This window comes from Lactobacillus sp. 3B(2020), from assembly GCF_013487845.1.
In the GTDB taxonomy this organism is placed as follows: Bacteria; Bacillota; Bacilli; order Lactobacillales; family Lactobacillaceae; genus Limosilactobacillus; species Limosilactobacillus alvi.
This window is the reverse complement of sequence record NZ_CP047410.1, coordinates 1958271-2150064: the sequence shown is the minus strand read 5'-3', so window position 1 is coordinate 2150064 and position 191794 is coordinate 1958271. Positions and strand designations below refer to the sequence as shown.

At 43.1% G+C, this 191794-nt stretch carries 175 protein-coding genes, 1 tRNA gene, 3 pseudogenes and 2 other annotated features (1 of these 181 running past the window's edge); of the genes and pseudogenes, 115 read left to right on the top strand and 64 right to left on the bottom strand.

The window, feature by feature from the left end:
- Window positions 1–504 precede the first annotated feature (504 nt).
- The 9 genes from rpmH (at window position 505) to lepB (ending at window position 10601) form a co-directional block, all read left to right on the top strand.
- Window positions 505–639 (top strand): 50S ribosomal protein L34, encoded by a 135-nt coding sequence (rpmH, locus tag GTO83_RS10615; RefSeq protein WP_006917488.1) that lies wholly within the window; start codon window positions 505–507, stop codon window positions 637–639.
- Between the two features lie 123 nt (window positions 640–762).
- The gene (rnpA, locus tag GTO83_RS10610; RefSeq protein WP_180871089.1) at window positions 763–1107 is read left to right on the top strand and encodes a ribonuclease P protein component; all 345 of its coding nucleotides are present in this window, start codon (window positions 763–765) and stop codon (window positions 1105–1107) included.
- Between the two features lie 24 nt (window positions 1108–1131).
- Window positions 1132–1965 (top strand): YidC/Oxa1 family membrane protein insertase, encoded by an 834-nt coding sequence (locus GTO83_RS10605; RefSeq protein WP_180871087.1) that lies wholly within the window; start codon window positions 1132–1134, stop codon window positions 1963–1965.
- Window position 1966: 1 nt separating this feature from the next.
- Window positions 1967–2734, top strand: a complete 768-nt coding sequence (gene jag / locus GTO83_RS10600; protein WP_180871085.1) for an RNA-binding cell elongation regulator Jag/EloR — start codon at window positions 1967–1969, stop codon at window positions 2732–2734.
- Between the two features lie 168 nt (window positions 2735–2902).
- Window positions 2903–4291 carry a tRNA uridine-5-carboxymethylaminomethyl(34) synthesis GTPase MnmE gene (gene mnmE, locus GTO83_RS10595; RefSeq protein WP_180871083.1) on the top strand — a complete coding sequence of 463 codons (1389 nt, stop codon included), beginning with the start codon at window positions 2903–2905 and terminating at the stop codon, window positions 4289–4291.
- A gap of 7 nt (window positions 4292–4298) precedes the next feature.
- Complete coding sequence (gene mnmG, locus GTO83_RS10590; RefSeq protein ID WP_180871081.1) at window positions 4299–6221, top strand: tRNA uridine-5-carboxymethylaminomethyl(34) synthesis enzyme MnmG; 1923 nt, start codon at window positions 4299–4301, stop codon at window positions 6219–6221.
- Between the two features lie 137 nt (window positions 6222–6358).
- The gene (gene asnB / locus GTO83_RS10585) at window positions 6359–8272 is read left to right on the top strand and encodes an asparagine synthase (glutamine-hydrolyzing) (protein WP_180871080.1); all 1914 of its coding nucleotides are present in this window, start codon (window positions 6359–6361) and stop codon (window positions 8270–8272) included.
- A 110-nt stretch (window positions 8273–8382) separates the two neighbouring features.
- A complete protein-coding gene (locus GTO83_RS10580; RefSeq protein ID WP_180871078.1) occupies window positions 8383–9927 on the top strand; it encodes a UDP-N-acetylmuramoyl-L-alanyl-D-glutamate--2,6-diaminopimelate ligase in 1545 nt (514 codons plus the stop codon).
- Between the two features lie 65 nt (window positions 9928–9992).
- Entirely contained in the window at window positions 9993–10601 is a 609-nt protein-coding gene (gene lepB / locus GTO83_RS10575; protein ID WP_180871076.1) for a signal peptidase I, read from the top strand.
- A gap of 197 nt (window positions 10602–10798) precedes the next feature.
- Here lepB and GTO83_RS10570 read toward each other — a convergent pair whose 3' ends face one another.
- The 7 genes from GTO83_RS10570 to GTO83_RS10540 form a co-directional block, all read right to left on the bottom strand.
- On the bottom strand, window positions 10799–12355 hold the full coding sequence (locus tag GTO83_RS10570; RefSeq protein ID WP_180871075.1) for an IS66 family transposase: 1557 nt from the start codon (window positions 12353–12355) through the stop codon (window positions 10799–10801).
- 68 nt (window positions 12356–12423) lie between these two features.
- Window positions 12424–12780 (bottom strand): IS66 family insertion sequence element accessory protein TnpB, encoded by a 357-nt coding sequence (tnpB, locus tag GTO83_RS10565; RefSeq protein ID WP_098035604.1) that lies wholly within the window; start codon window positions 12778–12780, stop codon window positions 12424–12426.
- Window positions 12770–12958: a hypothetical protein gene (locus GTO83_RS10560; protein WP_056994980.1), complete on the bottom strand. Its 189-nt coding sequence runs from the start codon at window positions 12956–12958 to the stop codon at window positions 12770–12772. The genes tnpB and GTO83_RS10560 overlap by 11 nt, the downstream gene beginning before the upstream one ends.
- Window positions 12959–13079: 121 nt before the next feature.
- A complete protein-coding gene (thrS, locus tag GTO83_RS10555; RefSeq protein WP_180871073.1) occupies window positions 13080–14888 on the bottom strand; it encodes a threonine--tRNA ligase in 1809 nt (602 codons plus the stop codon).
- Between the two features lie 547 nt (window positions 14889–15435).
- The gene (locus GTO83_RS10550; RefSeq protein WP_180871071.1) at window positions 15436–15645 is read right to left on the bottom strand and encodes a hypothetical protein; all 210 of its coding nucleotides are present in this window, start codon (window positions 15643–15645) and stop codon (window positions 15436–15438) included.
- A gap of 57 nt (window positions 15646–15702) precedes the next feature.
- On the bottom strand, window positions 15703–16452 hold the full coding sequence (locus GTO83_RS10545; protein ID WP_180871069.1) for a hypothetical protein: 750 nt from the start codon (window positions 16450–16452) through the stop codon (window positions 15703–15705).
- Window positions 16453–17023: 571 nt separating this feature from the next.
- On the bottom strand, window positions 17024–18607 hold the full coding sequence (locus tag GTO83_RS10540) for an Nramp family divalent metal transporter (RefSeq protein WP_180871067.1): 1584 nt from the start codon (window positions 18605–18607) through the stop codon (window positions 17024–17026).
- 383 nt (window positions 18608–18990) lie between these two features.
- Between GTO83_RS10540 and GTO83_RS10535 the strand changes: the two genes are divergently transcribed.
- From GTO83_RS10535 to GTO83_RS10510, 6 genes are all read left to right on the top strand, one after another.
- A complete protein-coding gene (locus GTO83_RS10535) occupies window positions 18991–20001 on the top strand; it encodes a zinc-dependent alcohol dehydrogenase family protein (protein ID WP_180871065.1) in 1011 nt (336 codons plus the stop codon).
- Window positions 20002–20149: 148 nt separating this feature from the next.
- Entirely contained in the window at window positions 20150–20668 is a 519-nt protein-coding gene (locus tag GTO83_RS10530) for a TetR/AcrR family transcriptional regulator (RefSeq protein ID WP_180871063.1), read from the top strand.
- A 1-nt stretch (window position 20669) separates the two neighbouring features.
- A complete protein-coding gene (locus GTO83_RS10525; RefSeq protein ID WP_180871061.1) occupies window positions 20670–21719 on the top strand; it encodes an ABC transporter permease in 1050 nt (349 codons plus the stop codon).
- 10 nt (window positions 21720–21729) lie between these two features.
- On the top strand, window positions 21730–22404 hold the full coding sequence (locus tag GTO83_RS10520; RefSeq protein ID WP_180871059.1) for an ABC transporter ATP-binding protein: 675 nt from the start codon (window positions 21730–21732) through the stop codon (window positions 22402–22404).
- Between the two features lie 175 nt (window positions 22405–22579).
- Complete coding sequence (locus GTO83_RS10515; protein WP_180871057.1) at window positions 22580–24553, top strand: ATP-binding cassette domain-containing protein; 1974 nt, start codon at window positions 22580–22582, stop codon at window positions 24551–24553.
- A 107-nt stretch (window positions 24554–24660) separates the two neighbouring features.
- Window positions 24661–25122 (top strand): arginine repressor, encoded by a 462-nt coding sequence (locus tag GTO83_RS10510; RefSeq protein WP_180871055.1) that lies wholly within the window; start codon window positions 24661–24663, stop codon window positions 25120–25122.
- Window positions 25123–25249: 127 nt separating this feature from the next.
- Here the strand turns inward: GTO83_RS10510 and GTO83_RS10505 are convergent, their stop codons facing one another.
- Together GTO83_RS10505 and GTO83_RS10500 are read right to left on the bottom strand one after the other, a co-directional pair.
- Window positions 25250–25555: a helix-turn-helix transcriptional regulator gene (locus GTO83_RS10505; protein WP_180871053.1), complete on the bottom strand. Its 306-nt coding sequence runs from the start codon at window positions 25553–25555 to the stop codon at window positions 25250–25252.
- Between the two features lie 79 nt (window positions 25556–25634).
- A complete protein-coding gene (locus tag GTO83_RS10500; protein WP_180871051.1) occupies window positions 25635–27608 on the bottom strand; it encodes a LysM peptidoglycan-binding domain-containing protein in 1974 nt (657 codons plus the stop codon).
- 469 nt (window positions 27609–28077) lie between these two features.
- Between GTO83_RS10500 and GTO83_RS10495 the strand changes: the two genes are divergently transcribed.
- Entirely contained in the window at window positions 28078–29016 is a 939-nt protein-coding gene (locus tag GTO83_RS10495; protein WP_180871050.1) for a LacI family DNA-binding transcriptional regulator, read from the top strand.
- Window positions 29017–29160: 144 nt separating this feature from the next.
- Here the strand turns inward: GTO83_RS10495 and GTO83_RS10490 are convergent, their stop codons facing one another.
- On the bottom strand, window positions 29161–29349 hold the full coding sequence (locus GTO83_RS10490; RefSeq protein WP_180871048.1) for an LBP_cg2779 family protein: 189 nt from the start codon (window positions 29347–29349) through the stop codon (window positions 29161–29163).
- A gap of 142 nt (window positions 29350–29491) precedes the next feature.
- On the opposite strand from GTO83_RS10490, the gene GTO83_RS10485 reads away from it, so the two are divergent.
- On the top strand, window positions 29492–30112 hold the full coding sequence (locus tag GTO83_RS10485) for an LVIS_2131 family protein (RefSeq protein ID WP_180871047.1): 621 nt from the start codon (window positions 29492–29494) through the stop codon (window positions 30110–30112).
- A 101-nt stretch (window positions 30113–30213) separates the two neighbouring features.
- Window positions 30214–30771 (top strand): elongation factor P, encoded by a 558-nt coding sequence (efp, locus tag GTO83_RS10480; RefSeq protein ID WP_180871045.1) that lies wholly within the window; start codon window positions 30214–30216, stop codon window positions 30769–30771.
- 359 nt (window positions 30772–31130) lie between these two features.
- Here the strand turns inward: efp and GTO83_RS10475 are convergent, their stop codons facing one another.
- A complete protein-coding gene (locus GTO83_RS10475) occupies window positions 31131–31766 on the bottom strand; it encodes an NAD(P)H-hydrate epimerase (protein ID WP_180872181.1) in 636 nt (211 codons plus the stop codon).
- An 83-nt stretch (window positions 31767–31849) separates the two neighbouring features.
- Between GTO83_RS10475 and GTO83_RS10470 the strand changes: the two genes are divergently transcribed.
- The 4 genes from GTO83_RS10470 to GTO83_RS10455 all read left to right on the top strand — a co-directional run bounded on the left by GTO83_RS10470 (window position 31850) and on the right by GTO83_RS10455 (window position 34499).
- Entirely contained in the window at window positions 31850–32170 is a 321-nt protein-coding gene (locus tag GTO83_RS10470) for a hypothetical protein (protein WP_180871043.1), read from the top strand.
- 1 nt (window position 32171) lies between these two features.
- The gene (locus tag GTO83_RS10465) at window positions 32172–32855 is read left to right on the top strand and encodes an NAD(P)H-dependent oxidoreductase (protein ID WP_180871041.1); all 684 of its coding nucleotides are present in this window, start codon (window positions 32172–32174) and stop codon (window positions 32853–32855) included.
- 3 nt (window positions 32856–32858) lie between these two features.
- Window positions 32859–33029: a hypothetical protein gene (locus GTO83_RS10460; RefSeq protein WP_180871039.1), complete on the top strand. Its 171-nt coding sequence runs from the start codon at window positions 32859–32861 to the stop codon at window positions 33027–33029.
- 159 nt (window positions 33030–33188) lie between these two features.
- Complete coding sequence (locus GTO83_RS10455) at window positions 33189–34499, top strand: NCS2 family permease (RefSeq protein ID WP_180871037.1); 1311 nt, start codon at window positions 33189–33191, stop codon at window positions 34497–34499.
- A gap of 195 nt (window positions 34500–34694) precedes the next feature.
- Here GTO83_RS10455 and GTO83_RS10450 read toward each other — a convergent pair whose 3' ends face one another.
- Genes GTO83_RS10450 through GTO83_RS10435 form a run of 4 tightly spaced genes read right to left on the bottom strand, consistent with a single transcriptional unit; the run spans window position 34695 to window position 37442 of the window.
- Window positions 34695–35564, bottom strand: a complete 870-nt coding sequence (locus GTO83_RS10450; RefSeq protein ID WP_180871035.1) for a glycosyltransferase — start codon at window positions 35562–35564, stop codon at window positions 34695–34697.
- A gap of 3 nt (window positions 35565–35567) precedes the next feature.
- Window positions 35568–36476, bottom strand: coding sequence for a 1-acyl-sn-glycerol-3-phosphate acyltransferase (locus tag GTO83_RS10445; RefSeq protein WP_180871033.1), 909 nt, complete (start codon window positions 36474–36476; stop codon window positions 35568–35570).
- An 11-nt stretch (window positions 36477–36487) separates the two neighbouring features.
- Window positions 36488–37228, bottom strand: coding sequence for a glycosyltransferase family 8 protein (locus GTO83_RS10440; RefSeq protein WP_180871032.1), 741 nt, complete (start codon window positions 37226–37228; stop codon window positions 36488–36490).
- Window positions 37221–37442 carry a glycosyltransferase gene (locus GTO83_RS10435; protein ID WP_180871030.1) on the bottom strand — a complete coding sequence of 74 codons (222 nt, stop codon included), beginning with the start codon at window positions 37440–37442 and terminating at the stop codon, window positions 37221–37223. The genes GTO83_RS10440 and GTO83_RS10435 overlap by 8 nt, the downstream gene beginning before the upstream one ends.
- A gap of 167 nt (window positions 37443–37609) precedes the next feature.
- Here GTO83_RS10435 and GTO83_RS10430 point away from each other — a divergent pair, with 167 nt between their 5' ends.
- The 3 genes from GTO83_RS10430 to GTO83_RS10420 all read left to right on the top strand — a co-directional run bounded on the left by GTO83_RS10430 (window position 37610) and on the right by GTO83_RS10420 (window position 40623).
- The gene (locus GTO83_RS10430; protein WP_180871029.1) at window positions 37610–38146 is read left to right on the top strand and encodes a TetR/AcrR family transcriptional regulator; all 537 of its coding nucleotides are present in this window, start codon (window positions 37610–37612) and stop codon (window positions 38144–38146) included.
- Between the two features lie 69 nt (window positions 38147–38215).
- Entirely contained in the window at window positions 38216–40111 is a 1896-nt protein-coding gene (locus GTO83_RS10425; protein WP_180871027.1) for a M13 family metallopeptidase, read from the top strand.
- Between the two features lie 5 nt (window positions 40112–40116).
- Window positions 40117–40623 (top strand): O-acetyl-ADP-ribose deacetylase, encoded by a 507-nt coding sequence (locus GTO83_RS10420; RefSeq protein WP_180871025.1) that lies wholly within the window; start codon window positions 40117–40119, stop codon window positions 40621–40623.
- Between the two features lie 287 nt (window positions 40624–40910).
- Here the strand turns inward: GTO83_RS10420 and pnuC are convergent, their stop codons facing one another.
- Both pnuC and greA read right to left on the bottom strand, forming a co-directional pair.
- Entirely contained in the window at window positions 40911–41660 is a 750-nt protein-coding gene (gene pnuC, locus GTO83_RS10415; RefSeq protein WP_180871023.1) for a nicotinamide riboside transporter PnuC, read from the bottom strand.
- 226 nt (window positions 41661–41886) lie between these two features.
- Window positions 41887–42363, bottom strand: coding sequence for a transcription elongation factor GreA (gene greA, locus GTO83_RS10410; protein WP_180871022.1), 477 nt, complete (start codon window positions 42361–42363; stop codon window positions 41887–41889).
- Between the two features lie 74 nt (window positions 42364–42437).
- On the opposite strand from greA, the gene GTO83_RS10405 reads away from it, so the two are divergent.
- The 4 genes from GTO83_RS10405 to GTO83_RS10390 all read left to right on the top strand — a co-directional run bounded on the left by GTO83_RS10405 (window position 42438) and on the right by GTO83_RS10390 (window position 45164).
- Window positions 42438–42761 (top strand): hypothetical protein, encoded by a 324-nt coding sequence (locus GTO83_RS10405; RefSeq protein ID WP_180871020.1) that lies wholly within the window; start codon window positions 42438–42440, stop codon window positions 42759–42761.
- A 92-nt stretch (window positions 42762–42853) separates the two neighbouring features.
- Window positions 42854–43651: a transporter substrate-binding domain-containing protein gene (locus tag GTO83_RS10400; RefSeq protein ID WP_180871018.1), complete on the top strand. Its 798-nt coding sequence runs from the start codon at window positions 42854–42856 to the stop codon at window positions 43649–43651.
- A gap of 79 nt (window positions 43652–43730) precedes the next feature.
- Window positions 43731–44426, top strand: a complete 696-nt coding sequence (locus GTO83_RS10395) for an amino acid ABC transporter permease (protein ID WP_180871016.1) — start codon at window positions 43731–43733, stop codon at window positions 44424–44426.
- Window positions 44427–44429: 3 nt separating this feature from the next.
- The gene (locus GTO83_RS10390) at window positions 44430–45164 is read left to right on the top strand and encodes an amino acid ABC transporter ATP-binding protein (protein WP_180871014.1); all 735 of its coding nucleotides are present in this window, start codon (window positions 44430–44432) and stop codon (window positions 45162–45164) included.
- Between the two features lie 303 nt (window positions 45165–45467).
- Here the strand turns inward: GTO83_RS10390 and GTO83_RS10385 are convergent, their stop codons facing one another.
- From GTO83_RS10385 to GTO83_RS10370, 4 genes are read right to left on the bottom strand one after another with little or no spacing between them, the layout of a single operon-like run.
- On the bottom strand, window positions 45468–45692 hold the full coding sequence (locus tag GTO83_RS10385; protein WP_180871012.1) for a hypothetical protein: 225 nt from the start codon (window positions 45690–45692) through the stop codon (window positions 45468–45470).
- Between the two features lie 16 nt (window positions 45693–45708).
- Window positions 45709–46221, bottom strand: a complete 513-nt coding sequence (locus GTO83_RS10380) for a YbhB/YbcL family Raf kinase inhibitor-like protein (protein WP_180871011.1) — start codon at window positions 46219–46221, stop codon at window positions 45709–45711.
- 38 nt (window positions 46222–46259) lie between these two features.
- Entirely contained in the window at window positions 46260–47045 is a 786-nt protein-coding gene (locus tag GTO83_RS10375; RefSeq protein WP_180871009.1) for a tyrosine-protein phosphatase, read from the bottom strand.
- Entirely contained in the window at window positions 47045–48001 is a 957-nt protein-coding gene (locus tag GTO83_RS10370) for a hypothetical protein (protein WP_180871007.1), read from the bottom strand. Before GTO83_RS10370 ends, GTO83_RS10375 begins: the two co-directional genes overlap by 1 nt.
- A gap of 169 nt (window positions 48002–48170) precedes the next feature.
- Here GTO83_RS10370 and GTO83_RS10365 point away from each other — a divergent pair, with 169 nt between their 5' ends.
- The 3 genes from GTO83_RS10365 (at window position 48171) to GTO83_RS10355 (ending at window position 51942) form a co-directional block, all read left to right on the top strand.
- Window positions 48171–49337 (top strand): galactokinase, encoded by a 1167-nt coding sequence (locus GTO83_RS10365; RefSeq protein WP_180871005.1) that lies wholly within the window; start codon window positions 48171–48173, stop codon window positions 49335–49337.
- A 113-nt stretch (window positions 49338–49450) separates the two neighbouring features.
- Complete coding sequence (locus GTO83_RS10360) at window positions 49451–50902, top strand: UDP-glucose--hexose-1-phosphate uridylyltransferase (protein ID WP_180871003.1); 1452 nt, start codon at window positions 49451–49453, stop codon at window positions 50900–50902.
- 53 nt (window positions 50903–50955) lie between these two features.
- Window positions 50956–51942, top strand: a complete 987-nt coding sequence (locus tag GTO83_RS10355) for a LacI family DNA-binding transcriptional regulator (RefSeq protein ID WP_180871001.1) — start codon at window positions 50956–50958, stop codon at window positions 51940–51942.
- A 426-nt stretch (window positions 51943–52368) separates the two neighbouring features.
- Here the strand turns inward: GTO83_RS10355 and GTO83_RS10350 are convergent, their stop codons facing one another.
- The 3 genes from GTO83_RS10350 to GTO83_RS10340 form a co-directional block, all read right to left on the bottom strand.
- Window positions 52369–54591: an alpha-galactosidase gene (locus tag GTO83_RS10350; RefSeq protein WP_180870999.1), complete on the bottom strand. Its 2223-nt coding sequence runs from the start codon at window positions 54589–54591 to the stop codon at window positions 52369–52371.
- A 95-nt stretch (window positions 54592–54686) separates the two neighbouring features.
- The gene (locus tag GTO83_RS10345; protein WP_180870997.1) at window positions 54687–56621 is read right to left on the bottom strand and encodes a glycoside-pentoside-hexuronide (GPH):cation symporter; all 1935 of its coding nucleotides are present in this window, start codon (window positions 56619–56621) and stop codon (window positions 54687–54689) included.
- 231 nt (window positions 56622–56852) lie between these two features.
- Entirely contained in the window at window positions 56853–57542 is a 690-nt protein-coding gene (locus tag GTO83_RS10340; RefSeq protein WP_180870995.1) for a hypothetical protein, read from the bottom strand.
- A gap of 287 nt (window positions 57543–57829) precedes the next feature.
- On the opposite strand from GTO83_RS10340, the gene GTO83_RS10335 reads away from it, so the two are divergent.
- From GTO83_RS10335 to GTO83_RS10320, 4 genes are all read left to right on the top strand, one after another.
- Complete coding sequence (locus tag GTO83_RS10335) at window positions 57830–59143, top strand: dicarboxylate/amino acid:cation symporter (protein ID WP_180870993.1); 1314 nt, start codon at window positions 57830–57832, stop codon at window positions 59141–59143.
- Complete coding sequence (gene pepF, locus GTO83_RS10330; protein WP_180870991.1) at window positions 59115–60938, top strand: oligoendopeptidase F; 1824 nt, start codon at window positions 59115–59117, stop codon at window positions 60936–60938. The genes GTO83_RS10335 and pepF overlap by 29 nt, the downstream gene beginning before the upstream one ends.
- 141 nt (window positions 60939–61079) lie before the next feature.
- The gene (locus tag GTO83_RS10325; RefSeq protein ID WP_180870989.1) at window positions 61080–61541 is read left to right on the top strand and encodes a GNAT family N-acetyltransferase; all 462 of its coding nucleotides are present in this window, start codon (window positions 61080–61082) and stop codon (window positions 61539–61541) included.
- On the top strand, window positions 61525–62844 hold the full coding sequence (locus tag GTO83_RS10320) for an MATE family efflux transporter (RefSeq protein ID WP_180870988.1): 1320 nt from the start codon (window positions 61525–61527) through the stop codon (window positions 62842–62844). The genes GTO83_RS10325 and GTO83_RS10320 overlap by 17 nt, the downstream gene beginning before the upstream one ends.
- 63 nt (window positions 62845–62907) lie before the next feature.
- Here GTO83_RS10320 and GTO83_RS10315 read toward each other — a convergent pair whose 3' ends face one another.
- A complete protein-coding gene (locus GTO83_RS10315; protein ID WP_180870986.1) occupies window positions 62908–63375 on the bottom strand; it encodes an Lrp/AsnC family transcriptional regulator in 468 nt (155 codons plus the stop codon).
- 183 nt (window positions 63376–63558) lie between these two features.
- Between GTO83_RS10315 and GTO83_RS10310 the strand changes: the two genes are divergently transcribed.
- On the top strand, window positions 63559–64026 hold the full coding sequence (locus tag GTO83_RS10310) for a universal stress protein (protein ID WP_180870984.1): 468 nt from the start codon (window positions 63559–63561) through the stop codon (window positions 64024–64026).
- Between the two features lie 66 nt (window positions 64027–64092).
- Here GTO83_RS10310 and GTO83_RS10305 read toward each other — a convergent pair whose 3' ends face one another.
- Window positions 64093–65235, bottom strand: coding sequence for a glycerate kinase (locus GTO83_RS10305; protein ID WP_180870982.1), 1143 nt, complete (start codon window positions 65233–65235; stop codon window positions 64093–64095).
- A 307-nt stretch (window positions 65236–65542) separates the two neighbouring features.
- Here GTO83_RS10305 and GTO83_RS10300 point away from each other — a divergent pair, with 307 nt between their 5' ends.
- Window positions 65543–66457 carry a PLP-dependent cysteine synthase family protein gene (locus tag GTO83_RS10300; protein WP_180870980.1) on the top strand — a complete coding sequence of 305 codons (915 nt, stop codon included), beginning with the start codon at window positions 65543–65545 and terminating at the stop codon, window positions 66455–66457.
- 309 nt (window positions 66458–66766) lie between these two features.
- Here GTO83_RS10300 and gndA read toward each other — a convergent pair whose 3' ends face one another.
- From gndA to GTO83_RS10285, 3 genes are all read right to left on the bottom strand, one after another.
- The gene (gndA, locus tag GTO83_RS10295; RefSeq protein ID WP_180870978.1) at window positions 66767–68203 is read right to left on the bottom strand and encodes an NADP-dependent phosphogluconate dehydrogenase; all 1437 of its coding nucleotides are present in this window, start codon (window positions 68201–68203) and stop codon (window positions 66767–66769) included.
- Between the two features lie 294 nt (window positions 68204–68497).
- Window positions 68498–69979 carry a glucose-6-phosphate dehydrogenase gene (gene zwf, locus GTO83_RS10290; protein ID WP_180870976.1) on the bottom strand — a complete coding sequence of 494 codons (1482 nt, stop codon included), beginning with the start codon at window positions 69977–69979 and terminating at the stop codon, window positions 68498–68500.
- Between the two features lie 191 nt (window positions 69980–70170).
- Window positions 70171–71355, bottom strand: coding sequence for an MFS transporter (locus GTO83_RS10285; RefSeq protein ID WP_180870974.1), 1185 nt, complete (start codon window positions 71353–71355; stop codon window positions 70171–70173).
- Window positions 71356–71515: 160 nt separating this feature from the next.
- Here GTO83_RS10285 and GTO83_RS10280 point away from each other — a divergent pair, with 160 nt between their 5' ends.
- Entirely contained in the window at window positions 71516–71935 is a 420-nt protein-coding gene (locus GTO83_RS10280) for a VOC family protein (protein WP_180870972.1), read from the top strand.
- A gap of 63 nt (window positions 71936–71998) precedes the next feature.
- Here the strand turns inward: GTO83_RS10280 and nrdI are convergent, their stop codons facing one another.
- Window positions 71999–72472 carry a class Ib ribonucleoside-diphosphate reductase assembly flavoprotein NrdI gene (gene nrdI / locus GTO83_RS10275; RefSeq protein WP_180870970.1) on the bottom strand — a complete coding sequence of 158 codons (474 nt, stop codon included), beginning with the start codon at window positions 72470–72472 and terminating at the stop codon, window positions 71999–72001.
- A 98-nt stretch (window positions 72473–72570) separates the two neighbouring features.
- Between nrdI and GTO83_RS10270 the strand changes: the two genes are divergently transcribed.
- Entirely contained in the window at window positions 72571–73089 is a 519-nt protein-coding gene (locus tag GTO83_RS10270; protein ID WP_180870969.1) for a saccharopine dehydrogenase related protein, read from the top strand.
- Window positions 73090–73178: 89 nt separating this feature from the next.
- Window positions 73179–73661, top strand: a complete 483-nt coding sequence (locus GTO83_RS10265) for a DUF1836 domain-containing protein (RefSeq protein ID WP_255463124.1) — start codon at window positions 73179–73181, stop codon at window positions 73659–73661.
- A gap of 381 nt (window positions 73662–74042) precedes the next feature.
- Here GTO83_RS10265 and codA read toward each other — a convergent pair whose 3' ends face one another.
- From codA to GTO83_RS10245, 4 genes are all read right to left on the bottom strand, one after another.
- Window positions 74043–75281, bottom strand: a complete 1239-nt coding sequence (codA, locus tag GTO83_RS10260) for a cytosine deaminase (protein ID WP_180870967.1) — start codon at window positions 75279–75281, stop codon at window positions 74043–74045.
- 3 nt (window positions 75282–75284) lie between these two features.
- Complete coding sequence (locus GTO83_RS10255; RefSeq protein WP_180870965.1) at window positions 75285–76646, bottom strand: cytosine permease; 1362 nt, start codon at window positions 76644–76646, stop codon at window positions 75285–75287.
- A 196-nt stretch (window positions 76647–76842) separates the two neighbouring features.
- Complete coding sequence (locus tag GTO83_RS10250; protein ID WP_180870964.1) at window positions 76843–77160, bottom strand: hypothetical protein; 318 nt, start codon at window positions 77158–77160, stop codon at window positions 76843–76845.
- The gene (locus tag GTO83_RS10245) at window positions 77153–78451 is read right to left on the bottom strand and encodes a Y-family DNA polymerase (protein WP_180870962.1); all 1299 of its coding nucleotides are present in this window, start codon (window positions 78449–78451) and stop codon (window positions 77153–77155) included. Before GTO83_RS10245 ends, GTO83_RS10250 begins: the two co-directional genes overlap by 8 nt.
- Window positions 78452–78754: 303 nt before the next feature.
- On the opposite strand from GTO83_RS10245, the gene rlmD reads away from it, so the two are divergent.
- The gene (gene rlmD, locus GTO83_RS10240) at window positions 78755–80140 is read left to right on the top strand and encodes a 23S rRNA (uracil(1939)-C(5))-methyltransferase RlmD (protein WP_239457921.1); all 1386 of its coding nucleotides are present in this window, start codon (window positions 78755–78757) and stop codon (window positions 80138–80140) included.
- Between the two features lie 61 nt (window positions 80141–80201).
- Here rlmD and dltD read toward each other — a convergent pair whose 3' ends face one another.
- Genes dltD through GTO83_RS10215 form a run of 5 tightly spaced genes read right to left on the bottom strand, consistent with a single transcriptional unit; the run spans window position 80202 to window position 84678 of the window.
- On the bottom strand, window positions 80202–81494 hold the full coding sequence (gene dltD, locus GTO83_RS10235; protein ID WP_180870958.1) for a D-alanyl-lipoteichoic acid biosynthesis protein DltD: 1293 nt from the start codon (window positions 81492–81494) through the stop codon (window positions 80202–80204).
- Window positions 81487–81726: a D-alanine--poly(phosphoribitol) ligase subunit DltC gene (gene dltC / locus GTO83_RS10230; RefSeq protein ID WP_180870956.1), complete on the bottom strand. Its 240-nt coding sequence runs from the start codon at window positions 81724–81726 to the stop codon at window positions 81487–81489. Before dltC ends, dltD begins: the two co-directional genes overlap by 8 nt.
- 31 nt (window positions 81727–81757) lie before the next feature.
- Entirely contained in the window at window positions 81758–82987 is a 1230-nt protein-coding gene (gene dltB, locus GTO83_RS10225; RefSeq protein WP_180870954.1) for a D-alanyl-lipoteichoic acid biosynthesis protein DltB, read from the bottom strand.
- On the bottom strand, window positions 82987–84519 hold the full coding sequence (gene dltA, locus GTO83_RS10220) for a D-alanine--poly(phosphoribitol) ligase subunit DltA (protein ID WP_180870953.1): 1533 nt from the start codon (window positions 84517–84519) through the stop codon (window positions 82987–82989). The genes dltB and dltA overlap by 1 nt, the downstream gene beginning before the upstream one ends.
- A 21-nt stretch (window positions 84520–84540) precedes the next feature.
- The gene (locus GTO83_RS10215; protein ID WP_180870951.1) at window positions 84541–84678 is read right to left on the bottom strand and encodes a teichoic acid D-Ala incorporation-associated protein DltX; all 138 of its coding nucleotides are present in this window, start codon (window positions 84676–84678) and stop codon (window positions 84541–84543) included.
- Between the two features lie 295 nt (window positions 84679–84973).
- Here GTO83_RS10215 and GTO83_RS10210 point away from each other — a divergent pair, with 295 nt between their 5' ends.
- The 10 genes and pseudogenes from GTO83_RS10210 (at window position 84974) to GTO83_RS10165 (ending at window position 96158) form a co-directional block, all read left to right on the top strand.
- A complete protein-coding gene (locus GTO83_RS10210; protein ID WP_180870949.1) occupies window positions 84974–86095 on the top strand; it encodes an exonuclease SbcCD subunit D in 1122 nt (373 codons plus the stop codon).
- Window positions 86095–89199 (top strand): AAA family ATPase, encoded by a 3105-nt coding sequence (locus tag GTO83_RS10205; protein WP_180870947.1) that lies wholly within the window; start codon window positions 86095–86097, stop codon window positions 89197–89199. Before GTO83_RS10210 ends, GTO83_RS10205 begins: the two co-directional genes overlap by 1 nt.
- Before the next feature lie 294 nt (window positions 89200–89493).
- The gene (serS, locus tag GTO83_RS10200; RefSeq protein WP_180870945.1) at window positions 89494–90792 is read left to right on the top strand and encodes a serine--tRNA ligase; all 1299 of its coding nucleotides are present in this window, start codon (window positions 89494–89496) and stop codon (window positions 90790–90792) included.
- Window positions 90793–91005: 213 nt separating this feature from the next.
- Window positions 91006–92178, top strand: coding sequence for an MFS transporter (locus tag GTO83_RS10195; RefSeq protein ID WP_180870943.1), 1173 nt, complete (start codon window positions 91006–91008; stop codon window positions 92176–92178).
- Window positions 92179–92235: 57 nt separating this feature from the next.
- Window positions 92236–92308 (top strand) — tRNA-Glu (locus GTO83_RS10190).
- Window positions 92309–92431: 123 nt separating this feature from the next.
- On the top strand, window positions 92432–93070 hold the full coding sequence (locus GTO83_RS10185) for an ATP-binding cassette domain-containing protein (protein ID WP_180870942.1): 639 nt from the start codon (window positions 92432–92434) through the stop codon (window positions 93068–93070).
- Complete coding sequence (fetB, locus tag GTO83_RS10180) at window positions 93063–93833, top strand: iron export ABC transporter permease subunit FetB (RefSeq protein ID WP_180870940.1); 771 nt, start codon at window positions 93063–93065, stop codon at window positions 93831–93833. Before GTO83_RS10185 ends, fetB begins: the two co-directional genes overlap by 8 nt.
- A gap of 160 nt (window positions 93834–93993) precedes the next feature.
- A complete protein-coding gene (gene gltX, locus GTO83_RS10175) occupies window positions 93994–95502 on the top strand; it encodes a glutamate--tRNA ligase (protein ID WP_180870938.1) in 1509 nt (502 codons plus the stop codon).
- 157 nt (window positions 95503–95659) lie between these two features.
- Window positions 95660–95816, top strand: a pseudogene (locus GTO83_RS10170) (DapH/DapD/GlmU-related protein); the annotation flags it as partial.
- A gap of 87 nt (window positions 95817–95903) precedes the next feature.
- A complete protein-coding gene (locus tag GTO83_RS10165; protein ID WP_180870936.1) occupies window positions 95904–96158 on the top strand; it encodes a type II toxin-antitoxin system RelB/DinJ family antitoxin in 255 nt (84 codons plus the stop codon).
- 83 nt (window positions 96159–96241) lie between these two features.
- Here the strand turns inward: GTO83_RS10165 and GTO83_RS10160 are convergent, their stop codons facing one another.
- The 3 genes from GTO83_RS10160 to ybaK all read right to left on the bottom strand — a co-directional run bounded on the left by GTO83_RS10160 (window position 96242) and on the right by ybaK (window position 98983).
- Complete coding sequence (locus tag GTO83_RS10160; protein ID WP_180870934.1) at window positions 96242–97681, bottom strand: C69 family dipeptidase; 1440 nt, start codon at window positions 97679–97681, stop codon at window positions 96242–96244.
- 69 nt (window positions 97682–97750) lie between these two features.
- A complete protein-coding gene (locus GTO83_RS10155; RefSeq protein ID WP_180870932.1) occupies window positions 97751–98482 on the bottom strand; it encodes a hypothetical protein in 732 nt (243 codons plus the stop codon).
- Complete coding sequence (gene ybaK, locus GTO83_RS10150) at window positions 98483–98983, bottom strand: Cys-tRNA(Pro) deacylase (RefSeq protein ID WP_370524292.1); 501 nt, start codon at window positions 98981–98983, stop codon at window positions 98483–98485.
- 159 nt (window positions 98984–99142) lie between these two features.
- On the opposite strand from ybaK, the gene GTO83_RS10145 reads away from it, so the two are divergent.
- The 3 genes from GTO83_RS10145 (at window position 99143) to GTO83_RS10135 (ending at window position 101715) form a co-directional block, all read left to right on the top strand.
- Window positions 99143–99871 (top strand): GntR family transcriptional regulator, encoded by a 729-nt coding sequence (locus tag GTO83_RS10145; protein WP_180870930.1) that lies wholly within the window; start codon window positions 99143–99145, stop codon window positions 99869–99871.
- Between the two features lie 2 nt (window positions 99872–99873).
- Window positions 99874–100680 (top strand): Cof-type HAD-IIB family hydrolase, encoded by an 807-nt coding sequence (locus tag GTO83_RS10140; protein ID WP_180870928.1) that lies wholly within the window; start codon window positions 99874–99876, stop codon window positions 100678–100680.
- Between the two features lie 132 nt (window positions 100681–100812).
- Complete coding sequence (locus GTO83_RS10135; protein WP_180870926.1) at window positions 100813–101715, top strand: DMT family transporter; 903 nt, start codon at window positions 100813–100815, stop codon at window positions 101713–101715.
- Between the two features lie 117 nt (window positions 101716–101832).
- Here GTO83_RS10135 and GTO83_RS10130 read toward each other — a convergent pair whose 3' ends face one another.
- On the bottom strand, window positions 101833–103191 hold the full coding sequence (locus GTO83_RS10130; RefSeq protein WP_180870924.1) for an MFS transporter: 1359 nt from the start codon (window positions 103189–103191) through the stop codon (window positions 101833–101835).
- Between the two features lie 398 nt (window positions 103192–103589).
- On the opposite strand from GTO83_RS10130, the gene ptsP reads away from it, so the two are divergent.
- Complete coding sequence (ptsP, locus tag GTO83_RS10125) at window positions 103590–105314, top strand: phosphoenolpyruvate--protein phosphotransferase (RefSeq protein ID WP_180870923.1); 1725 nt, start codon at window positions 103590–103592, stop codon at window positions 105312–105314.
- 346 nt (window positions 105315–105660) lie between these two features.
- On the opposite strand, the gene GTO83_RS10120 is transcribed toward ptsP, so the two are convergent.
- Window positions 105661–106209, bottom strand: coding sequence for a TetR/AcrR family transcriptional regulator (locus GTO83_RS10120; RefSeq protein ID WP_180870921.1), 549 nt, complete (start codon window positions 106207–106209; stop codon window positions 105661–105663).
- Window positions 106210–106688: 479 nt separating this feature from the next.
- Here GTO83_RS10120 and GTO83_RS10115 point away from each other — a divergent pair, with 479 nt between their 5' ends.
- The 6 genes from GTO83_RS10115 to GTO83_RS10090 all read left to right on the top strand — a co-directional run bounded on the left by GTO83_RS10115 (window position 106689) and on the right by GTO83_RS10090 (window position 112883).
- Window positions 106689–107690 (top strand): nitronate monooxygenase family protein, encoded by a 1002-nt coding sequence (locus GTO83_RS10115; RefSeq protein ID WP_180870919.1) that lies wholly within the window; start codon window positions 106689–106691, stop codon window positions 107688–107690.
- 112 nt (window positions 107691–107802) lie between these two features.
- On the top strand, window positions 107803–108525 hold the full coding sequence (locus tag GTO83_RS10110) for an ABC transporter ATP-binding protein (RefSeq protein ID WP_180870917.1): 723 nt from the start codon (window positions 107803–107805) through the stop codon (window positions 108523–108525).
- A complete protein-coding gene (locus GTO83_RS10105) occupies window positions 108522–109631 on the top strand; it encodes an ABC transporter permease (protein WP_180870915.1) in 1110 nt (369 codons plus the stop codon). The genes GTO83_RS10110 and GTO83_RS10105 overlap by 4 nt, the downstream gene beginning before the upstream one ends.
- Window positions 109632–109640: 9 nt before the next feature.
- Window positions 109641–110264 (top strand): TetR/AcrR family transcriptional regulator, encoded by a 624-nt coding sequence (locus GTO83_RS10100; RefSeq protein ID WP_180870913.1) that lies wholly within the window; start codon window positions 109641–109643, stop codon window positions 110262–110264.
- Window positions 110265–110404: 140 nt separating this feature from the next.
- Window positions 110405–110953: a TetR/AcrR family transcriptional regulator gene (locus GTO83_RS10095; protein WP_180870911.1), complete on the top strand. Its 549-nt coding sequence runs from the start codon at window positions 110405–110407 to the stop codon at window positions 110951–110953.
- 172 nt (window positions 110954–111125) lie between these two features.
- Complete coding sequence (locus GTO83_RS10090; protein ID WP_255463123.1) at window positions 111126–112883, top strand: IS1182 family transposase; 1758 nt, start codon at window positions 111126–111128, stop codon at window positions 112881–112883.
- A gap of 311 nt (window positions 112884–113194) precedes the next feature.
- Here GTO83_RS10090 and GTO83_RS10085 read toward each other — a convergent pair whose 3' ends face one another.
- The 6 genes from GTO83_RS10085 to GTO83_RS10060 form a co-directional block, all read right to left on the bottom strand.
- On the bottom strand, window positions 113195–114013 hold the full coding sequence (locus tag GTO83_RS10085; RefSeq protein ID WP_180870909.1) for a sugar phosphate isomerase/epimerase: 819 nt from the start codon (window positions 114011–114013) through the stop codon (window positions 113195–113197).
- Window positions 114014–114109: 96 nt separating this feature from the next.
- Window positions 114110–114868 carry an ABC transporter ATP-binding protein gene (locus tag GTO83_RS10080; protein WP_180870908.1) on the bottom strand — a complete coding sequence of 253 codons (759 nt, stop codon included), beginning with the start codon at window positions 114866–114868 and terminating at the stop codon, window positions 114110–114112.
- Window positions 114861–115787, bottom strand: a complete 927-nt coding sequence (locus GTO83_RS10075) for an iron ABC transporter permease (RefSeq protein WP_180870906.1) — start codon at window positions 115785–115787, stop codon at window positions 114861–114863. The genes GTO83_RS10080 and GTO83_RS10075 overlap by 8 nt, the downstream gene beginning before the upstream one ends.
- Before the next feature lie 2 nt (window positions 115788–115789).
- Window positions 115790–116671, bottom strand: coding sequence for a heme ABC transporter substrate-binding protein IsdE (gene isdE, locus GTO83_RS10070; protein WP_180870904.1), 882 nt, complete (start codon window positions 116669–116671; stop codon window positions 115790–115792).
- A gap of 79 nt (window positions 116672–116750) precedes the next feature.
- Entirely contained in the window at window positions 116751–117533 is a 783-nt protein-coding gene (locus GTO83_RS10065) for an NEAT domain-containing protein (RefSeq protein WP_180870902.1), read from the bottom strand.
- A complete protein-coding gene (locus GTO83_RS10060; protein ID WP_180870900.1) occupies window positions 117526–119265 on the bottom strand; it encodes an NEAT domain-containing protein in 1740 nt (579 codons plus the stop codon). The genes GTO83_RS10065 and GTO83_RS10060 overlap by 8 nt, the downstream gene beginning before the upstream one ends.
- A 379-nt stretch (window positions 119266–119644) precedes the next feature.
- On the opposite strand from GTO83_RS10060, the gene GTO83_RS10055 reads away from it, so the two are divergent.
- The 6 genes from GTO83_RS10055 (at window position 119645) to arsC (ending at window position 123604) form a co-directional block, all read left to right on the top strand.
- Window positions 119645–120001 (top strand): hypothetical protein, encoded by a 357-nt coding sequence (locus GTO83_RS10055; protein ID WP_180870899.1) that lies wholly within the window; start codon window positions 119645–119647, stop codon window positions 119999–120001.
- The gene (locus tag GTO83_RS10050) at window positions 119998–120561 is read left to right on the top strand and encodes an LPXTG cell wall anchor domain-containing protein (RefSeq protein ID WP_180870897.1); all 564 of its coding nucleotides are present in this window, start codon (window positions 119998–120000) and stop codon (window positions 120559–120561) included. The genes GTO83_RS10055 and GTO83_RS10050 overlap by 4 nt, the downstream gene beginning before the upstream one ends.
- Window positions 120562–120793: 232 nt before the next feature.
- Window positions 120794–121333 (top strand): DUF1440 domain-containing protein, encoded by a 540-nt coding sequence (locus GTO83_RS10045; protein WP_180870895.1) that lies wholly within the window; start codon window positions 120794–120796, stop codon window positions 121331–121333.
- Window positions 121334–121461: 128 nt separating this feature from the next.
- On the top strand, window positions 121462–122220 hold the full coding sequence (locus GTO83_RS10040) for an NADPH-dependent oxidoreductase (protein WP_180870894.1): 759 nt from the start codon (window positions 121462–121464) through the stop codon (window positions 122218–122220).
- Window positions 122221–122239: 19 nt separating this feature from the next.
- Window positions 122240–123103 (top strand): aldo/keto reductase, encoded by an 864-nt coding sequence (locus GTO83_RS10035; protein WP_180870892.1) that lies wholly within the window; start codon window positions 122240–122242, stop codon window positions 123101–123103.
- Window positions 123104–123184: 81 nt separating this feature from the next.
- Complete coding sequence (gene arsC / locus GTO83_RS10030; protein ID WP_180870890.1) at window positions 123185–123604, top strand: arsenate reductase (thioredoxin); 420 nt, start codon at window positions 123185–123187, stop codon at window positions 123602–123604.
- A 352-nt stretch (window positions 123605–123956) separates the two neighbouring features.
- Here the strand turns inward: arsC and brnQ are convergent, their stop codons facing one another.
- Window positions 123957–125348: a branched-chain amino acid transport system II carrier protein gene (brnQ, locus tag GTO83_RS10025; RefSeq protein WP_180870888.1), complete on the bottom strand. Its 1392-nt coding sequence runs from the start codon at window positions 125346–125348 to the stop codon at window positions 123957–123959.
- A 61-nt stretch (window positions 125349–125409) separates the two neighbouring features.
- Window positions 125410–125644: a binding site (T-box leader), on the bottom strand.
- Window positions 125645–126103: 459 nt separating this feature from the next.
- On the opposite strand from brnQ, the gene GTO83_RS10020 reads away from it, so the two are divergent.
- The 5 genes from GTO83_RS10020 (at window position 126104) to GTO83_RS10000 (ending at window position 130633) form a co-directional block, all read left to right on the top strand.
- A complete protein-coding gene (locus GTO83_RS10020) occupies window positions 126104–127225 on the top strand; it encodes a vitamin B12 independent methionine synthase (RefSeq protein ID WP_180870886.1) in 1122 nt (373 codons plus the stop codon).
- Window positions 127226–127516: 291 nt separating this feature from the next.
- A complete protein-coding gene (locus GTO83_RS10015; RefSeq protein ID WP_180870885.1) occupies window positions 127517–128176 on the top strand; it encodes an amino acid ABC transporter permease in 660 nt (219 codons plus the stop codon).
- Window positions 128157–128840: an amino acid ABC transporter permease gene (locus GTO83_RS10010; protein WP_180870883.1), complete on the top strand. Its 684-nt coding sequence runs from the start codon at window positions 128157–128159 to the stop codon at window positions 128838–128840. Before GTO83_RS10015 ends, GTO83_RS10010 begins: the two co-directional genes overlap by 20 nt.
- Complete coding sequence (locus GTO83_RS10005; RefSeq protein WP_180870881.1) at window positions 128840–129580, top strand: amino acid ABC transporter ATP-binding protein; 741 nt, start codon at window positions 128840–128842, stop codon at window positions 129578–129580. The genes GTO83_RS10010 and GTO83_RS10005 overlap by 1 nt, the downstream gene beginning before the upstream one ends.
- A gap of 204 nt (window positions 129581–129784) precedes the next feature.
- Window positions 129785–130633, top strand: coding sequence for a transporter substrate-binding domain-containing protein (locus GTO83_RS10000; protein ID WP_180870879.1), 849 nt, complete (start codon window positions 129785–129787; stop codon window positions 130631–130633).
- A gap of 197 nt (window positions 130634–130830) precedes the next feature.
- On the opposite strand, the gene trpS is transcribed toward GTO83_RS10000, so the two are convergent.
- A complete protein-coding gene (gene trpS / locus GTO83_RS09995) occupies window positions 130831–131847 on the bottom strand; it encodes a tryptophan--tRNA ligase (protein ID WP_180870878.1) in 1017 nt (338 codons plus the stop codon).
- A 253-nt stretch (window positions 131848–132100) separates the two neighbouring features.
- Window positions 132101–133351 (bottom strand): tyrosine--tRNA ligase, encoded by a 1251-nt coding sequence (gene tyrS, locus GTO83_RS09990; RefSeq protein ID WP_180870876.1) that lies wholly within the window; start codon window positions 133349–133351, stop codon window positions 132101–132103.
- A 608-nt stretch (window positions 133352–133959) separates the two neighbouring features.
- On the opposite strand from tyrS, the gene GTO83_RS09985 reads away from it, so the two are divergent.
- From GTO83_RS09985 to GTO83_RS11020, 5 genes and pseudogenes are all read left to right on the top strand, one after another.
- Window positions 133960–135417, top strand: a complete 1458-nt coding sequence (locus GTO83_RS09985; protein WP_180870875.1) for an ABC transporter substrate-binding protein/permease — start codon at window positions 133960–133962, stop codon at window positions 135415–135417.
- A gap of 3 nt (window positions 135418–135420) precedes the next feature.
- The gene (locus tag GTO83_RS09980) at window positions 135421–136164 is read left to right on the top strand and encodes an amino acid ABC transporter ATP-binding protein (protein WP_180870873.1); all 744 of its coding nucleotides are present in this window, start codon (window positions 135421–135423) and stop codon (window positions 136162–136164) included.
- 384 nt (window positions 136165–136548) lie between these two features.
- Window positions 136549–137706: a PLP-dependent aspartate aminotransferase family protein gene (locus tag GTO83_RS09975; protein ID WP_180870871.1), complete on the top strand. Its 1158-nt coding sequence runs from the start codon at window positions 136549–136551 to the stop codon at window positions 137704–137706.
- A 2-nt stretch (window positions 137707–137708) separates the two neighbouring features.
- Window positions 137709–138836, top strand: coding sequence for a PLP-dependent aspartate aminotransferase family protein (locus GTO83_RS09970; RefSeq protein ID WP_180870869.1), 1128 nt, complete (start codon window positions 137709–137711; stop codon window positions 138834–138836).
- 15 nt (window positions 138837–138851) lie between these two features.
- Window positions 138852–138983, top strand: a pseudogene (locus GTO83_RS11020) (IS110 family transposase); the annotation flags it as partial.
- Between the two features lie 201 nt (window positions 138984–139184).
- Here the strand turns inward: GTO83_RS11020 and GTO83_RS09965 are convergent.
- Entirely contained in the window at window positions 139185–140318 is a 1134-nt protein-coding gene (locus GTO83_RS09965) for a homoserine dehydrogenase (RefSeq protein WP_180870868.1), read from the bottom strand.
- 12 nt (window positions 140319–140330) lie between these two features.
- The gene (locus GTO83_RS09960; protein WP_180870866.1) at window positions 140331–141149 is read right to left on the bottom strand and encodes a homoserine O-succinyltransferase; all 819 of its coding nucleotides are present in this window, start codon (window positions 141147–141149) and stop codon (window positions 140331–140333) included.
- Between the two features lie 55 nt (window positions 141150–141204).
- Window positions 141205–141425 (bottom strand) — a binding site (T-box leader).
- 376 nt (window positions 141426–141801) lie between these two features.
- On the opposite strand from GTO83_RS09960, the gene GTO83_RS09955 reads away from it, so the two are divergent.
- The 10 genes from GTO83_RS09955 to GTO83_RS09910 all read left to right on the top strand — a co-directional run bounded on the left by GTO83_RS09955 (window position 141802) and on the right by GTO83_RS09910 (window position 152631).
- Window positions 141802–143151: an amino acid permease gene (locus tag GTO83_RS09955; RefSeq protein ID WP_180870864.1), complete on the top strand. Its 1350-nt coding sequence runs from the start codon at window positions 141802–141804 to the stop codon at window positions 143149–143151.
- Window positions 143152–143963: 812 nt separating this feature from the next.
- A complete protein-coding gene (locus tag GTO83_RS09950) occupies window positions 143964–145181 on the top strand; it encodes a NupC/NupG family nucleoside CNT transporter (protein WP_180870862.1) in 1218 nt (405 codons plus the stop codon).
- 246 nt (window positions 145182–145427) lie between these two features.
- Window positions 145428–146342, top strand: a complete 915-nt coding sequence (gene rihC, locus GTO83_RS09945; RefSeq protein ID WP_180870860.1) for a ribonucleoside hydrolase RihC — start codon at window positions 145428–145430, stop codon at window positions 146340–146342.
- 226 nt (window positions 146343–146568) lie between these two features.
- Window positions 146569–147300 (top strand): 16S rRNA (guanine(527)-N(7))-methyltransferase RsmG, encoded by a 732-nt coding sequence (gene rsmG / locus GTO83_RS09940; RefSeq protein WP_180870859.1) that lies wholly within the window; start codon window positions 146569–146571, stop codon window positions 147298–147300.
- Between the two features lie 10 nt (window positions 147301–147310).
- Window positions 147311–148261, top strand: a complete 951-nt coding sequence (locus GTO83_RS09935) for a ParB/RepB/Spo0J family partition protein (protein ID WP_180870857.1) — start codon at window positions 147311–147313, stop codon at window positions 148259–148261.
- A gap of 15 nt (window positions 148262–148276) precedes the next feature.
- Window positions 148277–149152, top strand: a complete 876-nt coding sequence (locus GTO83_RS09930; protein ID WP_180870855.1) for a ParB/RepB/Spo0J family partition protein — start codon at window positions 148277–148279, stop codon at window positions 149150–149152.
- A 16-nt stretch (window positions 149153–149168) separates the two neighbouring features.
- Window positions 149169–149378, top strand: coding sequence for a DUF951 domain-containing protein (locus tag GTO83_RS09925; protein WP_180870853.1), 210 nt, complete (start codon window positions 149169–149171; stop codon window positions 149376–149378).
- Between the two features lie 21 nt (window positions 149379–149399).
- The gene (gene ychF, locus GTO83_RS09920; RefSeq protein ID WP_180870852.1) at window positions 149400–150497 is read left to right on the top strand and encodes a redox-regulated ATPase YchF; all 1098 of its coding nucleotides are present in this window, start codon (window positions 149400–149402) and stop codon (window positions 150495–150497) included.
- Window positions 150498–150534: 37 nt separating this feature from the next.
- The gene (locus tag GTO83_RS09915) at window positions 150535–151305 is read left to right on the top strand and encodes a DUF1129 domain-containing protein (RefSeq protein WP_180870850.1); all 771 of its coding nucleotides are present in this window, start codon (window positions 150535–150537) and stop codon (window positions 151303–151305) included.
- A 180-nt stretch (window positions 151306–151485) separates the two neighbouring features.
- A complete protein-coding gene (locus GTO83_RS09910) occupies window positions 151486–152631 on the top strand; it encodes an IMP dehydrogenase (protein WP_180870848.1) in 1146 nt (381 codons plus the stop codon).
- Window positions 152632–152884: 253 nt separating this feature from the next.
- Here GTO83_RS09910 and GTO83_RS09905 read toward each other — a convergent pair.
- Together GTO83_RS09905 and GTO83_RS09900 are read right to left on the bottom strand one after the other, a co-directional pair.
- Window positions 152885–153185 (bottom strand): annotated as a pseudogene (locus GTO83_RS09905) (DNA-3-methyladenine glycosylase); the annotation flags it as partial.
- Window position 153186: 1 nt separating this feature from the next.
- Entirely contained in the window at window positions 153187–154101 is a 915-nt protein-coding gene (locus GTO83_RS09900) for a magnesium transporter CorA family protein (protein WP_180870846.1), read from the bottom strand.
- Between the two features lie 110 nt (window positions 154102–154211).
- Here GTO83_RS09900 and GTO83_RS09895 point away from each other — a divergent pair, with 110 nt between their 5' ends.
- From GTO83_RS09895 to GTO83_RS09845, 11 genes are all read left to right on the top strand, one after another.
- The gene (locus tag GTO83_RS09895) at window positions 154212–155120 is read left to right on the top strand and encodes an RluA family pseudouridine synthase (protein ID WP_180870844.1); all 909 of its coding nucleotides are present in this window, start codon (window positions 154212–154214) and stop codon (window positions 155118–155120) included.
- Between the two features lie 15 nt (window positions 155121–155135).
- Window positions 155136–155897, top strand: a complete 762-nt coding sequence (locus GTO83_RS09890) for a TerC family protein (RefSeq protein ID WP_180870843.1) — start codon at window positions 155136–155138, stop codon at window positions 155895–155897.
- On the top strand, window positions 155898–156221 hold the full coding sequence (gene trxA / locus GTO83_RS09885; RefSeq protein ID WP_180870841.1) for a thioredoxin: 324 nt from the start codon (window positions 155898–155900) through the stop codon (window positions 156219–156221). It begins immediately after the preceding gene.
- A gap of 107 nt (window positions 156222–156328) precedes the next feature.
- Window positions 156329–157249: a ribokinase gene (gene rbsK / locus GTO83_RS09880; RefSeq protein WP_180870839.1), complete on the top strand. Its 921-nt coding sequence runs from the start codon at window positions 156329–156331 to the stop codon at window positions 157247–157249.
- Between the two features lie 539 nt (window positions 157250–157788).
- On the top strand, window positions 157789–158616 hold the full coding sequence (locus GTO83_RS09875; RefSeq protein WP_180870837.1) for a Firmicu-CTERM sorting domain-containing protein: 828 nt from the start codon (window positions 157789–157791) through the stop codon (window positions 158614–158616).
- Between the two features lie 252 nt (window positions 158617–158868).
- The gene (locus tag GTO83_RS09870; RefSeq protein WP_180870836.1) at window positions 158869–160407 is read left to right on the top strand and encodes a TIGR03766 family XrtG-associated glycosyltransferase; all 1539 of its coding nucleotides are present in this window, start codon (window positions 158869–158871) and stop codon (window positions 160405–160407) included.
- Window positions 160404–160994: an exosortase family protein XrtG gene (xrtG, locus tag GTO83_RS09865; protein WP_180870834.1), complete on the top strand. Its 591-nt coding sequence runs from the start codon at window positions 160404–160406 to the stop codon at window positions 160992–160994. The genes GTO83_RS09870 and xrtG overlap by 4 nt, the downstream gene beginning before the upstream one ends.
- A gap of 2 nt (window positions 160995–160996) precedes the next feature.
- A complete protein-coding gene (locus GTO83_RS09860; RefSeq protein WP_180870832.1) occupies window positions 160997–162331 on the top strand; it encodes a TIGR03111 family XrtG-associated glycosyltransferase in 1335 nt (444 codons plus the stop codon).
- Window positions 162332–162350: 19 nt separating this feature from the next.
- The gene (locus tag GTO83_RS09855) at window positions 162351–162725 is read left to right on the top strand and encodes a 6-carboxytetrahydropterin synthase (protein ID WP_180870830.1); all 375 of its coding nucleotides are present in this window, start codon (window positions 162351–162353) and stop codon (window positions 162723–162725) included.
- 17 nt (window positions 162726–162742) lie between these two features.
- Window positions 162743–163456, top strand: a complete 714-nt coding sequence (locus GTO83_RS09850) for an EAL domain-containing protein (RefSeq protein WP_180870829.1) — start codon at window positions 162743–162745, stop codon at window positions 163454–163456.
- Between the two features lie 493 nt (window positions 163457–163949).
- Entirely contained in the window at window positions 163950–165548 is a 1599-nt protein-coding gene (locus tag GTO83_RS09845) for an APC family permease (RefSeq protein ID WP_180870827.1), read from the top strand.
- A 219-nt stretch (window positions 165549–165767) separates the two neighbouring features.
- Here the strand turns inward: GTO83_RS09845 and GTO83_RS09840 are convergent, their stop codons facing one another.
- A complete protein-coding gene (locus GTO83_RS09840) occupies window positions 165768–166280 on the bottom strand; it encodes a flavodoxin family protein (RefSeq protein ID WP_180870825.1) in 513 nt (170 codons plus the stop codon).
- A gap of 146 nt (window positions 166281–166426) precedes the next feature.
- On the opposite strand from GTO83_RS09840, the gene GTO83_RS09835 reads away from it, so the two are divergent.
- Both GTO83_RS09835 and GTO83_RS09830 read left to right on the top strand, forming a co-directional pair.
- The gene (locus tag GTO83_RS09835) at window positions 166427–167977 is read left to right on the top strand and encodes an ABC-F family ATP-binding cassette domain-containing protein (protein ID WP_180870824.1); all 1551 of its coding nucleotides are present in this window, start codon (window positions 166427–166429) and stop codon (window positions 167975–167977) included.
- 12 nt (window positions 167978–167989) lie between these two features.
- Window positions 167990–169063 (top strand): DHHA1 domain-containing protein, encoded by a 1074-nt coding sequence (locus GTO83_RS09830; protein ID WP_180872179.1) that lies wholly within the window; start codon window positions 167990–167992, stop codon window positions 169061–169063.
- 278 nt (window positions 169064–169341) lie between these two features.
- Here the strand turns inward: GTO83_RS09830 and GTO83_RS09825 are convergent, their stop codons facing one another.
- Both GTO83_RS09825 and nagA read right to left on the bottom strand, forming a co-directional pair.
- Entirely contained in the window at window positions 169342–169911 is a 570-nt protein-coding gene (locus tag GTO83_RS09825; protein ID WP_180870822.1) for a L,D-transpeptidase, read from the bottom strand.
- Between the two features lie 67 nt (window positions 169912–169978).
- Complete coding sequence (gene nagA, locus GTO83_RS09820) at window positions 169979–171127, bottom strand: N-acetylglucosamine-6-phosphate deacetylase (RefSeq protein ID WP_180870820.1); 1149 nt, start codon at window positions 171125–171127, stop codon at window positions 169979–169981.
- Between the two features lie 134 nt (window positions 171128–171261).
- On the opposite strand from nagA, the gene GTO83_RS09815 reads away from it, so the two are divergent.
- On the top strand, window positions 171262–171966 hold the full coding sequence (locus tag GTO83_RS09815; protein ID WP_180870818.1) for a glucosamine-6-phosphate deaminase: 705 nt from the start codon (window positions 171262–171264) through the stop codon (window positions 171964–171966).
- Between the two features lie 83 nt (window positions 171967–172049).
- Entirely contained in the window at window positions 172050–172703 is a 654-nt protein-coding gene (locus GTO83_RS09810) for a histidine phosphatase family protein (RefSeq protein WP_180870816.1), read from the top strand.
- Here the strand turns inward: GTO83_RS09810 and GTO83_RS09805 are convergent.
- Window positions 172691–174418, bottom strand: coding sequence for an IS1182 family transposase (locus tag GTO83_RS09805; RefSeq protein ID WP_180870814.1), 1728 nt, complete (start codon window positions 174416–174418; stop codon window positions 172691–172693). The two genes, GTO83_RS09810 and GTO83_RS09805, sit on opposite strands and share 13 nt — an antisense overlap.
- 422 nt (window positions 174419–174840) lie before the next feature.
- A complete protein-coding gene (locus GTO83_RS09800; RefSeq protein ID WP_180870812.1) occupies window positions 174841–175287 on the bottom strand; it encodes an NUDIX hydrolase in 447 nt (148 codons plus the stop codon).
- A 103-nt stretch (window positions 175288–175390) separates the two neighbouring features.
- Here GTO83_RS09800 and GTO83_RS09795 point away from each other — a divergent pair, with 103 nt between their 5' ends.
- The gene (locus GTO83_RS09795; RefSeq protein WP_180872178.1) at window positions 175391–176428 is read left to right on the top strand and encodes an AI-2E family transporter; all 1038 of its coding nucleotides are present in this window, start codon (window positions 175391–175393) and stop codon (window positions 176426–176428) included.
- A 177-nt stretch (window positions 176429–176605) separates the two neighbouring features.
- The gene (locus GTO83_RS09790) at window positions 176606–178267 is read left to right on the top strand and encodes a formate--tetrahydrofolate ligase (protein ID WP_180870810.1); all 1662 of its coding nucleotides are present in this window, start codon (window positions 176606–176608) and stop codon (window positions 178265–178267) included.
- Between the two features lie 74 nt (window positions 178268–178341).
- Here the strand turns inward: GTO83_RS09790 and GTO83_RS09785 are convergent, their stop codons facing one another.
- Window positions 178342–179535: a cyclopropane-fatty-acyl-phospholipid synthase family protein gene (locus GTO83_RS09785; RefSeq protein ID WP_180870808.1), complete on the bottom strand. Its 1194-nt coding sequence runs from the start codon at window positions 179533–179535 to the stop codon at window positions 178342–178344.
- 271 nt (window positions 179536–179806) lie between these two features.
- Here GTO83_RS09785 and purE point away from each other — a divergent pair, with 271 nt between their 5' ends.
- The 5 genes from purE (at window position 179807) to GTO83_RS09760 (ending at window position 185030) form a co-directional block, all read left to right on the top strand.
- Complete coding sequence (gene purE / locus GTO83_RS09780) at window positions 179807–180292, top strand: 5-(carboxyamino)imidazole ribonucleotide mutase (protein ID WP_180870807.1); 486 nt, start codon at window positions 179807–179809, stop codon at window positions 180290–180292.
- Window positions 180285–181415 (top strand): 5-(carboxyamino)imidazole ribonucleotide synthase, encoded by a 1131-nt coding sequence (purK, locus tag GTO83_RS09775; protein ID WP_180870805.1) that lies wholly within the window; start codon window positions 180285–180287, stop codon window positions 181413–181415. Before purE ends, purK begins: the two co-directional genes overlap by 8 nt.
- Before the next feature lie 24 nt (window positions 181416–181439).
- A complete protein-coding gene (gene purB, locus GTO83_RS09770; protein ID WP_180870804.1) occupies window positions 181440–182738 on the top strand; it encodes an adenylosuccinate lyase in 1299 nt (432 codons plus the stop codon).
- Window positions 182739–183281: 543 nt separating this feature from the next.
- Window positions 183282–184073: a 2-keto-4-pentenoate hydratase gene (locus GTO83_RS09765; protein WP_180870802.1), complete on the top strand. Its 792-nt coding sequence runs from the start codon at window positions 183282–183284 to the stop codon at window positions 184071–184073.
- Window positions 184074–184082: 9 nt separating this feature from the next.
- On the top strand, window positions 184083–185030 hold the full coding sequence (locus tag GTO83_RS09760; protein ID WP_180870801.1) for a 2-dehydropantoate 2-reductase: 948 nt from the start codon (window positions 184083–184085) through the stop codon (window positions 185028–185030).
- Between the two features lie 381 nt (window positions 185031–185411).
- Here the strand turns inward: GTO83_RS09760 and GTO83_RS09755 are convergent, their stop codons facing one another.
- Complete coding sequence (locus tag GTO83_RS09755) at window positions 185412–186248, bottom strand: Cof-type HAD-IIB family hydrolase (protein ID WP_180870799.1); 837 nt, start codon at window positions 186246–186248, stop codon at window positions 185412–185414.
- A gap of 178 nt (window positions 186249–186426) precedes the next feature.
- On the opposite strand from GTO83_RS09755, the gene GTO83_RS09750 reads away from it, so the two are divergent.
- The 5 genes from GTO83_RS09750 to purQ form a co-directional block, all read left to right on the top strand.
- Window positions 186427–188220: a heavy metal translocating P-type ATPase gene (locus GTO83_RS09750; protein WP_180870797.1), complete on the top strand. Its 1794-nt coding sequence runs from the start codon at window positions 186427–186429 to the stop codon at window positions 188218–188220.
- Window positions 188221–188531: 311 nt separating this feature from the next.
- Window positions 188532–189875, top strand: coding sequence for an MFS transporter (locus GTO83_RS09745; RefSeq protein WP_180870795.1), 1344 nt, complete (start codon window positions 188532–188534; stop codon window positions 189873–189875).
- 307 nt (window positions 189876–190182) lie between these two features.
- Window positions 190183–190902: a phosphoribosylaminoimidazolesuccinocarboxamide synthase gene (gene purC, locus GTO83_RS09740; RefSeq protein WP_180870793.1), complete on the top strand. Its 720-nt coding sequence runs from the start codon at window positions 190183–190185 to the stop codon at window positions 190900–190902.
- Complete coding sequence (gene purS, locus GTO83_RS09735; RefSeq protein WP_180870792.1) at window positions 190902–191150, top strand: phosphoribosylformylglycinamidine synthase subunit PurS; 249 nt, start codon at window positions 190902–190904, stop codon at window positions 191148–191150. Before purC ends, purS begins: the two co-directional genes overlap by 1 nt.
- Window positions 191147–191794, top strand: the 5' portion of a protein-coding gene (gene purQ, locus GTO83_RS09730) for a phosphoribosylformylglycinamidine synthase subunit PurQ (RefSeq protein WP_180870790.1). It continues 27 nt past the right edge of the window; only the first 648 of its 675 coding nucleotides appear in the window; its start codon is at window positions 191147–191149; its stop codon lies beyond the right edge, outside the window. Before purS ends, purQ begins: the two co-directional genes overlap by 4 nt.

Genomic DNA, 191794 nt, shown 5'->3' with positions numbered 1-191794 from the left:
AATTATTCCTCCTCACTGTGGATAATCATAAAACCAAACGATATTTTAGCATTTGTTTTAAAAGTTTTCCACAGGCGGTTAAAAAATATATCCCCAAAAAGCACAACGCTGTGTGGAATTTTTCCACAAGCCAGTGAATTTGAGGAAAAGTGAAGCTTGAATTTGAGTTATCCACAAGAAAATGGGGATATACACAACTCTTAATACTTACTGTTAAAGAAATTCAGGGAGTTTTACACATCCTTGTGGATAACTTAAAACACAAGGGTGTGTAAACTAAAAATCCTTTGGAAAAGACGGTGGAAAACTAAAAAACATTTGAAAATAAAAAACAACGCTGTGGATTATTTGGATAAAACTGTGGAAAACTAAAAAATTTTTTCCGCAGGATGAAGGTTTCTTCTACGGAAAAAGTGTGATATACTTCTACAGTATGTTTAAAGAGTTTGTCTTTTTGGACTTAAAGTAAAGAAATAAAAATGATTTACGAGGAGGTGCAAATCAATGAAGCGTACATTCCAACCAAAGAAGCGTCACCGCGCTCGTGTTCACGGCTTCCGCGCTCGGATGAGCACTAGCAACGGTCGCAAGGTATTAGCTCGCCGCCGTCAAAAGGGCCGCAAGGTATTATCTGCATAGTTTGAGGCCACTATTAAATTAGTGGCTTTTTTAAAAATTTTAGGGGGCAGGGCGTCTGCTAAGGCTATGACTGATAGCCGTCATGCGTCCAGCCTCTTTTTTAATACAAACGGGAGCAAAAAAATGCGAAAATCATATCGGGTTAAAAAGGAAAGCGAATTTCAACGGGTATTTGAAACACATCAATCTGTAGCGAACCGGAAATTCATTATCTACCAAATGGCCAAGCCCGGGCAGCCTCATTTCCGAGTTGGAATTTCAGTGGGAAAGAAAGTTGGAAATGCGGTTAATCGTAACTGGATTAAACGGCGAATTCGGCAGACTTTATTAGAAGTTAAGCCCCAATTAAAATCGGAAGTTGACTTTTTAGTTATTGCGCGACCAGCTGCTCACGGATTAGAAATGGCGGAAGTAAAAAAGAATTTAGTTCATGCTTTGAAAATGGCTAACCTATTAGTTGAGGAATAATAAAGATAAAGCGAGGATTGAAGTTTGAAAAAGCATACGAAAAAAGCCCTAAGTTTGTCGGGAATTGGGCTCTTAACGCTTATTTTAGCTGCCTGCTCAAATAAGCCGGTTACTAGTCATAGTACGGGAATTTGGGATCACTACATTGTGTATAATGGTTCGCAATTTATTTTGTGGCTTGCTAAGCACTTTGGTGGCTACGGAATGGGGATCATTATTTTTACGATCTTAGTCCGGGTTTTGATTTTGCCATTGATGCATTACCAAACAAAGTCGATGTTACGGATGCAAGAATTGCAACCCCAATTAAAGGCCTTGCAAAAAAAGTATCCTGGCCGGGATCGGGACTCGCTGCAGAAGATGCAAGTTGAACAACAAAAACTATACAAAGAAGCGGGGGTTAATCCATTTGCTTCAATGTTGCCGTTATTGGTTCAACTGCCAATTATGTGGGCTTTATACCAAGCTATCTGGCGGTCACCAGAATTAAAGACAGGGTCTTTCCTTTGGTTACAACTAGGACATACTGATCCTTACTTTGTTTTACCGATCTTAGCGGCCTTATTTACTTTTATTTCATCCTGGTTGTCGATGGCTTCTTTACCTGAAAAGAACAGTATGTCGACTACGATGACATATGTAATGCCGATTATGATCTTTGTAATGGCTTTAAACTTCTCAGCTGCTATTACCCTTTACTGGGTAGTTACCAATGCCTTCCAAGTTGTTCAAACGCTGTTGCTGCAAAATCCATTCAAGATCAAACGAGAACGGGAAGAAAAGCAACGAAAGGAACGGCGGCAAAAGAATAAGTTGGCCCATGCGAAGAAGAATGCTTACCGGGGTAAGAAGCGGTAAGATGGCAAGATTTGAAGGTAAAACGGTTGAGCAAGCAAAGGCCGCCGCTGCTATTCAGCTGGGATGTACCGTTGATAAGCTAACTTTTAAATTAATTCAAGCCCCTAAAAAGGGATGGTTGGGCTTATTTCGAAAGCCAGCAATTATTGAAGCAACCAAGCCAACAACCTTATCGGTGATCAAAAGTGATCATAAACCAGTTCAAACTCCCCTAAAGCCTAGTTCAAGGGATGAAGTGGAAACAGTTCAATCACTAACTGATAAGGAACGAGAACAGTTAGAAAACAAACGGCATTATGAAGCTAATTTGGCCAAAATGAAGACGGAAAGTTTAGCTTTGGTTGATTACCTAATTGATGTTTTTAAGCAACTGGGGGTCGAAGTTCAGCCCCAAATTACGCAACAAACCGTTCACGATTTAAAAATTGATCTAACGACGGCAGAACCTGGAAAAGTCGTTGGGTATCACGGGCGGCGGCTTAACGCCATGGAGATCGTGGCGACCACGTTCTTAATTTATCGTGGTGTTAAGGATCCGCAAGTATGGTTAAATGTTGGTGATTATCGGGAACGGCGGAAACGAGCGTTAACTAAGCTAGGTCAGCAAAGCGTTACCCGGGTAATCGCTAGTCACCAGGCTGTTTTTCTTGATCCAATGCCAGCTCGCGAACGGAAATTTCTTCACCAAATGCTTGAAAAAGAACCGTTAGTTAAGACATATTCTCACGGTCGCGAACCGCATCGGAGTATTGTGATTGCTCCTAAATAGCCCTAAAACGTAAGGCTTGACTTTTCCAAGGGACATTACTAAAATAACGGTGTTAAAAATAAATCGGATCAATTCGTTAGAGTAGTGAAAGTGCTTTGACCATGGTAACTGAGTAGTTCAGTTGGCTGGGGATGAGCGCTTTTTTTATTAGCAGAAAGGAAGATAATAGTGGCAAATTCAGAGTTTGATACGATTGCGGCTATTTCGACGCCGGCCGGCGAAGGTGGAATTTCGATAATCCGGATTAGTGGAAGTGATGCCCTACAGGTTGCTAATCAACTGGTTAAAGATCGGGACCTTACGAAGGTTGCTAGCCATACCATTAATTACGGTCATATTATCGATCCTGAGACGCAGGAAGAAGTTGACGAAGTGATGGTTTCGGTAATGTTAGCGCCGAAAACCTACACTAAAGAAGACGTTGTTGAAATTAATTGCCACGGGGGGTTACTAGCAACTAATCGGACCCTCCAATTAGTTTTGAGTCACGGAGCGCGGTTAGCGGAACCCGGGGAATTTACTAAGCGGGCCTTTTTGAACGGGCGGTTAGACCTTTCCCAAGCCGAAGCGGTAATGGACTTGATACGGGCAAAAACTGATCAATCAATGCAGGTTGCTTTGAACCAATTAGATGGTGACCTTTCCCGTTTAATTAAAAAGCTACGACAGGATATCTTAGATGTGCTAGCGCAAGTTGAAGTGAACATTGATTATCCAGAATATGATGCGGTCGAAGAGATGACTAGCCAAATGTTAAAAGAAAAGGCAACTGAAGTGCGACAACACTTAGTCGCTTTATTGCAATCGGCTAAACAAGGAAAGGTTTTACGGGACGGCTTAGCGACGGCGATTATTGGGCGGCCAAATGTTGGTAAGTCTAGTTTATTAAACACCTTGCTACATGAAGATAAGGCAATCGTTACTAGTGTAGCGGGAACAACCCGGGATGTGATCGAAGAATATGTCAACGTTAATGGGGTCCCCTTACGTTTGATTGATACTGCCGGAATTCGTAAAACCGATGATCAAGTTGAAAAAATTGGGGTTGAACGAAGTCGGCAGGCCTTAAACGCGGCGGATTTAGTTCTCTTGTTAATCGATGCTTCGCGGGAACTAACGGGAGAAGACCAACAATTGTTAGCGGCAACCGAAAAGAAGTCCCGAATTGTGATTTTAAATAAGACCGATTTACCGACTAAAGTTGATGCTAATCAATTAAAGGCAATGTTGGGTGATACACCATTAATTAAGACATCAATTACTGATCATACTGGGGTAGACCAACTGGGCGAAACAATTGCTCACCTCTTCTTTAATCAAGGAATTGAAAGTCATCAAGGGGATGTAATGGTAACAAACGCCCGGCATATTGGTTTATTACACCAAGCAAAGGAAGCCTTAGACGACGTTTTGAAGGGGTTAGCTGATGGGATGCCAGTTGATCTGGTCCAAATTGATATGACCCGGTGTTGGGATCTTTTAGGCGAAATTACCGGGGACAGTTACCAAGATGAGTTGTTAGATCAACTCTTCAGTCAATTCTGCTTAGGAAAGTAGGGAAATTATGCAAGTTTCAGAAGCAAAGCAATATGAAGCTGGAAGTTACGATGTCATTGTAGTTGGAGCTGGCCATGCTGGTAGCGAAGCAGCTTTAGCAGCGGCCCGGATGGGAAATAAGACCTTATTAGTAACCATTAGTTTGGAAATGGTCGCCTTTATGCCATGTAATCCTTCTTTGGGGGGACCAGCCAAGGGGATCGTAGTCCGTGAAATTGATGCCCTTGGGGGTGAAATGGGCCATAACATTGATAAGACCTATGTTCAAATGCGGATGTTAAACACCGGGAAGGGTCCGGCAGTCCGGGCATTGCGGGCGCAGGCTGATAAGCATGCTTACCACCGACAAATGAAGTTAACCATTGAAAAAGAACCTAACTTGACGCTTCGCCAAGCAACGGTTGATGATCTGATTGTTGAAGATGGTATATGCAAAGGGGTGATTACCAATACTGGGGCTCGGTACCATGCCAAAGCAGTTGTTTTAACGGTTGGGACGGCTGCTCGAGGCAAGATTATTATTGGGGAACTCCAATATGAATCAGGTCCAAACAATTCTAAGTCAGCAGTAAAACTTTCTGAAGCCTTAGAACGGCTTGGCTTTGAACTTGAACGGTTTAAGACCGGGACGCCACCACGGGTTAACGGAAATACAATTGACTATGCGGCAACCGAGGAACAACCGGGGGATGAAACGCCACACCACTTTAGTTTTGATACTCCGGATAGTGCCTACCTCCCAGTTAAGGATCAACTTTCTTGTTGGTTAACTTATACCAACCCAACGGTGCACCAAATTATTCGAGATAATCTTGATCGGGCCCCAATGTTCTCTGGGGTGATTGAAGGGGTTGGGCCACGTTATTGCCCATCAATTGAAGATAAGGTTGTTCGGTTTGCGGATAAGGACCGCCACCAACTCTTCTTAGAACCAGAAGGGCGTGATACTGACGAATACTACGTTGACGGTCTTTCAACTTCCTTCCCAGAAGAAATCCAACAAAAAATTTTGCACCAAATTAAGGGGCTAGAAAAGGTTGAAATGATGCGACCAGGGTACGCAATTGAATATGACGTGGTAGCCCCACATCAACTGCATCCAACTCTTGAAACCAAGTTGGTAAAGAATCTTTATACGGCCGGACAAACCAATGGTACTTCTGGCTATGAAGAAGCTGCGGGTCAAGGTTTAATTGCCGGGATTAACGCTGGTCGGCGGGCCCTTGGTAAGGAACCGTTTGTTTTAAAGCGTTCCGATGCCTACATTGGGGTTATGATTGATGACTTAGTTACGAAGGGAACGAAAGAACCATACCGACTTTTAACTAGTCGGGCCGAATACCGGTTGATTTTACGGCACGATAATGCCGATTTCCGTTTGATGGAAAAAGGGCATGAACTTGGTTTAGTTTCCGATGAGCGTCTGGCAAAGATGGAAGCGAAGAAGGCTACAGTAAGATCAGAAATTGATCGATTGGGTAACATCCGGATTAAGCCGGGTTCCGCCGCCAATGACTTTATCCAAGCTCATGGTGACCATGCCTTAAAGGATTCCTTAACGGCAGCGGCCTTCTTAAAGCGGCCGTATGTAACATATGATCGTTTAATGGACTTTATTGATGCACCAGCCAAACCACTTGATCGGCAAGCAAAGGAACAGGTTGAAATTCAACTGAAGTACGAAGGTTACATCAAGAAAGAAGAAGTTAAGGTTAACCGTTTAAAGCGGATGGAAGCGAAGAAGATTCCGGCTAACATCGACTACAGCCAAGTTGACGGTTTAGCAACCGAGGGCCGGCAAAAGTTGGAAAAGATTCGACCAGAGACCTTAGCCCAAGCTTCCCGGATTTCCGGGGTTAACCCGGCCGACTTGGCAATTTTGAGTGTCTACGTCCAGCAAGGTCACAAAAAGACGGAAACTAAAAAGTAGATACCAACTAAGAACCAGGTTAAAATATGCAAAGATCAAGTAAAGAATTGAAAAATTGATTGAAGCATATCTAAAAAACAGTTATGATTGGCTTTTAAGGGTTAACGTAAATTTGAGTGAATGGGAGTTGAAATTTAATGTGTGGAATCGTTACGTTTGTGGACAATGAAGCGCCACAAGTGAAGGATAGTTTAATCCAAACGATGATGAACCGAATTATTCACCGGGGGCCAGATGACTCCGGCCACTTTGTTGACGAAGGGGTTGCGATGGGATTCCGCCGGCTAAGTTTTGTGGATGTTAAGAGTGGGAATCAACCAATTTTTAACGAGAACGACTCAATGGCAATCACCTTTAATGGTGAAATCTATAATTTTAAGCCCCTTCGGGAAGAATTAATTAACTTGGGCCACCATTTCTCCACCCACGCTGATACAGAAGTTATTCTTCACGGGTATGAAGAATGGGGTGAAGATGTTACGAAGCGGTTGCGGGGGATGTTTGCTTTCTTGATTTGGGATCGGGAAAAGCAAGAACTCTTTGGGGCCCGGGATCACTTTGGCATCAAGCCACTTTACTACGGTAAAATGAATGGGACCTTCTTTGTGGGGTCAGAAATTAAGTCATTCCTTGACCACCCAAATTTTGAAAAACAATTAAATAAAAAGGCCTTAAAGCCATACATGACTTTCCAATACCCAGCAACAGACGAAACTTTCTTTAAGGGCATTTACAAGTTGCCGGAAGGCCACTTTTTCCACTACCGGGATGGAAAGTTCACCATGAAGCAATACTGGGATGCGGAATTCGATGCGGATGATGAAAGTTTTGATGAAGCCGTTGATAAGATTGAGGCGGCAGTCTCCGAATCCGTTAAGGCCCACTCTTTCGCTGACGATGGGATTAAGGTTGGTTCTTTCTTATCAGCCGGAGTTGATTCAAGTTACGTTACGGCGATGATGCGCCCAGACGAAACCTTCTCAATTGGGTTTGACCAAGGATATGATGAAACCAAACAAGCCCGGGAATTAGCGGCGAAATTAAACCTAAAGAACACCGATGCTAAGTTGACAAATGATGAAGCTTTCCATAAGTTCCCATTGATTCAATACTACTTAGATGAACCAGATTCTAATCCATCGGTAGTGCCATTGTACTTCTTGACGAAGCTCGCAAAGGATAATGGTTACAAGGCAATGTTGTCTGGGGAAGGGGCCGATGAACTATTTGCTGGTTATACAGCCTATGGTTACAATACTAACTCCAAGGCAATTAAGTGGATAACCGATCAATTAAAAAAGCTTCCAAAGGCTAAGCGGCAAAAGATTGCCGACTGGTTAAAACACCATAAGAACTTCCATGGTCGTTTACACATGTACAATAACCTAGCAGCCGCACGGGATTCCTTTATTGGGCAAGCCCGGGTCTTTACTCCTGAAGAAGCAGCGGATGTTTTGCAACCAGAATTTAATGATGCGCCAAGTGTTCAAGCAATTGTTGATAAGATTTACGACAAGATCGATAATCAAAACGTCCCCGAACTTTCCAAGAAACAATACTTGGATATTCACCAATGGATGCCAGGGGACATCTTATTGAAGGCTGACAAGATGAGTATGGCTAACTCCCTTGAACTTCGAGTGCCATTGTTAGATAAGGAAATGATGAAGGTTGCTGGCCACACCCCAGCCAAGTATTTGATGACTGATCAAGGAACGAAGTGGGCTTTCCGGATGGCAGCGAACCGCCACTTACCAGAAGAATGGGCAACGCGGGAAAAACTTGGTTTTCCAGTACCTGTTCGTGAATGGTTACGGCAAAAGGACTTCTACGAAGAAATTGTTGAAATTTTGAAGCAAGACTTCGTTAGTGAATTCTTTGATCAAGAAAAGATTTTGAAGATGGCCCAAGATAACTTTGAAGGTAAGACCGATGATCGACGGAAGATTTGGACGATCTACACCTTCCTAGTTTGGTACAAGCTTTACTTTATTGATAACTTTAACCCCCACGAAGAAGTTAACTTAGTTAAGGTTGGTGCTAAAGCCTAATTTAAATAAAGCCCTGCTAAGGTCGAAAGTCGAGTTAGCAGGGCTTATTTTATTGATTAAATGTTGTAAAATTAAAATTAGTGAATTTAACAAGCGGAGGAATTGATCCAATGAGTTTAACCCTAACGGAGGCCGTAGCTTTATTGAAAGAGCACGATCTCTTAGTTACAGTCGTTAATCAAAATGCAACCGAGTTTCAAGCGGTTGAGTATGATTCGCGGAAGGTAAAGACAGCTAACACCCTCTTTTTCTGTAAGGGGGTTGGTTTTCAACCTCGATATCTAGCTCTTGCCGTCGAAAAAGGGGCGGTTGCTTATGTCGCTATGCAAGCTTACGATCAGCCAGTAACTGGGATTATTGTCAAAGATGATCAAAAGGCAATGGCATTATTATCAGCGGCTTTTTACGATTATCCACAAAATGAACTTTTTGTGATTGGAATTACAGGTACCAAGGGGAAAACAACTACCGCTTACTTTACGACGAATGCTTTAGAAACGAGTACGGCAAAGAAGACCGCTTTAATTTCGACTTTAAATACGGTTTTAGGCCCCAAACCTAATCAAACCTTTAAGTCGAAGTTAACCACTCCCGAGTCGATGGATCTATTTGCGGATATGCGGGAAGCCGTTGATAACGGGATGAACCATTTAGTAATGGAAGTTTCCTCCCAGTCGTACTTAAAGAACCGGGTCTACGGATTAAAATTTGATGTTGGGATCTTCCTTAACATCAGCCCTGACCACATTGGCCGTAATGAACATCCAACCTTTGCAAACTATTTGTATTGCAAGGAACAATTGTTGGTAAACGCCAAGGTCTGCATCATTAACCGGGAAATTGAAGTTTTTGATCAATTACTCCAAGCAGCGAAGGCAACCACGGATCCAGATAAGATTTTTGTCTTTAGTCAAACCGAACAACCAGGAGTGGACTTTGTTTATCATTCGTTAGAAAGTAACCTGGCAGAATCAAAATTTGAATTACAAGCTAAGAGTCAAAAGGCCCAAGAATTGGCTTTAACTGGTGAATACGTAGCAAGTGTTCCCGGTGACTACAATGAAGGTAATGCCACGGCAGCGATTATTTCAGCTGGTTTAGCCGGGGCCACGGCACCAATGATTCAAGCGGCCTTAAAGCAGACTCACATTCCAGGTCGGATGGAAGTTTTACCAACTAAGGGCCACGGCACAGTTTACATTGACTACGCCCATGATTACGCCAGTGTAAAGCGGTTGGTGGCCTTTTTACGGGCCCAAACTCAAGCAAAAGAAGATCGAGTAATTGTCGTTCTTGGGGCAACTGGAGATAAAGGAATTTCTCGGCGACAAGGCTTTGGTAAGGCGCTTTCCGAAGAACGGGCTGATTACGTAATTTTGACCACTGATGATCCTGGATTCGAAGATCCGAAAGCAATTGCCGAAGAAATTGACCGCCATATTGATCATGATCAAGTTGGTCACGTTGAATATATTGCTGATCGGGCATCAGCGATTGAAAAGGCCATTACGATGAGCAAAAACGATATGGTAGTAATTGCTGGGAAAGGGGCTGATGCCTACCAAAAGGTTAAGGGTCAAGACCTACCTTACCCGAGTGACTTGGTAGTTGCTAAGCAAGTAATCGAAAAACTAGGAGCACAACCAAAAAAATAATGGTTAAATTAGGCTGATCAGGCTTATCATAAAAGATAAGTTAAAATGGACGAGGAGAAAACTTTATGAAAGCATTTAAACAGGTTATGAGCTGGGTTATCCCAGTGGTAATTGGATTATTAATTGCCTTTTTAATCCGGGCCTTTGTATTACAGCCAGTCCGGGTTGATGGACCGTCAATGCTCCCCAATTTACAAAACAATGAACGAGTCATCACTTGGAAACAAGCAAAGATCCACCGGGGAAGTGTGGTTGTCTTTGATGCTAATGGTGTTGACCCACAAGTTTCCCAGAAGACTTACTACGTTAAGCGGGTAATTGGCTTACCTGGGGATACGGTTGAAGCGAAGAATGGGAAACTCTATGTTAATGGCAAGTTAGTTCGGCAAAGCTATATTAATAAGTATCAGCGGAAAGAAGGAACTGGGAATTGGACGTTAAAGTCAATTTCCGTTCAGAATAGTTGGCTAAAGAATAGTGGCACAACCAAGGTGCCAGCTGGAGAATACTTTGTTCTTGGGGATCACCGGAGCGTTTCTAACGATAGTCGGTACTATGGTTTTGTTCCAAAGAGTAAGCTTCTTGGAGTTGTGCATGTTGGTTTCTGGTCAGGAAATCAGACTAAAAAGAGCAATGTTAATGATGAATGGAAGCATTATTTCCAAGCTAATTAGATAAGATCTGGAAAGGATAAGGAAGGCAGTATTGCCTTGACCGCATAGTTTCTGTGTAATATTCGGAGATGAAAGAGGGAGCCAGGAAGAAACTTTTGTTTCTTCCTGGCTCCCTCTTTTTAGGTAAGCGGTGAACAACTGCACGTATTGACAAAATAAAGAACGGACTAAGCAATTTCTTAGCCCGTTCTTTATTGCTATTTATGGCATGCTACTTGAACCTGTTTTGCCCAAGGCAAATAAGCCGTAAGATCCTCATCAATACGGTTAGGGAGATACTTGAATAGATATCTAAAATACTCCACCACATCTAGGTTATTCTCTTTAGCTGTTTCAACTAAGGAATAATAGACCGCACAAGCTTTAGCTCCAGCTACTGACTGAGCGAGTAAACTATTCTTGCGGATTATTGTTGAAAAACGAATTGATTGTTCAATGTCGTTATTACTTAATGGCACTTGACCATCTTCAAAAATCCGATATACTCGCTGCTCCAATTTTAAGGTACTTTCAATGTGGGTCTGCAACTTATTATTTGTCTTGTGAACTACCTGTTTGAGGAATTCAAAGAATTCATCAACCGCAGGTTTTAAGCGTAATATCCGTTGCTTTAACTTCTCCTCCTTGGTTTCGTACTCCAGCTGCTGTTCAATTTCAAAGATCTTACCAATCCTCTTTACTATTTGAATTGCTAATGACTTTTTCAGTATTTTCCTACTGTCCTTGATGATGTTAATAAACCACCGCCGAATGTGGACGAGACAAGCTCCAAATTTTATCTGCTCGTGTTTATCTTCGTTATAAGCGACATAGTCGTCACATTCGATAATTCCACGGTAATCATCACCGACTAACTCCTCAACCGTCTTTCCTTTCCGGCCGTGACGATAGTTAAACTGGATAATTGGATATTTACTGAACTCTTTGGTAGTTCTAATCACCCAGAGGTAGCCCCTCTGACTTGGTTCATCAAGTACTTTTATCGGTGTCTCATCCATATGAACCACCGGTTCTTTACGAATTTCCTTTGTCATTAGGTTAACCAGTGGTTCAAGGTACGTCTCTGATACTGAAATAACACTTCTGACAAGTGATGATTTATTTACTGGCAATCCCAGCCGTTCCCAAATCTTCTTTTGGCGATGAATTGGTACTGCCAGATTAAACTTATAATTAGCTACTTCAGCCAGAATACTACCAGATACTAAGCTATGGGGGAGTAATAATTGTGGTGTTTTACTACTTTTAATTACCGTTTCGCCAGTCTTCTTCTCGCATTCTTGACACTTATAAGTTTCCTGACAATGGTTAATACAACGAAGTTGTGGTGGAATAAGTTCGACTTCACGACTATTTACTCGCTTACCAATCTTGTTCATTTCGTGCTGACAAGTTGGACATTGGGTATCTTCGAGTGGGGTGAGCTCCTCAACTTGTGGTAAAGAGTCCAAAAAAGCAGCCCGTCCCTGAGAATTCTTTCGTTCCTGGTGACGCACTACCTTTTTCTTTTCAATAACTTCAATTTCAGTTACTTCAGTCTCCGTCAAGTCGATATCACTATCAACTAAGGCAGCTAACTGTTCATCATCAAATAGAGACCCTTGTCCTTTTACAACGGTCTCGAATTTTTCAGTTTTTTTTCCAAAAATCATCCGTTGCAGTTGACGGACCATTTCTTCAAGTTCTTCGTTTCGTTCCAAAGCCTTCTTTAACCGAGCTTTCAATTCCTGATTTTCTTTTTCTGCTGGAGTCATCGTGCGTCACCTCCTTAATATGATCTTCCAGCATTATATCAAAAATTTGGTGTAAGAAAAGCCCTGATTTAATAGAAAATTCCCGTCTTAGCGGGGCTCACGCTCCGTGGTGGAATCGGGTTTATCCCGACTAGTAATTCCTTAATTTGTCTCCTTGTCAGTAACTTAGCTTCTTGACCATGACGCGGCCAACGAAGGTGGCCATTTTCATACCTTTTATAGAGTAAAATGAAGCCTTCACCATCCCAGTACAATCCCTTAAAGCGATCACTCCGTGTTCCACAGAACAAAAATAGTGAATTATCGTAAATATCCAGCCCATAATTTTCTGCAACGATCATTGCTAAACCATCGATACCTTTCCGAAGGTCAGTTTTACCACAAACGAGGTAAACATGATCAGGGGCAGTCCAATTAACTAACATGGTCCAGCACCGTAGTAATGATTTTTGCCGCTAATTCGGAGTCGACTCCTTGAAAAAGAGTCAAGCGGATATGTTTAACGTTTAATTCTATCGATCGATGAGATCGTTTCAGCGGTTTAGTAGCCGGTGTGGCCTTACTTTTGAAAATTGTTTCTACAATGTCTTGTTTTTCTTCCATACAAAGATAACCCCCTAACTGAGATTTGATGTCTTCAGTATAGGGGGTTAGCCATATGATTAATAGACGTGTCGTTATTCACCGCTTACCTTTTTAGTATACGGTAACTACGGTTGGGAATTTAGTTTTCACGGGAGTAGTTAGCAATGTCTTGCAAGATTTCATCAAGGAAGGCTTGCTTGCTCATGCTAATTTGGTCTTGTTCACCGTACTTCCGAACAGAGACTGATTCATTAGCCATCTCATCATCCCCAACAACTAAAGTGTAAGGAACTTTTTGGGTTTGAGCTTCCCGAATCTTGTAACCCATCTTTTCGTTCCGGTGGTCAACCTTAACCCGAATATTAGCAGCCTTCATTTGAGCAGCTAATTTGTCGGCGTATTCACCGTGCTTGTCATCAGAAACCGGAATGATCGTTACTTGTTGTGGTGCTAGCCAAGTAGGGAAGGCTCCCTTGTAGATTTCCGTCAAGTAAGCGATGAACCGTTCCATCGTCCCGACAACTCCCCGGTGGATCATAACTGGCCGGTGTTGCTTACCGTCTTCCCCAACGTAGTGAAGGTCAAACCGTTCTGGCAACATGAAGTCTAATTGGATGGTGGACATCGTCTCTTCGTTACCAAGGGCCGTCTTAGTTTGAATATCAAGCTTTGGACCGTAGAAGGCAGCTTCCCCTTCAGCTTCGTAGTAATCAAGGCCAAGGTCGTCCATAGCACCCTTTAACATCTTTTGGGCTTGTTCCCACATTTCGTCATTAGCGTAGTACTTTTCCGTGTTCTTAGGGTCCCGGTAAGAAAGCCGGAAAGTGTAATCCGTAATGTCGAAGTCACGGTAAACACTCATGATCAACTTCAAGATCTTGGCAAATTCATCTTGAATTTGGTTCAAAGCAACGAAGGTGTGACCGTCGTTCAAGGTCATTTCACGAACCCGTTGCAAACCAGAAAGGGCCCCGGACTTTTCGTAACGGTGCATCATTCCAAGTTCAGCAATTCGAAGTGGGAGATCCCGGTAGGAACGAATGTGGTGCTTGTAAACTTGGATATGGGATGGGCAGTTCATTGGCCGTAATTCAAGCATTTCGCCGTCACCCATGTCCATTGGTGGGAACATGTCGTCGCGGTAGTGTTGCCAGTGACCAGATGTCTTGTAAGCATCTAAGTTCATCAAAACTGGGGTGTAAACGTGTTCGTAGTCGTCAGCGACTTCCCGGTCAATAATGTAACGTTCGATTGTCCGCCGAATGGTGGAACCCTTAGGCATCCAATATGGTAAACCAGCACCAACTTTAGGATCAACGAAGAAGAGGTCAAGTTGGTTCCCAATAACCCGGTGGTCACGTTCTTTAGCTTCTTGACGAGCTTTGAGATCAGCGTCAAGGTCATCGTTGTTGAAGAAGACCGTCCCGTAAATTCGTTGAAGCATTGGATTAGAGGACATCCCCTTCCAATAAGCTCCGGCAACGGATAAGAGCTTGTAGTGCTTAACTACGTTTGCGTAAACCAAGATCGGGGCATTAGCGATGATTGCAACATCACCCAGCTTGTACATGGCTACCTTGCCGTCTTGGGCGTGTTCCTTTAGGAGTTCGTTAGTAAATTGGTCGTCACCGGCAGTGGCTAAGGCATCATCCAAAGCAACTTCAGCAAATTCAACCTTTAAGCCATCCTTAGCAATTTGCTTCATAGCGGCTTCCAGACCAGCTAATTCGTCAGCGGAAACTTGTTGATCATCCTTGTCCGAGTCAACGTAGAATTGGTCGTCTTCGGCAACAGAAGCGCCAAGGCGAATCCAATCAAATTCTTTAATTAAAGCGGCTTTCAACATCAAAGCAGCCATTTGACGTAAGGCGGTAAGAGCTTTGTCATTGCCGTCCCGTTCAATTTTTTCAACTTGACCATCTGGGGTCATTACTGCAACTTGTGCCATGTATCAATCTCTCCTTTGATAAAAATAAAAAACGTCCCTCAGATCGATAAAACGATCTAAGGGACGTTGGTTAACAAAACTCAGCGTGGTTCCACCCAAATTTAAGGTTCACAAAAAACCTTCTCAATGGTGGATAACGGTCACGACCCGGAGCACCTTATTTCGGTGTCAAAGACGAAGGTGGTACTAGCAATGGTCCTAACGGTTCTTCCAGCCTAGGAACCGCTCCCTGAATAGGAATCCAAAACTAACATGTCCTTCAATTAATGCTGATTATAGCATTTTAAGCCTTAGTGTCAAGCGTTGATAATAAAAAGAGAGTAGGAAAAATTCTTGACGGTGACGTATTAAAAAGGACGGTCCTTATAGATAAGGTAACCAGAGAAAATTTACTGTCGTTCGTGAGCTTACGCAGATCATACCGCTTGTAAGAAAATCATACCTGATCGTAGTTGCTGAGTAACATTCGGAGATGAAAAAGAGGCCGGAAAGAAACTCATGTTTCTTCCCGGCCTCTCCCTACTTTCAATTAGTATTTCCTGGGAAATTAAACTGCTAATTCTTTCCCGTATTCATTATTGATAGTTTCAACAACATCCTTTGCATGCATATTGTCTTCAACGATTGTTTCACCGTCTCGAAGAGTATACTTACCATTTTCGTCAAGGTTATTGAAATCAACAGCTTTTCCATTTGCGTCCACAAAATCAAACTTTGAATTTTCAAAATTCTTTAAAGCATCTGCGTTAATTTCCATAAGTAATACGCTTCCTTTCAACCTTTATGATAACACTTATCGGTTAGAAAGTTAAATTTATTTGGTTGGACCAGCGCTAGTACTATTGGCGCCACTACTAGTTTGCGTACTATTGGCGTTTGATGGAGTGCTGTTGTTATTAGAATTATCATTGGTAGTTGTTGAGCTTGCTTGACTAGATTGTTTTTGTTGAGTGTCAGTGTTGTTAGTATTGCCATTATTGGTATTAGTGTTGGTCGTTGAATTGGTATTTGTTGATCGTTGAGTGGAATTATTACGAAGCTCGTAAGTTGATTGGATATCATCGGTTCCCGTTGACGAAGTTGTCGAACTACTTGAATGATGCTTGTGCTTCTTTTTACTACTTGAGCTGCTAGAAGAGCTCTTTTTATGTGAGGAGCTCGTTGAAACGGTTGAGTCACTGCTTGTGCTTACTGGATTTTGTTGCTTAATCAGGAAGGTGATAAAGAAAATTACTAGGGCAGCAACGGCGATACCTAAGACTGCTTTGTAAATTCGATGGTGACCTTTACCACCAGTAAATTTTAAGTGGTGCCTTTTATGTTTAGTGGTGGTAACAATCGTTGGTTGGCGATGATTGTTTTTGCGATTAGCCCGTTGCTCGTTTTCTTCCATCCGTAAAGCTGCCCGAGTACCTGGGACAGGCTGTTTTGAAGATGGAGTATCGCGATCATTAAAATGGAGAATTAACGGTTTCTTCTTTTTTTGTTGGCGGGCCCGTTTATGTTCCGGGCTATCGTAGAGGTCGACCCGGCTCAGACGTTTTTTTTCATTATCATTATTCAAGGTATTCACCTCTTTTTCATCAATTTAGTTGTTTCAATTATAGCATTATGCTTCCATAGTTGAAAAATTACGAGTATTTTTTTCAATTAAAGTTGACTAACTTCAAATTCTAATAAAGAAGGATGAAGATTTTTTGAAAAACCCCCTAGTTTTTCTTAAAAAGCTAGGAGATTTCAAAATTAAAGGAAAAATTACCAGCGATTTCTAAGACCGTTTTGTCATAATTTACTGAGTAATATCCAATTAAATTGAGGGATAAAATCTAATTGCCCGGAAGTTAGTCTACTTTGCGGTTGGTAATATGATCCGCCAAAAACATCATGCGCCTTGCCATATCGTTGATTATTACTACCGGTTAAAAGAAAAACGACCTTATCCAAAACTGAATAAGGTCGCAATGGTAGCTTGGATGGATAAGACCCTAAAATGCCTCTTAGCCATTGTCAAGCACCATGATCGATACCGTTATCGGTATCAGGGCTTAAGGTCCTTAGTTGAGGGTTAACCCTCTTCTTTAAAATAAAAGTTGGGGAATTTAAAGCTATTCCAGCCTATCTTTGATAGTAAAGTATTAATCGGTAGCGGCTTTAGTACTATCTTCCCAAGGATGAGCTTGATGTTCTTTAGCAAAGCGTTTGTTCCCATGGTAAAGTTCAACCACGGTCCAAGTTAAGAGGGCAATAATGATAATGATTGCTAGGTAAGCGAGGAGATCAGCGGTACCTTTTTTCCAAACGCCAAAGCCCTCGAACGTACTTGGGAGGTTCATTAGATTCAAGAAGGTTAAACCAATTACAGAGATCCACCCAAGCCACCTAGTCCAAGTAGCATTTTTAAATTCACCCATTTCTACTTCACTATTGGTCATCATTAAGAGTGGTAACATAGAGAATGGAAGAGCGAATGCCAAGAAAACTTGGGAATTTTCCATAAGCATATTAATAGCATAATGTTGCTGAAGTTCGGTTTCACCGGCCGTCATTCCTACACAAAGGAGAACAGGAATCACGGAGAGTAACCGAGTTACTAATCGCCGGGCCCAGAGGGGCATCCGCATGTGGACGAAACCTTCCATGATTACTTGCCCGGTTAGAGTACCAGTAATAGTAGAATTTTGTCCAGAAGCTAGCAGTGCTACCGCAAAGAGTGTCGAAAGCACCCCAGTCTTAGCAACAGCGATCAAGATACCATTGCTTAACATTGAAGTATTATTTAAGGCTTCATATAAACCAAAGAAAGAAGTGTCTTTGACCGCACCGTTCTTAAAGACCGCAACCCCCATAATTAACAGCAAGGCGTTAACGATGAAGGCAAGGGAAAGTTGAATATTAGAATCCCAAGTTGTAAATCGCACGGTTTGACGAATATCTTCAATTTTAGTGTGGTCTAGTTTCCGTGTCTGTGATATGGCGGAGTGAAGGTAGAGATTATGCGGCATAACGGTCGCTCCAATAATTCCTAACGAACCACTTAATGGTGAAATCCCGCCAACTACTGGACTGCTAGCTACTGCATGCGGGGTTGGTACTAAACCAGCCAAAGCGGCACCCCAGTCAGGCTTGGAAAGGATAACTTGATAAGCAAAGACAAATAGAATTACTAAAATTAGGCAAGCAACTAAAGCCTCAATTTTTCTGAATCCAATCTTGGTAAGTAGTAAGAGTACCAAGACATCGAGGACGGTAATGAAGACCGCAGTAATTAATGAGATATGGAACAATAAGTTCAAGGCGATTGCGGCCCCAATAACTTCGGCAATATCAGTAGCCATAATTGCTAGCTCAGTCATAATCCATAGGATAATTCCTAACGCCTTCCCGGTCCGCGCCCGAATGGCCTGAGCTAAGTCCATTTGGCTAACGATCCCAAGTTTGGCTGCCATGTTTTGTAGTAACATCGCGATCAAACTTGAAATCAGGATGGTCGTCATTAATGTATATTGGAAACTCTGCCCCCCAGTAATCGAAGTCGACCAATTACCAGGATCCATATAACCAACGGCAACTAAAGCCCCTGGTCCAGAGTATGCAAAGAGGGTTCGCCAGAAGCTTTTACCATGTGGTACTTCAACCGTTCCGTTAATTTCTTCCAAGGATTTCCCGTTGGCATGTTCAATTAACTTATGCTTCCGGCCTTGATTTTTTGTGTTATCCACGCCAAATCCACCTTTCTATTCTGAAATTATTCCTAAGTATAAGATTAACTTTCAAGGAACACCTTTGTTAGGTTAGCATAAAAAATAATATCTTGCAATAGAAAATGCCGTTTTTAAGCGTTTTGAAGCGAATAACTAATTTCTAAATAAAAGTAGGTTAGGATAGTTAAGGTTAACTATGATGATAAAATCACAAATTTAGAATAAAGGAAAGTAAAAAATCTTAGACTAGTATAAAGACTTACTATCGCTTATTTCAAAGGTCTTTACAAGTAATGAATTGACAAGAAAAAAATATGACAAGCGGTTGACATAAGAATTAAAATGAGTATACTTATAACCATCAAATGATATTTTTCACAAGGCGAGAGAGGAAGATAAAAATGAAAGCACTTGTTTTACAAGGAATTAAGGATTTAGCAGTTCAAGAATATGATGTTCCTGAAGTTAAGCCAGATGAAGTCTTAGTTCATACTGCCTTTGCTGGGATTTGTGGGACGGATAAGGCTTTGTACGCTGGGTTACCAGGGTCTGCTTCTGCTGTGCCACCGATTGTTTTGGGACACGAAAATTCAGGGGTAGTTGCAAAAGTTGGTTCTGCAGTTACGAATGTTAAGGTTGGTGACCGAGTAACGGTTGACCCAAACATCTATTGTGGTCAATGCAAGTACTGCCGGACGCAACGGCCTGAATTATGTGAACACCTTGATGCCGTAGGTGTTACCCGTGATGGTGGATTTGAAGAATACTTCACAGCCCCAGCTAAGGTTGTTTACCCAATTCCAGATAACGTTTCTTTGAAGGCCGCAGCGGTAATTGAACCAATTTCTTGTGCAATGCACGGGGTTGATCTCTTAGAAACTCACCCATACCAAAGTGCTTTAGTACTTGGTGATGGGTTTGAAGGTCAACTTTTTGCCCAAATTTTAAAGGCACGGGGAGTTCACGAAGTTACTTTGGCTGGTCGGTCTGACGAAAAGCTTGCTAACAACCGTGAACACTTTGGAGTAAAGACGATTAACACCACTAAGGAAGAAATTCCGGCCGACAGTTTTGACATTGTGGTTGAAGCTGTTGGTTTACCGGCAACTCAAGAACAAGCTTTAGCAGCCGCTGCTCGGGGCGCTCAAGTTTTGATGTTTGGAGTCGGTAACCCAGACGATAAGTTCTCAGTTAACACTTACGATGTTTTCCAAAAGCAATTAACAATTCAAGGGGCTTTCATTAACCCTTACACCTTCGAAGATTCAATTGCTTTATTGGCATCTGGCAAGGTTGACCCACTACCACTTTTCTCCCACGAACTTGATTTAGACGGGGTTGAAAAATTTGTTTCTGGTAAGTTAGGAAAGGTCTCCAAGGCCATTGTTAAGGTCGGGGGCGAAGAAGCCTAAACGTTTAAAAAATTAAATCAATCTCTAAATCTTAAAAAAGATGAGTTGCGAAATATCGCACTCATCTTTTTTTGGCTACAGTTGACACCGTGTCACTTCAAGTGTTAAAGTTAGGGAAAATGACACAGTGTCACCAAGGAGGATGGAAATGCCTAGTCAAACATTTGAGAACTTAAAAGTAGAAAAAAAGGACCGGATTCAAGCTGCGTTACTCCATGAATTTAGTACTTATGGCTTACCAGACGCTCAAGTTGCTCGGATTGTCAAGGAAGCACAGATTGCCCGGGGCGCTTTTTATAAATATTTTGGCGATTTAGAGGATGCTTATTGGTGGTTATGGCGGCAAGCACTTAATCAAATCCATTCAAAAGATGAATTAACGGGGCGGTTAGCTAAAACTCCGGCGGAATATACAGAACAAGTGCGCCGGTTTATTACACAAGGGGAAGCTAAGGGGCTGAAGGATTTAATAACTTTGCACTATACCGTAAATGAGGCTTATTTGCATAGTCAGCCGGTTATGCCACCACGGTTTAAGGCCGAGACATGGGCGGTGATGACGCTAACCCACCAAGCAGTGCGGGAATGTTTACTTGATGAGGAGGATGAAGAAGCGATTCTCCAACGTTTAGAAACGGTATTGAAAAAGTTATTAGGAGGAAAATAATTTGTTTTTAGCGCTTAATGAAATGAAGCATGAAAAGGTTCACTATGGCCTGATTGTTACGATGGTAACCTTAATTGCTTACCTAATCTTTATGTTACTTGGGCTAATGTTAGGTCTGGCAAAAGAAAACACAGCTGCAGTTGATAGTTGGCAAACTCAAACCGTAATTTTAAATAAGGGAGCCAATATCAATCTTAATCAATCAGTAATTCCAGCAAATGAACTCCCAAAATTAAAAGCTGGAGATTCATTGGTTGGGCAAAGTCCATTAGTAATTACCAAGAAAAATGGGGCGGATAAGCAAAGTGCCCAACTAATTGGGTTGAAGGCAAATCAAGCAATTGCTAAAAAGGTTACTTTGAGTGAAGGTCGTTGGTGGAAAAAAGCAAACGAAGTTGTTTTGGCAGATTCTTTAAAGAACAAGGGATACCATTTAAACCAAAAAATTAAGTTTAGTGGTCAAGCCAAGACTTACCGGGTTGTAGGGTTTGCTAAACAAAGTACCTTAAATGTGACCCCAATTGTCTACAGTCAATTAAGCGTTTGGCAACAACTTAAAGGCGGGAGGCAATTCGGAGCTAGCGCAATTTTTAGTACCCGGCAATTCAAGTATGAGCATGACAACCTAAAAAGTTATACCAAAGCTAAGTATGTCCAAAAATTACCAGGTTATAGCGCTCAAAATCAAACCTTTGCAGCGATGATTGGTTTCTTAATGGTAATTTCAATGGCGATTATTGGTGTCTTCTTATATATTTTAACGATGCAAAAACTCCCAAACTATGCAGTTTTACGGGCCCAAGGAATTTCAACGGGTACGTTAGTCCGAGCGACAGTTAGTCAAGCAATCCTATTAATGGCTGTTGGGGGCGTGTTAAGCCTGATCTTAACGGCTTTGACAAGTTTAACTTTGCCAGAAGCGATGCCATTTCTGATTAATTGGCCACTTGCGATTGGTTTGACTTTAGTAATGGTCATCCTTGGAACATTAAGTTCAGTGATTCCAGTGAAATTAATCCAACGTGTTCAGCCACTAGATGCATTAAATTAGGAGGGATTAAATGCCAGTAATTGAATTAAAACAAATCAGTAAGTTCTACGGTGAAGGTGTTGGCCGGGTTCAAGCGTTGAAAAAGGTTGATTTCCAAGCATCAACGGGTGAATTAAATCTCATAATTGGTCCTTCTGGTTCAGGGAAGAGTACCTTTTTGACAATCACCGGTGGTTTACAATCCCCTAGTGAAGGACAAGTCCTGATTAATGGAAAAGAGACAACCAAATTATCAAATAAAGAGCGCGACCGAATGCGGCTTGAAGAGATTGGCTTTGTCTTACAGTCCTACAACCTATTACCTTACTTAACCGTTCAACAGCAGTTTGAACTGGTTGATCGAGTAAAAAAACAGGGAAATCTTTTACAAGCGGAACTCCAACATTTACTAGAAGAACTGGGGATTAGCCAACTTGTTCATAAGTTTCCGGATCAGCTTTCAGGTGGTCAAAATCAACGGGTAGCAATTGCTCGGGCCTTGTATGCTAATCCACCAATTATCTTAGCTGATGAACCAACTGCGGCCTTAGACAGCGAACGAGTAAAAACTGTTGGTCAGTTATTTAAAGACTTAGCAACCAAGCGACAAAAGGCAGTAGTAGTGGTGACTCACGATCAACGGTTAATGCCATTCGCCGATCGGATTACTAAAATCGAAGATGGTCAATTGACCCAAGTTAAATAATAGGGTTTGATCATAGTTAGTAATCTTTGGAGATACAACGAGGTTGAGGATGGGGGAATCCCCAGCTTCAAGCTCGTTTTCTGGTTAATTATGTAAAATTCGCTAACTGGTCCTTAAGTCGGAAATCAACTATAATTTAGAGAGCTAACTATCATTAAAAAGCGGAGGCGACGAGATGGCATTATTAGAGTTAGCCGACATTCATAAGTCTTACTACCTAGGAAAAGAGGAATTTCCGGTTTTAAAAGGAATTGATTTACAGCTTGAACGAGGTGAATTTGTATCCATTCTCGGCGAATCCGGGGGTGGAAAAACGACCCTCATGAATATTATTGGGGGACTTGATCGCGAATTTGAAGGAATGGTTAAAGTTGAAGGCCAAATCTTAGATCACCAAAAAGAAAAACAATTAGACGAATACCGGCGGGCAATGGTCGGTTATATTTACCAATCGTATAATCTAATTCCCCATTTGACGGTGTTAGACAACGTGATGGTTTCACTAGAAATGACCACTTTAAGACCGGTCGAAAAAAAGCAACGAGCAATTCAATTACTAACCGAAGTGGGGCTTAGTGACCATATTAAAAAACACCCTCGTCAGCTATCTGGGGGCCAAAAACAACGGGTGGCGATTGCCCGGGCACTAGCTGCCGACCCGCAAATTATTATCGCTGACGAACCAACGGGAGCCCTTGATGCGCAAAATACCCAAGAAGTCTTGGAAATCTTGGACCGAATTGCCCAAGATGGAAAGTTGGTAATTGCCGTTACCCACTCCAACGAGGTTGCTAACCACGGGACGCGGATCGTTCGGTTAGCTGATGGAAAAATTGAAGCTGATGAACAGCTACGGTCATCTTACCCGGTCCAAGAAGGGAAAAGGCTAACGCCCCAGCCTTTACCGGCAATTTCAAGTTATCGGACGGCTTTTAAACACCTGATGTATAATTTCTGGCAAAATTCATTAATTATGCTTGGGGTTGGAATTGGGCTTTTTGCGGTGATCCTTTTTAGCGGAATTGGGAATGGGGTCAATGGTTATCTCCAAAATCAAATCAACAAGGTTGCTAATCCCGAAGTGATATCGGTGCTTAAGAATCAAACAGGGAAAAAGATGACTAATGAGCAGTTGCAATCATCAATTCAAAATATCGCAGCTAACCTTCAAGGCTCAACGATTAAGGAAAGTGATATTCATCGGATTGAGCAATTGAAGGGAGTTAAAAGAGTTGAAGAAGGTTACATTATTCCGGCTTACCAGTTAACTAATCAAGCTAAAGAACAAAGTGGTACGATGATGCAAACCTGGTCCTTAGCTGAGAAAAAGGACTTGTTAAAGGCTGGACACATGCCAAAAAATGGAGAGTTAGTCCTCAAAAAACAAGATGCAATTGAACTTTTTGGTAACCATTCAATGAAATCGTTTATCGGTAAGACTGTAAAGATGGAATTTCAGTGGGTTAATGCTCAGAAACAACCAATGATAATCAACCTTAACTTAAAGGTTGCTGGGATTACTGACGGAACGAGTAGTGCGACGGTGATTAATGCGCCAACTGTTCGCCAAGCTTTAAAACGGGCTAATGCAATTTCAGAACCAAATTTACTGGCAGTTAAAGTTAAGTCACTTGATCAAGTAAGTCATGTTGCTAACCAAATTAATAACTTACGGACGAATGGCAAACGAGTTGTTGGGGCAATTACCATTGGTTCAGTTCTTAAGCGGGTTAATACCTATGTTAAATTAGCTGCCAACATCTTAGCTGCAATTGCTGGAATTTCGCTATTGGTTTCTGCTTTGATGATTATTGTGACAATGTACATGTCAGTATCTGAGCGGACAAAGGAAATCGGAATTTTGCGGGCTTTAGGTGAACGGAAGAAGGATATTCGTCGCCTCTTTACTGCTGAATCATTATTAATTGGGCTTTTTGGGGCAGTTTTTGCCCTGGTTATTTCGTTGCTAGTAGCTTGGGGACTAAATGTCTCTTTAGCACATTTGATAAAATATCAAATCGTCCAAATTACCGTTGGAAACGTAATTTTTGCCTTTTTAGCAGCGATCATTATCTCTTTTTTGGCCGTAGTTTTGCCAGCCCGTCGAGCAGCGAATTTAAATCCGATTGAAGCCCTTGCGGAAGACTAGTTATTTTTGCTAAAACGGGTTAGGATAAGATGAAAAAAGTAAGCAGGAACGATTTGTAAAATTAATAAATATGCTAAGATAGAAACGGTAAAAAAGGGGTGCTAAATATGGGAAATAGAGATCGACGAAAATTAATTAAACAATTAATCACGGATTTTAAAATTAGTACGCAAGAGGAATTATTACAACGGTTAAAAGATGCAGGGGAAGAAGCGACCCAAGCAACGATTTCACGGGATTTGCATGCACTCAATGTTGCAAAAGTGAACGATGAAAATGGACATTCCTATTATATTCGCGTCGAAAATGCGGGGCCGAAGATTAATCAGCGGATGTATGAGATGATAAAAAATACGGTTGAATCGATTACTACGGTTCAATTTATTAATGTCATTAAGACAACCCCAAACTCAAATTACGCCACGATTTTAGCTGGACTATTTGACGACAGCCAGATGCCTGAAGTTACAGGGACTCTAGCGGGGAATGATACTTTCATTACAATTAGCCAGACTCCAGAAGAGGCAAAAAAGATTAATCAATTAGTGCAGAAGTATATGGAACATTAGCAAAACGAAAGAAATGGGCTGGTGCGACCGTCAGGGAAGCAACGGCCATTTAGTTACTGAGTAACCTTCGGAGATGCAAAGGAGGCCAGGAAAAAACGTGCGTTTCTTCCTGGCCTCTCTTTCTTTATTATCGTCCTAAATTAGAATTTTCAACGGCATCCGCAATTAGGGACATGATTTGGGGACTAGTTAATTGATAAACCATGTTTTTGCCATGTCGGCTTGCTGATACCAGATTTTTTTGTTTTAGTAATTTTAATTGATGAGAAACGGCGGATTGTTCCCATTCTAATGAAGCGCTGATTTCTGAAACAGTCATGCGACTTTGCATTAGTAAATATAGTAATTGTAATCGTTTGGGGTGACCGAGAACTTTAAATAGGGAACTAACTCGTTGGAGCTCTTCTTGGCGAAGTGATTGATAATTCACCATGGGATTACCCCCTTTAAAGAAATTTGTTAAAAAATGAAGTGGCTACACGAGGGAAGCTACTTCATTTTTTTGTTTTACCTTAGAGTGAGAGTTTTTGACCAACGTAAATTGTATAAGGCTGGCTAATATTATTTTGAGAAGCTAATTGTTGCCAATTAATTCCGAACCTAGTAGCAATGGCATAAAGGGTGTCACCGCTATTAACGGTATAAGAACTAGCAGTAGTAGTGTTATTGGTTTGGGTAGTAACATTTGAAGTTGTTGTACCACTAAGCTTTAAGGTTTGACCAACATAGATCATGTTAGGGTTTGAAATACCATTTGCACTTGCTAAGGCTTCATAAGTAGTACCGTGGGAACTAGCAATTCCGGAGAGGGTATCACCGTTTTTGACAGTGTAAGTACCCTGAGCAGAACTTGTCGTCGTCTTAGTAGTACTAGTTTGAGTAGCTGAAGAACTATTAGCAAGCTTTAAGGTTTGTCCAACGTAGATTAAGTTAGGGTTAGTTAAATTGTTTAAAGTTGCTAATTTTTCGTAAGTTGTGTGGTGGCTTGTAGCAATGCTTAATAAGGTATCGCCGGACTTAACCGTGTAAGTAGTCGCACTTTGACTACTTGAAGTTGAATTCGTGTTGGTCGTAGTCGTGGTAGCGCTTGACTTAACTTTAAGGACTTGACCAACATAAATTAAGTTTGGATTAGCAAGTTGGTTTAGTTTCGTTAAGGCTGAGGCAGTCGTACTGAATTGGTTAGCGATTCCGGAGAGGGTATCGCCAGACTTAACCGTATAAGTAGTCGCACTAGTTGAACTAGTAGTTGTTTGACTAGTTTGGCTAGTGGAAGTATTCGTAGAAGCACTGGCTTGGCGGACCAATAACCGTTGACCAACATAAATTAAGTTTGGATTAGCAAGATGATTCAGTTGGGTTAAAGTTTGAACCGTGGTACGGTGGTTGCTTGCAATCCCAGAAAGAGTATCGCCAGATTTTACGGTGTAGTAGTTAGTTCCCCCGGTTGAGGTTGAAGTTCCAGTTCCTTGGTCACTAGTATTGTAAGAAGTTCCATTACTGGTACTGTCGTTCTTAGTATTAACGGCAGTAGTACCAGAAAGCGCAATTGTGTCTAAGCGATCAAGGCCATAAGTTTGGATTAACTTAATTAAAGAACTTGCATAATTAGGATCAGTGGCATAACCATCAGCGCGAAGCTTGTTGGCAACACTTATATAGCTAGTGTCTCCTAACAAGTTACTGTAACGACTATTTTCGTTTAAGAAAGCCCCGTGGTCTTTGACTGATTCATCATTGTTAGCGTAGGAGCGGAAATTATCGTATACATAAACACTTCTTCCATTGTAGACTTCGCGTGTTTGCAAACGAATTGAATTACCGTTGTAACTTCCCTTGATCCCAAATAAGTTGTGAGCAGCGGTTGAAAGATAAGAGTTCCCCCAGCCACTTTCAAGGATGGCTTGGGCAACTGTAATTGAAGGTAATACCTTGTATGTCTGCCAACCATTAATTGCTCCTTGAGCGACACTTTCAATAAAGGCTTGACTTTTTGCGTTAGTTGAAAAAGTGATTGAATTCAGATCAACACTAGCTGAGGTAGGAGCCGTTGATGAAGAAGCGGCGGCTGATGAAGTGGCTACTTTTGATTCAGCCACGTTAGTGTTAGTAGCAACTTTAGAATCAGCAACGGCAGCTAAATTTAGGGTTGTTGTTTCGTTAGTTGCAGCACTACTTTCACTTACTTGCGAGCTGGCACTAGTTGCTGATGAAGTAGCTGAAACGGCGCTTGAAGTAGCCGCACTGCTAGCCGAAGTACTTTGACTGGCACTCGAAGCTGAACTCGTAGTGTTACTATTGTCACTTCCGTTAGCACTAGTTGTTTGGACTGCACTATCTGGATTAGCAGTTTGGTCATCAGCATGGGCAACAGCTCCCGTTGCTGTTAATAAGGTTAAAGCGCAAACGCTGGCGAATACCCATTTACGACCGCTCTTATACATTTTATAGTGCAGATTAGTAGTTTCATATTGAGTGTTCTTCATATTATAGGGTCCCCTCTGAATAAGTTCTTGCTTAATAATGATCATTTAAAAAATTAATATGTCTTTTAAAAGTTTAAGAAAATCATAAGGATATAACACTTTCAAACTAGCATGATTTTTTAAGAAAATCAACGAATTTTAATAGTCTTTTTTACGAAAATGACAAGATGCTATTAATTGTAAATTAAAAGAAAGGAAATATTTAATAACAATAAAAATTTTGGCTAAATTTAACCAATCTAAGTAGTTATCCGAGTTTTTAGCAAATTTTTTGGTGGTTTAGGTGAGATCCAAAAAAATCAAATTTCATTCTAGTCCCTAAAGGCTTGGTTATCTTACCTGGTTTTTAATGATTGCTCTAGCAATGAAGTTTTGAGATTGGTATACTGATGGTTAGTTGGAAATGACAACGCAAACATCGGGTTGTTAACAGGTTTCCTTAATAATTTTTGTAAGTGGAGTAGTGAAGATGGTAGCGAAGTTAAAAGATGTAGCTGAGCTAGCTGGGGTATCAGTTACAACAGTTTCCCGAGTGATTAATAATTATGGTTCCTTAAGTAAGAAGACAATCTATAAGGTTCATCAAGCAATGCGGGAATTAAATTACCAGCCAAATGCATTAGCCCGAGCGATGCAGGGGAAGCCATCGAACTTTATTGGTTTGATTTTTCCAAACTTAACAAATCCCTTTTATGCAGAATTAGTTAACGATCTTGAGTCACGATTATTCGCAAAGGGGTATAAAACGATTATTGCTTCCGCTGCCGAAAATGAGCAGATTGAACATGAATACTTGGGCATGCTGATGGCTAACCAAGTTGATGGGATTATTTCTGGTTCTCATAACCTGGGAATTGAAGAATATAAGCAAGTTGATGCTCCAATTGTTTCCTTTGACCGTTATTTAGCTGATGGAATTCCAATTGTTACTTCAGACAGCTATACCGGTGGGCGGTTGGCGGCTGACTATCTAGTTAATTGGGGATGTCAGAATCTAGCAGTCTTAATTGATGAAGATACCTCGTCTTCGCCAACGATTAATCGGGTACAAGGGGTGGTTGATTATATGAATGAACACGATTTTGAATACACCCCGCTAGACGTAAACGAAATTCAAATTGAAGATGTTTTTCCAGGAGATTTTGACGGGGTTTTAGCACCGGATGATGAATTTGCCTTACAAATTAAGAGTCTTGCCGAGCAAGCTGGTAAAGTTTTTGGTAAAGACTTCATTGTGACCGGATACAATGGCTCGCGCCTCGTCCAAAAGATTGCTCCGGAATTGCCAACGGTGGTGCGGCCGGTTGATGATTTAGCCGAAGAGTTAATCGATACTTTATTAAAAAGGATTACGGATCCATCTAAACCCTTGCCATCAAAGGAATTGCCAGTGATTTTTAAAAAGTAGTTAGACATAAAAATAAAGGGAGGGTGAGGAGAAACTTGAGTTTCTCCTCATCCTCCCTTTCATCTCCGAATGCTCCTTAGAAATTATGGTCAAGGTAATAACTAAGTGGGTATGGTCATCGAGAAGTTTTTTTCTAGCTTTTAATTATTTTTGTGAAGCCATAAACTTCCGTAACAAACCAGCTTCTTCCTCAGTTGCTTCACTGGCCTGTGACTTAATATCATGAACTCGTTCAACTGAAATTTGGCTTCCAAATGCCACTTGGTTGTCAATCATATCGTGGTCCTTTTCAAAGTTAATGATTTCCATTGAAAGGTTATTTGATTCATCCATTATAAATCCTCCAGTACGGTGTAAATTAGTAACTCGTTATATTTTACCCCATTGCAGAAGGCATTTTCAAAAAAATTAACCAAATGTGGTACAATTTAATGATGATAACAAGAAAAAGACTACTAAAAGGATGGTTAAAAGAATGACATGGAATTGGTTGGGCTGGCTCCTTTGGTTGGGAGCATTAGTCTACTTGTGTTGGGTAATCCACTATATTCGGGTTCACCAACTAATGTTAATTGCAAAAACTGGTAACCGCGTTAATAAAACCCTAATGGCTAAATATATTGGTTTCTTAATTATTGCCTTAATTTGGGTTGGTGGAATGTATTACATGACTTTTAATCGTAAGGTTGACTACACGGATCAAACAGTAGTAAAAATCAAAACTAATTACGCGCCATTGCAATTAATAGCAACGGAAAATGATTACTATTACGTGTTAGGAAACCGGAGTGAAGGTAGTCGGCATCATCTTGCGTCATATACCTATGCAACCGCAACTCATCGAAATACGGTTAGTTTGCACTATGCGACAGTAGTGACCGGGGATAATTTAATTCCAAATGATGCCCGTCAATATCCATGGAATCAAAAGCAATTAACAAATGAAGATAATAATTCTAGTCATGCCTTTGTTGCTGAAATGGATGTAACCTATCGGAATACGCTGATTAACGGAATTGGCCTGCGCGCTAATCGGCCAGCTGGTCAGTATACTTTAATTCGAATTCCGGCAACAAACTTCTTAAAGGAACAATAATAACTAGCCATGCGAAAATTGCATGATATAATTGTAAAGAATGCCACGGTTGTGTGATGACAACCACGGAAGAAATTACATTTAATGAAGGAGATAAAACAATGATTCAAACGATTGACTTGAAAAAAGGTATGGTTTTTGAACGTGATGGTAAGTTGCTTCGAGTTTTGCAAATTAACCACCACAAGCCGGGTAAGGGGAATACTTTGATGCAAATGGACATCCAAGATCTACGTTCTGGTTCAATTGTCCACACAACGATGCGGCCATCCGAAAAGGTTGAACAAGTTAATGTTGATAAGCGGAATGCCCAATATCTTTACGACGAAGGTAACACTTCTGTCTTCATGGACCTCGAAACTTACGAACAATACGAAATTGACCAAACTCAAATTACTAACGAAAAGAAGTACTTGGTCGAAAACATGGAAGTTTTGATGGAATTTGTTGGGAGTGAATTAGTTGGGGTCGAATTACCAGCTACGGTTACCCTTGAAGTTGTGGACACCCAACCTGAAATTAAAGGGGCAACCATCGATGGTGGTGGTAAGCCAGCTACCCTGAACACGGGTTTGGTTGTTAACGTCCCAGCCTTCATTAAGAATGGGGATAAGATCATTGTCAACACTGCTGATGGTGCTTACAAGTCTCGGGCATAGATTAGAGGAAAGCTTTTAGATACAAAAAACGCAAACTTTGGGGCTGGGAGAAACCCATGTTTCTTCCCAGCCCCTTTTTCATCTCCGAAGGTTACTCAGTAACTAAGGTCAAAGCAGTAGATGAATGGTAGTTGCTTCCCTGGCGGTCGCACCAACCGATTCAGCCTTGCATGGGCTCACAAACGCCAAACCAGTTGGCTGGTTCGCTCCAAATCACGGCCTTAGCGGATAAGTGCGAACGAAAGGCCGATTCTAATGAATCAACCTTCGTTCTTCTTATCCCAACCAGGCCGTCAAGGAGCTTTTTTCCCAACCTCTTAGGTTTGCGTTTTTTAAATCTTAATTATTTGCTTTTGAGGCTAGATATCATAGATCCCAACTTTATCAGCAATCACAATGCGACCAGCAAACTCTTCGCCGTCGGGGGTTGTAAGGCCAATTTTGGGGTATGCTAGGGTAACGGTTGAAGCGGCTTTAACAGCCACACCCATTGCTTCTCCAGTATCAGTATTTAAACCGGAAGGAATGTCAACTGCAACGACTGGAGCAGGTGCTTGGTTAATAGCTTCGATAACTTCCCGGTAATGGCCGGTAACTTCCCGATCAATCCCAATTCCAAAGATCGCATCAACAATTAATGTTGCGTCTTTAAGCGTGGCTAAATCAGTGGTTGCTGGAATTTGGTAGTAGGCACAGGTATGTTGTTGAACCCGATTTTCTTCGGATGCTTGTGCCGGTGGCATTACAAAGAGTAGTTTAACTGGGGTCCCGGCTAAGTGCAAAAGACGAGCAACGGCCAAGCCGTCACCACCATTATTTCCGTTACCAACAACAATTACGACTTGATGGCGTTTTTCCTTTGGTAAAGCTAAAATATGATCAGTGATTGCTAGTGCTGCCCGTTCCATTAGTACGAGGGCCGGAATCCCAACTTCATTAATGGTATGGTGATCAAGGGCACGCATTTCTTTTGCGGTTACAACTTTTGTCATCAGTTTCATCCCTTTCTAGATGTTGGTACTACTATCTTACCACGAAATAAAGCGGTTGCAGTTATTGGAATCGAGGTTGATTTAAATTGAGTAAGAAAAATCAGTATGATGTTTTAAAACTTTATGGTTTACCAGTTGAAATGGATAATTCTGGAAAGTATCAAATTAAATTTGACAACGAAGGATCCGCTAAGATCCACACTTGGCGAATCGGAAAACATACAAAGGGGAAATTTACCCATCCCGGGCAATTAATGCTCACCGAGAATAATTTAACGGTATTAATTCTTAAAGCAGAAGCAATGGCTTTTAAAGATCGTCATAGCGAAACCCCAATGCAAAGGTTCTTAACTGTTGAGGTCGCTTCTGATACTTTAAAACAAGGACAAGCTTTAATGGAGAAATAATTTGAAAACATTAGTAGTAATTGGCCATCCAGAATTGGCAGATTCAGAAACTCAACCCTTTTTAAAACAAGTTGGTAAAGACTGGGCGACTTTTCATGAACTTGAAGCACCATTTGATATTGCTACTGAACAGCAACTAATTTGGCAAGCCGAGCGGTTAATATTACAATTTCCGCTTTATTGGTACAGCGTGCCAGCATTGATGAAACAATGGCTGGATGAAGTGTTTGACGAAGAACTACTTGGTCCCCACCACGATCGATTAGTTAAAAAAGAACTTGGGGTCGTAGTTAGTTTAGGGAGACCAATTCGGGAATTTCAAAGTGGTCAAAGACAGGCTTTTACGATTGATGAATATCTCCGACCTCTACAAGGACTTGCTTTAGCAACGAAAATGAAGTGGTTATCGCCACTCGTAGTTAGTCAATTTGCTTACCAGAGCGATACAGCCCGCCAAAAATTAGCGGTAGCCTATCAGCAATATCTTAGCCTGCCACAACCAGTCCGGTTCAAAGACCGCGTGGCTTGGTTAACCAGACAACTGGCAACCATGCAAACTAATACTAAGGATACTGTAGCTCAGCAAGAGTTACAGCAACTAGCGGCGTTGCTTTCAATGAAGCAAGAACAATTAGACGATTTAAATGATAACTTACGATTAGTTCGAGAAACAGAAGGATATTGAATTATGGATGAGTGGACAGATCAAACCCTTAAGGATTTAGCAAAGCGCCTCCCTGGTTACCTTGATCAAGTGACATTGAGTGAATTAAGGCGGGTGTTGAAGGAGCAAGCCGAAAGAATTGATCGAGCAGAAGGCGAGCTTGATGGCCGAGCGTGGAGTAAACGGAATTGGTAAAGACGAACAATTATCGTTTAAAGAAAAGAAAAACACACCTTTGGTTGATGATTAGCGAAAAAAATTTAAATAAAGTTCCAGCTTTTCTTTACAAAGCTAAACGAATATTATAAGATAGTTTTTGTGATTTTGTTCGTAAAATAGAAAGGGAGAAAGATTGTGGCTTGGCTTAATCGCTATTTTGAATTGGATAAACTTAGTACAACCGTACGGAGAGAAATTTTAGCAGGAATTACAACCTTTATTTCCATGTCGTATATTCTCTTTGTAAATCCAAACGTTCTTGGAGCGGCTAAGATGGATACTGGAGCCGTTTTTACGGCGACAGCATTAGCAAGTGCTTTAGGATGTTTCTTGATGGGCTTTTTGGCTCGTTATCCGATCGCAACGGCTCCGGCACTTGGAATCAACGCTTTCTTCTCTTACTCAGTTGTAATTGGGATGGGAGTTAACTGGCAAACGGCGTTGTCAGGGGTATTCGTTGCCTCGTTAATTTTCCTTTTGATCACTATTTTTAAGCTTCGGGAAATGATTATCAATGCCATCCCGAGCGATTTAAAGTATGCTATTTCTAGTGGGATTGGTTTATTTATTGCTTTTCTTGGGCTTCACCAAGGGGGCCTAGTCGTTGCTAACAAGTCAACAGTAGTTGGCTTGGGATCCTTTACAACGCCAACAACGTGGTTAACCATTTTTGGCTTGATCATCACGGCAATTTTAATGATCCGGAAAGTTCCGGGAGCGATCTTTATCGGGATGTTTTTAACTTCGATTTTGGGGTTAGTAACGGGCTTGATTAAAATGCCAGCACACTTAGTTTCTGGTGCACCGAGTTTAGCCCCAACGTTTGGGGTTGCTGTTAAGCATGTTGGAGAAATCAGTACTCCACAAATGTGGGTTGTGGTCTTGACTTTCTTATTGGTAACCTTCTTTGATACTGCTGGGACCTTAGTTGGACTTGCCCAACAGGCAGGTTTCATGAAGAATAACCAAATGCCGCGGGTTGGGAAAGCTTTAATGTCAGACTCAACCGCGATGTTAGCAGGGTCATTACTAGGGACTTCACCAGTGGGGGCCTATGTTGAATCATCTGCCGGGATTGCAGTTGGTGGTCGTTCAGGATTAACCGCTGTTGTGACAGGAATTTGCTTCTTATTTGGAATGTTGTTCTCACCATTGTTAACGGTGGTCACGGACCAAGTAACAGCGCCGGCTTTGATCATTGTTGGAGTTTTGATGGCTCAATCATTGAAATATGTTGATTGGGGACATTTGGAGGTTGCTATTCCTTCATTCTTGATTGTTTTGGGAATGCCATTAACTTATAGTATTTCAGATGGGATGGCCTTAGGATTAATTACTTACCCAATTTGCATGATTGCAGCCAAGCGGGGTCGAGAAGTTCACCCGATTATGTATGGACTCTTCTTTATTTTTATTATCTTTATGTGGGTATTAACGGTCGGTTAGGGCTAAGAAATGGATTAGCCACGGTTTCGAGGAATATAAACAAACAAGTAGAGGCTGAGAAGAAACACGCGTTTCTTCTCAGCCTCTTTGTTATCTCCGAATGTTACTCAGTAACTACGGTCAAACCAGTTAGCTGGTTCGCTCCGAAGCACGGCCTTAGCGGATAAGGGCGAACGAAAGGACGATGCTAATAAATCAACCTTCGTCCTGTTTATTCCAACCAGACCGTTGAGGAGCTTTTCTTCCGCTCCCTTTTTGGCTTTTGAGGAGTTCTTGGGCGGTTTGAATGAGTTCATCATACTCGTAGATGTGTAAGATTTGATGAAGCTGTCGAAGTTGCCATGGCTTAACAGTGACGGGATGAATGAACGGAAAAAGTCGGAACGTAGTTGTGAAGTGTTGAAAGACGGTATTGGAGTGAAGCCGACGTTGTTCATTATACCGATGATTAAGATATTTTTTACGAGCAAACCGATTTAAGCTAGTCTGGTCCGGTAAAAACATAGTAGTATTTTGGCATTGCTGACGACAACGCGAAAATAGCCGATCTTTTTTTGCTTGTGGAGTATTAAAAAGGAGGACACCAGAGTTAAGATAATCAAATCCGTGCCAAGTTAAGTGATGATGAAAAAACCATTTTCCGTAATAATCTAAAACACCGGCTAGATCGTAGCCATGGAGATTCTGATAATATAATTCTGTAAAATCACGGCGACAAATAATATCGGTATCTAAATAAAGGAACCGTTCAGGGAGATTAGGCAGTAGGTCTAAGTATAAACGAAGCATACAATTAACAGTAAAAATCGAGTTTTGATTTGCAATGGGATAGGCTTGTCGTACTTGTTTAGTAAGGTCGACTAGTTTAAGATGACTACCAAAATTAGAAAGGTAATCGTTAATGGGATATAATTGGCGGTTGGTTAGTGGGCGGTAACGAGGATCAGCTTGAGCGGTAACGACAATAATGTTTAAGGGTTCTGAACTATGTTGGAGTAAGGATATGATAGCAATAGTAAGACCTTGAAGCATTTGATCATCACCGCAAAAAACAATATTACGCATGGCTTAATTAACTCCGATTGATTCATCCTGATATGACAGTGGTGCCAAAGGCTGTCCTCGCCATCCGGCAATGTCATTAGCTTCCCAAGTATAGGTTAACGGTTCATGATAAGCGGCTTCATAAGCTTGCTTTTTTTGTTGGTAATCACGATCTCTCATACGAAGGGAATTTTCTTTTGGAGATAGTTGGGGGTCGGGATAAATCGGGGGAAGAATGTGTACTCGGTATTTGGTTTGATAAAACTCAACGTTCTTAATTTGGGAAGTAGTTTTGATTTCGACAAAACAAGAAATAATTGGAACATTATTGGTAGCAGCGTAGTAGTATGCTCCGCGTTGAAGGGGGCGGGGCTTGCGATAGTTAAACCACATTTCTTGTTCTGGATATATTAAGATCCAGTGTCCTTCTTGAAGGACATTTTTGAGATATTGAGGGAAAGTACGCCCCATATAATCAATTGATGGGTAGCTAGAAATAATTGGCAGAATATCGTAATTCCAAAAGAGATAGCGAATTAGCCCTCGGTCGGCAAGGTTAGTATCCTGACTAACAATAAATAGTCTTTGGTGTCCTACTTGCCGGATGGCTTGGCGAACAGCGGTATTTTCTAGAGGATTAAAATGATTACTGGTAATAATAGCACCGCTATGAATGGCTCTTAAATTGTTTAGTCCGACGTATTCCGTCTGACGATTTAGCCAAGCAGAGGCCTGGTTAGCAAACCATCTGGCTAGTAAATTACGATAGTGGCCTTGCCATGAATGTTTGTTTTGCCAAAAAGCATTAACTAAAGTTTTGGATTCTTGGGGTGATAAGTAAGGGTCATTTTCGACCTTAGCATGAAAGTTACCAGTTAGAGTGGCCTGGTAGATTCGTTCGAGTACCGCTTGTTTTGAATTTCCATTCATCATAGAGGAGCCTCCTAAGAAATTAGGTTAAGCGACTTAACACTAGGCAGAGTATTTGCAAGTCTATCAGCATGGGCAAGTAGTTGGTGCAAAGCGATCTCTTCATGTTGGTGGTTATCCGAGGAAAAGGACCGTTGTTCTTGGAGAAGTTCATTCATCAATGTGGTTTGGGATGCGGCGTTCCAAAAGTATTGATCATAAGCAATATTCTGATAATGCCATGGCTTGTCAAAAAAGCAGTAGTGAATAATTGCTGGGTCATGAACAAGCGTGTCTTCAGGTCGGATCGGTGGCAGAGCATTCCAAGTAGCTGGTAGAGTCAGAATTCGTTGATAGCAGAGAATGTTGAGATAGTCTTGGTCCGGAGCGCAAAAAGGTAAGTGGTACGTATTGAGAAGGTTAGTGAATTGTTGAGTAAAATGTTCATCGCGCAATTGCGCCAGGTTCATTAGTAGCACGCCAGAATTAAAGTAGTGTTTTAATTTAAGGCCAAGGTAGTTGTGGACGTACCGAATTGTTTCAGGATATTTTTGAGCAACATGGTCTTGATGGGCAGCAAATAAATAATTTTCTAAGGGATAATCTAGCAGTTCACGAGGATCTCTCTGAATTATGGTATCGACATCGAGGTAAATTGCTCGGCGGTATTCAGGAAACATTTCCGGAATGAAAAGGCGATAGTAGATGGTAAGGGTTTCATAATCACCGCGTAAAGGAAGGTGTTCACGCTCAATGAATTGCAACCGTTTACGCATTGGAATCTAGATAGATCGTTAAGTTAGGGCGAGTCAATTGACGAAGTAATTGCTGATTATTGGGACTAAGCTTTTGGTATAAAATATGAACATGATAGTGGTCATTTGGATTAGCGTGATTAATTAACGAAGTGAGTGATACAATCAAATAGTGGGCATAATTATCATCGGTAGCGTAGAAAATTGGAACAATTGGTAAGCTAATGTTATTCATGGTAATATCTCCTTCAAAACGATTATTTATAATTTAATTATATAAAATTAAATTATTAAAAAGGACGACAAAAATGGTAATGCCGATCGATAAATGACAAGCAAGGACAAGCTGTCGTTCACATTGACGATAACTTATAAATTGGAGGAAAATTGGAGGGAAGAGGTATGGCTGATTTACGGACGCAGAGGACAAAAAAGGCAATTGTTGATGCTTTTGTGATGCTAGTTAATCAACATGGCTTTCTGACGGAAACTGTGACTGAAATCGCTAAAAGAGCAATGATTAATCGCCAGACTTTTTATAATTACTACGAGGATAAGTATGATTTAGCACGCCGATTAGCTGATGAAACACTAACAAAATTTGAAGCCATTTCTCGGGAACGACTCAAGTATTTGCGACAACAAAAATCGGTTATCTTACTTTTCCAAAGTGCTGTTGTTAAGGAAATGTTGGTTGATCGTGAACAAGTTTTGGCGCTCCTGAAAATTCGATCTGCACAAGCTAATTTTCGTGAACGATTACAATTACTAATGTCACAAGCTTTATTGGACATTGATGGAGAATTTTCATCACTAGAAATTAATGTTCTTAGCAATGTTTTTATTGAAATCTTTACCTATTGCTTTGAACATAATCGATTACCAACGGAAACTGAAGTCAAACATCTTCGAGCGGCCCTTAATAAGGTTCTGAGATAGATGATTTTATTTCACATGAAAACTTGACTATAATGAGATTACAATTTTATTTAGAATGGGGCGGAAATAATGAGTATAGATTTAACGGCTGTTAGTCAAGACTTATATGAAGCAGTAAACGGTGATTGGGTAGCACAAGCTAAGATTCCAGCTGATAAGCCCGCAACCGGTGGCTTCAATGATTTGGTTGATGAGATTGAAGAAACCTTAATGGCCGATTTAGACCAAATGGAAAAGAAAATGCCAACTGATGCTAAGCTAGCAGAAGCAGTTAAATTTTATACCTTAACGAAGGATTTTGCGCGGCGAGAAAAAGAAGGAACGGCTCCTTTGAAAGCGCGGTTAGGAGAACTTGAAAACCTACAAAACTATCAAAATGTACAGGAACACCTTGTTAACTGGGTACTTGAAGGTGACGCTTCACCGGTTAGCTTTGATGTTGATGCCAATATGAAAAATGCAACGGTAAATGCACTTTTTGCGGGTGCACCGGGATTGATTTTGCCAGATAAAACCTACTATGCTAAAGATAATCCTCAGGGACCACAATTATTAGCTCTTTGGAAACAAATGGTTTTGAAATTATTGGTGAAGCTCGGTTACCAAGAAGCAAAGGCTACAGAACTGATTGAAAAAGCAGTTGCTTTTGATGCTTTAATTGTCCCTCATGTTAAGAGTAGTGAAGAGACAGCAGACTACAGTAAGATGTACAATCCGCAAAGCTTTGCTGACTTTGTCGCCCATACTGATCAACTGGAATTAGGACAAGTGATTACAAGCTTAGTAGGTACAAAGCCAAGCCAAATTATTGTTACCGAACCAGCTTATTATGAAGCTTTAAACGATATTTTGACCGGCCATTTTGCCGAATTTAAGGCTTGGCTTGTGGTTAACCGGGTAACGGGGGAAGCTGGTTTCTTAAGTGATGACTTCCGGATTCTTGCCGGTGAATACGGTCGGGCACTTTCTGGAAATAAAGAAGCACCAAACCAACAAAAGTATGCTTATCGTCTTACGAATGGGATCTTTAGTCAAGTAGTCGGTGGTTATTATGCTCATAAATACTTTGGCGCTGAGGCTAAGGCTGACGTTGAACACATGGTTCACCAAATGATTACCGTTTATGAGGAACGTTTACAGAAAAATGATTGGCTGAGCCCAGCTACCCGGCAAAAAGCAATTACGAAGCTTGAACATTTGGGGGTTCAAGTCGGTTACCCAGATAAGATTCCGGCAATTTATGATCAACTAAAAGTCAACCCAGCTAAACCTTTATTGGAAAATTTAGTTGGTATGAGTAAAGTTGTTGCTAAGGATCAATTTGCCCATTTTGGTAAGCCGGTTGATCGGATGAAGTGGGAAATGAGCCCAGCCACGGTCAATGCTTATTTCCATCCATTTAAGAATATTATTGTTTTCCCGGCCGCTGTTCTTCAAGCACCTTTCTATAGTTTGAAACAAAGTAGTAGTCAAAATTATGGGGGGATTGGAGCCGTAATTGCTCACGAAATTTCCCATGCTTTTGATAACAATGGTTCCTTGTTTGACGAGTACGGGAATTTGAATAACTGGTGGACCAAAGAAGATGCGGCCCATTTTAAACAATTAGCGCAAGCGATGATTGATGAGTTTGATGGTTTACCGTTTGCTGGTCAAAAAGTAAATGGGAAGTTGACGGTTTCCGAAAATATTGCTGACGCTGGCGGCTTGAGTTGTGCCCTAAGTGCCGCTAAAAAAGAAGCAGGTTTTGATGCCCAGGCTTTCTTTATTAACTGGGCTCGGATTTGGCGGACGAAGGCTCGGAAAGAATATCAACAATTGTTGCTCTCGATTGATGTTCATGCACCCCAGAAGTTACGGGCAAATGTGCAAGTTAAGAATCTAGCTGATTTTTATGAAGCCTTCGATATCCAACCAAGTGACCCGATGTACTTGGCACCAGAAAAACGAGTTAATATTTGGTGATCATCATGGCTAAGTTTACGGTTAAACTTGGCGATATTACCAAGGAAAAAGTTGATGCAATTGTTAATGCGGCGAATACAACCTTACTGGGAGGCGGTGGCGTCGATGGCGCTATTCACCGGGCAGCTGGCCCAGCATTAAACGTTGCTTGTGCTCGTTTTCATGGTTGCCCGACTGGAGAAGCACGGATTACGCCGGGCTTTGAACTACCAGCTCACTACATTATTCATACACCTGGGCCAATTTGGCAGGGTGGTAACCATAATGAAGCAATTTTACTAGCTAATTCATATCGGAACAGTTTGAAATTAGCAATCAAAAATGGTTGCCAAACGGTCGCTTTTCCTTCAATTAGTACGGGTGTCTATGCTTATCCCCTAGAAGAAGCGGCTAAGGTTGCAGTGAAAACGATCAAAGCGGTATTAGAGCGGTACCCACAACTCGAAGTAACAATGGTTTGTTTCGATTTACAAACCTATCAAGCATACTTAGGTGCTATGAAGAGAAAGTAAAGAGAATGGAAAAAGCTCCTTGAAGCCTGGTTGGGATAAGCAGAACGAAGGTTGATCCATTAGAATCGTCCTTTCGTTCGCCCTTATCCGTTAAGGCCGTGTTTTAGAGCGAACCAGCCAACTGGTTTGGCGTTTGTGAGCCCATGCAAGGGTGCGACCGCTAGGGAAGCAACGGCCATTCAGCTACTGCTTTGACCGTGGTTGCTAAGTAACCTTCGGAGATGACAAAAAGGCCGGGAAGAAACTTCAGTTTCTCCCCGGCCTTTTTTGTTTCACATGAAACATCACTATTCTAAGCCAATTGATTTGGCATAAGCACTTTCTTGAGCGGTTACGCGTTGTCGTTCTTTTTCGTTGTACCACGGTGAAATGGTAAAGGCTAAAACATCATTAATTAGGTAAATAGAGCTATTAATTGCCATTGCTAGGGTTGCGGATCCCTGTCGAAATGAAACAAACCAGAGTACTAATTGGGCAAGCCCTGAAGCTAACCACCAGAAGTATTGGTTGTTAAACCGAAGGAAACAAATTACGCCGGCAGTTAAACTAATTGAGAAACTAATGGCGTCAATCCACGGCCGGGGATCATCAGTAAAACGGCCAATCAGGCTTCCTGATACTAGGTAAACCGCAATAGTTGCCAGAATTGCAATTGTCCAACTTTTGACAGTAAAGTGGCGGATCTTGGCCGCCATATTGACATTCCAGTTAGCAGAAAGAAGGACTGGAATATCCAGAGTAATGACATAGGCAAGTTGTTCAAGAATGCTAAGGTAGTTTTTAGCATTTAAACCTGCGATGATAAAACAGATTGCAGATAAAATTCCAAGCCAACCATTAACGGACTTAGCAGCGTTGATGGCTAATACGCATAGAACACCAAGGGTAGTTCCAATAAAAGTAATTACAGTCACCCAAGTGATGGGCGCGTTAACTAAGGTCATTAATTGGCATCCAAGACTAAAGTAAAATAGATAGTAGTTCTGCTTGGGCCAACCTTTTAATTGGTGGGTTAGGAAGTTAATATAATTTGTCATTCGTCATCATCCTCTTCGTCTCTTTTCTAGATCTTGTGTTTTAAACGAGTTAAATACAAGATATTGTGTCTGAAAGACAACGAAAACTAGTATAGCAGTTTAAGCTTAGAAAACAAGCGGATTTATGTTAATTAATCGAATGATATGTTGTTGAAGTTACTTCCTTAGTTTTAATGAAATCCTTTTCTTTTAAATTTGAAAAAGTTTTATGATTAATTTAGTCTTCTTAGTTAGCTAATCGAATGCTAAGAATCTTAACTTGATAATTACCATCAGGGGCAGGAACGGTAACGATTGCGCCTGCTTGTTGATGACTAATTGCATTACCAAGTGGTGAATCAAAAGCGAGCTTGTTAGCTTGGAGATTTGCTTCTTGGCGGCCAACTAATTGGTATTCGGTTTGACTATGATCATCTAAAAACTCAATTGTTACGAAGCTACCGAGATCAATTTTTTCGTCTTTTCGAGGATTGATAATCTGCGCATATTTGAGTTGTTTATCAAGATAGCGAAGGCGACTTTCCAAGTGACGTAAGTCCCGTTTAGCACTACTATATTCTGTATTTTCCGAAAGATCGCCTAAAGCGCGAGCGGCTTTTAGGCGAGCAATTAGCGTTGGGCGTTTTTGCTTTAGGGTTTCAATTTGGGCTTCAATTTCGTGATATCCGTCTGGGGTCATTTTCTGAAAATAAATTTCTGTCATTTTTTCACCTCAATTTGTTTTCACCATAATTATGGTAAGATGGAAGGCGAAAAACAAGTGGAAGGGAGAAAATCATGAGTGTTGAAGTACCAGAAAACATGGAAGAAGTCGCAATGAAGATTGCCCAACACCAAGTTCGTGGTGAACAATTGAGTGTTCAAAAAGTAATTGAAGATGCGGTAAAGGAAATTCTTCAGGCCTTTATGGATGAAGCTTTAGAAGGCCACTATGATGATGTTAAGCTTGAAGGCCAAACATTAGTCGTCTATGACTTTATGGGTGAAAAGGAAGGCCAAGTTACGCCAGAAAAAGACTGGGTAACGGATTTCCAAACGGATGCTGATGCGGTGATTGATCGCTTAGAGGAGGCGGTTGGAAAAATCGTGCGGGGACGATAAAATTTAGCTCCTTTGCTTGACCTTTCTTAAGGCTTTCGTTAGAATTAACTTATTATTTGTAAGTTTTTTAAAAATAAAGGAGGATTTTCCCGATGAAAAAATGGATGAAACGCTTGGAAATTGCAGTTGCCGGGGTATTGATGGTAGTGGGCTTGGCAGCGTGTGGTAAACAAGCTAATTCCAGTCAACCACAATTGGTTAAGAAGGGAACCATCACTGTTGGGATGGAAGGAACTTATGCTCCTTACTCCTACCGGGAAAACGGGAAATTAACTGGTTTTGAAGTCGAATTGGCACAAAAGCTTGGTAAGAAGATGGGGTACAAGGTAAAGATTGTCCCAACCAAGTGGGATTCATTAATTGCCGGAGTTGGTTCCAAAAAATTGGATATGGCAATTAACGACATTGCGATGACTCCTGACCGGAAAAAAGCTTATCTTTTCTCTGACCCTTACATTTACTCAAAGTCCGCTTTGATTATGAAGAAGGATAATACAACCATTAAGTCAATCAATGATATTAAAGGTAAGAAGATTGCTGCCGCCACTGGAACGGCAAATGCTGATAACGTTAAGAAGTTTAAGGGCCAAACTGTTGCTTCAAGTGACTTTTCGACTGCAATGAGTCTAATTCGGCAGGGACGAGTTGAAGCGGCTTTGAATTCTAAAGAAGCCTTTCTTTACTACCAAAAGTCAACTGGTGCAAGTGATTTGAAGTATGCTGAAGTACCAACTAACAAGATTCCGGAACAATCGATTGGGATTTTGATGGGTAAGAATAATAAAGGACTTCAAAAGAAGGTTAATAAGGCCTTGGCTGAATTACGGAAAGATGGAACGTTAAAGCAATTATCTGAAAAGTACTTTAATGGTAATATCACTAATAAGTAACTCAGATAAGGACTAGAATTGGGTCGTGGCAAAGGGGAACTTTTGTTACGGCCCTTTTGCAAATTAGAAAGGAATGCTTATGTGGGAAATTATTCGAAGTACCACCCCAGAAATTGTGTGGGCGGGAATTAAATATACTATTCCAATTGCGGTGATATCATTTGCAATTGGGTTAGTGATTGCAGCGATTACAGCTTTGATCCGAATCTCGAAGCCACGTGGAAATGGTTTAGTAAAGGGGATTTGGTACCTTGGTAAATTGATTTTCTCTTTTTATGTTTGGCTTTTCCGGTCAACACCATTACTAGTTCAATTGTTTATTGTTTTCTTTGGATTACCAAATATTGGTATTCAGTTTAATGCTTGGACGGCTGGAATTATTACCTTCTCCTTAAATACCGGAGCGTATGCTTCAGAAACGATTCGGGGAGCGATTAGTTCGCTACCAAGTTCACAGTGGGAAGCAGCCTATTCATTGGGAATGACGTATTCTCAGGTGCTTTTCTTAATCATCTTCCCCCAAGCGTTACGGGTGGCGCTACCACCACTTTCAAACTCATTTATTGGCCTAGTTAAGGATACTTCTTTGGCAAGCTCAATTACGATTTTAGAAATGTTCATGGTTAGTCAACAAATCGCTTCGCATAACTATCAACCATTACTAATGTATTCGATTGTAGCAGCGGTTTATGCCGTTTTCTGTACAATTTTAACAATCCTACAGCATCTGTTAGAAAAAAGGGCCAACCGGTATGAGGTTGCCGAGGGGGAATAAGGAATGATTAAGTTAACGAACGTTGATAAACAATACAAAGAACATCATGCATTGGATAATATTACTGTTGAATTTCCAGAAAAGGAAACGACGGTGATTTTAGGTCCATCGGGCGCTGGAAAATCAACGTTGTTACGGGCAATTAATCTTTTGGAACGCCCACAAAAGGGAATGATGACCATTGGTGATTTAACCGTTGATTTTAGTAATAATCTAAGCAATCATGAAATTTTAGCTTTACGTCGGAAAACAGCAATGGTTTTTCAGAGTTGGAACCTTTTCCCTCACTTAACGATCTTACGTAACATCACAGAAGGTCCAATTCATGTTCTGAAACAAAATAAGACGGTAGCTGAAAAGCACGCAATGGAGTTACTGGAACAAGTTGGGTTAGCTGATACGGCAAACCGGTATCCAAGTCAACTTTCCGGGGGGCAACAACAACGAATTTCGATTTGTCGGGCGCTGGCCATGAATCCTTACTACATTTTGTTTGATGAACCCACAAGCGCCTTAGACCCTGAACTTGAAGCCCAAGTCCTCCGGGTACTACAGGACCTAGCAAAAAGCCAACACTCAATGATTGTGGTAACTCATAACATGGAATTTGCCCGGCGGGTTGCCGATAAGATCGTTTTTGTTGAGGAAGGCCGGATCGAATTTGCTGGTACGAGTGATGAATTCTTTAACCGCCCAACCGAGCGGATTGCTAATTTCTTGGATGCCATGAAGTTCTGATTTTATAAAAGAGGAGTGAATGGGAAAAAGCTCTTTGACCGTAGTTGCTGAGTAACATTCGGAGATGAAAGTGACCTTCTGTGGTAAATCATAGTTATAGTCTAGTATGAATTCGGTTTGCCTTATGGTATAATTTCGATACATGGAAATCGCTCCTTTTTGTTTGTTTCGTGGTAATTACATCATATCAGGAGCGATTTCCTGTATACATAAAACCGGATGATGAATTATTCAAGAAATTCATCATCCGGTTTTTACTTTGGACTAGGAGTTTTTTCCCAACCTCCTCATCCTCTTTATAATTTAAAGTTTTCGCCGGACATCATAAGGCTTTGAAGCTTTGTGGTCGGCTGGAAGAGCATCCTTAGCATAAAAGATGGCGTACTCTTCGTCGTCTGGTCCCTTAGCAATTACGAGGTCATCAATGTGCTTTTCTTTTTTGTAAATTTGTCCTTTCCGTACCGCTTCATCATAATCATGAATGTTGGCGATTGAATCGCCGGGGTTAAAGAAAATACGATTATCCATCAAATCAGTCCTTTCATTAAGCTTGGCAAGGAAGTTCAAGTTTTGTCTTTACTAGGACATGCCCCTGGATGGCCCGGCGGAATTCGTTGAGCCAGTAACCATCTTGCAGTGGCAGCTTTGTATCAAGGGCATAGACAGTTAGGGTATAATTATGGGTTTTATCTGGTGGTTGGGGGCCATTGTACCCAACTTGGATATCAGCTTCCCGTGGCGCAAATTTGCTGACACTACTGTTTTTGCCCTGGATAAATTGCTTTCGTAATTCAGGATCAAAGCTGGCATTTTCTGGAATGATTTCCCATTTAACTGGAAGGTTAGCGGCTAACCAATGAATCCAAGTAAAGCCACAAACCGGAATTGAATCAAAATCCACAAAAGTTAAGGCTAATGACTTAGTACCAGTTGGCACATCCTTAATCTGGATGGGGAAGGAGCGGTTAGGCACTCCATGATAAATATCTGTAGCTGGTGCGTGCTTTGTGAAGCGGTCAGGCAGATGTTGATTTTTTAGCGCAACTGAAATTTCCATTTTGCCACCTCTTTCTGTTTACTTACTACCATTATAACCTATTGGGTAAACTTAACACGAAAATCCTGCAGGTCGGTTCTACTGAGTCCGAGAGTGGTCGTCAAGAATTCTTCTAAGCCTCCAAATTGATTATCAATCGTGTTAAAAGCCTCATTGAGATAATCGAGGTTAACCCCAGCGACCGCCCGAAAGTTCTGCAAGAAAAAGTCATTGCGGCCGGAAGCTTTAATTTGCTGAACCATTTTATCGATGATAGTTTTAGTAGTTTGGTTGGAAAGTAAATAGTCAGCCTGAATGGTTGCTTTTGGAACTCCAAGTGTGGCTAATAGAAGCGCAGCGGAAACGCCCGTCCGATCCTTCCCAGCGGTACAATGAAAAATTAAACTTTCATCATCGTTAAGGCTGAGAGCGATTTCGAACAACTTCTTGAAAGCTGCCTGACCACTAGGAAAAGTGATCATTTCATGATAAACATTTTTCATGTGGTGGTAACCAACGTTAGGTTCAACATCAGCCTTCGGGCCATAGCCAGCTAAACCTTTAGAAGAACGAGTTTTATCAGTGTCGAAAATGGGGTTAAAGTAATATTTGGTTTGGCTTGGGTAATGGTCTGGATCGGTTTTAACTTCTGCGGGGGAACGGAGATCGATGTCGGCGACTAAATTAAAATCCGTTAAAATCATTAAATCTTGCGAATCCAGATCTGCTAGTTTACCACTCCGGAGTAAGCGCCGCCATTTAACTTTTTTTCCACTGGTAGTTTGGTAACCACCTAAGTCCCGAAAGTTATAGCCCTTGGTGATTGGTAAAAGCCGATTCGTCATTAGTTTTCTCCTTCCAGTAAATTTTGAAGTGCATTTGCAAAATGTTTGCCAAGCGTAATTGATCCAGCTTGATCCGGATGAAGGCCATCGGTTGTTGAGGTTAACCAACCAGCCGTTTCGATAACCGGAAAGTTGAAGTCACGGCCCAACTGATGTAACTCCGAAGCAAAGGCTTGGGCAAAGGGAATTAAGATAGCGATTTGACCATTGAAATGTTTTTTTAGTTGGGAGAAGTAGGTTTGAGCAGCTAGCAAAAATTCATGCGAACTAAACTGCCGGTCATTCACCCCTAAATTAACGATGATCCACTGGCTAGTGGGTAAGGGGCAAGTGGCTTGGGTATCGATGTGGGTGAGCCAATGAATGGCTGGGGGAACTTGACCAGTTCCAGAACGAAGAAAGCCAGCTGCGGAGTAGGCAATCCGCCCAATGGGCATTTGTAGTTCTCTACTAGCAATCCCGATGTAATTACTTTCTGGATGATAGTCGATGCTCGCGTGCTTGCCACCAACCCAGCAACCGGCGGTAATTGAATCACCAATGACCGTAACTTGAGGAACAGTAACGATGGGTTGCCATTGTGCTTTGTCAGCAATTTCAATTCCGGTTAAGGCAAAGCCTTGGTGATTTTTCCAGACTTGATCTAAGTCACAATTACCACCGGTCATAATGGTAACAATTGCAGTTTCAGGAAGAGAAATGGTAAAGGGGTGGCCAGCGTAAAAGCTAGACCAATTACCATTATTAATTTTAATAACAAATTTAGCGTTAGGACTATACTGGTTAGCCCGGTTTTGACTTTTTATCGTAATTGACGGGCTTTGGTGAAGTTTAATGGTAAAAAAATTGCCGAGTAATGGGGTATACAAGCTTGGTTGATGTTCAAAAGTCCTTACTTGCCACCGACTTCCTGGATAGGTTGCGGTTATTAATTGCTTTGGACTTAAAGTTTTCATAATTTTACCTCCACTTTTTAATTATACCGTAAGACCAGTTAACATCACGAATTAGAAGAAATTTTCCAAAAAATGTAAGCGGTATCTTGACCAGGGTAAAAAAGGAGAGTAACATTATTTTAGTAAAGTTTTATTAAATTTAACCATGGAATTTTTGGAGGTTAATAAAATGAAGAAGGAAGAACTGCTCAAGAGCTATGAAGAAAATTTTCACACAGCAGGTCAAGATGTCTTTTTCTCACCAGGCCGGATTAATGTGATTGGGGAACATACCGATTACAATGGAGGTCGGGTTTTCCCATGCGCAATTAGCTTGGGGACTTACGCTGCTTATGGTCCCCGGGATGATGATGAAGTTCAATTGGCTTCCTTGAATATGGACGGTAAGATTGTTAGTTTCAAGCTTGACGATGACAAGCCAGAAACTGAAGACGATCGGAAGTGGACCAACTACTTCAAGGGAATGTTAGTATACCTTCGCCAAAGGGGATACCAGATTGACCACGGGTTTAACCTCTTAGTTCATGGGAATCTCCCTTATGGGGCAGGGCTTTCCTCTTCTGCTTCTATTGAAATGTTAATGGGGGAAGTTTTAAAGGAAGAATTTAAGCTTGATATTGAACAATTAGACCTTGTTAAGCTTGGTCAAAAAACGGAAAATGATTTCGTTGGTTTAAATTCCGGAATCATGGACCAATTTGCGGTTGGAATGGGAAAGAAGGATAATGCCATCTTCCTTGACTGCAATACTTTGGAATACAAATACATGCCGCTTGAACTTGGCGACTACGAGATTGTTATTATGAGTACAAATAAAAAGCACTCTTTGGCTGGTTCAGCTTATAATGAGCGGGTTGCCCAATGTCAAGAAGCTGTTAAGCGGCTCCAAACCAAGTTGGATATCCAAACCCTTGGGGAATTGGATTCCGAAACCTTTGATGAATACTCCTACTTAATTAATGATGATGTTTTGCTTCGCCGGGCTCGCCATGCTGTCTTTGAAAATGAACGGACAGTCAAGGCGACTGAAGCCATGAAGGCTGGGGACCTTGAAAAGCTTGGTCGTTTAATCAACGCTTCACACGTCTCTCTTCACTATGATTATGAAGTTTCGGGGATGGAATTGGATACCTTAGCTGAAGCTGCATGGCAACAACCAGGAGTTCTTGGTGCTCGGATGATTGGTGGGGGCTTCGCTGGAAGTGCCATTGCGATTGTTAAGAAGGATCAAGCTGAAAACTTGAAGGAAAAGGTTGGTAAGATCTACGAAGAAAAAGTGGGCTACGCGGCTAGCTTCTACGATGCTGAAATCGTGGATGGGCCACACAAGCTTTAATCTTGGCTACTAACCTAAAACGACGCAAATAACGCCTTCGCGCCACTGGTGGGTAGCGGTGGGCGTTATTTTTATTAGAGCGAGCAAAAAAGATAGTGAGGGGAATTTTAAACATGGGTGTAATTGCTGAATTCGCACAAGAAACAATTGATGCTGGCGCTTTTGAAGCATTAGACAAGGTTTACGTTGAAAATAAGATTCGGGCCTTAGTTGGGGATGAAGATGTTCCAGCCAAGGAAGGTAAGTTAGTTCCACAGCTTATTGAATTAGCGGTTAGTCGGGGTAAGATCGAAGATGGGCAAACGGCACGGGAAATCTTGAACGATCAACTTTACGATTTGATGACACCGCGGCCAAGTGTGATCAACCATGAATTTTGGCAAAAGCATATTGTCTCACCAGAAACGGCCACCGATTGGTTTTACAATCTTTGTACCAATAACGACTATGTTAAGGTTGACGCCATCAAGAAAAATGTGGTCTTTAATGAGAAGGTTAAAGATGGGAACGAGCTGGAAATTACAATTAACCTTTCGAAGCCTGAAAAAGATCCAAAGGCCATTGCGGCAGCGGCTCATGCAACTGCTAAGAAGTATCCACAATGCGCCCTTTGCCTTGAAAACGAGGGGTATTTGGGTCGGTTAGGTCAAGCAGCGCGGAGTAACCATCGGGTGATCCGGTTAAACGTTGGCGGGCAAAAATGGGGGATGCAATACTCACCATACGCCTACTTCAATGAACACTGTATCTTTCTGGACACTAAGCACGAACCGATGAAGATTGATCAACAGACTTTGATCAACTTGGTTGAAATTGAACGGCAATTCCCACACTACTTTGTTGGGAGTAACGCTGATTTGCCAATTGTTGGGGGTTCAATGTTAGCCCACGAACACTACCAAGGTGGCCGGCACACCTTTCCAATGATGAAGGCTAAAATTAAAAAACCGCTTCACTTCTCAGATTTTCCAGCGGTAAAAGCCGGGGTCGTTGATTGGCCGATGAGTGATATTCGTTTAACGAGTGAAGACACAATTCAATTAATTCAATTAGGAACTTACATCATGGATAAGTGGAACCACTATGATGACGAGAGTCTCCAAATTAAGGCCTTTGGAGTTGATGGCGAACGCCACCACACGGTTACACCGATTATGCACCGGGAAGGTACAGCTTATGTCTTGGACCTTGTTTTACGCGATAACAATACTAATGATGATTATCCACTAGGGATTTTCCACCCTCACGCTGAAAAATGGCACATTAAGAAAGAGAATATTGGTTTAATTGAAGTTATGGGGCGGGCAATCTTACCTGCCCGGTTGAAGAGCGAATTAAACGAAGTTAAGAAATTCTGGCTTGGGGAAGCTAATGAAATTACGGATGCTCATCTTCCATGGGCTAAAGAAGTTCAATCTCGGCGGGAAATTACTAAGGATAATGTGGAACAAGTTTTACACGAAGAAGTAGCCCAAGTCTTTGGGGATGTTTTAGCTGATGCTGGAGTCTTCAAGAATGATGAAGCTGGTCAAGCCGGTTGGGAACGTTTCTTGCAAATTCTCTAAACTTGTAAGACAATTGAAAAATATGATTTAGGTGTTCACGGGAGGTGTTATAGATGGCAGTAACATTACGGGATATCGCAAAGCGAGCAGACGTTTCTTTAGCAACGGTTTCGCGCGTTTTGAATGATGATCCGCAGTTAGCAGTGAGCGAAGAAACCCGGAAGCGGATTTTAACCATTGCGGAAGAGTTGTCATATACTAAACGCCGCCGCCGTGATAACGTTACCCGGCATAAAGTCGTGATTGTTCAGTGGTACCCGGAAATGCAAGAGCTAACGGATTTGTATTACCTGAATATCCGGATTAATGTCGAGAAAGAAGCCCAGGAGGCTGGCTTAGTTACGGAAACGGTGTTTGCCAATAATCTAGCCCAGATTCCAAAAGATACTGCGGGGATTATTGCCCTCGGGAAGTTTAGTGTTGCGCAATTAAAACGGATGCGAGCCGTTTCAAAAGAGCTAGTGGTAATTGACAGCGATGTCCTATCACAAGGGTATGGTTGCGTAGTTCCTGATTTTGAAGGGGGAATAACTCAGGCCACCCAAGCCTTATTAGCTCACTACCAGAGCGTTGGCATGATTGCTGGGCATGAAACAACCACAGATGGCAAGCCAGTTGTTGACGAGCGAGAAAGTGCCTTTAAAGCAGCGATGGGCTCACAGTTTAAGCCAGAATCGCTAAGAACGGGTGATTATTCGGAAGCGAGTGGTTATCAAGAAATGCAAGCCTTATTAGCTTTAGGACCGAAACAGCGGCCCCGGGCAGTGATTGTGGCTAATGATGTGATGACGGTTGGGGCCTTGCGAGCAATCCATGAAGCTAACTTAGCAATTCCAAATGAAATTGCGATTGTAACTTTCAACGATACCAGTGTAGCGCGTTATATGTATCCACCACTTTCCGCAATTCGGGTGCCAACTGAACAAATGGCCGCAATGGGGGTTGCTTTACTCCATCAACGTCTAACGGTTTCTGATCTTGCCCCTCAACGGGTTGTGGTCGGAACAAGCCTAGTTCAGCGTCAAAGTGCAGAACTGTAAGTTAGACCGATAATTTAGAAAGAGGTTGGGAAAAAAGCTCCTTGACGGCCTGGTTGGGATAAGAAGAGCGAAGGTTGATTCATTAGAATCGGCCTTTCGTTCGCACTTATCCGCTAAGGCCGTGCTTTTTGACCTTAGTTACTGAGTAACATTCGGAGATAAAAGAGAGGCCGGAAAGAAACTCATGTTTCTTCCCAGCCCCTCTTTTTATTAGTGTAGTGAGAACATTAAAAAGGGTGAGGTTAGGGAAAATTCCCAGTCTCACCCTTTTGTATCGCCGAATATTGTTCAGAAACCACGGTTGAGCAGTAACTAAGTGGACACTACCTTCCTTATGGTCGACCCGATCCTACTTATCTTGCATGGGTTTGCAAACGTCAAACACGTTAGTTCACCCTAAGACCGTTAAGAAAATTTTCTCCCAACCTATTCTTTAATCGCCTTAACCACGAAGAGGTGGGCATAGAAGTCAGCGGGATCCTTTTCTGGTTGGGTCCGATCCATTACCCGTGGTACAAAGTAACCAGCGTTCATTAATTCTGCCCCGGAGTAGGTTTCAGGGTCATCGTTAATGTGGTAATTCATTTCGGGGTTTAAGCCAGTGAAATAGTACCGAATATAAGCTGGGTTAGCACCATTGAGAATTTGGAACCGGGCCCCAATGGCTTCGGTCTGATCGTCATTCACGACTTCCCAGCCGTAAACGTTGTCACTAGTGTCGGGTGTTTCTAACCGGTAGAAGTTCCCAAATTGGAAGAGGGAGCGGTATTGCTTATAAAAGGCTACTTGTTTTTTGATCGTCGCTTGTTCTTCAGCACTTAACTTGGTGATGTCAAGTTCGTAACCAAAGTCACCGAAGTAAGCAACTTTAGCCCGAGTATCAATTGAAGTGATCCGGGCAACTTGGTCGTTTGGAACGGCAGAGACATGGGCTCCCCACATATTTGGCCGGTAGCCATAAGAAGTTCCGTCTTGAACTAGGATCCGCTCAATGGCATCAGTATCGTCACTAGCCCAAGCTTGAGGAGCATAGTACATCATACCGAGGTCGAAACGACCACCACCGGATGCACAAGATTCAAAGAGAACATTTGGATAAGCCGCTGTTAAGCGATCGTAGAGCTTGTAAACGCCGAGGATGTACCGGTGGGCAAATTCAAGTTGTTGATTGGCTGGGAGTGCTGCCCCATACATTTCCGTAATGCTTCGGTTCATGTCCCATTTGATGTAATCCAGTTTAGTAGTTTCGATTACGGCTGAAATCTTTTCAACCAAGTAGTCAACAACTTCTGGCCGGGTCATATCTAAAACAAATTGATGCCGCGCAGGGGTTGATGTCCGCCCTGGGGTAGCGATCATCCATTCAGGATGGTCAGAGTATAGTTGACTGTCAATAGAGATCATTTCGGGTTCAAACCAAAGTCCAAACTTTAAGCCAAGGTCGTGTACCTTTTGAGCAAAGCCGCCAATGCCATTGGTAAATTTCTTTTCATCAGTAAACCAATCACCGAGGCTAGAACGATCGTTATCCCGGTGACCAAACCAACCATCATCAAGGACAAACATTTCAATCCCGAGTTCCTTAGCTCGCTTAACAATTGGCATTAACTTGTCTTCAGTAAAGTCCATGAAGGTTGCTTCCCAGTTGTTAATCAAGATTGGTCGTTCTTGCTTAACAAAGTGCTGGTTAAGCAGGTGGTGGTCATAGAAGTGACCTAATTGTTGACTCAAGGCGTTCAAACCTTCGGTAGTGTAAGTAAGAACAGCTTCTGGAGTTTGGAAGCTCGTGTTGGCCTTCAAGTTCCAGCCAAATTCGGTTGGGTTAATTCCAACCATTATCCGAGCAGTGTCAAATTGATCAACTTCGATTTCGTCCTTAAAATTGCCGGAGTAAATAAAGTTAAATCCGTAAGCGGCCCCTTGATTATTATCAGTGTGAGGCCGAGCCAAGATAAAGAAAGGATTTTCTTGGTGACTTGAGTGAGCTCGAACCGATTCAATGCTTTGACTTCCTGGCCGTAAGTGATTCCGGTAAAGGTGCCGTTCCCGCGCCCATGAACCAGCAAATTGTAAGAAGTCGTAATCAGCATCTGGCAAGTCAAGTTGGGCGCTAGCTGCCCGATTAATAAAGACGTCATCACCATTATTTGTGAAGGTAGCACTCCGAACAATTACGTCTTCATCTTCAAAAACAGTGTAGTGTAAAGCTAATTCGATTTGAAGCAGTTTATCAATCAAAGTGATTGTCAGGGTTTGGCTGTCGTGGTGGTCGTCATCAAAACTAGATGGTTGGTCGACTAGGCGTTGCTTACCGTCAACTAATTGATAACTTTGGTACTTAAATTCACTAATCCGGGAACCATCAGCAGCTGTAATTTGGTAGGCCGGAACCCGGTAGTCACCCTTTCCGAGGCTAGCATATTCTTGTTTAATTAATTCGAGTTGAAAGTCAGTTTGTTGTTCATTAAGGGTGTTGGTACAATCGTGTTCTTCCATCCGAGTTAGGTTATCGTAGCTGGCCTTAACCGGAACGGTAGCACCGTAGTAAACTTGGCCAAGTTCGCCATTTTCTAAAACACGGAAGATATAACTGGTCTTTTTAGTTTGAAGGTGAAAAACTTTTGAACTTTCATTAACATGAATTGACATAACGATATTCCTTTCCTGGTAAAAAACGGACCCGGACAAGGATTAACTTGAGCGGATCCGTTCAGCGCTAACTAGTTTCTAAAGATACTAATTAATTATTTATTATCGATTTCAAGAATCTTTTCACCATGCTTAACGGTACCGGATTCTTTAGTGAACTTAAGCTCGTAGTCTGGTGTATCATCTGACTTCGTGAAGGCAACCATTACAGTATCATCGTGGCCAGCCTTAGTGATTGCTGGCGCCCAGAATTCAAGTAATTTGTCACCGGCCTTAACATGTTGTCCCTTTTCAACGTAGGAAACAAAACCAGTACCGTGCATTTGAATCGTATCAACCCCAACGTGGATCAATACTGGAACGCCATTAGCACTCCGAAGTCCAATTGCGTGACGGGTGGTTGGGAAGTCAGCAACAACTTCACCATCGAATGGGGCGAAGATTTGCCCATCGCTAGGCTTAATTGCAAATCCCTTACCCATTGAACCGTTAGCAAAGGCAGGGGCAGCAACAGCTGACAATGGTTCAATTTCACCGTCAACTGGAGCTTGGAATTGAATTGTTTCCGCCTTAACTTCGGCGATGGCTGCGGCTTCACTTTCACCTTCAAGGTGTTGGTGCCAAGTCTTTTCCAATTCTTCCACGATTTCAGCATGCATCTTTTCGTCCAACTTAACCTTGCGGATAAAGAATGTTGTCCCGATCAAGATCAAAGCAGCTGGAACTAAGAACATCATAGACTTGAAGATAATTACTCCATGAGTGGTAATGTCAGCGTAAGTGTGACCAGAAATCATGCCGGCCGCCGCCGCCGTGGAACCAACGAGCCCACCAGAGATAGCCCCACCGAACTTGTCGAGCAATGGCCGAACCGAAAGGATAACCCCTTCATCACGGTGCCCGATCTTTAATTGTCCGTATTCAACAGAGTCGGTGATGATCATCAAAACAACCAAGAAGATCAATGGTTGTGGCAACATGAAGATAACCCCACCGGTGATAACCATGGCAAGGGATTTACCAGCAAAACCAAAGATTACCAAACCAATTAACATAACTAAGATGGAGTATAAGAAGACCTTCCGGCGACTAAACTTCTTAGCTAAACCTGGGAAAAGGGAAACCGTAACGATCCCGATTAACCCGTTGATTAAAGCATAAATCGTGTAGGTTGCGGCGTGTCCTAAAATGTAGGTAAAGTAGTAAAGTTGGAAGGAATTCATCAAGGTTGCCCCAGTCGTGTAGAACACATACGTTAAGGCAATAGCCATCAATTGGTCATTTTTGATTAAAACTCCAATAACTTTCCGGAAAGTAGTCTTTTCGGTGTTCTTTCGGAGCTCGTTATCCTTTTCATGAGTGAAGACTCCAACACCGATCGCAGTTACCGCAGCGATGGTAGCAACGATAGCAGCAAAGGCAAACCAACCACGGCTGTCTCCTGAGCCGCCATTAGATTGAAGAGAGAAGAAGAGAACGATTGGCATAACGATAACCCCAACCAGTTGGCCCCCTAAAGTTGAACCAACCCGGGCAAACGTCGCCGTCTTTTCCCGTTCAGCTGAATCAAATGAGATGGCTGGAATCATACCCCAGAACGCAATATCGTTAAAGGAGTAGAAGATATCCATGGTAATGTAAAGAATTGCAAAAATGACTAAGTAAAGCCATGGACTCTTGTAAGTTAAACCACCCATGTCCGTGAAAAGAATTGCGATTGCGACAGCGGAAACGATTCCACCACCAACAACCCACGGTTTAAAGTGACCCCACTTAGTATCGGTGTTATCAATAACATTTCCAATAAATGGGTCAATAATTAATTCGACAATCCGTAGGATCATAATAATCATGGAGATGTAGTAGACCATTCGGGTCGCTTCACCGCCAGCGTTGCTACTGAATAAGTGTCCAGTAACAAACATCATGAAGTAAGTCGAGAGCATCCCATAAAACATATCGTGCCCAAAAGCACCAAATGAGTATGCAATCCGGGAACCCATCGTCTTACCTGAGCTACCTTCACTCATTAATTTGTACCTCCTCAAAATAAAGATATGCAAATACCGTTTACATTAAGCATTTTAAGCGCTTACACTAAATTGGTCAATGCTTTTTACTAAAAATTTTACTCGCTTTTTCTTAATGTTGAGAATTGATAATTATGTGATAAAAAATAATTCCCATCACCTATACCAATTTGATAAGGAAATGAGAATAAAAATGATAATATTTATTTTTTAAAAGCTCTAAATGATGTTTTAATTTTTAACATCAATATGATGATGTAAAATCGGTAAAAAATGTTTATCGGCCCAACCAATAATTGCACCTTGGGTGAGAATGTTATATAGGGTTCCCCAACCAAAAGAATATAGTTGGTGAGTAACAGCAAAGACGATTAAAACGATCAAAAGGGGTGGAACATTACTTAACCATTGAGAAGTAACTGGCGACCCATGGAGAAAGCGGAAACGAAGGATATATGGCATATCATCATTTGGATGCATGATTAGGTTTGCCCGTTGGTAGAGGGAAACGGCGCAGGCAACGCCGAAGAGACCGATTACGTCAAAAATAATTCGCCAACCAAGGCCAACGTTAGGAATACCAATTAAAACGAAGATGTGCTCGAAAAAGGCTAACAAATAGGAAAAGGGAGTAATGAATAGCAAATTACGAATTAAGCGAAAATAATCAAAGCGGCCAAGTAAAAGTAAGTTAACAAAGGCAACAATTACTCCTTCAAGGAAGAGAATGTTACCAAGAGAGAAATGAAGCCAACTACTTAAACTTACCGCGGAAGCTGTCCAAATAGCACTCCCTAAGTGGGTTGAAACTGTTAAGGCATTGAAGAAACTGTTGATTAAAATTGAAAGCACTAGAAATGATAAGCGCCCGTTAAAACTATTTGCCCGAGCAACCCGGGAGGATTGGGGTGAGATTGGCATTAAAGAAACTCCCTTCGAAAAATTAAAATCACTTTTACTCTACCACAGATTTAATTTTGGTTGCTAATAGTAGTGGAAAAATTCCCAGCCTCTTAAATTTAGTGACCTTAGTAATTTTTCCACCCACGATCGTATCTTTTTGTCCAAACCAGGCCGTTGAGAATTTTTTTGCCCCTGCTGTAAATGTATTGTTGGGATTTTTTTAGGAAAAGGATTAAAGCTTGGTTAAAAATGTAAAAGCATGTGGTAAAGTAGAATTATTAAACATTTAGCATGGAGGGAAAAGAATGAAGCATTACCGATTAAGTCGCCTCTCTTTAGGGTGGCAAATTATGATTGGCCTTATTGCTGGGATTATTGTTGGAGCGATGTTTTATAAAAATCAAGCAGCTATTACAATTCTCCAAAGCCTAGGGACAATCTTTTTGCGAATGATCCAAATGATCGTTATGCCAATTGTGATTTCTTGTTTAACAGTTGGGATAGCTAATATTGGTGATATTAAGAAGCTTGGGCGGATTGGGGGAAAAACGTTAATCTACTTCGAAGTTTTAACCACGATCGCAATTATCTTAGGGCTAATTGTCGGAAACCTTGCTCATCCAGGAAGCTTCATTGATATTCATAAGCTCCAGGCAACGAGTATTTCTTCTTACATGGCTAGTGCGAAGACGGCTTCTCATACCGGCTTTTGGGATACGCTCCTTGCGATTATTCCAACCAATATTTTTAAGTCAATCGCTGACGGCGATATGATGCCGGTAATCTTCTTCTGCGTCTTCTTTGGCCTCGGTTTAGCTGCTATTGGTGAACAGGCTAAACCGGTCATCAATTTCCTCAATACGGTTGCTGAAGTGATGTTTAAGGTCACTAACTGGGTAATGAAGTATGCGCCAATTGGGGTTTTTGGTTTAATTGGGATGACAATTGCCCAAATGGGATTAAGCGCGTTGTTACCACTTGGTTACTTTATTTTGATTGCTTACCTGACGATGGCCTTCTTCTGTGTGGTAGTGCTTGGAATTGTGGCCAAAATCTTCCATTTGCATTACTGGAAGACGATGAAGGTGATTGCAAGTGAGATTATTTTAGCCTTTTCAACGGCAAGTTCTGAAGTTACGCTTCCACGGCTGATTGATAAGACCCAAAAGATGGGGGTTGAACAAGGGATCACTTCCTTTGTTATCCCAACAGGGTATACCTTTAACCTTGATGGTTCAGCGATTTATCAATCTTTAGCAGCGCTTTTCTTGGCTCAAGCGTACGGCTTACACTTGACCTGGGCGCACCAATTTACTTTACTGGTCGTCTTAATGATTACCTCTAAAGGGATGGCTGGAGTACCAGGGGCCTCCTTTGTGGTCTTATTAGCTAGTGTTTCGACAATTGGGGTCCCAGTAGCTGGTTTGACCTTTATTGCCGGAATTGACCGGTTTGTCGACATGGGTCGGACGGCCGTTAACGTGGTTGGTAATTCAATTGCCACCCTTGTAATTGGGGAATCGGAAAAGGCCCTTGACCGCAATAAATATGAACATTATCTAGATAATTACATGAAAGCACAGGGATTAGATGACAACACAATTACCATTACGAAGTGAAGTTCCAGCAGAATTAACCTGGGACCTGACCCTTTTATATGCCGATGATGAAGCAATGCAAAAAGCCTTAAAGGCAACGGCAAAGAAAGCGCAACACCTGGCTACTTTTAAAGGGCAGATCACCACAGCTAAACAATTAGCAACGGTTTTGACCTTAGCTAAGGAAATCGACGAAGAATTAGAAAAAGAATATGTTTACGCCTTTTTACGGCGGGATAGTGATACAACGGACGCAACTGCTACAGCTTTGTTTGGGCAAGCCGCTCAAGTTGCAACGCAAATTGAAACTCAGTTGGCTTTTATTGATCCGGAAATTTTGGCATTAAGCGATGAACAATTAGCTGACTGGCAAGCGAATGAACCTGCTTTGGCTGAGTTTGAATTCCAATTAACCAGTTTGCAAAAACAAAAAGCCCACGTATTGGCTGGTGAACAAGAACGGCTCTTATCACGGTTGAATCACGCTTTAGATGGTGCCAGTGAGATTTACAACACCTTAAACGATGCGGATTTGGATTTTGGCAAGATTCGTGATGAAAATGGTAACTTAGTTCAATTAACGCATGGGAACCGGAGTCAATATACTGAATCAACGAATCGGAAGGTTCGTAAAGAAGCGGCCTTAGCTTATCAAAAGCCATATCATCAATTACGGCATACCTTTGCGGCCACCCTCAATAGTTTTATTGATAGTGAAAATGCCCTGGCAGAATTACGAAATTATCCTTCGGCCCGGGCGGCAGCACTTGGGCGTAACCAAATTGACGAAACGGTCTATGATAACTTAATTAAAACGGTTAATGCCCATCTTGACTTAGCGCATCGTTGGTATGCTTTAAAGAAGAAGTATCTCAAACTAGATCATTTCTATCAATATGACATTCCCACCCCACTGGCAGGAACGGATATCTTAAAAACTAGCTATGAAGATGGTAAAAAGATGGTCCTCAAGGCGATGCAAGTGCTTGGGGACGAATACGTTACCGGTTTAAAGGAAGAATTTGCGAACCGTTGGGTTGATGTTGCTGAAAACAAGGGGAAGCGGTCCGGCGGTTACCAAATTAGCGTTTATCAAGCTAATCCGTTTATCCTGTTAAACTGGACGGATAAGTTGTACTCAACCTTTGTTCTGGCTCATGAATCGGGCCATGCGATGCACTCGTGGTTTAGCCAACATCATCAACCGTCCGAATATGCCGATGCACCAATTTTTTTGGCCGAGGTAGCTTCGACATTTAATGAAAATATTTTAACGGATTGGTTACTGAAAAATTATGATGATCCAAAGGTCCAACTGTATGTACTTGAACAATCAATTGATGGTTTTATTGGGACGATTTACCGTCAAACTCAATTTGCGGAATTTGAACATCAGGCATACATGACTCAACAGGCAGGACAGACCTTAACTGCTGATTATTTGGACCAGGTAAATGAAAAGCTATTAAAGAAGTACTACGGTCCGGCAGTTGAATTAACAGGAACTTTAACGCAGAGTTGGGCCTACGTACCACACTTCTACATGAATTACTATGTTTATCAATACGCTACTTCTTGGGCGATTTCAACGAGTTTAGCGGCGTCAGTTCTTGCGGAAGAATCCGGAGCTAAGGAACGTTACTTAGCTTTCTTGTCAGCTGGTGGTTCAGCAACGCCAGCCCAAATTCTTAAGCAGGCCGGGATTGATATCACCAATACAGAATACCTTGAACGAGCCTTAAAGGTTTTTGAACATCGGCTTGACCAAGTTGAAGCTTTGCTAGCTAAGGTTGACAATGGCTCTGCAGTTAACTAAAATAAAAAACAATTAAATAGACTGGTTTAATTGCTCCCCGGGGTGATTAAAATTAACTAGCACCAACCATCTTTCTCTAGGGTATCCCAAGTTTGGGTATGAAAGATAGGGGGTGCTTTTTTGGAAAAAGGAGGATTTTCAATGAAAGTAAAGGTTAACCAGTTAGATGGACTAACTAATCGAGAATTCTTAGCGATTGCCAAAGAACGGGTAAGGGTCTTTGTTGTTGAACAGACGTGTTACTATCAGGAAATTGATGATGAAGATGCTACCGCTTATCATTTACGTTTGTTTGATGATCAAGATCATTTGGTCGGTTACACGCGAATGATGGACGAAGGGACATACGCCACTTTTGGTCGGGTCCTCGTTCCTAAAGCTAAACGAGGAAATGGCTATGGTCGGGTCCTTGTCCAAACTACAATTGAAAAAACAAAGCAATTATTTCCCGGGAAATCAATTATAATTGAAGCGCAAAACTATCTTTGCGATTTCTATGCTTCATTTGGTTTTCAAACGATTTCAGAGGTGTTTTTATTGGATGGTATTCCGCACGTTAAAATGCAACTAGACGGAGAAGTAAAGAATGAAAATGGCGATTAGGAAGGAAATCAACCATTATGTTTTACGAAATATTTTGGCGAACGTCGGTCTATCAACCTATGTAATTATTGATACCCTTTTTATTGCGCTTGCTGCTGGCTCGCTGGGCTTAACGGTTTTGAATCTCGCCTTACCGCTTTTTAATATTTTTAACGCTACCGGTTTATTACTGGGAGTTGGTGGAGCAACCTATTTCTCCTTAAATAAGGTTAAGAACCCCCAAAGAGTGCGGACGCTTTACAGTCAATTAATAATTTTTGCTTTGATTCTAGGGGTAATTGAGATTGGTTTAATTACTATCTTTTTAGATCCAGTGTTACATTTACTAGGAGCAAATCGTCAAACCCTAGCTCTGGGACGAACCTATGTGGGCTTCATGTGTTTTAGTGCCCCCTTATATATGTGTAATTACATCACGATTAATTTTGTTCGAAATGATGGTAATCCAAGCTTGACGATGATAGCAACCTTAACGGAAACGGTTTTTGTGATTATTATTGATTGGTTCTTTATTTTTAAACTAGGGTTACATATGGAAGGAGCGGCCTTGGCGGTAATCTTTTCACCACTCTGTAGCTTATTAGTTTTAAGCCAACACCTGCGATTTAAAAAGCGCCAACTTGAATGGCATTGGTGTCTCCCTAAGTGGCAGACATTGAAGACGGCAGCCCGGCTAGGGATTGCCCCCTTCTTGAACGAAATGAGTAGCGGGATTAGTGTCTATGTATTCAATTGGATGTTACTGTATCTAGCAGGTAACTATGCTGTAGCTGCTTATGGAGTCGTTGCTAATATTGCAATCGTTACCTTAGCAGCAGCGAACGGAGTGGCTTTAGGGGTGCAACCAATCGCCAGTCGAGAATTTGGTAAGCATGCAATGAAAAATGCCGTTATCGCCTTTAAGCACGGTCTGAGGTTAACGATTGGCTTAGCTTTAATCTTAATGATTAGCTTGATTATCTTTAAGCGGCCGGTTATCAATCTATTTAATACGGAACATCAACCCCAATTGTTATCGTATGCATTGGTCGGCATGCCAATTTACTTTACCAGTACGGTTTTTACAGCGGTTAATATCTTAATCATCATTTTTTTAACTGCTATTAACCAAGGAAGTACGTCTTTCCACCTTTCTTTGTTACGAGGATATGTGATTTTAATTCCATTAATTGTTATTCTTGCGCTTACCCTCGGGGTAAACGGAGTTTTTGCGGCGATGCCGATTAATGAGATCATCGTAATGGTTTTGGGTGGGGTTATCATGCGGAGTAAACTTCGAGAAATGCAAAGAAATTCTTTGTGAGCGAATTAAATATAAAAAGCGACTAGAGGGTGAAAAGCAGCTCCTCTAGTCGCTTAATTAGTATTAGCTCTCTTCTGGTTCATCAATTTCGGGATTATTAAAAGTAATTCCTCGGTGGTCAACACTTGTTGAGAAGACAATTTGTGTACTGGTTTTACCAAACCGTCGTTGTAAATCGTTAATAAATTCATCAAGGTCAGCAGTGGATTTAAAAGCTACTTCAAGGAGCTCAGAGTAATCACCAGTTACGCAGTTACATTCAATAATGTTCGGGACCTTTTTTACAAAGGGATAAAATTCACTTTTTTGCCGCGGTTCAAGTTGGATTTGAATAAACGCTTTTACGTGGTAATTAAGTTTTTCAAAGTTAACGCTAGCATGATAGCCAGTAATAATACCGCTCTTTTCCAACTTGGCAATTCTAGCGGCAATTGCAGGAGAAGAGATGAAGCAAGCTGCTGATAATTCTTTAAGTGAGGCCCGGGCATTTTCTTCGAGCATATTAATAATCTTGCGGTCGATTTGGTCCATGTAGAGATACTCCTTTTTCGAATCATTAGCCGATGAGTTAAACTACGACGATTGTAGAACAATTTGTAGGTTAAAGTCAACGACAACCGAAGAACGGAAACATTTTCATTGTTTTTCGTTCAGTTAAAGAGTGAGCAATATGGTACAATAACAATAAGAGTTGAGTGAATGGAGTGAAAAAGTATGGATCAAGAATACGAAAATATTCTCGTGCCGGTTGATGGATCAGCACAAGCAGAAATGGCTTTGCGGAAGGCCCTAGCAGTTGCTAGTCGGAATGGGGCGCACGTTGACCTTTTGAACGTCATTGATACCCGGGCAATGTCATATAATTTTGCTGGGATGTCTGACGGAAGCATTGCCTACCAATTGGTAGATAAGGCCCGTGAATACCTGCTCAGTTTACTTGAAAAGGCTAAGCAAGAAGGCTTTGATAACCTTGATATTCACATTCGGCTGGGTAACCCTAAGACGGTGATTTCTTTTGATTTTCCACGGGACCACAATAATGATTTGATTATGATGGGGGCAAGTGGGATGTCTCGGCTCCAACGGGCCATGGTTGGTTCTGTTACCTCATTCGTTAAGCGGAACGCAGCAATTGATGTCCTAGTTGTTCGGACGGATTTACAAGCTAAGCCAGAAGAATAGTTCAAAATAAATTATTAAAAATCGAGGTAGCGGAAATAGATTTTCTTCGCTACCTCGATTTTTTTATTAACGCGCCACTTTAATTAAGCGGGCCACGTTTTCTGCTGTTTGGGCAATATCATTAGGGGCATCTTTTAAGGCTTGATCAAGACTCTTAGCTCCAGCAGGAGTGGCAAAAATTGCATCGATTGCATCAGCCGAATATAAGCTGGCAACCCCTTTACCGACGTTACCGGTCAAGACGATTACGGGAGCATTTGGGGCAACTGCTTTAGTAGCTCTGGCAACCCCAAAAGGCGTTTTACCAAATTTGGTTTGAAAGTCAATACCACCTTCACCAGTAATTACGAAATCAGCTCCGCGAGCTTGCTCTGTTAGATGGGTTGCTTTAACTACAAGTTCAATTCCACGAGCCATCTCGGCTTGAGTAAAGGCAAGTAAACTGGCTCCTAGACCCCCAGCCGCACCGGCCCCGGGCACTTGTTCGATGTCAACACCAGTGAATTGCTTAATTACGGCAGCGTAGTGGTGTAGGTTAGCATCGAGGGTCGTAACCATTACTGAAGTGGCCCCTTTTTGTGGACCAAAGACAGGCGCGGCGCCATTCTCACCAGTTAAGGGGTTGGTAACGTCAGAAGCAATTTGGATGGTGGTGGTTTTAAGCCGAGAGTCAAGTTGGTCAAGGTTAATGGTTGCTAGTTGATCGAGTGCGCCACCACCAAAGCCAATTTCGTGTCCATCCTGATCAAGAAGTTGTGCTCCCAAGGCTTGAGCCATGCCAGCACCCCCATCGATGGTTGCGCTTCCGCCAAGGCCAATAATGATTTTTTGCACTTGGTGATTAAGGGCGTCTAAAATCAGTTCCCCGGTTCCAAAGGTCGTCGTTACTAAGGGATTAGCGGTTTGTTGATTAACAAATTGTAAACCGCTAGCTTGGGCCATTTCGATAACGGCAGTTTGCTGATTCCCAAGGATTCCGTATTGAGCATCGACCAGTTGGTTAAGGGGGTTGTGCACCTTAGTCGTAATTAACTGACCAGCAGTTGCATCGACTAATGATTGGACAGTTCCTTCGCCACCGTCCGCCATTGGAATGAGGATGTACTCGGCTTCAGGAAAAACTCGTTGTAGGCCAGTTTTAATAGCTTGAGCGGCTTCTTTTGCGGTTAAGCCACCTTTGAATGAATCAGGAGCAATTATAAATTTCATGTTGGGGATCCTTTCTGTTTAATGAGTTAAGTTTATTATAACGAATAACAGTAAAGATAAAGTTTCCAATTGACAGCAGGGAGCACTTCCAGTAAACTTACTATTAATAAGTAACGAAGGAGAGCTAAAATGCAAACATTTACGATGCAAATGAACATCATTTGTTGTCAGGGAGCGTCATTAACGACGGTCCCAGTTTTTGCATAGCGGAAGTCGCTCCGGTAGTTAATTAATTTGGGATTAATGTTAATGACGCCATCCTTTTCAGTCGAGGAGGGCGTCTTTTTTTGTAGAAAGGACTATTAAAATGATTTTTCACAGTGTTAATGAATTAATTGGACATACTCCATTGTTAGAATTGAGTTTACCAGTTCCAAACGGGAGTCGAATTTTAGCTAAGTTGGAGTACCTTAATCCAGGTGGGAGTATTAAGGATCGTTTGGGGCAAGTGCTGATCAAACATGGAATAATGAACGGAACGATTATTCCCGGAAAGACAACGATTATTGAGCCAACAGCAGGAAACACGGGGATTGGAATTGCTTTAGCAGCACTACAGTACAATTTACCAGTTAAGTTAGTGGTTCCTGCTAAGTTTAGTGCCGAAAAGCAAGCTTTAATGCGGGCCCTTGGAGCAGAAGTAATCAATACGCCGACGAAGGCAGGAATGCAGGGGGCAACAGCTAAAGCCTTGGAATTAGCAAACAAAATTCCCGGGGCATATGTTCCAAACCAATTTGTGAATCCCTTAAATCCAATTGCTTATCAACGAACCCTGGGGCCGGAAATTTTAGCTGACTTAGGGGCAGAACCATTAACAGCATTTGTGGCTGGTGCAGGAACTGGAGGAACTTTTGCCGGGACAGCAAAAACTTTACAAGCAGTGGTAACACCGTTATACACGGTGGCAGTAGAACCGGAGGGTTCGATTTTAAATGGTGGTTCTGAACATCCGCACCGGACGGAAGGAATTGGTGTGGAAGCTATCCCGCCATTTTTTGCGGATGTTAAAATTGATGAGGTGCAAACCATTAGTGATCAAGCCGCCTTTGGTGCGGTTAAGCAACTAGCTCGTGAACAAGGACTTTTAGTCGGTAGTTCAAGCGGAGCAGCACTAGTAGCTAGTATGAAGGTCGCTGAAAAATTGCCAGCTAATTCGACCATTGTGACTATTTTTCCAGACGGCAGTGATCGGTATTTGAGTGAAGGAATTTATGATTAGTATGTAAGAGGTTGGGAAAAAAGCTCCTTGACGGCCTGGTTGGGATAAGAAGGACGAAGGTTGATTCATTAGAATCGACCTTTCGTTCGCACTTATCCGCTAAGGCCGTGCTTTGGAGCGAACCAGCCAACTGGTTTGGCGTTTGTGAGCCCATGCAAGGCTGAATAGGTTGGTGCGACCGTCAGGGAAGCAACTGCCATTCAGCTACTGCTTTGACCTTAGTTACTGAGTAACATTCGGAGATGACAAAGAGGGTGGGAAGAAACTTGAGTTTCTTCCCACCCTCTTTTGATTTTCAACTCACGTTGATTATTGTTCTTCGTACCAAGTGTAGTGGAAGTTACCTTCCCGGTCAGTCCGTTCGTAAGTGTGAGCACCGAAGTAGTCCCGTTGTGCTTGAAGCAAGTTTGCAGGAAGAACTTCTGCCCGGTAGGAGTCGTAGTAGCTAATTGCCGCAGCAAAGGCAGGAACTGGAATACCAGCCTTAACAGAAAGGGCAACAACTTCCCGAATTGCCTTTTGGTACTTAGCAGTAATGTCCTTGAAGTAGTCATCCAAGAGTAAGTTCTTCAATTCAGGATCCTTTTCAAAGGCGTCCGTAATCTTTTGTAAGAATTGAGCCCGGATGATGCAACCTTCACGCCAGATTTGAGCTAATTGGCCGTATTGAAGGTTCCAGTCGTAACGTTCGGAGTCGATCCGCATTTGTTCGAATCCTTGAGCGTAAGACATAACCTTACCGAAGTAGAGGGCTTCACGAATCTTTTCGATGTATTCCTTCTTTTCGTCGTCAGAAAGGTTAACCTTTTCAACATCTTCAGGGAGAACCTTGCTTGCGGCAACCCGTTCGTCCTTCAACATGGAGATGTAACGAGCGTAAACAGCTTCCGTGATAACTGATTGTGGGGCACCACCATCGAGGGCAGTTTCAGAAGACCACTTACCAGTACCCTTGTTAGCACCACGGTCAAGAATTATGTCAACGATTGGCGTGTTCTTGTCGCCCAAGTCATCCTTCCGAGTAAGGATGTCAGCCGTGATTTCAACAAGGTAGGAATCCAATTCACCCTTGTTCCAGTCAGCGAAGATGTCAGCCATTTCGTCAACCGAAAGGCCAAGGACGTTGCGCATAACATTGTAGGCTTCGTCGATTAATTCTTCGTCCCCGTATTCAATCCCGTTGTGGACCATCTTTACGTAGTGGCCGGCACCGTTAGGGCCAATGTAGGTAACACATGGCTTACCGTCTTCAGCCTTAGCAGCGATTTGAGTAAGGATAGGAGCAACCAAGTCGTAAGCTTCCTTTTGGCCACCTGGCATCAAGGAAGGACCTTGGAGGGCACCAAGTTCACCACCGGAAACCCCCATACCGATGAAGTTAATACCGGACTTGTCCAACTTAGCGTTCCGAGCCATGGTGTCGTGGAAGTTCGTGTTCCCACCATCGATCAAAACGTCACCCTTGTCAAGCAATGGAATTAATTCATCGATAACGGCGTCAGTACCCTTACCAGCCTTAACCATCATGAGAATCCGCCGAGGCTTTTCCAAAGAGTTAACGAAGTCTTCGATCGTGTAACTTGGAACCAACTTCTTGTCGCTGTGGTCGCGCATCATTTCATCAGTCCGGTTGCGGTGACGGTTGTATACTCCAACCGTGAAACCACGACTTTCGATGTTGAGGGCAAGGTTCTTACCCATGACGGCAAGACCGATAACACCAATTTGTGCCTTTTGATCTGACATTGTGTTGTCACACTCCTTAATCTAAATAAACATATTACGGCCCCTATTATAGCAGATCAAAAATAAAACGGAAATATTTTTGATAATCGTTGAGCAAACTTATTTTTGCGGTAAGCGCTAACATTAAGACTGCCAAAGGATTTAGTTTTAGAAAAGACCCTTAAATTTTTTCTCGCAAAGAGCCCAAAAAATAAAAGGCAGGGGAAAAACGTGTGTTTCTCGCCTGCCTTTCTCGTCTCTTTGAATGTTATTTAGAAACTGAGGTCGCTAGATGGGTTTTCTGTCGACCACTTTTTACTTGTTCAACTTGTAAATCCAAGCCCGACCATCGCGAGCGAGAAGTTCGTCAGAAGCAGCTGGTCCCATTGAACCTGGGGCGTAGTTAGGGAATTGAGGTTCTTCAATATCCCAAAGCTTCCGAACAACATCAACGAACTTCCAAGCATAAGCAATTTCAGCCCATGAAGCAAAGTTAGTGTGGTTACCTTCCAAAGCATCGTGGAAAAGGCGTTCGTATGGTTCAGGAGCTTCCTTCTTTTCATCAGCTGATTGTAAGAACTTAAGGTCAACTGGTTCCGTCTTGAAGCCTTGACCGGCACTCTTAGCGTTAACCCGCAATGCAAAACCAGATTCTGGTTCAACATAGATCGTCAAAACATTACTCTTAAGTGATTGTTCTGATACCATCCGTGGGTTAGCAAAGATGTCAATTAATGGCTTCCGGAAGACAACATCAATCCGAGTAAACTTGTCAGCTAACTTCTTCCCAGTCCGAACGTAGAATGGCACACCAGACCAACGGTAGTTATCAAATAAAAGCTTAGCTGCTACAAAAGTTTCGGTTGATGAATCTGCTGGAACGCCATCAGCGTCACGGTAAGCTGGGGTGTTGTCACCGGCGGCGTATTGACCACGAACAAAGTTAGCGGCCGCTTCGGATGGGGTGTAAACCCGTAAGGAACGAAGGGCTTTGATCTTTTCAACCCGAACATCGCTGTCAGTAAAGGAAACAGGTTGTTCCATTGCCAATTGAGCAACCACTTGCATAATATGGTTTTGAACCATATCCCGCAGGGCCCCAGAATTATCGTAATAACCGGCCCGTTCTTCAACCCCAAGCTTTTCACTTAAGGTAACTTGGATGTTGTCGATGTAACGGTTGTTCCAAAGGGATTCAATGATGGTATTTCCAAACCGGAGGGCTTGAATGTTTTGAACCATTTCCTTCCCAAGGTAGTGGTCAATCCGGAAGATTTGGTTTTCGTTAAAGGTTTGTGACAATTCGTCGTTCAAAGCCTTAGCAGAAGCAAAATCACGCCCAAATGGCTTTTCCATGATCAAACGGTTGTAGCCTTCATCAGTCAAGAGGTTTTGCTTCTTGATGTTCATGGCAATCGTTCCAAAGAATTGTGGAGCAACTGACATGTAGAAGAGGCGGTTGCCTTGCGTGCCAAATTGTTTATCTAACTTAGCCAAACGTTCCTTAAGTACTGCGTAGTGTTCAGGCTTAGTAACGTCATGGGCTTGGTAGAAGAAGTGCTTCGTGAAGGCAGCAGCTTCGCCGTTCTTAGTTTCAGGAATATCCTTGATTGAATCCGCAACTAAAGCTTGGAATTCTTCGTCCGTCTTTTCCCGACGAGAAGTACCAAGCAAAGCAAAGTGTTCCGCAAGGTATCCCTTTTGGTAAAGCTTAAAAAGGGATGGGTAGAGCTTACGGTGGGCAAGGTCACCGGCAGCCCCAAATAAAGTAATCAAAGCAATGTTTTCCGTAGCCAATGTGTTCACTCCTCTAGAATTTAAATAAATTCGCTCTAACGGTAACAATTATATACTCTCTTGCCTAGCTCTGCACGAAAAACAGGGGTTAGAAACCCTAAAAACAAAAACTTTGAAGAATGGAAAGGCTGGAGTGAAACAATAATTGGCGGCAATTGTTAAACGTCAATCAAAATTGGTCTAGGTTAAAATTATTTTTCGATAATTTGATCATGTTGCTCGCTAAATAAGCCAAAAACTGTGAAGATGATTGAGATCAAGATCGTAACGATAATTGCTACTTGCCAGTTGCCAGCGGTTGCCTTCAAATTTCCAGTTAACCAAGGACCGATGGCAGCGAGTGAGTAACCAAGTGATTGAACCATCCCGGAAAGGGATCGAGTATCAGCCGGATTATTAGTCTTAAGCCCAAAGAGTGTCATGATCAAGCCAAAGGTCGAAGCTGTTCCTAAACCTAGTAGTAGGGCGATCAGAACATAGTAGGCTAAACTACTAGTTGGTAGAAGAAGACCAAGGTAACCTAAGATTGTGAGTAGCCCAGCAACAAAGACAATTTTCCCGCGTTTTTTAACTTTGGTTGCTAACATTGGAACGATAAAAGCAGTTGGCATTGAGAAAAGTTGGAAGAGCCCTGCTACTAAACTAGCGCTATTACTTGAAATACCATGATCCATAGCGATACTTGGAAGCCAGGCAACAGTGGTATAAAAAACGAATGAAGAAAGGCCAAAGTAGAGGAGTAAGTACCAAGCGCGGAGGTTGGTGTACATATTATGACCCTTTTCGAGCGCCATGGTTTGAGAGACTGGCTGACTTTTCTTTGCGGTGGGAAGCCATAAAATTAAGGTGATTGTGACTAGCAATGTCAAGATGATGATCCCAAATTGCCAACTGGTGGCGTGAGTGATTGGGGTAATCAAATAAGCTCCTAAGGCACTAAACATAGTGAGGGAAACATTGTAAAGGCTAGTCATCGGTCCAATCCGATCAGGCATTTTTTCCGTAATGATTGCAGGTAATAAAACATTAATAAAAGTGGTTGCAATCCCAATTAAGACGGTTCCAAGCATTAAGGCCGAAAGTGAAAAGATCCGTAAAATTGAACCTAAGATCAAAATTGCTAAGGCAAAAGCGATGGTAATTTCGTTGCCAAAACGCTGACTTAATCCTGGAACAAGTGAGGAAAGAAGGCCAAAACAGATTAAGGGGATGGTAGTTAAGATTCCCAACTCGGTTACTGGAATGTGAAAACTATTGGCAATTTCGTTTACAACAGATGGTAATGAAGTAAATGGTGACCGCATACAAGCTCCGAGGAGAAAGATACCAAGGACTAAGAAAAAGCCTTGACGTTTAGTTTGGTTCAAAGTCGTCATTCCTTTCGTACTAAAGTCACTATATTTTAGCACATATAACGTTTTACTAAAACCATAAATCAGAAGAGAAAGGATTGATTTTGGCCCTCGGATTTTGGAGAAATTGACGAAATCGTTACAAAATAATACAATAGTTGAGATCTTAAATCGGAGGAAAATGATGACGGCAAAATTATATCCGTTTTTAACTTTTGAAAATGCAAAGGAAGCAATGGCCTACTATGCGGAAGTTTTCGGGGCCAAAATTATTACTCATAACCCTCTTAGTGAAGCACAAGTAACCAGCTTAGGGTTAGAAGTTACCGATCTTGAAGAGACAACCGCACTAGGAGAATTTACGGTTGCCGGACAAAAAATTATCTGTGCGGATGCGACAATGAACAATCCACAGCCTTCATCTTTAGTGGCAATTTTATTGAATTTTGAGGGCGATGAAGGAGCTGCACGGGAATTTTTTAACCATTTGGCTAGCTCAGAAGAATTGCGGGTAACAATGCCATTTGGGCCACATCAGTATTATGGCCAGTTGGGACAAATTGTGGATCGTTATGGAATTACGTGGTTTGTAGTTACTGAGTAACGTTCGGAAATGCAAGAGGGGCTGAGAAGAAACGCGCGTTTCTTCTCAGCCCCTCTCTTTTACTTACTTTTCACTTTCAAATTCACTTGCCCGTTGTTTAAGAACACCATAAATTCGTTCGACATCTCGATCAGTTCCCCGGAGTTCATAGTCAGCGAGGAAAGGTACATTAAACTTGGCAGAATATTCACGAGCCGTTAGACAATATTGTTCGTTGAAGTTTTTGTTACCAGAGCCAACGATTCCCATACAAAGCTTAGTGTTATCGTTTTGTTCGACATATTCTCCCAAGGAATTAGTCATCATTTCGGTAAAGCCAGAATCGAAACCATTACCGCCATCGAGGTAAGTCGGAACGAAGATAAAGAAAGGTTGGGTTTCCTTAGCTGGTAAAGTTTGATCGGTAATTTCTTTTAGAGTAACTGCCGGATCAGCCTTATTGATAACGTGTTGTTGTTCAGCGTATGAAACCAAGCGCTTTAAAAAAGAGCGAGTGTTTCCTTCAATTGAAATGAAAAGAATGCTAAGATCGTTCATGTTAATTACCTCATTCAGTTAGTCTTCGATAATCTATTGTACGCGCTTTATTGAAAAATTAAAATGAAATAAGCTTTATTTTTACGAGGAAAGTTATCATGGTTGAAATTAAATTAATTGATGAATCGGTTACTGGTCTAGGAGAACAAATTGGCTCATTAGTCGAATGCAAACCAATTAATAATTGGAAAATTAATTTTTCACCTGACTTAGTTTTGGGATGGATTCCTAATTTTGATACTCCAGATTTGGGGGTTGAAAAATTAGTGGAGTGGGTTGACCAAGCATCTGCTAAAATTCAAAAAATTGTGATGTTGGCCCCGGCAGGAACCGCTGATGATGCTACGGTTGACCAGCTAGCAACTTGGTATGGGAAAAAAGGTCAGCAATTAATGCTCGATGGCCTTTATGCGGTTAAGATGGTGGATGAATTAGAATTTCCATATACTGTTATTCGCGTTTTACCGCTAACTAAGCAAAGAATTACGGGAAAAATTTATCAAGAAGGTCAATCGTTACTGGGTCAAGTTACGCCCCAAGATACCTTAGTGAAAGTTTTTGCTGAAGCTTTGACGACGGATAAATACTTAAACCAATCAATTGGAGTAGCTGATTAGAAATTTAACTAGTTTTAAAAACTAGTTAATAGATTGTTGGAACCAGCTAAGGTATAATTAAGAAAATAAAATTGAAGGGGGAAGTTAGCGTGGAACTTGAAAAGTATGAAGCTTGGCGGAAACGATTAGCTTCAAGCCAATTGCGTCGTTGGGAAGAACTGCCGGAATTAAATCTCTATATTGACCAGTTAATTGCAGTAATTAATGATCGTTGCGCTAGCTTGGGCGTAAGTCCCATTACTAAATCAATGATTAACAACTATGTTAAAAAAGGTGTCATTATGGCACCAGTAAAGAAGAAATACTCACGTTATCAAGTTGCTGCGGTAATGGTAATTGCCTTGCTAAAGAATATTTATCCGTTAACAGCAATTAAAGAAGCGCTAGACCAGTTAACGATTAACGATTACCCACAAGCAATGTATAACCGCTTTGTGGAACATTTTAATGCTCTCCTATTAGGTGAGACGGCTCCTCAAGGGCACGTTAACCCTGGCAATGATGAGTTATTACGACTAGCTGCCAAACCGCTTACCAACGGATGTTATCAACTAAGCTACTGGAAGAGATGAAGCGGCAACAACAACCCGTTGAAGTGAAAAAAGTTTAAAAAAGACGCTAGCGGGTGGCCCCGATTGAAGTCGTTGAATAATATTCCAAAAGCGGGTGGGAAGAAACTCAAGTTTCTTCCCACCCGCTTTTTTTATCTCCGAATGTTACTCAGTAACTAAGGTCAAAGCAGTAGCTGAATGGCAGTTGCTTCCCTACGGTCGCACCAACCGATTCAGCCTTGCATGGGCTCACAAACGCCAAACCAGTTGGCTGGTTCGCTCCAAATCACGGCCTTAGCGGATAAGTGCGAACGAAAGGCCGATTCTGATGAATCAACCTTCGTCCTTCTTATCCCAACCAGGCCGTCAAGGAGCTTTTTTTCCAACCTCTTTTTTCATTCTTTAATTTACATTCAGTTTAGTAACAGCGGGGGTCGTCTTAGCAATTACCTTTCCGTGGCGAATATTGTAGAGGACTTCAACATGTTCGTTAAGAGCGTTGTAGAAATCCCTTTGGTTTAAGAGAATGCAATCGCCAGGTTTGCCGACTTCAATCCCGTATTGGTCTTCGATGTGGAGAGTCCGAGCAGCGTTGGTCGTGACGAATTTATAAGAATCTTGGATTTGACCATAGCCCATTAAGTGAGCAATGTAGACGCCCATGGTAACGGCGTCGATCATATTACCATTCCCGAGCGGATTCCACGGATCCTTAACGTCGTCTTCCCCAAAGGAAACATTAATTCCCGCAGCGTTAAGTTCCTTCACCCGGGTAACTCCCCGCCGTTTAGGGTAAGTATCAAACCGGCCACCGAGGTGAACGTTAACTAATGGGTTAGCCACAAAATTGATACCACTCATCTTTAAGAGCCGGAAAAGTTTGTAGGTATAGGCATCATTGTAGCTACCCATGGCCGTAGTATGACTAGCTGTTACTCGCGAACCCATTTGTCGTTCGTAAGCTTCGGTAGCTAGGACTTCTAAGTTCCGAGAAGCGGGATCATCGATTTCATCACAGTGAACGTCGACTAACTTATCGTATTTATCAGCGAGAGCCATCAAGAAGTGTACGGATTGCCAACCATATTCAGTTGTGAATTCAAAGTGGGGAATCCCACCAACAACGTCAACCCCTTCTTTAACAGCTTGTTCCATCAGTTCCTTACCATGAGGGAAGCTCAAAATCCCTTCTTGGGGGAAGGCAACTAATTGGAGGTCAATGCTATCCTTCATTTCTTCCCGGAGCTCTAGTAGAGCTTCAGTTGCGATAAGGTGGGGATCAGTAACATCAACGTGACTCCGGACGTGCTGAATTCCATGGCCAATCATGTTTAACATGGTTGCTTTGGCTCGCTTCTTTACGTCGGCCTTAGTAAGGTCCTTTTTTCGTTCACTCCAAATACGGATACCGTCGAATAAGGTCCCAGTTTCATTCCATTCTGGTTCACCGGCGGTTAAAGTTGAGTCTAAGTGAACGTGAGAATCAATAAATGGTGGTAATAACAGCTTACCTTCCCCATCAATTACGGTTTCGCTAGGCTTGGCAGTGAGATTAGTCCCAATTTGGGAAAACTTCCCATTCTCAATTTGAACGTCGGTAACTTCCTTTGCGTTATTTACATGGACATTTTTAATTAACATGAGCTACTTCCTTTCTAAAAAACGCATCAGGACTGCATAGAGCAGGGCTGAGAATAACATGTCGATGAAGGTCATCCCCACAGTGTTCACAAAAATTGGTAATTGGTGACCTGCTAAGAAGATAGCGACCCCCGCAACAAAAGTGATAATGGCACTGAGGTTAAAACCACCTCGGTACCAGTATTCACCATTAATTTTACCAAATTCCGTCACGTGATAGTTACCATGGTTAATAAAGTAAAAATCAGTACAGATAATGGCGATCGTTGGACCAAGAACCATGGCAACGTAGTCAAGGAAGCTTTCAAAGGTAGTTAAGAAACTCCCGACAAACATTGGAATGAAGGTAACGAGAGTGGCTAAGGCCACAACGGTCCAGAGGGAGTACTTAAGGCGTAGCTTGGGAAAAATATTGGAAAGGGCTGATCCGGCTCCCAGTAAGTTAACCGCATTGGCCGTCATGGAAGTTAAGATAATGACGAGTAGAGCAATTACTCCAAGGCCAAGCTTGCTGGCAATGGTTGAAGGATCGGAGTTGTTGGCATCGTAAACGCCACTGGTAATTGCAATCCCAATCGTTGAGATTAAGCCAATAAAGGCAAACCAAACCACCCCAACCATGGCACCTAACCAGGGGGAGAGAATGGAATTGTGCTTGTCAGCAGTAAAACGGGTAAAGTCAGCTCCGGCGGTTACCCAGGCTAAGTTAAAGGCCGCCACGTAGTCGATGGCGGCGCCAGTTGCCATCTTTTGTTTGAGGGGAACTGACCAATGGGCAATTTGACTTAAAGAGACCGTTTTAAAGACCGCCGCAGATTCCCAAATTACAAAGATTAAAACCACGATAATGCCGATCCGTTCAATCATTTGGATCGAACGAGAACCGCTAGCAACACTGATAATGTGGAGGATACTCATAATGAGGATCCCAATAATAAGGCCCCACTCACCGTTTGGTTGGCCCCAAACTGGCCATTTAAAGAGATCGTGGAAGAGAAGACTGACGGATTGGGCAGCAATGAAAGTGTTAACGGCCGTCCAACCAATAAATTGGGTGATGTTAACCAGGGATGGAATGTAACTTCCCCGTTCCCCGAAAGAGGCCCGGGCGATGGTCATCGTCGAAACCCCGGTTTTATAACCAATGTAACCAACTAAACTTAAGAACAAGTAGGAGAGGGCTGATGAAAGGACCAAAACTTGCATTGCAACCGCAAACCCACAAGCAGCGATAACGCCACCAACAAACCAAGTTCCGTTATTAGCATTTGCGCCGACCCAAGTCGCAAACATATCCCAGCGGGTGGTGTGCCGGGCATTTAGGGGAATCGGCGTAATTTCACTCGAACTTTGTTTTTCAGCCATGATAACCTCCAGATATTAAAAAAGTCCTTCCCCCGATTGGGCAAGGACGGTAATTTTCTACTCTGGTAGTCTTAGTCTAGCTAAAGGTTACCAAGAAAGATTTACTGGTCATTTGCGCCTCACGGGACTGCATTAAATGCCAAACTGAATTTTAAATTGTAATGAGTATAGCGGTTTTAATGGGGGATGTCAATTGTCACCGTTTTACTTCGTGCTGGAGGCGATCCAATTCGAGATGATTAAAGCCGCTGTATTCAAACGTAAAGTGGTATTGCTGGCGAATCACATTTAAGACGGCGATGAGTTCATCAAATTCAAGGTCATTCAAAATGGCAATTGGCCAAGAGCGTTGCCAGTGGTGGGGGCGGCGAGAATTGAAAAACAGGTTATAACAATCATTCGGGGAATAGTAAGCTATTGCTATCCAGTAGCGGGTTTGGCGAGTCTGCTTAAAATGACGGGCAATTTGTTCACAGATCTTCTTACCGATTGGTTGGGGATTAAAACTATTCAAAACTCTGGCCCCCACTGTGACCACCAACTAGTTTTGATCGGGAAATAAAGGTACCCCCTTTTTCCAGGCTACTTGCTTTCATGATCGCCGTTTTGCCAAACTTTTGGCGAATTCTATCCATCGTGTCCTCAACGTCAATTGCCATGTTTGCGGCTCGACTTTGAAAGAGATTTAGTTGTTCGCCAAATCGTTCGCTAAGTCGACTAGCGCTAACGCTAATGTGGCGAACAGGCTGTCCTTGCCAATGTTGCTCAAAAAGTTCCAAAATTGGGAGGATTAGTTTTCGTTCATCAGCAGTTGAAACGTCGAGCTTCTTAGAGTGGGCAAACCCAGTTCGGCCATCTTCGTCGACGACACCTTTGGCATAACCAATCCCGAGGTAAACCCCGTTCGCCTGTTTATGCCGAGCCCGGAGGCGGGAAGCAACTTGGGCCGTGATTTCTTTGATAACCAATTCAATTTCCCCCTTCTTTACATAGTCCCGGGGAAGGACCTGGGAATTACCAATTGACCGGTCCCGTTTAAGGGGCTGATGACTCAATACAGTTCGGTCGATTCCCCAGGCAGTAGCGTATAAGCGGATACCCATTTGGCCCATTTCACTCTTGAGTAAATGAGGATCGGTATGAGCTAGTTGATACATACTGGTAATCCCAATTTTATTTAGGCGGGCGGCCATGCGGTGGTTAATGCCCCAGACATCCGTGATGTTTTCGATCTCCCAAATTTTCTGGGTAGCGGTGTTATTGGTAATGACCCCAATTCGTTCTTCATTATGCTTGGAATAAATATCTAAAGCGATTTTGGCTTGGAGAGGATTATTACCAACTCCAATGGTGGTAACCAGGTGCAAGCGTTCATAGACCGTCGCTTGAATTTTTTTAATTACCTTGTAAAGATTATTATCAGTTAACTTCCAAGAATGGGTGAGGTTGAGCAATGATTCATCAATTGAGTACGGCAGAATATCTTCGGGCGGGATGAACTGCTGATAGATGGCATTGACTTCGAGATTCTTTTTGATATAAAGGTTCATCCGGGGTGGAACGACTAACAGCCGGTCATCCGCGGGTAAATCTCGGGCCCGGTTGACATTATGCAAGTCAAAGAGTTCCTTAGCGGCGGGTGAGGAAGCTAAAATCAAGCCACTCCCCGTGTTATCAGCCTCAGACATGACGACTAAGGGGGTGGTGAGGGGGTCAAGGTTACGAGTAGTGCACTCTACTGTGGCGTAGAAAGACTTATTGTCGATCATTAAATAAACACCATGCGGTTCTTTTGAATAGTCCATGTACTCCACCACCCTAAACAAACGTTCTTGATAGTATTTTATAAGAGAACGAAAGTGAAAACAAGGGGGATGAATAAGCCGTATTACAGAGCGAGAAGTGTTAATGCTAAATTTTTTAAACCGGTTGGGTGCTGATTACTGGTTTGACTTTAGGAAACATCCCCGGTAGATATCGACTAGTCCATAAACTTTTAACAAGCAAGTTTCCAAAATTAGGTTACCGGTTTCTTTTTATTTCCTGGGCAATCATCCCCCAACAATGCTAGAATGGTAACCAGCATTATCGAGCGAAGGAGTTTTTTCATGAAACATCAAGCGACCCCCGTCCACGTTACCATTGGTGAACGGTTCCCCTTAACGATTAAAAAGTTAGGAATCGAAGGCCAAGGAATTGGGTATTTTAAGCATAAGGTTTGTTTTGTCCCCGGTGCCTTGCCGGGCGAAGTAATTGTGGCAGAAGTCACAAAAGTTCAAGAACGTTACCTAACCGCTAAGATCCACCGGCTTAAGCAACCAAGTAAAGAGCGAGTTACACCTAAGGATTCCGTTGCCGGGATTGCCGGGGGCTTTGAACTAGAACATCTTGCCTACCCTGCCCAACTTAAGTTTAAACGCCAAGTCGTCCTTGATAGCTTGGCAAAGTTTAAACCCCGGGGCTACAAATACTACCAGGTTAAACCAACCCTCCCGAGTCCCCAAACATACGGCTACCGTAATAAAGCCCAATTCCAAGTCCGGACCGTTGATGGCCATGTGGTGGCTGGCCTTTACCGGGCTAATAGTCATGAAGTAGTTGACCTCAAGGAATGTGCCATCCAAATACCGCAAACCATGACGGTGATGCGGTCGCTGGTAAAGTTCATCGAAGAATTACAAATTCCAACCTATGAGGAAAGTAACCACAGCGGAATTCTTAAAACGATCGCGATTCGAGAAACGACCACCGGTGAAACCCAAGTTACTTTTATTACTAACACCCCAAAGCTAATCAAAAAGCACCAACTTTTAACCCGAATTAAGGCTGAATTGCCAATGGTAACTTCAGTCATGCAAAATATTAATCCTGGTGATACGCCCTTGGTTTGGGGCGATCAAACCCTTAACTTAGCCGGTAAGGACTATGTTACCGAAAGTTTAATGGGCCTGGATTTCCAACTCTCAGCCCGCTCTTTCCTCCAACTTAATCCAATTCAAACTGAGACCTTATATGAGGAAACAGCCAAGGCCCTTGATCTAACTAAAACGGATACTTTAATTGATGCTTACGCTGGAATCGGGACAATCGGTCTTTCCTTTGCTAGCCAAGTTAAACAAGTTTTAGGAATGGAAACCATCCAAGCCGCCGTTGATGACGCTAATGAAAACGCCAAGTTGAATGGTATTAGTAATGCTCACTATGAATGTGGGGTAGCCGAAGAACTATTACCAAAGTGGCGGCAAGCGGGTCAACACTTCGATGCCTTAGTCGTCGATCCCCCACGGACAGGTTTAGACCAAAAGTTAATTGACACGATCTTGGCTGAGAAGCCGCGAAAATTTGCCTATGTTTCTTGTAACATGGCAACCTTAGCCCGAAATTTAGCTCGCTTAACGCCAACCTACCGGGTTGACTACATCCAACCCGTTGATATGCTACCGCAAACCCCACGGTGCGAAGCGGTGGTTAAATTAGTTCTAAATGAAGACTAAGCAGAATTAGTAAATGGATAGCAAAAAAGCAACCTGGTCAGTGCACCTAGGTTGCTTTTTGCTATTTATTCAGATGTTGTACCTTGAACTGTTGGAGATTATTCTCCGTTGGCTTAAGATTTTGCCAGTCTTTGGAAAGAAAGGCACTATTCATGTGGTAGTGGGGAGATGGTTGGGGATTATCCAAGAATGGTGAAATCCGCCTGTCAAAGTTGACCCAACCAGCCCAACCGATATGAATGGTATCGTTCATGAAGCCCGGTTTATTCCCGGCATGGGAGTAATCGATAATGTGGTTAAAGCCTTGCGATTGCAACTGGAACTTAATCTTATCAGCAGTCTGGTAGTACATGTGCATGTTTAAACCAGTCCGCTTTTCCCACTTAGCATTAACTGGGGTAATCATGAAAACGACGTTAGTATTGGTTTTCTTTAATTGATTTAAAACTACCTGTAAGTCCGCATATTCCGGACTTTGTAAGTAGGAGAAATGTTTCTGAGTACCGTCAATATGCTTAGCGTACCGGACTCGTTGATTGTAGAAGCTGTTAATAATCCCCAGGTTATTGTTACTTGAAGCTTTGGCATGGGCTTTAATAGCATGTTGGTAAAGGGCTTGGTAGTTATACGTCTTTGGCAATAACTTTTCCTTTGGCAAGATTCGCTTACCATAGTTGTCCTTTAAGAAGTAACCGGAGAAAAGGTCATCTTCATGGCTCAAGAGGGCAATCCGGACCTTTAAGTTTGCCTTTTCAAAACTGTTTAGGGCTTCACCCCGTTCAATTTTGTAGGCATAACTAGCGACCGTGCCGCTGTTTCCAAGAAGTTGACCGAGCCGCTTAGCCGTATACCGGTCATAAGGTGACTGCGGATTAGCTTGGTTTAACCAAACCAGGTTGGCATATGTCCCGTTATAGTACCGAAAGGCTGCGGGCATAACTCCTTTCTTAACAAACCATTGAGGTGAGATGACGAAAACAGCTTTGCCATTCTTCATTTGGGATGCCATCATGGTCATATTAAAGAGTTGCGGCAGGGATTGGGTTCCCCGGGAACCAAACATAAATGGCCGATAATGGTGGTAACGAGCCGCCATCGTAGCTGGATAGTACCGGTCCATCCGGTTAAATTCACTCGAACCAAAGAAGGGAACGTAGTGGTCCTTTTTATCACTTAAGGCTTGAACCTTTAGCGAGCGATTTTTAAAGACATTGGGACTTAACGAAACCGCCGCTTTTTGTAAGGTCGCTTGCGAATGCTCACTCTTCCAGGGAAGGGCGAATACCAATAGGGCTAATATCCCGGCGACAATGACTGGGCCAAAGATTGACCACAGTTGGTGTTTCTTAGTCATTTTGGAGTTCCTTCACCCGATCAACAATCTTATCAACGGTGTTCCAAGCATCCCGGTCAAATTCGGAAACTGGCACTTGAATATCAAATTCATCTTGTAAGGAGAGTAAGAATTGAACCGTGGCCATCGAATCAAGCATCCCATCAGCGTAAAGATCTGCTGAGTAGTCAGCGAAGTCAGCGGCGTCACGGCCAGTAGCTTGGGCTAAAAGTTCTTGAATTTGTTCTTGCATGATAAATTCCTCCAAATTTAAAAATTAATGTTTAGTGATGTCCTGGGAAGCCAAACCATAGCTTATCTAAGAAGCCACAGAAGACTAAGAAGGTTAAGACAACAAAGTTAAAAGTAACAAAACCAGCAATGAACTTGGTCAACTTCGTGGATTTAATCTTAAGGTGTTTCCGTTTGTAACGAAGCCACCAGTCGTCAACTACGAGGGCCAATCCATGCATGAAACCATAGAGAATGTAGTACCAGGTTACCCCATGCCAGAATCCCATTGTCAACATGTTAAGCATGTAAGCAACGGAGGAGAGGACATTCCGGTTCTTAAACCACTTTTTCTTAGTTGCCATAAAAACAAACCGCATGAAAATGTAGTCTCGGAACCAGAAAGAAAGGGTCATGTGCCACCGATTCCAGAACTCTTTGATGTTCTTGGAAAGGAAAGGCTTGTTAAAGTTCATCGGCGTTTCAACCCCCATCAAGTAGGAGACTGCCACGGCGAAGAAGGAGTAACCCGCAAAGTTAAAGTATAGGTGACCAGCATACATGTAAGCGACGCCGACCACCCACCAACTAAGGTGGGGAGCGTAGGCGAGTGCTCGTTGTTCCATGAAGGGATACCAAACTTGACCAAAGAAGTAGTCAATCACGAATTCATAAACGAACCCGATGAAGAGATATGGAATCGCCTTTCCAACTAAGCCGAGGTATTTTTCCCGGCTTGGGACTTTTTGGTAGTCCTTTGAGAAGCGCCGGTAGCGGTCAATTGGCCCCGAAGTAATGGTCGGCATGAAGGCCATAAAGCGGATAAACTTCCACCAATTTAGGTCTTTGACGACCCCATCCCGGGTTTCAATAATCGTTCCGGCCGCCCGGAAGGTTAGGTATGAAATCCCTAAGAAACCAAGCAAGGAGTTGTGACCAACCATTGCTGGTGAGAATTTAACGATAATAATTGGTAATAGTGATAAGAAAGTAATTAGGTAAAAGACCCAACTTGCATTTTGTTTTTGCCGGTAATGGAAATAACCAATTACAATTACGGTTTGGTAAACAATATACCCAATTAAGGAGAAAGCCTGTAAATAGCTTTGCCCATCAAACATCAAAAAGATAAAGATGAAGCTAATTAAGGCTTCATACCATTCAAACCGCTTGCCAAAGTACAAGCCAATGCCTAATGGCAGAATGGCGATTAGCAAGTAGATAAAGTAAGTTGGTGTTCCATATGCCGTAAAGTTAGGCATATCTTGAATCCATTGCAACATTACTTGTTAGCCTCCGCAATAATTTGCTTGACGGCAATCTTACCATTAGCGGACTTCGGAAAACTATCAACGTAAATAAACTGCGTTGGCATCATGTAGTCCATGATCTTTTCCTTCAAGCTTTGCCGGATGGCCTTGGTTAAATCAGCGTCCTTTTCAAAGTCGTTTGGTTCAGCAATCACATAAGCGATTAAGTGGGAAGCTTTCCCGTTTTTATCATATTTTGGAACAGCAACGGCTTGCTTAACCAGCGGACTTAGTTCGAGGCTTGAGCGCACTTCGTCCAGTTCAACCCGGAAACCGTGAAGCTTAATTTGGAAGTCCATCCGGCCGATGATATGACGAACCCCAGCTTCATCGATAAAGCCGGCATCCCCCGTCCGGTAAGATTGAACCCCGTTAACCTTAAAGAAGTTTTGAGCGGTCTTTGCCGGATTGTTAAGGTAACCCTTGGCAACACTATCCCCCGTAATGATGATTTCACCGTGTTCGCCAGGAGTAGTGATTTCATGATCTCCGTCCCAAATTGAAGTGGTAACGCCTGGCTTATCATAACCAATTGGGAGCCGCTTCATCGTTTCAGCCATTTCCTTGGTAATTTCACAACTAGTAATGGCAACGGCGGCTTCAGTTGGCCCGTATGTGTTGAAGACTTTGACGTCGGGGAACTTCGTAAAGAGCCGCTTAACGGTTGATGGGGTCAATTCTTCACCACAGAAAACCATGTGGGTGAGTTGGGGCATGTGTTCCGCATTAAATGCGGGACTCAAGAGTAACATATCCGCAAAGGATGGTGTCCCCACGAAAACGTTGAAATCAAGTTCCGGAAGGACCTTAAATAGTTGTCCAAAGTTTTGCACCACGTGGAGTGGTAAAGCTTTGATCGTTGAACCAGAAAGAAAACCATCTAACCAATAGAAGTGTGAAATGTCAAAGGAAAAAGGTGCTTGCCCTAAGTAGTTAGTTTGGGTAGGTAAGTTAAAGCGATTACCAAGCATCCAGTTAGCAAAGGATTGAATATTGTCGTGGGTTACTTCAACCCCTTTTGGTGAACCGGTCGTTCCTGAGGTAAAGAGAATGTAGAAAGTGTCATCTCCCTTAAGTTCATGGGTTAATCGGTAGTCTGCTGGGGTAGTAATAATCTTTGTGAATTCGTCCTTACTTAAAACTTGGCCGTCATAATCGACGTCATTGCTTGGAAAGTCATCAATTGCGACCACTAGGCGAGGGTTAGCCGTATTGATGATTGATTGGAGACGGGGGAGCGCCGTTCCGACTTCAACAGGAATATAAGCATGACCAGCCTTAGCGCCACCAAGGAAGCCAACTGGCATTTCAAATTGGTGGTCCCCATAATAAAGAATGGGGCTCTTGGCTGGTAAATCGGCTTGTTGGTCGAGCCAACTGGCAAATGCATTGGTGTAATTTAAAAGCTCTTGGTAAGTGTGCGTTATGCCTAATTCATTATAGGCAATCCGATCAAGGTTCATTTGAGCTACTTGATCGATGGTTTTAGTAATATTATTAACCATAGTCAATATCTCTTTCTCTGCTTAGAATTCGTTGTAAATAAATGGTGCTTGACCAATTCCAAAGTAACCATACATATAAATCAGTAACATCAAAATAATGAAGTACAGAATGGTTTTAATTACAAACGAAGCTATTGGATGGTCTTTTAGGGCCTTCATTCCATTAAGTGTCCTTTCAAAATAGTAAATCAGAATATCGCCTTTCAGTTTACCGCGATTCAAAAATTACGCGCATAAAATTCTTGAAATTTAACAAATGTTAAACTGTTTTCGAACGGGTTAAATTTTACAATGAAACATCGATGAGGGCAAGAAAAAGCTTATTATTACTATGTTTTTGTAAGTTGAACGATGGTTTTGAAGATTTAAAATTTCATGCTACTATGACTCGTTTGGAGAACATACATATGATAAAATCATAAATAGCAAAAGTTAGTTTTGGAAGGTGAGAAAAATGCGGTTTTTACATACTGCCGATTGGCATATTGGTAAGCGCCTAAACGGATTTGATCTCTTAGCAGATCAAATGGCGATGTTTAAGCAGATTGAAACGGTTGCAAAGAGGGATAAAGTAGATGCCATTGTGATTGCGGGGGACCTTTTCGACCGATCTGTGCCAAGTGAAGCAGCGGTCCAAGAACTCCGGAAGATGCTTAGTCAACTAAACTTAGCCGATCACTTTCCTTTGATAGCAATTAGTGGAAACCATGATTCGGCCCCCCGATTGGGGATGGCAAGTGAATGGTATCTTGCCAACGGTTTTCATTTAGTAACAGAATTTAAAGATGCTTTTCAGCCAGTGACGGTTGGTGATACCCAGTTTTTCTTATTACCTTTTTTTGGTTTACAAACAGCCCGGAATTATTTCCAGGATGAGCATTTAACTGACATTAACCAGATCATGGCCAAAGTGGTCGCTACCATGCAAGGACAATTTGACGCGGATAAACATCATGTTCTGGTAGCTCATTTCTTTGCGGCGGGGAGTCACCGGACGGCCGATTCAGAAACCTTAGCTGAAGTTGGTGGCTTAAGCGCAGTTGACACAAGCATATTAGCCCCGTTTGACTACGTTGCCTTAGGCCATTTGCATAATTACCGGGCTTTACTTGAAGATCGGATTAAGTACAGTGGTTCGCCATTAAAGCTGTCAGCTTCAGAAGCTGAGACGGAGAAAGGGGTTTGGATTGTTGATACTGAACCATTCAACGTACAGTGGCATCCGCTTCACCAATCACCCGAGATGGTTAAAAAGACCGGCTCCTTTGCGGAATTAACAGCACCGCAAGCTGTCGAACAAATCGATCCAGCTGATTACTACCTATTAACTTTAACCGACCAAGGCGATATTCCAGATGTCATGGCAAAATTAAGGGAGTACTATCCTAAGATCTTAAGTCTTAGTTGGACGCGAGAAAGCCATCGCCCGGTTACCCAGAAACTAAAGAAGTTAAATCAACTTGACCCGATGACCTTATTAGGTGACTTTTATCAGCAAACGACTGGTCATAAATTAACGGCCCAGCAACAAACTTGGGCCCAAACCGCTTTAAATAAGGTAGAGGAGGAAGACTAATGCGCCCCTTAACGCTTGAGTTAAAGAATTTTGGCCCGTATGACCACACGGTAGTAGATTTTCAAGAGTTTGCCAATGCTCCCTTATTCTTGGTTACGGGGAACACGGGAAGTGGCAAAACAACTTTATTTGATGCGATGGTTTTTGCCCTTTTTAACGAAACGACAAATAACCAAGAACGAAATGCAGCAGCCTTGCGGGCTGACTTTGCACCGGTTACGGAAGAAACCTGGGTTAAATTTACCTTTGAGCATGCAGGGGTAAATTATACGATCAATCGGCGGCCCAAACAGACAATTCAAAATAAGCGTGGAAAATTAATTGATCGGGGTTCCAAGGCGGACTTGACCTTTGAAAAGGATGGCGAGGTAACTGAGTTAACGCAAATTAAGGAAGTTGATAATTTTATTACTGATTTACTTCAATTGAATAAGGATCAGTTTAAGCAATTGGTCATGTTACCCCAGGGACAATTCCGGCAAGTCTTAGCTTCTTCAAGTAGTGAGAAGGAAAGCTTGTTAGAACAACTTTTTCAAACAAGCTTGTATCGCCAATGGACCGCAAGCCTAAAGCAACAGTTGAGCGAGCAAAATCAAGCAATGCAAGCCCAAGAGCAACAACTGCAAACCCTTAAGCAGAGCGAAAGTGAAGTTGATGATCAATTAGCGACGCCAGTGTGGTTAACGAAGGTCCAGGAACTGCAAACCCAGGCTCAAAGGGAATTAGAAAAAATTTTCCGGGAAATTAAAACTGGCCAAGAAAAGGTAGGTTTCGCTCAAGAGCAACTAACTGTTGCAAAAAACAAAACCCAAGCAGAAACTGAATTAGCCCAGTTAAGGCAAACGGCGGAAACATTAGTCAGGCAAGAACCAGAAATTAAAGCTAAGCAAGCAACAATTAGTCAATTGGTTTGGTACCAAGGGATCCAAGCTGATTTTTTGAAGTGGCAAGAAGCTCAGAAAAATTATGAGCAAGCAAAAGTAGCGCAACCGCAAGCTAAGGTAAGGTTAGATCAAATTCAAGCTGAAGTTGAGCAGGTTTCCCAAATCGCTACCCAATTGGCCCGCCAAACTACTACGATTGATCAACATCGGCAAACTAAATTGGCCTTAGAACAGAAGATTCCCGATTTTGAACAACGGGCAAGGTTAAAACAACAGGTTACAAGTCAAACTAATATGGTAACGGCTACGCAACAACGATTAACCGAACTTAACCAAGTCCAGAAAAGAAAGGAAAAACAGCAAGTTGAATGCCAAAACCAATTACCAGATCGCGATCAACTAACCAAAAAAGAAATCCAACTTAACCAATCCTTATCACAATTAGCAAATTGGCAAGCGGATCAAAAACAGTTAATGGCGACCCAGGTCGAGATCGAAAAAAGAGCGCAAGTTGTTAAACAAGCCGAGATCGCGGTCCAAAAGACTAACCAGAACCTTCAAGAAGCCAAAGCCAATTTGGCTCAGCAAAAAGATGGTTTTGCGCGGAACGTAATTGCTCGACTGGCTCAAGACCTGCTACCCGGGGAAGCATGCCCAGTTTGTGGGAGCTTAGATCATCCGCATGTAGCGGCCATTAAACCAACGGAAAAAGTAGTCACTGAAGAAGCCGTTCAAGAAGCCCAAAATCAAGTTGATCAAGCACTTAAAGTAGTTAGTCAGGCCCAAACGAATGCTGATCATGCCCAAGCCGATTTAGTGGCAACTAAGCAAACGATGATGGATCAATTAACGAAACTAGCAACTAGTTTGCAGGTTAAGAGCAAGCTAGCTGATGTTAAGCAAGCTTTAAAGACCCGGGCTGAAACTTTAACTAAGCAACAAGCAACGATTAAAGCAGAAAAACAAAAGTACCAAGCCCTTCAAACTGAGCTCACAAACATAGGTGACCAGTTAACGAGCCTAAGGGAGCAAATTGATCAACAAACCCATCAATTCCAAACGCTTAAGGAAGGTTTAGCCGGTCGGCAAGCCCAGTTGACAAGCTTGGATCAGCGGTTGGGGAGCCAGACCCTCGAAGAAGTCCAGACTCAGATTAAGGACTTAACAAAGAAGGTTACGGAGTTTGAACAGAAACAAGAAGCCAATCAACACCAGCAACAGGTTGCTAAGGAAGCCTTGGCAGTTGCTAAAACAGAATTGGGCCAACTGCAACAGCAAGCTAAGGATGCCAATCAGCAACGGCAAGAATTGCAGCAGAAATTGATCGCCGCGTTAGCAGAATTTAATCCTGACCTAGATTGGGAATTTTTAACGGGAGCGCAGAAACAAATTGGCCAACTTACTGATTTGCAAGCAGCGGTTAATCAGTATCAACAAGCCATTGCCGCAAATCAAGCCCAACAAAAACAGGTTCAAATTCGGCTCGAAAAAGTTACCACAGCGCTACCGATTGAATCGGCACAAAAAGCATTGGCAGAAGCGCAAAAGCAGTTAAACTTGTTGTTAGCTAACCAAGGCCAACAACAAGAACAGGTTAGTCGCCGCCAAACCCTAATTAAGAAGGTAACCCAAATTGTTGAGAACCAGGCCGATCAACTAGCCCGCCAAACGGAGTTAAATACCTTAGTTAAGGTCGTGACTGGAAATAGTGAAACTAAGTTAAGCCTTGAACGGTATGTTTTAAAGAGCTACTTCAGCCAAGTTTTGCAGGTTGCAAACGAATATCTTATTCGTTTATCCCAACAGCGATATGAATTTAAGCTTGATGATCAAGTTGGGCATGGTAATGGTCAAAAGTGGGCCGGCCTTGAAATTAATGTACATGATAATCATGTTGGCCGGGATCGGAGTGCCCGGACCCTTTCCGGTGGGGAAAGCTTTATTGCTTCACTTTCCTTAGCGCTTGGCCTTAGTGAAGTTATTCAACGGCAAGCTGGAGGAGTAAAAATTGAAGCCCTCTTCATTGATGAAGGGTTCGGTTCACTTGACCAAACTGCCTTACAAACGGCTTTGAATGCTTTACTTGAAATTCAGGGTTCCCGGATGATTGGAGTTATCAGCCACGTTACAGAATTAAAAGAACAGATTGGCGATCAATTAGTGGTAACTAGCCAAAATGGTCGAAGCGAAGTTTCCTATCGTCATGGAAATGAAATTTAGGTTTTCGGTTGAACTTAGGATTAAAACCGGCTAAAATAACTGTCAGATATTAAACACGGAACGTACTTTAAGTAGGCCTTTAGAGAGCTTCTGGGTGGTGAAAAGAAGTAGCTGAATTTCCGGTACGGTAAATGTGGGCGGGTAATGCCGCACGGTCAATGGCCGTTATCCATCTTTTGAGGGTGCTTTTTAAGCAAACTTGGGTGGTACCGCGGAACAGGAGTCATTTCGTCCCAATCATTTGGATGAATGGCTCCTTTTTTGATACCTAAGATATGATTTGGAGGAATTGCAATGTTAGATTTAAAGAAGATCCGGCGGCAACCAGATTGGTATAAGGAAAAGTTAGCAACCCGGGGCGTTAAGGCCGAAGAAATTGATGAAGTTTTGGCCCTTGATGCTAAGCGGCGGGAATTGTTGCAGAAGACCGAAACTTTGAAGGCGCAACGAAATGAAGCTTCCAAGAAGATTGGGGAAGCTAAGCGGAATGGCGAATCAGCGGATGAAGCAATTGCGGCTATGCAAAAAATTGGGGGCGACATTAAAGCGCTTGATGAACAAGTTGCGCAAAATGATGAAGTTTTATTCGATAAGATGTCGCGTCTACCAAACGTTCCTCATGAAGGGGTTCCGGTTAGCCTAACTGAAGAAGGGGCCAAAGAACTTCGGAAAGTCGGCGAAATCCGGCACTTTGACTTTGAACCAAAGCATCACTGGGACATTGGTGAACAACTTGGAATCTTGGACTTCGATCGGGCAGCTAAGGTTTCTGGGGCACGGTTCGTTTACTACATTGGTTTAGGGGCCCAATTGGAACGGGCCGTTTACAACTTCATGTTAGATGAACACATGAAGGAAGGCTACACGGAAGTCTTACCACCATACATTGTTAATGCGCACGCGATGTACGGGACGGGACAATTCCCTAAGTTTAAGGAAGATGTTTACCAAGTTAATGGGGAAGATATGACCTTGATTCCAACTGCTGAAGTACCATTAACAAACTACTTTGGGAACGAAGTCATCCCAACGGAAAAGCTTCCAATCTATGTAACAGCTTTAACGCCAAGTTTCCGGTCTGAAGCTGGCTCTGCTGGTCGGGATACCCGGGGATTGATTCGGATGCACCAATTTAACAAGGTAGAAATGGTTAAGTACACGAAGGCTGATCAATCATGGGATGAACTTGAAAAGATGACGGCTAATGCCGAAAATATCTTGAAGAAGCTCGGCTTGCCATACCACGTAATTACCCTAACGACGAGTGACATGAGTTTCACGGCTTCTGAAACTCATGACCTTGAACTTTGGATGCCAGCCCAAAACAAGTACCGGGAAGTATCTTCTTGCTCAAACTGCTTGGACTTCCAAGCTCGGCGTTTACACATGCAATACCGGGATGAAGATGGTAAGCTCCAATATGTGCATACCTTGAACGGGTCTGGACTTGCTGTTGGCCGGACAGTCGCCGCAATCTTGGAAAACTACCAAAACGAAGACGGTTCTGTTACGGTTCCGGAAGTCTTGGTTCCATACTTCCACGGGATTACTAAGATCACTAAGGAAAACGCGGTGCCATTTAACAACAAGTAAAGTTGGGTAGGACCATTAAAAAGTAAAAAGTCGGTTCACTGCTGGATCGGCTTTTTTTATTTAAATTATGATAAAATAAGTGTAAAAATAAAAGAACGGAGGAGGATTTTGGTGAAAGCGGCAGGATGGTTAAGAACCAGCTGTGGCGGACAGGGACGCTAGGGTTAGCAATTCAGCTGGTACGATTACTAATCATTTATGAAAGGAAAAATAATGCGTCCAAAAACAATGAAATTAAAGTGGCTTTTTGTCGCGAGTTTATTAAATAACACGGGTTCCGCGCTACTCTGGCCGTTGATTACCGTGTATGTCCACGACTATTTACACGAAACTATGACGGTTGCCGGAATCGTGATGTTCTTTATCTCAATGTCAATGATGGCCGGTAATTATGTTGGGGGCTGGTTGTTTGACCACTGGAAACCTTACCGAGCAGCGATGGTTACCGTTTTGGTGGCAACGATTGCTACCATAATATTAATTTTCTTCCACGGTTGGCCGATTTTTGCGATCCTGCTTTGTATTGTCAGTTTTGCAGATGGTTCTAGCTTGACGATCATTAACGCTTACGGAACTGCCGTAACTAGTAAGTCAACCCGCTATATTTTTAACGCTTTGTACATGGCAATGAACGTTGGGGTTGTAATTGGGACCTTGCTAGTTGGGGTCTTATTACCAATAAGTCCAACCTTAACTTTTACGGTGACGGCAGGCGCTTACGTGATCTTTAGTTTGGTGACGGTCGTAACCTTCAATGTTCCCGTTCAAAAAACAAAGAAACAAGTTCAAACTATTAGTAAGCAGAAGAAAAGTAGTCGGCAGGGCATTCATCTAGTTTATGCGCTTTGTTTATGTTTAATGACTGTATACCTTGCTTATTCGCTTTGGGAAACAGTGATGGCGGTGCGGATTACTGATATGGGAATTCCCTTCTTTGCCTACAGCTTATTGTGGACAATTAACGGCGCAATTATCGTAATTTTCCAACCGTTAGTGCCAAACCTAGCGAAGGTAATGTCAATTCGAACTCAGATTGAATTGGGGATTTTGATCTTTGCGGCTTCGTTTTTACTTCTGACCTTTGCCCGCACCTTTACCATGTTTGTGATTACCTTTGTGATCTTAACGATTGGGGAAATGACGGGAATTCCGGCAGTCCCAGCTTATATTGCTCAATTAACCGACCCCAGTGAAACGGGAAAGTACCAAGGAATGCCAAACATCGCTATGTCAATTGGCCGGGCAATTGGGCCGTTCCTCGGTGGCCTTGTAATTGATTGGTTTAATTACGAAGCCTTATTTATTTTTGCTTTTGGAATTATTACGGTAACCCTTGTCTACGTAGCGATTTACGCTCGACAAAAATTTGGAATTGCAAAACATTAAATTAAGTAGTTGCCAACTTGACTATCCCTATGGTAAGATTATTTTTGCTTAAATGATGACCCGTTGGTCAAGTTGGTTAAGACACCAGCCTTTCACGCTGGTAACATGGGTTCGAGTCCCGTACGGGTCATTGTCGCCTCACCGTTGATGCGGTGGGGCTTTTTTCGTATACCATATCACAGTGAGCTAATATATTGCCGGCTTCTTTAGTGATAAAGTAAAATGATTCTAAACTAAAAAGGAGGCGGCCAAATTGATAATTACGGTAAAGGAGCTTGATTATCAAGTCGATGACCATCAAATTTTACAGCAAATTAATCTTGAAGTAGCAAAAGGTGATTACCTGACGATTGCTGGTCCTTCGGGAAGTGGAAAAAGTACTTTTCTGAAGTTACTAGCTGGATTTTTAACCCCAAGTAAGGGTGAAATTAACTTCAAGGGGAAGCCCCAGAAGACTTATCCAATCCCAACTTACCGACAACAAGTTTCTTATTGTATCCAGCAACCTTTGCTGTTTGGGGAAACGGTAGCGGATAACTTTGCGTTTCCGTATGAAATTACCAACCAAGCAGTTGATCATGACCGGATTAACCACCTCCTTAAATCGGTTGATCTGCCAACGGACTATGTTGAGAAGGGGATAACTGAACTTTCTGGTGGGGAACGGCAACGGGTCGCCCTAGTAAGAAATCTTTTATTGGAACCAGCAGTCTTACTTTTAGATGAAGTTACTACTGGGTTAGATAAAGAATCAAAACAAATTGTCCTCAATTTACTAGAGGCGGAGCATCAACGGGGGAAAACTTTAATTAAAGTCACCCACGATAACGAAGAAATTGCTGCCGCAAGCCACTTACTCCACATGAAAGAAGGTCACTTGGTCAATGAGTAATAACCTTACCGTTTCAAACTTATCGTTAGTCATTGCTGCTTTAGGGATGTTGTTAGCGATTGGGATTAGTACGAAAGAAAAACTAGGTCTCCATAAAGATATTATTTATTCAGTTTGCCGGGCGATTATCCAATTGACCATCGTCGGGTATGTCCTAAAAGGAGTTTTCCACGTAGCGAATATCTGGTTAACCCTGGCCTTATCACTAATTATTATTGTGAACGCTTCGTGGAATTCTTACCAACGGAACGGTAAACAAAAGCAGGGCTTTTTATATTCTTTCGTGGCGATTTTTTGTAGCACCACTTTTACGATTGGTTTGTTGGTTCTTTCGGGTTCGATTAAGCCAATCGCCCAACAACTAGTCCCAATTACAGGGATGGTGGCGTCAAATTCAATGGTGGCAATCGGGTTAGCTTTCCGGTCAATGCGGACTCAGTATAAGCAACAGGAACAACAAGTCAACGAAATGTTGGCATTGGGGGCAACGGCCGCTCAAGCTTCAAAGGCTATTATCAGGGAAAGTATCAAAACGGCGATGCAACCAACGATTGATTCCGCTAAGACAGTTGGGTTAGTGGCCTTACCAGGGATGATGTCTGGGTTAATCTTTGCCGGCGTTGATCCGGTTTACGCCATCAAATATCAAATTATGGTGGTCTTTATGTTACTTTCGGCGACGAGTTTGGGTTCGGTAATTGCAATTTACTTATCCTACCGGAGTTACTTTACCGACCGACTACAACTAAAAGTGCCCCGCTAATTGAGAAAAATTATGATGTTCTGTGCTTAGAAGAGTAAACTCTTTTATTTCCCGGGAAATTCTGTGGTAAAATGGAAAACGAATTTCATTGAGAGTGGTCCTTTTTTAGTCCACTCTCTTTGCTTGCATAAAGTAAATATGAAGAGAGGATCTTTTTGTAATGGATAAAAAGGTAAGAGTTCGGTATGCACCTAGTCCAACGGGCTTCTTGCACATTGGGAATGCACAATCAGCACTATTTAACTACCTCTTCGCCCGTCACTTTGGGGGAACGATGGTACTGCGGATCGAAGACACTGACTTGGCCCGGAACGTTGACCATGGGGAAGAATCCCAAATGGAAAACCTTCACTGGTTAGGGATTGACTGGGATGAAGGTCCAAATAAGCCCAATCCAAAGTACGCTCCATACCACCAAACGGAACGGAACGACAAAGGAATTTACCAAAAGTACATCCAAGAACTGTTAGATAAGGGTATTGCTTACAAGGACTTCGCCACGGAAGAAGAATTGCAAGCAATGCGGGAACAACAAAAAGCTAACGGCGAAGCTCCGCACTATGATGGCCGTTGGTATGGTGCGTCTGAAGAAGACATTAAAGCTGCTGAAGCAAAGGGCTTGCAGCCAAGTATCCGGATCCACCTGCCCCAAAACCACGTATACGAATGGGATGACTGGGCATTAGGCCACATCGAATTTAACTCGGACAATTTGGGTGGCGACTTTGTTATCCAAAAGAGTAATGGTTTGCCAACCTACAACTTTGCCGTGGTAGTTGATGACCACTTGATGGAAATCACCGATGTTATTCGGGGGGCGGACCACATTTCTAACACGCCAAAGCAAATGGCAATTTACGAAGCATTGGGCTTTGACCACCCTCACTTCTGCCACATCTCATTAATCTTCAACCCAGCTACGGGGAAGAAGCTTTCTAAGCGGGATGCGAACACCTTGCAATTCATCAGCCAATACCATCGTCACGGTTACTTGAGCGAAGCCATTTTCAACTTCATCGCCTTCTTAGGTTGGTCACCAGTGGGTGAACAAGAAATCTTCTCCAAGGAAGAATTAATCAAGGCTTACGATCCTAAGCGGATGTCAAGTTCACCAGCTTACTTCGACCAGCGGAAGTTAGACTGGATCAACGCGCAATACATCAAGAAGATGGATGTTGATGAATTAGCTGACCGGGCGTTAACTTTGGTTCACGAAAATGACTCCGAAGAAGCTAACCAATTAGCTGACTTGAAGTTGGATGACGCCACTTTGAAGGACTTGTTGGTTAAGGTCATCAAGATCCACCAACGGGACGTTACTAAGTTGATCGAAGTCCTACACTATGCTTGGTTCTACGCAACGGTGCTTGACCAAGACTTGTCATACGACGATTTCAACGACCTTGACGCTGCAGAAACTAAGCAGGTCTTAGCCGGGATTAAGGCTGGGATTGAAGCCTTTGATGGGCAACCAACGGCCGCTGATTACAGTGCTTTAATTAAGCAAGTTGGTAAGGATACTGGCGTTAAGGGCCGGAAGCTGTACTTCCCATTAAACATTACCTTTACTGGGAAGAGTTCCGCTCCTGAAATTAACGAAATTATGGCCGTTTACCCAGCTGGCACAAACTTGACCTTATTAGACAAGGCAATGGCCGCTTTGAACTAGGGTTAGATAAAATAATTAAGAGAGGTCGGGAAGAAACTAGTGTTTCTTCCCGGCCTCTTGTCATCTCCGAAGGTTCTCAGTAACTATGGTCAAAACAGTAGCTGAATGGTAGTTGTAACGGTCACACCAACCGATAACCACCTAATAGCGGTAGCTAGTTATGATTGGAAATGATGTTTGGATTGGCGGTCAATTGATAATATTTCTAGGAGTTGCAATTGGAAATAAGATAGTCGTTGCCGCTGGGAGTGTTTTTACCAAGGATATTCCTGATAACAGCCAATTTTGGGGTCCCGGTCAAGGCGATTCGGTAGCGAAAGAATAAACTGGTAAATTGTTTTTAAAAGTATATCTAAAGTATGTCAAAAGTATGTTATAATTTGAAAAAGGAGGAGATTATTATGAGTAATACACCGACTACTATTCGTTTAGATGATGAATTAAAAGAAGCAGTTACCCCAATTCTTAATACTGTAGGGATGAGTTTAAATACTTATATTAATTTGGCGTTACGACAACTTGTCTTGCAAAAGAAGGTTCCCTTTGAAATCTTAACTGGACCAGTTTCAAAGATAAATGTGACTGGTGAGTTACCAAGAGATGGACAAGATTTACCAAAAGGAATTGGGGATGCTCTGTTGAAAATGGGGCGGTAGACATTAACTATTGAAGACCTAATAAAAAAGGTGGCCAACTTTGATCAAAAGTGGCTACCTTTTTCTGTTATCTAAAACTAATTTTACAAGTTAACATCCATCTTGAAAGTCAATTTGGAAAGGCCAATTCCTTGCGTAATTAACTTAGCAAGGAGTTGCTTGGTATCGTGTTCAACCTTGTCTAACATCTCAGTTTGGGCTTTGTTCAAGACAACAGTGGCTGCCTTAGCGTCCATGCCAGCCGTCTTTTCAGCCGTTTGGGCAACCCAGGTGTGGAAGTATTGCCGTAAGTTCTTGAGGTAATCAAGGTCCGCTTGGGCAAATTCGGCGTGGTGGGCTTCCACCATGACAGCTAGACGGTTGAAGAGCCAGTAGAAGCTTGGATTATCTAAGTCCAGTTCAACTGGAGTGTTTCGCATCCGGGCGTCGGCTTCGTCAGCGTTTCCAAAGAGGGGCAGGTATGGCGTGAAGGTAGGAACTCCCCCGAAAGTCATCCACATGATTGTTTGAGCATGTTCTGGCAAATTCGGGTTAATTTGTAAGACGTGGGAGTTCTGAGTCCGGTTAAGGGAAATTGGCCGGTAAAGATGCTTTTCTTGTTCCGTTCCCTCGTGACCTAGCGGATCATATGGCGTATTTTGGTAGTGACTGCTAAGGTAGTATTCAACGTCTTCCAAGGAGATTAGCCGGTCACTTTTCATTACGAAGGGCAGGTCAAAATCAGTCGGTTCAAACTTCAATTCTGGATTAAAAAGCTTGTGACCGTACCATTGCCGGGGAGTGTTGTAGTGTTGATCAAAAACGTCAGCGGTCCCAAAGATCCGGCGGAAGTTCCATCCTTTTCGATCAGGATTCAAGTGGTGATCGGCTACGAATGCTTGGATTCCATCGGACCACATGAAGTTGGCTGGATCGTCAAAGTTAACTTCTTGAATGGCAATCCGGTTTCCGGTCAAGGCATAACAATCGTCTGGGATCCGTTGGGCAACCCAGTGGTGACCAGTTACGATTTCCATGTACCAAACTTCATTTTTGTCAGCGAAGATGACCCCGTTACCTTCGGCGGAACCGTACTTGGCAACTTGTTGCCCGAGATATTGCACTCCTTCCTTAGCGGAATTGATAAACGGTAAGGTGAGGGCGACAATCACGTCTTCGTTGATCCCAGATTCAGTATTTAAGGGGTCAAAAGCTAAAACCCGTTCGTTAGCGTAAACACTTTCGGTAGCGGACATGGCAACGTTCTTTTCGTTAAAGCCGTTTTCGTCGTAAACCCCTTCCTTGGTTAATTCTACATTTGGAACCCCTTGGTAACGGTAACCATCGGCTGGCCGGTCACCAACAAAGTGGTTTAAGTATGACTTTACCTGGTTTGGGTGGTTATGGTAAGCCGGGTAAACGACATAGCGTTGCGGGGTTACTGGCAAAAAGGTGTCATCGTTGCGGGCGGCCATTACGGAGCCGTCAAGTGAAGCCTTTTTCCCAACTAAAATAGTGGTGCAAGATGAATGACGAGTTTCCATGTTAATTTCCTCTTTCTATATTGATAATTACTTTGATTTTAGGCGTTTTAAAGGGTAGAATCAACGGGTTTATCGGTGAAGTAGGTGGCGTAGGAACAGCAAAGCAACATAAACAAGTCCATTGACAACGAGCGCAAAGAGTAAGGCCCCATCCAACGGAGCCATAAGGGCGGATAGACTGGTTTTTAAGCTTGTAGGATCAGTGATTAGGGTCAAAACACCGCTGGCTACTAAGATCACGATTAATAAAGAAGTAAGTCCGGTTTGGGAATTTTCCAAATCAGCCCGCGAGAGGTCAAAACCGCCAATGGCAATGCTAACCATTACCAAGAACCAAACGATGGTGGCCCAGCCGTGGTTGACCTGGTCAATGGATTGGTTAAATAAGAAAGTATATATCCCAGGAACTAATAGTCGGGTTAAACCGAGCATTACGAGGGGGCAAAGCAAGACGGGGGCAATCCCGATGAAGACATTACCAGCTCGTTGGTAAAGACTGGCTTGGTTCCAAGTATGACTAACGTAGCCAAGACTTTGGTCAGTGGAGTCCTGACGGTTCGGAATTCGGATCAAGGCTACTTCCTTGATGTGATGGCCAAATAGCAGGGCAACCACTAAGTGACTGAGCTCATGAATGATAATTCCGAGGCCGCCAAAGATAATTTGAGCCCAGAAACCAGCCACTTGAACACTGAGAAATTTGTTTTGATGGCTAACCCTAGCGACTAGGGCGCCCAAAATCACCGGGATCCCGATCCCGTAGCCAAAAACTAGGCTTAAAATTTCTAGATAGGTTTGCATTTAGGCTTTTTGTAAATCAGCGAAGGTGGCGTGAACTAGGTTGGCAAGATCGTTAGCGTTAAGCTCAACCGACCGGCCAATTTGCCCGGACGAAACGAAGATCGTCGCTTCCTTTTGGGCATCAGTATCGATATAAATGGGGAAATGGTGCTTTTCGTAAATTCCCACTGGAGTGTTGGCGCCGTGGACATAACCAGTCGTTTTAACCAGTTTTTTTAAAGGCACCATCTCAACTTTCTTATTTCCCGAAACCCGGGCTAAGACTTTTTCATCGAGATGAGTATCAACAGGAACGACCCCAACGAGCGGACCAGTAGTTGGGCCTTCAAGAACTAAGGTCTTATAAATCCGGTGTTCATCAATTCCTTGGTGGTCGATCTTTAATGAACGAACGTCCCCATCTTGAACAGTTGGAAATTCAATTTGTTTGTAGGCAATTTTATTTTTATCAAGAATTTGTTCTACTTGGGTCTTCTTAAGCCGTGATTTTTTCTTACTCATAGAAATTGGGCTCCTTTTTAAGCAGATTTTACTATTCTGGAACGGTCCAATTATCAAAAAGTTCGTATCCAGTTGGTAATTATTTGATATACTAATAATGTTAAACGGAAATCGTGGGAATGTGAACCACAATTAAAGAAAGCTGAGGACAAACTTAGAATGGCAGATTTAGTGTACCGCTCCGTAATGCGCGATATAAAAGCCAAGATTTTACAAAATGCCTATCCGGGGATGCGCCTTCCAGACGAGCGGAGCCTTTCGGAAAGCTATCAAGTTAGCCGGAGTTCGATTAAGCGGGCCCTCGATGTTTTAGTCCAACAAGGGATTATTTTTAAAAAGCGGGGTGCGGGGACTTTTATTAACCCCCTGTACTTAAAGAATCGGGCAATGTTTCGCTATGAAGGGAGTAACCTGGGGATTACCGACAGTTTCCAACTAGACGGTAAAAAGCAAAGTATTAAGTTAATTAATTACCAAGTTATTCCAGCAAGTCCCGAACTTGCACAAGATCTTTTCTTGAGTGACGATGATTTTGTCTATAAAATCGAACGCCTGCGGTTGATTGATGACCAACCTTTTATGGTCGAAACTGGTTTTATTCCGATTAAAATTATTCCAACCCTTTCACCAGCGGTGGCGGAAAAATCAATTTTTAATTACCTCGAAGAAGCTAAATCAAAGACGGTTACCCGCTCCTTTATGACGATTACGGTTGAACCGTCAACACCGGAAGACCAAAAAGAAATGCAACTAACCCCCAATGAACCAGTCGGCGTAATGGAAGGGGTTTTCTTCTTAGACGATGGGACGCCGTTTGAAGTTTCTAATATGCGAGTTCATTATAAGTACATGCGTTACAACACTTTTGTTAGCTTAGGAAAGGATTAACCATGATAAAGGCAATTGCGACGGATATGGATGGGACCTTTTTAAATTCTCAAAGTGATTATGACCATTCGCGCTTCTTAAAGGTTTTTCAGGAACTTCAGGCCCGAGGAATTCAATTTATTGCGGCGAGTGGAAATCCAGTTTACCAACTCCAACGGACTTTTGCGGAAGTTAAGGATGACTTAGTATACGTAGCGGAAAACGGGGTTGAACTGATTGACCATCAAAAAGATGTTTTTGTCGGTCAATTAGATCCCCAAGCAGTTCAAAGTTTAGTGGCGGAGATTCAAGCGATTCCGCACACGAAAACGATTCTTTCTGGCCGGCACCAAGCTTATTGGCTAGGTGAGATCCCCGCTGATTTTCAAGCCATTGTGGAGCGTCACTATCCAGGTTGTCAGCCGATTCAAAGTTTAGCAGAAGTTAACGATCCCATTGCTAAGTTAATGTTTGAGGTTCCAAAAGAGCGAACTGAAGAATTGCGCCAGCAAATTAACCGGGACTATGCCGGGAAGTTAGCGGCGGTTTCCAGCGGTTATGGTAACTTAGATATTATTGTAGCCGGCATGGACAAAGCGGCTGGCTTACGACGGTACTTAGCCGATCATCGGCTAACGCCAGCTGAATTAATGGCCTTTGGGGATGGTCAAAATGACCTGACGATGTTGGAGTTAGCGGGTGAAAGTTATGCGATGGCAAATGGTATTGAGGCCGTCAAGGCAGTTGCCAAGCACCAAGCCTTATCCAACGATGAGAATGGTGTTTTAGTAGCGATTGAAAACTATTTAGCTCAGAATTATAAAGTTTAGCAATTGAAATCGATTGCTCTTTAAATACGACCAAGCTGGAGTTAATTTCTCTAATTCTTTTCTTAGAAATGGTTGAACTACATACGACTCTTGCGTTAAAGTAAGGAAACTAATCAAAGAGGAGAATTTAAAATGAGTAAGCAAGCTAAGGGAATTTTCTTGGCTGCGGTCGGAGCGATGATGTGGGGTGGCTCTGGTGCGGCAGCCCAATATTTATTTCATGATACCCCGTTAACAACCAATTGGTTAGTGGCCGTGCGGATGCTAGGAGCCGGGATCATTTTAACGCTAATTAGCTTGTTTCGGAATCCGCAAGGGGTAAAACGTCTTCTTACTCAGAAATGGTCTTTAATCCAGCTTGTAGCTTTTGCTATTTTTGGGACATTAAATTCGCAATTAACCTACTTTTTAGCTATTCGGTATAGTAATGCTCCCACAGCGACAGTGATTCAATACCTTCAACCAGTAATTATCATTATTTGGCTCGCTTTAGTTAATCAGCATTGGCCTCGGCGAATCGATGATATTTCAGTCGTACTCGCAATTTTGGGGACGTTTCTTTTGGTAACGGGTGGCCGCCTAGGAAGTTTGACTTTGACACCGATTGCCTTGTTCTGGGGCCTTTGGTGTGCAGTCGCGGCCGCTATTTACACGGTGATGCCGGTTAAGTTACTCAAAGAGTTTGACACCTTTGCGGTTTGTGGCCTGGCAATGCTAATTGGGGGCTTAATTATGTCGCCAGAATTATTCATTACCCATGTTCCGCACTTAACTACCGCTGACTGGGGGATGGTTGGTTACGTCGTTATTTTTGGGACAATGGCGGCTTATTCGATGTTCTTAGGGAGTCTGAACTTCATTTCCCCCACAACAACTGGGATTTTAGGCGCCTTTGAACCCTTGGTAGCGACAATTATCGCGGTTAGCTTTTTAGGAACAAAGTTAACAACGGCAATGGTGATTGGCTCGCTCCTCATCCTTGCCACCACCTTTCTGCAGGCTATTCCGGTTAAGAAGAACCCGTTAGCAAAATAAAAGACTTTGCCGAAATTTCGGTGATGATCAGTAAGACCGGTGCGGAGACTTAACGAGCTTATTCAAAAAGACGGGGCTGAAATTTCAGCCCCGTCTTTTTGAATATAAACTAATTACTTAGTTTTTTTCATCATTCACATTGTCTTCCATCTTCATGATTGCCCGTTCCTTAAAGACAAGGTAAACAAGTAAGCAGAAGGCAACGGCAGCAGCGATGTAGATAATCGTTGAGGAAGCGCCCCAACCGAAGCGGTCAACTAACAAACCAATCAAGGCTGTTGCCATGGTTTCCCCAAAGACGTATTGGAAGAAGCCCATGAACCCGGTCGACATCCCAACGGCGTAATTTGGTACCGCTTCGTTAACCATCAACCCAACCAGGGAAAGGGGAGCGTAAATCAAACTCCCCATGATGAAGAGAACGACCGTAATTACCGCTTTGCTGGTACTGGTAAAGTAAGTTACTAGGCAAACAATCAAAGCAATTACACAGACGAAACATACCAGGGAACGCCGCCCTTTAAGTAAGTCAGAAACTAACCCTAAGATAATTACCCCAGGAACGGCAGAAAGTTCGAAGATCCCAACTAACCACTTAGCCCATTCAACACTGAAGCCCTTAGTAGGTAAGTAGGAAGGAATCCAGGACATAACCCCATAACGAACAAGGTAGATGGACATGGAAGTTAAGGTAACGGCCCAAACAACCTTATTCGTTAAAATGTCGTGAAGTAAGATTTGCATAAAGGACTTATCAGAAAGCTCTTGGGCCGTTGATTGACCCTTTTCGTCTAATTCAACGTGACCGGAGTAAACGGCCATGTTGGGAAGCCCTTCACTTTCTGGCCGCTCAGCGTTGATCAATAACATTAAGGTAGCGATGATTGCTGAAACAACAGAGGCTGTGATGAAGACGGCCGTTAAGGAACCAGAGAAGAGAAAGGTTGCCAGTTGGATTGTTGCCACACAGGCAAAGGCCCCAGCGTTGTGGGCAGAGGACCATACGGAGAAGGCAACCCCACGGTGCTTCTTGGAGAACCAAAGACTAATTTCCCGTTGGCAGGCAGGTGCCCCCATTGCTTGAGTAAAGGAAATTAACAGCATTAAGAATAAAATAACATAGAAATTTCGTGTAAAGCCTAAGAAGGCATTGAATAAACAGGAAAGGTAAAGGCCAAAGGCTAAGAAGTTCTTAGTATTGGACTTATCAACCCAACCACCCATAAAGAGCTTGGCAACCCCATAACCAACCCCAAAGCAGGAAAGAATTAACCCAATTTGACCGACAGAAAAGCCATATTCTTTCATGATAGGCTTTTGTTCCGTCGTAAAGATTAACCGAATAATGTAATAAGAAAGGTAGGAAATACAGGTTGCAATTAAGACCCCGGTTTGTTTCCGCTTATAGACACTTTCGATCTTATCTTTAGGAACCAAGGTTTTGGCATCAGGGGATGGCTTTAGAAAATTAAACATAAATTACCACGTCCTTCTAACTAAACTAAGCATTAAAACGATTTGTAGCAAAGCAGAATTGGCTAATCGTTCAATATTTGAATAATTGCAAGAAATTGAAAATGAAATAAAAAACAAACAATCCCGATGACCATGTCCTTTTTTGCTCCGTTTTAATCCTAATATATCGTTGTAAACGCTGTCAACAGCAAACTTAAAGACTTGCGCCTGATCGGTATCACTGGATGGTAAAGGTAATATTTTTAGTCTTTCAGCCCGCCAACATCAGCTTTCAATTACGCTAAACTGCGGTTAACGGAATTTGCGATCGATTTTAGAAAAAACGGTGGTAAAATTTGTGGAAGCGTTTTATAATGGTCAATGTTAAACGTTTACCAAGACGAGGAGGAAATAACTAAATGTCTACTGATGTTAAAGGGATTGCTGCTAGTGATGGGTTTGGGATTGCCCCAGCTTACTTATTAGTTGATCCAGACTTAAGTTACGACAAGAAGCAGGTCGAAGATACTGCAGCGGAATATACGCGGGTTGAAAAGGCCTTCCAAGACTCCATTGATGAATTAAATAAGATCAAGGAAAACGCCAAGGGTCGCCTTGGTGACGAAGAACTTGAAGTCTTTGATGCTCACATTGCCATCCTTTCTGACCCAGAAATGATGAGCCAAATTAAGAATGACATTGAAGATAACCATACTGGGGCTGAAGAAGCAGTTGACAAAGTAATGACGAATTTTGCTGACATGTTGGCAGCCATGGTTGATAACAAGTACATGCAGGAACGGGCCGCTGATGTTAAGGATGTTGCTAAGCGAGCTTTGGCCCACTTACTTGGTAAGCAATTACCAAACATTGCTGGGATTGATCACCCAGTAGTTATTGTGGCTAAGGAAATCACGCCTTCCGATACCTCACAAATGGATGCTAAGTTTGTGAAGGGGATTGTAACGGACCTTGGTGGCCGGACGAGTCATGCTGCGATTATGTCTCGGACCTTACGGATTCCAGCCGTTGTCGGGTCCGAAAATATCACAACGGTTGCTAAGGACGGTCAAATGCTCATTGTTGACGGTCTTGATGGTGACGTTATTGTTGACCCCGATGATGCAACAGTTACGAAATACGAAACTAAGGCTACTAACTTTGAAAAGGAACGTGCTGAATGGGCAAAGCTAGTTGATGCGCCTTCCGTTTCAAAGGATGGTAAGGAATTTGAAATTGCCGCTAACATTGGGACCCCAGATGACGTTGCGGATGCGGTTAAGCAAGGGGCTGACGGCGTTGGTCTTTTCCGGTCAGAATTTCTTTATATGGACTCTGATCATATGCCTTCTGAAGATGAACAATTTGAAGCTTACAAGCAAGCTTTGGTTGGGATGAAGGGTAAGCCATTAGTTGTGCGGACGATGGATATTGGTGGCGACAAGCCATTGGATTACTTACCATTGCCAAAGGAAATGAACCCATTCTTAGGTTACCGGGCAATTCGGCTATGCTTAAATCAACCAGAAATCTTCAAGCCCCAATTGAAGGCTTTAATCCGAGCTTCTGAATTTGGCCCATTGAGCATTATGTTCCCAATGATTGGGACCTTAGCTGAATTACGGGCGGCTAAGGCCCTCTTCAACGAATGCAAGGCGGAATTGCAAAAAGATCACCCCGGCCTTGGTGACGACATTAAGCTTGGGATGATGATCGAAGTGCCATTGGCCGCAATTAACGCTGATAATATGGCTAAGGAAGTCGACTTCTTCAGTATTGGGACCAACGACTTGATCCAATACAACTTTGCGGCTGACCGGGGGAACGACAAGGTTTCTTACCTTTACCAACCACTTAATCCAGCCTTCTTAAGCTTGGTTAAACACGTTATCGACGCGGCTCACCGTCATGGAACCAAAGCTGCCATGTGTGGTGAAATGGCCGGTGACAAGTATGCTTTGCCGTTACTAATGGGAATGGGCTTGGATGAATACTCCATGAGTGCAACGTCCATTCTCCGGACCCGGAGTACGATGAAGAACTTAGACACTACGGAATGTGCAAAGTTAGTTGAAGAAGCTATCAACAACTGCGCCACTGATGTAGAAGTTAAGGACTTGGTTGAGACTAAGTTAGGCCTTTAATTTAAATTAGCGTTCACGATTAGTGGGCTCTCAAATCAATCACACACCAAGAGAGGGTGGGGAGAAACTCAAGTTTTTTCCCACCCTCTTTCCTACGATTAGTCAAGCGAAAAATTATTGAAAATAAGCATATACCAAATAAACCTGATCAAAATAAGGATTTAAAAATCAGGAAAAAGTGGTATATTAAAGAAGAGGGTTAATCCTCAACTAAGGGCCTTAAGCCCTGATACCGATAACGGTATCGATCATGGTGCTTGACAATGGCTAAGAGGTATTTTAGGGTCTTATCCATCCAAGCTACCGTTGCGACCTTATTCAGTTTTGGATAAGGCCGTTTTTCTTTTTATTCAAATATTTTCTTTAATGTGGTGTGGAGTTCTTGAAATTCTGCTTCATTGGGGAGTCGGTTGTGATCAATCACGTAGTCAAGCTCTCCTAAGGCAAGATAGGTGAGGGCTTGCTTAGTTAAAGCCGTCGTTGGTTGGTCAATAATCTTACTAAATAAAGGATCAATTCGCGTAATTAGAATTTGGTCAAAACTTTGAGGACCAGGATTGGTTTTCCTAAGCGTTAGGACTAATTGCCGATTATCAAGAATATATTGACTGATATACTTGTGCAGGCTGGCGATCCGTTGATGGAAGGGAAGATTCACCGCAAAGTCAGTCCGGTGAGTGAAAATAACATGGTCTAGGCCTTCGAAGAAGTTGGTTTGGAGGCTCGCCGCTAAATCATATTTGTCGGTATAATGATGATAAAAGGTTTGACGATTAATCATTGCAGTTGTTGCAATTTTAGTAACCGTGACTTGCTTAAAGCCAATCTGGTTGACTAACTCGATAAAAGCAGTTTGGATTAGGCGTTTGGTTCGCCGAATGCGTAAATCTGTCATGACCGTTCCTCCTTATGTCAATATTATAATTAGTGTTAGTATAAACGACAAATATGATAATAAAAGTCGAGTATCCCTACACTTGACTAAATTTTGCTTATTGTTTTGGTTGACTAGCATGACTACGATAGAGATACTAAGATTAATTGGTTTTGGGATATCGATAATAACTGATTGGCTAAGCAAATATCCGGTTCTTCATCTTGAGTTTAAAGCTAATTTTATTAGAGGACATTCGTCAAATACGACGAGGACTTCTCCCGATAAATACTAACAAACGATAAAAGCTCACGGCTCAAAACCTTCACTATTGAGCAGATTTGTGAAAATACTTTTTCCATCGTGATGATTTGATCACTAAGTAAACGATCATATGAATACTCTTTTTGGACAATTCCAACAATTAATCTTAGCTAGCGAGTGGGATTTAGGGTTGCGCCTTAACCCCACTCTTTTGATGTCAAGGGGATGATAAACAGATGGTAAATGAAGTTACCAAACTACTAGGAATTAAATATCCAATCATTCAGGGAGCGATGAACTGGTTGACCGATGCTAACTTTGTGGCTGCCGTTAGTAAGGCCGGAGCGTTAGGAATTTTGGGACCGAATGCTGGCCAAACTACAGTTACTAATGATCCACAAGTTTTAGCCAGTCGGATGCAAGAACAGGTTCAAGCGGTAAAGGAAATTACCACGGCGCCGTTTGGAATTACGCTTAACCTCCACCAAGATCGGACCGGGATCGCGGCAGTTGATGAATTAACAAATTTAGTTATTGATGAGCAAGTTCCGGTGGTGTTATTGACTTTAACAAATTGCAATGATGATTTTCAAACTGCTCGCCAACTAGTAAAGACCTTTCATCATCATCAAACAAAGGTCCTGGTGCGCACGCAGCATCCAACGGTAGCGGATGCCCAGTTAGCAGAACAAATGGAAGCAGATTTATATATTATTACCAGTTTTGATGAGGGGGGGGGTAATTTACCGGCGATAACCTTTGGTACCTTTGCTGGGGTAGTGGGAATCGCAGATCAAGTTGAAATTCCAATTGCTTGTGCTGGAGGGATTAGTGATGCTCGGGCGGTCCGCGCAGTCTGTGCTTTGGGGGCCCAAGCGGTATATGTAGGGACTTGTTTGATCCCTACCTGGGAAAATCCAGCGGCTAAAAAAGTTAAGCAATTGATTGTAGATTCAAAGATAGAAGATTTAACTTTGTACCGGACGACCCCAGCTTATTACCGATTATTGCCGACTGGTCTCCGAGATAAGCTTATCGAAAATGCCCGGATTCGTAATCTTGAACATGCTTTGCAAATCAATAGTACCCTGATGGATAATCAAAATGGACTACGGCGAGGAATGTTACAAGGGGACTTTGATAATGGTTATGTTACAGTTGGGACTGGGATTTCCCGGATCAATGAAATCATGACGGTAAAAGAAGTGATTCGACAACTAGCAAAGGGGTTTGCTTAAGCGAATGGAATCCCTTTTTATTTTTGCTTGACAGGTAAGTGAACGCTCACTATAATTTGGGTAAAAGGTGAGTGATTACTTACCTACCCGAAAAATAAGGAAGGTGCTTCAAGTGGATAAGATTAAATTAACGCACTTAAAAAAGACGTTTGGTACGCAAACAGTCCTAGCTGACGTTAGCTTGAATGTTAAGCCGGGGGAAATTGTTGGTTTGATTGGGCCTTCAGGTTCAGGAAAGACGACAACGATTAGTACCATGCTTGGGGTTGAAAAAGCAGATCGTGGAGAAGCGTTGGTATTAGACACCCAAATGCCTAATCGTGAAATTCTTGGCCGAATTGGCTATATGGCCCAAAGTGATGCACTTTATGAATCATTGACGGCACGAGAAAATTTAAAATTTTTCGGTGAAATGAAGGGGGTTCAACAAAAAGGATTAGCCAAGACGATCGAACACGTTAGTCAGGTGGTTGACCTTCAGGATGACCTTGACAAGCGAGTAAGCGGCTATTCTGGTGGGATGAAACGACGGCTTTCCTTAGCAATTGCCCTCCTTGGAGATCCTGAACTGTTGATTTTGGATGAACCAACGGTTGGGATTGACCCAGCGCTTCGTCGCCAAATTTGGCAGGAATTACAAGCAATTCGGGATCAGCAACGGAGTGTTTTGGTAACGACTCACGTGATGGATGAAGCCGAATTAACGGATCGGGTTGCCCTTTTGATTGGGGGCCGGATTGTTGAATTTGATCAGCCACAAGTACTTGAACAACGGTACCAAGTTACAAAGATTGAGGATGTCTTCCTAAAGGCGGAAGCGGAGGTAGAAAAATGAGAACGCTAGCAATTGCTAAACGGGTCCTAAAGGAATTAGTTCGGGATAAGCGAACCCTTGCCCTAATGTTTATCGCACCGGTTTTGATTATGTGGTTGATGAACGTAATGTTTTCAGCTAACAGCTCCACCAACGTTAAGTTGGCGACGGTGAATGTAAACACAACAGTAGTCACTAACCTGGATAAGGTTAAGCACGTTTCGGTGACGCAGCTGAGTAATCACCAAGCAAAGCAAAAGTTGGCAGACCACAAAGTCGATGGGATCATTCGCTACACTAATCATAAATATGATGTTACCTATGCCAACACCGATTCCAGTAAGACAGGTTTAACTAAGCAGGCCCTACGCTCGGCGATTACTGGCGAAACCATGACAACGATGACGACGACAATTCAAAAGTTACAGGCCCAACTTCCAGTAGCAGTACAAGCAAAAATGGGTCAGCAACACCAAGTAACCGCACCGCAAATTAAGAATCACTACCGTTATGGCGATGCTGATACTAATTTCTTTGCTAAGATTATCCCAATTCTAATGGGCTTCTTTATTTTCTTCTTCGTGTTCTTGATTTCTGGGATGGGCCTACTCAACGAACGAATTACGGGGACGCTAGGTCGGGTTTTGGCCACCCCCGTTCGGCGGAGTGAGATTGTTTTTGGTTACATGTTAAGTTATGGTTTATTAGCGGTTATTCAATCAACAGTTATTGTTTTAGCAACAATTTGGCTACTGAAGCTCCAAGTATCCGGAAGCATAATTAGCATTATTGCGATTAGCTTACTCTTTGCCTTAGTTGCGTTAGCTTTTGGAATTCTAATGTCGACCTTAGCTAATTCTGAGTTTCAAATGATGCAGTTTATTCCCCTAGTGGTAGTGCCGCAAATTTTCTTCTCCGGGATTATCCCCCTTGATTCAATGGCAGGTTGGGTTCAATACATTGGGAAAGTTTTACCGCTAACTTATACTGGCGATGCGTTGTCAAAGATCGTTTTACAAGGAACGTCCATTACCAAACTGGGGGGCGATATCTTGGCGCTTTGTATCTTCTTAGTGATTTTGGTATTCTTGAATATTATTGGTTTAAAACGTTATCGGAAAGTTTAGGTGATCAAAATGGCGGAAATTAGATCAGAATATGAGAAGGCACTGATGGAAGCCACAATGCCAGCGGGTAAAAGGAAAATTCTGCTTGCTGCTTTACAGCTTTTTGCTAAGCAAGGATTTGATCGAACCACGACCGCAGAAATTGCTAAAGAAGCTGGTGTTAGTGAAGGTTTAATTTACAAGTACTTTAAGTCAAAAGATAGCTTACTAGAAGAGATTTCCAAAAGCTTTTATGATCAATTTCGCAATACTTTTTTGGAAGGGGTGGGAGAATATGCCACGCTTGATGAATTAGTTACAGCGCTCATGCGGGATCGGTTAAATTTTGCTCGGGAAAATTTCGCTTTAATTAGGATAATTGGCCAAGAGGTATTTATGAATCCATCGTTTAGGACTGCGATAGTCAATGTGGCGGTAAACAACGGCCATATTAATAAATATATTGCCGAAATTAAAGCTAAGTATCCAGATGCCAACCCAGATTTGAATCCTGAATTATTGCTTCGAGGGGTATTAGGTCCCTTGGTTAGTTATGCTTTAATTACAAATTTATTCCACTTGAAGAGTGATGATGAGGACGGAAGCTTAACGAACCTCCATCGTCAATTAATGCTTGTTTTTAAAGGAAAATAGCTCTTAATTTGATTAATTAATGGGTACTTGACGACTGATCATTAAATAGTGTTAACTTAAGTGAGAGGCAAAAAGGGCCCACCTAGTTAAATAACTAGGGAGCCCTTTTAAATTTTTTTGGAATAGGGGAGATCTTTGCGATGAAGATGAATCGGACAGTGCGTGATTTTGAACGTGCCTTAACAGCACTGTTGGAGGAGCAACAATTTGAGAAGATTACGGTGAATGAAATTTGTGAAGAAGCCTTACTTCACCGGAGTAGTTTTTATCGGTATTTCCGGGATAAGTATGATCTGCTAGAACAAACGATTAAACATCGTTTGAATATTTTGGTTGAAAAGTCTGAAACTGAAGATGATTTAATTGAAGCCGTAGTTGATTCAGTCGCAACTCATAATGGGTTTTACAAAAATTTAACCCGGAGTGGGAGCCGGGATTCCTTGTATACGGAAGTTTTGCGGATTTATAGCGAAATTTTGATGGATATCAAAGAGAATGGTCCGAAAAATACGGTAATTTATAAGGCATTGAATACTACTAAGCAACCAAAACTGTTAGCTTATAGTTTAGGTGGGGCGATTATCGGTACTTTTTATTGGTGGCAAAATCAAAACTTTGATGTTCCAAAGGGTGAAGTAGTAAGCTTCTTTAAGGAAATTGTTGATATGTATTCGAAGGCTGATAAATAAAGCCTAACAACCTAAGATTAGTTCAAGAGAGGCTGGGAAAAAACTCCTAGTCCAAAGTAAAAACCGGATGATGAATTTCTTGAACAATTCATCATCCGGTTTTTATGTACACAGGAAATCGTTCCTGATATGATGTAATTACCACAAAAACAAACAAAAAGGAGCGATTTCCATGTATCAAAATTATACCATAGGGCAAACCGAATTCGTACTAAACTATAACTATGATTTACCACAGAATCATGTTGCGCGACTAATTAGTGCATTTGTCGACTCAATTCCACAGGAGGTTCTATTGGAAGAGTCGGTGGCGGCTACTGGCCGCCCTGCATCGCATCCAGCAATTATGCTTAAGATCCTCTTGTTTACCTACTCGCGTCAAACTTATTCTGGAAGAAAGATTGAAATGATGTTGGATGAGAGTCTACCAATGCGTTGGTTAGCCCATGACTATACTTATAGTTACCACACCATCAATAACTTTCGGAGCAGTCAGCACGCTAGTAATCTGATCAAGCGTGCTTTTGTCTACTTTACCATGGCTTTAACAGATCACGGCCTAATTCAAAATGATGCAGTTTTTATTGATGGAACCAAGGTCGAAGCTGATGCCAATAAATATTCATTTACTTGGCGTCGTGCAGTGGAAAAGTACCACGCTAAGTTAAGGGAAAAGACAAGTAAGATTTATGAGGAATTAGTGGAAAAACGAGTGGTGCAAGAAATGGCGCCAGAGCTGGTCACTTCTGCCGAAGGCATGAAAACAATGGAACAAGAACTCGGAGAGCAAATCACTAAATTAGATGAAGAGATTGAGCAAGAACCCAAAATCATCAAAGGTGGTTCAGTTAGGAAACGGCGTCGTCGTTTCCTAAAAAAACTTCGTCACCAGCTAAGCAACGACTTAATTCCTCGTGCCCAAAAGTATGAACATGCCGAAGATATCTTCCAAGGTCGCAATAGCTACTCCAAGACTGATCATGATGCGACTTTTATGTGTATGAAAGAAGATCCGATGATGAATCGGGAATTGAAACCTGGCTATAACTTACAAATTGCCACTCATAAGCAATTTGTTCTTGATTACGGATTATTTTCAAACCCAACTGATACAAGGACTTTAGTACCATTTCTTAAGCAATTTCATGCCTTAGGCTTCTTTAAACATATCGTCGCTGATGCAGGTTATGGTAGTGAATACAATTACACAACGATTCTTGATCAGTTTGAAAAGCAACCTATTATTCCCTATACAACTTATCAAAAGGAACAGAAGCGCAAGTTTAAAAACGACCCAACTAACTCACAAAATTGGCAGTATAACGCCGAAGATGATTACTATATTGATCATTTAGGGGTTCGTTTTAGCTTTTATCGGTATAGTGAGCAAATCGATAAATATGGTTTCAAACGTGATTTTAAAATCTATCGGGCAGATAAGCACCAGCCGTCAGCGCAATTGGATAAATTAGCGAAAACACCAGGTGGTCGGCAACGTTATATGAAGGTTAACCCGACCTGGAATTATTACAAAGCAAAAGTGAAAGCGACCCTCTCAAGTGACGAAGGTAAGGCGATTTATCGTCGACGGAAGTTCGACGTTGAGCCAGTCTTTGGTCACATGAAGAGGGATTTTGGCATACGCCGAACTCATTTGCGTGGTCAACGGGCTGTGGAAAATGACATTGGCCTAGCCCTGATGACATTAAACATAACGAAATTGGGACAATTAATTAACCGATGGAGGGCCAATTTCATAAACAATCGAAAATCCGGACTACAATTTTTGATCAAGGCAAAAATTATAGTCCGGATTTTAATGTTAGAGGGGCAAAAATTAATAGTTAATTCCCACCCTCTCTTTGTCATCTCCGAATGTTACTCAGTAACTAAGGTCAAAGCAGTAGCTGAATGGCAGTTGCTTCCCTAACGGTCGCACCAACCGATTCAGCCTTGCATGGGCTCACAAACGCCAAACCAGTTGGCTGGTTCGCTCCAAATCACGGCCTTAGCGGATAAGTGCGAACGAAAGGTCGATTCTAATGAATCAACCTTCGTCCTTCTTATCCCAACCAGGCCGTCAAGGAGCTTTTTTCCCAACCTCTTCTTTTTCATCTCTGAATATGACTCAAAGTGGCATTTGGCTTGCAAATCAACCTTCGTCCTTATCTTTTCTAGGCGTCGCGAAGTTTTTCCCAGCTTTCTTTAGTTATATCTAAGGTTTATCCAAGTTGTCGTTCCTTACTTCACGAATTGTTTCAGGTACTCATGGCTTGCCAATTGTTCAGCGCAATTACCTTGGTCTTTGAGGTTGATTTCGTAAATATCGGTGGCTTTTGGATTAAGGGTCGGCAATACTCGTTGCCAGTCAATCTTACCTTTACCGAGTTGAAGACTATCGTGGGTTTGGCCCATTGAATCGACTAAGTGGTAGTGGACAATAGCTGGCTTAACATGATTCAGGCTAGCGACTAGCTTGTCATTATTGCCGTGGACACTAATAAAAGCGTGGGAGACATCGCAAACTAGCCGGTAGTGATGATCCAGAATCGTTTGTTCAACTTCTGGGTCACCATAGAAAAAGATAGGTGAAATGGAATTTTCAAACATCACATTATCACCACCGATTGCTTGGAGCCGATCTAACATTTGGAAGTTAAGTTGTCGGGCACTGGCCAGGTCGGGATAGTAAGCCAGCATTTCGTCAAAGCCATGTTCACTATCGTAAGAACCATGAATTAAGGCTTGAATGCCGAGTTCCTGGGCAACTTCGATGAGGGTAACTGCGGTCCGGTGAACGAAGTCGTATAATTCAGGAAAAACTCTTTCTGGCGTGATGAGTTCAGTATGGTGGCCTTGAAACTTCATTGGTTGGTGAAGAATGATGTTCTGAATTCCCTGGCTTTGAACTAGGCCAATCATTTTTTTAAGGTGGTTAAGCCCTTCCGGAGTAAAGTCTGGAACGTCCGTGAAGAATTCAAAGACTTCGGGCCGGTGTCGTAGCCGATCCATAATTTGGGCGGGGTCAGAATTTGCTTTTAAACCAAGCATTGGAAACATAATCAAACCTTCTTTATGAGATTAATTTATCTTTATCATAAGCCTTTGCATGAGAAAGCAAAAGTCACGTGGACAAGAAATTGCTCTGAGTGGCTATTAGTATTGGACTAAGACGGGACCATGATCAGTTTGCACAAGATCACAATTAATTTTAAAGGTTGAAGCTACTTGCTCAGCGGTCAGGACTTCATCGGGAGTGCCCGTAGTAATTAATTGACCGTTCGCAAATAAGCAACAATAGTCACTATATCGCAAGGCTTGATTAAGGTCATGAAGGATCATGACGATAGTGAGGCCGGTCGATTGGTTAAGGGCTCTTAGTTGTGCTAAAAAACGAGCCTGGTAATGGAGATCGAGGTAAGTTGTAGGTTCATCCAAAAATAGGTATTGGGGATGTTGGTTAAGAGCTAAGGCTAACCAGACTCGTTGGGCTTGACCCCCAGATAATTGATTAACCAATTTAGTTGCTAGATCAGTGAGGTTGAGTTGTATTAGAATTGAGGCGGTATTTTCGTTATCGGGATCACTAAAAAGCGTTGATTGATAAGGAAGTCGGCCTAGCTGGACCAGATCTTTAACCGTTATTTCATCGTAAAGTTGGTGTTGCTGTTGAACGATGGCAATTTTTTGGGCACTCGTTTGGGCATCAAGTTCCCAAAGATCTTTATCATCCAAGAAAACAGTCCCGCTAGTCGGTCGTAATTGACGGGTTAGTAGCTGAAGAAGAGTCGATTTTCCGGAACCATTGGGCCCTATGAGGGTAGTGATTTGGTGTTCTGGAATGGTGATTTGTAAGTCTTGAATGAGGTTTGGTTGACCAGGGTAAGCAAAAGTTAGGTGTTCAGCTTTAAGCATTTTGCGGCCCCCCTTTCAAAATCCAAATCAAGGCTGGCCCCCCAATGATCGCTAAGAGCGCCGCAGCTGGTAACTCGCTTGGCCGGACGATCAAGCGACCAACCGTGTCGAAGAAGAGTAAGAGCCAACCGCCAGCAAGCATGATAAAGGGAAGAAGCCGGTTATAGTCATGACCAACTAGGCGGCGCCCAACGTGAGGAACGATAATACCGATAAAAGCTAAGACACCGATGCAGGCAGTTGCGGTGGTGGCCAAGAAAACCGCTACGAGAAGCAGTCCCCGCCGGAGGCGCTTTGGAGATTGCCCCAGGGAAATGAGTTGGGCATCGTCAACTTTGAGATAATTTCCCCACGGGGCTAAAATAACGGCTAAAACCAGGCCGCTTAAGCCTAAAACCGCGAGGGTTAAGGTACTCGTCCAGGTCACGGTCGCAAGGGAAGTACTGGCGGTTCCTGGCAGGGTTGGGATTAGGTTAACTAGGCCGGAAAACATTGCGTTAATAGCAACTCCGACTAAGATTAGCCGGTAAGGATCCATTTTGGGTTGGAAACGAACGAGAATTTCAAAAGCGACCAAACCACCAAGAAACGCCCAGGTAACTCGGTTTAAAAAGATCCCAGGAATTAAGAGGCCGCCAATTAATTGAAAAAAATTAGCGCCGGTGGCTACCCCCATAATTCCAGGGTCAGCAATCGGGTTTCGCAGCGCCGCTTGAAAGAAAGCCCCACTAACCGAAATGGTAGCGCCCGCTAAGAGGGCCGCTAAAATCCGGGGAAGGCGGATATTAAAAAGGGTATTTTGGTTCGTCGTGGTTAGATTCGTTAAACTAAAGTGACTAGCACCGTTGGTAAAGGCCAATCCTAAGGTTAAAACTAAGAAAATTAAAAGGCAGAGATAGGTTAGAGTTATTTTTTTCATTGTTATTTACTTGGGTAGAGCCATTGACTAACTTGCCGTAAAGCCTTTGGCGCTTCCATATTAGCTGAAGCGTTAAAGGTTGGTTGCTTTAAATCATATACCCGGTGATTTTTGACGGCGGGCATGTTCTTCCAAACCGGGTTTGTTTGGAATTCCTTCTTAAATTGTGGAATCGTGACTGATGGCATGGCGTGGGACAAACGGAGGATTACGTCTGGATGCTTGGTTGCTAAAGTTTCATTGCTTGGGGAAAGGTAAGTTTGACCTTTAGAAGTATAAACGTTTTTTCCGCCAGCACTGCGCACGAGGTCCCCAACGTAGGAGTGGTCCGTCGCAATTAAATAGCCAGCTCCTGGCATCCCCATTAAAACTAAGACCCGGGGATGCCGGCCATGTTGGCGGCCCTTAACTTGGCTAATTGCCTGGTTGATTAACTTAATTTGTTGGTTAGCTTGTCGGGTCCGGTAATATTCTTTCCCTAGCTGCTTTAAGGTCGTCTTTAATTGCCCAACCGTATCAAGTTTGAGGTAGGTAACCGGAACACTTTGGGCTTTAAATGATGAAGAATATTGATCTTTTAAGGTTGAAACTGCGTAAACCTTTGAGGGGTTTAAAGAAGCGATCTTTTCCACACTGGGTGACATGGGGCTACCAACATGGGTTACGTTTTTATAACGACTTGGTAGTTTTTGTGAAGTCGTTGGCACGCCAACTAAGTCAACATCCAACTTATCAAAAATTTCAGTAATAGCATCTGTGGTCGCGACGATCCGTTGGCTTTGGGCAACTTGTTTATTGACAAAGTAGCGAATTGCTACGGCACCACCGCCGATAATGACTAACAAACTAACAAGAATAATGATTAAGCGTTTGCGAGAATTCATAAAAGGCCTCCGAAAAAAAAGGTGATAAAGCAACACCGCTGATAATTCAAACGAACCAATCAGCGGTGAATTTTGGTTATTAATGCCGAGGGAGCTTCTTCTTTGCGTTAACGACAAAGTAGGTAGCGGCCGCAATGATAATGACCAAACCAAGACAACCGCCAATTAATACATAGTAGAACAACTTTTGGTTCCGGTCGTTAGCTGCTTGGGCTTGAACATTTTGCTCTAAGGTCTTTTTAGCAAGACGACTTTCCTTTTTACTAGCAGCTTGGGATTGGGACTTTGCTTGGGCGTTTAATTTTTTAAGCTTTTGTTGTAATTGGGGATCATTTGCCCCCGCAACACTTGCGGCTTGACTACTAGTTCCCGCGCTACTGGTTTGAGTACTCCCAACTTTAGCACTCTTCCCGTTTAGGGCTGGGAGTTGGCTAGTATCAAACTTGAAACTAATGTTGTGGTTGGCAGTATAGACATTGGGGATCGAAACGTAGATGGCACTTGAAATTACTCCGTTAAGTGATTTAGCGGTAAAGGAGTAAGTATAGTTATATCCACCATCACCTTGGGTTTTCGAAACGTTTTGGGGTGCTTGACCATTAATGCTATTGACAGTAACGGGCCATTGACCAAGGTTTGCGGCCGTGTGGATGGTCATGGTCACCACGTATTGGTTTCCAGAAACCGTTACTTGTGCCGGCCGAACGTAGTAGCTACTAGCCATTGAAGTTTCGTTCGTTCCGTATTTTAAGGCCTGGTAATTAACGTTAGCGGCGTTAGCTGAAGTAGCGGTAAACAGACCGAGGATGGTAAAAACCGCTACTAACAACCACCGATACCAGAATGACTTGGTTTTATTCATCGTAGTAATGTCCCTTCATTTTCTTCGTAAAGCGGTAGTTCCAAATCATCGTTCCACCGATGATTCCTAAACCAACAAGCATAAATAAGATCATGGTAGCGATGATTGGGTAATCGATCAGCGATGCTTGGACGCGGTGCTTAATCCCGTGGGGAACGGCATAACGGGCAAGCAACTTTTGGGCAGCTTTGAGGTCAAATGGTGTAATTGCAGCCGCGTTGACCGCTCCAGGAGTGCTGGTGATATTGCTGGTGATATCGCCACCAGTATTTCCGCTAATTGCGCCGTTAGCACCACCACCAAGGGCTGCAGTACCATTACCAGTACCGTAACCAGAAACGTTACCACCATTTTTAGCACCATGGAAGTCAAACCAAACTTGATAATTTTGAGCGGGCATATTTAAAATGGGCACGCCAACTAAGATTTGACCAGCTGTCCGTTGGTTTAAGGCGCTGGCGTTACTAATGTGGAAGGTATAAGTCCAGATATCCTTACCCCCGCTTAGGTGATGGCTTTTACTAGTAATGGGACCAGCGGCCATTGAAACCGGGGAGAAAGTTGCTGCTCCGTGGGCAGCTTGAATGGTCATCGTAACATCAAAGCCACTGGATCCGGTTTTAACAACGTGAGCGGTATGGGTATAGAAAGCATTGGCATCTGAAAGACCACTTTGGTCTTCCTTGTAAACAGCGTAACCAATGTCTTGGACTTGTTTGGTTGGATCGATAACGTTGCCGTTATTTTGGTTAGTAACAACTGTTGGGGAGGTTGAGGTTGAATTTTCACCTTTGAAGGCGGCTTGATCCCAGACTAGGTAGGCGGATTCATCCTGGTTACCTAAGATTGCTAACTTAAAGGTTGCGAGAACGCCCCCTTTTTCGTATTGAGCCTTGGTTAAGGTAACAGTGTAGTTAGCGGCATCGTCATGGCGGTTAGTTGGTGAAATTACGTGCCCGTTAATTGAAACCCCTTGATCGGCATTAAAGTATTGAAAACCAGAAATCAGGTGGAAGGTTAGTTGGTAATTATCGCCCACCGGTTTAACCGTAACTTGTTTGTCAAAGAATCCAGCGGCTTCGGAAGTCTTAGTAGTGTTATCTTTGTTTAAGACAGCGAGCGGCTTAGTAAAGGTCGTACTAGTTGCTTGGGAAGTTCCAGTTTGCGAACTGTTCGAATTTTTAGTGGATTGTGAGGAGGAGCTGGTGGCTACGGAACTAGTTGAGGAGGTCGAAGTGGAATTTGAGCTAGTGCTACTACTGGAGCTGGCTTGTGTAAGCTTGCTCATATCGACTTTTAAGTCAGCCTTTTCATTCATGGTATTTCCCATGATATTAAGGTTCATATCAACCGTATACTTTCCACTAGTATTCGGAAGATCGAAGGTAACAGTAGCCTGATTATTGGCTTGCTTTTGGATCTGGGCCGCTTGCCCGCCTTCAATTTGTAGCTTTTGAACGAAGTTGGCGCCCCTTGGCATTGTCAAAACTAATTGATATTGGCCATTATTGTTTTTAAGCGTGGCAGTTGAATCAAAAAAATTTGCCGCATCGGAACGGTCATTGGTCCCCTGCTTTAGGAAATTTGCCGTTGTTGAAACGGCAGTTGAATCATCGGCTTTGACTGCTACTAAAGGGATTAGATTGACGGCGGTTACCCCGTATGATCCAAGTAAGCCTAAAAGTGACACTGATGTAATCACTCGATAGGCAATTTTAACCCCGGACTTCACTAAAAACGCCTCCTTAGACTTTAAAGGATAAGATTATCTTAAGTTTAATCGTTTACTTACTTTATTTCAATAAAATTTCGCATTTATAGGTGATAATCCTAATCTTTCAATTGTTAGACTGCGATTTTAATCGAAAGATGACATAATTATCGCAAGTTAAAATTTTATAATCTTTAAATTTTTAGTTACTATGCGGAGGATGAACTATGCATAAGAAAAAATTAAGAAGGCGGCAGTTTTGGCGGCTTCGGTTGCTGGATTGGCTACTACTGCGGGCTTTGTTGCTAATCAGCCGACGATTCATGCTGGCACAACAAAAATTATTGCCATCAACCAATCTACCGATAAATAAAATATGGTAACGAGGGATCAAAATAAAGTGACGACTGCTCAGAGTGCGGTAGCGCAAGTTAGTTTTTTAAAGTCTGGCGATCAAGGTCAAAAAACTAATAAACCTTCAGAATTGAGTTGCATGTTTAGCGGTTCAACTGACATTAAAACTGATGAAACTGCGGTAAACGTAACCATTCTTTCGACCAACATGGCCCACATGATTAGTAACTTCCACTTAGAAAATGAAAACCTTGATTTTGTAAAAGCAAGCCAAGTTTCTACAAAGAGTACGGCAGATTGGCAAGTAAGCTTAGCTAAGAACGCGGACTTACCAACAGCTACAGCAACAAGCTATCTTCTTGGGATGACGATTAATACTGGGGTACCAGGAATGCTACGATGAACGAAAAGGCTTATCTCAAAATCATCTACCCCCAAAGGATTATGGAGGCAGTAGCGGAGATCCGGGCATACGAAGCGGCACTTTTGGCCGCTGATAAAGCAGCGGAGACCCTTACTAATGCAAAAAATGCGCTAGAAGTTGCCAATGAAGCATTGAGCAAAGCCCAAGGGGCCCTCAAAGCCGCTGAAGCCTTAGCAAAAGAAGCTTCCCAACCGACTGAACCGCAAAATGATAATAGCCAAACGCCGACGACACCTTCTGCAAATGGTGGTGAAACTACGCCGACAAAGAATAGTCGACCATCTGGTAATGATAAAGGGACTAGTCAATTATCCGTGAATAACGGAACCAAAACTGATAATCGGGTTCAGCCTACAATTACTACGGCATCAACTAAAAAGGTTGAGTTAGCTACGCCCAAAGCTGTTGTTACAACGCAAGCATCGACTACCAAAGGAGCTACATTACCACAAACTGGGAACGAAAAGTCTGGTTTAGCTTTACTAGGTTTAGCATTAATGAGCATGCTAGTCATGCCGGTTAAAAGGTTAGTGAAGTAATTACTAAATAAGTTAAAAATAAATAATAAATTGTAAAAACGGGGTTGGTGATAAAGGGTCAACCTCGTTTTTGATTTGAAATTGGTGCTTCAGATAGGGATACGATCTCAAACCTGACCAAACCGTTAAGCAATGTCAAATCATTTTATGACAAGGGGTTGACATAAAGTAAGTGAATCCCTATACTAATCAATCGTGAGTTTAATCACAAGAGAGGAAGGAATTATTCATTATGTCAGAAAAGATTTCTAAGGGACGCCAATTTTGGCAATCCGTATGGGTTGGAATTATTGCCGGAATGATTTCCGGAATGGTTAAGATTGGGTGGGAAAAGATTCTCCCACCCCGGACGTTAGCACGGGACGCTACGAATCCGCCGCAACATATGTTACAACAATTAGGAGCTTCCGCTAAGTTTACTCACACCTACGTGTACTATAATACGGATCAAAAGGTGTTCTGGGTTGCTTTAATTTTGCACTTTAGCTTCTCAATTTTCTTTGCTTGGTTATTCATCTACTTGGCCCAATTCGAAAAAACTAAGTGGATTGCGGCTTGGCAAGGAGCCCTTTATGGGATTATTATTTGGATTGCTTGGCACATCATTATTATGCCAGCCTTCGGAACTACCCCAGCTCCGTGGAACGAACCATTCGCAGAACATTTCTCCGAATTCTTCGGCCACATTGTTTGGGCTTGGGCAATTGCGGCAGTTTCCTACTTTATGATCGCAAAATCAAAGCATTCAGACCTTACTACTAAATATTTATAATGGCTATTAATTACAGGGATTCGACGAATGTCGGTTCCTGTTTTTGTTTTACATAAAATGGTTGACGTTGATCTTTAATCGGTAGTTTAATGTTAGTGAATGACAAAAAGTAAGTGGAGGTTTTAACAATGATTCATACTACAACCACAGATTTAATTGCTAACCACCGCACGATTCGGTCTTTTAAAGACCAAACCTTGTCACCAGAACAACTAGAAACCTTATATACGGCAGCAAGTCATACTTCGACGAGTATGTTTCTACAACAATTTAGTATTTTGCACGTTACGGATCCGGCCAAGCGAGCGGCAATCCGGGCGATTTCGGGTCAACAATATATTGGCGCAAACGGGGACCTGTTCGTATATATTGTTGACTTACACCGGAATCAACAAATCCGTCAACAACTGGGCTTTGATGATGGGCGTCTTCACACCTTTGATGTTTTTATGCAGGGGGTTGAAGATACGGTCTTGGCTTTGCAAAACACGGTAACAGCTGCTGAAAGTATGGGCCTTGGCGCCGTAATTTTGGGATCGGTTAACGATGATCCAGAGCAATTAGTGAAGGTGCTTAATTTACCAGCATTAACCTTCCCAATCTTAGGCCTGCAAGTTGGAGTGCCAAACCAAGAACCCCAATTAAAACCGCGGCTACCAATTAACCAAATTGCCTTTGAAAATGAATATCCAAGGGACTTTGATGTTCGTAGTTTGGCTGATTATGATGAAATCGTCCAAACTTACTATGATTTACGCAATGCTAATCGGCGGATTGATTCCTTTACTAAGCAAATTACGGGCAGTAAGTTAACCAAGCAGACCATTGAGCGCGATAAGTTAGCTGGGCTCCTAAAGCATCAAGGATTAGCCTTAGATTGGCAGTAATTTAGAAAGGAAAATAGTTATGACTTTAGAAAACGTAAATTCACCATTAAAGCTTAATAACGGGGTGGAAATTCCGTGTGTTGGTTACGGAACTTTCCGGACAGACCCAGCGGTAACCGCTCGAGCGGTAAAAGACGCCATTCAGGCTGGTTTCCGCCACATTGATACGGCAATGATTTACCATAATGAAGAAGGGGTTGGCCAAGGGATTAAGGCGTCTGGTGTTGACCGGAAGAACCTCTTTATTACGAGTAAGCTTTGGAATACGGATCGTGGTTACGAATCGACGAAGGAAGCTTTCCAAAAGAGTTTGGATCGTCTAGGCTTGGATTACCTCGACCTTTACTTGATTCACTGGCCAGCGAACGAAAAGCAATTTGGCCCGGAAGCCTCTAGGATTAATGCTGAAACTTGGCGGGCAATGGAAGAACTTTACGAAGCCGGCAAGATTCGGGCGATCGGGTTGAGTAATTTCATGCCGCACCACGTTGCTGAATTGATGAAGACGGCCAAGATTAAGCCAATGGTTGACCAAATTGAAGTTCACCCAGGTTGGTCACATAGCGAAGAAATTAAGAAGATTCAAGCGATGAATATCCAAGTTGAGGCTTGGGGACCGCTTGGGGGCCAAGGGGCCACTGTTTTGACTAATCCAACAATGGAAAAAATTGCGGCCGCCCATGGAAAAACCACGGCTCAAGTTAGTCTCCGTTGGGTAATCCAACAAGGCGTTTTGCCATTACCAAAGTCCGTCCACGTTAATCGGATAAAGGAAAACATGGACGTCTTTGATTTTGAATTGTCTGATGCTGAAATGGCTGAAATTTCAGCTTTGAAGGACCTTGGTGGGCAATGCAAGGATCCCGATGAAGTTGATTTCTAATGGTGATAGTTAATTAACCGCTAGGTAAGTAACTTTACTTAGTGGCTTTTTGCATCCAATCATGGAAACTAGGAGCAAGACATGAAAAAACTTTACTTTCTCTGTACGGGAAATTCATGCCGGAGTCAAATCGCTGAAGGGTATGCGAAAAAGTATTTCCCGGGAAATGAATTTGAAGTCCGGAGTGCGGGGACCCAGCCAGACCAACTCAATCTTTTAGCAGTTAAGGTTATGCAAGAAGATGGGGTGGACATTAGTCAGCAATATGCGAAAGCAATTGATCCAGCTTATCTTAAAGATATTACCTTGGTGGTGACGCTTTGTGGGGATGCCCGGGATCATTGTCCAACCTTACCAACTGGAGCCCAACACCTCCATTGGGCTTTACCTGATCCAGCTAAAGCGCAAGGATCGGCGGCTGAATGCTTAGTGGTTTTTCGTCAGGTTCGGGATGAAATTAAGCGCCGGATACTTAAATTGAAAGCGGAAATGACAAAGTAGAAAATGATTTAGGAAGAAACTATCAAGACCACTAATTTAAAGGTTGGAACGTAGCTAACACAACTTTGAGTGTAGATCGCTTGTTCACATATCGTGTAATAAGTAGTAGCCGACTGTAAGGCGGGGAGGGCCCACTTGATTACTGCCTTGGAGCGAGCCAGCCAACTGGTTTGGTGTTTGTGAGCCCATGCAAGGCTGAATCGGTTGGTGCGACCGTCAGGGAAGCAACTGCCTTTCAGCTACTGCCTTGACCGTCGTTGCTGAGTAACCTTCGGAGATGAAAAGAGAGGGGCTGGGAAGAAACGTGCGTTTCTTCCCAGCCCCTCTTGTGTTTTACATTTATTCAGAAAAGTTAATCCTCATCGTCAACCCGGGCTGGTTGTAAAGCGACCTGTGGTTGAGGTTTAACAAAGTGAACAGCTAAACCAAGAACTAAACCAACGAGAGCGGGAACTAACCAAGAAAGGCCAAGAGCTGATAGTGGTAGCATTGCCCGCAAACTAGCGACGCTTTGACCAAAAGTACTAGCGGAAACCACTTTCGGGAAGGAAACGACCATGTCACCAAGGGCGGGGACAACGGTGAAGAGAACGACAAAGAAGTAGATGCGACTGTCCCGGTTAAAGAAGTTTGAGAAAACGGATAAGAGGATCAAGACCATGGCTAAGGGGTAGAGGAACATTAACATTGGCGTGGACCAGGCGATGATTTGTTCCAACCCAAAGTTAGCTGTTACAAAGGATGCCAAGGTCGTCAAGGCTAACCAAGTGTGGTAAGAAACTTTGGGAAAGTGCTTGTGGAAGTCTTGGGCAAAGGCCGCAACTAATCCCACGGCGGTAGTTAAACAAGTAACCGTGATTAAGACAGCAAGGACTGCTTGACCAAAGGCACCACCATAGTAGTGAACAATTTGAGTAAAGGCAACCCCACCGTCAGCCGAAAGCTTAAAGTGACCGAGGGACATGGCCCCAGCGACAATTAAGAGAAGGTAGATTAATCCTACTCCGGTCATGGCTAATAAGCCGGCCTTAGCAACAACTTTTGAAACATCAGTACTCTTCTTTTGGCCCATTTGCCGAACAGCGGAAACTACCGTTACCCCGAAGGCTAAACCGGCGAGGGCATCCATTGTGTTGTAACCTTCCAAGAAGCCATTAACAACTGCACCGTGAGTGTAAGCAGCCGTTGATGTTGCATGCATTGGATTGCCCATTGGCATTAAGAAAGCAACCAAAAACATCAAGAATAACAGTGCTAAGAACATGGGATTCAAAACCTTCCCAACGTTAGCAAGAATGCTATTTTCGTGGTAAGAAAAAGCGAAGGTTAACCCAAAGAAGACAACGGAGAAGACTAACAGGGCTAATTGTTGGTAGTGGGCGGGCACAAATGGGGCGACCCCAACGGTGAAGGAAACAGTCGCTGTCCGTGGGGTCCCAAAGAGAGGACCGATCGTTGCGTGAATCAAAACCATAAAGGTTAAGGCAAAGCCAACTCCCAGTGGGCGCCCAACATCAAAGACCCCTTCGGAACGGGTAACCGCGATTGCCATGACGGAAAGTAGCGGCAATAAGACCCCGGTTACCAGGAAGCCTAAAGCGGCTGGCCCCCAATGCCCACCGGCTAATTGACCAAGGTGGAGTGGAAAAATCAAGTTCCCGGCCCCGAAGAAAAGACCAAAAAGTAACGAAGCGACAACGAAATATTCACGCCAAGTAAGCTTTCGTGAAGATAATGATTGCATATGTATTCCTCCTATCTTCGAACCCAATGAAAAAAGGCGTCCCGCAATTAGCTTGAACTAACTGCGGGACGCCTCAGCGCGGTACCACCCGTTATTATGGCAATATTACTACTGCCATCTTACTACGTACGGTCAGCAAACTGACGATACGCGTGCACGGTAATGGGTGCCACCACCGAACCTTGGCTGGCTCGGACTCGAAAGTGATTTTCAGTTTAAATCGTTCCTACCCCCTCGCACCAACCGGGGTTCGCTGCTGGTGAAATAAACTTACTCTTCTTTCTCATTGTGTTCGAATAATTTAAGTTAGTTTTAATCTTAGTTAATTTTTCTCTAATCGTCAACCTCAAAAGCGAATTTTATTTTATTTGTTGTAAGAAATGCTGATAAATCAATGTCTTTGGGTGGAAATAAATTTAAATCAAGGAAGAATATTTGCACTTAGAAGCAAAAGTGTTATACTTGCTACAAGTCAAAAATTAAAGAACGCTAAGAAAAGATGAGTAACTTTTGGCGCTAATCTCCAGCGAAGTGGAAATGATGGGAACCACGATTAGTTAAAAAGTGAAGATGGTCTAGGAGCGGATCGATTGGCGAATAATTAGCCAATTGCGGTTGGGCCCGTTAACTGCCCACAGAATGCTTAGTTCTGTTTGAGTGATAAGTACTAGGGTGGTACCGCACCGAGATTATCGGAGCCCCTTGAGCCGGTTGGTTCAAGGGACTCTTTTTTAGTGTTAGAAAGGATGATTAGGATGACAGCACCATTTAAGAATGATATTGTAGGGAGTTTTTTGCGGCCACAAGAATTAAAAGCAGCGCGGCAAAAGTATTTTACTGGTGAATTAGACCGGGATGCTTTAACGGCAGTTGAAGATCGCTTAATTACGGACTTGGTGCAAAAAGAAGTTGATAACGGGCTCCAAGCCGTTACCGATGGTGAATTTCGCCGGAGCTGGTGGCATTTAGATTTTCTTTGGGGCCTTAACGGAGTTGCTAAGTATGATGGGCATGAATCATACAAGTTTCATGGCAAGAAGACGCGGACTGATAATGCGGAATTAGCAGGGAAGGTAGCTTATAATCCAGACCATCCTTTCTTTGCCGCCTTTAAGTTCTTACACGGTCTGGCGCAAGAGCATGGGGTGGTTGCTAAACAAACGATTCCATCACCGACGATGCTTTTCCGTGATCATCGCTCTGACAACTGGCCAAAGTTTTATGATACCCGGGTAGATTACTTAACTGATCTCGCTAAGGCCTACCACCAAACCATTCAACACTTCTATGATTTAGGTTGTCGGTACCTTCAAATTGATGATACGACCTGGGCATTTTTGATTGCTAAACTCAATGATACGAAGGAGCAACCGGAGGAACACGCCAAATATGTTGCTTTATGTGAAGACGCGGTAACGGTAATCAATGGTGCTTTGGCTGGATTACCAGAAGATTTGACGGTTACAACCCACATTTGCCGGGGAAACTTCCGCTCAACCTTCTTATTTGCCGGTGGCTATGGACCAGTAGCGAAGTACCTTGGGCAACTTAATTACGATGGTTTCTTCTTGGAATACGACAATGACCGGTCCGGGGACTTTTCTCCCTTGGCGACGATTTGGAACCAACGGTCGAACATTACCTTGGTCCTTGGCTTAATTACTTCCAAGGAGGGGGCGCTTGAAAAGCCAGCTAAGTTGAAGGCGCGCTTAGAAGAGGCAAGTACTCACGTGCCGTTGACCAATCTTGCTTTGAGTCCGCAATGTGGGTTTGCTTCTACGGAAGAAGGAAACTTGTTAACTGAAGATCAAGAATGGGCCAAGGTCCGTCTGGTAAGGGAAGTTGCGGAAACAGTTTGGCCAGGAGCTTTTCAATAATTAGTGATTTCTCATAAAAAGTAAGCTCAGGTGGTTGACATTTGTCGATCAAACGACTAGGATTAAACTTAAATTAAAGATCAATGAAAAACAGGAGGAAACGAAATGGTTTGGGATTCCCAAATGCAAATGATGACGATGCCGTGTTGTTGTTCAAACAACCGGTTATTTGGGCATCCTCAAATTTCAGCGTTCCGAAGGGATCATTAGGTTAAAACCGATGATTTGAAAGCACTCGCTGTTCCATTGGGGATAGCGAGTGCTTTTTTTCTTTGAGAGGAGGAGAAGCTTTTGAGTTGGTCAGTGATTGTCCAGAGCTTACCGACGTTTGAAAAGGCGTTGTGGGTAACGATCTGGATGTCAGCAGTTGGGATTGCCTTAGCAGCCCTGGTTGGGTTAATCGTTAGCTTAGCCGAGTATTTCCGGGTTCCGGTTTTGCGGCAGGTCCTAACAGTTTATGCAGAAGTGGCGCGGAATACGCCGTTGTTGTTGCAATTATTCTTTCTTTACTATGCCTTTCCGGTATTAGGCTGGAAAATGTCAGCTACGGCCTGTGGGATTGTGGGCCTAACCTTTTTAGGTGGGGCCTACATGGCTGATGGCTTTACCGGGGGTTTTGAGGGGGTTAGCAAAACTCAGATTGAAAGTGGTAAAGCCTTGGGGATGAGCGATTGGCAGCTTGCTCGGTACGTGGTTTTCCCGCAAGGGTTAGCCTTGAGCGTACCGGCCTTTGCTGCTAACGTGATCTTCTTGATCAAAGAAACTTCAATCTTCTCCGTGGTGGCGATTCCAGAATTAACGAATACGGCTCTGGACTTAATTGGCTTGTACTATCGGAGCAACGAGTATTTGTTAGTTTTAGTTTTAGCCTATGCCGTAATTTTAATTCCAGTAATTCTGTTTTTAGATTGGCTTGAAAGGAGGGTTCGCCATGGCGCATTCGGGAATTAATGTCCTCTTTGCGGGACATAATTTTGCCCGGCTAATGGGCGGTTTATGGACCTCAGTTTGGATCGCCGCTTTGTCGATCCTCTTTGGCGGAATTTTAGGAATTCTTTTTGGCTTTTTACGGACCCGGTCAAACCGTTTAGTGAAACTGATCTTTCGCTTATATCTTGAATTCTTCCGGATTGTTCCAACCGTTGTGTTATTGTTTTTGGTTTACTATATTTTGCCACGACAATTTAATGTAAACTGGCCCGGAACCTGGATGGCGGTGCTAGCTTTCACGCTCTGGGTAGCTGCCGAGTACTCTGATATTGTGCGCGGCGCTTTGGAGTCAGTTCCAAAACACCAAATTGAAGCGGGGGAAGCTTTGGGGCTAAATGATCGTCAATTATTCTGGTACGTTTCTCTTCCACAAGCCTTTCAATTGGCTTTGCCCGGAACGATTAACTTGGCAACCCGGGTGATTAAAACCACTTCTTTATTGATGTTGATTAGCGTAATGGATGTGATCAATATTGGCCAACAAATCATCGAAGCGAATAACAACGAACATCCAACCACGGTTTTCTGGGTTTACGGGTTAATTTTTATCCTCTATTTTATCGTCGATTATCCTTTATCCTGGTGGGAACGACGGTTGCGAAAGAGTAGTAAGGAGGTTAAGTAATGGCAACTGAATTAATGCGGGTTGATCATTTAGACAAGTATTATGGTGACTGGCAGGCTCTGCATGATATTAACTTTTCGATTCACGAAGGAGAGGTAATTGCTTTAGTTGGGCCTTCGGGTTCCGGAAAAAGTACCTTGATTCGAACCCTAAATGGTTTGGAACCTTATCAAAAGGGGACGATCACTTTTGAAGGAAAAAAGGTAACCCCCGATAAGGTAAGCTGGCAAAAGCTACGCCAGAAAATTGGGATGGTTTTTCAGAGTTATGATTTGTTCCCGAACTTAACGGTGATGGGCAATATTCTCTTGGGACCAACCAAGGTTCAAAAACGAGATGAAGGCGAAGTGAAGGCAGAAGCCCAAAAGTTACTGGAACGGTTTGAATTAGCGGATCAAGCTGATGCCTATCCGCGGCAACTTTCTGGGGGACAAAAGCAACGAATCGCAATTATCCGGGCACTGATTATGCATCCCAAGTTGATGTTATTTGATGAAGTTACCGCCTCGCTTGACCCCGAAATGGTTCGGGGAGTCTTAAACATTATGCAAGAACTAGCCGAAAAGGACCACATGACAATGATCATTGTGACCCACGAGTTAACCTTTGCCGCTAAGGTGGCCGATCAGGTCCTGTTCCTTGAAGATGGCCGTCTCCGTGAAACCACTTCTGCCAAGCAATTCTTCACCAACCCCCAAACCGACCGGGCCAAAGAGTTCTTGGCAAGTATGGATTATTAAGAAAGCTGTTTTGCCAGGTTGAGGCGATGATAAGAATAAAATACTCGCTAAAGTCAACTTTAACTGGATTTGAGACCATGTACTTATCTAGAGCGTCAACCCTAGCAAAGCCGAATTGCGCAGAATGCTACCTCAAACAAGTTGCATATTCCACAAAGTAAATAATTTACAATTAAAACACTCATTATCTGAGGAGGAAAAATCATGAAATACCTTAAGCGAATTATCTTAGTTGTTGCGAGCCTAGTCCTTGCTTTATCTGGTCTTTGGGCAGGCTTAGCCGCCAACCAAACCCATGCCCAAGCGGCTGCCAATCAATCTTCGGTTGCTGCCATTAAGAAGCGGGGGGTAATTCGGATTGCTGTTTTTGGTGACCTCAAGCCATATGGTTGGGTGAACCAAGACGGTAAGCGGGTTGGTTACGACGTTTACTTAGCCCGTCAAATCGGGAAGGACCTTGGGGTTAAGGTCAAGTTTGTTCAGGTTAACGCTAACAACCGCGTGGACACTTTAAACTCTAACAAGGCCGACTTGGTCCTTGCTAACTTCACGGTTACTAAGGAACGGAAGCAAATCGTTGACTTCGCTAAGCCATACATGAAGGTTTCAGTGGGGGTCGTTTCCAAGAAGAGTCACCCAATTACTAAATTAAGTCAATTGAAGGGTAAGAAGTTAATCATTAACAAGGGGACGACGGCCGAAAACTACTTCACACAGCACCAAACTGGCGTTACCCAATTGAAGTTTGATTCCAAGACTCAACAATTTAACGCTTTGAAGCACGGCCGGGCACAAGCTTTAGCCGATGACAACTCTTACCTTTACGCTTGGGTTAAGAACAATCCATCTTACACGGTAAGTATTAAGCATCTTGGAGCCCAACAATCCATTTCACCAGCCGTTAAGAAGGGAAACAAGTCGCTTTTAAACTGGACGAACAAAGAAATCACTAAATTGAACAAGAACGGGTTCTTTGAAAAGGACTTTAACCAAGAATTGAAGCCATATTTCGGGAAAGAAGTTAAGGCTAACGATATTATTTTAGAAAAGTAAATGAAGTCAGGAGAAGGCCTTCTTCCTAGCCCCTAACGGAAAACCACCCATCTAGTCGGAGATGATTAGATGGGTGGTTTTTGCTTTAAGATTATGCAGTCATTTGGTAGAGGATGGGGAAAAAGCTCCTCCAGTTCCGCTTCAAAAGCGATCCTTGAGATAAGCTGACCGCCATGAATCTGGCTAACATCGTATGTTTACTTAAAATAATTAATTCCCATTGCGTCCTTAACCTCATCGAGGGTCTTAGCGGCAACCGCGTTAGCAGCGTCACTGCCAGCTTTTAACATGGCGTAAACAGCGGCGGGGTCCTTGGCAAATTCTTCCCGGCGTTGGCGAATTGGGGCAAGTTCGTTATTTAAGACTTCCAGCAAGTAACGCTTGATCTTCACGTCGCCTAAGCCACCGTGACGGTATTGGTCCTTTAATGCTTGAACCTTTGCTTTGTCCGGATCGAAGATGTCTAGGTAAGTGAAAACAACGTTACCTTCGACTTGACCTGGATCTTCAATGTGGATGTGGTTCGGGTCGGTGTACATTGACATGACCTTCTTTTTCAAGGTGGCTTCATCATCAGCGAGATAGATGGCGTTGCCCAAAGACTTACTCATTTTGGCGTTCCCATCCAGCCCAGGAATCCGGCCCTGGCCCTTTGGTGGGAAAACCCCTTGTGGTTCAACTAAGACATCCCCGTAGATGTTGTTAAAGGTCCGGACAATTTCCCGGGTTTGTTCAAGCATTGGTTCTTGGTCGTCACCAACGGGAACAAGTTCCGCCTTGAAAGCCGTGATATCAGCTGCTTGGCTAACTGGGTAGGTTAAAAAACCAGCGGGAATGGAGTGATTAAAGTTTTTTTGTTGGATTTCACTCTTAACCGTGGGGTTCCGTTCCAACCGGGAAACTGTAACTAAATTTAGGTAGTACATGTTTAATTCGGAAAGGGCCGGAATTTGGGATTGAACGTAGATCGTTGACTTTTTAGGATCCAAACCAACGGCTAAGTAGTCCAAGGCCACTTGTAAGAGGCTGTTTTGAACCTTTTCAGGATCACGAGCGTTATCAGTTAACGCTTGTTGGTCGGCAATCATGATGAAAGGCCGGTATTCGCCACTGTTTTGCATCTTAACCCGTTCTTTTAAAGAACCAACGTAGTGGCCAATGTGAAGCTTCCCGGTGGGCCGATCCCCGGTTAAAACAATTTTCTTTGCTGTCATAATAATCTTCCTTTCTAGGTAAACAAAAATCGCCCCGCGCTCGACTGAGCGTAGGACGACTGGACCGCGGTGCCACCTACTTTGCGAAATACTTCGCCACTTTATGCGGGGTGATTCAACTTTCGCCGTGGTCCACTTCGGTCTACCAGGCGGGTTTTTCAGCACAAGAACCCATCTCTGTTAGGTTGGCGACCTACTCTAACACGGTGCAATTAATTTTGATTATAACTTTTTAGCTTGGAAATGCAAGCCTTTAGTCGACCTTGGCTAGGGTGTAGTTCTTCTTCCCCCGCCGGATGATGACATATTTGCCATCAAAGTGATCAGCAGGGTTAATAGTAGCTTCTTCGTCAGTAACCTTTTCGCCGTTAACCCGGATGGCCCCGTTTTTTACGTCTTCGCGAGCTTGGCGCTTGGATGGTTCAATCTTGGTATCAACTAACCAGTCGATGATGTTCTTGGGTTCAGCACTAACTGCAACGGATGGAGTCCCTGCAAAGGCTTGTTCCACTTCATCAACGCTCAAGTCTTGGACGTTCCCTGAGAAGAGAAGTTGAGAAATCTTGATGGCTTGTTCCGTGGCAGCTTCCCCGTGAACGAAGGTGGTAACTTCGGCAGCTAACCGCTTTTGTGCTTCCCGCTTCCAAGGTTCGGTCTTTACTTTTTCAGCTAAGGCGTTAATTTCGTCTTGATTTAAGAAAGTAAAGTACTTCAAGTATTTGACGACGTCCCGGTCATCTTGGTTCAACCAGAATTGGTAGAACTCGTAAGGGGAGGTCTTCTTTTCGTCTAACCAAACGGCTCCCCCAGCGGTCTTGCCAAATTTGGTGCCGTCAGCCTTAAGCATCAATGGGATTGTTAAACCGTAAACTTCAGCGTCAGCCCCTTCCGTCTTGTGGATCAGGTCAATTCCGGAAGTGATGTTACCCCATTGGTCCGAACCTCCAATTTGAAGTTGGACGTCGTTGTGCTTGTAGAGGTGCAAGAAGTCAACTGCTTGGAGGATTTGGTAGGTGAATTCAGTAAAGGAAATTCCGGAAGCTAACCGACTAGCCACCACTTCTTTGTTTAGCATCGTGTTGATGTTAAAGAGCTTCCCAAAGTCCCGTAAGAAGTCAATCATTGAGAATTGACTTAACCAGTCGTAGTTATCAACAATGGTAAAGTTTTCGGTGCCAAAGAGCTTAACCATTTGGGCGGTTAAGGCCTGCTTGTTGTGTTCCAATTGGGATTCGGTTTGCAGGGTCCGTTCCGTCTTCCGGCCGGATGGGTCACCGATGGCCCCAGTTCCGCCACCGATGATGATGACGGGGTGGTGACCAGCTAATTGAAACCGCTTGAGCATCATAAAGGGAATTAAGTGCCCAATGTGGAGACTATCACCCGTTGGGTCCGTTCCGCAATAAAGGCTAATCTTTTTTTCGCTAGTTAACTTTTTGAGTCCTGCTTCATCCGTTACTTGGTTTAAGGCGCCGCGCCATTTTAATTCATCGACGATATTCATATTCAGATCCTCCGTTGATTTTGGCTTTCGGGTTAATAAAAAATCGTCCCATGACATTTAGCCATGGGACGATCTTAACCGTGGTACCACCCAACTTTGTACTTAACGTACCTCATTTTAACCCGATTCAATTTTAGCTTTTCGCTGTAATTCGTTAACTAGCTGTGCGGTAACTTCCAGCGCCGTTACCTCTCTTTGTCAGGGAACTAGCTAACTACTTCGACGAAAAATAGTTAAGCTCATTAAACAATGTTTGGGGCGGGGTGTCAAGAGAAAAAGAAGGAGTTTCCAGCGGGAATGGCGATCATTATTAAATATTGTTTTTTGCACCCAACAGATCTAAAAATCTGCGCAAGCTACGTCAAATTACGCCGGATCTCAGATCTGTGCGGTGCTAATTTTACTAAAATGATGAATTCAAGCTTTAAAATTTAAGCTTAATTAAATTAACTTTTTCTCCTAACTTAATTTAGAAAACACGATTAGAAATTGATTACAACTTTTTAATTTACGCAATCGTCTTATGATTGTGTCGAAAGTAAAATCATCGTGTTAGAGTATTAACCAATTATAAAAGTTAAAAAAGTTAAGTAAGGGAGTGGCGTGCAATGAGAAAACATTGGCTAATTAAATTGCTAATGAGTTTGGCGGTTCTAGTCGGCTTTGGATTGGTGATGGGTCGGCAGGAACCGATCCACGCTGCGAGCGAACCCACATATACAATTGGGACCGTTGATAGTTTTGAACCATTTGAAATTCCAAACAACCGGGGTACATACAATGGTAAAAACCCAGGAATTGAAATTGAAATGCTTCAGCAAATTGCCAAGCATGAAGGTTTTAAGTACCGCTTAAAGGTTATGAGTTTTGACGCAACCTTAACTGCCTTACAAGCAGGTCAAATTGATGCTTCCATGGGTGGGATGAGTGTCACTAACGAGCGGAAAGCTACGATTGATTTCACTAAGTCTTACTATGATTCTGGGGTTGTCATGGCCGTCGCAAGTAATAGTAACATTAAGTCGTTAAAGCAATTAAAGGGCAAGACCGTGGCCGTTAAGTCTGGGACCAGTGGTGCCATTTATGCTAAGTCGATTGCTAACAAGTATGGCTTTAAGATTAAGTACTACAAGACCGATAACACGATGTGGTCTGATGTGGCCAACGGGAACTCTGCTGCCACCTTTGATGATGAACCGGTACTGCGTTACGGAATCCGAAACGGGATGAAGTTAAGGGTTGTTACCAAGGCAGTTAACTCTCAACCAGTAGCTATGGGGATCAAGAAGGGCCAAAATCAAGAACTCCTTCACAAATTAAACGATGGGATTACTTGGATGCAAAAGACGGGCCGGATGCAAAAGCTGTTGGACAAGTACACGAAAGGTTCAGCTTCCAAGGCTGACTCCGCTAGTCAGCGGACGATTCCTGCTTTGATTAAGAACAACGCCGGTGCTTTGACTGCTGGGTTGGTTGAAACCTTGAAGTTAACGATCGTGGGGGCCTTTTTAGCTCTGGTCTTTGGGATTATTCTTGGGGTAATGGGAATTGCCGAAAACAAAGTTCTGACCGGGATTTCTTCAACTTTGATCTACATTTTCCGGGGGATGCCAATGATCGTTTTGGCCTTCTTCATTTACATTGGGATGCCAGGTTTGATCGGTCACAAGATTCCCCTCTTTACGGCTGGGGTAATTACCCTAATGCTTGATGAAGGGGCCTACGTTGGGGCGATCGTTAAGGGTGGCTTTGACGCTGTTGATCGTGGCCAATGGGAGGCCGCTCGTTCGTTGGGGCTTCCATACTCTAAGGCCTTAGTTAAGGTCATCATGCCACAAGGAATCAAGATCATGGTGCCATCCTTGGTTAACCAATTCATCATTACCTTAAAGGATACGTCAATTCTTTCCGCCATTGGGGTGATGGAATTGACCCAAACCGGGACGGTGATCATTTCCCGGAACCTCGAAGGATTCAAGATGTGGTTAATCATTGGGGTAATCTACATTGTCATCATTACCCTCTTAACCTGGTTATCCAACTACGTGCAAAGAAAGGTGGCCTAGCAAATGGATAAGCAATATAAAATTCAAGTTAAGGACCTCCACAAGAGCTACGGTGATAATGAAGTCTTGAAGGGAATTAACTTAAACGTCAAACCAAACGAAGTGGTCTGCATGATTGGGCCATCTGGGAGTGGAAAGAGTACCTTCTTGCGGTGTTTAAATCGCTTGGAAGAAACCAATAGTGGTCATGTCTATATTGACGGCTACGATATTGCTGATAAGAAAACAAATATCGACTTGGTGCGGCAAAACATTGGGATGGTGTTCCAACATTTTAACCTTTTCCCGAATATGTCAGTGGCCGAAAACATTATGTTGGCGCCGGTTCAACTCAAGAAAATGACTAAGGACGAAGCGCGCAAAGCGGCTTTACATTACTTAGATATTGTTGGCTTAAAGGAAAAAGCTGATGTAAACCCAACCACCTTATCTGGGGGGCAAAAGCAACGGGTGGCAATCGCCCGGGCCTTGGCCATGAAGCCGGATGTAATGCTCTTTGACGAACCTACAAGTGCCCTAGATCCGGAAATGGTTGGGGATGTCTTGGAAGTTATGCAAACTTTAGCTAAGCAAGGGATGACAATGGTCGTTGTAACCCACGAGATGGGCTTTGCCAAGCGGGTGGCCGACCGGGTAGTCTTCTTCCACGATGGGGTTATCCGAGAACAAGGAAAACCAGATGAAATTTTTGATCATCCACAACATGAAGACACCAAGAGTTTCTTGGATAAGGTGCTGAATGTTTAAATGCAGATTGATTCACTAGCATCGGCCTTTCTCACTAACTCATTTTCTCCCTTGACAACCCACCCTTTCTTAACTATAATCTAATCAAATTTTAATTTTACGTGATGATGAGAAGAGTAAGTTAAGGCCTTAAGCTCAGTGACCGCTGATGGTGCGAAGGCGGATTAAGTAATTAACTGAAGATGAGCTCGGAGCGTGGTCGTTGGGTCTGGTTAATGGGCTCAAAACCCGGTGGAACCCGATATCGTTCTAGGCATCTAAATGGTGCTGATAAGGCTAACTAGGTAATTAGTTAGTGAAAATGGGTGGTACCACGCATAGCGTCCCTGAACAGGTAACTGTTCGGGGGCGCTTTTTTGGTACCGGATTTTAGGAGGGATCAAAATGGCAGAATTTACAACCAATTTAGTTCACGGACCAGCCGTTAATGATAATCAAACCGGAGCGGTCGCAACGCCAGTGTATAAAGCAACAACTTATGCTTTCTCAGCAATTGGGGCACCCGTAAAGTACGACTATTCACGTTCTGGCAACCCGACGCGCTTGGCCGTCGAAAAGCAGCTTGCAACGCTTGAAGGTGGTGGGCAGGCCTTTACTTTTGCTTCGGGGATGGCCGCTATTCACGCGGCTTTAGCAATTTTTAAGGCCGGTGACCATATCATTGTTGGTAATCAAATTTATGGTGGGACCTTCCGACTATTTCATCAATTCTTTGAACGGTGGGGATTAACCTTCACTAGTGTTGATCTCCGCGACCCTGATCAATTGGCACAGGCAGTTCAGAAAAATACGAAGGCAATTTATTTTGAGCCGGTTACGAATCCCCTCCTTGAAGTTATTTCGGTCCGCCAAGTGGCAGACTTTGCTAAGGCCCATCATTTATTAACGTTGGTTGATAATACTTTCTTAAGCCCTGCGTTGATGCAACCACTAAAGCTAGGGGCTGACATTGTCATTCATTCCGCCACGAAATACTTAGCAGGTCACTCGGAGTTATCAGCTGGAGTAGTTGTGGCCAACGATCCTAAATTAGCGGACCAAGTTTACTTCATTCAAAATGCTTTAGGGGCGATCTTATCACCAGAGGGGGCTAATGAACTGGCGCGCGGGATCAAAACCCTGCAACTCCGGATCAATCAGCAACAAGCCAATGCCTGTCAATTAGTGCGTTTCTTAAAGTCACGTACGGAAGTCGATCGGGTTTATTATCCTGGGTTGCCAGACCAACCTGGCTATGCCACTCTTCAAACGGAAGCGAAAGGCGCTGGCGCCGTGGTCGCCTTTGAACTTACAGCGAGTCAAGATCCGATTAAATTCGTTAACCACTTGCGACTGTTCACCCGGGCGGTTAGTTTAGGCGCTGTCGAAAGTTTAGTTGAATTGCCAAGCAAAATGAGCCACGCTGAGTTATCACCAACTGAACAGCTAGCTGCGGGGATTAAACCCGGTTTAATTCGGCTAGCCGTCGGAATAGAAGATGCGAAGGATTTAATTACTGATCTAAGCCAAGCTTTTACAAAAGCTAACAAGAAGGGAGCATAATTATGCCAAAAGAAAACCTTACCTTTGATACTTTAGCTGCCCAAGCGGGAAGTCACGCTGATCCCAATGGGGCCGTTGCCTTTCCGTTGTATTTATCGTCAAACTATCGGCACCCAAGTTTACAAGCCGCCCGAAACTTTGATGCTACGACTGGCTACACTTATTCCCGGCTAGCCACCCCCAACCGGCGCGTGTTGGAAAAGACCTTAGCCCAACTGGAAGCTGGAACCCATGCTTTTGCTTTGAGTTCCGGGATGGCAGCCATTCAACTGGCTTTAAGTATTTTAAAAACGGGGGAGGAAGTCATTTCTTTGGATGACCTTTACGGAGGTGATTTCCGCTATTTCCGCTATCTGGAAAGCCATGCTGGAATTCATTTTAAACAATGGAATGGAGAAAAAGTAGCGGATCTAATAGCCCAAATTACTGCCAAAACCCGCTTGATTTGGTTAGAAACCCCATCGAATCCCACGATGAAACAATTAGATATTCAAACGATTGCCAATCAAGTTCATGCCAAAAATCCGCAGGTCCTCGTAGCGGTCGATAACACCTTCTTAACGCCGGTTTATCAACGGCCATTGACTTTAGGCGCTGATATTGTCGTCCATTCAGCTACGAAATATCTTTCTGGGCATAACGATTTACTTGGTGGGGTGTTGGTCTGTAAAGATGATGAACTCGCCAAAGAATATTATGATTACTACCTCACGACGGGTGATACGATGAGTACCTTTGATTCCTGGTTATTACTGCGTAGTTTGAAGACTTTGAGTGTACGGATGCAACGGCATACTAGTAACGCTCAAGCGGTGGTAGAGTACTTAAAACAAGCTCCCCAAGTAACGAAGGTTTTGTATCCCGGAAAAGGGGGGATGGTATCTTTTTATCTCCAAAGTGAAGCTCAAGTTGAACATCTTTTAAACCACGTGAAAGTCATTAGCTTTGCGGAAAGTTTGGGTGGAGTAGAAAGCTTAATTACGATTCCTTATTACCAAACCCATGCCGATGTTGCCGAGAATCAACGAGCCCGTCTCGGGATTACGCCGCAACTTCTGCGTCTCTCAGTTGGTTTAGAAGATCCCCAAGATTTGATCGCGGATTTGGAACAAGCGCTGAGCGAAAAATAAGTAAAGGACGCTATAAAAGATCACATTAATAAACGCGGCAAGCCAATTGCCTGGAAGTTAGGCTACTTTGCGGTTGGTAATATGATCCGCCAACAGCATCATGCGCCTTGCCATATCGTTGATTATTACTATCGTTTAAAAGAAGAGAGACCGGGAAGAAACATGAGTTTCTTTCCGGCTTCTTTTTTCATCTCCGAATGTTACTGAGTGACTAAGGTCAAAAAGCACGGCCTTAGTGGATAAGTGCGAACGAAAGGCCGATTCTAATGAATCAACCTTCGTTCTTCTTATCCCAACCAGGCCGTCAAGGAGCTTTTTTCCCAACCTCTTTTCACTGATTAATAGTAATTATAATCTTTCTGATTCAGCAACGACCCACGCTAGGGTAGGATCGTTCGCTTGATAGGTTGCTAGGGCTTGGGGGGTAATTGGTGGGGTAATTTGGGCAGGGGTTGTTTTGCCAACGATTAGGTAAGCGTGAGGTTGGTTTAATGGGGAGGCAAACTGAGCCGCTGGTAAACAAGGATTGTTGTGGTGATAATCGTTGCGAATAAAAGCTTGCAGATCAGCTAAGACACTATTGGCAGTTGCGGGTCCACCAGCACCGGGTCCAAGGTAAGTTGAGGTCCCAACGAGGTCACTATCGACAGTGATGGCGTTGGTAACTCCGTTTACTTGGGCGAGGGGATGGGTTGGCGTCAAAGCGAGCGGATAGACACCAGCATATAGGGTTCCGTTAACCATTTGAGCCTGAGCAACTAGTTTAATTTGCCGCTGAAAATGGTTGGCAACGTTAAAAATGCGTGGTGAAAGTTGATCAATTCCTTGCGGTGATAATTGTAGAAGTGTGAGTCGGGAGCGAAAAATTAAGCGAACAAGAATAATTAACTTATAGCTAGCATCGATGCCATTGAGGTCTTTGGTTGGGTTTGCTTCGGCATAGCCATTAATTTGGGCTTGCTTGAGGGCAGCTTGGTATGTTAAGCCTTGATTCTGAATAGCGGTGAGAATATAATTACTAGTTCCATTTAAGATGCCGCTGATCCCGGTGATGCGATCTGGAGCCAAGCTTTCTTGGATTGTTCGAATGATTGGAATTCCGCCAGCAACTGCTGCCTCATAGGCTAAAGCCCCGCCGTTATCGTGAGCTAGCCGACTAAGTTCATTACCAGAGGTCGCAATTAGATCTTTGTTTGCCGTAATAACTTGTTTTCCTAATTGGAGAGCCGTGGTCACAATTTTTTTGGCAACGGTGGTGCCGCCAATCAATTCGATTACAACGTCGACTTGGGGATCGTTCACTGCTCGGTGCCAGTCGGTAGTTAGACGAGTCGTAGTTGGTAAAGGCAACCCCAGGTGACGTTTGAGATGTTTAACAACAACCCAGTCTAATTGCCAGTCAGGAGCAATGGTGGCTAAGAGTTCGTTGAAAACCGCTTGACCGATTGTTCCTAGGCCAAGTAGAGCAAGATGTTTTTTCATTGCAATTCCTCCCTAAATTTGGAGCCAGTTGCGGTATAGCGTCTGGCTAGCGGTTTGCCAAGTATTAATGATTTGGTGATGTTGGTAATAATTGGTTGGGGGTAAAATTGACTGATGCTGGGCTTGATCACGCCGATATTCTTGATCCAAAGTCATTGTGGAATATTCAGGATGACCAGTAATGTAAACAGTGTGGTTATTGTGACTAGCAAGAACCATGGCGTCGAGTTGGGGATGACTGGCGATAACGTGCAGGTCAGCTGGTAAAACTGTTGGTAAAAGGAGTTTGCTGTGGCGTGATTGAGGCATTGGTAAGGCTTTAAGGCCTTGCAAGAGGGGATTCGATGTAGCGCACACTCCTTGATAAATGCCAAATAGCTTTTGCGAACAAGTAGTTTTGGGGATGCGATATTGGACATATAAGGCGGCTAAGGTAGCCCAGCATTCAAAGATTACCCGCTCACAGTGGGTTTGACTCCATTGGACTAAGTGGCAAAATTCATGCCAGTAATCAACGGCGAAAAAAGGTAGTTTTTCAACAGGTGCCCCAGTTACAATCAAGGCATCAAAGGAGCGCCCCCAGATCTGAGATAAGGGTTGATAAGTTTGTTTGATTAGGGAAGCATCAGTGTTTTTGAAATGATGGCTGCTTGGATAAGCAAAAGTGACCTGACAATTAAGGTTGGTATGTGCCAAAAGATTTAAAAATTGTAGTTCGGTAACTTGCTTAGTAGGCATTAAGTTAACGATTAAAATTTGGTAATTAGCCTCAGTTTTGACTGGCCAGAGTTGATGCCAGCGAGCTAAACCATTAGTTGGATAAACTGTCATAAAAAATTCCTCCTATATTGCAAACAAAAAAGCCTCCGTCCCTGGTTTGAACAACCAATGGGACGAAGACTTCGTGGTACCACCCAAATTTACCCGAAAAGGGCCTCAAGGGACAAACATCCCCGGCACGATATCGGGTGCAACCGGTAGTGGTAGCTAATTAACCCCACTACTTCCGATAAGCTCATCTTCACAACTTAAGTCCCGAAAACTCACACCACCTGTTTTCTCTCTGGAAGGGACGGCCATTGTTACTCTTCTTATCAATAGATTCTCATCTTAAATTAAGTTAACTCTAATTTAACCATCAGAAGAGTGAAAGTCAACCGCTAATTTTCGCCAATTGCGAATAATTTGGTCAACCATAAAAATGAGAATGATCCCAATAATTGTTTGACAATTGCGAGAAAGTCCGTATAATGGAAATCACATAGACAAAAGCGTGCACGCGTCTTGATGACCTAACAGAGAGCCAGGGAAGTTGAGAACTGGTGGTCATAATATGGCATTAAAGATTGAATTTGGGTGGTTCCAATATCGACCGAGAGGAGGTCTAATTTTAGACCTTAAACTTGGGTGGAACCGCGTTAATAAACGTCCCTAGCTAGTACAGCTAGGGACGTTTTTAGTTTGATTTAGAGAGGAGAGAATTATGGAAGAAAAGCAGGAGCGGCATTTGTCGCGTTCACTAAAGAGTCGGCATATTACGATGATTGCTATTGGTGGGGCGATCGGAACGGGATTGTTCTTAGGTTCCGGGAGTGCTATCCATGCGGCTGGCCCGTCGTTAATTTTAACTTACCTAATCGTTGGGATTTTTTGTTTTTTTATGATGCGGGCCTTAGGGGAATTATTACTTGCTGATCCAAGTAAGCATTCCTTTATCGATTCGGTTAAAGAATACATGGGAGATCGGATGGAATTTGTAGCTGGCTGGACGTATTGGTCCTGTTGGTTAACTTTAGCCATGGCCGATTTAACAGCGACTGGAATTTACTTACAGTACTGGTTCCCAAGCTTACCACGATGGGTCGGACCACTAATTATTCTGATGCTATTAATGTTGGTAAACATGATTAATGTGGGGTTGTTTGGGGAACTAGAAAGTTGGTTCTCGATGATTAAGGTCATAGCTATCCTAGCCTTGATTGTTGTCGGGTTGTTAATGGTAATTTTCCACACTAAGACTTCCAGTGGGACGGCCAGTTTGGCTAACTTAGTCAACTACGGTGGTTTCTTCCCTAAGGGCCCCGTTGGTTTTCTAATGTCCTTTCAAATGGCAACCTTCGCCTTTGTTGGGATTGAAATGGTGGGGTTAACAGCTGGTGAAACCGCTAATCCGAATGAAGATATTCCCAAGGCAATTAATACCTTGCCAATGCGAATTGGGCTCTTTTACGTTGGTTCGATGCTGGCGATTATGGCAGTATACCCATGGCATGATATTAAAATGACATCCAGTCCCTTTGTTCAGGTCTTTGCCGGGATTGGGATTACCGGTGCAGCCGGGATCCTAAATTTTGTCGTTTTAACCGCTGCAATGTCTGCCACCAATAGTTGTATTTTTTCAACTAGTCGGTCCCTTTACTCCCTATCGCAAGGGGGGAATGGTCCCAAGGCCTTCCAAAAGCTAAGCCGGCAAGCTGTCCCAGTAAATGCGATGCGTTTTTCATCCTTAATTCTGTTTATCGTGGTCATTTTAAACTATATAATTCCGGAAGGCGTCTTCAATGTAATTTCGGGAGTATCCACAATTAATTTCATTTTTGTTTGGATTATTATTCTGCTCTGCCACATTAAATACCGCAAGCAGGCACCGGCAGGAAATAACTTTGCAATGCCAGGTTTTCCTTTTACAAGTTGGCTGACTATTGCCTTTTTTGTGGCAATTATTATCGTTTTATTCTTTATTAAGGCGACGCGGTTATCGCTAATCATTTCGTTGATTTTCTTCGCAATCCTATTCTTGATTGCGCAAATTTGGAGAAAACAAGTAAAATAAAAGCCTTTTCATTTGCTTTCCGCTAAATGGTTATCATATAATAAAAATGTGGAAAGGATAAAGTCCGTTGTCAAGAAGAATCGCTTGTGTAAATCAAGCGAAAATCACCCCATAAAAACCAACCCATTTAAAATTCCTAAAGACTAATGTCGAGTGTCTATAATCTAAAGTAGGGCATTTACCCCTTAACATGCAAAATATTTAAGCTAGTAAATGTGTTAATTAAGAGATACGATAAATCAAATCAGTGGTCGCAACGGCTAATTAGTCTTTCCCAATTAACCACCTCGTTCGTGCCGTACGAGGTGGTTTTTTTGCAGAATTAGGCCCAAAATATGAAGGTAGCAGCGGTCTAATGACTAAAAATAAGTATTATCTGCAAAAATTTGATTGTTAGTGAATACAAAGATAAAAAAGTAAAATGTTTTACGTTAAAGGAAAATACTTAGCATGATTAGTAGTTAAATCGGAACAATTTCTCTATTGGAGTTGCAATTGTTTGTGTTATTTTAAAATATCACTAATAAGCAAAAATGGTCTAGATAAGTCCCCGCTAGAAAAAAAATTTTGGTAAGTTTGTGAAACCGTTATCTTTGGTGATGCGGTTTCATTTTCCAAGTAAAACGGTATATCGACGAACATTTTAGGAAAATGTTATAGTGATTTCACAAAGTTGGGAATTTTGGGTGGGTTTACAAGTTTGCCAACACCCGGTATATTTATTTCAGTAATAAGATTTTGCTAGCGCTTACACTGACAGAATCTTATGATTTGCATTTATTCTTGTATTTTTATAGAAAGGTGTTAGATCCATGTATCTTGCAATTAATATTCTTGGGTTAATCATCTTCTTGGGAGTGGCTTTCTTATTCTCCAAGAGGAAGAAAGAGATTAACTGGAAGGCCGTTGGTATCATGGTTGTCTTGAACTTAATTCTTGCTTGGTTCTTGACTAGTTCTCCAGCTGGTCGGGCCGGGGTTAAGGCAGCAGCTGATGGCTTCGCTTGGATTGTTAACGTCTCTGCAAAGGGGACTGTGTTTGCTCTTGGTGGTTGGTATGATGCCAAGAACCTCAACTTCATTTGTTCGGCTTTGATGCCAATCCTGATGATTGTTCCAATGTTTGATATCTTGACTTATATCGGATTATTACCTTGGATCATTAAGTGGATTGGGAAGGGTCTTTCCTTTATTACTGGTCAACCAAAGTTCGAATCTTTCTTTGCAGTTGAAATGATGTTCTTAGGAAACACTGAAGTGCTTGCCATCTCTGGGATGCAACTTCGGAAGATGAACAAGGAACGGAACTTAACAATTGCCATGATGTCCATGAGCTGTGTTACCGCATCAATTCTTGGGGCTTATATTGAAATGATGCCTGGTCAATATATTTTGACAGCCGTTCCAATTAACATTGTTAACGCTTTGATTGCGACAACCATTTTAAACCCAATTCACGTTTCAGAAGAAGAAGATACCATCGAAACGGTTAAGGCTAATGAAGATGGTAAGAAGGAACCATTCTTTAGCTTCCTTGGGGACTCCATCTTGGGCGCTGGTAAGCTGATTTTAATCATCATTGCTAACGTTGTTGCCTTTGTTGCTTTAGCTGCTTTGATTGATGCCATCTTGGCGCTCTTTGGGAAGCCATTTGCTGGGCAACCGCTCTCCTTGGAAAGCATCCTTGGGGTGATTATGTTCCCATTTGCTTGGTTGATGGGGTTACCACTCGACCAAGCCTGGGGCTTAGCCCAAGATATGGGGATGAAGTTAGTTACGAACGAATTCGTTGTTATGGGTAAGGTAACTGGTTCAATCATGCATTACCCAGAACACTACAAGGCTGTTTTGACAACCTTCGTAACTTCATTTGCTAACTTTGGAACGCTCGGAATGATTATCGGGGCCTTTAAAGGACTTGTTGGTAAGGAAGATAACGACTACATCGCACAAAATATTGGTTACCTTTTGCTGTCAGGGATCTTAGTATCACTGCTTTCAGCAGCCTTCGTTGGCCTCTTTGCTTGGTAGTCAATAAAAAGAGCGGTCGGGAGAAAACCTGCTTAACGGCCTAGAAAGGATAAGAAAAGCAAAGGTTGCTTTGCCAAAATCGTTTTGCGGTTTGAACTTATCCGCTAAGGCCGTAGTTTTCGACCGTAGTTTCCGAATAAGATTCGGGGATGTTAAAGAGGCTGGAGAGAAACCTGAATTTCTTCCCAGCCCTTTCTTTTTACCACTTAGTAAAAGCGTTTACAGCTAATTTAAGGAGGAATTATCATGACCATGAAAATTATTATGGACACTGACCCAGGGATTGATGACGCAGCGGCTTTAACGATGGCTATTAATGACCCTGCAATTGATTTGAAGTTGGTTACGGCAGTTGCGGGGAACGTTACCGTTGATAAGACGACGGCGAATGCCTTAAAGATTGTTCACTTCTTTGGTAAGGACAAGGAAATTCCAGTTGCCATGGGCGCTCAACAACCATTAATCAAGCCATTTGAAGATGCGGCCCGGATTCATGGGGCTTCCGGAATGGAAGGTTACGACTTTGGTGATGACTATGGTGAACCAATCAAGAAGTCAGCGGTTGAAGCTTTGCATGACGCAATCATGGCCGAAGATGAAGTGATTTTGGTGCCAACTGGCTCTTATACCAACATTGCCTTACTCTTTAGCCAATATCCAGAAGTTAAGTCGCACATCAAAAAGATTATTGCCATGGGTGGCTCCATTTCTGGTGGAAACATGACCAGTATTGCCGAATTTAACGTCTTCACTGACCCAGATGCGGCTAAGATTATGTATAATTCTGGGGTACCGATTGTTACGGTTGGCCTGGACGTAACCTTAAAGGCCTTGATTACGTCCGAAACCCTTAACGCTTTGAAGACAATGAATGAAACCGGGAAGATGTTGTACGGCTTGATTAGCCATTACAATGACGTTAGTGGTGATGGTCACCCAATGCACGATGTTAACACGATCTTCTACTTGCTTCACCCAGAAGCTTACACTACAAAGAAGTTATGGGTCGACATCCAAACTGATGGCCCCGCAATTGGTGGGATGGTCGCCGATATCCGGGGCGCTTATCATGATGGTAAGACGAATGCTGAAGTATGTGTCGATATTGATGCCGACGCCTTCAATAAGTGGTTCTTAGAAGAAGTCTCACATATGAAGTAGGACGAGAGAAAATCTGCTAATCTGCTAGAGCTTAATAATTAATTTAGGCTACCAATTTCTAATTTAGTGTCAAAGCAAACTTAGCTTTGGCATGAATTGGATTGGTAGCCTTTTTTGAGGGAAAATATTACCCGGGAAATACTGGGAATGGTTGAATTGAAGCGGAAAATAGGATAAAGTTAAAAAGAGCGTGAAACATTAATGTTCCACGGAAAGGACGAATAAAATGAAGCCAGAACAATTTCAAGCGGCCTTAGCCCAAATGGGGATTGATTTAAATGCTACCCAAATGGCCCAATTTGATCAATACTATCATTATTTAATTGAAGTTAATCAACACCTTAACTTAACCCGAATTACCGCCGAGGAAGATGTGTACTTAAAACACTTTTATGATTCAATCATGGGGGCGTTTGCGGAACCAAAGTTAAAAGAATTATCCCTTCGTTTATGCGATATTGGAGCGGGAGCTGGTTTTCCGTCATTACCATTAAAGATTGCTTTTCCACAATTAAAGGTAACGATTGTGGATTCGTTAAACAAACGAATCGACTTTTTACGGGAACTGGTTGGCAAGCTAGGATTGACGGAGGTTGAATTAGTTCATGCCCGGGCCGAAGATTTTAGCAATAAGCAAAGTGATTACCGGGAACAATTTGACTTGGTAACCGCGCGAGCAGTGGCGCGACTAAGTGTTTTGAGTGAGTTGTGTTTGCCAGCTGTCAAGGTTGGTGGTGAGTTCTTGGCTTATAAAGCTGCCGCTGCTGCCGAGGAGCTTCAAGACGCCCAAAAAGCAATTACCACTTTGGGTGGGAAGGTCAGTACAACAATGCAACTGGTTTTACCAACTAAACCAGAACCGGAACAACGAAACCTCATTCTGATTAACAAGGTAGCGGCAACACCGAAGAAATATCCACGGCGGCCTGGTTTACCAAGTAAAAAGCCATTAAAGTAGGGGGAGAAACATGGCATTTTCATTATTTAATTTCGGTTCAAAATCAACACCGGCCAAAAATCAGGTGGTTGAAATTCCACTCAAGCAAATTGAACCAAATCGGTATCAACCGCGACAAGTTTTCGATAAGCACGAAATTCAAGAACTTGCCCATACAATTGAAGAACACGGATTGTTACAACCGATTATTTTGCGGGAATATAAGGCAGCCAAGTACGAAATCATCGCTGGCGAGCGGCGTTTTCGCGCAATGCAACTGCTAGAATGGGAAAAGGCCCCGGCAATTGTTGAAAAGATGAGTGATAAGGAATCAGCTTCCTTAGCTTTAATTGAAAACTTGCAACGGGCCCAATTGAGTTCAGTTGAAGAAGCTCGGGCTTATAAGAAATTGATGGACTTGAATCACTTAACCCAGCAAACCTTGGCGAAAGGGGTTGGCAAAAGTCAGTCCACAGTCGCGAATAAACTGCGGTTATTAAACTTGATTGAACCGGTTCAAAACGCAATTCTTGACGGGATGATTACTGAACGTCACGGGCGGGCCCTCTTAGGTTTAACTGATGATGAGCAACGCAATATGTTAATGCGGATCGTCAACGAAAAGCTTAATGTTCGTCAGACTGAACAAGCAGTTGCTGAATTACAAGGCCAGGTCTTGCCAACGGATCAAGCAGCTAAATCAATTACTCCAGTAAAAGAAGAAGCCCCCTTAGCTAATGAAACGCCGGTGACCACGCCTAAGGAAGCGCCAACTACATCGCCTAAAGGGGTTAAAAAGAAAGCTTCGAAGAAAAAGGCAAAGATTAGTGTTAGTGATCCGCAAATTGCGATTAACACAATTAAAAAGTCGGTTAAGTTGGTGAAGGATAACGGCTTTAAAGCAACAGTCCGGCAAAAGAAACTTGCAGACGGCTATCAATTGACAATTACAGTGCGTCCACAAAATGATAGCAATAAATAGAATGGATGATAAGGAATGGCAAGAGGGAAAAAACGTTTACGCTTAAAGAAAAACATGGAAGCTTTGATGGCGAAAGAAGCCGCTGGGGAAGTGATTGAGGAGGTGGCCTTAAAAGAAATTCGCCCCAATCCATACCAACCCCGGCGGAGCTTTGATCAGGAAACGTTAGCCGAGTTAGCTGACTCAATTAAAAAATCGGGAGTTTTTCAACCGGTAATTTTACGGCAACCAGATCCAAAACTAGCGCGGTATGAATTAATTGCTGGTGAGCGACGTTTTCGGGCTTCCGAATTGGCTCACCAAAGGACAATTCCCGCAATCATTCGCCAGATGAATGATGCGGAGATGATGGAAGTTGCCGTTTTAGAAAACCTCCAACGAGAAGACTTAACGCCACTAGAAGAGGCTCAAGCTTACCAAACGTTAATTGAAAAATTGAACTTGACTCAGGCGGAAGTCGCTAGTCGCCTTGGCAAGTCGCGGCCGTATATCGCTAACTACCTCCGCTTATTGGGGCTTCCTGATACAGTTAAGGAGTTAGTGGCTAAGCGACAACTCTCAATGGGACAGGCTCGGACTTTGCTCGGCCTAAGGGATAAGTCGGCAGTGGTTACCTTAGCTAAGCGGGCCGTTAAGGAAAACTTAACGGTTCGGCAACTAGAAGAAATTGTGGCGAAGGAAAACGGACAGGTAAAACCGGTTAAGCAAGCTAAACCAGCGCCAAAGCTTAACCCTTATCTGCGAGAAGCAACTGACCAACTCCAACGGCGGTTTGGGACGAAGGTTTCCTTTAGCGGTAACCAACCTGATCACGGAAAAATTGAAATTCCGTACCAATCAACGGATGAGTTAAATCGGGTTTTGGAATTATTAGGGGTAAGTTTCGATTAATTATGGAGGGCTAAGCATGGTTGAATACGAATTAAACGATATTGTAATGATGAAAAAGCCGCATCCATGTGGGGTTAATCGCTGGAAGATTATCCGGGTTGGCGCAGACATGAAGATTGAATGCACGGGCTGTGGTCACATTGTAATGATGGATCGGTATCACTTTAACAAGCGGATTAAAAAGGTCCTCGAACCCGCTAATCAAGAAGCAAACGAAGCGCACTAAGAGAAAGGAACTAGAATTACTATGTCATTAACTGCAGGGATTGTTGGGCTTCCAAACGTCGGGAAGTCAACTTTATTTAACGCAATTACGAAGGCCGGAGCTGAAATGGCTAACTACCCCTTTGCCACAATCGAACCAAATGTGGGAATGGTGGAAGTTCCAGACAATCGGTTAGACCGGATTGATGAGCTGATTCCCGCCAAAAAGATTGTGCCAACGACCTTTGAATTTACTGATATTGCCGGGATTGTCAAAGGGGCGTCGAAAGGGGAAGGCCTTGGGAACAAGTTCCTTGAAAATATTCGACAAACAGATGCGATTGTTCACGTTGTGCGGGCCTTTGATGATGACGATATTACCCACGTAACGGGGAAGGTTGATCCGATTGATGATATTGATACCATCAACTTGGAATTGATCATGGCTGACTTGGAGGCCGTTAATAATCGCCTTGCTAAGGTTCAACGGGCCGCTAAAGGACGGGACAAGGATGCCTTAGCTGAATTAGCGGTCCTTGAAAAGTTGAAGCCAGTCCTTGAAGATGGTAAGAGTGCACGGACGATTGACTTTGATGATGATGAAAAGAAGATTGTGAAGGGCTTATTCCTCTTAACCACAAAACCAGTTCTTTATGTTGCTAATATTGGTGAAGAAGACATGGCTAATCCGGATGGTAATAAGTACATGGATGCCATTCGGGAACACGTTAACGGCGAAGGGGAAGTCATTGGAGTTTCGGCAGCTGCCGAAGAACAAATTGCTGAAATGGATGAAGCAGAAAAGCAGGACTTCCTGGAAATGGAAGGTGTTGAGGAACCGGGCTTGAATCGGTTGATTCGGGCGGCCTATAAGTTGCTAGGTCTTGAAACTTTCTTCACGGCTGGGGGTAAGGAAACCCGGGCTTGGACTTTCCGACGGGGAACGAAGGCTCCGCAAGCAGCCGGGATTATCCACTCTGACTTTGAACGGGGCTTTATCCGGGCTGAAGTAATGTCCTTTAGCGACCTAGATGAATATGGTTCGCCAGCTAAGGTCAAGGAAGCCGGAAAGCTTCGCCTAGAAGGAAAAGACTATGTCATGCAAGATGGAGACATTGTAGAATTCCGCTTTAATGTTTAATTTAGCGGTGATGGTTAATTAAGAGGAGTTTTTTATTGTGAGTGAACAAGGACGGAATGCGGCGGCTGGTGAACGGCAAAAGCAACATCAAAAGCAAGAACAACAAGCAACGGGCCGGGCTTTTCAAGAGTATGGTTTAACCCGGAAGAACGAAGAGTTTATGTTCCAATTGAATAAGCAGTTGGATGCTCAAGGAGCAACGGCCGAAAAGAAATCAGCATTGATCCAACAGACGATGGACGCTCTTTTGGAAGGCCAAAAGACGGCCAAGACGGCAAAGGGGATGTTTGGGACCCCAACGGCCTATGCCCATGAATTGCTTCATCCAAAGAAGGAAGTTGAGGCTAAGCAAGAAAATACCAATATTTGGATGTTGGCAGCGGATAATGCCTTGATGTTCTTTGCTATCTTTACGATTATGTTTGGGGTCCTTGCCTTTACGAGTCCCAAGGCCCTGGCCCCAGGTGGTCATAACGGAAACGCTGGGTTAACGGCAATTATTATCGTTGCCTTAGCTGGTGGGGCGCTCTTTGGTTGCTTAATGAAGTTGATTCGGCCTAAGGTTGACGCTAACGGCCGACTAGTTAAGCGATCACTTTGGTACCGGACAGCAGTGATTATTCTTGGATTAGTAACTTGGATTGCGGTTTACGGTTTAACGGCTTTAATGCCAAACGTGATTAACCCCGTACTTAACAAGTGGGTCTACGTTATCCTCGGATTAGCTGGTTTTGCTGGTGACCTTTACTTACGGTCGAAGTTTAATATTACCAATGCCCTCTTTGGGAGCCAACGGCGGCGGAATTAAATTGCGGGAAAGAGCGTCTATTTAGTGATGGGTTTGGCCTGGCTACGTTCCAACCTTTTAGACTGGTGGCGTAATTAGTTTCTTCCCAACCTCTTTCCCACATTTTCCTTGACGATTAGGTAAATTCCTAGTATCCTAGTCACAATTCAGATTTAAAATTCATAAGGGAGTGTAAGATTAATGTCAAACTGGGATACAAAGTTCGCAAAAAAGGGAATTACGTTTGATGACGTGTTATTGATTCCGGCGGAAAGCCATGTTTTACCGAACGAAGTTGACTTAAGTGTTCAATTGGCCAAGAACTTGAAGTTGAACTTACCGTTTATTAGTGCCGGGATGGATACGGTTACTGAAAGCTCAATGGCAATTGCTATGGCCTTACAAGGGGGCCTTGGCGTTATTCACAAGAACATGTCGATCCAAGCCCAAGCTGGTGAAGTTGCCAACGTTAAGGGCGTTTCCTTAAATGGAAACTTTGCTAAGGCAGCCGTTGATGATCAAAACCGTCTCTTGGTTGCAGCTGCAGTTGGGGTTACATCTGACACTTTTGAACGGGCTGAAGCATTATTTGAAGCCGGGGCTGATGCGATTGTTATCGATACGGCTCATGGCCACTCTGCTGGGGTATTACGGAAGATTAAGGAAATCCGTCAACATTACCCAACGCAAACTCTGATTGCTGGGAACGTCGCAACTGGTGATGCTACGCGTGCCCTCTTTGATGCCGGAGTTGATGTTGTCAAGGTTGGGATCGGTCCTGGTTCAATTTGTACCACGCGGGTAATTGCTGGGGTTGGGGTTCCTCAAATCACAGCAATTTACGATGCTGCTACGGCGGCTAAGGAATACGGTAAGCCAATCATTGCTGATGGTGGGATTAAGTACTCTGGTGACATTGTTAAAGCCATTGCTGCCGGTGGAAATGCCGTAATGTTGGGCTCAATGTTCTCTGGGACGACTGAAGCTCCAGGGGAAGTCTTTGAAGATAATGGTAAAAAGTACAAGTCCTACCGTGGTATGGGTTCTGTTGGGGCGATGGCGCAAGCGCATGGCTCTTCTGACCGTTACTTCCAAGGTGGCGTTAACGAAGCTAATAAGTTGGTTCCGGAAGGAATTGAAGCTCGGGTTGAATACAAGGGTGACGTTGCTGACATCATCTTCCAAATGGTTGGTGGCCTGCGGAGCGGCATGGGGTACTGCGGTGCTCCGGATATTCAATCCTTGATTGATAATGCTCAATTTGTACAAATTTCCAACGCTGGTTTGCGGGAATCACACCCTCATGATGTTCAAATCACTAAGGATGCCCCTAACTATAACAAGTAAGTCCCGTTAAGTGGAAAAGATCGAGCAAAAACATTCTCGATGGCTGGGTTGGAATCCAGCGCACCAAAGCTGATTACTAGCGGTCAATGTAAATTTAAGGACATCGTAATTATTCTGATGTTGTTAAAAAGGCAATGTTCACTTGATTATTGCTAGATCGTAGTTACTGAGTAACATTCGGAGATGACAAAGAAGGTGGGAAGAAGCTCAAGTTTCTTCCCACCTTCTTTATTATCTGCTTTAATATATTGGAAATTAATTTTGCCGGACCATTACTGAGATTTAAGCCAATTTGGCCCCGATTAGCTTCCATTTGGGACTGTCCCCAATGGGGTTCAAATCCGCGGATTAAAATTCTTTGAGGAATGTTAATTGGTTGAGCCACAACGTCAAAGCAATAGTGGCCCCGAATCTGGTAAAGATAAATGTTACCTGGTTGTCCATAAAACGATTCCGTATCAGCCGTCCGGCGCCCTTAAAGGCTTTCCTAATAGGTCTTGAGCAATTTGAGTGGACGGTCGGCCGGTAAAGAACTCTTGATAAGGGGTTAACATTTTATTTCCACCACCGGCGCATGAAGATTAGTGAAATTGCCATCAATATAATGGTAATGATGAGGGTGATTTGCCAAGCCCAGTCACCATTAGCAAAAGGAAGCGTTTTGACGTTTTGACCATAGAAACCCGAAACAATTGGGGGAATTGAAACGAGAATTGAAAAGATTGTTAATAACTTCATGGTTTGGTTTAGGTTTGAATCGAGGACTTTACTGTAGGCGTCAGAAACCCGTGCCGAAACGTCAGAAGTCATTTGCGCCATCTCTAAACCTTGCTGAGCTTCAATGATGACATCATCAAGTTCGTCTTGTTGGTCTTGACTCATTTGGGTGGCGAACCGCCGTTGAAATTCTTGAAGAAGGGAAACATTTCCTTGAAGGGAAGTTAAAATATAGACGAGTCCCGTTTCAATTTCCAAAAATTCGGAAATGGCTTTTCGCTCGGTACGCTCTTCCAAGCTTCGTTGGATTTGTTGGCGTTGAATATCAGCCCGCCGAATTGGTTGAAAGTAATTGGTCGAGAGCGTATAGAGAATTGGCAAAATAAAGTCAATCTGATCCGCAATTGCTCCCCGCGCCTTCATTTTACGAAGATGTTCGGCGATTAAACCATTTACAAAGTTAGTTTGAGCATTCGTAAAAGTTAGAACGTTGTTTTTAGTGAGCATAATCCCGATTGGTGCCGTTTGGGGAGCTGAAAGTTTGTGAGTAGGTACATAAACGTCAAAAATCAGTAGGGTTACGCCAGCATCCCGATCAATTTCAACCCGGGCCTTTTCGTAAGGGTCAATCGCATAATCTAACAGGGCCGGGGTAACTTCATATTTGTTATAAAGATCTTGTCGTTCCCGGGGGAGGGGCTCAAAGACGCTAACCCAGTGTCCCCGGGCATTAATTTTGACTGAACTTAACATTGAGCTCCACCTCCAAAAACAGTATCCTATAATTAATTCAACACTGATTTTTGTCAAAAGTAAAGTTCTAGCTTGGAAAATAATTTCCTGGGAAATAATAGGAGAGAAAAATGCAATGGCAACTAGATGTAGTGGTAGGTAAACACCAAGGAAAGCAACCACTTCGCCAATTACTAGAGCGAACTTGGCTTTTGCCCCATCGATTTGTCCATTATTTACGGATCCGACAAAATGTTTTGGTGAATGGCCAATATTATTCAATGAATCAAATGGTCGCAGTCGGTGATCGGATTCAACTAACCTTTTTAGGGGATGAATTTCGGACACCAACATCAAATTATATTCCGAATCGCAGCCCCCAATTATTAATTCTGTATGAAAATCGTGACCTTTTAGTAGTGAATAAGCCCGCCGGTCAGAAAACCCATCCCAATCAAAAGGGGGAAACGGGGACGTTAATGAATGAGGTTGCTGGGTACCTCCAAAAGCAACCGCAAGCCGCCGCTTATATGGTTCATCGAATTGACCAGGCTACGAGCGGAGCCGTAATCGTCGCCAAAAATCCAGTGGTGGTGCCGATTCTGGATCGCCAAATTAGTATCGGTAAAATTCACCGTGCTTACTTAGCAGTGGTCGAGGGCCAGTTTGATCAAAGTCAAGGGCAGTTTACGTGGCCAATTGGACGGGATTTAACCGATAAACGGAAGCGACAAGTGAATGGGCCCGGGGCGCAAACTGCTTTGACATATTATCAAGTAGTCGGGACTAATGGACAGCAGTCTTTAGTCCACCTTACTTTAGGGACTGGCCGAACCCATCAACTACGGGTCCATTTAGCTTACAGCGGTCATCCAATTATTGGTGATCCGCTTTATAACCCAGTTCAAGGTGGACAGCTGTTACTTCATGGGATTACCCAAAAGTTAGTTTTACCGTTTAGCAATCAAGTTTGTGAAATTCAGGCCCCAATCCCTACCGCTTTTCCGCATAATTTGGTAAAATTATGGCAATCAGATTAATAAAGGAGGATTTAATTGTCACTTTTACAACAGCTCTACGGGCCCTTTTTTGATTTTGAAAACTGGAAAATGGTGGTTACATCGGGACAGGATTGGCTGATTATACTGTCGTTAGTTATGATGGAATGCCTTTTGTCAGTTGATAATGCGGTGGTTTTAGCAGCCCAGACGCGGGTCTTGCCAACTTTACGGGAACAAGAAGAATCGCTTTTTTATGGGATTTGGGGTTCATATTTGTTCCGTTTTGTGGTGATTGGAATTGGAACTTACCTTATTCATTTTTGGGAGATCAAAGCTTTAGGGGCAGCTTACTTAATGTACATGTCCTACCGTTTCTTCCACGTAAAGTTTTTTGGTAAGAAACCAATTCATAAACAAAAAAAACAGCGCGTCGCTAGTAAATTAACTGGTCGGAAACGGTTTTGGGCCGTAGTAGCACAGATTGAGTTTACGGATATTGTTTTCTCAATTGACTCAGTATTAGCAGCCTTGGCAGTCTCAAGTAACCCGGTAATCGTTTTAATCGGGGGCTTAATTGGGATCTTGTGTATGCGGGGAATTGCAGAAGTGATTATGAAGCTAATGCGTAAAATTCCAGAATTGGAACCGATGGCTTATTTATTAATTGCGGTGATTGCCGTAAAGCTCTTCTTGACCGTGCCAGCGATTGATATTGAAATCTCGTCGGGGGCCTTTGGAACTTTTATTTTAGTAATTTTTGCCGCTACGATCGCAATTCACTTTTTACGGCGTAAGCCAAAGACAAAGGAGAAGTAAATGGCAATTGAAGCAACACCAGCAAATTTTGATGAACAATTGGGTGGACCAATGACCCTTGTTGATTTTTGGGCTGATTGGTGTGGACCGTGTAAGATCATGGCGCCCGTTCTTGAACAGTTAGAACAGGAATTTGGGGATCGGATAAAGTTTGTACAGTTCGATGTTGAACAGAGCGAGACGATTCCTCAACGCTATAAGGTGATGAGTATTCCAAGCTTAGTTCTCTTTAAAGATGGAGTTGCCAAGGAAAAAGTGACCGGTATTTACCCCAAAGAAAAGCTTGCCCACTACTTAAATCGGAAGCTAGCTGAAGAAAAGTAAAATAAAACTTGGTAAAGCGCTTGCGAGTGGGGCGAGATCATGGTATCTTTTAAAGTGAAATATTCGTAAAACCTTTTACGTTAGAAGCCAACTGCAGGAGGAAAATCATGACCAATCGAATCGCCGTTTTAGGAAGCATTAATGTTGATACTACTTACCATGTTACCCGGTTCCCACAACCTGGGGAGACAATCTCAGCTAACGATAAGAGTTCCGCTCCAGGTGGTAAGGGTGCTAACCAAGCGGTAGCAGCGGCGCGTTCTGGAGCGCAACTTTCCTTTATTGGGATGGTTGGCGAAGATAATGAAGGAAAGTTTATGCGTGAAGCCCTTCAAGAAGATGGTATTGATACTAAGTTCCTAAAGAATGATCCACGACATGGAACTGGGGCGGCTGTTATTACCCTAGATGCAAACGGGCAAAATGATATTATGGTCTACCCCGGGGCGAACTTTGGAATGGATGAAAGCCTTTTGGCCGGGACAGAAGACCTCCTTGAAAAGGTGGACTTTTTAATTGCCCAATTTGAAACGCCACAAGCGGTTACGGCAGCGGCTTTCAAATTAGCAAAGGAACACGGGGTAGTTACGATTTTAAACCCAGCACCAGCAAAGGAAATTTTACCGGAACTCTTGGCAGTTACGGACGTGGTAATTCCAAATGAATCCGAAAGTGAAGTTTTGACGGGGATTGCCGTTGATAGTGAAGAAGCAATGCTTAAGACGGCTGAATACTTTAAGGATCACGGCGTTGCTAACCTCTTAATCACTTTAGGTTCTCGAGGGGTATTTTATTCAACACCACACGGCCATGGTATCGTTCCGGCCTTTAAAGTTAAAGCGATTGACACCACGGCGGCCGGTGATACCTTTATTGGGGCCTTGACTTCCCAATTGAGTAAGGATTTGAGTAATGTTGCTGATGCCTTGGTATACGCTCAACGGGCTTCCAGTTTGACCGTTCAACGGATGGGGGCTATGCCATCAATTCCAACGGCGAGTGAAGTTCAAGCAGCACTTAATGATTAATCGATTGATATTAGAAATTCAAGAAAAATGATTTATCTTTTAATTTTTATTGTCGTTTTTGCAATTTCTTCGTATGTAACGGTTAAATTTCGCAAAAAAAAGTAACAATTTAAGTTCGCAAAAAAGCAGATCGGTTTATAACCGGTTTGCTTTTTTAATATATATCCTTAATTTTATTAAGTATGTGTATTAAAAGATTGGTTAGTTTCCCTCAAAGCTTGATTTATCAAGTGCCGGTGAATTTAACCAGTTTTAAAACCAAATACGTGAGGGTGTTGACAATCGTTTGATAAAAAAATTAAAATTACGAGGTATTAAATAATCGATTTGTAAGATTTAATAAAGTAAGTAAAAGGGTTTGGCAGATTGATTACTGGCAAAGCCTTTTTCCGGTAAGGGGAACAGTTAACGCTTTCCTTTTCGGCGGGAGTTAAGCAAATGGCATTCATAATGGAGTCAGCGTGGTCAAAATAAAGTAGTGGATTTGAAATTTAGGGATCACTGGATTGGAAATACTATATTGGGATGATTTTGAAATCATGATTAAGAAAACAGTTAAAATATTACTTTTATTCGGCGTTATTTTTGGGGGAAGTTGTTGTTTTAATATAATTAAAGCTTCCGCAGCCTCCGCTCATTTTTACAGCACCCTTCAAGTTGGCGAAAGATGGGGAGAAGATATTGGAAAATGGAATAATCGGACAGGGGAGTTTAAAGCCCACCAAGACGATTTAATCCGGTTAAACTATTTTAGTGACTGGAAGAACTATCCGATTGACGACTGGCACAAAAGTTATGATAACTTTAATCTCCACCAAGCTCGTTTTACGACTGACGATCGGAACGTATATGGTTGGGTCCGGATGCAGGATCCAAATAAGGTTGGGGCTCAAGGTGGATATGTGAAGATACAACCAAATGACTACATCATTAAGGTTAATGGGGAGTCATTTTCGATTAATCTCCTGGATCCTCAAACCGGTACGATCTTTAACCCATGGGGGCTAAATCGGGGAAAAGGGGTATACGTTGACGTCCAAGTTGTTGATTTGAACGGTAATAATTACTATACCAATACGATTAAGAATGGGGCCTATGTTTATGAAGGTTCAAATGGTATTCAGGAGATGACCTTTGCCGTTCCGTACCTGGCATTAGGAAAATATGGGGTTAAAACCAATCAATCAACCAAATGGAATTTTAATCAGCCCGGGCAATTGAATGACGGTCAGGGAATTACTAAAGTTGGTTTAAGTACTGGTCCATACTTTCTAGTTGTAATGGCAATCCTAAGCATCGGAATCGGTAGCAGTGGTATTTTCTTCTGGCAACGGAAACAACGGAAACATGAGTTGGTTACCTTGTAATGAACGAAGAAAGCGGTCAGAAATGGAGAGATCGTATCGCTAGATAAAAATTGAACTGCATCATTAGCCTTCACAGTTCAGATAGCGATTGGGGAAGTAGGTGGAGCTTTAGCAACTGCTCCATTGAAATTAAATGCAAAGGTTCTAGCGCTGGCCACGGTTACCAATTGATAATGGTAGTTATTTTAGCTAGAACTGATAGTGGGATTTTTAAATGGTAGAAATATTGGGGATTACAAAAGGAAGAGATAGATGCGATTAAGTGATCATATTTGGCGAGGCGTCCGTCGGCTAATCACGGGGGCCTTTTTCCTGTTGACGGGGTTAACGTTATACTATGCGCTACTTTCACAAAATTTTTTATTAGCGGCTGAGACGACTACCTGGGTCACCTTGGTAGTGTTAGCGGCTCTATGTCTATTAGTAGTGATTTTAATTACGGATAATCCAATCCGCCGGGGAATTAATTGGTATCGCCAAAAAACTGGTTGGTGGGGGATGCTCTTATTTGGTTTTTTGGTATTGATAGTTCAAGGGGGATTGATTTTAGCTACCCACCCAACGATTGGCTTTGATGCTTACATGGTTCACCGGGCCCTTGTCGATCCAACTGGGATTAATCAACGGGGATACTTTAGCCAAAACACAAATAATTTGCCGTTACTTTTGGCGGAAGTGGGCGTCTCAAAACTCTTGGGGAGTACGAGCTGGCTGACTCTTGACTGGGCAACTTTAGTTTTTGTTGATATTGCGGCTTTATTAAATGTAGTGACGGTCGCCCTAATTAATCCGCAACAAATTAAGACGATGTGGTACCTCCAAGGATTTGGATTATTGTTGTTCCCGAGTATTATCGTGCCTTATACCGATACCTGGGTTTTACCGTTGGTTTCATTAACCCTCGTTGGTTTAGTTGGTACCGCTAAGAAATGGGCAATTTGGTGGCGAAGTCTCTTTGCCTTGATTGCCGGAGTTGGAATGAGTTTGACTTATTTCATGAAGCCATCGGGGATCATTTTGGTAATTGGAATCGGGGCTGTAGTTATAATTGCTAGTTGTCGGCGCTTAACCTGGCAGCGGCTGGGAATGGGCATTTGGTTAATGCTCCTTTTGGCGGGGAGTGGTTATGCAACCTACCGTCAAGGAGTAACTTACCAAGATCATCAATCCTTTATTAAGATTAATCGGGAGCTTGAAGTCCCATCTATTCACTTCTTAAGTATTGGCCAAGGTCAACCCCGGGGAGAATATAGCACAAAAGAAGCGCTTGCAATGGCAAAGTTACCCAAGCGGGCTGATAAGGTTGCCTATTCTAAGAAGATGCTAAAGCAACACTTACAAGAAGATGGTTTCTGGGGTCACCTTTGGTTCTTAATCCAAAAGCAAGGTTACAATACGGCAGATGGGACCTTTGGTTGGTTAGGAGAAGGAACCTTTATGCATGCCGGTAAACCATCTTCAGATTGGCGCTGGCTCTTTCAGACTTTCCTTTATCCAAAGGGGGCTAACGTTGCAACTTTCCGTTTTGTTGCCCAAATTGCTTGGGTTGCCTTGTTAATTGTTCTAGTTGCTGGTTGGCAGGAAAAGGGGGTTATGGTAAATGGCTTCCGACTAACAATTTTAGGAACCTATGCCTTCTTGCTTCTATTTGAAGGGGTCCGAAGTCGTTATTTAATTCAAGTTTTACCGGAAATGTTGATTTTGGGGGCGCTCCTGTTACCAGCTGCCAAGCAACAAATTGCTCGCCTGTTAGTTGTAACTGGGCTGCGAAAGGAGCGTGAAGCAAAATGATTAATGGATGGATTATTCTAGGGACGATAGTCTGGCTTTATTTGCTTTCGGTCGTCAACCGAGCGCACTTACAAGCAATTCACTTTTGGCTCGGTAGTATTGGCCTCTTCTTAATCATGGCCTTTTCTGCGCGGGCTTACTTTGTTTGGCTTTTATCGGCAGTCGTGACTCAGGTTACTGGTTGGTGGGGCGACTTAACGGGTCTCTATACCAGTTCCTACATTAACGGGATGATCAGTATTAAAAATGCGCACGGCCTCGTGTTGCTCTTTGTCGATTATGAGTGTTCAGGGATTATTGAAACCATTGCTTACTTAAGTCTCTTATGGTTCTACCCGATGTATGAACGGGACCAAAAGATTAAATTGACCTTTATGGGAACCGGGTGGATTTTCTTAGCGAACGTTTTCCGCTTAGCCTTAATTGCTTCCATCTTGTATTATGCTGGAAGCGGGGCCTTCTTTATTGTTCACTCGGTCTTGGGGCGGATTATTTTCTATGTGCTTGTAATTATTCTCTACTACAACGTCTTTACACGGGTTCAGTTTGATCAAGCCGGTTCTCGCTTTAACTATGGAGGTAAGTAGGTATGTTGCGTGACATGTTTATCCAGATGGGGTTTTGGTCAACCTGGTTAATTATTCCGGCAATTTTTGAGTTAATTCCAGCGATCCGGGCTTGGTTTTGGAATCATTTTCGCCCAACTAAAGTCCCAACTGGGAAGCTTCCGGGGCGAATGCCACGGATTACAATCTTAGTTCCAATTTATAATTCGGCTAATATACTGGAAAATTGTTTGCGGTCAATTGCCGAGTCGACTTATCCGAATGAATTAATTAATGTTATTTGTGCTAACAATAAGAGTCGGGATAAAAGTCGTCAAGTGTTCCAACGGGCCCAAAGTGAACTAAAGGAACTTCAGCTTCAGTGGTTAGATGCAGAACAAGGAAAAGCCCGGGCTTTGAATACGGCGATCTATGCTAGTACTGGGGACTGTGTAATTACGATGGACAGCGATGGGACGCTCGAACCACATGCCTTGATGAATATTGTGCAAAACTTTGTGGCCCATCCGGAAGTCCAAGCGCAAACGGGGACGATTTTAAGTAATAAGTTTTTGATTAAGCAAGATCCAAACCACCGCTTAATTCACCTTAACGAATATCTTGAATACGCAATTGCCTTCTTAGCGGGACGGACGGTTGAATCAAAGGACGATCAAATTTTTACTATGTCGGGAGCTTTTTCGGCCTTTCGACGCGCTGCTTTGATGCAGTCACGCCTGTATAATGTTGATACGGTGGGCGAAGATACCGATATGACTTTCCAAGTCCGGTACTACCTTAAAGGCCGGGTGGCCCTCTGTCCGAATGCAATTTTTTATGTTGAACCAGCAGATGGTTGGAATGAGTTATACGTCCAACGTCAACGGTGGCAACGGGGGGAAATCGAAGTGGTTCGGCATTTTATGGGAAATTATTTGAATCTTAAAGAGATTTGGAAGAATTTCTTAGTTCGTCGATTAATTGTTGACCACACCGTATCCTTTCTAAAGGTGATTTGGCTCTTTGCCATGCTAGTTTTAGTGCCGTTTGGTTATTCACCGGTAATGTTGCTATACTCGGTAATTGCGATGTACATTTTGTATCTGTTCATCGCTGCCTTGAACTTCAGCAATGTTTTAAAGTACTTAGCCTTTAAACCTGAGGAACAAGCGTATGCTCGGAACCACTGGTGGCTGATTTTCACGATACCGGGATATAACTTTGTCATCAGCTTTTTCCGGGTTATGGGGGTAATCAATGCAATGCTAGCACCTGCTAAGTGGACGACTTTGAATTTGAATAAGGAAGGCCACGCCATCAAGCAAGTCCTTAGGCGAGATTTAGCGAAAGTTAGGTATCATGAGGAAAAAGAAGATTAAATTAAAGGAGGGAAGAAAAATGTCAAAACAAAAACAACACCGTTACCGGTTACGGTTTTACCTCAACGCAAGTCATGCTATGCGGTGGGATAATAATATTGGGGAAGCTCATCCGCACACTTGGGAATTGATTTGTGAAGTAAAAAAACTTGATGATCAAGCTTTCATCCGTTTTAATGATATTGAGGATGCCATCCAACGGGTGATTGAACCCCTGCAAGGACGGTTTTTGAATGAAATTCCTCCGTTTGATAAGAAAAATCCATCGTTGGAAAATATCGGGGATGTCTTTTTTGACCAAATTGATAGTCAATTGGCCAGTGTCAAATGTTCATTAACACAGTTAGAAGTTGGTGAGTCGCCAACTCGCTTTTTTCTGGTTCGAGAAAAGTAGCCTGGGGAGGAAAATAAATGGCGCAATTAACAGATCAGCTAGAAGTGTATTGTCAACCAATCTATGCAGTGCGAAGCTTGCAAGAGTACACGGTTAAGGATTATGAGATCTTATTGCGGCATCGGGGTGGACGACCACTGGAGACCCATGAAATTATCGCTTTAACTGGTAATCGTCGAACTCGGCACGAGTTGCGAGAGTGGTTGTTAGCTAATTTAGCAATCTTAGCCCAAACTCGACCAGAAATCATGGTAAATGTTAATCTTGATCCATGGCAATTTAAGTATCAAGATGTTTGGCAATATTTAACGGCCTTACGGCGGACAATTTCAAATGTCAGTATTGAAATTACTGAGCGAAACAACTTCCAAGCTGAGGATACTGAGCAGTTTGCCAGTTTGTTAGCACGGATTCAAGATCATGGTTTTCGGATTAGTTTGGATGATGTTGGATCCGGCTACAATAGTTTACAAACGGTGATTAACAACTCACCATACTTAGATCGGATTAAGTTCTCTTTATTAATTTTCCAAAATCGGGATCATTTAAATATGCTCCATTTTGCCCATGCATGGTATGAACTAGCTAGTTCCCGCGAATTAGAGTTGGTAGTTGAGGGGATGGAAGACCGTTTAACAGCTCAACAATTAGTAAAGCGGGGCTGTACTCTTCAACAAGGTTTTCTCTGGCAACGACCAATGCCATTAAAAAAGCTACTAGAGAGAAAGTAAGGGCCGCTGAATCTGGTAGGTAGTCTAAGTTTTGCAGTAAACTACTAACGATAATTTGGCTACTCAATCTTAATTGGTGGCTTTTGGTTATAGAATCGAATTCATTTTTATAGCCCTGCTGGAGCAGTAGTTAAATGGACATTCTCTTCCTGGTACGATCCTCTTCAGCTTGATATGAGCTTATAGAGAGGGTGGAAAGAAACTCAAGTTTCTTTCCACCCTCTTTGTCATCTCCGAATGTTACTCAGTAACTAAGGTCAAAAAGCGCGGCCTTAGCGGATAAGTGCGAACAAAAGGTCGATTCTAATGAATCAACCTTCGTTCTTCTTATCCCAACCAGGCCGTCAAGGAGCTTTTTTCCCAACCTTTTTAGTTCACTTTGGCGGTCAGGTAGTTAATAAAGTGTGGTAAACTAAAAGTTACCATTATTTTTAGTTTTTGATAAAATTGACAAAATCGGGTTAGAAAACTATCCCAGTAAGTGAGGAAAATTATGCGGCAACAAAAGATAAGCTTATTTTCCGGTGTCATGCTAGCTTTGAGTTCCTTGATTGGTTCAGGTTGGTTGTTTGGTTCCGGAGCCGCTGCCCGGGTGGCGGGACCAGCCGCCATCATTTCATGGATCATCGGGGCAGCAATTATGATTTTAATTGCGTTTAACTATGTTGAATTAGGGACGATGTTTCCTGAGTCCGGGGGAATGAGCCGGTTTGCCCAATATAGTCATGGCCCCTTACTAGGCTTTATTGCTGCTTGGGCTAACTGGGTTTCTTTGGTGACCCTTTTACCAATCGAAGCGGTCGCCTGTGTACAATATATGAGTACTTGGCCCTGGGCGTGGGCAAATTGGACGAAGCATTTCATGGCTAATGGGGCGATTACTACAGCAGGGCTGATGGTGGTCTTTTTGATCATGATCGTTTTTACCCTCATTAACTTCTGGTCGGTAAAATTATTGACGCACTTCACCAGTCTGGTGGCGGTTTTTAAACTCTTAATTCCTAGTTTAACGATCCTAACTTTAATCATTACGGGTTTTCATGCTGGTAATTTTGGTCATAACACCACAACTTTCATGCCATATGGGACGCGGGGAATCTTTGAAGCCGTAGCGGTTTCCGGAATTATTTTATCCTATGATGCCTTTCAAACCGTCATTAATATGGCTGGAGAAATGGTAAACCCACAGAAAAATATTTTTAAAGGGGTATGGATTTCGTTAACCATTACCGCCGTGATTTATATCTTACTTCAAGTAGCCTTTGTGAGTGCGGTTGATCCGGCTAGTTTAGCAAAATATGGCTGGCACGAGATTAATTACGCTTCCCCGTTTGCGGATCTGGCAATCTTGTTAGGTCTCCATTGGTTATCCTTGTTACTTTACTTGGATGCCTTTGTTTCCCCATTTGGGACCGGGGTGACCTTTGTGGCAACTTCTGCGCGGACCTTAGCGGCAATGACGCGGAATGGAAACGTTCCGGCTTGGGTTGGACGGATGAACCGGCGGTATATGATTCCCCGCTTTGCGATGGTTGCGGATTTAGGCTTAGCAATGGTCCTGGTTTACTTTTTCCGGGATTGGAGTAAGTTGGCAACGGTGGTTTCAATTTCAACCTTTGTTGCTTACGCGACCGGCCCGGTTACTGCGGTAGCCTTACGAAAACTTCGGCCTGACTTTAAGCGGCCCTTTAATTCGAAACACTTAGCTTGGGTCGCGCCACTCTCCTTTGTTTTAACCGACCTGGTAATTTACTGGGCAATGTGGCCCACTACAGTTGAAGTTATTGGGATCGTCTTACTTGGACTTCCAATCTATTTTTATTATGATTTACGTTACAACCACGTCCCAATGCGCCGGCAACTAAAGGGAGCTGGCTGGTTGTTAGTTAACCTGATATTTATTTCCGGAGTATCTTACCTCGGGAGTGCCGGCTTTGGCGGAAAGGATGTTTTAAAGTATCCGTATGATTTTATCGTGATCATCATCGCGGCCATCTTCTTCTACCTCTGGGCAGTTAATTCTCGGGTTAATGGACCGGATCTGGAAGTTGCTGCGCAGGTTAATCAGGATGTGAAAATTGAAAATGAATAAACAGGCCGAAAGAAAACCTGCTTAAACTAAAGAGAGTCCGGAAAGAAACAAGCGTTTCTTCCCGGACTCTCTTTCATCTCCGAATGTTACTCAGTAACTAAGGTCAAAAAGCACGGCCTTAGCGGATAAGTGCGAACGAAAGGCCGATTCTAATGAATCAACATTCGTTTTTCTTATCCCAACCAGGCCGTCAAGGAGCTTTTTTTCCAACCTCTCTTCTTACACAGTTTTTCCCAGTTCTTCGGCGATTTGGGGATAAAACCGCAAATCGGCATCTGGTTGATCGGGGACTTTAGCGGCCAAGATTTGGCCTCCAAAGGTCCAATCGAAGTGGGTGAAAATAGCCTTAAATTCGGACTTAATTTGATCAAAGTTTTCGTTAGGACTATCCGCAATTAGAATTGCAGTTTTATCTTTGCCAATTGCTCCGGGCCAAGTTACCAGATGGTCGATCACGGCTTTAAGTTGGGCCGTCATTCCGTAAAGGTAAACTGGGGTCGCAAAAACCAAGATATCGGCTTCGGAAATCGCCGTCATTAATTCTTTGGTCCGGGTTGATGGTGGAATAAAGTTACCATCTTCGTTGACCGTTAATGGTGGGAGGGGTTCTTGACCAACATCGAACTGTTTAACAGCTTGATTGGTTGCAGCGACCCCGTTTAAAAAATGTTGACACAGATTTTGCAATGCTCCCTTAGGTTGGGGACTTGCGGTAATCATCAAAATTGACAAGTGGATTTCCCCCTTCGATTTGGAATGTTAACTTTTTCGCTTAGACAACTTTATTGTAGCACTAATTTCCTCAGATTTACGGGAGGATGACTTGGAAATGTGTTATTATTAAGGACTAGACATTTGAAAATGGGAAGGGGAATATTTTGGCACTTTTAGATGTAAAAGGACTATCAATGAGTTTTGCTGATAAAAAACTTTATGATGATGCTAGCTTTCAGTTAGAAAAAGGTGAACACATGGGGGTGGTTGGCCAGAATGGGGCTGGCAAGTCAACGTTGATTAAGATTTTAATTGGCCAGGTGCTTCCAGTTGCTGGGAGTGTGCAGTGGCAAAAACACACCAAGATTGGTTACCTTGATCAGTACGTTGATATTCCGGGCCAAATCACCTTAGTTGATTTCTTACATACCGCTTTTGATGATTTGTACAAGGTCAATGATGAGCTTAATCAGTTATACGTCGACTATGCTAGCTCGGGGGATGACAAACTAATGGACCGAGCGGCCCGCCTGCAAGCAATCCTGGATGGAAACGATTTTTACGGAATTGATCTTGCCGTCGAACGAGTAATGGATGGGTTAGGTTTAACCGAACTCGGGGCTGAGCACCAAGTAGCGGCCATGAGTGGGGGTCAACGGTCGAAGGTCATTTTAGCCAAGTTACTTTTGGAAAAGCCTGATGTAATTTTACTCGACGAACCAACGAACTACTTGGATACGGCCCACATTGAATGGTTAATTGGCTACTTAAATGACTATCCGGGCGCAGCGATGATCATTTCTCACGACTATGATTTCTTAGAACGGGTTACCAATACGATTATTGACGTAGCTTTCGGCAAAATTACTAAGTACCGGGGAAGCTTTGAACAAGCCATGCGGCAAAAAGAAGAACACAAACTGGCTCAAGAACGGGAATACGAAAAACAGCGGGTTGTTATTGAAAAGGCGGAACGCTTTATCCGGAAAAATAAGGCCGGGTCAAAGTCAACTTTGGCAAAGTCCCGGGAAAAGATGCTGAAACGAATGGACCGGATTGATCCACCGGCCGATAATTTAAAGGCCCATTTTCACTTCCCGTATGAATCAACTGGGTCCGCCAATGCACTTCGGGTTGAACACCTTAGCGTGGGATATCGCCAACCGTTATTATCGCCAGTAACTTTCTCATTAACCGCAGGCGAAAAGCTCCTTCTAAGTGGCTTTAACGGGGTCGGAAAGTCGACGTTAATTAAGTCAATCCTTGGAAAAATTAAGTCACTTGGTGGGGAGGCGGAATTCTCACCTTCGGCCAAGATTGCTTACTTTGACCAGGACCTCTTGTGGGCCGATCCTAATCGGACACCCCTTCAAGAAATCCAGGATCACTTTCCAACAATGTTACCGAAAACCATCCGCCAAAAACTGGCAGCAGCCGGGATCAACGCGGCGAATACGATGAAACCCCTGCATCTCCTTTCGGGGGGTGAACAAACGAAGGTTAAATTGGCTTTGTTGGAATTAACGCCAGCTAATTTCCTAATCCTAGATGAACCAACGAACCACTTGGATGATGAAACAAAGGAAGCCTTGAAAGCATCCTTGCAGGCCTTTCCAGGAAATTTGATTTTGGTCAGTCACGAAGCTTCCTTTACGGATGGCTGGTTAGATAAAATTTTGAACGTTGAAAAATTATCGTTGAAGCAACAGGCTTAGGAGGGATTAATGATGGTACAAACACGGATTAAGGTTTTTTCCCATAATGACTTGGATGGTTTTGGCGGGCCTTTGTTATTGCAGGCTTTGCAACCAACAATGTTTAAGGATACGGAATTTGAAATCGAAAACATTGGGGCCGGCCAAATTGATGGGGCCCTAAGCCGTTGGTTTAAGGATCCAACGATGGGCCAGTTTTCCGATGTTTACATGATGGATATGACCCCGGACAGTGATTACACTTTCCAACAATTGGATGAAAAATTTGCCAACCACTGGTTAGTGTTTGACCACCACGAAACTGAAGCGGCCGCCCGGGAGAAGTATGCCGTTAACTCAATTACCCCGGCTAACCCCCAAATTAACCCCAGTGCCACCAGTTTGGTTTGGGATTGGATACAAACTCAACCTAATTTTGCAGCCGTGGCTCCTGACCGCCAAGCCGAGTTAGCGGAACTGGTGGAACTCATTCGGGCTTACGACACTTGGGACTGGCAAAATGATCCTGATATGACCAAAGAAGAACGTCAAGCAGCTGATGAATTGAACCAGCTGTTTTGGTTCTATCCTTTAGATCATTCGGCAGAATTTGTGCAAGCCGTTTTTGCGGTCGGTTGGCAAAAATACCGGACAGCTAACCAACTTTTAATCACGACCTTGAATGATCGGCGAGCGCACTATTTAAAGAGCCATTTAAAGGACGTGTTAACCGCTAAAATTGATGGTCATATTTGGGGCTTTGTTTATGCCAGTGATTACAAGTCCGAAATTGCCCATGCCCTTTTGGAAGCCCATCCGGATGTTGATGGGGCGATGGTAATTAGCCCAACGAGCGTTTCGCTCCGGAGTAACGGTAAGATTGACGTGGCTAAGTTTGCTGAAACCTACTTTAACGGTGGGGGCCACGCCGATGCCGCAGGTGGTCGTTTGAGTCTCAATATGGTTAAGATCGGGGAACAAGCCGTAATTGATGATCTTAAGAAATTAATCAAGCGCGAACAAACCGAATCTCAACCATCAACCACCTCGCTAGCTGACAACCTCGATCCCGAGATCGCTGCTAAGATGGCAAAGTTGTTTAAGTAGAAAAAGACTTTGCTGGGGTTGGGGCGGTGATCAGAATAAAACGACAAACTAGTTTTAAGGCTGTCAGCTTGTTTAGAGGTTAAAACAAGTGAGGTTGGGAAAAAAGCTCCTTGACGGCCTGGTTGGGATAAGAAGAACGAAGGTTGATTCATTAGAATCGACCTTTCGTTCGCACTTATCCGTTAAGGCCGTGCTTTTTGACCTTAGTTACTGAGTAACCTTCGGAGATGAAAAAGGGGCTGGGAAGAATGAGTTTCTTCCCAGCCCCTCTTTTTTTACTATGAGTGGCTTTTAACTAAATGTTTAATATTGCCAGAATTGGAAATGACCACCTTGGTGCCAGTTTGGATATTTTGGTAAAACCACTTAGCGTCAGCCACTGACAGGCGGACACAACCGTGGGAGTTTGCCCGTTTACCAAGTTGGTTGGCTTCCTTAGTAATGAAATTACCATTTTGATCGGTTGGTACTGAGTGAAAAAGGTAAATCCCGTGATCTTTCCAAGAAACCCAGTATTTAGCCCCTTCACCACTATTCTGATTATAGAAAAAGTCGCCCCGTTCGTCCTGAATTGTAAAGGTTCCTGTCGGGGTGCTATTTTCACCTTTTGAACCCGTTGAAGAAAGCATCGTGTATAGGATTTTGCCGTTATCAACGAGGTAAGTGCGTTCGGTCTTCTTTGAAACGAGTACCCATAATTTCGGGTGCTTTTTTACATTTGGATAGGCCTTTTTTTCTGATGGCCGTTGCCAAAATGGGGTGCTTTTTGCTTGAACTGGTAAGGTTGTCCCAAGACCAGCGAAACACAGCCCCAAAACTAGTAACAGTTTGAAAATGGTTTTCCGCATAGTAAGTTCCTTTCCCTCAAATTAACTTTAAGAGTATAGCACTTCTTTGTGGCGAAAACATTAATTTTTAGTTATTTTCCGGGGTGAAAGACCGACCAAAGCTGAAAGTTTGGACTAAGTTAAGTTCGCTGTCCAAGACGTTTAAGTCGGCATCCTTGCCAACCTCTAAGGTGCCTTTTTGGGTGAGGTTGAATTCCCGGGCTTGGTTCCCCGAAGACATCTTTACGGCGTCAGCAATTGAACAGCCAGTGAACTTAATGATGTTTTTGAAGGCATTAGGGAATTGAAGGACGGAACCAGCTAAGTGGCCGTTTTCAAGCCGAGCCTGCTGATCCTGAACGATTACCTTTTGACCCCCAAGTTCGGACACCCCTTCTGGCATTCCCTTTGCCCGCATCGAGTCGGTAACGAGTTCCATCTTATCGGCCCCCTTTAATTGATAAGCCAACTTGATCATGTCAGCGTAAACGTGGAAACCGTCGGCAATCATTTCGGTGTAAATGTTGTCTTCCAAAAGGGCATGACCAGTTACCCCTGGTTCCCGGTGCTTGAGTTCTCGTTGGGCATTGTACAAGTGGGTAACGTGGGTTGCTAAGGATTGCTTCATTTGGGCCCGAGTGGCGTTACTGTGACCAACGGAAAGAACAATCCCATGTGCTAGGCAGTAGCGTTCAAAAGCGGCACAATTAGCATTTTCGGGAGCGTAGGTGACGAGCTTGATCATCCCACCAGCTAAGTCGTTCCAGTGTTCAAAGGCTTCGAGATCAGGTCCTTCAATGTATTTTTCTGGTTGGGCCCCCTTAAAGAGTGGTGAAACAAATGGCCCTTCCAGGTGAATTCCTTGGATAACCGGGTTCTTAGTAGCGGCTTTTTTAATCCCAACCATGGCGTGGGCGATGTTTTCGTGGGATTGGGTCATCGTCGTCGCAAAGTAAGAAGTAACCCCTTCGTTAGCGGTCATTTTTTGGACCATTTGATCAATTTCATCGGCGTTACCGTCCATGGCATCAAAGCCATAACCCCCGTGGCTGTGGACGTCAATAAAACCAGGGACGATCGTTTGCCCTGCTAGATCGAATACTTGGTCGTCACTAACGAGGGGATGGTAATCGGCCATTGGTCCTACGGCTTGAATTTGTTGGTTGAAACGGAGGTAGCCATCCTCGATTTTTTCTGTTCCCGTGTAGATCGTAGCGTGTTTTACGACAGTTGTCATAGTTTTATACCTCAACTTTTGCTTAATCATTTTTATCATAGCCGGTATAGACCAACGACGCAAGTCTTTGACAAGTAAGGTAAAAAGTTATATTATTGGTATAGACCGATGACAAGAGAACGGGGGATTTTACGATGAAAATTATTACGGTTAAGGATCCACTAGCTGGTGGAAAGGCGGCTTTGGAAATTTTTAAGGCGGCGAAAGAACGGGGCGTTAAGACTTTTGGTTTAGCAACAGGGGGAACGCCAGAAACAACGTATGCCGAATTAGTTAAGAGTGATTTGGATTTTCAAGATTGTGTTTCGATTAATTTAGATGAATACGTTGGCCTGCCGGCTGACCATGACCAAAGCTATGCTTATTACATGCATGAACATCTTTTTAAAGCCAAACCGTTCGCCGCTTCTTACTTGCCAAATGGGATGGCAAGTGATTTGGCAACTGAATGTGCCCGTTATGACCAAATTATTGCTGATCATCATGTGGGTCTCCAATTACTGGGAATTGGGCGGAATGGTCACATTGGTTTTAACGAACCCGGCTCCCCCTTTGATGGGACAACCCATGAGGTAGCGTTGACTAAATCAACGATCGTTGCTAATGCCCGTTTCTTTGATCGGGAAGCGGATGTACCTAAGCAAGCGATCTCGATGGGGATTGGAAGTATTATGCAAGCAGATCAAATCTTGCTGGAGGCTTATGGTGAAAAGAAGGCTGATGCGGTTGCCAAGATGGTCCAAGGACCGATAACTGAAACCGTTCCAGCAAGTATTCTGCAACGCCATCCAGATGCGATTGTGATTGTCGACGAAGCAGCGGCTGCTAAGCTAAAGTAAAGGCTTTCGTTTTAATTTTTATTTCGCACCTGAACGCGGTAAAATGAAATTGTTGATAACCGTAATTTGGGGAGGAAAATTAAATGACCAAGTTAAACATTTATTTAGTCCGGCATGGACAAACCTATTACAACATTTACAATAAGCTTCAAGGCTGGTCAAACTCACCATTGACCGCAAAGGGAAAGCAAGATGCTAAGTTGGCAGGGGAAAAGGTCAAGGATATCCACTTTGATGCCGCCTTTTGTAGTGATTTACCACGGGCAATTGAAACCTGTCACACAATCTTGCAACTAAACGAAAAAGATTCCGTTAAGGAACCCCACATTAGTCCCTTCTTCCGGGAACAATTCTACGGGGTTTTTGAAGGAACGGAAATGGGCCAAGCTTGGTACTTAGCTGGGGCTCCTCATGGATGCAAGACTTTCAAGGATATTGTTACCAAGTATTCAATTGGTCAAGCTAAGGATTGGATGAAGGAAGCTGATCCATTCCACGATGCCGAAAATAATGAAGAATATTGGCACCGTATGGATCAGGGGATTGACTTGATTCGTCAGACGGACCTCCCTGATGAGGCCAACGTTTTGTGGGTTAGTCATGGGAATACCGTCTTAAGTTTGATGGAACGTTTTGGGGAAGGTAAGTACGATATTACGGTCCGGCCCAAGAATGGGAGTCTTTCTAAGCTAATCATGACGGATAGTGACTTGAAGGTTGAATTTTATGATAAGTAAAGTAAAAGAATAATATTAATAAAGAGAGGAGGCTGGGAATTAACTATTAATTTTTGCCCCTCTAACATTAAAATCCGGACTATAATTTTTGCCTTGATCAAAAATTGTAGTCCGGATTTTCGATTATTTATGAAATTGGCCCTCCATCGGTTAATTAATTGTCCCAATTTCGTTATGTTTAATGTCATCAGGGCCAGGCCAATGTCATTTTCCACAGCCCGTTGACCACGCAAGTGAGTTCGGCGTATGCCAAAATCCCTCTTCATGTGACCAAAGACTGGCTCAACGTCGAACTTCCGTCGACGATAAATCGCCTTACCTTCGTCACTTGAGAGGGTCGCTTTCACTTTTGCTTTGTAATAATTCCAGGTCGGGTTAACCTTCATATAACGTTGCCGACCACCTGGTGTTTTCGTTAATTTATCCAATTGCGCTGACGGCTGGTGCTTATCTGCCCGATAGATTTTAAAATCACGTTTGAAACCATATTTATCGATTTGCTCACTATACCGATAAAAGCTAAAACGAACCCCTAAATGATCAATATAGTAATCATCTTCGGCGTTATACTGCCAATTTTGTGAGTTAGTTGGGTCGTTTTTAAACTTGCGCTTCTGTTCCTTTTGATAAGTTGTATAGGGAATAATAGGTTGCTTTTCAAACTGATCAAGAATCGTTGTGTAATTGTATTCACTACCATAACCTGCATCAGCGACGATATGTTTAAAGAAGCCTAAGGCATGAAATTGCTTAAGAAATGGCACTAAAGTCCTTGTATCAGTTGGGTTTGAAAATAATCCGTAATCAAGAACAAATTGCTTATGAGTGGCAATTTGTAAGTTATAGCCAGGTTTCAATTCCCGATTCATCATCGGATCTTCTTTCATACACATAAAAGTCGCATCATGATCAGTCTTGGAGTAGCTATTGCGACCTTGGAAGATATCTTCGGCATGTTCATACTTTTGGGCACGAGGAATTAAGTCGTTGCTTAGCTGGTGGCGAAGTTTTTTTAGGAAACGACGACGCCGTTTCCTAACTGAACCACCTTTGATGATTTTGGGTTCTTGCTCAATCTCTTCATCTAATTTAGTGATTTGCTCTCCGAGTTCTTGTTCCATTGTTTTCATGCCTTCGGCAGAAGTGACCAGCTCTGGCGCCATTTCTTGCACCACTCGTTTTTCCACTAATTCCTCATAAATCTTACTTGTCTTTTCCCTTAACTTAGCGTGGTACTTTTCCACTGCACGACGCCAAGTAAATGAATATTTATTGGCATCAGCTTCGACCTTGGTTCCATCAATAAAAACTGCATCATTTTGAATTAGGCCGTGATCTGTTAAAGCCATGGTAAAGTAGACAAAAGCACGCTTGATCAGATTACTAGCGTGCTGACTGCTCCGAAAGTTATTGATGGTGTGGTAACTATAAGTATAGTCATGGGCTAACCAACGCATTGGTAGACTCTCATCCAACATCATTTCAATCTTTCTTCCAGAATAGGTTTGACGCGAGTAGGCAAACAAGAGGATCTTAAGCATAATTGCTGGATGCGATGCAGGGCGGCCAGTAGCCGCCACCGACTCTTCCAATAGAACCTCCTGTGGAATTGAGTCGACAAATGCACTAATTAGTCGCGCAATATGGTTCTTTGGTAAATCATAGTTATAGTTTAGTACGAATTCGGTTTGCCCTATGGTATAATTTTGATACATGGAAATCGCTCCTTTTTGTTTGTTTTCGTGATAATTACATCATATCAGGAGCAACTTCCTGTGTACATAAAAACCGGATGATGAATTGTTTAAGAAATTCATCATCCGGTTTTTACTTTGGACTAGGAGTTTTTTCCCAGCCTCCTCTTGCATCCCCGAATGTTACTCAGTAACTAAGGTCAAAGCAGTAGCTGAATGGCAGTTGCTTCCCTAACGGTCGCACCAACCGATTCAGCCTTGCATGGGCTCACAAACGCCAAACCAGTTGGCTGGTTCGCTCCAAATCACGGCCTTAGCGGATAAATGCGAACGAAAGACCGATTCTAATGAATCAACCTTCGTCCTTCTTATCCCAACCAGGCCGTCAAGGAGCTTTTTTCCCAACCTCTCCTATTAATAAAGATTTTGGGATCGAATAATCTTTAATTGCGTCGTAGAATTTCCCACATTTGCGCATGTTGCGCATTAAAAAAACGTGGTGGTTCTTGATCGAGAGCAAAATACTTGGTTCTTAGGGTTTCGCTAGGTTTAGGGGCTTGAGGAGCTTGCTTAGTTGCCTGGACGAGGTAAAAGGCGTTGATGGGTTGTACGACGTCGCCATTGGGATAAGTGTATTCATCATAGTCTTGTAAAGCTAAGAGCTTAACGGGTTTGATGTGGATTCCGGCATCTTCGAGGTATTCCCGTTGGACACACTTGGCATAACTTTCGCCGTATTCGAGGTAACCGCCGGGAAAGCCCCAGCCACCAGTATCGGCCCGCTCTTGTAAGAGAACGGCGCCTTGGTCATTAAGCAGGGCCCCTGAAGCACTATTTAAAATTAAACGCATATGGCCAACCTTTTGCCGTAAATCATGAATGTATGCCATGATAAAACCTCCAGTCGATGATTTACTCCTATTTTAGAACGGAAAAACGCTAGTCCTCAAAAAATTTTGGTAAGATAGAGGCATGACTAACTTTAAGGGGGTTATGACACTGTCTTCATGGAAAAAATTTACCGCTAATATTTCCTTGCATCGGGTAGTGGTACTGTTATTAATTATTGCGGTTCTTTATGCCGCCCGGGGGATGATGAATACCATCCTTTTGACTTTTATTTTTACTTATTTGGTTGTCCATTGGATCCGCTTAGTTCAGCGCTTTATTCCCAAATTACCGTCGATCGTGATTGTCTTGGTTACCTATATTTTGTTAATTCTTGGTCTCTATTACGTGGTCACCGATTACTTACCGATGATTGTTAATCAGATTGCTAAGATGGTTGATTCGCTGATTAAGTTCTACCAAAGTAACGATATGAATGGTGTTATGAAGTTGATTAATCACTACGTTTCAACTAGGACGATTATTTCCCAAGCTAAACACGGGGTGACACTTGCGGTGAATACCTTAACTTCGATTGGAACGCTAACGATTTCTTTTGTGATGTCTTTAATTCTTAGCTTCTTTTACACGATTGAACTGAAACAGATGAATGAATTCTCGCAACTTTTCTTGGAAAGTAAGTCCTTAGGGTGGTTCTTTAAGGATATTTACTACTTCGGAAAAAAGTTTGTGAATACCTTTGGGGTGGTTTTAGAAGCCCAATTCTTTATTGCTATCTGTAATACGGTCTTGACCTTAATTTGCCTAAGCTTCATGCATATGCCACAGATTTTTGCTTTAGGTTTAATGGTCTTTATCTTAAGTCTGGTTCCAGTGGCGGGGGTAATTATTTCGTTGATTCCATTAAGTATGGTGGCCTACTCAGTCGGTGGTTTTCGGTATGTGGTTTACATTATTATCATGATTTTGGTAATCCACGCTCTGGAAGCCTACGTCTTAAACCCGAAGTTCATGTCAAGTCGAACGGAATTACCAATTTTCTATACCTTTGTTGTGCTTTTGGTTTCTGAACATCTCTTTGGTACTTGGGGACTGATTGTTGGGGTGCCAATTTTTACTTTCCTTTTGGATATCTGTGATGTTAAGCAGATTCGAAAAGGGAGTGGGAATTCGCAAAAATAATTTAAATCGCTCACGGAAGGGAGAAGGCCCGCCAGCCGGCGATTTTTGATTTTAAGGGCTTAATTTTCGCGTATTTAGCGAAAATTAACTTGTCGAAGACCCTAAATTGACGTTATAATCGAACGGTAAAGTTAAAATTAGTTTTAAAGTTCGTCTTAGACCTAAGGAGGCCATTGAATGTTAACTGATATTGAAATTGCTGATCAAGCCCAAATGCTTCCAATTGAAGAAATTGCTGCCAAGGTTGGTTTGAAGAAAGACCAATTAGAACAATACGGACCATACAAAGCAAAGGTAACGACGCCAATTAAACCGGTTGAAGGTAAGAAACACAAATTAGTTTTGATTACGGCGATCAACCCAACGCCAGCTGGGGAAGGAAAGTCAACTGTTTTGGTTGGGTTAGCTGATGCCATGAACCAACTTGGTCACCAAACGACAATTGCCTTGCGGGAACCATCGATGGGCCCGGTTTTTGGAATTAAAGGTGGTGCCACTGGTGGTGGTTACAGTCAAGTTATTCCAATGGAAGATATTAACTTGCACTTTACGGGTGACCTCCATGCTTTGACAAGTGCTAACAACACCTTAGCCGCCTTAATTGATAACTACATCATGCGGGACAATGAATTAGATCTTGACCCGCGGCGGATTATCTGGCGCCGGGTAGAAGACGTTAATGACCGGGCCCTGCGGAACGTGGTGACTGGTCTGGGTGGAGTTATGCAAGGGATTCCACGGGAAACGGGCTTTGACATCACGGCGGCTTCTGAATTAATGGCTATTCTTTGCCTCTCAAAGGACTTAATGGACTTGAAACGCCGGGTTGGTCAAATCGTGGTTGGCTATACCCGGGCTAAGAAGCCAGTGACGGTTAAGGAATTAGGCTTTGCTGATGCCATCACGATTTTGTTAAAGGATGCGATTAAGCCGAACCTCGTGCAAACTTTGGACCACACGCCAGCTTTCGTTCACGGGGGACCATTTGCCAACATTGCTCATGGGTGTAACTCAGTCTTAGCGACCCAAACTTCTCTTGCTTTAAGTGATTACACAGTTACAGAAGCCGGTTTTGGGGCTGATCTGGGGGCTGAAAAGTTTCTTGACATTAAGCGCTTGACACTTGGTAAGACCCCAGATGCCGTTGTGGTTGTGGCCACCATTCGGGCTTTGAAGTACAACGGCGGGGTTGCTTTAGCTGATTTGAAGAACGAAGACCTGGATGCTTTGAAGTGGGGCTTTGTTAACTTAAAGCGTCACGTGCAAAATATTCAAAACTATGGTTTGCCAGTAGTGGTTGCAATTAATCACTTTGTTTCTGATACTGATGCCGAAGTTCAAACCTTAGCAGACCTCTGTGCTGAAATGGGGGTTAAGGCCGTTGTCGCTGATGCTTGGGCTAAGGGTGGTCAGGGGACCCAAGACCTGGCTAAGACCGTGGTTGAATTAGCTGATCAACCAGCCGACTTTAAACCACTTTACAGTCTTGATTTGCCAATTGCTGAAAAGGTTAAGGCCGTCGCTACTAAGATCTACGGAGCTAAGGATGTTGCCTTCTCTAAGAAAGCGGAAAAGCAATTAAAGGCATTTACCCAAAATGGTTGGGACGGTCTGCCAGTCTGCATCGCCAAGACCCAGTACTCTTTTAGTGATGATCAAACAGCGTTTGGAGCACCGAGTGACTTTACTTTCCATATCCGGGAATTTGTACCAAAGCTGGGGGCTGGTTTCATCGTCGCTCTTTCAGGAACGATGCTGACCATGCCGGGACTCGGTAAGACCCCGGCGGCGGTTAACATGACGATTGACGAAAATGGGGTTATTAAGGGCTTGTTCTAAAACCCTTAATAAATACTGAAGAAACAAAAAAGACGATTGCTCAGCAATCGTCTTTTTTGTTTCACATGAAACTACTACTTATCGGTTAACATGTAGCCCCTGGTCATTGGTAAACCAGTTCCGGAAGCGCCTTTGGTGATTAAGTATTGAACAACATCAATGTTCCCAGATTCAAAGGAAGCAGCACAAGCTTGGAGGTAGAGGTCCCACATCCGGGTAAAACGACGCCCTTTATCAGCTTGGATTTCTTCCCGGTGAGCATTGAAGTTGGTGTCCCAAATTTCAAGGGTCCGTTGATAATGCCGCCGAAGCATTTCAACATCGGTGACTTGCAAGTCGGCGTTAACAATGTGGTTAATGATTTCCGTCAGGCCAGGAATGTAACCACCTGGGAAAATGTACTTGTTAATCCAACCGTTATAAGCTCCACCTTGTTGCCGGGTAATTCCGTGAATTAAGGCAACCCCATTATCTTTGAGGTAGCGGGCAACGTCTTTGAAATAAAGGCCGAGGTTTTCTTCACCAACGTGTTCGAACATCCCAACTGAGGTGACATAGTCCCATTGTCGGTCACCAAGTTCCCGGTAGTCAACCAGTTTAACTTCAGCAACATCACTCAATCCTTCATCGAGGATCCGCTTTTGAACTAGGTTATATTGTTCTTCGGAGAGGGTAACCCCGGTGACCTTTAAGTTATATTCCTTGGCGGCAGTCAACATTAAGGTTCCCCAGCCACAACCAATATCAAGTAAGGTCTTACCCGGTTGAGGATTTAACTTTTGCAAGATATGGTGCACTTTAGCTACTTGGGCAGCGTAAAGATCATCAGTATTGCCGTTAGTAAAGTAGGCGCAAGAGTAAGTTAAAGTATCATCTAACCAAAGCTTGTAGAAATTATTTCCAACGTCATAGTGGCTTTGGATGTCAGTTTGACTTTCCTTTTCACCATGACTTTGCTTTGGCAAAAACCGCCGAAGTTTAGAATCGCGCATGAAACTGCCGGCTTGTTGATAAGCATCATTGATAATTGTTTGAATTGGCCGGTCACCGGTACCGGTGATTTCAATTTTCTTATCCATGTATGCCTCTCCAAGGGCAATTGAAGCATTTTGCGTTACCGCGCGAATGGGAAGCTTTTCGTTAAAGGTAATCGTTACTTGCGGTTCGCCTTTACCAAAAACCACGCTACTATCGTCCCAGAATACGACCTTAACTGGAACGCTGAAAGAACGCTTTAAAAGTTGCTTATAGAACGTTTTCTCTAACATTAAAATTTCCCTTTCTTATTTTAAAATAGTATTATTATACACCCTTAATTAGTAATAAAATCAACTCTATCTTGGAACGACTAGGCTAATCTGCCCAATTTTAAGCTAGCTAATTCAAAACGATGAGCCTTGACTATTGCGTTTCACGTAATATTAACGAACTTTATTCAGATTTATCTGTCAAAACATTCGTTATTTTCCTTGAGTTTACTAGAGAGCTCTGTTATCCTTAAAGAGAATTTGCAAACCTGAAGTACTAGAGGAGGCAATTATGAGTACAATTAGCGTTGTGATGGGAAGTAAGTCCGATTGGCCAACGGTTAAAAATGCTTGTGCAATCTTAGATCAATTTGGAGTAGATTACGAAAAGCATGTTATTTCAGCGCACCGGATGCCCAAGGAAATGTTCGCTTTTGCTCAAGAAGCTACCAGTAAGGGAATAAAGGTAATTATTGCTTGTGCCGGTGGGGCCGCTCACTTACCGGGAATGATCGCCGCTAATACTCCCTTGCCAGTAATTGGAATTCCTGGACAAACCAAGGCCTTAGGCGGGATGGACTCACTATTATCAATCGTCCAAATGCCAGCGGGAATTCCAGTTGCAACGACCGCAATTGGCGTTGCAGGGGCTAAGAATGCTGCCTTATTAGCGATCCAGATTCTTGGAACTACAAACCAAGCGCTTCAAGATAAAATTATTGCTTATCGTCAGGAAATGCATAATGCAGCGGTAGAAAGCGAGGCTGAACTTGACTAAGTTAATTCAACAAGGCCAAACGATTGGGATTATTGGTGGAGGCCAACTTGGCCAAATGCTGGCCCTTGATGCAAAACAAACGGGTATGAAAGTGATTATTTTAGATCCAACCCCTGATTGTCCTGCAGGGCAGTGTGCCGATGAACAAATTGTAGCGCCTTACGAAGATGTGGCAGCAATCCAAGAGCTGGCTGAAAAGAGCGATGTCCTGACCTACGAATTTGAGAATGTGGATTTAAACGCCTTGCAGCAAGTTTCATCAACAGCCTATGTTCCCCAGGGAACTAATTTGCTGTATGTCACAAAACATCGTCTGCGGGAAAAGACTTTTTTGCGGGAAGCGGGTTGTCAAACGGCACCCTTTGTACCAGTTAAAAATGAGGCGGAGCTCAAAGCGGGAGTGGAAAAGCTTGGTTTTCCCTGTGTTCTTAAAACCTGCCAAGGGGGTTATGATGGCCACGGACAGGAAGTTTTAAAGTCAGAGGCTGATTTTGACCGATGCACAGGAATTTTATCAACGCAAGATGCGATTCTTGAAGGTTGGGTGCCATTTAAACTTGAATGTTCAGTAATGGTGGCGCGGAATGAAAATGGTGAAGTGACAACCTTCCCAGTCGCTGAAAATATCCACCATAATGAGATTCTCCATATCTCAATTGTCCCGGCTCGGGTTAGTCCCGCAGTGAATGCAAAGGCGGAAGAAGCGGCTAAAAAGATCGCTGAAGCAATCGACTTACGCGGAATTTTAGGGGTGGAATTTTTTGTTGGTGAAGATGATGAAATCTACGTCAACGAACTCGCTCCCCGGCCGCATAATTCGGGTCACTATTCAATTGAAGCTTGCAACTTCTCCCAATTTGCTATTCATAACCGGGCTATTTGTAATTGGCCACTACCAAAGATTGAACTCTTAAAACCGGTAGTTATGGTAAACGTCTTAGGGCAACATGTTGCCCCACTTCGGGCTCAAATTACCCAGCACCCCAATTGGCACTTCCATGATTACGGAAAAGCCGAAGTTCGGGAAAATCGAAAGATGGGCCATGTGACCATTTTGACGGATGATGTTGAAGCAACGTTGGCTGAAATTGATGCGAGCGGCATTTGGCAAGATACCAAGTAAAAAGATAAAGAGAGGATTTAAAGCATGATTGATCGTTATACCCGTCCCGAAATGAAGCATATCTGGAGCGAAGAAAATAAGTATCGGGGTTGGCTTGAAGTTGAAATTGCAGCTGATGAAGCTTGGAGTAAGCTTGGCCATATTCCCGCCGAAGATGTTAAGAAGATTCGTGAAAACGCCAAGTTTGACGTTGAAGGAATCGCTGAAATTGAAGCCGTTACCCACCACGACGTAATTGCCTTTACCCGGGATGTATCTAAGTCTTTGGGGCCAGAACGAAAGTGGGTTCACTACGGTTTAACTAGTACCGATGTTGTTGATACGGCCCAAGGTTACCAACTTAAGCAAGCCAATGACATCTTACGCCAAGATATCAAGGACTTTATGGCAACGTTGGCAAAATTAGCTAAGCAATATAAGTACACGGTATGTATGGGACGGACTCATGGGATTCACGCCGAACCAACGACTTTTGGCTTGAAGCTGGCCCGGTGGTACTCTGAAATGAAGCGGGATCAAGAACGGTTTGAACATGCTGCTAAGGGGGTTGAAGCCGGTAAAATCTCTGGGGCGGTTGGTACCTTTGCGGAAGTTGATCCCTTCGTTGAAAAGTACGTCTGTGAAAAGCTTGGTTTACGGGCACAAGAAATTTCGACCCAAGTCTTGCCCCGCGACCTGCATGCTGAATACATCTCTGCGATTGCCTTAGTGGGGACGAGTCTTGAAAATATGGCGACGGAAATTCGATCCTTACAACGGACGGAAATCCACGAAGTTGAAGAACATTTTGCTAAGGGCCAAAAGGGCTCTTCAGCAATGCCACACAAGCGAAACCCAATTGGCTCGGAAAATATCACTGGTTGTGCGCGGGTCCTGCGCGGCAATGTAGTAACGGCAATGGAAGATGTTACCCTTTGGCATGAACGGGATATTTCCCACTCCAGTGCTGAACGAATGATTTTACCGGATTCAACATCGCTGTTAGATTACATGTTGCACCGCTTTGGCCGGATTTTAGCCAACTTAGATGTCTTCCCCGAACGGATGAAGCAAAATATGGATCAAACCTTAGGCTTGATTTACTCTGGGCGGGTGTTATTAAAGCTAGTTAACTCCGGGATGACGCGGGAAGCGGCTTATGACTTAATTCAACCGTACACAGCCAAATGCTGGGCCGAACATGTCCCTTACCGGCCATTGCTAGAAGCCGATCCAACGATCCAAAAACAACTTACGAAAGAAGACCTGGATGATGCCTTTGATTACCATTGGCACTTACGTCATGTTGATGATATTTTTGAACGGGTTGGTTTAGGGGATTAAGTAAACTAACTTCGGCAAATGCTTTTACTAGCGTCTAACAATTAAATTAAAAAAATCTCATGAAAAAGGGTTGACGGGTAACGAAATGTCTCGTATACTCGTTTCAACAATTAAAGATAGATGAGAAAAACACCGAGGGAACTCGTTCTGGTGCTTTGGTTAAGAGAGTCAACGGATGGTGAGAGTTGATCCAATAATCCAGCAACATATCATTCCTGAGTTACCGGCTGAATATAGTAAGCTAGGTTGGGTACCACCCATTATCGTGGTCGCGGATTCAATTGAGTCTGTAGTAAGATGATTCGTTGTTTCAACGGATTAAGTAGGATGGTACCGTGCGGAAGCGCTCCTATAATGACAGAGGTCATTGTAGGGGCGCTTTTTGGTTACCACTTAGGAATTGAGCCCAGAACACTCCATCACATATTTAACTTTCTTAATCGCTCACTAAAGCGAACATATCTCCCGGGTTTCTCAGTCGGTTGCTGGCCGCGATCTTTAATGACATATTTTACTTAAACAATTAATTTGGAGGTAATGACTATGACTCAATTAAATGCTCGTCAAAATGAATTTGCGGAAGCACTGTATCAAGCGTATGCCAATAATAAAGCCTTAAAGGAAAGTGATTGGCAAGACGTCGTTAATGATGATGAAACTGCCTACGCAGTGCAAGATAAGGTAATGGCGCTAAAGGGTCAACCAGTCGCTGGGTATAAGGTTTCCTTAACTAGTAAACAAACGCAAGATATGTTTGATGCTGATTCACCCCTCTATGGGCAACAGGTTGCAGATCATTTCTTAACGTCACCAGCGGATGTTAAGTTAGCCGACCTAAACGAGCCCCTGGTAGAAGTTGAATTGGCTTTCCGGGCAAAAGAAGATTTACATACCAATGATTCATTAGAAGAACTTTTACATAAGGTTACGGTTGCTGGCGCCTTAGAAGTCCCGGATGCCCGTTTTGTTGACTGGTTCCCAAGCTTAGGCAAGTATAATGTCATGTCTGACTGTGCGGTCGGTGGCTTGGTCGTTTACGGTCAAGAACGAGAAGCAGATGAATTCTTTAAGGATGTAGCCGCCGCTGCGAACGTCAAGGCTACCCTCTATAAGGATGGAGAAAAGCTCTCGGAAGGAACTTCCGCAGAAGTTCTTGGTAATCCCCTCGAATCCTTAAAGTGGCTAGTTGCTAAATTGGAAGCCCAAGGGAAAGGTTTCAAGCAGGGACAAATGGTATCTTCCGGAACTTTCGTCTTACCTCCACACTTGGAAGCTGGTAAGTGGGAAGTTAAGTTTGATTCTGGGCTTGGGGACGTGGTTGTTAACGCGAAGTAGGTGATCCCAATGAAAGTCCTAGTTGCTGGGGTTGGCGGAATGGGAAGCCGCTTCGCCCTTAAATTGGCCCAAGCCGGAAACGAGGTTGTCTTAGCCGAAACCTGGTCAAAACGACTGCAGTCCCTCCAGACGGATGGCCTTCAAGCTGATTTAGATGGTCAAGAAGTTCAATTAAAATTACCTGCTTACGCTCCCAAAGCTGTTCCACGTGAAACTGATTATGACTTAGTATTATTCCTAACGAAGAGTATGCAATTAGCTGACTTGGTTCAAATTTTGCTCCCGGCTTTTGGTCCCCACACCTATGCCCTCTGTTTAATGAATAGGATCGGCCATGAACAGACGCTAACTAAGTATCTGCCGCGAGAACGCGTACTATTAGGTAATACCATGTGGACTGCCCAGATGACGCGACCAGATCATGTTCACTTGGCTGATGATGGTTCTTGTGAACTGGGGAGTTTAACGGATGATCCGGACCAAGTTAAAATGGCGGTAACAACGGTGAACGTCTTTAGTCAAGCTGGCTTAAAAGCCCACTTATTAGAAGATCCAAGGTATTCAGTTTTCCGGAAGGGCTGTGTTAACGGGACCTTAAATACCCTTTGTACCTTATTAGAATGTAACGTGGCCGAATTCGGCCAAACAACGCCAGCTCATGAATTAGTGGTGAAGGTGGTTAAAGAATTTGCCATGGTCGGCGAAAAAGAAGGCCTTCACTTTGATGTTGCTGAAGCCGTAAGCCACGTCGAAGATTGTTATTCGGTCATTGGGGAACACTATCCTTCAATGTATCAAGACTTAGTTAAAAATAATCGGCCAACGGAGGTTGATTATATTAATGGCTACGTGGCTACTCATGCTAAACAATATGGTTTAGTAGCCCCGTTGTGTGAATTGTTAACAGGAGAAGTTCATGTGAAAGAGCAACTGCAAAACGCTAAAAATGATGTTTAAATAAGCGAGCAAACAAAGTTGATTTGCAATGGATGTACCAACTGTCCGCAAATTAATGTTTTTACCAAATTTCGAGCTATTAAGATCTAAAAAATAAAGCCGCTAATTTGAAGGTTAGGGCATCGCCAATCCTTAACCTCCATTAGTGGCTTTTTCGTTAGCGCTGAAGTTATTGTCCAGCCATGTCAAAATAGTAGCTGATTGCTAATTCGATTTTCGCTCGGATTTAAGCGGCGGCGTAACCGTATGCAGTGACGATTCGAGCAACGGTCACGACTGAGTAACCGCTAGGGTGCGCAAGGTCACGAAGTTAGTCATCAACTTCCTGCTTTCAGTACTAGCAATGATAAAAGGTGAAACGCATTCCACAGCAAGCAGAAATTATGCCTGGCTAGCCGCAACTAAATCGGGCTGATGGGTTAGGGCAGCGGCCCAGCCATCAGCAGAATTAGCCTTGGTTACGTACTTAGCAACGGCCTTAACTTTATCGCTGGCATTTCCCATAGCGATTGGTAAACCGACCATTTCTAACATCGGAAGATCATTTTCGCCATCACCAAAAGCAGCTGCTTCAGCGTTGGTTATCCCGGCCTGATCAAGAACGTATTGGACACCCCGGGATTTCTGCGCCTGTGCGTTGGTAATGTCAATAAAGGTAATTCCGTTTTCTGCGGCTGGTAATTGTAAACTTATGTTGGGAATGTTCAAGTTGGTGATCAAGTCGGCAACGGCTTGGGGATCAGTTTGTCCCGTCACCAAGAGGGTAATCTTGAGCAATTGCTGAGGATGATTGGCCAAAATATCTGTCGGATCACCAAACTGAGGGGCAAAGTCGGATCGTTCCGCTTGTAAATCAACCCCGTGGTCATGTTTGGGGGCAAACCAATGGGTAGCATCGTAAAAGTTAATACTTACTTCCGGGAAATGTTTTTGGACGGCTTGAATGATTTTTAGTCCACTCGTTTTTGACAAGGGAATCTCACTGCGGGATTCAATTTGGTGGTGGTTAACTTGGTAAATTAAAGCACCATTAAAGCCAATTTGCGGACCGGTTAAGCCGAGAGCTTCCACAAAGCGAAGCATGTCGGCAGCGGCCCGGGCAGAAACTAAGGTTAAGGGGAGGTCCGCCTGCTTAACCGCTTGAATCGTTGCGGGGGAAAGCTCTCCTTGGGGATTAAGCAGAGTACCATCCATATCGGTAAAGAGTTGTTTGATCATGAGGGTCACGTCCTTTGTTGGATAAATTACCTTTTCATTATACGCTAAGTTCAAAATTGATGAATAATTTGGAATAATAAATATTCCAAAAATATTAGTTAACTTTTAATTTAAAAAGCTTATTTATTGGATAATACCGTCAGTTATCAGTTATAGTATAAGTAAAGGGGGGATTATAATGACCCATAAACAAAAGTTGATGCTGTTAGGTGGGGTGGCTTTATTTGCCGCGGTTTGTCAATGGGGATTTGGTCAACCGCTCTGGGCCCAGATTATTAATACGGTCGCCGGGAGTATCATCGCTTTATCAATGTTAATCGAGATGGTTAAGAAACTGCGAACGGGTGACTATGGGGTCGACTTATTAGCGGTAACGGCAATTGTGGCCACGCTTGCGGTTAGTGAATACTGGGCCGCAATGGTAATTCTCTTAATGCTGATCGGCGGCGATACCCTAGAAGACTATGCTAATGCCAAGGCTCATAGTGAATTAAAGACCTTACTTGATAATAGCCCGCAGATTGGGCATGTTCGCCTTAACGGTAAGTTAGTTGACGTTTCCGTTGAAAAAATTATGGTGGACCAAGAAGTCGTAGTTCGCCCAGGCGAATTAGTTCCGGTTGACGGACGGGTAACTGAAGGTGAAAGTAGTGTCAATGAATCGTCTTTAACTGGTGAATCAAAACCGCTGGATAAGGGACCGGGGGATCAGCTCTTATCTGGTTCAATTAATGGGGACACAACCTTAACGATGAAGGTAGAGCGGACGGCTCAAGATAGTCAATACCAACAGTTAGTGGAGTTGATTAAGCAAGCCGATCAAACACCAGCTAATTTTGTCCGGTTGGCTGATCGGTATGCCTTACCGTTTACGATTGTCGCGTATGTAATTGCTGGTCTTGCCTGGTGGGTTGCCAAAGATCCGGTTCGCTTTGCCCAAGTGTTAGTGGTCGCTTCACCATGTCCATTAATTTTGGCTGCACCAGTCGCCTTTGTGTCGGGAATGAGTCGGTCATCCCATGCCGGGATTGTGGTTAAAACCGGAGCGGTGATTGAAAAACTAGCTACGGCAAAGACGGCGGCTTTTGATAAAACCGGAACCCTCACCCACGGAAACTTGACAGTTAGCCGAGTCGTTCCAGTTACTGGTGGGAAGGAGGATCAATTACTCCAACTGGTAGCAAGTGCGGAGCAGACTTCTGGCCACGTATTGGCCCAGTCAATTGTGACTAAGGCCCAGCAACAAGGCTTAACCCTTAGTGAACCAACGGCGATGAATGAAGTGACAGCGAAGGGGATCATCGCAACCGTAAATGGTCACGAAGTTAAAGTTGGAAAGAAAGCCTTCGTGACCGATGATCCACAGGTCAAATTAGTACCAACAACAGCAGTTTATGTTGCGGTTGATGGGAATTATTTTGGGCGGATTGAATTGGCTGACCAGGTCCGGCCAGAAGCAGCGCAAACCTTACAACGGTTAGTGAAAGCTGGGATTCAACATTTTATGATGGTTACTGGGGATCAACAAGTAATTGCTGATCGGATTGCCAAGGAAGTCGGGATTAAGCAAGTTTACGGTGATTTACTCCCCAAAGACAAAGTTGACCATTTGAACGACCTTGCCCCAGCCGAACGACCAAGTATTATGGTAGGGGATGGGGTTAATGATGCCCCGGTTCTTAAAGTCGCTGATGTTGGGATCGCCATGGGAGCTCACGGTTCAACGGCGGCCAGTGAATCCGCGGATGTCGTGATCTTGACCGATAACTTGGGAAAGATTGCTGATGCCGTGGAAATTGCGGAAGATACCCTTAAAATTGCTAAGCAGGCCGTTTGGATTGGCATTGCCGTTTGTACTGGTTTGATGTTAATTTGTTCGACCGGTTGGATTCCAACCATTATTGGGGCCCTGTTACAAGAAGTTGTTGATACTGTTTGTATCCTTTGGGGCCTCCGGGCAAAGCAGGGGTAAAATGATAGCAAGAAAACAAATAAGGCCACTCAATTGAAGGTTAGAACGGTAGCCGATATAACCTTCATTAGTGGCCTTTTCGTTATCGATGAATCTACGGTTGGTAGATCCAATTCGGCCTTGCCGAGGTCCGCTTATGAAACGCGTTCTAGTGCTAGTGAAGGAGTTAAAAGTTTGTCTTTAGAAAATCTTAACGTCTATTGGTCAACAATTGTCAAATCAACCGTTGAGACTGGCTAAAAATGGACCATTTTAGCGGGTGAATTTGCGTCGTTTTCGAAATTTTGATACGGTAATAGTAATGAAATCGAATGAAAACGAACAAAGGAGACGGTAATATCGAAGTAGTTAAACGAGAACTCAAGAATTTTAAAAAGGCGCCGTTTTTGAAATTACATGCCTTAATTTACATTGCGATTGTCCTCGGTCAGTTTGTTTGTGGTTATACTTTAGGGATTGCCGGTACCGCCTTTGGTAGTGCCCAAACCCAGCTGGGCTTTTCCAATACTTGGCTAGGTCTCCTCGGGGCCGGTGCTTTGATCGGTTTAGCTGGGAGTGCCCTCATGGGAAAGATCGCTGACCAATTTGGCCGAAAACAAATGTTAATGGCAAATATGTATGTCTTTACGATCCTTTCAATTCTCCAGTTCTTCTTTAACTCGCCGGCAGTGCTTTTTGGGCTTCGGATTGGGCTCGGGTTGATGATGGCGATTGATTATACCGTCGGGAATGCCCTCCTAATCGAATGGCTCCCGAAAGAAGAAGGACCCCAAAAACAAAGTAATCTACTACTATATTGGTCACTTGGTTTTGCCCTTTCATTCTTAATTGGGAATGTGAATATTGATTGGCACTGGTTGTTAGCTTCTTCGGCTATTGGCAGTTTATTAACGGCAGTCTTTCGCTCCATCATCAAAATTCCGGCCTCGCCAGCTTGGCTTGCTAGTCATGGAAAGCCCAAACGGGCCCAAAAAATTGTCCAACGGCGGTTAGGACCAAAGTGGGGGTTACCCAAGAAGTGGTTCCACGTGAAACCGGCGCAGGAAGTTTCCATCAAAATGCTCTTTAGTAAACAATACTGGCGAAATACGGTTGTGGGCAGTGCCTTTTATGCGACCCGAGCCTTTGCCTTTTTTGGGGTTAGTATTTTTCTTCCCGTCTTGTTAAAGAGTATGGGAGTTACCAACGCCTTTCTATCAGGGAGCTTATACAATCTAGCGTTAGTTGGCGGTTGTGTGATTGGTTTGCTAGTCTTCAACCATGTGGGCCGGCGGCCATTTCTCTTAGTTACCTTTGGGGTTTCGTCCCTCTGCCTCTTTGTGATGGCGCTCAGTTCGCATCTTGCTGGTAATCTGCTTTTGATAATCTTCACGGTCTTTGCGGTAACTTTATCAGCGTCCCTGTTACTGGATTACACATATACGACTGAATTATTTGATGTTAAAGTCCGGGCTACCGGGGTCGGATTTGTTATCATGATGAGTCGGGTTGGGGCCGCTGCCGGGACCTTCGTCTTACCCGTGGTTATTAGCGTTGCAGGGCCTGCCATAACAATGATGCTTTGTGGCGGGGTGTTACTCCTTGGGGCGGGAATCTGTTTCTTCTTGGCTCCGGAAACGAATCTGCAAACTGTAGCGGTAAGGACGACCGATTAAGCGAAGCCTTGCAAAGCAAAGTTTTGATCACGGTTAGTGAACTATTTAAAAAGTAAATATCAAAGTGCTAATTTGGATGCTCAAATGCAATCTAAGTTAGCACTTTTTTATTTTCCGAACAATTCACTGTTGATTATAAGGGTAAGGGATTAGATAAAACATTAAACCGAATGATGATAACTTAACATCTTTAATTATTCAGCTTTTTCTTGAAACTAAAATAACTTTCTGCTATTCTTTACTTGTAATTGCGAATTATATTGTCGTATTTTCATTTTAATGTTCGGATTTGATAAGGAGAAAGACTTTGGAAAAGCTTTTGTATGCCGGGAAGGCAAAAGAGATGTGGTCAACTGATGACCCTGAAGTATTGCGGGTTGTGTATTTGGATCAAGCAACGGCTTTGAATGGTAAAAAGAAAGATCATTTTGCCGGGAAGGGTCAAGCTGCTAAGGCGATTTCGGATTTAGTCTTCCATTATTTGATTGAACACGGGATTGAAACCCACTTTATTAAGCAACTTTCGCCAACGGAAGATTTAGTTAAGCGGTGCGAAATGGTACCTCTTGAATTTGTTACCCGGAATGTGGTTGCGGGTCATTTTGCTTCCCGTTATGGCTTAGAAGAAGGGCAAAGCCTGCCGCACCCCGTTCAAGAAACCTTTTACAAGTCAGATCAGTTAGACGATCCTTTTATTAATGCTTCCGCAACGACAGCGTTGGGGTTCGCCACTGATGAAGAACTGAAGCAAATGTGGAACCTTTGCCAACGAGTTGATGACTTGCTACTCCCCCTCTTTAAAAAGGCCGGCATGCAATTGGTTGACTTTAAGTTGGAATTCGGGCGCCTTAGTGATGGTCATATTATCTTGGCGGATGAATTTTCTCCTGATAATTGCCGTCTTTGGGATTTAGCAACCAAGGACCACTTGGACAAGGATGTTTACCGGCGCCACTTAGCTGATTTAACTACAACCTACGAAGCAGTTTTTCACCGTCTACAAGCTGTCATTAAGGAGGAAGCCTAATGCAAGTCCGGATTTTCGTTACCTATAAGCAATCAGTTTTTGATCCCCAAGGGGAAACGATTAAGGATGCTATCCATACCTTGGGTCACCAAGAAGTCGAAGCGGTAAAGGTAGGGAAGTTCTTTGATGTAACTTTTGCTCCTGATACTAAGGATGTTGAAGCCGCGGTCAAGGAAATCGCTGATCAACTATTGGTTAACTTTAATATGGAAACATACACCTACCAAGTGATGGAGGATGCAGAATGAAAATTGCCGTAATCGTTTTTCCAGGCTCCAATTGTGACCTTGATATTTACGAAGCCTTACACACGGTGTGTCAAGCCGATGTTGAGTACGTTCCCCATAAGGCAACGAGTCTTGCCGGCTTTGATGCTGTAATGATACCGGGTGGTTTTTCTTACGGTGACTACCTCCGGGCCGGAGCAATTGCGCGCTTTGCGCCAGTGATGAAGGAAGTTATTCGGCTAGCCAAGGAAGGAAAGCCAGTCTTTGGAACTTGCAACGGGTTCCAAATTCTAACGGAAGCCGGGCTCTTGCCAGGCGCCTTGAAGCGCAATGATAGTCAACAATTTGTCTGCAAGACGGTGCCTTTGGAAGTGGTTAATAATCAAACTATTTTCACCAAGCAATACGAAGCTCACGAACGGATTAACTTACCAATTGCCCATGCTGATGGTAGTTACTACGCTGATCAAGCCACTTTGGATGCTCTGGAAGCTAATCACCAGGTGGTTTTCCGTTACGCTGAAGAAAATCCAAATGGCAGTTTAAACAATATCGCCGGGATTACTAACCAAGCGGGAAATGTCTTAGGGATGATGCCCCACCCCGAACGGGCCGTGGAAGCTATTCTTGGTAATACCGATGGACTACGCTTATTCAAATCCTTG

Coding starts and splice junctions, on each gene's coding strand:
- GTO83_RS10245 (WP_180870962.1), bottom strand. CDS start 78,451: ATGGACTATTCAAAAGAACCGCATGGTGTTTATTTAATGATCGACAAT.
- GTO83_RS09860 (WP_180870832.1), top strand. CDS start 160,997: ATGTTGCGTGACATGTTTATCCAGATGGGGTTTTGGTCAACCTGGTTA.
- GTO83_RS10350 (WP_180870999.1), bottom strand. CDS start 54,591: ATGTCAATTCATGTTAATGAAAGTTCAAAAGTTTTTCACCTTCAAACT.
- GTO83_RS10305 (WP_180870982.1), bottom strand. CDS start 65,235: ATGAAATTTATAATTGCTCCTGATTCATTCAAAGGTGGCTTAACCGCA.
- GTO83_RS10080 (WP_180870908.1), bottom strand. CDS start 114,868: ATGCTTAAAGCTGAACACCTAACTTTTGCTTACCCTGGTCAACCAAAC.
- GTO83_RS10440 (WP_180871032.1), bottom strand. CDS start 37,228: ATGCGTAAACGGTTGCAATTCATTGAGCGTGAACACCTTCCTTTACGC.
- purS (WP_180870792.1), top strand. CDS start 190,902: ATGCAAGTCCGGATTTTCGTTACCTATAAGCAATCAGTTTTTGATCCC.
- GTO83_RS10450 (WP_180871035.1), bottom strand. CDS start 35,564: ATGCGTAATATTGTTTTTTGCGGTGATGATCAAATGCTTCAAGGTCTT.
- ptsP (WP_180870923.1), top strand. CDS start 103,590: ATGTCTACTGATGTTAAAGGGATTGCTGCTAGTGATGGGTTTGGGATT.
- GTO83_RS10405 (WP_180871020.1), top strand. CDS start 42,438: ATGAGTGTTGAAGTACCAGAAAACATGGAAGAAGTCGCAATGAAGATT.
- GTO83_RS09750 (WP_180870797.1), top strand. CDS start 186,427: ATGACCCATAAACAAAAGTTGATGCTGTTAGGTGGGGTGGCTTTATTT.
- GTO83_RS10380 (WP_180871011.1), bottom strand. CDS start 46,221: ATGGAAATTTCAGTTGCGCTAAAAAATCAACATCTGCCTGACCGCTTC.
- GTO83_RS10365 (WP_180871005.1), top strand. CDS start 48,171: ATGAAGAAGGAAGAACTGCTCAAGAGCTATGAAGAAAATTTTCACACA.
- GTO83_RS10505 (WP_180871053.1), bottom strand. CDS start 25,555: ATGGTGAATTATCAATCACTTCGCCAAGAAGAGCTCCAACGAGTTAGT.
- arsC (WP_180870890.1), top strand. CDS start 123,185: ATGAAAAAACTTTACTTTCTCTGTACGGGAAATTCATGCCGGAGTCAA.
- GTO83_RS10375 (WP_180871009.1), bottom strand. CDS start 47,045: ATGACGAATCGGCTTTTACCAATCACCAAGGGCTATAACTTTCGGGAC.
- GTO83_RS10560 (WP_056994980.1), bottom strand. CDS start 12,958: ATGGAAGAAAAACAAGACATTGTAGAAACAATTTTCAAAAGTAAGGCC.
- xrtG (WP_180870834.1), top strand. CDS start 160,404: ATGATTAATGGATGGATTATTCTAGGGACGATAGTCTGGCTTTATTTG.
- GTO83_RS10205 (WP_180870947.1), top strand. CDS start 86,095: ATGCGCCCCTTAACGCTTGAGTTAAAGAATTTTGGCCCGTATGACCAC.
- rihC (WP_180870860.1), top strand. CDS start 145,428: ATGACCATGAAAATTATTATGGACACTGACCCAGGGATTGATGACGCA.
- GTO83_RS09795 (WP_180872178.1), top strand. CDS start 175,391: ATGACACTGTCTTCATGGAAAAAATTTACCGCTAATATTTCCTTGCAT.
- GTO83_RS10515 (WP_180871057.1), top strand. CDS start 22,580: ATGGCATTATTAGAGTTAGCCGACATTCATAAGTCTTACTACCTAGGA.
- jag (WP_180871085.1), top strand. CDS start 1,967: ATGGCAAGATTTGAAGGTAAAACGGTTGAGCAAGCAAAGGCCGCCGCT.
- GTO83_RS10215 (WP_180870951.1), bottom strand. CDS start 84,678: ATGAAGGCCCTAAAAGACCATCCAATAGCTTCGTTTGTAATTAAAACC.
- codA (WP_180870967.1), bottom strand. CDS start 75,281: ATGTTAATTAAAAATGTCCATGTAAATAACGCAAAGGAAGTTACCGAC.
- GTO83_RS09910 (WP_180870848.1), top strand. CDS start 151,486: ATGTCAAACTGGGATACAAAGTTCGCAAAAAAGGGAATTACGTTTGAT.
- dltD (WP_180870958.1), bottom strand. CDS start 81,494: ATGACTAAGAAACACCAACTGTGGTCAATCTTTGGCCCAGTCATTGTC.
- GTO83_RS10285 (WP_180870974.1), bottom strand. CDS start 71,355: ATGACGACTTTGAACCAAACTAAACGTCAAGGCTTTTTCTTAGTCCTT.
- GTO83_RS09875 (WP_180870837.1), top strand. CDS start 157,789: ATGATTAAGAAAACAGTTAAAATATTACTTTTATTCGGCGTTATTTTT.
- GTO83_RS09790 (WP_180870810.1), top strand. CDS start 176,606: ATGTTAACTGATATTGAAATTGCTGATCAAGCCCAAATGCTTCCAATT.
- GTO83_RS10160 (WP_180870934.1), bottom strand. CDS start 97,681: ATGGAAACTCGTCATTCATCTTGCACCACTATTTTAGTTGGGAAAAAG.
- GTO83_RS10155 (WP_180870932.1), bottom strand. CDS start 98,482: ATGCAAACCTATCTAGAAATTTTAAGCCTAGTTTTTGGCTACGGGATC.
- GTO83_RS10550 (WP_180871071.1), bottom strand. CDS start 15,645: ATGGAAATTAACGCAGATGCTTTAAAGAATTTTGAAAATTCAAAGTTT.
- tnpB (WP_098035604.1), bottom strand. CDS start 12,780: ATGTTAGTTAATTGGACTGCCCCTGATCATGTTTACCTCGTTTGTGGT.
- GTO83_RS09955 (WP_180870864.1), top strand. CDS start 141,802: ATGGAAGAAAAGCAGGAGCGGCATTTGTCGCGTTCACTAAAGAGTCGG.
- GTO83_RS10320 (WP_180870988.1), top strand. CDS start 61,525: ATGAAAATGGCGATTAGGAAGGAAATCAACCATTATGTTTTACGAAAT.
- GTO83_RS10040 (WP_180870894.1), top strand. CDS start 121,462: ATGATTCATACTACAACCACAGATTTAATTGCTAACCACCGCACGATT.
- GTO83_RS10460 (WP_180871039.1), top strand. CDS start 32,859: ATGGATGAGTGGACAGATCAAACCCTTAAGGATTTAGCAAAGCGCCTC.
- gltX (WP_180870938.1), top strand. CDS start 93,994: ATGGATAAAAAGGTAAGAGTTCGGTATGCACCTAGTCCAACGGGCTTC.
- GTO83_RS10085 (WP_180870909.1), bottom strand. CDS start 114,013: ATGTTTCCAATGCTTGGTTTAAAAGCAAATTCTGACCCCGCCCAAATT.
- GTO83_RS10210 (WP_180870949.1), top strand. CDS start 84,974: ATGCGGTTTTTACATACTGCCGATTGGCATATTGGTAAGCGCCTAAAC.
- dltB (WP_180870954.1), bottom strand. CDS start 82,987: ATGTTGCAATGGATTCAAGATATGCCTAACTTTACGGCATATGGAACA.
- GTO83_RS10065 (WP_180870902.1), bottom strand. CDS start 117,533: ATGAATAAAACCAAGTCATTCTGGTATCGGTGGTTGTTAGTAGCGGTT.
- GTO83_RS10090 (WP_255463123.1), top strand. CDS start 111,126: ATGTATCAAAATTATACCATAGGGCAAACCGAATTCGTACTAAACTAT.
- GTO83_RS10345 (WP_180870997.1), bottom strand. CDS start 56,621: ATGAGTGAAGGTAGCTCAGGTAAGACGATGGGTTCCCGGATTGCATAC.
- GTO83_RS10425 (WP_180871027.1), top strand. CDS start 38,216: ATGAGTATAGATTTAACGGCTGTTAGTCAAGACTTATATGAAGCAGTA.
- GTO83_RS09745 (WP_180870795.1), top strand. CDS start 188,532: ATGAAAACGAACAAAGGAGACGGTAATATCGAAGTAGTTAAACGAGAA.
- tyrS (WP_180870876.1), bottom strand. CDS start 133,351: ATGAATATCGTCGATGAATTAAAATGGCGCGGCGCCTTAAACCAAGTA.
- rlmD (WP_239457921.1), top strand. CDS start 78,755: ATGAAACATCAAGCGACCCCCGTCCACGTTACCATTGGTGAACGGTTC.
- GTO83_RS09900 (WP_180870846.1), bottom strand. CDS start 154,101: ATGTTAAGTTCAGTCAAAATTAATGCCCGGGGACACTGGGTTAGCGTC.
- GTO83_RS10370 (WP_180871007.1), bottom strand. CDS start 48,001: ATGAAAACTTTAAGTCCAAAGCAATTAATAACCGCAACCTATCCAGGA.
- GTO83_RS10050 (WP_180870897.1), top strand. CDS start 119,998: ATGAACGAAAAGGCTTATCTCAAAATCATCTACCCCCAAAGGATTATG.
- trxA (WP_180870841.1), top strand. CDS start 155,898: ATGGCAATTGAAGCAACACCAGCAAATTTTGATGAACAATTGGGTGGA.
- GTO83_RS09980 (WP_180870873.1), top strand. CDS start 135,421: ATGGATAAGCAATATAAAATTCAAGTTAAGGACCTCCACAAGAGCTAC.
- GTO83_RS09895 (WP_180870844.1), top strand. CDS start 154,212: ATGCAATGGCAACTAGATGTAGTGGTAGGTAAACACCAAGGAAAGCAA.
- GTO83_RS10315 (WP_180870986.1), bottom strand. CDS start 63,375: ATGGACCAAATCGACCGCAAGATTATTAATATGCTCGAAGAAAATGCC.
- GTO83_RS09825 (WP_180870822.1), bottom strand. CDS start 169,911: ATGCGGAAAACCATTTTCAAACTGTTACTAGTTTTGGGGCTGTGTTTC.
- GTO83_RS10095 (WP_180870911.1), top strand. CDS start 110,405: ATGAAGATGAATCGGACAGTGCGTGATTTTGAACGTGCCTTAACAGCA.
- isdE (WP_180870904.1), bottom strand. CDS start 116,671: ATGAATTCTCGCAAACGCTTAATCATTATTCTTGTTAGTTTGTTAGTC.
- GTO83_RS09925 (WP_180870853.1), top strand. CDS start 149,169: ATGGTTGAATACGAATTAAACGATATTGTAATGATGAAAAAGCCGCAT.
- GTO83_RS10135 (WP_180870926.1), top strand. CDS start 100,813: ATGAGTAAGCAAGCTAAGGGAATTTTCTTGGCTGCGGTCGGAGCGATG.
- dltA (WP_180870953.1), bottom strand. CDS start 84,519: ATGGTTAATAATATTACTAAAACCATCGATCAAGTAGCTCAAATGAAC.
- GTO83_RS10340 (WP_180870995.1), bottom strand. CDS start 57,542: ATGCCAATCTCACCCCAATCCTCCCGGGTTGCTCGGGCAAATAGTTTT.
- GTO83_RS10145 (WP_180870930.1), top strand. CDS start 99,143: ATGGCAGATTTAGTGTACCGCTCCGTAATGCGCGATATAAAAGCCAAG.
- GTO83_RS10530 (WP_180871063.1), top strand. CDS start 20,150: ATGCCTAGTCAAACATTTGAGAACTTAAAAGTAGAAAAAAAGGACCGG.
- GTO83_RS10255 (WP_180870965.1), bottom strand. CDS start 76,646: ATGGCTGAAAAACAAAGTTCGAGTGAAATTACGCCGATTCCCCTAAAT.
- GTO83_RS10280 (WP_180870972.1), top strand. CDS start 71,516: ATGACGGCAAAATTATATCCGTTTTTAACTTTTGAAAATGCAAAGGAA.
- GTO83_RS10395 (WP_180871016.1), top strand. CDS start 43,731: ATGTGGGAAATTATTCGAAGTACCACCCCAGAAATTGTGTGGGCGGGA.
- GTO83_RS09810 (WP_180870816.1), top strand. CDS start 172,050: ATGACCAAGTTAAACATTTATTTAGTCCGGCATGGACAAACCTATTAC.
- GTO83_RS09760 (WP_180870801.1), top strand. CDS start 184,083: ATGAAAGTCCTAGTTGCTGGGGTTGGCGGAATGGGAAGCCGCTTCGCC.
- GTO83_RS10270 (WP_180870969.1), top strand. CDS start 72,571: ATGGTTGAAATTAAATTAATTGATGAATCGGTTACTGGTCTAGGAGAA.
- ybaK (WP_370524292.1), bottom strand. CDS start 98,983: ATGAGTAAGAAAAAATCACGGCTTAAGAAGACCCAAGTAGAACAAATT.
- GTO83_RS09800 (WP_180870812.1), bottom strand. CDS start 175,287: ATGGCATACATTCATGATTTACGGCAAAAGGTTGGCCATATGCGTTTA.
- GTO83_RS09870 (WP_180870836.1), top strand. CDS start 158,869: ATGCGATTAAGTGATCATATTTGGCGAGGCGTCCGTCGGCTAATCACG.
- GTO83_RS09930 (WP_180870855.1), top strand. CDS start 148,277: ATGGCAAGAGGGAAAAAACGTTTACGCTTAAAGAAAAACATGGAAGCT.
- GTO83_RS09850 (WP_180870829.1), top strand. CDS start 162,743: ATGGCGCAATTAACAGATCAGCTAGAAGTGTATTGTCAACCAATCTAT.
- GTO83_RS10520 (WP_180871059.1), top strand. CDS start 21,730: ATGCCAGTAATTGAATTAAAACAAATCAGTAAGTTCTACGGTGAAGGT.
- brnQ (WP_180870888.1), bottom strand. CDS start 125,348: ATGCAATCATTATCTTCACGAAAGCTTACTTGGCGTGAATATTTCGTT.
- GTO83_RS09965 (WP_180870868.1), bottom strand. CDS start 140,318: ATGAAAAAACATCTTGCTCTACTTGGCCTAGGAACAATCGGTCAAGCG.
- serS (WP_180870945.1), top strand. CDS start 89,494: ATGTTAGATTTAAAGAAGATCCGGCGGCAACCAGATTGGTATAAGGAA.
- GTO83_RS10435 (WP_180871030.1), bottom strand. CDS start 37,442: ATGAATAACATTAGCTTACCAATTGTTCCAATTTTCTACGCTACCGAT.
- nrdI (WP_180870970.1), bottom strand. CDS start 72,472: ATGAACGATCTTAGCATTCTTTTCATTTCAATTGAAGGAAACACTCGC.
- GTO83_RS10420 (WP_180871025.1), top strand. CDS start 40,117: ATGGCTAAGTTTACGGTTAAACTTGGCGATATTACCAAGGAAAAAGTT.
- GTO83_RS09855 (WP_180870830.1), top strand. CDS start 162,351: ATGTCAAAACAAAAACAACACCGTTACCGGTTACGGTTTTACCTCAAC.
- GTO83_RS10430 (WP_180871029.1), top strand. CDS start 37,610: ATGGCTGATTTACGGACGCAGAGGACAAAAAAGGCAATTGTTGATGCT.
- GTO83_RS09815 (WP_180870818.1), top strand. CDS start 171,262: ATGAAAATTATTACGGTTAAGGATCCACTAGCTGGTGGAAAGGCGGCT.
- mnmG (WP_180871081.1), top strand. CDS start 4,299: ATGCAAGTTTCAGAAGCAAAGCAATATGAAGCTGGAAGTTACGATGTC.
- GTO83_RS10335 (WP_180870993.1), top strand. CDS start 57,830: ATGAAGCATTACCGATTAAGTCGCCTCTCTTTAGGGTGGCAAATTATG.
- GTO83_RS10580 (WP_180871078.1), top strand. CDS start 8,383: ATGAGTTTAACCCTAACGGAGGCCGTAGCTTTATTGAAAGAGCACGAT.
- GTO83_RS10310 (WP_180870984.1), top strand. CDS start 63,559: ATGGATCAAGAATACGAAAATATTCTCGTGCCGGTTGATGGATCAGCA.
- greA (WP_180871022.1), bottom strand. CDS start 42,363: ATGACAGAAATTTATTTTCAGAAAATGACCCCAGACGGATATCACGAA.
- GTO83_RS10445 (WP_180871033.1), bottom strand. CDS start 36,476: ATGATGAATGGAAATTCAAAACAAGCGGTACTCGAACGAATCTACCAG.
- gndA (WP_180870978.1), bottom strand. CDS start 68,203: ATGTCAGATCAAAAGGCACAAATTGGTGTTATCGGTCTTGCCGTCATG.
- GTO83_RS10325 (WP_180870989.1), top strand. CDS start 61,080: ATGAAAGTAAAGGTTAACCAGTTAGATGGACTAACTAATCGAGAATTC.
- GTO83_RS09765 (WP_180870802.1), top strand. CDS start 183,282: ATGACTCAATTAAATGCTCGTCAAAATGAATTTGCGGAAGCACTGTAT.
- GTO83_RS10075 (WP_180870906.1), bottom strand. CDS start 115,787: ATGAAAAAAATAACTCTAACCTATCTCTGCCTTTTAATTTTCTTAGTT.
- dltC (WP_180870956.1), bottom strand. CDS start 81,726: ATGCAAGAACAAATTCAAGAACTTTTAGCCCAAGCTACTGGCCGTGAC.
- GTO83_RS10400 (WP_180871018.1), top strand. CDS start 42,854: ATGAAAAAATGGATGAAACGCTTGGAAATTGCAGTTGCCGGGGTATTG.
- GTO83_RS10120 (WP_180870921.1), bottom strand. CDS start 106,209: ATGACAGATTTACGCATTCGGCGAACCAAACGCCTAATCCAAACTGCT.
- GTO83_RS09785 (WP_180870808.1), bottom strand. CDS start 179,535: ATGTTAGAGAAAACGTTCTATAAGCAACTTTTAAAGCGTTCTTTCAGC.
- GTO83_RS10100 (WP_180870913.1), top strand. CDS start 109,641: ATGGCGGAAATTAGATCAGAATATGAGAAGGCACTGATGGAAGCCACA.
- fetB (WP_180870940.1), top strand. CDS start 93,063: ATGAGTAATAACCTTACCGTTTCAAACTTATCGTTAGTCATTGCTGCT.
- GTO83_RS10385 (WP_180871012.1), bottom strand. CDS start 45,692: ATGGATAATCGTATTTTCTTTAACCCCGGCGATTCAATCGCCAACATT.
- pnuC (WP_180871023.1), bottom strand. CDS start 41,660: ATGACAAATTATATTAACTTCCTAACCCACCAATTAAAAGGTTGGCCC.
- GTO83_RS10535 (WP_180871065.1), top strand. CDS start 18,991: ATGAAAGCACTTGTTTTACAAGGAATTAAGGATTTAGCAGTTCAAGAA.
- GTO83_RS10355 (WP_180871001.1), top strand. CDS start 50,956: ATGGCAGTAACATTACGGGATATCGCAAAGCGAGCAGACGTTTCTTTA.
- GTO83_RS10490 (WP_180871048.1), bottom strand. CDS start 29,349: ATGGATGAATCAAATAACCTTTCAATGGAAATCATTAACTTTGAAAAG.
- thrS (WP_180871073.1), bottom strand. CDS start 14,888: ATGGCACAAGTTGCAGTAATGACCCCAGATGGTCAAGTTGAAAAAATT.
- GTO83_RS10000 (WP_180870879.1), top strand. CDS start 129,785: ATGAAATACCTTAAGCGAATTATCTTAGTTGTTGCGAGCCTAGTCCTT.
- GTO83_RS09935 (WP_180870857.1), top strand. CDS start 147,311: ATGGCATTTTCATTATTTAATTTCGGTTCAAAATCAACACCGGCCAAA.
- purE (WP_180870807.1), top strand. CDS start 179,807: ATGAGTACAATTAGCGTTGTGATGGGAAGTAAGTCCGATTGGCCAACG.
- GTO83_RS10035 (WP_180870892.1), top strand. CDS start 122,240: ATGACTTTAGAAAACGTAAATTCACCATTAAAGCTTAATAACGGGGTG.
- GTO83_RS10005 (WP_180870881.1), top strand. CDS start 128,840: ATGGCAACTGAATTAATGCGGGTTGATCATTTAGACAAGTATTATGGT.
- GTO83_RS10020 (WP_180870886.1), top strand. CDS start 126,104: ATGACAGCACCATTTAAGAATGATATTGTAGGGAGTTTTTTGCGGCCA.
- GTO83_RS09970 (WP_180870869.1), top strand. CDS start 137,709: ATGCCAAAAGAAAACCTTACCTTTGATACTTTAGCTGCCCAAGCGGGA.
- GTO83_RS10140 (WP_180870928.1), top strand. CDS start 99,874: ATGATAAAGGCAATTGCGACGGATATGGATGGGACCTTTTTAAATTCT.
- pepF (WP_180870991.1), top strand. CDS start 59,115: ATGACAACACAATTACCATTACGAAGTGAAGTTCCAGCAGAATTAACC.
- GTO83_RS10105 (WP_180870915.1), top strand. CDS start 108,522: ATGAGAACGCTAGCAATTGCTAAACGGGTCCTAAAGGAATTAGTTCGG.
- GTO83_RS09975 (WP_180870871.1), top strand. CDS start 136,549: ATGGCAGAATTTACAACCAATTTAGTTCACGGACCAGCCGTTAATGAT.
- GTO83_RS09985 (WP_180870875.1), top strand. CDS start 133,960: ATGAGAAAACATTGGCTAATTAAATTGCTAATGAGTTTGGCGGTTCTA.
- lepB (WP_180871076.1), top strand. CDS start 9,993: ATGAAAGCATTTAAACAGGTTATGAGCTGGGTTATCCCAGTGGTAATT.
- purB (WP_180870804.1), top strand. CDS start 181,440: ATGATTGATCGTTATACCCGTCCCGAAATGAAGCATATCTGGAGCGAA.
- GTO83_RS10510 (WP_180871055.1), top strand. CDS start 24,661: ATGGGAAATAGAGATCGACGAAAATTAATTAAACAATTAATCACGGAT.
- GTO83_RS10165 (WP_180870936.1), top strand. CDS start 95,904: ATGAGTAATACACCGACTACTATTCGTTTAGATGATGAATTAAAAGAA.
- GTO83_RS09755 (WP_180870799.1), bottom strand. CDS start 186,248: ATGATCAAACAACTCTTTACCGATATGGATGGTACTCTGCTTAATCCC.
- GTO83_RS10485 (WP_180871047.1), top strand. CDS start 29,492: ATGACATGGAATTGGTTGGGCTGGCTCCTTTGGTTGGGAGCATTAGTC.
- rpmH (WP_006917488.1), top strand. CDS start 505: ATGAAGCGTACATTCCAACCAAAGAAGCGTCACCGCGCTCGTGTTCAC.
- GTO83_RS10045 (WP_180870895.1), top strand. CDS start 120,794: ATGTCAGAAAAGATTTCTAAGGGACGCCAATTTTGGCAATCCGTATGG.
- GTO83_RS10195 (WP_180870943.1), top strand. CDS start 91,006: ATGCGTCCAAAAACAATGAAATTAAAGTGGCTTTTTGTCGCGAGTTTA.
- GTO83_RS09845 (WP_180870827.1), top strand. CDS start 163,950: ATGCGGCAACAAAAGATAAGCTTATTTTCCGGTGTCATGCTAGCTTTG.
- GTO83_RS10360 (WP_180871003.1), top strand. CDS start 49,451: ATGGGTGTAATTGCTGAATTCGCACAAGAAACAATTGATGCTGGCGCT.
- GTO83_RS10130 (WP_180870924.1), bottom strand. CDS start 103,191: ATGTTTAATTTTCTAAAGCCATCCCCTGATGCCAAAACCTTGGTTCCT.
- nagA (WP_180870820.1), bottom strand. CDS start 171,127: ATGACAACTGTCGTAAAACACGCTACGATCTACACGGGAACAGAAAAA.
- ychF (WP_180870852.1), top strand. CDS start 149,400: ATGTCATTAACTGCAGGGATTGTTGGGCTTCCAAACGTCGGGAAGTCA.
- GTO83_RS10495 (WP_180871050.1), top strand. CDS start 28,078: ATGGTAGCGAAGTTAAAAGATGTAGCTGAGCTAGCTGGGGTATCAGTT.
- GTO83_RS10570 (WP_180871075.1), bottom strand. CDS start 12,355: ATGACTCCAGCAGAAAAAGAAAATCAGGAATTGAAAGCTCGGTTAAAG.
- rnpA (WP_180871089.1), top strand. CDS start 763: ATGCGAAAATCATATCGGGTTAAAAAGGAAAGCGAATTTCAACGGGTA.
- rsmG (WP_180870859.1), top strand. CDS start 146,569: ATGAAGCCAGAACAATTTCAAGCGGCCTTAGCCCAAATGGGGATTGAT.
- rbsK (WP_180870839.1), top strand. CDS start 156,329: ATGACCAATCGAATCGCCGTTTTAGGAAGCATTAATGTTGATACTACT.
- GTO83_RS09950 (WP_180870862.1), top strand. CDS start 143,964: ATGTATCTTGCAATTAATATTCTTGGGTTAATCATCTTCTTGGGAGTG.
- GTO83_RS09830 (WP_180872179.1), top strand. CDS start 167,990: ATGGTACAAACACGGATTAAGGTTTTTTCCCATAATGACTTGGATGGT.
- GTO83_RS10390 (WP_180871014.1), top strand. CDS start 44,430: ATGATTAAGTTAACGAACGTTGATAAACAATACAAAGAACATCATGCA.
- efp (WP_180871045.1), top strand. CDS start 30,214: ATGATTCAAACGATTGACTTGAAAAAAGGTATGGTTTTTGAACGTGAT.
- GTO83_RS10300 (WP_180870980.1), top strand. CDS start 65,543: ATGATTTTTCACAGTGTTAATGAATTAATTGGACATACTCCATTGTTA.
- GTO83_RS10500 (WP_180871051.1), bottom strand. CDS start 27,608: ATGAAGAACACTCAATATGAAACTACTAATCTGCACTATAAAATGTAT.
- GTO83_RS10115 (WP_180870919.1), top strand. CDS start 106,689: ATGGTAAATGAAGTTACCAAACTACTAGGAATTAAATATCCAATCATT.
- trpS (WP_180870878.1), bottom strand. CDS start 131,847: ATGACAGCAAAGAAAATTGTTTTAACCGGGGATCGGCCCACCGGGAAG.
- asnB (WP_180871080.1), top strand. CDS start 6,359: ATGTGTGGAATCGTTACGTTTGTGGACAATGAAGCGCCACAAGTGAAG.
- GTO83_RS09805 (WP_180870814.1), bottom strand. CDS start 174,418: ATGTATCAAAATTATACCATAGGGCAAACCGAATTCGTACTAAACTAT.
- GTO83_RS10010 (WP_180870883.1), top strand. CDS start 128,157: ATGGCGCATTCGGGAATTAATGTCCTCTTTGCGGGACATAATTTTGCC.
- GTO83_RS09960 (WP_180870866.1), bottom strand. CDS start 141,149: ATGACAGTTTATCCAACTAATGGTTTAGCTCGCTGGCATCAACTCTGG.